Annotated in this window: 165 protein-coding genes and 1 pseudogene (1 of these 166 running past the window's edge); 58 read left to right on the top strand and 108 right to left on the bottom strand. The window is 69.6% G+C overall.

Annotated elements, in window-relative coordinates:
- Nucleotides 1-854 carry the 5' portion of an FAD-binding protein gene (locus ABD156_RS06470; protein ID WP_344267718.1) on the bottom strand. 733 nt of this gene lie to the left of the window's left edge, so only the first 854 of its 1587 coding nucleotides appear in the window; its start codon is at nucleotides 852-854; its stop codon lies off the left edge, out of view.
- 100 nt (nucleotides 855-954) lie between these two features.
- Here ABD156_RS06470 and kstD point away from each other — a divergent pair, with 100 nt between their 5' ends.
- The 6 genes from kstD to ABD156_RS06500 are packed head-to-tail and all read left to right on the top strand — an operon-like array spanning nucleotide 955 to nucleotide 6451.
- Nucleotides 955-2631 (top strand): 3-oxosteroid 1-dehydrogenase, encoded by a 1677-nt coding sequence (gene kstD, locus ABD156_RS06475; RefSeq protein WP_344267720.1) that lies wholly within the window; start codon nucleotides 955-957, stop codon nucleotides 2629-2631.
- A complete protein-coding gene (locus ABD156_RS06480; protein WP_344267722.1) occupies nucleotides 2628-3803 on the top strand; it encodes a 3-ketosteroid-9-alpha-monooxygenase, oxygenase component in 1176 nt (391 codons plus the stop codon). The genes kstD and ABD156_RS06480 overlap by 4 nt, the downstream gene beginning before the upstream one ends.
- Nucleotides 3800-4066, top strand: a complete 267-nt coding sequence (locus tag ABD156_RS06485) for a hypothetical protein (RefSeq protein ID WP_344267724.1) — start codon at nucleotides 3800-3802, stop codon at nucleotides 4064-4066. Before ABD156_RS06480 ends, ABD156_RS06485 begins: the two co-directional genes overlap by 4 nt.
- A complete protein-coding gene (locus ABD156_RS06490) occupies nucleotides 4059-5084 on the top strand; it encodes a 2Fe-2S iron-sulfur cluster-binding protein (RefSeq protein WP_344267726.1) in 1026 nt (341 codons plus the stop codon). Before ABD156_RS06485 ends, ABD156_RS06490 begins: the two co-directional genes overlap by 8 nt.
- Nucleotides 5085-5095: 11 nt before the next feature.
- Nucleotides 5096-5956 (top strand): MaoC/PaaZ C-terminal domain-containing protein, encoded by an 861-nt coding sequence (locus tag ABD156_RS06495; RefSeq protein WP_344267728.1) that lies wholly within the window; start codon nucleotides 5096-5098, stop codon nucleotides 5954-5956.
- A 27-nt stretch (nucleotides 5957-5983) separates the two neighbouring features.
- On the top strand, nucleotides 5984-6451 hold the full coding sequence (locus tag ABD156_RS06500) for a riboflavin kinase (protein ID WP_344267730.1): 468 nt from the start codon (nucleotides 5984-5986) through the stop codon (nucleotides 6449-6451).
- 246 nt (nucleotides 6452-6697) lie between these two features.
- On the opposite strand, the gene ABD156_RS06505 is transcribed toward ABD156_RS06500, so the two are convergent.
- Nucleotides 6698-7255 (bottom strand): DUF5134 domain-containing protein, encoded by a 558-nt coding sequence (locus ABD156_RS06505; protein WP_344267731.1) that lies wholly within the window; start codon nucleotides 7253-7255, stop codon nucleotides 6698-6700.
- A 159-nt stretch (nucleotides 7256-7414) separates the two neighbouring features.
- Between ABD156_RS06505 and ABD156_RS06510 the strand changes: the two genes are divergently transcribed.
- Nucleotides 7415-7978 (top strand): dihydrofolate reductase family protein, encoded by a 564-nt coding sequence (locus ABD156_RS06510; RefSeq protein ID WP_344267732.1) that lies wholly within the window; start codon nucleotides 7415-7417, stop codon nucleotides 7976-7978.
- On the opposite strand, the gene ABD156_RS06515 is transcribed toward ABD156_RS06510, so the two are convergent.
- Genes ABD156_RS06515 through ABD156_RS06535 form a run of 5 tightly spaced genes read right to left on the bottom strand, consistent with a single transcriptional unit; the run spans nucleotide 7966 to nucleotide 12677 of the window.
- A complete protein-coding gene (locus ABD156_RS06515) occupies nucleotides 7966-9138 on the bottom strand; it encodes a lipid-transfer protein (RefSeq protein WP_344267734.1) in 1173 nt (390 codons plus the stop codon). The genes ABD156_RS06510 and ABD156_RS06515 overlap by 13 nt on opposite strands.
- Nucleotides 9135-9533, bottom strand: coding sequence for a MaoC family dehydratase (locus ABD156_RS06520; protein ID WP_344267736.1), 399 nt, complete (start codon nucleotides 9531-9533; stop codon nucleotides 9135-9137). Before ABD156_RS06520 ends, ABD156_RS06515 begins: the two co-directional genes overlap by 4 nt.
- A complete protein-coding gene (locus ABD156_RS06525) occupies nucleotides 9530-10438 on the bottom strand; it encodes a bifunctional MaoC family dehydratase N-terminal/OB-fold nucleic acid binding domain-containing protein (RefSeq protein WP_344267738.1) in 909 nt (302 codons plus the stop codon). Before ABD156_RS06525 ends, ABD156_RS06520 begins: the two co-directional genes overlap by 4 nt.
- Complete coding sequence (locus ABD156_RS06530; RefSeq protein WP_344268519.1) at nucleotides 10435-11607, bottom strand: acyl-CoA dehydrogenase family protein; 1173 nt, start codon at nucleotides 11605-11607, stop codon at nucleotides 10435-10437. Before ABD156_RS06530 ends, ABD156_RS06525 begins: the two co-directional genes overlap by 4 nt.
- Nucleotides 11608-11609: 2 nt before the next feature.
- A complete protein-coding gene (locus ABD156_RS06535; protein ID WP_344267740.1) occupies nucleotides 11610-12677 on the bottom strand; it encodes an acyl-CoA dehydrogenase family protein in 1068 nt (355 codons plus the stop codon).
- Between the two features lie 126 nt (nucleotides 12678-12803).
- On the opposite strand from ABD156_RS06535, the gene ABD156_RS06540 reads away from it, so the two are divergent.
- Nucleotides 12804-13736 (top strand): alpha/beta fold hydrolase, encoded by a 933-nt coding sequence (locus ABD156_RS06540; protein WP_344267742.1) that lies wholly within the window; start codon nucleotides 12804-12806, stop codon nucleotides 13734-13736.
- Here ABD156_RS06540 and ABD156_RS06545 read toward each other — a convergent pair.
- On the bottom strand, nucleotides 13733-14272 hold the full coding sequence (locus ABD156_RS06545) for a Uma2 family endonuclease (protein ID WP_344268522.1): 540 nt from the start codon (nucleotides 14270-14272) through the stop codon (nucleotides 13733-13735). The two genes, ABD156_RS06540 and ABD156_RS06545, sit on opposite strands and share 4 nt — an antisense overlap.
- A gap of 490 nt (nucleotides 14273-14762) precedes the next feature.
- Here ABD156_RS06545 and ABD156_RS06550 point away from each other — a divergent pair, with 490 nt between their 5' ends.
- The gene (locus tag ABD156_RS06550) at nucleotides 14763-16394 is read left to right on the top strand and encodes a TIGR04141 family sporadically distributed protein (RefSeq protein ID WP_344267744.1); all 1632 of its coding nucleotides are present in this window, start codon (nucleotides 14763-14765) and stop codon (nucleotides 16392-16394) included.
- On the opposite strand, the gene ABD156_RS06555 is transcribed toward ABD156_RS06550, so the two are convergent.
- Nucleotides 16391-17785: a WS/DGAT/MGAT family O-acyltransferase gene (locus ABD156_RS06555; RefSeq protein ID WP_344267746.1), complete on the bottom strand. Its 1395-nt coding sequence runs from the start codon at nucleotides 17783-17785 to the stop codon at nucleotides 16391-16393. The two genes, ABD156_RS06550 and ABD156_RS06555, sit on opposite strands and share 4 nt — an antisense overlap.
- Before the next feature lie 59 nt (nucleotides 17786-17844).
- On the opposite strand from ABD156_RS06555, the gene ABD156_RS06560 reads away from it, so the two are divergent.
- Nucleotides 17845-19083 carry an alpha/beta hydrolase fold domain-containing protein gene (locus ABD156_RS06560; protein WP_344267748.1) on the top strand — a complete coding sequence of 413 codons (1239 nt, stop codon included), beginning with the start codon at nucleotides 17845-17847 and terminating at the stop codon, nucleotides 19081-19083.
- Here the strand turns inward: ABD156_RS06560 and folE are convergent.
- Nucleotides 19047-19649: a GTP cyclohydrolase I FolE gene (gene folE / locus ABD156_RS06565; protein ID WP_344267750.1), complete on the bottom strand. Its 603-nt coding sequence runs from the start codon at nucleotides 19647-19649 to the stop codon at nucleotides 19047-19049. The genes ABD156_RS06560 and folE overlap by 37 nt on opposite strands.
- A gap of 141 nt (nucleotides 19650-19790) precedes the next feature.
- On the opposite strand from folE, the gene ABD156_RS06570 reads away from it, so the two are divergent.
- A complete protein-coding gene (locus ABD156_RS06570; RefSeq protein ID WP_344267752.1) occupies nucleotides 19791-20501 on the top strand; it encodes a helix-turn-helix transcriptional regulator in 711 nt (236 codons plus the stop codon).
- Here ABD156_RS06570 and ABD156_RS06575 read toward each other — a convergent pair.
- The 6 genes from ABD156_RS06575 to kstR all read right to left on the bottom strand — a co-directional run bounded on the left by ABD156_RS06575 (nucleotide 20487) and on the right by kstR (nucleotide 27216).
- Nucleotides 20487-20831, bottom strand: coding sequence for a hypothetical protein (locus tag ABD156_RS06575; RefSeq protein ID WP_344267754.1), 345 nt, complete (start codon nucleotides 20829-20831; stop codon nucleotides 20487-20489). The genes ABD156_RS06570 and ABD156_RS06575 overlap by 15 nt on opposite strands.
- A gap of 10 nt (nucleotides 20832-20841) precedes the next feature.
- Nucleotides 20842-21390 carry a TetR/AcrR family transcriptional regulator gene (locus ABD156_RS06580; protein ID WP_344267756.1) on the bottom strand — a complete coding sequence of 183 codons (549 nt, stop codon included), beginning with the start codon at nucleotides 21388-21390 and terminating at the stop codon, nucleotides 20842-20844.
- 1 nt (nucleotide 21391) lies between these two features.
- Nucleotides 21392-22213 carry an SDR family NAD(P)-dependent oxidoreductase gene (locus ABD156_RS06585; RefSeq protein ID WP_344267758.1) on the bottom strand — a complete coding sequence of 274 codons (822 nt, stop codon included), beginning with the start codon at nucleotides 22211-22213 and terminating at the stop codon, nucleotides 21392-21394.
- A gap of 58 nt (nucleotides 22214-22271) precedes the next feature.
- A complete protein-coding gene (locus tag ABD156_RS06590; RefSeq protein ID WP_344267760.1) occupies nucleotides 22272-23426 on the bottom strand; it encodes an SWIM zinc finger family protein in 1155 nt (384 codons plus the stop codon).
- Nucleotides 23426-26161 (bottom strand): DEAD/DEAH box helicase, encoded by a 2736-nt coding sequence (locus tag ABD156_RS06595; protein ID WP_344267762.1) that lies wholly within the window; start codon nucleotides 26159-26161, stop codon nucleotides 23426-23428. The genes ABD156_RS06590 and ABD156_RS06595 overlap by 1 nt, the downstream gene beginning before the upstream one ends.
- Nucleotides 26162-26583: 422 nt before the next feature.
- Nucleotides 26584-27216: a cholesterol catabolism transcriptional regulator KstR gene (gene kstR / locus ABD156_RS06600; protein ID WP_037809922.1), complete on the bottom strand. Its 633-nt coding sequence runs from the start codon at nucleotides 27214-27216 to the stop codon at nucleotides 26584-26586.
- Between the two features lie 150 nt (nucleotides 27217-27366).
- Here kstR and ABD156_RS06605 point away from each other — a divergent pair, with 150 nt between their 5' ends.
- The gene (locus tag ABD156_RS06605) at nucleotides 27367-29367 is read left to right on the top strand and encodes an acyl-CoA dehydrogenase family protein (RefSeq protein ID WP_344267765.1); all 2001 of its coding nucleotides are present in this window, start codon (nucleotides 27367-27369) and stop codon (nucleotides 29365-29367) included.
- Nucleotides 29368-29425: 58 nt separating this feature from the next.
- On the opposite strand, the gene ABD156_RS06610 is transcribed toward ABD156_RS06605, so the two are convergent.
- The gene (locus tag ABD156_RS06610; protein ID WP_344267767.1) at nucleotides 29426-30262 is read right to left on the bottom strand and encodes an LLM class F420-dependent oxidoreductase; all 837 of its coding nucleotides are present in this window, start codon (nucleotides 30260-30262) and stop codon (nucleotides 29426-29428) included.
- A gap of 107 nt (nucleotides 30263-30369) precedes the next feature.
- On the opposite strand from ABD156_RS06610, the gene ABD156_RS06615 reads away from it, so the two are divergent.
- Complete coding sequence (locus tag ABD156_RS06615; RefSeq protein ID WP_344267769.1) at nucleotides 30370-31074, top strand: class I SAM-dependent methyltransferase; 705 nt, start codon at nucleotides 30370-30372, stop codon at nucleotides 31072-31074.
- Nucleotides 31075-31078: 4 nt separating this feature from the next.
- Here ABD156_RS06615 and icmF read toward each other — a convergent pair whose 3' ends face one another.
- Entirely contained in the window at nucleotides 31079-34318 is a 3240-nt protein-coding gene (gene icmF / locus ABD156_RS06620) for a fused isobutyryl-CoA mutase/GTPase IcmF (RefSeq protein WP_344267771.1), read from the bottom strand.
- A 122-nt stretch (nucleotides 34319-34440) separates the two neighbouring features.
- On the opposite strand from icmF, the gene ABD156_RS06625 reads away from it, so the two are divergent.
- From ABD156_RS06625 to ABD156_RS06640, 4 genes are all read left to right on the top strand, one after another.
- A complete protein-coding gene (locus tag ABD156_RS06625) occupies nucleotides 34441-34773 on the top strand; it encodes an ArsR/SmtB family transcription factor (RefSeq protein WP_344267773.1) in 333 nt (110 codons plus the stop codon).
- Nucleotides 34770-35207, top strand: coding sequence for an SRPBCC family protein (locus tag ABD156_RS06630; RefSeq protein WP_344267775.1), 438 nt, complete (start codon nucleotides 34770-34772; stop codon nucleotides 35205-35207). Before ABD156_RS06625 ends, ABD156_RS06630 begins: the two co-directional genes overlap by 4 nt.
- Nucleotides 35204-35854: a DUF899 domain-containing protein gene (locus ABD156_RS06635; RefSeq protein WP_344267777.1), complete on the top strand. Its 651-nt coding sequence runs from the start codon at nucleotides 35204-35206 to the stop codon at nucleotides 35852-35854. Before ABD156_RS06630 ends, ABD156_RS06635 begins: the two co-directional genes overlap by 4 nt.
- Nucleotides 35855-35939: 85 nt before the next feature.
- The gene (locus ABD156_RS06640) at nucleotides 35940-36503 is read left to right on the top strand and encodes a dihydrofolate reductase family protein (protein WP_344267779.1); all 564 of its coding nucleotides are present in this window, start codon (nucleotides 35940-35942) and stop codon (nucleotides 36501-36503) included.
- Nucleotides 36504-36684: 181 nt separating this feature from the next.
- Here the strand turns inward: ABD156_RS06640 and ABD156_RS06645 are convergent, their stop codons facing one another.
- The 4 genes from ABD156_RS06645 to ABD156_RS06660 are packed head-to-tail and all read right to left on the bottom strand — an operon-like array spanning nucleotide 36685 to nucleotide 42925.
- Entirely contained in the window at nucleotides 36685-37299 is a 615-nt protein-coding gene (locus tag ABD156_RS06645; RefSeq protein WP_093574469.1) for a GTP-binding protein, read from the bottom strand.
- Nucleotides 37280-38050: a DUF742 domain-containing protein gene (locus ABD156_RS06650; RefSeq protein ID WP_344267783.1), complete on the bottom strand. Its 771-nt coding sequence runs from the start codon at nucleotides 38048-38050 to the stop codon at nucleotides 37280-37282. Before ABD156_RS06650 ends, ABD156_RS06645 begins: the two co-directional genes overlap by 20 nt.
- Before the next feature lie 7 nt (nucleotides 38051-38057).
- Complete coding sequence (locus tag ABD156_RS06655; protein WP_037809909.1) at nucleotides 38058-38510, bottom strand: roadblock/LC7 domain-containing protein; 453 nt, start codon at nucleotides 38508-38510, stop codon at nucleotides 38058-38060.
- Entirely contained in the window at nucleotides 38507-42925 is a 4419-nt protein-coding gene (locus ABD156_RS06660) for a sensor histidine kinase (RefSeq protein WP_344267787.1), read from the bottom strand. Before ABD156_RS06660 ends, ABD156_RS06655 begins: the two co-directional genes overlap by 4 nt.
- A gap of 968 nt (nucleotides 42926-43893) precedes the next feature.
- On the opposite strand from ABD156_RS06660, the gene ABD156_RS06665 reads away from it, so the two are divergent.
- Nucleotides 43894-44331 carry a DUF485 domain-containing protein gene (locus ABD156_RS06665; protein WP_344267789.1) on the top strand — a complete coding sequence of 146 codons (438 nt, stop codon included), beginning with the start codon at nucleotides 43894-43896 and terminating at the stop codon, nucleotides 44329-44331.
- Entirely contained in the window at nucleotides 44328-45938 is a 1611-nt protein-coding gene (locus tag ABD156_RS06670) for a solute symporter family protein (protein ID WP_344267791.1), read from the top strand. The genes ABD156_RS06665 and ABD156_RS06670 overlap by 4 nt, the downstream gene beginning before the upstream one ends.
- A 61-nt stretch (nucleotides 45939-45999) precedes the next feature.
- On the opposite strand, the gene ABD156_RS06675 is transcribed toward ABD156_RS06670, so the two are convergent.
- The 5 genes from ABD156_RS06675 to ABD156_RS06695 form a co-directional block, all read right to left on the bottom strand.
- A complete protein-coding gene (locus tag ABD156_RS06675) occupies nucleotides 46000-46350 on the bottom strand; it encodes a DUF3817 domain-containing protein (protein ID WP_344267793.1) in 351 nt (116 codons plus the stop codon).
- A gap of 26 nt (nucleotides 46351-46376) precedes the next feature.
- Nucleotides 46377-46712, bottom strand: coding sequence for a hypothetical protein (locus tag ABD156_RS06680; RefSeq protein ID WP_344268525.1), 336 nt, complete (start codon nucleotides 46710-46712; stop codon nucleotides 46377-46379).
- A 648-nt stretch (nucleotides 46713-47360) separates the two neighbouring features.
- Complete coding sequence (locus ABD156_RS06685; RefSeq protein WP_344268528.1) at nucleotides 47361-48293, bottom strand: lytic transglycosylase domain-containing protein; 933 nt, start codon at nucleotides 48291-48293, stop codon at nucleotides 47361-47363.
- 583 nt (nucleotides 48294-48876) lie between these two features.
- Nucleotides 48877-49359, bottom strand: coding sequence for a hypothetical protein (locus ABD156_RS06690; RefSeq protein ID WP_037713183.1), 483 nt, complete (start codon nucleotides 49357-49359; stop codon nucleotides 48877-48879).
- A 340-nt stretch (nucleotides 49360-49699) separates the two neighbouring features.
- Complete coding sequence (locus ABD156_RS06695) at nucleotides 49700-49867, bottom strand: hypothetical protein (protein WP_162836029.1); 168 nt, start codon at nucleotides 49865-49867, stop codon at nucleotides 49700-49702.
- A gap of 195 nt (nucleotides 49868-50062) precedes the next feature.
- Here ABD156_RS06695 and ABD156_RS06700 point away from each other — a divergent pair, with 195 nt between their 5' ends.
- Nucleotides 50063-50584 carry a GNAT family N-acetyltransferase gene (locus ABD156_RS06700; protein WP_344267797.1) on the top strand — a complete coding sequence of 174 codons (522 nt, stop codon included), beginning with the start codon at nucleotides 50063-50065 and terminating at the stop codon, nucleotides 50582-50584.
- Nucleotides 50585-50669: 85 nt separating this feature from the next.
- Here the strand turns inward: ABD156_RS06700 and ABD156_RS06705 are convergent, their stop codons facing one another.
- Nucleotides 50670-51812, bottom strand: a complete 1143-nt coding sequence (locus ABD156_RS06705) for a CaiB/BaiF CoA transferase family protein (RefSeq protein ID WP_344267799.1) — start codon at nucleotides 51810-51812, stop codon at nucleotides 50670-50672.
- Nucleotides 51813-51839: 27 nt separating this feature from the next.
- The gene (locus ABD156_RS06710; RefSeq protein WP_116206670.1) at nucleotides 51840-52991 is read right to left on the bottom strand and encodes an acyl-CoA dehydrogenase family protein; all 1152 of its coding nucleotides are present in this window, start codon (nucleotides 52989-52991) and stop codon (nucleotides 51840-51842) included.
- Between the two features lie 98 nt (nucleotides 52992-53089).
- Between ABD156_RS06710 and ABD156_RS06715 the strand changes: the two genes are divergently transcribed.
- Nucleotides 53090-53698: a TetR/AcrR family transcriptional regulator gene (locus tag ABD156_RS06715; RefSeq protein ID WP_344267802.1), complete on the top strand. Its 609-nt coding sequence runs from the start codon at nucleotides 53090-53092 to the stop codon at nucleotides 53696-53698.
- A gap of 67 nt (nucleotides 53699-53765) precedes the next feature.
- Nucleotides 53766-55376, top strand: a complete 1611-nt coding sequence (locus ABD156_RS06720; RefSeq protein WP_344267804.1) for a succinic semialdehyde dehydrogenase — start codon at nucleotides 53766-53768, stop codon at nucleotides 55374-55376.
- A 59-nt stretch (nucleotides 55377-55435) separates the two neighbouring features.
- Here ABD156_RS06720 and ABD156_RS06725 read toward each other — a convergent pair whose 3' ends face one another.
- The 8 genes from ABD156_RS06725 to ABD156_RS06760 all read right to left on the bottom strand — a co-directional run bounded on the left by ABD156_RS06725 (nucleotide 55436) and on the right by ABD156_RS06760 (nucleotide 65319).
- Nucleotides 55436-58447 carry a helix-turn-helix transcriptional regulator gene (locus tag ABD156_RS06725; RefSeq protein WP_344267806.1) on the bottom strand — a complete coding sequence of 1004 codons (3012 nt, stop codon included), beginning with the start codon at nucleotides 58445-58447 and terminating at the stop codon, nucleotides 55436-55438.
- Between the two features lie 470 nt (nucleotides 58448-58917).
- Complete coding sequence (locus tag ABD156_RS06730) at nucleotides 58918-59124, bottom strand: hypothetical protein (RefSeq protein ID WP_344267808.1); 207 nt, start codon at nucleotides 59122-59124, stop codon at nucleotides 58918-58920.
- A gap of 185 nt (nucleotides 59125-59309) precedes the next feature.
- Nucleotides 59310-59507 carry a DUF397 domain-containing protein gene (locus ABD156_RS06735; RefSeq protein WP_116202071.1) on the bottom strand — a complete coding sequence of 66 codons (198 nt, stop codon included), beginning with the start codon at nucleotides 59505-59507 and terminating at the stop codon, nucleotides 59310-59312.
- A gap of 13 nt (nucleotides 59508-59520) precedes the next feature.
- Nucleotides 59521-60420, bottom strand: coding sequence for a helix-turn-helix domain-containing protein (locus ABD156_RS06740; RefSeq protein WP_344267810.1), 900 nt, complete (start codon nucleotides 60418-60420; stop codon nucleotides 59521-59523).
- Between the two features lie 428 nt (nucleotides 60421-60848).
- Nucleotides 60849-61751 carry an acyl-CoA thioesterase II gene (tesB, locus tag ABD156_RS06745; protein WP_344267812.1) on the bottom strand — a complete coding sequence of 301 codons (903 nt, stop codon included), beginning with the start codon at nucleotides 61749-61751 and terminating at the stop codon, nucleotides 60849-60851.
- Nucleotides 61752-61787: 36 nt separating this feature from the next.
- Nucleotides 61788-63212, bottom strand: coding sequence for a pyruvate kinase (gene pyk / locus ABD156_RS06750; RefSeq protein ID WP_344267814.1), 1425 nt, complete (start codon nucleotides 63210-63212; stop codon nucleotides 61788-61790).
- Between the two features lie 157 nt (nucleotides 63213-63369).
- A complete protein-coding gene (locus tag ABD156_RS06755; protein WP_344267816.1) occupies nucleotides 63370-64035 on the bottom strand; it encodes a DUF2461 domain-containing protein in 666 nt (221 codons plus the stop codon).
- Between the two features lie 57 nt (nucleotides 64036-64092).
- Entirely contained in the window at nucleotides 64093-65319 is a 1227-nt protein-coding gene (locus ABD156_RS06760; protein ID WP_344267818.1) for a glycoside hydrolase family 18 protein, read from the bottom strand.
- 169 nt (nucleotides 65320-65488) lie between these two features.
- On the opposite strand from ABD156_RS06760, the gene ABD156_RS06765 reads away from it, so the two are divergent.
- Nucleotides 65489-65791 (top strand): ArsR/SmtB family transcription factor, encoded by a 303-nt coding sequence (locus ABD156_RS06765; protein WP_182890918.1) that lies wholly within the window; start codon nucleotides 65489-65491, stop codon nucleotides 65789-65791.
- Nucleotides 65792-65801: 10 nt separating this feature from the next.
- Entirely contained in the window at nucleotides 65802-67238 is a 1437-nt protein-coding gene (locus tag ABD156_RS06770) for an aromatic amino acid ammonia-lyase (RefSeq protein ID WP_344267820.1), read from the top strand.
- Between the two features lie 17 nt (nucleotides 67239-67255).
- Here ABD156_RS06770 and ABD156_RS06775 read toward each other — a convergent pair whose 3' ends face one another.
- Entirely contained in the window at nucleotides 67256-70072 is a 2817-nt protein-coding gene (locus ABD156_RS06775; RefSeq protein WP_344267822.1) for an ATP-binding protein, read from the bottom strand.
- 170 nt (nucleotides 70073-70242) lie between these two features.
- Here ABD156_RS06775 and ABD156_RS06780 point away from each other — a divergent pair, with 170 nt between their 5' ends.
- The gene (locus ABD156_RS06780) at nucleotides 70243-71985 is read left to right on the top strand and encodes a putative Ig domain-containing protein (RefSeq protein WP_344267824.1); all 1743 of its coding nucleotides are present in this window, start codon (nucleotides 70243-70245) and stop codon (nucleotides 71983-71985) included.
- 48 nt (nucleotides 71986-72033) lie between these two features.
- Here ABD156_RS06780 and ABD156_RS06785 read toward each other — a convergent pair whose 3' ends face one another.
- From ABD156_RS06785 to ABD156_RS06795, 3 genes are all read right to left on the bottom strand, one after another.
- Nucleotides 72034-72468, bottom strand: a complete 435-nt coding sequence (locus ABD156_RS06785; RefSeq protein ID WP_344267826.1) for a VOC family protein — start codon at nucleotides 72466-72468, stop codon at nucleotides 72034-72036.
- 9 nt (nucleotides 72469-72477) lie between these two features.
- Nucleotides 72478-73752, bottom strand: a complete 1275-nt coding sequence (locus ABD156_RS06790) for a S41 family peptidase (RefSeq protein ID WP_344267828.1) — start codon at nucleotides 73750-73752, stop codon at nucleotides 72478-72480.
- 82 nt (nucleotides 73753-73834) lie between these two features.
- A complete protein-coding gene (locus tag ABD156_RS06795; protein ID WP_344267830.1) occupies nucleotides 73835-74860 on the bottom strand; it encodes a 6-phosphofructokinase in 1026 nt (341 codons plus the stop codon).
- Between the two features lie 290 nt (nucleotides 74861-75150).
- Here ABD156_RS06795 and ABD156_RS06800 point away from each other — a divergent pair, with 290 nt between their 5' ends.
- A complete protein-coding gene (locus ABD156_RS06800) occupies nucleotides 75151-76242 on the top strand; it encodes a 3-deoxy-7-phosphoheptulonate synthase (RefSeq protein ID WP_344267832.1) in 1092 nt (363 codons plus the stop codon).
- 354 nt (nucleotides 76243-76596) lie between these two features.
- On the opposite strand, the gene ABD156_RS06805 is transcribed toward ABD156_RS06800, so the two are convergent.
- Both ABD156_RS06805 and ABD156_RS06810 read right to left on the bottom strand, forming a co-directional pair.
- Nucleotides 76597-77085, bottom strand: a complete 489-nt coding sequence (locus ABD156_RS06805; protein ID WP_067595152.1) for a polyadenylate-specific 3'-exoribonuclease AS — start codon at nucleotides 77083-77085, stop codon at nucleotides 76597-76599.
- Nucleotides 77086-77105: 20 nt separating this feature from the next.
- Nucleotides 77106-77867 carry a lysophospholipid acyltransferase family protein gene (locus ABD156_RS06810; RefSeq protein WP_344267836.1) on the bottom strand — a complete coding sequence of 254 codons (762 nt, stop codon included), beginning with the start codon at nucleotides 77865-77867 and terminating at the stop codon, nucleotides 77106-77108.
- 219 nt (nucleotides 77868-78086) lie between these two features.
- On the opposite strand from ABD156_RS06810, the gene ABD156_RS06815 reads away from it, so the two are divergent.
- Genes ABD156_RS06815 through ABD156_RS06830 form a run of 4 tightly spaced genes read left to right on the top strand, consistent with a single transcriptional unit; the run spans nucleotide 78087 to nucleotide 81029 of the window.
- Nucleotides 78087-78854, top strand: a complete 768-nt coding sequence (locus ABD156_RS06815; protein ID WP_344267838.1) for an alpha/beta hydrolase — start codon at nucleotides 78087-78089, stop codon at nucleotides 78852-78854.
- Complete coding sequence (locus ABD156_RS06820; protein WP_344267839.1) at nucleotides 78851-79405, top strand: hypothetical protein; 555 nt, start codon at nucleotides 78851-78853, stop codon at nucleotides 79403-79405. The genes ABD156_RS06815 and ABD156_RS06820 overlap by 4 nt, the downstream gene beginning before the upstream one ends.
- 10 nt (nucleotides 79406-79415) lie before the next feature.
- Nucleotides 79416-80555 carry a glutamate--cysteine ligase gene (locus tag ABD156_RS06825; protein WP_344267840.1) on the top strand — a complete coding sequence of 380 codons (1140 nt, stop codon included), beginning with the start codon at nucleotides 79416-79418 and terminating at the stop codon, nucleotides 80553-80555.
- Nucleotides 80556-80573: 18 nt separating this feature from the next.
- The gene (locus ABD156_RS06830; RefSeq protein WP_344267842.1) at nucleotides 80574-81029 is read left to right on the top strand and encodes a YdeI/OmpD-associated family protein; all 456 of its coding nucleotides are present in this window, start codon (nucleotides 80574-80576) and stop codon (nucleotides 81027-81029) included.
- On the opposite strand, the gene ABD156_RS06835 is transcribed toward ABD156_RS06830, so the two are convergent.
- Nucleotides 81026-81592: a TetR/AcrR family transcriptional regulator gene (locus ABD156_RS06835; RefSeq protein WP_344267844.1), complete on the bottom strand. Its 567-nt coding sequence runs from the start codon at nucleotides 81590-81592 to the stop codon at nucleotides 81026-81028. The genes ABD156_RS06830 and ABD156_RS06835 overlap by 4 nt on opposite strands.
- A 114-nt stretch (nucleotides 81593-81706) precedes the next feature.
- Here ABD156_RS06835 and ABD156_RS06840 point away from each other — a divergent pair.
- Nucleotides 81707-82489, top strand: a pseudogene (locus ABD156_RS06840) (SDR family NAD(P)-dependent oxidoreductase).
- 565 nt (nucleotides 82490-83054) lie between these two features.
- Here the strand turns inward: ABD156_RS06840 and ABD156_RS06845 are convergent.
- From ABD156_RS06845 to ABD156_RS06875, 7 genes are all read right to left on the bottom strand, one after another.
- Complete coding sequence (locus tag ABD156_RS06845) at nucleotides 83055-83924, bottom strand: NUDIX domain-containing protein (RefSeq protein WP_344267846.1); 870 nt, start codon at nucleotides 83922-83924, stop codon at nucleotides 83055-83057.
- Between the two features lie 339 nt (nucleotides 83925-84263).
- Nucleotides 84264-85190, bottom strand: coding sequence for an ROK family protein (locus ABD156_RS06850; RefSeq protein ID WP_344268536.1), 927 nt, complete (start codon nucleotides 85188-85190; stop codon nucleotides 84264-84266).
- A 15-nt stretch (nucleotides 85191-85205) separates the two neighbouring features.
- The gene (locus tag ABD156_RS06855; RefSeq protein ID WP_344268539.1) at nucleotides 85206-85598 is read right to left on the bottom strand and encodes a hypothetical protein; all 393 of its coding nucleotides are present in this window, start codon (nucleotides 85596-85598) and stop codon (nucleotides 85206-85208) included.
- A 71-nt stretch (nucleotides 85599-85669) separates the two neighbouring features.
- The gene (locus tag ABD156_RS06860; RefSeq protein WP_344267848.1) at nucleotides 85670-86827 is read right to left on the bottom strand and encodes an ArsA family ATPase; all 1158 of its coding nucleotides are present in this window, start codon (nucleotides 86825-86827) and stop codon (nucleotides 85670-85672) included.
- A complete protein-coding gene (locus ABD156_RS06865) occupies nucleotides 86828-87265 on the bottom strand; it encodes an SRPBCC family protein (RefSeq protein WP_037809841.1) in 438 nt (145 codons plus the stop codon). It lies immediately after the preceding gene.
- A 27-nt stretch (nucleotides 87266-87292) separates the two neighbouring features.
- The gene (locus ABD156_RS06870; RefSeq protein ID WP_344267851.1) at nucleotides 87293-88087 is read right to left on the bottom strand and encodes a metallophosphoesterase family protein; all 795 of its coding nucleotides are present in this window, start codon (nucleotides 88085-88087) and stop codon (nucleotides 87293-87295) included.
- 9 nt (nucleotides 88088-88096) lie between these two features.
- Complete coding sequence (locus tag ABD156_RS06875) at nucleotides 88097-88507, bottom strand: polyketide cyclase / dehydrase and lipid transport (protein WP_344267853.1); 411 nt, start codon at nucleotides 88505-88507, stop codon at nucleotides 88097-88099.
- Between the two features lie 112 nt (nucleotides 88508-88619).
- Here ABD156_RS06875 and ABD156_RS06880 point away from each other — a divergent pair, with 112 nt between their 5' ends.
- Nucleotides 88620-90416, top strand: a complete 1797-nt coding sequence (locus tag ABD156_RS06880) for an AMP-dependent synthetase/ligase (RefSeq protein ID WP_344267855.1) — start codon at nucleotides 88620-88622, stop codon at nucleotides 90414-90416.
- Nucleotides 90417-90475: 59 nt separating this feature from the next.
- On the opposite strand, the gene ABD156_RS06885 is transcribed toward ABD156_RS06880, so the two are convergent.
- From ABD156_RS06885 to ABD156_RS06900, 4 genes are all read right to left on the bottom strand, one after another.
- Nucleotides 90476-95773, bottom strand: a complete 5298-nt coding sequence (locus ABD156_RS06885; protein ID WP_344267857.1) for an RHS repeat-associated core domain-containing protein — start codon at nucleotides 95771-95773, stop codon at nucleotides 90476-90478.
- Nucleotides 95774-95878: 105 nt separating this feature from the next.
- On the bottom strand, nucleotides 95879-96337 hold the full coding sequence (locus ABD156_RS06890; protein WP_344267859.1) for a YbjQ family protein: 459 nt from the start codon (nucleotides 96335-96337) through the stop codon (nucleotides 95879-95881).
- 27 nt (nucleotides 96338-96364) lie between these two features.
- Entirely contained in the window at nucleotides 96365-97459 is a 1095-nt protein-coding gene (locus tag ABD156_RS06895) for an FAD-dependent monooxygenase (RefSeq protein ID WP_344267861.1), read from the bottom strand.
- Nucleotides 97460-97524: 65 nt separating this feature from the next.
- Complete coding sequence (locus ABD156_RS06900) at nucleotides 97525-98763, bottom strand: aspartate aminotransferase type Ic (protein ID WP_344267863.1); 1239 nt, start codon at nucleotides 98761-98763, stop codon at nucleotides 97525-97527.
- 71 nt (nucleotides 98764-98834) lie between these two features.
- Here ABD156_RS06900 and ABD156_RS06905 point away from each other — a divergent pair, with 71 nt between their 5' ends.
- The 3 genes from ABD156_RS06905 (at nucleotide 98835) to ABD156_RS06915 (ending at nucleotide 101608) form a co-directional block, all read left to right on the top strand.
- Nucleotides 98835-99317, top strand: coding sequence for a hypothetical protein (locus tag ABD156_RS06905; protein WP_344267865.1), 483 nt, complete (start codon nucleotides 98835-98837; stop codon nucleotides 99315-99317).
- Nucleotides 99318-99360: 43 nt separating this feature from the next.
- Nucleotides 99361-100506 (top strand): GDSL-type esterase/lipase family protein, encoded by a 1146-nt coding sequence (locus ABD156_RS06910; RefSeq protein ID WP_344267867.1) that lies wholly within the window; start codon nucleotides 99361-99363, stop codon nucleotides 100504-100506.
- A 160-nt stretch (nucleotides 100507-100666) separates the two neighbouring features.
- Nucleotides 100667-101608 (top strand): methylenetetrahydrofolate reductase, encoded by a 942-nt coding sequence (locus ABD156_RS06915; protein WP_344267869.1) that lies wholly within the window; start codon nucleotides 100667-100669, stop codon nucleotides 101606-101608.
- Here ABD156_RS06915 and ABD156_RS06920 read toward each other — a convergent pair.
- The 13 genes from ABD156_RS06920 to ABD156_RS06980 form a co-directional block, all read right to left on the bottom strand.
- Nucleotides 101586-102074 (bottom strand): hypothetical protein, encoded by a 489-nt coding sequence (locus tag ABD156_RS06920; RefSeq protein WP_344267871.1) that lies wholly within the window; start codon nucleotides 102072-102074, stop codon nucleotides 101586-101588. The genes ABD156_RS06915 and ABD156_RS06920 overlap by 23 nt on opposite strands.
- The gene (locus ABD156_RS06925) at nucleotides 102071-102559 is read right to left on the bottom strand and encodes a hypothetical protein (RefSeq protein ID WP_344268541.1); all 489 of its coding nucleotides are present in this window, start codon (nucleotides 102557-102559) and stop codon (nucleotides 102071-102073) included. The genes ABD156_RS06920 and ABD156_RS06925 overlap by 4 nt, the downstream gene beginning before the upstream one ends.
- 62 nt (nucleotides 102560-102621) lie before the next feature.
- Nucleotides 102622-103863, bottom strand: a complete 1242-nt coding sequence (locus ABD156_RS06930) for an MlaD family protein (RefSeq protein ID WP_344267873.1) — start codon at nucleotides 103861-103863, stop codon at nucleotides 102622-102624.
- Nucleotides 103863-105053 carry an MCE family protein gene (locus tag ABD156_RS06935; RefSeq protein WP_344267875.1) on the bottom strand — a complete coding sequence of 397 codons (1191 nt, stop codon included), beginning with the start codon at nucleotides 105051-105053 and terminating at the stop codon, nucleotides 103863-103865. Before ABD156_RS06935 ends, ABD156_RS06930 begins: the two co-directional genes overlap by 1 nt.
- The gene (locus tag ABD156_RS06940) at nucleotides 105050-106246 is read right to left on the bottom strand and encodes an MCE family protein (RefSeq protein WP_344267877.1); all 1197 of its coding nucleotides are present in this window, start codon (nucleotides 106244-106246) and stop codon (nucleotides 105050-105052) included. Before ABD156_RS06940 ends, ABD156_RS06935 begins: the two co-directional genes overlap by 4 nt.
- A complete protein-coding gene (locus ABD156_RS06945) occupies nucleotides 106243-107274 on the bottom strand; it encodes an MlaD family protein (protein WP_344267879.1) in 1032 nt (343 codons plus the stop codon). Before ABD156_RS06945 ends, ABD156_RS06940 begins: the two co-directional genes overlap by 4 nt.
- Nucleotides 107271-108308: an MCE family protein gene (locus ABD156_RS06950; RefSeq protein WP_344267881.1), complete on the bottom strand. Its 1038-nt coding sequence runs from the start codon at nucleotides 108306-108308 to the stop codon at nucleotides 107271-107273. The genes ABD156_RS06945 and ABD156_RS06950 overlap by 4 nt, the downstream gene beginning before the upstream one ends.
- Complete coding sequence (locus tag ABD156_RS06955; protein ID WP_344267883.1) at nucleotides 108305-109660, bottom strand: MCE family protein; 1356 nt, start codon at nucleotides 109658-109660, stop codon at nucleotides 108305-108307. Before ABD156_RS06955 ends, ABD156_RS06950 begins: the two co-directional genes overlap by 4 nt.
- Entirely contained in the window at nucleotides 109657-110517 is an 861-nt protein-coding gene (locus ABD156_RS06960) for an MlaE family ABC transporter permease (protein WP_009075203.1), read from the bottom strand. Before ABD156_RS06960 ends, ABD156_RS06955 begins: the two co-directional genes overlap by 4 nt.
- Nucleotide 110518: 1 nt before the next feature.
- Nucleotides 110519-111310 (bottom strand): MlaE family ABC transporter permease, encoded by a 792-nt coding sequence (locus ABD156_RS06965; RefSeq protein ID WP_344267887.1) that lies wholly within the window; start codon nucleotides 111308-111310, stop codon nucleotides 110519-110521.
- 117 nt (nucleotides 111311-111427) lie between these two features.
- Complete coding sequence (locus tag ABD156_RS06970) at nucleotides 111428-112192, bottom strand: glucose 1-dehydrogenase (RefSeq protein ID WP_344267889.1); 765 nt, start codon at nucleotides 112190-112192, stop codon at nucleotides 111428-111430.
- A 13-nt stretch (nucleotides 112193-112205) separates the two neighbouring features.
- Complete coding sequence (locus tag ABD156_RS06975; protein WP_344267891.1) at nucleotides 112206-113087, bottom strand: 3-oxoacyl-ACP reductase; 882 nt, start codon at nucleotides 113085-113087, stop codon at nucleotides 112206-112208.
- A 124-nt stretch (nucleotides 113088-113211) separates the two neighbouring features.
- Nucleotides 113212-113397: a ferredoxin gene (locus ABD156_RS06980; RefSeq protein ID WP_344267893.1), complete on the bottom strand. Its 186-nt coding sequence runs from the start codon at nucleotides 113395-113397 to the stop codon at nucleotides 113212-113214.
- A 103-nt stretch (nucleotides 113398-113500) separates the two neighbouring features.
- Here ABD156_RS06980 and ABD156_RS06985 point away from each other — a divergent pair, with 103 nt between their 5' ends.
- The gene (locus ABD156_RS06985; protein ID WP_344267895.1) at nucleotides 113501-114664 is read left to right on the top strand and encodes an acyl-CoA dehydrogenase family protein; all 1164 of its coding nucleotides are present in this window, start codon (nucleotides 113501-113503) and stop codon (nucleotides 114662-114664) included.
- 11 nt (nucleotides 114665-114675) lie between these two features.
- Complete coding sequence (locus tag ABD156_RS06990) at nucleotides 114676-115704, top strand: acyl-CoA dehydrogenase family protein (RefSeq protein ID WP_344267897.1); 1029 nt, start codon at nucleotides 114676-114678, stop codon at nucleotides 115702-115704.
- On the opposite strand, the gene ABD156_RS06995 is transcribed toward ABD156_RS06990, so the two are convergent.
- The 4 genes from ABD156_RS06995 to ABD156_RS07010 form a co-directional block, all read right to left on the bottom strand.
- Nucleotides 115688-118765 carry a bifunctional acetate--CoA ligase family protein/GNAT family N-acetyltransferase gene (locus ABD156_RS06995; protein WP_344267899.1) on the bottom strand — a complete coding sequence of 1026 codons (3078 nt, stop codon included), beginning with the start codon at nucleotides 118763-118765 and terminating at the stop codon, nucleotides 115688-115690. The two genes, ABD156_RS06990 and ABD156_RS06995, sit on opposite strands and share 17 nt — an antisense overlap.
- A 2-nt stretch (nucleotides 118766-118767) precedes the next feature.
- Nucleotides 118768-119940, bottom strand: a complete 1173-nt coding sequence (locus tag ABD156_RS07000) for an acetoin utilization protein AcuC (RefSeq protein ID WP_344267901.1) — start codon at nucleotides 119938-119940, stop codon at nucleotides 118768-118770.
- A gap of 117 nt (nucleotides 119941-120057) precedes the next feature.
- A complete protein-coding gene (locus tag ABD156_RS07005) occupies nucleotides 120058-120924 on the bottom strand; it encodes a DJ-1/PfpI family protein (protein WP_344267903.1) in 867 nt (288 codons plus the stop codon).
- 72 nt (nucleotides 120925-120996) lie between these two features.
- Nucleotides 120997-121836: a sulfurtransferase gene (locus ABD156_RS07010; RefSeq protein ID WP_344267905.1), complete on the bottom strand. Its 840-nt coding sequence runs from the start codon at nucleotides 121834-121836 to the stop codon at nucleotides 120997-120999.
- A gap of 110 nt (nucleotides 121837-121946) precedes the next feature.
- Here ABD156_RS07010 and ABD156_RS07015 point away from each other — a divergent pair, with 110 nt between their 5' ends.
- The 3 genes from ABD156_RS07015 to galE all read left to right on the top strand — a co-directional run bounded on the left by ABD156_RS07015 (nucleotide 121947) and on the right by galE (nucleotide 124921).
- Nucleotides 121947-122669 carry an iron-dependent transcriptional repressor DtxR gene (locus tag ABD156_RS07015; protein WP_344267907.1) on the top strand — a complete coding sequence of 241 codons (723 nt, stop codon included), beginning with the start codon at nucleotides 121947-121949 and terminating at the stop codon, nucleotides 122667-122669.
- Nucleotides 122666-123850 carry a galactokinase gene (gene galK, locus ABD156_RS07020; RefSeq protein ID WP_344267909.1) on the top strand — a complete coding sequence of 395 codons (1185 nt, stop codon included), beginning with the start codon at nucleotides 122666-122668 and terminating at the stop codon, nucleotides 123848-123850. The genes ABD156_RS07015 and galK overlap by 4 nt, the downstream gene beginning before the upstream one ends.
- Before the next feature lie 90 nt (nucleotides 123851-123940).
- Nucleotides 123941-124921, top strand: a complete 981-nt coding sequence (gene galE, locus ABD156_RS07025) for a UDP-glucose 4-epimerase GalE (protein WP_344267911.1) — start codon at nucleotides 123941-123943, stop codon at nucleotides 124919-124921.
- Between the two features lie 321 nt (nucleotides 124922-125242).
- Here the strand turns inward: galE and ABD156_RS07030 are convergent, their stop codons facing one another.
- Nucleotides 125243-126355, bottom strand: a complete 1113-nt coding sequence (locus tag ABD156_RS07030) for a DUF4192 domain-containing protein (protein WP_344267913.1) — start codon at nucleotides 126353-126355, stop codon at nucleotides 125243-125245.
- A gap of 205 nt (nucleotides 126356-126560) precedes the next feature.
- Entirely contained in the window at nucleotides 126561-127412 is an 852-nt protein-coding gene (locus ABD156_RS07035) for a M23 family metallopeptidase (protein WP_344267915.1), read from the bottom strand.
- A 90-nt stretch (nucleotides 127413-127502) separates the two neighbouring features.
- Here ABD156_RS07035 and ABD156_RS07040 point away from each other — a divergent pair, with 90 nt between their 5' ends.
- Entirely contained in the window at nucleotides 127503-128639 is a 1137-nt protein-coding gene (locus ABD156_RS07040; RefSeq protein ID WP_344267917.1) for a sensor histidine kinase, read from the top strand.
- Nucleotides 128636-129277, top strand: a complete 642-nt coding sequence (locus ABD156_RS07045; protein WP_344268544.1) for a response regulator — start codon at nucleotides 128636-128638, stop codon at nucleotides 129275-129277. The genes ABD156_RS07040 and ABD156_RS07045 overlap by 4 nt, the downstream gene beginning before the upstream one ends.
- Here the strand turns inward: ABD156_RS07045 and ABD156_RS07050 are convergent.
- A complete protein-coding gene (locus ABD156_RS07050) occupies nucleotides 129253-130983 on the bottom strand; it encodes a Xaa-Pro dipeptidyl-peptidase (protein ID WP_344267919.1) in 1731 nt (576 codons plus the stop codon). The two genes, ABD156_RS07045 and ABD156_RS07050, sit on opposite strands and share 25 nt — an antisense overlap.
- A 124-nt stretch (nucleotides 130984-131107) precedes the next feature.
- Between ABD156_RS07050 and ABD156_RS07055 the strand changes: the two genes are divergently transcribed.
- On the top strand, nucleotides 131108-132631 hold the full coding sequence (locus ABD156_RS07055; RefSeq protein WP_344267921.1) for a DUF4139 domain-containing protein: 1524 nt from the start codon (nucleotides 131108-131110) through the stop codon (nucleotides 132629-132631).
- A 4-nt stretch (nucleotides 132632-132635) separates the two neighbouring features.
- On the opposite strand, the gene ABD156_RS07060 is transcribed toward ABD156_RS07055, so the two are convergent.
- Entirely contained in the window at nucleotides 132636-133067 is a 432-nt protein-coding gene (locus ABD156_RS07060) for a CBS domain-containing protein (RefSeq protein WP_344267923.1), read from the bottom strand.
- A gap of 98 nt (nucleotides 133068-133165) precedes the next feature.
- A complete protein-coding gene (pdxR, locus tag ABD156_RS07065) occupies nucleotides 133166-134575 on the bottom strand; it encodes a MocR-like pyridoxine biosynthesis transcription factor PdxR (protein WP_344267925.1) in 1410 nt (469 codons plus the stop codon).
- 81 nt (nucleotides 134576-134656) lie between these two features.
- Here pdxR and ABD156_RS07070 point away from each other — a divergent pair, with 81 nt between their 5' ends.
- Nucleotides 134657-135235, top strand: coding sequence for a TIGR03086 family metal-binding protein (locus tag ABD156_RS07070; RefSeq protein WP_344267927.1), 579 nt, complete (start codon nucleotides 134657-134659; stop codon nucleotides 135233-135235).
- Here the strand turns inward: ABD156_RS07070 and ABD156_RS07075 are convergent.
- Nucleotides 135228-136130, bottom strand: a complete 903-nt coding sequence (locus ABD156_RS07075; RefSeq protein ID WP_344267929.1) for a neutral zinc metallopeptidase — start codon at nucleotides 136128-136130, stop codon at nucleotides 135228-135230. The two genes, ABD156_RS07070 and ABD156_RS07075, sit on opposite strands and share 8 nt — an antisense overlap.
- A gap of 107 nt (nucleotides 136131-136237) precedes the next feature.
- On the opposite strand from ABD156_RS07075, the gene ABD156_RS07080 reads away from it, so the two are divergent.
- Complete coding sequence (locus ABD156_RS07080; protein ID WP_344267931.1) at nucleotides 136238-138247, top strand: prolyl oligopeptidase family serine peptidase; 2010 nt, start codon at nucleotides 136238-136240, stop codon at nucleotides 138245-138247.
- Here ABD156_RS07080 and ABD156_RS07085 read toward each other — a convergent pair.
- The 3 genes from ABD156_RS07085 to ABD156_RS07095 are packed head-to-tail and all read right to left on the bottom strand — an operon-like array spanning nucleotide 138244 to nucleotide 140200.
- The gene (locus ABD156_RS07085; protein ID WP_344267933.1) at nucleotides 138244-138831 is read right to left on the bottom strand and encodes a hypothetical protein; all 588 of its coding nucleotides are present in this window, start codon (nucleotides 138829-138831) and stop codon (nucleotides 138244-138246) included. The genes ABD156_RS07080 and ABD156_RS07085 overlap by 4 nt on opposite strands.
- 53 nt (nucleotides 138832-138884) lie before the next feature.
- Entirely contained in the window at nucleotides 138885-139373 is a 489-nt protein-coding gene (locus tag ABD156_RS07090) for a hypothetical protein (protein WP_344267935.1), read from the bottom strand.
- A gap of 5 nt (nucleotides 139374-139378) precedes the next feature.
- Nucleotides 139379-140200, bottom strand: coding sequence for a S1 family peptidase (locus tag ABD156_RS07095; RefSeq protein ID WP_344267937.1), 822 nt, complete (start codon nucleotides 140198-140200; stop codon nucleotides 139379-139381).
- A 135-nt stretch (nucleotides 140201-140335) separates the two neighbouring features.
- Here ABD156_RS07095 and ABD156_RS07100 point away from each other — a divergent pair, with 135 nt between their 5' ends.
- Genes ABD156_RS07100 through ABD156_RS07110 form a run of 3 tightly spaced genes read left to right on the top strand, consistent with a single transcriptional unit; the run spans nucleotide 140336 to nucleotide 141832 of the window.
- Nucleotides 140336-140893, top strand: a complete 558-nt coding sequence (locus ABD156_RS07100; RefSeq protein ID WP_344267939.1) for a TetR/AcrR family transcriptional regulator — start codon at nucleotides 140336-140338, stop codon at nucleotides 140891-140893.
- Between the two features lie 5 nt (nucleotides 140894-140898).
- Nucleotides 140899-141429 (top strand): DUF4865 family protein, encoded by a 531-nt coding sequence (locus tag ABD156_RS07105; protein WP_344267941.1) that lies wholly within the window; start codon nucleotides 140899-140901, stop codon nucleotides 141427-141429.
- A gap of 10 nt (nucleotides 141430-141439) precedes the next feature.
- A complete protein-coding gene (locus ABD156_RS07110) occupies nucleotides 141440-141832 on the top strand; it encodes a tautomerase family protein (RefSeq protein ID WP_344267942.1) in 393 nt (130 codons plus the stop codon).
- A gap of 14 nt (nucleotides 141833-141846) precedes the next feature.
- On the opposite strand, the gene ABD156_RS07115 is transcribed toward ABD156_RS07110, so the two are convergent.
- The 5 genes from ABD156_RS07115 to ABD156_RS07135 form a co-directional block, all read right to left on the bottom strand.
- Nucleotides 141847-142275 carry a cytotoxic translational repressor of toxin-antitoxin stability system gene (locus ABD156_RS07115; RefSeq protein WP_344267943.1) on the bottom strand — a complete coding sequence of 143 codons (429 nt, stop codon included), beginning with the start codon at nucleotides 142273-142275 and terminating at the stop codon, nucleotides 141847-141849.
- Nucleotides 142272-142808, bottom strand: coding sequence for a prevent-host-death protein (locus tag ABD156_RS07120; protein WP_344267944.1), 537 nt, complete (start codon nucleotides 142806-142808; stop codon nucleotides 142272-142274). The genes ABD156_RS07115 and ABD156_RS07120 overlap by 4 nt, the downstream gene beginning before the upstream one ends.
- 51 nt (nucleotides 142809-142859) lie before the next feature.
- On the bottom strand, nucleotides 142860-145676 hold the full coding sequence (locus ABD156_RS07125) for a vitamin B12-dependent ribonucleotide reductase (protein WP_344267946.1): 2817 nt from the start codon (nucleotides 145674-145676) through the stop codon (nucleotides 142860-142862).
- A 38-nt stretch (nucleotides 145677-145714) separates the two neighbouring features.
- Nucleotides 145715-146206 carry a transcriptional regulator NrdR gene (nrdR, locus tag ABD156_RS07130; RefSeq protein WP_037809784.1) on the bottom strand — a complete coding sequence of 164 codons (492 nt, stop codon included), beginning with the start codon at nucleotides 146204-146206 and terminating at the stop codon, nucleotides 145715-145717.
- A 310-nt stretch (nucleotides 146207-146516) separates the two neighbouring features.
- Nucleotides 146517-147176, bottom strand: coding sequence for a LysM peptidoglycan-binding domain-containing protein (locus tag ABD156_RS07135; protein WP_344267949.1), 660 nt, complete (start codon nucleotides 147174-147176; stop codon nucleotides 146517-146519).
- Nucleotides 147177-148326: 1150 nt separating this feature from the next.
- On the opposite strand from ABD156_RS07135, the gene lexA reads away from it, so the two are divergent.
- A complete protein-coding gene (lexA, locus tag ABD156_RS07140; protein WP_037810096.1) occupies nucleotides 148327-148986 on the top strand; it encodes a transcriptional repressor LexA in 660 nt (219 codons plus the stop codon).
- Between the two features lie 475 nt (nucleotides 148987-149461).
- Here lexA and ABD156_RS07145 read toward each other — a convergent pair whose 3' ends face one another.
- Genes ABD156_RS07145 through ABD156_RS07155 form a run of 3 tightly spaced genes read right to left on the bottom strand, consistent with a single transcriptional unit; the run spans nucleotide 149462 to nucleotide 152527 of the window.
- On the bottom strand, nucleotides 149462-150478 hold the full coding sequence (locus ABD156_RS07145; protein WP_377925984.1) for an SdiA-regulated/phytase-like domain-containing protein: 1017 nt from the start codon (nucleotides 150476-150478) through the stop codon (nucleotides 149462-149464).
- A 53-nt stretch (nucleotides 150479-150531) separates the two neighbouring features.
- Nucleotides 150532-151977 (bottom strand): GTPase HflX, encoded by a 1446-nt coding sequence (hflX, locus tag ABD156_RS07150; RefSeq protein WP_344267952.1) that lies wholly within the window; start codon nucleotides 151975-151977, stop codon nucleotides 150532-150534.
- Nucleotides 151978-152020: 43 nt separating this feature from the next.
- Entirely contained in the window at nucleotides 152021-152527 is a 507-nt protein-coding gene (locus ABD156_RS07155) for an ArsR/SmtB family transcription factor (protein ID WP_344267954.1), read from the bottom strand.
- Between the two features lie 58 nt (nucleotides 152528-152585).
- Here ABD156_RS07155 and ABD156_RS07160 point away from each other — a divergent pair, with 58 nt between their 5' ends.
- On the top strand, nucleotides 152586-153839 hold the full coding sequence (locus ABD156_RS07160; protein WP_344267956.1) for an MFS transporter: 1254 nt from the start codon (nucleotides 152586-152588) through the stop codon (nucleotides 153837-153839).
- Between the two features lie 9 nt (nucleotides 153840-153848).
- Nucleotides 153849-156347: a valine--tRNA ligase gene (gene valS / locus ABD156_RS07165; RefSeq protein ID WP_344267958.1), complete on the top strand. Its 2499-nt coding sequence runs from the start codon at nucleotides 153849-153851 to the stop codon at nucleotides 156345-156347.
- Here the strand turns inward: valS and dapF are convergent, their stop codons facing one another.
- Nucleotides 156348-157175, bottom strand: coding sequence for a diaminopimelate epimerase (gene dapF / locus ABD156_RS07170; RefSeq protein ID WP_344267960.1), 828 nt, complete (start codon nucleotides 157173-157175; stop codon nucleotides 156348-156350).
- Nucleotides 157176-157184: 9 nt separating this feature from the next.
- Nucleotides 157185-158105: a tRNA (adenosine(37)-N6)-dimethylallyltransferase MiaA gene (miaA, locus tag ABD156_RS07175; protein WP_344267961.1), complete on the bottom strand. Its 921-nt coding sequence runs from the start codon at nucleotides 158103-158105 to the stop codon at nucleotides 157185-157187.
- Between the two features lie 225 nt (nucleotides 158106-158330).
- Here miaA and ABD156_RS07180 point away from each other — a divergent pair, with 225 nt between their 5' ends.
- On the top strand, nucleotides 158331-159644 hold the full coding sequence (locus ABD156_RS07180) for a DUF349 domain-containing protein (RefSeq protein WP_344267962.1): 1314 nt from the start codon (nucleotides 158331-158333) through the stop codon (nucleotides 159642-159644).
- A 126-nt stretch (nucleotides 159645-159770) separates the two neighbouring features.
- On the opposite strand, the gene ABD156_RS07185 is transcribed toward ABD156_RS07180, so the two are convergent.
- Together ABD156_RS07185 and miaB are read right to left on the bottom strand one after the other, a co-directional pair.
- Nucleotides 159771-160247, bottom strand: coding sequence for an Rv2732c family membrane protein (locus ABD156_RS07185; RefSeq protein ID WP_344267964.1), 477 nt, complete (start codon nucleotides 160245-160247; stop codon nucleotides 159771-159773).
- Nucleotides 160244-161725 carry a tRNA (N6-isopentenyl adenosine(37)-C2)-methylthiotransferase MiaB gene (gene miaB, locus ABD156_RS07190; protein ID WP_344267966.1) on the bottom strand — a complete coding sequence of 494 codons (1482 nt, stop codon included), beginning with the start codon at nucleotides 161723-161725 and terminating at the stop codon, nucleotides 160244-160246. The genes ABD156_RS07185 and miaB overlap by 4 nt, the downstream gene beginning before the upstream one ends.
- A gap of 245 nt (nucleotides 161726-161970) precedes the next feature.
- On the opposite strand from miaB, the gene ABD156_RS07195 reads away from it, so the two are divergent.
- Both ABD156_RS07195 and ABD156_RS07200 read left to right on the top strand, forming a co-directional pair.
- A complete protein-coding gene (locus ABD156_RS07195; RefSeq protein ID WP_344267968.1) occupies nucleotides 161971-162681 on the top strand; it encodes a heparin lyase I family protein in 711 nt (236 codons plus the stop codon).
- 19 nt (nucleotides 162682-162700) lie between these two features.
- Nucleotides 162701-163618, top strand: a complete 918-nt coding sequence (locus ABD156_RS07200) for a TAXI family TRAP transporter solute-binding subunit (RefSeq protein WP_344267971.1) — start codon at nucleotides 162701-162703, stop codon at nucleotides 163616-163618.
- On the opposite strand, the gene ABD156_RS07205 is transcribed toward ABD156_RS07200, so the two are convergent.
- Nucleotides 163615-165012 carry an ATP-binding protein gene (locus ABD156_RS07205; RefSeq protein ID WP_344267973.1) on the bottom strand — a complete coding sequence of 466 codons (1398 nt, stop codon included), beginning with the start codon at nucleotides 165010-165012 and terminating at the stop codon, nucleotides 163615-163617. The genes ABD156_RS07200 and ABD156_RS07205 overlap by 4 nt on opposite strands.
- Before the next feature lie 3 nt (nucleotides 165013-165015).
- A complete protein-coding gene (locus ABD156_RS07210; protein ID WP_344267975.1) occupies nucleotides 165016-165684 on the bottom strand; it encodes a response regulator transcription factor in 669 nt (222 codons plus the stop codon).
- A gap of 280 nt (nucleotides 165685-165964) precedes the next feature.
- Between ABD156_RS07210 and ABD156_RS07215 the strand changes: the two genes are divergently transcribed.
- The 4 genes from ABD156_RS07215 to ABD156_RS07230 all read left to right on the top strand — a co-directional run bounded on the left by ABD156_RS07215 (nucleotide 165965) and on the right by ABD156_RS07230 (nucleotide 169342).
- The gene (locus ABD156_RS07215; protein WP_344268550.1) at nucleotides 165965-166693 is read left to right on the top strand and encodes an amino acid ABC transporter ATP-binding protein; all 729 of its coding nucleotides are present in this window, start codon (nucleotides 165965-165967) and stop codon (nucleotides 166691-166693) included.
- 130 nt (nucleotides 166694-166823) lie between these two features.
- Entirely contained in the window at nucleotides 166824-167729 is a 906-nt protein-coding gene (locus tag ABD156_RS07220; protein ID WP_344267977.1) for a glutamate ABC transporter substrate-binding protein, read from the top strand.
- An 84-nt stretch (nucleotides 167730-167813) separates the two neighbouring features.
- Nucleotides 167814-168461, top strand: coding sequence for an amino acid ABC transporter permease (locus ABD156_RS07225; protein WP_344267979.1), 648 nt, complete (start codon nucleotides 167814-167816; stop codon nucleotides 168459-168461).
- Complete coding sequence (locus tag ABD156_RS07230) at nucleotides 168458-169342, top strand: amino acid ABC transporter permease (RefSeq protein ID WP_344267981.1); 885 nt, start codon at nucleotides 168458-168460, stop codon at nucleotides 169340-169342. Before ABD156_RS07225 ends, ABD156_RS07230 begins: the two co-directional genes overlap by 4 nt.
- Nucleotides 169343-169409: 67 nt before the next feature.
- On the opposite strand, the gene ABD156_RS07235 is transcribed toward ABD156_RS07230, so the two are convergent.
- From ABD156_RS07235 to ABD156_RS07295, 13 genes are all read right to left on the bottom strand, one after another.
- The gene (locus tag ABD156_RS07235; protein WP_344267983.1) at nucleotides 169410-169757 is read right to left on the bottom strand and encodes a VOC family protein; all 348 of its coding nucleotides are present in this window, start codon (nucleotides 169755-169757) and stop codon (nucleotides 169410-169412) included.
- Between the two features lie 523 nt (nucleotides 169758-170280).
- Nucleotides 170281-171033 carry a succinate dehydrogenase/fumarate reductase iron-sulfur subunit gene (locus ABD156_RS07240; protein ID WP_344267985.1) on the bottom strand — a complete coding sequence of 251 codons (753 nt, stop codon included), beginning with the start codon at nucleotides 171031-171033 and terminating at the stop codon, nucleotides 170281-170283.
- Nucleotides 171030-172946: a fumarate reductase/succinate dehydrogenase flavoprotein subunit gene (locus tag ABD156_RS07245; RefSeq protein WP_344267987.1), complete on the bottom strand. Its 1917-nt coding sequence runs from the start codon at nucleotides 172944-172946 to the stop codon at nucleotides 171030-171032. Before ABD156_RS07245 ends, ABD156_RS07240 begins: the two co-directional genes overlap by 4 nt.
- A gap of 58 nt (nucleotides 172947-173004) precedes the next feature.
- Complete coding sequence (locus ABD156_RS07250) at nucleotides 173005-173835, bottom strand: hypothetical protein (RefSeq protein WP_344267989.1); 831 nt, start codon at nucleotides 173833-173835, stop codon at nucleotides 173005-173007.
- Nucleotides 173832-174119: a hypothetical protein gene (locus ABD156_RS07255; protein ID WP_009075085.1), complete on the bottom strand. Its 288-nt coding sequence runs from the start codon at nucleotides 174117-174119 to the stop codon at nucleotides 173832-173834. Before ABD156_RS07255 ends, ABD156_RS07250 begins: the two co-directional genes overlap by 4 nt.
- 199 nt (nucleotides 174120-174318) lie before the next feature.
- Nucleotides 174319-175578 (bottom strand): tyrosine-type recombinase/integrase, encoded by a 1260-nt coding sequence (locus ABD156_RS07260; RefSeq protein ID WP_344267991.1) that lies wholly within the window; start codon nucleotides 175576-175578, stop codon nucleotides 174319-174321.
- A gap of 10 nt (nucleotides 175579-175588) precedes the next feature.
- Nucleotides 175589-175804, bottom strand: a complete 216-nt coding sequence (locus ABD156_RS07265) for a helix-turn-helix domain-containing protein (RefSeq protein WP_134665912.1) — start codon at nucleotides 175802-175804, stop codon at nucleotides 175589-175591.
- Nucleotides 175805-175824: 20 nt separating this feature from the next.
- Nucleotides 175825-177444, bottom strand: coding sequence for a replication initiator (locus ABD156_RS07270; RefSeq protein WP_344268553.1), 1620 nt, complete (start codon nucleotides 177442-177444; stop codon nucleotides 175825-175827).
- 104 nt (nucleotides 177445-177548) lie between these two features.
- Nucleotides 177549-177944, bottom strand: a complete 396-nt coding sequence (locus tag ABD156_RS07275; RefSeq protein WP_344267995.1) for a hypothetical protein — start codon at nucleotides 177942-177944, stop codon at nucleotides 177549-177551.
- Entirely contained in the window at nucleotides 177941-179518 is a 1578-nt protein-coding gene (locus tag ABD156_RS07280; RefSeq protein ID WP_344267997.1) for an FtsK/SpoIIIE domain-containing protein, read from the bottom strand. The genes ABD156_RS07275 and ABD156_RS07280 overlap by 4 nt, the downstream gene beginning before the upstream one ends.
- A 321-nt stretch (nucleotides 179519-179839) precedes the next feature.
- Complete coding sequence (locus ABD156_RS07285) at nucleotides 179840-180766, bottom strand: helix-turn-helix domain-containing protein (protein ID WP_344267999.1); 927 nt, start codon at nucleotides 180764-180766, stop codon at nucleotides 179840-179842.
- The gene (locus tag ABD156_RS07290; RefSeq protein ID WP_344268001.1) at nucleotides 180767-181213 is read right to left on the bottom strand and encodes a hypothetical protein; all 447 of its coding nucleotides are present in this window, start codon (nucleotides 181211-181213) and stop codon (nucleotides 180767-180769) included.
- Nucleotides 181214-181248: 35 nt separating this feature from the next.
- Nucleotides 181249-181540, bottom strand: a 292-nt coding sequence (locus ABD156_RS07295) for a hypothetical protein (protein ID WP_344268003.1), incomplete at its 5' end; no start/stop codon positions are given.

Consider the following 181540-nt stretch of genomic DNA (forward strand, 5'->3'; position numbering starts at 1 on the left):
GTCCCGAGATCCAGCCCGCCGCGATACGCGGGCGCGTGCTCTCGCACCATCGCCCGGTTCACGATGAACCCGCCCGCCGCCAGCACCACGCCTCGCCGCGCACTAATCCGCAGCTCACGCGCGTGCTTGCGCTCGATCCGTTCCACCCGCTGATGCAACGACCGGCGCAGCGGGGGCACGTAAATCCCCGGCTTGGCCGCCCAATCCGCGAGCCGCGCATGCCGCGCCCGCACCCACGAAGGCGCATCCCGCAGACTGTGCGTGAGCACCCCGGTGACCGTGCCGGAGTCATCTGTGATCAGGTTCATCGCCTGCGTCTGCGGCAGCACTTTCACGCCGCGCTCGCGAGCCGCCGCCAGCAACTGCTTCATCAGCAGCTTCCCGGACGTCCCCGGCCCCTTGACCCGGTGTCCGCGGGGCGCGGGTTTCGCCACGTCGCGGAAGCCGCCGGAAAGTTCACTGCCGGAGTAGTACAGGTAGTGCTTGTTGCTGGGATACGACGTCTTGTAGTCGCACATGCTGCCCTCGAACGGCACGCCTTGCCGCTCCAGCCACGCCACCATGTCGACGCTTTCCTCGCAGAACCGCCGCAACGTCCGCTCCGACACGACGTCGCCGGTTTCCATCCGCAGGTACGCGTACATCGCGTCCACGCTGTCGTCGACACCCGCGGCGCGCTGCTGCGGCGTCCCTCCCCCGGCGTAGACCACGCCGCCGCTCACGCGACTGGCCCCGCCGCCGGAGAACCGGTCGACCAGCAGCACCTCGGCGCCCGCGTCGGCCGCTTCGATGGCCGCGCACACGCCGGCCGCGCCGGCTCCGATGATCACGACGTCCGCGCCAAGCTCGTCCATAGTCCGCCACCCTAGAACTGGAACACGTTCTCGTCTATGGTGACGGAAGTGGCCCCGAGCAGGCCAGCTTTAGCCGATAACACGTTGCATGTGAGGTGGCATGTCGGACGAGTACGACGTGGTGGTGGCCGGCAGCGGCGCCGCCGGGATGACCGCCGCGCTCGCCGCCGCCCATCGCGGGCTTTCCGTGGTGGTGCTGGAAAAGGCAGCCTGCTTCGGCGGTTCGACCGCCCGCTCCGGCGGGGGCGTCTGGCTGCCCGGCAACCACGCGCTGCGGGCCGCGGGCATCGAAGAACCACCCGAACGCGCGAGGCAGTACCTGGAGTCGATCGTCGGCGACGTCGTGCCGGAGCGGTTGCGCACGACCTTCCTCGACCACGGTCCCGAGGTGCTGGAGTTCGTCACGCGGAACACGCCGCTGGAGTTCCAGTGGGTGCCGGGCTACAGCGACTACCACCCCGAGGCGCCCGGCGGACGTCCCGGCGGCCGGTCCGTGGAGCCGAAGGCACTCGACGGCAAGCTGCTCGGCGCGGACCTCGCGCAGCTCGAACCGCCGTACAGCGCGCCGCCGCTCGGCGTGCCGATCACCCAGTCGGACTATCGCTGGTTGAGCCTGATCGCCCGGCATCCGCGCGGGTTCGCCCGGATGCTGTCGCTCGGGATGAAATGGCTGGTCGGGCGGATCCGCGGACAGCAGCCGCTGTCCATGGGGCAAGCGCTTGCGGCCGGGCTGCGGAAGGGCCTGCGGGACGCGGGCGTCGAGGTTCTGCTGGACACTCCGCTGGTCGATCTGCAGGTGGAAAACGACGTCGTCACCGGCATCGTGGCGCGTCGCGACGGCGAAGAGACGCTGTTCCGCGCGCGCCGCGGCGTGGTGCTTGCCTGCGGCGGCTTCGAGCACAACGAAGAGATGCGCACCAAGTACCAGCGCGCGCCGATCGGCACCGAATGGACCGTCGGCGCGGAGGCGAACACCGGCGACGGCATCAACGCCGGGCTCAAGCTCGGCGCGGCGACCGACCTGATGGAAGACGCCTGGTGGGGCCCGTCGTTCCCGCTCACCGGCGGTCCGTGGTTCGCGCTCGCCGAGCGGTCGCGGCCAGGCTGCCTGATGGTCGACTCCGATGGCACGCGGTTCGTCAACGAATCCGCGCCGTACGTCGAGGCCGTGCACGCGATGTACGGCGACGGCGACGGCCCCGGCAAGCACGTCCCGGCGTGGCTGGTGTTCGACCAGCGCTACCGCGACCGCTACCTGTTCACCGGCCTCGGCCCGCGGCAGCCGCTGCCCGGACGCTGGTACAAGGCCGGGATCGTGGCGAAGTCCGCGACGCTGGCCGGACTCGCCGAGAAGATCGACGTGCCCACCGAAGCGCTGGAGCAGACCGTCACGCGGTTCAACGGCTTCGCTCGCAAGGGCGTCGACGACGACTTCCAGCGCGGGCTCAGCGCCTACGACCACTACTACGGCGACCCGCGCAACCGCCCCAACCCGAGCCTCGGCGAACTCGCCAAGGCCCCGTACTACGCGGTCCGCGTGGTGCCCGGAGACCTGGGCACCAAGGGCGGGCTGCGGATTGACGAAAACGCCCGCGTCCTGCGAGAGGACGGCACGGTCGTGCCTGGCCTCTACGCGGCGGGCAACACCGGCGCGCCGGTGATGGGCCGGACCTACGCCGGACCGGGCGCGACCATCGGCCCGGCGATGGTGTTCGGCTACCTTGCGGCACAGGCGCTGGCGAACGAAGATCAGACCGGCACGGGAGGCAGGCAGTGACGCCGAAGACCGATGGATCCGAGATCCGCACGATCGACGCCGGGGCGCCCCCGGCGCGATACGCCCGCGGCTGGCACTGCCTCGGGCTCGCCGACAACTTCCGCGACGGCAAACCGCACGCGGTCCAGGCGTTCGGCACGAAGCTCGTCGTGTTCGCGGACACGGCCGGGAAGCTCAACGTGCTCGACGGGTACTGCCGGCACATGGGCGGCGACCTGACCCAGGGTTCGGTGAAGGGCGACGAGATCGCCTGCCCGTTCCACGACTGGCGCTGGGGCGGCAACGGCAAGTGCAAGTCGATCCCCTACGCCAAGCGGGTCCCGCTGCGGGCGCGCACCCGGGCGTGGCAGGTGCTGGAGGAGAACAAGCAACTGTTCGTCTGGCACGACCCGGAGGGCAACCCGCCGCCGGAGAACGTCGTGATCCCGCGCGTCGAGGGCGCGTACAGCGACGAGTGGAGCAACTGGACCTGGGACTCGATCCTCATCGAGAACGCCAACTGCCGCGAGATCATCGACAACGTGGTGGACATGGCGCACTTCTTCTACATCCACTACGCCTTCCCCACGTATTTCAAGAACGTGTTCGAGGGCCACATCGCCACCCAGTACCTCAACACCAAGGGCCGCCCGGACATGGGCATGGCGTCCAATTACGGCGGCGAGGAAAACCTGCTCCGCTCGGAGGCGTCGTATTTCGGCCCCTCCTACATGATCAACTGGCTGGTGAACTCCTTCCAGGGCTTCGAAATCGAGAACGTGCTGATCAACTGCCACTACCCGGTTTCGCCGACGTCGTTCGTGCTGCAGTGGGGCATCATGGTCAAGAAGATGCCCGGAATTTCCGACGAGCACGCGGACAAGATCGCGGCGAAGCTCGCCAAGGGCATCGGCGTCGGATTCCTGCAGGACGTGGAGATCTGGAAGAACAAGACCAAGATCGACAACCCGCTGCTGTGCGAGGAAGACGGGCCGGTCTACCAGCTGCGCCGCTGGTACGACCAGTTCTACGTGGACGCCGCGGACGTCACCGAGGACATGACGCGCCGGTTCGAGTTCGAAGTGGACACTACGAAGGCGAACGAGGTGTGGGCGGCCGAGGTGCAGGAAAACCTGGCACGCCAGCGCGCGGAGGCCGAGGCTGCGGCTCAGTCGGAGGAGGCTGGGGTGTGACGGCCGAAGCCACCGAATTCCTCACCTCCGGGCTGCGCCCGCATGAGTGCCGCAGCTGCGGAACCTGTGTGCTGGTCAAGAAAAACAGCCTGAAGCACACCAGCATCCAGTGGACCACCGACGCCGCGACCAGCTGCCCGGTGTTCGCCGCGCACGCCGCGTCCGGCGGCACCACCGCATTGCTGGACACGTGCGAGAAACTCGCGGACAGCATCGACACCGCGGTGCGGGACGGCAATTTCGGGCAGGTGCGCAATGACTGACGTCGTCACGCTCACCGTCGCCGAGGTGATCGAGGAAACCGCGGACGCCCGGTCCATTGTGTTCACGGTTCCGGACGAGCATCTCGCGCGATTCGCTTACTCCCCTGGGCAATTCCTCACCCTGCGGATTCCCAGCGACCAAACGGGTTCCGTCGCGCGGTGCTACTCGCTTTCGAGTGCTCCGCACGAGGGCCGGGTGCAGGTCACGGTGAAGCGGACCGTTGACGGGTACGGCTCGAATTGGGTATGCGACGAACTGCGGGCGGGCGCGACGATCGACGTGCTGCGACCGTCCGGCGTGTTCTGTCCGTCCTCTTTGGACTCGGACTTCCTGTTGCTCGCCGCGGGCAGCGGGATCACGCCGGTGATGTCGATTCTCAAGTCCGCGCTGGAAAAGGGCGATGGCCAGGTGGTGCTGGTTTACGCCAACCGCGACGAGCAGTCGGTGATCTTCGCCGCGGAATTGCGCGAACTGGCCGAGCGGTTCGGCGACCGGCTCACCGTGGTGCATTGGCTGGAAAGCCTGCAGGGCCTGCCGACTGTCACCGCGTTGCGGGCGCTGGCCAAGCCTTACGCGGGGCATGAAGCATTTCTCTGCGGCCCGGCTCCGTTCATGGCCGCCGCACAGGATGCGTTGCGTGAACTCGGCGCGCCACGGGAACGCGTGCATGTAGAGAAGTTCCACTCGCTTTCCGGGAATCCCTTTGCGGACGAGCCGGAGCTTGAGGAGGACACCGGCGGCGAGACCACCGCGCTCACCGTCGACCTCGACGGCGAAACCCGGCAAATCACCTGGCCGCGACAGCGGAAGCTGCTCGACCACCTGCTCGCCGAGGGCCTCGACGCGCCGTACTCCTGCCGTGAGGGCCAATGCAGCGCGTGCGCGTGCCGCATCGTCTCCGGCGAGGTGAAAATGCTGAACAACGAGGTGCTGGACGCCGACGACATCGCCGACGGGATCGTGCTGGCCTGCCAGTCGGTACCGTTGACCGACGAGGTTTCCGTCAGCTACGAGTGAGTGGAGAGCCCGTGCCCATCGACCCCGCGGTCGCGATCGGAGCCGATCTCGGCGAGGTCAGCTTCGCCTGGACGCCGTCCGACGTGCTGCTGTACCACCTGGCCGTCGGCGCGGGCGCGGATCCGGTGGCCGAGCGCGAACTGCGCTACACCTACGAGCGCGACCTGCGCGTGCTGCCGACCTTCGCCACCGTCGCGGCCAATCTGCGCACCTTCGAACCGCCCGCGCTGAAGTTCCCCGGCGTCGACGTCGACCTGGCGAAAGTGCTGCACGGCAAGCAAGAGATCGAGCTGCACCGGCCGATCCCGGTCGAGGGCAAGGCGGTCGCGCGCACCCGGATCGCCGACGTCTTCGACAAGGGCAAGGCCGCGGTGCTGGTGCAGGAGACCGAGGTCGCCGACGAGTCCGGCGCTCCATTGTGGACAGCCCGGTCCAGCATCTTCGCCCGCGGCGAGGGCGGCTTCGGCGGCGAACGCGGACCGTCGGACAAGATCGAGTGGCCCGAGCGCGAACCGGACGCCGTGCTCGACGTGCCGACGCTGCCGCAGCAGGCGCTTTTGTACCGGCTGTGCGGCGACCGCAACCCGCTGCACGCCGACCCGGCGTTCGCCGAGGCCGCCGGGTTCGACCGGCCGATCCTGCACGGGCTGTGCACGTACGGCGTGGTCGCGAAGGCCGTGGTCGACGCGTTCCTCGACGGCGATCCCGAGCGCGTCTCGGCATTCGGGACGAAGTTCGCCGGCGTCGTGTTCCCCGGCGAAAACCTGCGCGTGCGCGTGTGGCGCGAAAACGGACGTCTGCTGGTCACGACCACCGCGCCGGAACGCGACGACGCGCCTGTGCTGGCCGACACAGTGCTGACGCCCCGCTGACCATCGGGACCGTTATACGGTTGTCCCATGGCGGACGAGCGAGACGGCACCTTCTTCGTGGTGCGCGGGCCAGTCGAGCCGGGCGACAAGCGCGGCCGTGAGCTGGGCTTCCCCACCGCGAACATCGCGCTGCGCGACCAGCGCGGCGAACTGGGCGACGGGGTGTGGGCCGGCTGGGCGGAGCGAGCGGACGGCACGCGCGTGGCCGCCGCGGTGTCCGTGGGCCGCCGCCCGACCTACTACGGGGCCGACGGCTACCGCCTGGTCGAGGCCTTCCTGCTCGACTTCGAGGGCGACCTGTACGGCGAACGCCTCACCGTCTGGCTCGGCAAGCACCTGCGCGACCAGCAGGGGTTCGGTTCCGCGCAGGAGCTGATCGACGCACTGGGCCGGGATGTGGCCGCGGCTCGCGAATGGGTCGCCGCGCATCCGGCGGACGCGTTGCCGACGCTCGCGGAGCTGCCACCGGACGGCGAAGTCCAGCGGCTGGGCTGATTCGCCGAGGTTGACTCGCGCGGTGGCGAGCAGCACGACATCCATGACTGCTGGCGCTCTGCCAAAACTGGCCAAGCACGCTCCGCGTGCAAGAATTCCCGCCGCAACGGCGAAGTCCAGCAGCTGGGCTAATTCCGCCGGACTAATCCGCCGGGACTAATCCACCGAGGCTGATTCCGCCGGGTTTGCTTCACACTGGCTGAGGCACCAGCGTCGATTCGCCGCACTGATCCTCGCCAGGCCGAGTCAGACCGCCGCGAGCAACATGACCCCCATGCCCGCGCCCATCGCCGCCCGGCACAGCGTGCGCGACGCGTGCCCCGGCACCGCCGTGCCGCGCGACCGCATCGCCACCACGCCCGAGCGAACCGCGTCCAGCGCGAAGTAAGCCGCCGCGGCAAGCGCGACCACCGGCCACGCCAGCCGGGTGTCCATTGTGGACATCGTCATCCACGGCCCGTGCACCATGCCGCCGTGCGGCATCGCGGTGACCATGTACAGCATCGCCGCCGCCGACAGCGCGTGGTGCGCGCAGCTGTGCCCCTCCGCGCGCCCTCGCCAAGCCGACCAGGCGAACCAGCCCGCGGTCAGCACCAGCACCGCCTGCCAGCCCGCCGCCGGGATCGGGCCGCCGACCGGGGACAGCATCGCGACCATCGCCACCACCAGCAGCAGTTCGGCGAGGTCGCCGTTGCGCACCCGATGGCCGAGGCTGACGTAGTCGAGCCGCACCAGCCGCAGCACGCACGGCAGCGCCAGCAACGCGAACAGCGCGGTGAACAGCCAGGCCAGCGGCACACTCACCTCGGCACCTCACTCCTCCGGACACGCTGCGTCACACGGGCCTTACCACCGTGACACGCGCGAGGCCGGAGGCACCAGCCAGCAATGAGGTGATCCGCGTTGACCCACAAGGGCTATGCGCGGGCCGACAAGCCCAGTTCAGGCCGCTATATTCGGCCGATGCGCCCGCTTCGGTACTCCATCAACGTCACGCTGGACGGCTGCTGCGACCACCTCGCCGGCATCGCGCCGGACGAGGAGATGCACCGGCATTCGACCGAGATCATCGCCCGCGCCGACGCCCTCCTCTTCGGCCGCGTGATCTACGAGATGATGGAGGCGGCTTGGCGGCCGTCCGCGCGGCCCGCCGAACGGCCGGACTGGATGGAGCCGTTCGGCCGGACGATCGACGCGGCCAAGAAGTACGTCGTGTCCAGCAAGCTCGAGCGCGTCGACTGGAACGCCGAACTCGTGCGCGGCGATCTGCGGGAAGCGGTGCTGCGGCTCAAAGACCAGCCCGGCAAGGGGTTGTACACCGGCGGGCGGCAACTGCCGCTCGCGCTGGCCGCGATGGGGCTGATCGACGAGTACGAGTTCGTGGTGCACCCCCGGATCGCGGGACGCGGGCCGACCTTGTTCGCCGGGCTGCCGGAGCACCTCGACCTGAAGCTCGTGGACCGCCTGGAGTTCGCCTCCGGAGCGGTGGCGATGCGCTATGAACCGAAGGCTCCTCAGCGAGCCTGAGTCAAGACCAGCCCACTCGTCGGGACGCCGGTTCCGGCCGTGACCACCGCGGTACCGGCGTTGGCGACCTGATTCGCCGCTGTGCCGCGCAACTGCCGGACCGCCTCGGCGATGCCGTTCATGCCGTGGATGTAGGCCTCGCCGAGCTGGCCGCCGTGCGGGTTGAGCGGCAGCTTCCCGTCGAGGGTCAGCGTATCGCCCGCGATGAAGTCTTTCGCCTCGCCGCGGCCGCAGAACCCCAGTTCCTCCAGCTGCATCAGGACATACGGGGTGAAGTGGTCGTACAGCACCGCGACGTCCACATCGGACGGCCCGATCCCGGACTGGCCCCACAGCTGCCGTCCGACGACGCCCATTTCCGGCAGCGCGGCGAGATCGTCGCGGTAGTAGCTGGTCATCACGTACTGGTCCGGCCCGCTCCCCTGCGCCGCCGCCGAGACCACCACCGGTGCCTGCCGGAGGTCGCGCGCGCGTTCGAGGCTGGTGATCACCAGCGCGACGCCGCCGTCGCTTTCCTGGCAGCAATCCAGCAGGTGCAACGGTTCCGCGACCCAACGCGAAGACTGATGCTCCTCCAGCGTGATCGGGCGGCCGTGGAACCAGGCGTTCGGATTGGTCGCCGCGTGCGCCCGGTCGATGACCGCGATCTTCCCGAAATCCTCGCTGGTGGCCCCGTATTCGTGCAGATACCGCTGCGCGACCATGGCCACTGTCGCGGCCGGGGTCGCGATGCCCATCGGGTAGTGGAACGCATTGTCCACACCGGACGTATTCACCTGCTGGGCCGCGGCCGCCGACACGCGCCCGAACCGCATCCCGGAACGTTCGTTGAACGCCCGGTACGCGACCACCACGTCGGCAATCCCGCTGGAGACCGCCATGGCTGCCTGCTGCACGGTCGCCGCTGCCGCACCGCCACCGTAATGCACGCGGCTGAAGAACGTCAGCTCCGGGATGCCCAGTTCGCGGGCGAGCGCGATTTCGGCGTTGCCGTCCATGGTGAACGACACCATTCCGTCCACATCGGACGGTTTCAGCCCGGCGTCCGCCAGTGCGTGGCTCACGCACTCGGCCGCCAGCCGCAGTTCGCTGCGTCCGGAATCCTTGGAGAACTCCGTCGCGCCGATCCCGGCGATGGCGGTGGTTCCGGTGAACGTCATGCGTCCTCCTCCGGCAGCGTCAGCGAAACCGTGCCGGTCACGTGCGCCCCTAGACTGTCCACAGCGGACACTTCGAGCTCGACGTCGTTGCCTTCGCGAGCGGTGACCCGGCCGGAAAAGGCGAGCGTGTCCCCGGCGTAGCACGGGACGCCGAGCCGGATCTTGATCGAGCGGATAAGCGCCTGCGGACCGGCCCATTCGCTCACGTACCGCTGCACCAGGCCGGTGTCAGTAAGGATGTTGAGGAAGATGTCCTTCGAACCGCGTGCGACCGCGGCGTCCCGGTCGTGGTGCACGTCCTGGAAATCGCGGGTCGCCAATGCCGTGCTGATCACGAACGTCGGCGTCGCCTCGATCACCATCGGCGGCAGTTCGGTCCCGACTGCGGCAGTCATCGCGCCACCTTCCACGCGGGCAGGGTCAGTTCGTCGTCGACGCGCACGAACGCGGCGGTCACCGGAAGTCCGATGTGGACCTCGTCCGGTTCGGCGTCCAGCAGTTCGGCCATCACCCGCACGCCTTCCTCCAGCTCCACCAGCGCGACCACGAACGGCAGCCGCTTGCCCGGAACCGCGGGATGGTGGTGCACGACGAAGCTGTAGACCGTTCCGCGCCCGCTGGCGACGACGTAGTCCGGCGTCGTGTCGAGCGATCCGTCGGGCGGCATCGGACCGGGCGGATGCCGCAGCACGTCGCCCCAGCGCTGGATGCGCAGTTCTCCCTCGCGCAAGCCTTCCCAGAAAAACGCCGTGTCGTGGCTGATCACCGGCCGCAGCACCGGCGACGGCGGCGGTTCCGGTTCGCGCGGACGGAACTTCAGCACGCGGAACACCATGTCCGCCACCAGTTCCCCGTCGACGTACCAATTCGTCCGGGTGGTCACGAACCAGCCCTCGCCGAGCCCGGTGCGCTTCGGGCCGGTGACGTCCTCCAGCACGTTCGTGGTCGAAACGTGTTCGCCGGGCCGGAGATAACGGTGATAGGTCTGCTCGGAGTTGGTGGCCACGATGGACGTGTACCCGGCGTCGTCGAGCACCTTCAGGATCGCGCCGAGCGGGTCGTCGTCCCCGCGCACGCCGTGCAGCCCCGGCATCGTCCACACCTGCGCCATGGCCGGCGGCGCGACGATTCCCTTGTGGACACTCGTCTCGGCGAACTCCGCGTCGGTGTAGACCGGGTTGGCGTCGCCGATCGCTTCGACCCAGTTGTTCACCATCGCCTGGTTCACCGGATCGCGCGCGTACCTCGGCGCGCTTTCGCCCTGTGCGGCGATTTTCGCGGCGGCTTCCTCGATCGTCATCGCGGCACCCTCGGCAGTTTCAGTCCGGCGGAGGCGATCAATTCGCGCTGGATCTCGCTGACGCCTCCGCCGAACGTCAGCACCAGGTTCCGTTTCGCCAGCACGTCGAGCCATTCGGCGAGTTCCGCGGTGTCCGGGTCGGCGAGGTCGCCGTGCCGCCCGACCAGCTCCTCCAGCAGCCGCCCGATCCGCTGGATTCGCTCCGAGGCGAACACTTTGGTCGCCGAAGCGTCGGCGATCTCGACCGACCCGTGCGCCGCTGCCGCCGCGACCTGCCAGTTCAGCAGTTCGTTGACCCGCGCGACCGCGAACGTCTCGGCCAGCACCGCGCGCACGTCCGGCAAGTCGAGCAGCGCCGCGCCGTCCGGGGTCCGGCGCGCCGCCGCCCACGCCCACACGCGGTCGTGCAGGCCGCCGATGCGCCCGGCCGGGCCGAGCATCACGCGCTCGTGGTTGAGCTGCGTGGTGATCAGCCGCCAGCCGCGGTTTTCCTCGCCCACCAGCATGTTCGCCGGCACGCGGACGTTCTCGTAAAACGTCGCGTTGACGTGGTGCGCGCCGTCGCAGGTAATGATCGGCGTCCAGGAATAGCCCGGGTCGCGGGTGTCGACGATGAGGATCGAGATGCCCTTGTGCTTCGGCGCGTCCGGATCGGTGCGCACGGCGAGCCACACGTAGTCCGCGTCGTGGCCGCCAGTGGTGAAGGTTTTCTGGCCGTTGATCACGTAATCGTCGCCGTCGCGGACCGCGCGAGTGCGCAGCGAGGCCAGGTCCGTTCCGGCTTCCGGTTCGGTGTAGCCGATGGCGAAATGCACTTCTCCGGCCAGAATCTTCGGCAGGAACATCGCTTTCTGTTCCTCGGTGCCGAATGCCTGCAACGTCGGCCCGACCGTCTGCAGCGTCACCGATGGCAGCTGGACGTCCGCGCGAGCGGCTTCGTCCACGAAAATGTGCTGCTCGATCTCGCCGAAACCGCCGCCGCCGTACTCCTTGGGCCAGCCGACGCCGAGCTTCCCGTCGCGCCCCATCCGGCGCACGACGTCGCGGTACACCTGGCCGTGCCGCTCCCGCAGCAACGCCCGGCGCTCGTCGGCGGTCAGCAGGCCCGCGAAGTACTCGCGCAGCTGCGCCCGCAGTTCTTGCTGCGCGGCCGTCAGTTCGATGTGCATGCTCATCCCGCTACTCGTTCGCCCAGCCGGCCGAGCCGGTGCGCCGCTCCCCCGACCGCGCGGCCGAGATCCTTCACCGCCGAGGAGTACCGATGCAGCGGATAAGTGCGGTCGACGCCGACGCCGCCGTGCAAGTGATGACAGATCGCCAGCGCGGACGGCGCTTCCTCGGTCAGCCAATACGCCGCGATGTCCAGCTCGGTGTCGGCGTCCAAATCGGACGCCAGCCGCCACACCGCCGACAGCGCAGCCAGGTGCACGGTGCGAGAAGCGACGTAGACGTCCGCGATTTGCTGGGCCACCGCTTGGAAAGTCGCAAGTGGACGGCCGAACTGCGTGCGCTCGCCGACGTGCTGAGCCGTCAACGCCAATGCTCCGGCGAGCAGGCCGTCGCCGAGTGCGAGCGCGCCTGCCAACGCGTAGCGGTGCAGCGTCTGCAACGCATGCCCCGCCGTACGGTCGCGCAGGAAGTCCGCTTCGCTCACCTTCGCGCCATCGAACCGCACGGTGTACTCAGGCGTCCCGGTCGCGTTGTACGCAGGCAGCACTTCGACTCCGTCGGCGCGCGGATCCACGAGCGCGACGCCGGTACCTCCCGGCAACGCGATCGGCGTGAGAATCCGTGTCGCCTCCGCCGCGTACGGCACGTGCGTTTTGACGCCGGTCACCGCCCACGCACCGTCCGCCGCCGCACCGCTGGTCCCGGGGATGGAGGTCAGCGGTGCGGACGGCTCGTGCAAGGCGGCAGTGAGAATGCTCTCCCCCGCCGCCGCGGGCGGCAGGAACTCGGCGCGCTGCGCTGGGGTGCCCAACGCTTCGATCGGCAGGATGCCGAGCGCCAGCACGGCGTACGCGGGCACCGCCGCCGCGGCCCGGCCCACCTCGGTGAGCACCGGGGCGACGTGCTCGACGCCCAGCCCGTCGCCGCCGAGGTCGGCGGGCAACGGCAGCGCGAGCAGGCCCGCGTCGGCCAGCGCACGCCACTGGTCCGCGGGCTCGTCGGCCTTCCCGAGCACTTGCGCGGCGAGCGAGGTGATCTCGCTCTGCGTATCGTCGGGGGTGAAGTCCACTCCGGTCTCCCTCCACCTAGGTGGAACACGTTCTATTTTTAGCCGGAATGGGCTGGCTCGGCAACCCCCAGGACCCGGGCCCGGGCTGTAGATCGACCGCGAAGCGGAGAGGGGCGGCACGCCGACGTGGGTGCGGAACAAGTTCTCAAATCAGCGCTGGGCGACGTCGGCTGGCAAGCAACGAGGAAGCTCGCGACCATCCCGCCCACCGCGGGCGTCCCCGACCCGAAGCCGCTGTCCCTGCCCGGCCGCGGCCAGACCGTCGTGGTGGACGTCGGCCCGCGGCACGCGCCCGCGGTGATCCTGCTGCACTCGGTGGCGTGCACCGGCCTGCTCACCTGGTATCCCGCGCTGGAGCGGCTGTCCAAGAACCACCGGGTGGTCGTGTTCGACCAGCGCTGGCACGGCCAGGGCATCCGCTCGCACGAGTTCAGCCTCGACGACTGCGCGGACGACGTGGCGGCGGTCGCGGACGCGCTGGGAATCGACGAGTTCATGGTCGCGGGCTACTCGATGGGCGGCATGGTCGGCCAGCTGGCCGCCCACCGCTTCCCGGACCGCGTCACCGGCCTGGTGTTGTGCTCGACGGCGAGCAACTTCCGCCGCGGCCTCCGGCAACGCGTGGCGCTCGACGTGTTCGGCCGCACCCTGCACCTGCTGCGCGACCAGGCCCGCATCGGGCTGGTCCCGGGCGAGCCCCGCCGCGAACGCCTCGCCCGGCTGGAGGACCACCGGTGGGCGCTGGAAGAGTTCCGCTCGACGAGCCCGTGGGCGATCGCGGTCGCGCTGGACGAGATCGGCCGCTTCGACTCGACCCCGTGGCTGCACACGCTCGACCTGCCCGCGGCGGTTGTGGTGACTTCGCGGGACGGGTTCATCGCTCCGGCGCATCAGCGGAGTTTGGCGCGGCGGATTCCCGGGGCGGCGACGTATGAGATTCCGGCTGGGCATACCGCGTGCGTGTTCGCGGCGGATCAGTTCGTGGCGGCGTTGATGGCGGCGTGCACGTCGGTGCAGGCGGCGATCTCTGGGCAGGAGCGGATCGCCGACTCTGCCTAGTACGTCGACACCAAATCCGCCGGGCGGAGCTCCAGCCGGTACGGCTCCTCCAGCCGCACCACGTCGTCGCCCGAAGCCTCGCCGTCCAGCACGTACTCGCCGTCGGCCAGCCGGAAGCAGCTCAGCGTCGGCTCGTTCGGCTCGATCACCCAGTAGTACGGGCAGCCCGCGAGCGCGAGCCGGGCCGGCTTCAGGAACCGGTCGATGTGCCTGCTCGACGGCGACACCACCTCGACCGCCAGCACCGGGACGCCGACCAGCGCGCGTTCGGTGAACGTCTCGCGCCGCCCGACCACGACGTCCGGGATCATCACGGTGAACTCGTCGAGCACCACGTCCACCGGCGCGGGGAGGACCTCGCAGTCGGCAGGGCACACCGGGGTGAGCGCGGCCAGGAGGCGCGCGACCACCCGCTGGTGCAGCGGACGCGGGGACGGGCTCACCAGAAGCGTCCCGTCCACCAGTTCGTACCGGCGGCGTTCATCCGAGATCGTCTCCAGGTCCCGACGCGTGAGACGGTCGCCGTGCGCGAACATCGGGACTGTCATCATGCTGCCCCCGCAGGCGGGCCGACCGGAAACGACTCGGCCAGGGTAGTCGGGCACGCGCGGCAGCGCGAACCGCCGCGCGGCGGTTCGCCGACCCGGCTAGCCCATTCGCCGCGGGGCTCGCCCGCCGAATCGCTCACCGTGGGTCACCGAAACGCGGGGATACCGCCCCGGACAGCGCAGCAGTGCCCAGCGAACAGGTTCTTTCGCGGAAGCCGGGCGATTTGTCGAAACCGCAATTCCGCGTCCAGTAAACGGCCATCACGGGATCACCCACCCGTTGCCTGGCCTTGGAAAACCTGCCGTGGCGCATCCCGAAAGGAAACCCTATCATCAGCGGTGCCCGCGTCCCGTGAATGGGTGATTCAGCGGAATTTCACCATTCCGCACGCCATTCGCGCTCCGTGATTAACCGGCCGGACCGCTGGGCCGCCTAGGCTGATCGGACGTCCTCGAATTCCCTCCTCCGGTGGTGGTCATGCCTGCCCCCAGCCGCCCGGCGTCCCTCTTCCGCCTCGACGGCTCCGCGGCGGAAACCGACCTGCTGACCCCGCTGTCCCCCGAACAGATCAGCGCCGACCGCCCGGTCGACCTGCCCGGCACCCGCGCGCGACTGGTCGCGGGCGCGTTCCGCACCGAGGCCCCGCAATGGCTGCAGCACGCCGAAGCCCTCGGCGGCGGCCCGCTCGACCTGCCCTCGACGCTGCCGTTCGCGGTGCTGCTGGTGCCGCGCCCGCCGTGGACCTACGCGGTCACCTGGGGCGCGGGCCATCTCGTGCTCAACGACGAACACGTCGAGCAGGGTTTCGGGCTGCGCTTCGGGATCCGCCGCCTCGACCCGTTCGACCTCGGGCTCGTCGCGAGCGCCGCGCTGGACGTTTCCGCGCGAGCCACGCAGATTTCCATTCCGGGCGGCGGCGAACTGTCCGCGTTCCGGCTCGAACCGTACGGCGATCTCGTGCACCGCCTCGCCGGTTCGGCGGACCTGACCGACCTCACCTACGGCCGGGTGACCGGCAAGCGCTACCGCATCCGCGTCGGCACCTCGCTGTGGGCACCGCTCGCGAAGGATCCCGAAGCATTCCTGGCCGATCTCGACGCCGTCGGCGCCGTGGTCGACGAACCGGACGCGGATTCCGCGCTGCGCTTCATCGCCCAGACCCGCCCGATGGACCGGCACCACCCGCTCGTGCCCGAACTGGAACGGCAACTGGCCGAAGCACTCGGCGGCAGCGACGCGCTGGGCCTGGCTTGGCCGTCGAGTGCCGCGAACGACGCGGAGAACGCCGGTTCGTTCCGCATCACCGCCCTGGGCCCCGGCGGTCCGATCCACGTCCCCGGCCGCCTGGAACTGGACCACGTGACCACGCGCCTCGGCGGAATTCCCGTTGAGCGGCGGCTGAAAGCCCTGCGCGCGGGCCGGATCACGACCTGCGCCGACGAGGCGGGCGCGGAACCCACCGGAGCGCCGCTGCCCGCCGCTCGTTGGCTGGTTTTCGAGACGACTGTTGAGCACACTCGGTACGTTTTCCATCAGGCCCGCTGGTACCGGATCGGCGAGACTTATGTGGCGCAGATGCGGGATCAGGTACGCGATCTGCTGGCTCGTAAACACATCTGGCCGGACATCACGTGGCGGCCGAGCGGTCAGCCGGACGACGAACATCGGTATTGCCAGCAGGTGGCCGCTCTAGCGCCGGAATATCTGTGCCTGGACAAGGATTTCGCGAGTACTCCCCTGCATCCGCGATTCGAGCTGTGCGATCTGCTGGGGCCGGAGGATGAGCTGATCCACGTGAAGTGGCTGGGCCGGGCTACGGCGGCCAGCCATCTCTACACGCAGGCGCTCGTGTCCGCGGAGGCTCTGCATGACGAACCGGATGCGTTGGCGCAGCTGGCGGATAAGGTGTCCACATTAGACTCAGGCCGGGTGCTGGGCGGCGCGCCGGACACTGTCGTGCTCGCCGCTGCTGGCCGAGCATGGGAGGTGGACCAGCTGTTCACGCTCTCGCAAGTCGCCTTGCTTCGGCTGGACCGGGCGGTGCGGAGCCTTCGTGCGACGTTGAAGTTCGCCGACATCCCTTACACGGCGAAGAAGAAGCGCCGTTAGACCGGCGCGGCCTTGCTCAACTCGTCCAGCGCCTCCGGCAACGCGTCCGCCAGCGGCCACAAATCCTTCACCAATTCCTTGGCCCCCAACAACCCCACACCCACCTTGCCGTCATTCGACAGCACCGTGACGTTGAGCCCCGCCCCGTGAAAAACCGGCCCCAGCGGATACAGCCCGGTGATCCGCGCGCCCAGCAAATACAGCGGCATCGGCGGCCCGGGAACGTTCGAAATGATCAGGTTGTGCACCACCGGATGCCGTTCGGCCAGGCGCAGCGCCGAATACGCGCGCACGCCCAGCCCGAACACCGTCGCCGGGGAGAATTGGGCCCAGTCGGCGAGCATGTCAGCGTCGATGTCGTAATGGTGGTCCTTCGCCCGCCGGTTCGCCTCGGCGAGGAAGAACACGCGCGCCGCCGGGTCGGGCAAATGCGTGGGCAGTGAGGCGAAAAAGGCAGACACCCGGTTGCTGCCATGATCGCGTTCCGTGCGTTCGTGCACCGACACCGGAACCGTCGCGACCAGTGGATCACCTGGCAGTTCGCCGCGGCCGAGCAGGAATTGCCGCAGTGCACCGGAAACCAGCGCGAGCACCACGTCGTTCACGGTGACGCCGAAAGCGTCCTTCACCTGCTTCACCGCATCAAGGTCCAGCTGTGCGAACGCGACCGAACGGTGCCCGGTGATAGTCCCGTTCAGCGACGTCCGCGGCGCGGTGAACGGCACCGGCATTCCCTTGCCGCGCAGGGTTTTCATCGCCCACTTCGGCACCAGCCCCAGCAGCTCCGGCAGCAACCGGGCGATCTCGAACGGCCGGTGCAGCAGCGAATCGGCGCTCTCGCGCAGCAGCCGCAAGCGGGTGGGCAGGCCGTCGTTGTGCTGCTCGTCGGCAGGCAGTTCGGGCAGCGGCGAGTCGGGTTCGAGCCCGGCGAGGTAGCCGATCAGGCTGGCTCCGCCGACGCCGTCGACGCTCGCGTGGTGCATTTTCAGCAGCACTGCCAGCCGTCCGTCGGACAGGCCCTCGATGACGTAGCACTGCCACAGCGGATGCGCGCGGTCGAGCCGCTGCCCGGCGATGTGCGCGCACATCTCGGCGAGTTCGCGGTCGTCGCCCGGCGCGGGCAGGCCGATCCGGTGCACGTGGTTGTCGAGGTCGAAATCCTCGTCCTCGACCCACACCGGGTGGTTCAGGTTCCAGAGTGGATTGTGGAGTTTGCGGCGGAACGCCGGGATCACCGCGACGCGTTCGGCGAGGCGGCGCTTGAACTCCGGGAATGTGTAGCCGCCGGGCATGGTCGCGCCGTCGAGCGTGAGCAGGCCGCAGACGTGCAGGACCTGCGAGGGCGTCTCCAGGTAGAGGAAACTCGCGTCCAGCCCGCTCAGTCGCTGCATGCCTGCCAGCGTAAGGCAGAACCCTGGCCGGGGCGCTCGGCGGAGGTAGCATCGGGCAGGTGAAACCGGACTTCGTGACCCGCCGGGCGGCGCAGCTCGGCCTCGCCGCGCTCGCGCTGCGGCCGCCGAAACCGCGGCCGACCTCGATCCCGGTGTTCTTCGCCGGCTGGCTCACCGGCGAGCTCGCGCCGCACCTGCTCGCCCTCACCGCGGCCGACACCGTGCAGCACGTCGCGCGCCACGGGCTGCGGCGCCGCAGCGACCGCGCTGGGCTGGCGTTGGCGGCGCTGTCCGCGGCCGGTTTCGCTTCGCTGATCGCGACCTCGCAGAAGGCGCGCATCGAGGTCGAGTCCGCGCTCACCGAAGCACTCGGCGAGGACTACATCGCCCAGCTCGCGAGCCCGTCGGACTTCTCGACGCCGTGGGGACGCCTGCTGATGCCGTTCCGGATCCACGAGCCGGACGTCGTGCGAGACCGGAATGTCGCTTACGCCCCTGGCGGCAAACGCTTCCTGCTGGACATCTACCGTCCGCGCGAGACGGTCCGCGACGCGCCGGTGCTGCTGCAGATCCACGGCGGCGCGTGGACGATCGGCAACAAGGAACAGCAGGGCTTGCCGCTGATGCGCCACCTCGCCCGCCGCGGCTGGGTCTGCGTGGCGATCAACTACCCGCTCTCCCCCGCTTCGCGCTGGCCGGCGCACATCGTCGCGGCCAAGCAAGCGCTCGCCTGGATCCGCGAGCACATCGCGGAGTACGGCGGCGACCCGCGATTCGTCGCGGTGACCGGCGGTTCGGCGGGCGGGCACCTGGCCGCGCTGCTCGCGCTGAGCCAGAACGACCCGGCGCTGCAGCCCGGTTTCGAGGAGGCGGACACGAGCGTGCAGGCCTGCGTGCCGCACTACGGCGTGTACGACGTCGCCGCGTCGACCGGCGAGGAGGAAAGCCGGTACCGGCTGGAAAGCCTGATGGCGCGGCGGGTGTTCGCGCCGGAGCACCGGCTGGACGACTATCTCGCAGCGTCCCCGATGGACCGGGTCGCCGAGGACGCGCCGCCGTTCTTCGTGATCCACGGCAAGCACGATTCGCTCGTGCCGGTCGCGGAGGCGCGGGAGTTCGTCGCCCGGCTGCGCGCCAAATCCGCCCACCCGGTGGCCTACGCGGAACTCGCCGGCGCGCAGCACGCGTTCGACGTGTTCCCGTCCATCCGCAGCACGCACGTGGTGCGCGGCGTGGAGCACTTTCTGGATTGGGCTCGCGCTCAGGCGTTGACGCCGGTCAGCGAGAAGAATTCCTGACGCGACCGGGCGTCCTCGCGGAGCGTGCCCATCAGCGTGGACGTGACCGTCGACGAACCGGTCGCCTGCACGCCGCGCAGGGTCATGCAGGTGTGCTCGGCCTCGATCACCACGCCGACGCCCTTCGGCGTCAGCTGGTCGCCGAGCCAGCCCGCGATCTGCTTCGTCAGCCGCTCCTGCACCTGCGGACGGCACGCGAAGTACTCGACGATCCGCGCGAGCTTCGACAGCCCGAGGATCCGCTCGCCCGGCAGATACCCGACGTGCGCGACGCCGATGAACGGCAGCAGGTGGTGTTCGCAGACCGACCGGACCGGGATGTCGCGGGCCAGCACCAGCTCGTCGTAGCCCTCGTCGTTGGGGAACGTGGTGAGGTCGAATTCGCGGGGCGTGAACAGCTCGGCGTACGCGCGCGCCATCCGGCCGGGGGTGCCGCGCAGGCTCTCCGAGTCGAGGCTGACGCCGAGCGCGCGCAGGAAATCCCCCGCCGCGCTTTCGGCCGCGGCCAGGTCCAGGCCGGGATCGGGCTCGTGGACGACGCGGAGGGCGGTTCCGGACGACTGCATGGGCGGTCCTCGGGCGGTCGGGGCTGGCAGGACGGGTTTCGCCTACAAATCTTGGTCTTATCGCCCGGCGGAGTCAATGTGACCAGGTGAACAAGCCGGGTAGCGGGTTCGGAGAACCTCGCTGGGCGTTATCGTGGATGTGTGACGAGTGACCTGGCGACCATCCGCGCGGTAGCGGCGCTGGACGAGGACCTGCGCCGGGGGATGTACGCCTTCATCCGCGACGCCGGCCGCCCGGTGACGCGCGAGGAGGCGGCCTCGGCCGTCGGCATCTCGCGCAAGCTGGCGGCGTTCCACCTGGACAAACTCGTGACGGCCGGCCTCCTGCGCGCCCGCTACGAGACCGTCGGCGGCGTCCGGAAGGTGGGCCGCGCGCCGAAGGTCTACGAGCCCGCCGCGACCGATTTCGCGATCACGATCCCGCCCCGGCACCCGGACGTCCTGGCCGCGATCCTGGTGGACGCGGTCGCCTCGGCGGCCCCCGGGGAGCCGGCCCGGGCCGCGGCCCTGCGCGAGGCCGGAGCGCACGGCGCCGCGGCCGGCGCGGCCGAGCGCGAACGCTCCCGCCCGGGCCGCCTTGGCACGGAACGCGGGCTGACGCTGACGAGCACGGTCCTGGCCCGGCACGGTTTCGAGCCCAACCGCGAGACGCCGGTGTGCCTGCGGATGCGCAACTGCCCGTTCCAGCCGCTGGCCAGGCGCGCGCCGGACCTGGTGTGCGGCATGACGGACCGGTTCCTGACCGGGGTCGTGGAGGGGCTCGAGGTGCCGGGCGTGTCGACGGCCCGGGTCGCGCCGCGCGATGGCGGGTGCTGTGTGGAGCTTCGAGGGACTGAGTCAGCCGGTAGTTGAGCGGGTTTGGTTCAGCCTGCGGGCGAGGTGGGCGGGGATGTCTTCGAACTTGACGTGATCGTCGAAGACGCCGGTGCTGTCTTCGAAGACAGCGACGGAGAGGTCGTGGATGACCAGCGCTTCGAATTCGATGCCGTCGATGTCGAAGGCGAGGAACCAGTTCCACTGAGTCGTCGGTGCCCGAACCGACTCCGGGTGCAGTTCCACTACGACGTCTCGTGCGGGAACGCGGGTCTCCAGGTCGGCTTTCCAGGCTCGGCAAAGGTCGAGCATGCGCGGGCGCTGCCGGGCCCAGGTGCCGGGGTCGGGTTGCGCTGCTTTTCTCGCCACGCTCGCAAAGCTAGCCGAACGAAACCGCGCGCAGCACCCGCTCCACGTGGGCGGCGGGCCAGTCCTCCGTGAACGGCCGGGTGCGCAGCAGCCAGCGGTGGAAAACCGGGCCCAGCAACAGTTCCGCGCCGTCCTCCGGGCATTCGACCCCGGCCCTGGCCAGGCGGTCGGCGATCGCGCGCAGTTGCGGGCCCAGCAACCGGTCCAGGACTTCGGAGCCGACGGCCGGGTCGGTCTGCAGTTCGGCGGTCACCGCGCGGAGCAGGCGGTCTGTCGCGGGATCCGTCAGCTCCGCGATCATGCCGTGGACCAAGGTTTCCAAGTCCGCGCGCAGATCGCCGGTGTCCGGGATGGCGACTTCGCCGGACGCGTCGAGGCTTTGCTCCAGCAGCGCGTCCAGCAGCACCGCGGCGGGCGACGACCACGTGCGGTACAGCGTTTGCTTCCCCGCGCCCGCGCGGGCCGCGATGCCCTCCATGGTCAGGCCGCCGAAACCGGACTCGGCGGCCAGGGAGAGCACCGCGGCGTGCACGCGGGCTCGGGTGCTGGCGCGGGCCATGTCAGATCTCCGCGTCGGAGAAACGCTTGTCCTGCCGGTAATCCGTCAGGCGTCCCGACAACGCGGTCGCGACCATCGCGGGGGCATCGGCACCGGCGAGGACGCGGAGCCGTCGGTCAGCCGGGTCGTAGACGTGCTGCAGGATTTCGGCGGCGATGTCCGCGGGCGGGGTGCCGCCGCCGGTGCCGGTGGTGGCCCACGGAACCGTCGTCGTGCCGAACATCCGCTCGCGCAGGCCGTCGTACGCCGGGTCCGGGGTGGCGAACCGCATGCTGCCGGTGGCCCATTCGGTGTCCATCCCGCCCGGTTCGACGATGCTCACCCGAACGCCGAACTCCGCGACCTCCTGCGCGATCGCCTCGCTCATTCCCTCCAGCCCCCATTTGCTCGCGCTGTAAAGCCCGAATCCCGGCACCGAACCGGCACCGCCGACCGAGGAGATCTGCACGACATGGCCCGACCGCTGTTCACGCAGCACCGGCAGCGCCGCTTGGGTCAGCCACAGCGCGCCCAGCACGTTCGTCTCCAGGATGTCCCGCGCTTCGTCCTCGCTTACCTCCTCGGCCATGCCGACCAGCCCGTACCCGGCGTTGTTCACCACGACGTCCAGCCCGCCGAACTCGGCCGCTGCCCGTTCCACGGTTTCCCGCGCCGCGGCCCGGTTACGCACGTCGAGCACGTGCTCGACGACATTCCGGTGCTCCGGCGCGCTGCCCGGCGTCCGAACCGTGGCCAGCACCCGGTCTCCCGCTTCCGCGGCGGCGATCGCCAACGCCCGGCCCAGGCCGCGGCTTGTTCCGGTGATCACCCAGGTTCTCGTCATGCCGCAGACGGTAGCACGAAACGAGACGGACCGTCTCGTTTGGCTGAGCGCACGTGATTCAGCCCTCCGCGGGATAGGCGAGATCGACCGGCTGCTCGGCCGGAGGCCCGTCCGGCCACCATTGGCCCGCGACTCGCACGAAGCGGTACCACCGGCTGTCCTGCCCGTACCGGAGCTGCACCGACCCGGCCGTCACCCGGTTGCGCCACACCTTCACCTCCCCCGGCAATTCCGCCAGTTCCGCCCGCGCCACCGCCAACGGCCCGGGGCCGGGACTCCACACGTCCCGCAGCGCCGCCAGCCCGCTGCGGCCCGCTTCCCGCCATGCCTGCGCGGACACGATCAACTCCGACGGCGCGACCTCGGCGGCCGCGGCCAGCCCGAACACGTCCGCTCCCGGACGGGCGGCGCGACGGGCCAGGTCTTCGGCGAAAGTCAAGTCCGCCAAGGCATCCCGGGTGTGCAGGAGGCCGAACGCGAGCGACGCGGCGTCCGCGGCCAGAGCAGTGAGCGCGGCGGACGTCAGGCCGGTGCGAGCGGGCGGGTCGAGGTCGAGCACGGCGGGCGGACCGGGTTCGCCGGGGATCGCGGGCAACGGCGGCAGCGGCGCGATCCGCCGCGTGTACGCCTTTTTCGGCGTCAGCCCGACGTCCGGCGCGCGAGCCGGGCGGGCGGTGCTGGGCGTCCGCAATTCGCGCAGCTGAGCCAAAACCTCGTCCCGGCCCCGGCCGCGCAGGGTGAACAGCACGAACGGATCGGCGTCCACCTCGTCGGCGACCAGGTAGTACACCGCCGCCACGTGCTTGCACGGATTCGCGCTGTCCGGACAGGAACAGCGCGGCCGCAGATCACCGGGTCCAGGCAGCAGATCGGCACCGGCCTCGCGCGACTGGACGGCCAGCTCCTCCGGCAGTTCGCCGTCGAGCAACGCGGCGGCGTGCCCGAGCCGGCGGCCCGCGACGTCGAGCAGCTTGTCCCATTCCTCCGCGCTGAACTCGCGCATCCGGATGGCGACGCGGTACGGCTCCGGCCTGCTTCCGCGCACCCACGCGGTGATCTCGCCCGCGCTGATCTCCAGCTGGTCCACGACGCCCTTGCGCGCGTACGTCCGCCCGCGCGGCAGCCGGTTCGGGTCCAGCTTGGCGCGCTGCTCCAGCGCTTCCACCCACGCCCGGCCCCACCACCGGCGCCCGAACGTCCGCCGCGGCGGCATCAGCCGCTCCCGAGCCGGACGAGATCGGCGAGCTGGTCGTCGGACAGCTCGGTGATCCAGTCCTCCCCCGCGCCGACGACCGCGTCGGCCAGCCCGCGCTTGGTTTCCAGCACCGCGGCGACGCGTTCCTCCAGCGTGCCCTCCGCGATGAGCCGGTGCACCTGCACCGGCCGGTCCTGGCCGATCCGGTACGCGCGGTCGGTGGCCTGGTCCTCCACCGCCGGGTTCCACCAGCGGTCGTAGTGGATCACGTGCGTGGCCTGGGTGAGGTTGAGCCCGACGCCGCCCGCCTTGAGCGACAGCAGGAACACCGGCACCTCGCCGGACTGGAACGCGGCCACCATCTCGTCGCGCTGGTTCGGCCCGACCTCGCCGGACAGCAGCGCGGTCGGCAGGCCGCGCTCGGCGAGGCGCCGCTCCAGCAACCGGCACAGCCGCACGTACTGGCTGAACACCAGCACGCTCTCGCCCTCGTCGAGGATGACGTCCAGCAGTTCCTCAAACGCGGCGAGCTTGCCCGACCGCCCGCTCAGCACTCCGGTGCTTTCCTTGAGGTAATGCGCCGGGTGATTGCAGATCTGCTTGAGCTCGGTGAGCAGCTTCAGCACCTGGCCGCGCCGCTGCACCCCTTGCGCCTCCCGGATTTGCGCGAGGTTCTCGCGCACCACCGCCTCGTACAGCGTGGTCTGCTCGGCGGTGAGCGGGACGTACCGGTCGGTCTCGGTCTTGCGCGGCAGCTCCGGCGCGATGTCCGGGTCGGTTTTGCGGCGGCGCAACAGAAACGGCCGGACCGTCGCGGCCAGCCGCCCGGTGACCGTCTCGTCCCGGTCCCGTTCGATCGGCCGCGCGACGGTGCGCCGGAACTTCTCCAGCGGGCCGAGCAGCCCCGGCGTGGTCCAGTCGAGCAGCGACCACAGTTCGGTCAGCCGGTTCTCGACCGGCGTGCCGGTGAGCGCCACGCGAGCCGCCGCGGGCACCTGCCGCAGCTCCTTTGCCGTGGCGGACAACGGGTTCTTCACATGTTGCGCCTCGTCCGCGGCGACCATGCCCCAGTCCACTTCGGACAGCAGCTCTCGGTCGCGGCGCAGCACCCCGTACGTGGCGAGCACGACCTCGTCCGGGGCCAGGTCGTCGAGATGCCGGCCGCCGCCGTGGAATCGGCGCACCGGCACGTCCGGCGCGAACTTGCCGAACTCACGTTCCCAGTTGCCCAGCAGCGACGTCGGACACAGCACGAGCGTCGGCCCCGCCGCCTGTGCCCGGCGGTGCAGATGCAGCGCGATGAGCTGGATTGTCTTGCCCAACCCCATATCGTCGGCGAGACAGGCGCCAAGGCCGAGCTCGGTCATGGCGATGAGCCAGCCCAGCCCGGCCCGTTGATACGGGCGCAGCGTGGCGGTGAGCCCCGCTGGTTCCTCGACGGGCGCGGGATCCCTTTCGCGCAGCCGTTCGGCAAGCCCCGACAACGCTGGCTGCGGGGCGAATTCCACTCGTTCGCCGTCCACCTCCAGTTCGCCGGTCAGCGCCGCCGCGAGTGCCTCGGCTCCGGTGAGCCGCGACCGCCGGGCCCGCATTCGCGCCAGCAGCGCGGGATCGAGCTTCACCCACTGGCCGCGCAACCGGACCAGCGGGCGTTTCGCCTCAGCGAGCGCCGCCACTTCCTCGTCGGTGAGTTCGCTGCCGCCGAGACTGAGCCGCCAGCGGAACTCCAGCAGGCCGTTGAGCGGGAACGCGGGACCGGATTCGCTCGCCGGGGCCTGCGTCACGCTCGCCTTCGCCCGGACTTCGCCGGCGAAAAGATCCTTGGGCCACATGACTTCGATGCCCGCGCCGCCCAGATCCCGAGCACCGGAGCCGAGCAGGTCGACCACGTCGTCGTCGGACAACGGAAGCGTGGTGGGCGCCGGTTCGGACAGGACCCGGGCCAGCGGCGGCCAGGCTCGCGCGCCTCGCCTGAGCCCCAGCAGCAGCTGGGTTTCGACCTGGTCGCCGAGCCGGTGCAGGACTGCTTCGGGCGCGTCCCAAAGAGTGGCGGCTTCGACCACCAGACTCGGCTCGAGAGTGGAGCGAACCGCCAGGACTCCGGCGAATTCCTCGTCATTCGCTTCGATCCGCAACAGCAGTTGCGCCCCGTCCGGACGTCGGGCTTCCAGTTCGGCGAGCCACGCCGCGCCGTCCGGATCCAGCAGCGTGGGCTGCGATTCCGCGAATGCCGCCCCGCCGGAACCGACCGCTGCCGCCGGACTGCGTACGAGGACGTCCGCCGCTGCGTCCCACACCGCGCGGACTAGTGATTCCGGCGAGTGCAGCCGGATTCGCTTGACGCCGGACAGCGGCAGCGCATGTGCTTCGGGCGGCAGCGCGGCCGCTAGCCCGCGCAGGAGTTCCTCGTCGGCGGCGTCTAGTGGGCCTACTCGCCAGGTGCCCAGGCCGCTCGGGGTGGACGCCGGGCGCAACCGGCCGCGTGCTACGAGATTCACTCCCGCGTTGACTACTGCCGACCATGCTGCCAGCGCCGGGCTGGTGTCGTCCGGCACGACGAGCAGCCTCGGGATGGCGGTTGCCAGCGGGATCAGCCGCGCTACTACCTCGGTGCGGGCGAATTTTCCGCCGCCGGGCAGGACGAGCTGGATCGGGGTGTCGCCCTCGATCTCGTCGCCCCACAGCGCCAGAACTCCCTCTCGCGGGGGATCCGAGGGGAGGTAGGTGGCTTGGGTGGTCTGGTCGAACTCCACTTGGGCACGGTAACGGTTGGGTCCGACAATTCTGCTCGTCGCCTGGCGGCGACCTTGCCGTGGTGGTTGCGTGGGGCACCCCGAAGCTTGATTGTGCTGACGGTCTGGGGGTGCTTGTCAAGGCGGGAAAGATGCCTTGACAAGCACCCCCAGACCGCAGGGAGGCTTCGTATCGGGGTTGGGGGAGGGGCCGGGTGCCTCGATCGTTGGGTGCAGCGGCGCGGTTGGATGATGGGTGGGGCTTGCGCCCCAATGTGGCATTGGGTGCATGCGACGCACCCAATGTGGCGTTCGGTGCGTCTGACGCACCCAATGTGGCATTGGGGCGCACCGGCGGCAGGCTCTGGTCGGACGGGAGCCGGAAGGTTCGTGAGGGGAACCCTGAGGGACTCTGAGTCCCTCAGGGTTCCCCTCACGAACGGCTACTTGTCCAGGAGCAGGTGGACGGAGAGTTCCAGGCGGCTCGCGACGTCCGCGGCGGAGGCGCGGCGGGTCACCCACGCGACCAGGTTCGCCATCCAGACGTCGGCTACCACGTGGAAGATGTCGCGGTCCGCTTCGGTCGGGTCGTCGATGCCCATCGCGCTCGCGAACATGTCCTCCATCAAGCGGCCGACCAGTTCGACCTCGGCGGCCGCGGACGTGTCGGCGAACATGAACGCGCGCACCATCGCCTCGGTGAGGTGCGGATCGCGCTGCATCAGGCGGGTGTTGCGGCCCAGGACGAACATCAGCCGCTCGGCGGGGGTTTCGCCGGGGATCGCGCTGCGCTGGATTTTCTCGTGCGCGGCCTCGAACTGCTGCGCCAGACCCGACACGAGCAGGTGAATCTTCGACGGGAAATACCGGTACAGCGTGCCCAGCGCGACGTCGGCCTTCTCCGCGACCGCGCGCATCTGCACCGCGTCGTAGCCGCCCTTGGAGGCCAGCGAGAGCGTCGCGTCGATGATGCGGCGGCGGCGGTCCCGCTGGGCAGCGGAGCCCAGTTCCTCGCCCATCGCGCCGAGGCCGTTCGCCCGCGTTTTCGCCGCCGGCGTCTTCGCCTTCCCCGGCATCGCAATCCCCTCTGTCTTTGCGGAACTCGTTCCAGTTTCCGGCTAAGCGTACCTGCCCTGGAGAAAGGTTCAACTCTCGACCGCCTGGCGGAAAAACTGTAACACGTTCTACACTCGCCAGTAGCTCTGTACCCCGCGAGGAGGAGACCGATGCCGGTCGCGCTCACCGAGGAACAAACCGCGCTCGCTGCCGCCGTGCAGGCCTGGGCCGCGGCACACGATCCGGTCGCCGCCGTGCGCGCGGCCGAAACCACTGGAGCCGGTCTGCCGGACGGGTTCGCCGCGCTCGGCCTCACCGGCATCGCGCTGCCCGCGTCGGTGAACGGGGCGGACGGGACTGTCGCGGATCTCGCGGCCGGGCTCGCCGCCGCGGCGGAAGCGCTGGTGCCGGGGCCGCTGCTGAGCACCGCGCTGGCCGGGCTCCTGCTTGCCGGGCATTCCAAGGAACTCGCCGCCGAGATCGCCGACGGGACCGCGCGGGTCGCGGTGCAACTGGACGAATCAGCGACCGTACCCGGCGCGGACACCGGGTCGTGGTTGCTCGCGCGCCGGGGCGAGCAGTACGTCCTGGTCCCGCCTGGGACCGCAGTGGAACCGTTGGCTCCCTTCGACTTCTCCCGATCGCTGGGCCGCGTCAAGCCCGACCTGCCGGGCGAGGTTCTCGACCTGCCGGACGTCCGCGATCTCGCGGCAACGCTCGCGGTCGCGGAGGCGGCGGGCGTCGCGCGCTGGTGCCTGACGACCGCCGTCGAGTACGCCAAGGTCCGGGAACAGTTCGGACAGGTGATCGGCGCTTTCCAGGCAGTGAAACACCTCTGCGCGGAGATGTTGTGCCGCACCGAAGCCGCCGAAGCGCTGGCTTGGGACGCGGCTTCGTCGGTCGGCGATCCGCTGGCCGTCGCGAGCGCCGCGGCGGTGGCCTTGGACGCTGCCGTCGAGAACGCGAAGGACTGCATCCAGGTACTCGGTGGAATCGGGTTCACGTGGGAGCACGAGGCGCACCTGTACCTGCGGCGCGCGTTGGCCTTGCGACAGTGGCTCGGCGGTTCGCAGCAGTGGCGGAAGCAGGCCGCGGACCTGGCATTGGCCGGGAAGCGGCGGACGCTCGGGGTGAACGTCGGCGAGGACGCCGAGGTGACCCGGCTGGTCGCCGAAATCGCAGCTCTGCCAGAGGAAAACCGGCGCACCGCGCTTGCGGACTCGGGTTTGCTGGCCCCGCACTGGCCCCAGCCGTACGGCATGGGCGCCGACGCGGCGACGCAACTGCGGATCGACGCCGCGCTGACGGCGGCTGATGTCCGTCGGCCGGACATGGTGATCGGTGGCTGGGCGGTGCCGACGATTCTCGCGCACGGCACCGACGACCAGCGCGAACGCTTCGCCAAGCCGACACTGCGCGGCGAGGTGACGTGGTGTCAGCTGTTCTCCGAACCTGGTGCCGGCTCGGATCTCGCGTCGCTGCGCACCGTGGCGCGCCGGACCGACGGCGGCTGGCTGCTGACCGGGCAGAAGGTGTGGACGTCGCTCGCGCACGAGGCCGATTGGGCGATCTGCCTCGCGCGCACCGACCCGGAGGTGCCGAAACACAAGGGAATCACGTACTTCCTGGTCGACATGCGCGCCGAGGGGATCACGACGCGGCCGCTGCGCGAGATCACCGGGCGGAGCGTGTTCAACGAAGTCTTCCTGGACGACGTCTTCGTTCCGGACGCGGACGTCGTCGGCGAACCCGGCGCGGGCTGGAAGCTGGCGCGCACGACACTGGCGAACGAACGCGTCGCACTGGGCCGCGGTTCGGCGGTCGGCGAGAACGTGGAAGCGCTGCTGGAATCGGCGCCGGAGGACGTGGACCGCGACCGGCTCGGCGCGTTGATCGGCCAAGGCAGCGCGTGCTCGGTGCTCGACCTGCGGGCGACACTACGACGGCTCGACGGCCTCGGACCGGGTGCGGAATCGTCCGTCGCGAAGCTGCTCGGAGTGCGGCATCGACAGGAAACCGCCGAGTTCGCCCTCGACCTCGCGCCGGAGCTGACCACGGAAACCCAAGCGGCACAAGAGTTCCTGCTCACCCGCTGCCTGTCCATCGCGGGCGGCACCACACAAGTCCTGCTGTCCGCCGCCGCCGAACGCGTGCTCGGTCTGCCGCGCTAACGTCCGTGAAGGGCTCCTTGAGGGAATCTGATTCCCTCAAGGAGCCCTTCACGGAACGTCACTCAGCCCGGAAAGCAGCGGCGAGGCGGGCGTATTCGTCCAGCAGCGCCAGCGTTTCCGCCTCCGGCAGCGTCGGCAGCATGAACCCGTAGTGGTCCAGCCCGGCGTCGGCGTACTGCTTGATCGCGTCCGCGTCGGCCGGTCCGCCGAAGAGTTGCGACGGCATGTCCCCGCGGCCCGCGTCGGCCAGCTGCTGGCGCACGCGGCGCACCTCGTCCGGCGACACCGCGGGGTTCGGGATCCAGCCGTCGCCGTGCTCGATCAGCCGCTTCAGCGCGGCGTCGCTCGCGCCGCCGACCAGGATCGGCGGATGCGGCGTCTGCACCGGCTTCGGCCAAGCGAAGATCGGGTCGAAGTCGAGGTGCTTGCCGTGGAACTCGGCCTGCTCCTGCGTCCAGATCGCCTTCAGCGCGGCGATCTGCTCGTTCAGCAGCGCGCCCCGGGTCTTCGGATCGGTGCCGTGGTTGACCATTTCCTCCCGGTTCCAGCCGGCCCCGACACCGAAGGCGAACCGGCCGCGCGAGATCAGGTCGAGCGAGGCCACCTCCTTCGCGGTGTGGATGATGTCGCGCTGGATCAGCAGCACGACACCGGTGCCCAGCACCAGGTTCGAGGTGTTCACCGCGGCCGCGGTCAATGCCACGAACGGGTCAAGCGTGCGGTAGTAGACCCGCGGCAGCTCGCCCCCGCTGGGGTACGGCGTTTCGCGGCTCGCCGGGATGTGCGAGTGCTCCGCGAGGAAGAGCGACGCGAAACCGCGCTCCTCCGCCGCTTCGCCGAGCACGTCTGGCCGGATGCCTTCGTCGGTCACGAACGTCGAGATGCCGAAATCCATGCCTCCTTCTACTCCGGGGAACGGGCAAGTATTCCCGCGGGCTGTTGACAGATCACCGGCCTCGTCCGCTAGCGTTAAATCATCACCCGTTGAATAGGAGGCTCCGGATGGACGTGACGGACGTCGACTTCGAGGAGATGTACCAAGGCAAGACCCCGATCGGGGAGAAGATCCCGTGGGACATCGCGGGCCCGCAGCCCGCGGTGGTCGCGCTCGAAGCGGACGGCGGATTCCACGGCGACGTGCTCGACATCGGTTGCGGCCTCGGCGAAAACGCGATGTTCCTCGCGTCTCGCGGACACCGTGTGACCGGTCTCGACGGCGCGCCGACCGCACTCGGGCGGGCTCGCGAAACCGCCGCGAAGCGCGGCCTGGACATCACTTTCGCCCAGGCGGACGCAACCCGGCTCGAAGGGTACGAAGGCCGTTTCGACGCGGTCCTCGACAGCGCGCTCTACCACTGTCTCGACGAGGAACAGCGGCACGAGTACGTGGCGGCGCTCGTGCGCGCGACCAAGCCCGGCGCGCAGCTGAACATCTTCTGCTTCTCCGACGAGGTACCGGAGAACTTCCCGATCCCGTACCGGATCACTGAGCAGAATCTGCGCGAAACGGTCGGCAACGGCTGGACGATCAGCGTGATCGAACCCGCCGTCTACACCACCGCGATGAGCCGCGAGGGCTTGATCGCCGCGGTCGCGGCCGTTTCGGAGGGCGAACCGCCGGACCCGACCGCGCTCGACTCGCTCGACGTCGACGAGCAGGGCCGGGTCCTCGCCCCGGTATGGCGGCTGGCCGCCACCCGGGCCTGACGGCTCAGACGTTGCGCCGGTACTGGCCGCCGACCTCGAAGAACGCCTCGGTGATCTGACCGAGCGAGCACACCCGCGCGGCATCCATCAGCACGTCGAACAGGTTGCCGCCGCGGGTGGCCGCGTCGCGCAGCGCCTTGAGCGCCTGCTGGGCCTCCTCGCGGTGCCCCTGCTGGAAGTCGGCGAGCCTGCGCAGCTGAGACTGCTTCTCGTCCTCAGTCGCGCGGGCCAGCTCCACCTCGACGTCGTCCTCTCCCGCCTTCGGGTTGCGGAAGGTGTTGACGCCGATGATCGGCAGCGAACCGTCGTGCTTCTTGCGTTCGTACAGCAGCGATTCGTCCTGGATCCGGCCGCGCTGATAGCCGGTCTCCATCGCGCCGAGCACGCCGCCGCGTTCGGAGATCCGGTCGAACTCGGTGAGCACGGCCTCCTCGACCAGGTCGGTCAGCTCGTCGATCACGAACGAACCCTGCAGCGGGTTCTCGTTCTTCGACAGGCCCCACTCCTTGTTGATGATCATCTGAATGGCCATCGCACGCCGCACCGAAGACTCCGAAGGCGTGGTGATCGCCTCGTCGAACGCGTTGGTGTGCAAGGAGTTCGCGTTGTCGTAGAGCGCGCACAACGCCTGCAGCGTCGTGCGGATGTCGTTGAAGCTCATCTCCTGCGCGTGCAGCGACCGGCCGGACGTCTGCACGTGGTACTTGAGCTTCTGCGACCGGTCGTTCGCGCCGTACCGCTCGCGCATCGCCACGGCCCAGATCCGCCGCGCGACCCGGCCGAGCACCGAGTACTCCGCGTCCATCCCGTTGGAGAAGAAGAACGACAGGTTCGGCGCGAAATCGTCGATGTCCATGCCGCGCGCCAGGTACGACTCCACGTAGGTGAACCCGTTGGCGAGCGTGAAGGCCAGCTGCGAGATCGGGTTCGCCCCGGCCTCGGCGATGTGGTACCCGGAAATCGACACCGAGTAGAAGTTGCGCACGCCGTGCTGGATGAACCATTCCTGGATGTCGGCCATCATCCGGAGGCTGAACTCGGTGGAGAAGATGCAGGTGTTCTGGCCCTGGTCTTCCTTGAGGATGTCCGCCTGCACGGTGCCGCGGACGTTCTTCAGCGCCCACTCGCGCACCTGCGCGGCCTCGGCCTCGGACGGCTCGCGCCCGTGCTCCTCGCGGAACGCGGCGAACTTCTGGTCGATCGCGGTGTTGAGGAAGAACGCGAGGATCGTCGGCGCGGGGCCGTTGATCGTCATCGACACCGAGGTGTTCGGCGCGGTCAGGTCGAAGCCGTCGTAGAGCGCCTTCATGTCGTCCAGGGTCGCGATGGAGACGCCGGAGGTGCCGACCTTGCCGTAGATGTCCGGGCGGGTGTCCGGGTCGTGGCCGTACAGCGTGACCGAGTCGAACGCCGTCGACAGCCGCTTGGCCTCGGAATCGGCCGACAGCAGCTTGAACCGGCGGTTGGTGCGGAACGCGTCGCCCTCGCCGGCGAACATCCGCGCCGGGTCCTCGCCCTCGCGCTTGAACGGGAACACGCCCGCGGTGTACGGGAAGTAGCCGGGCAGGTTTTCCCGGCGCAGGAAGGAAAGCAGCTCGCCGGACTCGGTGTAACGCGGCAGCGCGACGCGCGGGATCCGGTTGCCGGACAGGGTTTCCCGCCACAGCTGGGTGTGCAGCTCCTTGTCCCGGATCTTCACCACCAGCTCGTCCTGCCGGTATTCCGCGGCGAGCGCCTGGAACCGTTCGAGGAGCTTTGTCGACTCGCCGTCCACATCGGACTCCGCGGCGGCGATGAGACCGTCCAGCGCGTCCGTGCTGGCGTCCACTTCGGACAGCGCGGCCTTGGCCTCGGCCAGGTGCTCGTGCTTGCGTACCGCGGCGACCTGCTTCTCGGTCTTCTCGTGGTACCCGCGCACGGTTTCGGAGATGTCGGCGAGGTAGCGCGCCCGGTTGCCCGGGATGATCGTGCTGGCGTCCGTCGAGACCTTGCCCGACACCGCCGGCAGCGTACCGGCCGACACCGACAGCCCGCGGTCGGCGAGCATGTCGCGCAGGTGCTGGTACAGCGCGGTCACGCCGTCGTCGTTGAACTTCGCCGCGCTCGTGCCGTACACCGGCATTTCCTCGGGCGCGGAGCCGAACGCCTCGCGGTTGCGCACCATCTGGCGCGCGACGTCGCGACGCGCGTCCTCGGCGCCGCGCCGCTCGAACTTGTTGATCGCGACCAGGTCGGCGAAGTCGAGCATGTCGATCTTCTCCAGCTGCGACGCGGCGCCGAACTCCGGCGTCATCACGTACAGCGATTCGTCCACGTAGTCGACGATGCCCGCGTCGCCCTGGCCGATGCCCGGCGTCTCCACGATCACCAGGTCGAACCCGGCCGCCTTGCAAGCAAGAATCGATTCGCTCAGCCCGGCCGGAATCTCGCCGCTGGTAGTACGAGTGGCCAGCGATCGGAAGTACACCGGCGAGCCGTCGAGGCAGTTCATCCGGATCCGGTCGCCGAGCAGCGCGCCGCCGCCCTTGCGCCGCGACGGGTCCACCGCGAGCACCGCGATGCGCAGCTTGTCTTCCTGGTCGAGCCGGAAGCGGCGGATCAGCTCGTCGGTCAGCGAGGACTTGCCGGACCCGCCGGTGCCGGTGATGCCGAGAACCGGCACGTGCTTCTGCCCAGCGGCCTCGTTGATCGCCGAGAGCCATTCCTCGGGCAGGTTTTCGCGCTGCAGCTGAGTGATCACCCGGGCCAGCGCCTGAACGTCGCCGGAGAGCAGCTTGTCGACCGAGGCGGGCGGCTGCGCGGACAGGTCGCTGTCGCACTCCTTGATCATCATGTTGATCATGCCCGGCAGGCCCATCTCGTAGCCGTCCTCCGGCGAGAAGATCCGCGCCACGCCACGGGAATGCAGCAGGTCGATCTCCTCGCGCACGATGACGCCACCGCCGCCGCCGAACACCTTGATGTGCCCCGCGCCGCGCTCGTTCAGCAGCTCGACGAGGTAGCTGAAGTACTCGACGTGCCCGCCCTGATAGGCGGAGATGGCGACGCCCTGGACATCCTCGGCGATCGCGGCCGTGGCCACCTCGTCGACGGAGCGGTTGTGGCCGAGGTGGACCACCTCCGCGCCCTGGGACTGCAGGATCCGGCGCATGATGTTGATCGAGGCGTCGTGGCCGTCGAACAAGCTGGATGCCGTGACGAACCGGACCGGGTTCGCGGGACGGTACAGGTCGCTGCCGCTCATCCTCCCAATTTACTAGGACTTCCTACTATTGGAAACCCGAGCCCGAGGTGACCCGGCTCTCAAGGGTTGACGAGCGCGCTATATTCAACCCATCAGTTAATTAACCAAGTGATTGAGCACCGATGCCGACAGACCAGCTGAGCACCACCTTCGCAGCTTTGGCGGACCCGACCCGCCGCGCGATCCTCGCCCGCCTGACTCGTGGCGAGGCCACCGTCAACGAGCTGGCCGAGCCGTTCGAGGTGAGCCTGCAAGCCGTGTCGAAACACCTGAAAGTGCTGGAGCAGGCCGGGTTGATCAGCCGTGGCCGCACCAAGCAGTGGCGCCCGTGCCGCCTGGAAGCCGCACCGCTGGCGGACGTCGCGGGCTGGGTCGCCGAGTACCGCCACTTCTGGGAAACCGGCTTCGATCGCTTGGACGAGCACCTGCGGCAGCTTCAGGAGGGGACTGAATGAGCGAGCTGACCATCGTGCGGGTCTTCGACGCCCCGCGAGAACTGGTGTTCCGGGCCTGGACCGACCCGGCGCACCTCGCGAGCTGGTTCGGCCCGCACGGCTTCGTCGCGTCCGAGACCAGCACAGACCCGCGCCCCGGCGGCACCTGGCACAGCCGGCTCACCAGCACCGAGCATGACGTCGACCGCCGGGTGTCAGGCGTCTACCGCGAAGTCGCGGCCCCGTCCCGGCTCGTGTTCACGTTCCGCTGGCAGCACCAGGAAGACGAAGTCGGCGAAACGGTCGTGACCATCGATCTGGCCGAGCTGGCAGGCAAAACCTCGATGACGTTCCACCAAGCCCCGTTCCCGAATACGGCCGAGCGCGACGGCCACCTCGACGGCTGGCAATCCGGTTTCGAAGATCTCACCCGCACCCTGGAGGAAATGAAATGACCACCGCACTCCCCCGCGTCGTCTCCCCGGAAGAATGGGCCACCGCCCGCGAATCCTTGCTGCGCAAGGAAAAAGAACACACCCGCGCAGCCGACCGGCTGGCCGCCGAACGCCGCCGAATGCCCATGGTCCAATTCCCGAAGCAGTACGCATTCACCGCCCCGAACGGCACCCAAACCCTGCTCGACCTGTTCGACGACCGCCGCCAGCTGATCGTCTACCACTTCATGCTGTACCCCGGCGACGAAGTGGGCTGCCCCGGATGCTCGCTGCTGGTCGACAACATGGCCCACCCAGCCCACCTGAACGCCCGCGACGTAACCCTCAAGGTCGTAGCCCCCGCAACCGCACCGGAGATCGACCGGTACTGGTCCAAGATGGGCTGGACAATCCCCTGGGTTTCCGCGGCAGGCACGGATTTCCCAGCAGACTGCGGCATCGACAGCGGCTTCGGCGTGAGCGTCTTCCTCCGCGACGGCGACGACGTCTACCGCACCTACTTCACCGACGGCCGCGGCGGCGACCAGTTCATCAGCACGCTGCGGTACCTGGACGTCACCCCGTTCGGCCGCCAAGAGGCCTGGGAAGAAGAGTCCCGCGGCACCGACGCCCCCAGCAGCTGGTGGCGCCGCCACGACGAATACTGAAACTTTCCCGCGCGCTTGATGTCCAGTCGGCCATGACGACTCCGACCTCCTGGTGACCACCACTCATCAAGGAAGCGAGCCCGCCATGGCCGACCTGGTCTACCTAGTCCACACCTCACTGGACGGCTGTATCGAAGGCCCCGCCGGAGAATTCGACTGGCCCCAAATGGGCCCAGAACTCTCGGACTACGCGAACGACCTGTCAAAACGCGCCGGAGTATTCGCCTACGGCCGCCGCGTATGGGAATTGATGTCAAGCTACTGGCCCGACGTGGAGTCCATCTCGACCCACCCCCACGACCTGGCCTTCGCCCCGATCTGGCGGGAAAAACCGAAACTGGTCTTCTCCCGCACCCTGTCCAGCGCCGACTGGAACACCACAGTCGCCAACGGCGACCTGACCGAAGAAGTCGCCAAACACAAAGCCACCACAAACGGCGACATAGTCCTCATGGGCGGCTACGCCCTAGCCGCAGAACTAGGCCGCCGAGGCCTCATCGACGAGTACCAGGTCTGCATCCACCCAGTAATCCTGGGCGGCGACAAACGCCCCTTCGCCGAAGGCACCACCCGCGCGCAATTGCAACTGGTCGAAACCCGCACCCTCGACAACACCGTCGCCCTACTACGCCACCACACGAAGCGCTGACCCCAAACCCGACCACAACGCGGGATCGCGTCGGCGTGCGGAGGGGCAGTGCGCACGGCCCCCCAGGGCCGGGTGCACTGCCCCTCCGCACGCCGACTTAAAGGCGATCCCGCCGCGACGACGAAGTCGGCGCCATCAAACACAGCCTGCCGAGCCAACCCACCGACCCAGCCCCGACTAACTACTGATGCGCCTTAGCCGCCCTAAGCGCGATCCACTGCCGCATCGCATACTCAACCAACGTGATCAGCGTCTGCTTAGTAGATTCCCGCTCCCGTGCATCACACCGCACAATCGGGATACTCGAATCAATAGACAACGCCTCGCGCACATCATTGATGTCGTGCTCCAGCACTCCATCAAACGTGTTCACGCCAACGATGTACGGCAACCCGCGATCCTCGAAAAAGTCGATCGGCGCGAACGAATCCGCCAACCGCCGAGTGTCCGCGAGCACGACCGCCCCGATCGCACCGCGCACCAGGTCGTCCCACATGAACCAGAACCGCTGCTGGCCGGGCGTGCCGAACAGGTAGAGGATCAGGTCCGCGTCGAGCGAGACGCGGCCGAAGTCCATGGCGACCGTGGTGGTGGTCTTGTACGGGGTCTGGTCGAGGTTGTCGATGCCGCGGCTGGCGTCGGTCATCATCGCCTCGGTGGTGAGCGGAACGATTTCCGACACCGAACCCACGAAGGTCGTCTTGCCCGCTCCGAAGCCGCCCGCCACCACGATCTTCGCCGATGTCATGGTCGGGGGCGCGGTTTCCCGCGGTGCCTTAAAGCCGACGGAGTCCACTCAAAACCCTTTCCATCAACATCAAGTGTGCTTCGGCGCCGTCCTGGCCCGAGATCGTCCGGTGCACGGTGACGAGGCCGGCGTCGGCCGCGTCGCTGATCAGCACCCGTGCCACCCCCAGCGGCACTGACAGCACCGCGGCGATCTCCGCCACCGAACGCGGGGTCCGGCACGATTCCATGATCGAGATGCTCTCGATCTGTTCCGCCGCCGCCTGGGGGAAGCCCCCCGCGGCGACATGGTCTTTGGTGGAGATCAGGGTCTCCAGTTCGAGCGCGTAGTTCGCCCGGGTGCGCCCGCCGGTGAGAGCGTACGGGCGCACGATCGACGTCTCCTCGGCCGGGTCCACCCGATCGTGGCGCTCGGGGCGGACGATCGCCGACGGCATCGAGAACTCGCCGCTCGGCGGTCCCGGGTCGAAGAGCCCGCCTGGTCTGGGGCCGTCGGAGTCCGTACTGCCCGGTGGAGAGACGAGAGAGGTCACACCATCTCCTTGGTCGGCCGGCGGCACAGGGGCCGGCGGCGGGTCCGCTGCCGCGTGCGCTCCCGCGGCGGGCGGCGCTGGGGACTGGGATTCCTTCGTTTCTTTGCCGCTCTTCTTCCGTTTTCTGCGCGAGCGGCCCGAATCAAGGCTGAACCCGTTGAGGACGTCGGCGAACGTGCCGTCGTCCCCGGCGGCGGGCTCCTCCCCGCGCGGGGGCTCGCCGCCGGTACCGGGCTCTTCGCCGAACAATCCGGACCCCTGGCTCATCGCGCCATCATCCCACCGGTTCGCCGATCAGCGAGCCCCCGGCGCCCTGCAGCTGCGCGCGCAGCTCGGGGGTCAGGATCTGGCCGACGCGGTCGACGAGCATGGTCATCTCGTAGGCGACCTGCCCGATGTCGCAGTTGGGCGCGGCGAGGATCGCCAGGCAGGAGCCGTCGCTGATGGACATCAGCACCATGATGCCGAGTTCCATCTCGACGACGGTCTCGCGCACCGAGCCTGCCTCGAAGCACCGGGCGGCGCCCTGGGTGAGGCTGACGAGCCCGGACGCCACGGCGGCGAGCTGGTCGGCGCGGTCGAGCGGCAGCCGGTTGGAGGCCGTCAGCAGGAGACCGTCGGCCGACACGACGACCGCGTGCGCGACGCCCGGGACGCGGTCGGCGAAGTCGTTCACCAGCCAGCCGAACTGGTTCTGCTGCGGCTGGGCCGCATTCGGCGAGGTCATTCACCCTCCAATGTTTCGTGGTTCGTCTCAGCGGCCTGCGCGGTGCGGTGCCTGCCGCGCTGGATCCCCTGCTGGAAACTGCTCAGGCGACCGCGCACGTCGTGCGCGTCGCGGGACGGACGGGGGCTCGCCGACCCGGCGGGCGGCGGTGCGCTGCCGGGAAGCAGTTGTTCGCCCCGGCGGCGCCGAGGCAATCCTGCCGAAGTGAAGGAAGCGGGCGTCGACTGGGACACCGACTGGACTGTCCGCCACCCTTCGTCGGAACCGAAGTTCCACTCAGCGGTAGCTTCGGCAGGATCTGGGGCGGGACTCGCCGAACCGTCGGAACCGGCTGGCCCAGAAGGCACCGAGGGCGCCTGCGGGGCGTCCTGCCCGGCGGAGGACTGCCGCGACGGAGCCTGTCCCGGCACCAGCGGCTGACCCCAGAGCCCGGTCTTGGCCGGAGCCTGTCCCGGAGTCCCAGCCTGTGCCGGAGTCCCGGCCTGGCTCGGCATTCCGGACTGGCTCGGCGACGCGGTCGGTCCGGACGTTCCCGCCTGGCTCGGCGACGCGGTCTGTCCAGGCGTTCCGGACTGTGCCGGAAGGTTCTGGCCCGGCACCCGGGTCTGCCCCAGTCCGCCGGCCAGCCCCTGCGCCGAAGCCGGAGCCGAAGCGGCGGGAGTCGCCGGAGCCTGGTCCGCCGTCGGGCCGGACTGCGCCGCGTTCTCCGTCGGCTGTCCCGGCGCGGCGGCCGGGGACTGCGTGGCGCTGCGCCACGTCGTCAGCGGCGAAGCCTTGCCCGGCACCGGGTTCTCCGCGGGCGTGCCCCACAGCGAGGTCTGCTCCGTGCCCTGCGGCGAAGCAGGCGGTGCCGATGCCTGTCCGTTCGCCGAAGCGGCGTCCGTCTTCTCCGGCGCCGCGGTCTGGCCGTTCGCCGAAGCCTGCGCCGCCTGCGACGCGGGAGTCTGTCCCGTGCCGGAGACCGCCGCTTCGAGCCCGGCGACTGCCGCCGGGACCTGGTTCGGGTCGGCGGTCGGCGGAGCGGGCGGGAGGCTGCTCGCGCCCTTGCGGCGGGTCGGCAGGTTGTCCGGCTTGTCCGGCCGGACGCCCCGGTTCGGTTGCGGCGCGGGCAGTTCCGTGCGCTCGGCGGCGGACTGGCGCGGCCATCCGCCGTCCGGGTCGAACGCGGGGGGCACGGCCGGGACGGGAGCCGTCTCGTCCGGCGAGTCCGCGTCCGCGGGCCGTCCGCCGAAGCCGGCGGGCGCGTCCGTCTCGCCGGATCCCGGCTGGCCGCCGAAGGAACCGGCCGAACCCGGGGTGCGCTGCGGCATCCCGCCGGGACGGTTCTGGTCCGCGGGAACGCCGAACGCGCCCGCGACCGTCTGCCGACGCCGGGTCGCCGCGTCGTGGGCGCGAGCCCGCTCCGGCGACGTCGTGGCGCTCGTGGCGTCCGCGACACCGGTGGTACCGGAATCCGCGGTGCCGCCAGTGCTTTCCGGCTCCGTCCCGCGAACTTCCTGCCGACCCCGCGTGACGCCGCGCTGGAAGCTGTTCAGCCGCCCCCGCACGTCCGCCGGGTCGCGGACCGGGAGGTCCAGGAGACCCTTGCCCGGCGCTTCCGCCGGGGGCACCGCCGGTTCCGGCGCGGCGCTGCCCGGCATGAGCTGTTCGCCGCGGCGGCGCCGGGGCAGGCCCGACTTGGTGAACGAGTTCGGCTCCACTTGGGACAGTGCCTGCACTGTCCGCCAGTTTTCGTCGCTCGCGAAATCCCAGTTGCGCTGCTGCTGTTCCTCGTCCGCTTCCGGTTCCGCGGCGGACTTGCCCGGCGCCGACGAAGCGGGCGAAGCGGCCGGAGCGGCGGCGGGCGGGGGCTGTGCGGGCGAACGGAACCAGGCCGACAGCATCTCGTCGAAGATCGGCGTGTTCTCGATCGTCGTCTCGGCCGCGGACGGCGGCGGGACCTCCGGCACCTGCTGCGCGGCCTGGTTCCACCAGTCGCTCAGCGTCGTCGCGTTGGCCGCGGAGAAGAGGTCCTTGCCCGAGGGCAGTTCGCCGTCGCGCTCGTCGCGGGTTTCCGCGGCCGGTTCCGGTTCGGGACGCGGCGGCGGGACGTCGACGGTCTGCGGCAGCTTCGGCGCGGGCGGCGGCGGGGCGGGCGTGTCGTCGTCGCGCGGGATCGGGCTGAACAGCGCGGTGCCGGACACCTCGAGGTCGGACGGCGGACGCGCGACCTTGTCCCCGGAGAAGCCCGCGAGATCGCCTGCCGACGGCCAGCGCTGGGTTTCCTCGGAGTTGCTTCCCTGCTGCGGAACGAGACCCGGCACGGCCGACCCGTTGGTCGAACGCTGGCGCCGGGGCAGCCCGCCCGGCGCGACGGGCGGCGCGGCGAGGCTCGCCTTGGGCCCGGGCAGCTGGCCGGGTTCGGACCGGTCGCCCGGCACGGTGGCCAGGCCGGTCATCACCAGCTCCGGCGGCACGACCACGGTGGCCCGCACGCCGACGATGTCCTTGCCGCCGTGCAGCGAAACGCCGATGCGGTGGCGCCCGGCGAGGCGGCCGACCACGAACAGGCCCATCCGGCGCGAGGTCGCGAGGTCGACCGAGCCCGAGTCGGTGAGCCTGCCGTTGGCCTCCACCACCTCGTACTCGTTCATGCCGATGCCCTTGTCGAGGATGTCGACGTTGAGCGAACCGTCCTCGGCGAGCCGCGTCGCGACCGTCACCTGGGTTTCCGGCGCGGAGAACGCGGTCGCGTTGTCCAGCAGCTCAGCGATGAGGCGCTGGACGTCGCTCGCGGCGAACCCGACGATCTTCACCGCGGGCGGGTGCTGCACCGAAACCCGCTGGTACTGCTCGATTTCCGACACCGCGGCGCGCAGCACGTCGTGCGTGGCGACCGGCTGGCCGGAACGGCGGCCCGGCTCGGCGCCGGAGAGGACCATCAGGTTCTCGTTGTTGCGCCGCATCCGGGTGGCGAGGTGGTCCAGCTGGAACAGCGTGGCGAGCTGGTCGGCGTCTTCCTCGTCGCGCTCCAGCCGCTCGATCAGCTGCAGCTGCCGCTGCACGAGGCTCTGGCTGCGCCGCGACAGGTTGACGAACACGCTGGAGTAGCCGGCGCGCATCGCGGCCTGTTCGGTCGCGAGCCGCAGCGCCTGGCTGTGCACCTTCTCGAACGCCCGCGCGACCTCGCCGACCTCGTCCTGCACCTGGACCGGCACCGGCTCGACCTCGACGCTCTGCGCGCGGCCCTCCTGGATGTTGCGGACCGCCTCGGGCAGGTCCTTCTCCGCGACGTCCAGCGCGCTGCGGCGCAGCACCTTCAGCGACCGCAGCAGCTGGCGGGCGATGACGAACACGACCGCGGCGGCGGCGGCGAGCGCCGCGAACAGCAGCACGGCCAGCAGACCGGCGCTGCTGCCGGCGTCCTCGACGAGCGAGGACGACGCCGCGGTGAGGTCGGTGCTCATCCGGCCGGAGACCTCGGCCAGCTGCGAGACCACCGCGTTCGAGGCGTTGTTCCACTCTTGCGGCGAAATCCGCTTGAGCGCGTCGTCGGTGGAGACGCCCTGCCCGCCGAGCACGGTGCCGAGCATCCGCTTGCGGTCATAAGAGGTGTCCGGCTTGAGCGTGCTCTCGAAGTCGAGACGCTGCGGCGCGGTGGCGGCGGCGTTGAAGTCGGCGACGCGGTCGTCGAAACGCAGCTCCGCGTCGCGCACGTCGCTCAGCTGCTGCGGGGTGAGCGTGCCGGCGGAGATGCCGTAGCCCACCAGGGACTGGGTGACCGACACCTGTTCTTTGGCGGCTTCGAGGTCGTGCAGCGCGCTCGGGGTGCTGCCGAGCGCGTCGGCGCTCGCGCCCGCCGACACCGCGGTGTCGGCGCCGATCAGCGCGCTGGTGACGGCGTTGTAGTCGCCGACGGCCTCGGCCGCGTTCAGCAGGCCGGCCCCGACCTGCTGGCGGATCACCGCGATCTCGTTGACCTGCGCGGTCGCCGAGTTCACCGCGCCGGACACGCTCGAGCCGTCGGCCCCGACCCGGGCGGCCGCCTCGGTGAACGGCGCGACCGCCGCGTCGGTGGCCGCGCGGGCGGCCTTCAGTTCGGGGGTGACGCCCGAGGTGCCCGCGATGAGCTGGGAGGCGGTCTGCGTGCGTTCGCGCTGCAGCCCGTCGGTGAGCGCGCGCAGCTGGGTGCTCAGCGCGACGAGCCGGTCGATCCGCTGGTAGTCGCTCGAGCGCGAGACCTGGCCCGCGATGGCGGTGATGCCGAGGACGAGCGCGAGCACGATGGGGACGATCGTGACCGCGGACAGCTTGACCGGCAGGCTCCAGTCCCGCCAGCGCAACGCCGCCCGCCAGCCCGACGACGAGCGCGGCCGCTTGGGCGGGCGGCCGAGCAGCTTCTCCACAGGCACTTGGCCTTCTCCTGCAACGGTCACGAAAGTGACTCCCTGTCCGGCGTCGTGGCGGCCCGTCGGCGGTTCCCGCGGTTCTGTCCGCTCCCGGTGCGCGATGCGCTCCCGGGGCGGAGCCCCGCGGTCCGTCTGCCCGCGCGTCCGACCGGTGGCGGGCACGACTCGGCCGATCCTTCACCGGTCCGGGAGACGATCGGCTTCCCGGGACTATGCACGTGCACGACGCAACTTGCGGACTGCACGGCGGTGGTCGAGATCAACTTGTCTGCGCCTATCGATCGCTGCGGGCGGCTGGGGCCAAAGAATCGTACACCAATCGCCGCCTGCGTTATTGCGTTCCGCATCGGGGGGCTGACCTGGGAAAATAGTCGAACCGCACGAACTCGGAGCCGCGGATTCGCACACGATCGCCCGCCGCGGGAATTCCGGTTACCCGGTGCTCTCGGCCTCGGCGTCCGGCCGTCACCCGATTAGCCCACACAGGGTAAGCGACACCCTCGATGGGACTACGCTCCGTGCCCCCATCGAGTGGGTGCGCCCCGAAGTTGAACCCGATGTTGTGGAGATGCAGCGACGCGCCGCTCGACCCGGTGATTTTTGCCAGCCTCCCTTCCCTGCCTGGGAATCCCCGCCCGGCCGCGGACCTGCCCGCCGAAGCGGAGCGGCCGCCCCGCCCGGCGGCTACGACCGGTCACCGTATTGGATCTTGACCGGCCCGTCACTCCGCCATCTGCCGCAACCCGGACCACTCTCGGCAACTCCCCGTGACACGGGTGCTCACTATTCCGAGTGATCAGCCTGTGATCTGCCCGGACGCGCCGTTTCGCGCTATTTCCCGGGCGAAAAGGAATTTCCGGTGCCCTCGCGAACCGGCTTTTTCCGCGTTCCGGCGGCGTCGTTACTATGGCCGCCTCCCAGTCCGCAAGGGCGATCCGGGCGCTTTCTCGAACGCCGCCCGGCGCCATCCACCGCGCAAGTTGCCGGAGGCAGCCATGCACAACGTCGCGCGCACCACCGGACCGGCCGCCTCGGCCGAGGACACCGGTCAGATGCCCGCGCTGTTCGACCGCGAAGGAGGCGACGCCGCCCCAAGCGGCAGGCGCCGCAAGCGCGGCCCGGACTACGAGCAGATCCAGCGCAGCCCCCAGTTCCGCTCGCTGCGCAGCCGCTTCCGCCGGTTCGTGTTCCCGATGAGCGTCGGGTTCTTCGTCTGGTACCTCGTCTACGTCGTGCTCGCCGCCTACGCGAGCGACTTCATGAGCACGCCGGTCTTCGGCCTGGTCAACGTCGGCATGCTGCTCGGCCTCGGCCAGTTCGTCACCACCGCGGCTATCACCGCGCTGTACGTCCGCTTCGCCGACCGCGAGATGGATCCGCGCGCCGCCGAGATCCGCGCGCAGAACGCCGTCACGGAAGGAACCCCTCAGTGACCCTCGCGACCACCACGTCGCTCGCCGAAGGAGCTTCGGCGAGCAACCCGTTGATCAACACCGGGGTGTTCGCGCTGTTCGTCGCGATCACCCTGTTCGTGGTCTACCGCGCGGGCAACCGCCGCTCGTCCACGTCGGGCTACTACACCGCCGACAGCGCCTTCACCGGACGGCAGAACGGCGTCGCGCTCTCCGGCGACTTCCTGTCCGCGGCCTCGTTCCTCGGCATCGCCGGCGCGATCGCGATCAACGGCTACGACGGCTTCCTCTACTCCATCGGCTTCCTCGTCGCGTGGCTCGTCGACCTGCTGCTGCTCGCGGAGCTGCTGCGCAACACCGGCCGCTTCACCATGGGCGACGTGCTCAGCTTCCGGATGAAGCAGCGTCCGGTGCGCGCCGCGTCGGCCACGTCGACGCTGGTGATCTCCTTCTTCTACATGCTCGCGCAGATGGCGGGCGCGGGCGGCCTGGTCGCGCTGCTGCTGGACGTCCACTCCAAGTGGGGCCAGGCGCTGGTGATCACCGTGGTCGGGCTGGTGATGATCTCCTACGTGCTGCTCGGCGGCATGAAGGGCACCACCTGGGTGCAGATCATCAAGGCCACCATCCTGCTCACCGCGGCCTCGCTGATCACCGTGTTCCTGATGGGCAAGTACGGCTTCAACTTCTCGAGCCTGCTGCGCGCGGCCACCGACCACAGCCCGATGGGCAAGGACCTGCTCTCCCCCGGCGGCTCCTACGGCAAGAACGGGACCACGAAGCTCGACTTCGTGTCGCTGTCGCTGGCACTGGTGCTCGGCGTCGCTTCGCTGCCGCACGTGCTGATGCGCTTCTACACCGTGCCGAACGCCCGCGAGGCGCGCCGCTCGGTGGTGTGGGCGACCGCGTGCATGTTCGTGTTCTACCTGTGCACGCTGGTGATCGGCTTCGGCGCGGCGGCGATCGTCGGACCGGACGAGATCAAGGCCGCGCCCGGCGGCGAGAACTCGGCCGCGCCGCTGCTGGCCCTGCACGTGGGCGGGACGGTGCTGCTCGGCATCATCTCGGCGGTCGCGTTCGCGACGATCCTCGCCGTGGTGGCCGGGCTGACGCTGACCGCGTCCGCCTCGTTCGCGCACGACGTCTACGCGAACGTCATCAAGCGCGGCAAGGCGGAGCCGGAGGACGAGGTCCGGGTCGCCCGGCTGACCGCGGTCGTGATCGGCGTGTTCGCCATCGTCGGCGGCATCCTCGCCAACGGACAGAACATCGCGTTCCTCGTGGCGCTCGCGCTCGCGGTGGCGGCGTCGGCGAACCTGTCGACGCTGCTGTACTCGCTGTTCTGGAAGCGGTTCAACACCACCGGGACTCTGTGGAGCATCTACGGCGGGCTCATCGCGTGCGTCGTGCTGGTGCTGTTCTCGCCGGTGGTGTCGGGTGCGCCGGACTCGATCTTCCCGAGCGTCGACTTCCACTGGTTCCCGCTGAAGAACCCGGGCCTGGTGTCGATCCCGGTATCGTTCCTGTGCGGCGCGATCGGCACGTTCGTCGGCCGCTCGAAGGGCGACCCGGCCAAGCACGCGGAGATGGAGGTCCGGTCGCTGACCGGCATCGGCTTCGGCTCCTGACCCGCCGAGCACGAAAAAACCGCGGCACCCGAACTTCCGGGCGCCGCGGTTTTTTTACTGCTCAGAAGACGTCGCGCCCGGCCTGCACGCGGTGGGTCACCCGGCGTTCGACGACGAACGACACGAACGGGACGCACCCGGCCAGCAGCACCAGGACGGTGCTCTTGATCGACCAGCGGGCCTTGATCGCGAGGTCGATGGTGAGCACCAGGTAGATCATGTAGAGCACGCCGTGGATCGGCGAGTACACCTGCGCGGGCGTCGCGTTGCCGAAGCCGTACTCGATGATCATGGTGGCGCAGAGGGCGAGCAGGCCGACGCCGGTCACGTACGCGCTGGCGCGGAACCGGGTCAGCGAGCCGGACACCTTCGACTGGCGGGTCGGGGCGGCACCGTCGGTGCTGGTCGTCATGGGAGCGTCCTCATTTCCGCGGGCGTTCAGGACTGCTGGTCGCGGGCGTTGAGCTCGCGCAGGTAGCGGTTGTAGGCGGCGAGTTCGTCGTCTTCTTCGACGGGAGCCGCGGCCGGTCGCGGAGCGGGCACGCGAACCGGCTCCGGTGCTGTCCGCCCGGCCTGGCCCGCGGCTTCCTCCTCGCGTTCGCGCAGCTTCTTGATGCGCCAGAACATGAACGCGGGGAAGAGCCCGAAAAGCGGCCATTGCAGCACGTAGCCGAGGTTCTGGAAGGTGCCGGTGGCGGACGTGAACCGGTCCCACTGCCACCAGGCCAGCCCGCAGCACAACGCCAGGCTCACGACGCTCGTGGCGACGATCATGAGCCGGCGCCCGAGCGGGGACACGGCCGGGCCGGGATCTGCAGGCACGGTATCGACGCTAGCACTGGCGCGAGGAAGCGTTGCTGAGAGGCGGCGAGGTCGTGACCGGGGCCCCACCCGGCACTCGCCGGCCGATTCGCCGCGGCTGAGGTGCCGAAGCCGGCTTCGGACGGATCCCTCGAGCACTGCTCGCGCCGGGACGGCTTCGCTGCTTTGCCCGGACTCTCAGCTCGGGCAAACGCCCCCAATGCCACATTCGGTGCATGCCACGCACCGAACGCCACATTCGGTGCGTCCAGCGCACCCAATGCCGCATTGGGGCTTTCCCGGGTGCGCGGTGTGCGGAGGCTCGCCGTCGCGATGCCCGCCAGAGCGGTTCGGGACACCGGCTGGCAAGACGGGTCACATGCCCTCCCTCCCGCGGAAGTCCGTGAAGGGCTCCTTGAGGGAATCTGATTCCCTCAAGGAGCCCTTCACGGACCTCGGCATCGCGCACCCGGCTCGTCGGCAGGGCGAGCGAACTGCTGAGCCGACCTCGCTTGGGCGGTCGAGCGGGCCGGAGGCGAGGAGCTGGGCGGGAATCCAAGTCCGTGAAGGTTCCCCTCACGGACTTGGGTCGGAGAAGCAGGCCGGGAGGGTGGCGAGCGGTCAGCCCGCTTGCACCTTTTGCGCCGCCTTCGCGTAACCGTCGGCCAGGCCGAAGACCTTCTGCGCGTACTCCGTCGAGTTGTTGTACGACAGGATCCCCGCCCACCATCCCGCCGGGCTGGCCATGTCGCGGCCGCCCGCGCACAGGTAGCGGGCGGCGGTGAGGGCGGCGTCGTCGATTTGCTGCGGGTCGGCGCGGCCGTCGCCGGTGGCGTCGGACGCCCATTTCCGCCAGGTGCTCGGGATGAACTGCATGGGGCCGACCGCGCGGTCGGCGACCGGGTCGCCGTCGAGCTGGCCGCCGTCGGTGTCGCTGATCGCGCGGACGCCGGAGGAACCGTCGAGCGGGACGCCGATGATCGGCTTCGACGGGCGGCCGTCCGCGCCGAGGACCGCTCCGCCGTACTGGCCGTGGTTGGACTCGATGCGGCCGATGCCGGCGAGCGTCGCCCAGGAGATGTGGCAGCCGCGGTCGACCTCGCGCATCGCGAGTTCCGCGTTGCCGTACGCGCGCACCGCGCGGGCCGGGATGCCGGTGGCCGGCCCGACCTTGTCCGCCCAGGCCTGCAGCGGGTCGCCGCCGGTCGGGCGCGCCGACTGCGGCGCCGTGCCCTGGTCCGCCGCCCCGCCCGCGGCGACGGCGCTGACCGGAGCGATCGAACCGGGTTTGACGTCGACCGCCTTGACGCTCAGCGCCGGGATGTCCGTCGTGGTGGGGCTGGCTGCCGGGGCGGCCGCCCTGGTGACGATCCAGACCCCGCCGCCCGCGACCGAGAGCACCGCGACGACGACGGCGAGCCGCACCGCGAGCGCGGCACCGTGACCGCGGCGGGCGGGCGAGGGGGCGGCAGCGGGAGCCGCGGTCTCGTCCCCGGTCGGCGCGGTGTCGGGGGTCTGTCCGGTGGCGGGCACGAAACTCCGGTCCTCCAGCATGGCTTGGGGTTCGCAACACTCAACGAGCCCGCGCAGGTTAGCGTTACGCACGCGTCGCCAGGTTCCCCGCCACGCCGGTTCACCCGGCCGGGTAATCGAGTTCCGTCAGGTGGACGGTTGACGCCACACAAACACCACGAGCCCCACGCCGAGGGGATGTTCGCGGACCGGCCGCAAGCACTTCCGCTGCTGCTGAGGTGCTGCGGATTTCGGTTCGCCGACCAGCGATGCGGTCTGGCCGGGGCAGGCTTTCGCCGCGCTTCGACCGCCGAAGTGGCACCGGCCGCAAGAGCAGCGTCGAGGTAAGCGACGGCGTTGGCAGGCTGGGAAACGATGCGGTGTTGGGCTTCAGCCAGGCAACACCGGCTGAAAAGAATTCCGCCGCTCCCGGAAGACCCGTCGACGAGCACTTCCACCGCGCCGCGACAGCCGCTTCGCCGTGTTGCCTGGCCGATTCACCGACCAGGCAACACAGCTGCCAAACAGGCTTCAGTGACCGCGCGAGCCGCGCGAAACCACGAGAGAGTGCGGAACTTCCGCGAAGAGCGGCCGCCCGGGAATCCGCGGGCGGTCCGGCGAACCGTCAGGCAGGCTTCTGCTGCCGTGCCAGCCGCGCGACGCACCACGCGGGCGCGCTGCCGCGGCGGAGATGCTGCAGCACCGTCATCGGGCCGAGCCGCCGCGCCAGGTCGGACGGCGCGAGACCGGCCGCCCGGTAGTCCAGTGCCCGCTGGTCGAGCGGGCTGATGCCGGCGTCCCACCACTGCTGGGCTTCGGCGACGTCGCCGACCATCTGCCACCAGCCCGCGGCGGCGACGAGCAGTTCCTCCGGAACCTCCGGCAGCCGGGCGCGCATCGCGTCGAGGTAGCCGGGGTCGGCGGCCTCGACCGGGGCCCAGCGGGCGGGTCCGGACCGGGCGCGCTGGCCGGGAATGCCGGGCGGAGCGGCCGGCGCGTCGGCCAGCCAGGCCGAGGCGATGCGATCGACCTCCTGCTCCTCAGGGGTCTTCTCGCGCTCGGCCGACCACTGCCGGATCAACGCGTCCACTCCGGGATCTCCGGTCATCCCTGCCTCCTCATCGGTCCCCGACGGGCAGGCCTTTCGACCGCCTGCCCCGTTGCGCGTCCACGACTGGCACCCCACGCGTGACCGGGCCGAATACCCGCCGTGACCCGGTTCCCGGGGGACCGGAGAACCGGCTGATCACGCAATGTGAGCACCGTAGGGCGGCACCTGCTTTCTCCGCCATACCCCGGGCCCCGGAAATTCCGTGACCAGGAGGTTTCAGGGGCCAATCCACCCGGATGGTCGAGCGAAGTGCCCGAATCCCGGGATCCAGTGACAATGCGTGACTAGCTGGCCGGACGGACGCGCGGAGGCGTCCCGGCGAGAAGGAAAAGCCGGGTCAGGCGAAGAGGCTCTTGAAGAAGGTGACGATCGCTTCGGCGCCGTCCTTGAGCCAGCCGAGCACGCGGTGCACGAAGGCCGCGGAGTTCGTGGGCTGCGTGATCAGGAAGAACAGCACGAGCGCGACCACTCCGACGACGACGATCTTCTTCAGGCCGCTCGACATGGTTTCGTTCCCCTCCGCTCACCCGGCCTCCGGTCGGACGCCGGCCCCGCCTCGGCAGAGTCGGCTCCCACTGTAGTGACGACGCGGCGGAATGGCCCGTCGCAGGCCCCGATCCAGCCAGAAAGCTCACGGTCGGGTGACGACGGTCACCAACGGGTGATCAAGTCCCGCGCGGCACCCCGGTAGGCTCCGCCGATGGACGACGGCGCAGTGACTCTCCGCCCCGTGCGCGAGTCCGACCTCGGTCTGTTGGAGGCGCTGACCAACGACCCGGAGACGGTCGGCGAGCACCAGTGGTTCGGCTGGCACGACCCCGGCTACATCCGACGGCTCTGGCGCGAAAACGGCATGCTGACCACCGACAACGGCATGCTCGTCCCCACGCTCGACGAACGCCCGCTCGGGCTCGTGTCGTGGCATCGCACGCGGACCGGCCCGCACACTTACTGCTGGAACATCGGCATGGTCCTGCTTCCGGAGGCGCGCGGGCACGGCCTCGGCGCACAGGCGCAGCGGGAACTCGTGCGCTACCTGTTCGCGCACACGCAGTTCAACCGCGTCGAAGCCAGCACCGAGGTCGGCAACCGGGCCGGGCAGCGTTCGCTGGAGAAGGCCGGGTTCACCCGCGAGGGGATCCTGCGCGGGTTCGATTTCCGCGACGGCCAGTGGCGCGATCACATCCTTTACTCGGTGATCCGGTCCGATCTGCCGTCGTGACGGCGGCAACTCGGCCGCGCGGGGTTCGTGCCGAGCAATCGCCTTCGCCGGGCACGAACCTCGCGTCGAGCGCTGAGGCCGACACTCACAAGATCGCGCCCGCCTCCCGCAGCGCCGCGACCCCAGCGTCGTCGTAACCCAGCTCCGCCAGCACTTCCGCGGTGTCCGAGCCCTTCTCGTGCGGCGCTTCCGGCGTGGCGGCGGGCGTCCGGCCGAACCGCGGCGCCGGCGCGGGCTGCACCGTGCCGCCGATGTCCACGAACGTTCCGCGCGCCGCGTTCTGCGGATGCTCGGCGGCCTCCCACGGCGACAGCACCGCCGTGAGACACGCGTCGGTGCCTTCCGCTCGCGCGACCAGTTCGTCGCGCGTGAACCGGCCGACCGCTTCCTCCAGGATCTTGCGCAGCCGCGGCCACTGGCTCTGGTCGACGTGCATCGGCAGGTCCTCGTTCTCCAGCCCGAGCACCTTCACCAAGTCGGCCCAGAACCGCATCTCGATCGCGCCGATGGCGACGTACTTGCCGTCGGCGGTCTCGTAGGTGTCGTAGAACGGCGCACCGCCGTCGAGGAGGTTTTCGCCGCGCTCCCCCGGCCACACGCCTGCCGCGCGCATTCCGTGCAGGCTCGTGGTGAGCAGCGCGGCGCCTTCCACCATCGACGCGTCCACGACCTGCCCGCGCCCGGACGTCGTGCGCTCGTGCAGCGCGGCCAGCACGCCCATCGCGAGCATCAGGCCGCCCCCGCCGAAGTCGCCGACCAGGTTGAGCGGCGGCACCGGACGTTCGCCCGCCCGGCCGATCGGGTCGAGCGCGCCGGCGACGCCGATGTAGTTGATGTCATGCCCGGCCGCCGACGCGAGCGGACCGTCCTGACCCCAACCGGTCATCCGGCCGTATACGAGCCGCGGGTTGCGCGCTTGCACCTGCTCCGGACCGATGCCCATCCGCTCGGCGACGCCGGGCCGGAATCCTTCGATCAGCACGTCGGCGCTTTCGGCCAGTTTCAGCACCAATTCGACGCCCTCGGGCGTTTTCGTGTTCACGCCGACCGAACGCCTGCCGCGGGCGAGCGGATCGTTCGGGATGCCGAGCACGTCGGAGCCCGGGGTGGCGCGGTCGACGCGGATCACGTCGGCGCCGAGGTCGGCCAGGATCATGCAGGCGAACGGAGCCGGCGCGAGCCCGGCCAGCTCCACCACCCGCAGCCCGGCGAGCGGACCTTGCTTCACGGGTAAGTCCTTTCGCAGCAGCAGATTTCAGAGCGTGCGGGAGATGATTTCCTTCATGATCTCGCTGGTGCCGCCGAAGATCCGCGAGATCCGCACGTCCGCCCAGGCCCGCGCGATCGGGTACTCGGTCATGTAGCCGTAGCCGCCGAACAGCTGCAGGCAGTCGTCCACGACCTTGTTCACCCGCTCGGTCGTCCACAGTTTCGCCATGGCCGCGCCCTGCACGTCGAGTTCGCCGCGCAGGTGCCGTTCGATGCACTGGTCGAGGAACGCGCGCGACACCGCGGCTTCCGTCGCCGCTTCGGCGAGCTTGAACTTCGTGTTCTGGAAGTTGAAGATCGGGCGGCCGAACGCCGTGCGTTCCTTGGTGTAGTCGATGGTCAGGTTCACCGCGGCTTCCAGGCCCGCCACCGCGGTCACGGCGATGATCAGCCGTTCCTGCGGCAGCTGCAGCATCAGCTGGATGAAGCCCTGGCCCTCGGCGTCGCCGAGGAGGTTCGCGGCGGGCACGCGGACGTCGTCGAAGAACAGCTCGGCGGTGTCCTGTCCCTTGAGCCCGACCTTGTCGAGCACGCGGCCGCGGCGGAAGCCCGGGGTGTCGGTCTCGACCACGATCAGCGAGACGCCCTGCGCGCCCGCGTCCGGGTCGGTCTTGCACGCGACCACGACGAGGTCGGAGTGGAAACCGTTGGTGATGAAGGTTTTCGCGCCGTTGATCACGTAGTGGTCGCCGTCGCGGACCGCGCGCGTCTTGATGTTCTGGAGGTCTGAACCAGTGCCCGGTTCGGTCATCGCGACCGCGCCGACCATCTCGCCGGTGGCCATCTTCGGCAGCCACTCGCGCTTCTTTTCCTCCGACGCGTACGCCAGGATGTAGTGCGCCACGATTCCACTGTGGACGGTGACGCCCCACGCGCTGTCCCCGGCGCGGGCCTGCTCCTCGTACAGCACAGCCTCGTGCGCGAACGTGCCGCCGCCCCCGCCGTACTCCTCCGGGATCGACAGGCACAGCAGCCCGAGCTCGCCCGCCTTGGTCCAGATTTCCCGGTCGAGCTTCTTCTCCGCCGCCCAGCGCTCCTGGTTCGGCACGAATTCCTTCTGCAGGAACGACCGGGAAAGCTCCCGGAGGTCCTCGAGTTCGGTGGTGCTCCACGAGCTCTTCTGGGTCTGCAACGGCACGGCTGGGCCTCCCGCGAACTGGAAAACATGACGCTTGGCAGGTAAGTTCTGAGCGGAATGTACATCCCATCCGTCCGGTACGTAAAGCAGGAGCCGCGATGACTGAGGTCGCCCGGGGACACCGCACCCAGGCCGAACGCCGCGAGCAGACGCGCACCGCCCTGCTGGACGCGACGATCGACTGCCTGGTCGAGATCGGGTACTCGCGGGCTTCGGTGCAGGAGATCTGCACCCGCGCGGGCGTCTCGAAAGGCGCGGTGCAGCACTACTTCGCCACGAAAGCCGAACTGATGGCGGCCGCGGTCGAGCACCTCACCACCAAGCTGCGCACCCAGCTCGCCGCCTCGCTCGGCTCGCTGCCGGGCGGCGCGTCGGGCGTCGCGGCAGCGATCGACCTGCTGTGGGAGGGCTACTCGGGCACGCTGTCGACCGCGGTCACCGAGCTGTGGGTGGCCGCCCGCACCGACCCGGAACTGCGCGCGGCGATCCGCCCGGTCGACCGCGCCCTGGGCCGGGCGACGCTGGAGCACATCAGCGAAGTCGCCGGCGACCTGCCGAAAGAGCGCGCGGAGATGCTGTTCTGGCTCACCGTGAACCTCACCCGAGGCCTCGCCCTCGACGCCGAACTGGGCGGCGACCCGCGCCGGCGCCGTCAGCTGCTGGAGGAGTGGAAGCGGATCGCCGTACTGCTGTATTCGGGCGACTAGTTTCCATACCGCCGGTATGGTGTACTCGTCGGTAACACCCGGCCCCGCACGGAAGAAGGTGCGCTCGATGACGAGTACGACCCCGGCGAACCTCACCGGCCAGCCCCTGCCCGCGACCGTCGGCGGCGTAGCAGGCGCTCCGTCCGCTGCCCGCGCGGCCGCGCTGGTAGCCCGCGTGACCGGGGGCGCCGACAACGCGCCCGTGCAGATGACCGCGCCTTTCACCGGGCAGCCGATCACCTCGCTCCCCCAGGCCGACGACGCCGAAGTACGCGCCGCCTTCGCCTCCGCGCGGGAGGCCCAGCGCGAGTGGGCCGCACTGTCCGCGGCCCGGCGCCAGCAGTTCCTCCTGCGCCTGCACGACCTGGTGCTCGCTCGCCAAGCGGAAGTCCTGGACCTGGTCCAGGTCGAAGCAGGCAAGGCCCGGATCGACGCGTTCGACGAGGTCAGCGCCACCGTCCTGGTCGCGGCCTACTACGGCAAACACAGCGCGAAGATCCTCTCCCCGCGCCGCGCCCCCGGCGTGATCCCCGGCCTGACCCGAGCAGGCGAACTGCGGCACCCCAAGGGCGTCGTCGGCATCATCTCGCCCTGGAACTACCCGCTCGCGCTGACCGCGATGGACGTCTTCCCCGCGCTCGCCGCCGGAAACGCCGTGGTGCAGAAGCCGGACAACCAAACCGCCCTGTCCGCGCTGTGGCTGCAGGAACTGGCCGAGGAAGCCGGACTGCCCGCGGGCCTGTGGCAGATCGTGCTGGGCCGAGGCTCGCAAATCGGCGACGCCCTGCTGGAGGAATGCGACTACCTCTGCTTCACCGGCTCCACCCCCACCGGCAAGGACCTGGCGGGCCGGATCGCACAACGGCTCACCAGTTATTCGCTGGAACTGGGCGGCAAGAACCCGATGATCGTCCTGCCCGACGCCGACATCCCCAAAGCCGCGGCAGGGGCGGTAACGGCGTGCTTCTCGTCAGCAGGCCAGCTGTGCGTGTCGGTGGAGCGGATCTACGTGCACGACAGCATCCGCGAGGAGTTCACCCGCGAATTCGTAGCGCGCACAGCCGCGCTCCGCCTGGGCGGTTCTCTGGACTACCACGCCGGCATGGGTTCGTTGACCTCGAAAAGCCAGCTGGAAACAGTGTCCGCGCACGTGGAAGACGCCCGAACGAAGGGCGCAAAGGTACTGACCGGCGGACGCCCCCGCCCGGACCTGGGCCCGTTGTTCTACGAGCCAACGGTCCTGACGGACGTCCGCCCCGGAATGACCCCGTTCGCCTCGGAAACCTTCGGCCCAGTGGTTTCGATCTACGGGTTCAGCGACGTCACGGACGCGATCGAACGAGCGAACGACACCCCCTTCGGCCTGAACGCAAGCGTATGGACGCGAAGGGGCCGAGCAGGCTGGGAAGTCGGCGCACGCCTGAAGGCAGGCACCGTGAATGTCAACGAGGGCTACGCAGCAACCTTCGGAACAGTAGGCGTCCCCATGGGCGGTATGAAGGAATCCGGCGCAGGCCGCCGCAACGGCGCAGAAGGCCTGCTGAAGTACACCGAACCCCAGTCAATCGCCGTACAGCGAGGAATGGGCTTGCGACCGCCCAAGGGAGTGCCGGGTTCCCTGTGGGCCCGCTTCATGACCGTGAGCATGAAACTCCTGCGGCGCCTGCCGGGCCGCTGAGGTGTCCGTGAGGGGAACCTTCACGGACTTGGAGTCCCTCAGGGTTCCCCTCACCGCCCTTACTCGGGGACGGTGAGCAAGCCGCGGTCGTAAGCGATCGCGACAGCTTCGGCCCGGCGGCTCGCGCCCAGCTTCGCCATCACCCGGGACAAGTGCACGCTTACCGTCTTCTCGGAGATGTACAACTCCTCCCCCACCTGCCGGTTGGTCCGGCCGAGCGCGACGCGCTCCAGCACGTCCCGCTCCCGATCGGTCAAGGGGTTCAGCTGCGGTCGGGCAGGCACAGCCTCGACGCCGGACAGCTCCACCCGAGCCCGATGCGCCACATCCCTTACCGCGTCCCGCAACGGAACAGCGTCCAGCTTCACCGCGACCGAATGCGCCGCCTCCAACGCCTCCGCCGCCCCGGCCCGGCCGGCAGCCAGCAACGCCTCCCCTTGCCGCCACCGGCAAACCGCCTGCTCGTAAACCGCCCCGTACGAAAAAGCCTCAGCCGCTGCAGCCCACAAATCCGGATCCGCCAGCCCCTCCAACGCAGACGCGGCAGCCTCCATCCGCGCCAGCCAGGCCCGCCCCTCCGGCCCCATCGTCCCGGAACGCGGATGCCCCTCGGCAGCACACCGCCGCCCATGCGCCAAAAGCCGACGCCCGACAGCCACAAAGCCATCCGCCGCGGCCTGATCCCCCTTGGCCCGAGCCTCGGCAGCCAACGCGACAGCAGACGGAATCGCCAACGCCACGATCCGAATCCCGCCCAACAGCGCGGACTCGGCCTTCTCCAGCCACAACACCAACTCGTCAGTGATCCGCAACGCCTCGGAATGCTCTCCGCGCCAAGCAGCCAGCTCAATCGCGGCGTCCCCAGCCGCCATCGCGATCTGCAGATCCGCCATCCACTGCTGCCGAAGCCCCGGCAACGCCTTGGCCGCATCAGCGAACCGCCCACGCCCCACCAGGAACAGCACCCAGTTGGCCAAAATCCGGGCAGCGACCGCACTGGACACGCCCCGTCGCGCGCGCCCCGCGGCGTCCTCCTTCGGCCAATCCCCGCTCAGATAACGCAAGTAGAGCAACCGGGCGCGCAACTCCAACCCATACGTACTCCAGGTAAGCCCAGTTTCCTCAGCCCGCGCGACTCCCCGCGCGGCGTGCGCGAGCGCGAGATCCATCTCGGCCTGGTCGTCGTAGCTGAGGGCAAGGAAGTACATCGCGCGAATCTCAACGTTCAACGCACCCGCGTCGTGCGCCTTCTGTTCGGCCTCCCGCAACCGCTCGCGAGCCTCGCCTGCGTCACCCGCGCTGTCGGCCAACGTGCCGAGCGTGACCAGCGCCGACGCCTCAGCACCGACAGCTCCGACGGCGCGCGCGTCAGCGACCGCGGTATGCGCACTGGACAACGCCTCATCAGGCTGGTCACGCAGCCGCTGGAACCCGGCCCGCGAAGCCAGCACCCAAGCCCGCGCACCGCTGGGTTCCCGCTCGGCGACCAGTTCCCAAGCCCGCTCGATCGCCCGAACCGCCTCGTCGAATGTGCCTTCCAAGGTGAGCAGCGTTTCGGCCAGCCGACGCCAGACCTTCGCCGCGTGCTCGGGCGACGCGTCCGGATTGAGCGCTTCGGTGGCTGATCGCGCGTACGCCACGGCACGCTCCGGCTCGCCGGAAGTACCAGCGAAGTACGAGGCTTCGCTGAGCAGCTTCAACTCGTTGACGCCGTCGGGACGGTTTTCCGGAGCCACGGCGTCCCAAATGGACTGTGCTTGCTCGATGTGCCGCAGCGCCGCACCAGGCGCGCCGAGCTTTTCCGCTTCGTCCGCGGCGCGAAGCAAGGCGGCGAGGGCAGTGTCGAAATCCCGGCTTTCCAGGCTGTGGAAGGCCAGCTTCGCGTCGTGGCCGCGGCCCTGCGGCATCGACTTGATCCGCGCCGCGTATCCGGCGTGCATCCGCGTGCGCTCGCCGGGAAGCAGGTCCGCATACACCGCTTCCTGCAGCAAAGCGTGGCGGAAAGTGTAGAAACCGCCCTCGATGACGAGGACGTGGTGCTGCACGGCTTCTCGCAGCGCCTCGTCCAACTCCAGATCGCCGATGCCCGCCACTTGCGCGAGGGCGGCGTGCGAGACCGACTCATTGGCGACCGAGATGACGCGGAGGACCCGGCGCGTCTCGGCGGGAAAACGTTCCAGCCGGGCCAGGAGGACTTCGGCGAGCCCGGCCGGGAGATCTTGGCAGTCGGCACCGGTCGCGAGCAGTTCTTCGACGAAGAACGGATTGCCCTCGGACCGTTCGGCGATGTCCGCGACCACATCCGGCGACAGCGGTTCTTCGGCCAGCGCCGCGACAAAAGCGCGTGCGTCGGCCGGGCCGAACGGGGCCAGTGCGACCTGTTCGACGGTGTTCAGCCGGACCAGTTCGGACAGCAGACCGCGCAGCGGATGCCTGCGGTGGACGTCCTCCTCGCGATAGCTGCCGACGACCAGCAGCCGCTGCGCACGCAACCGGCTGAGCAGGAAGGACAGCAGGTTGCGGGTGGAGGAATCCGCCCAGTGCAGGTCTTCGAGCAGGACGACCACCGGCTGCTCCTGGCCGACCTCGGTCAGCACCCCCAGTACCGCGTCGAACAACTGGAGCTGGCCCAGGTCCTGCTCGGGCCGCACCCGGCGGACGCCCTCGCGCTCCCCTTCGGACACCTGCCCGTGGTCGCCGGTGGCCGCGGGCCGCGGATCGCCGCCTTGCGGCAGCAGCATCCCCAGCGCGGACCGCGCCCGCACCGCGGCCGAAACCGCGGGATCGGCCGACGACCCGAGCGGAGCCAGCGCCTCGGCGAACGGCAGATACGGCAGACCACCGTCGCGCACGTCGATGCACCGGCCGGTGAGCACGAGCCCGCCGCAGCCGGCGACGTGCTCCCCGAGCGCGGTGAGCAGGCGGGTTTTGCCGACCCCGGCGTCGCCCGCGATCAGCACCGCACCTGCTTCTCCGCGCTCTGCGCGCGCGAAGGCCGCTCGCAGCCGCCGCATCTCCTGCGTGCGGGCGACGAGCGGAATACCGGAACCGAGACGAGGCACGAGATGCATTCTCACCTACACCCCCGACAGTTCCGACATGGATTTCCTCGTGGCGGCCGGTTCGGCCAGTGATCTCCGTCCGATCGGCGGACGAAGGAAGCTGCGGGCGGCCCGCCGCGTCGGTCCGGGCGGCGCTCCGGGAACCGATCGGCGCGCGGGCCGCGGCAAGTCTCTGGTGGGCAGGGGCCTCGGTTGACTCGCTGCGGTGCTTCGCGGCGGAAAGCACCGCAGCGACCTCGGCTGCGCGCGAGGCCTGGCACGCGATCCTGAAGTCCGTGAAGGACTCCTTGAGGGAATCTGATTCCCTCAAGGAGTCCTTCACGGACCTCTGCGGGAGCTTCGCGCTGGCGGGCGGAGCGGGCGGAGCGGGCGGAGCGGGCGGAATGTGTCCGGCGGGCGGAGCGGCCGCCCCGGAAACCGTGTTCCGGCCCGTCCGCCCCGCCCGACCCCCTTACCGTCCCCGACCCGGGCCCGGGGGCTCAGGCGCTATGTCGCGCCCGGGCCTCCGGTACCGTCGCCGTCCGCCTCTGCTGGCGCGGCACCTCGACGTTCGTGACGCGGTGTGCGCGCACCCAGCGCACCACCCGGTTGCCGCGGCTCAGGCGGGCCTGGCGGGCGGCGCGGCGCAGTTCGGCCATCCGGTAGTCCACCTCGGCGCGGGTGGCGTCCCAGTTGTAGTCGCTCATCGGATTCTCCCCAGCGGGTCGTCGTTCCTTGGTGACCTCTACTTTCGTGCTGAGGGGCCGGCCCGGACATCAGGTGATCGCCTACACCGAGACGCGAAAAGACCCCTTACCCGCGCTTTCGCCTAGGGAACTCCAGGTCGAGCGGGGTAAGGGGTCTCAGGGCAACGATCAGCCGGCCGAACGGATCAAGCCTGTCCCCGGTCGCGCACCGCGTCCAGCAGGCCCTGCCATCCGGCGGCGGGCAGGCGGAACGCTCCGCCTTCCGGGTCTTTCGAATCGCGCACCGCGGCGCCGCCTGCGACGAAGGCGACCTCGACGCAGTCGTTGCCGCCGCCGCTGTAGCTGCTCTTGCGCCACTGGGCACCGGAAAGGTCGGCCATCATGGTCCCCACATCCTCACTGTCTCGGGTTGGTGTTCCTCGGTTCCTGAACCGCGGCGGCCTGTTCGGCGAACCGGCCGGCCGCGTCGGTGATCAGCGCCACCGAATCGTCCGGTTTCAGCGCTGCTGCGCGCAGGTGGTCGAACATCAGCGCGTAGCGCCGGACGTCTTCGGGCTGTTCGAGGTACAGGCCGCTGGAAGTGCTGTCGTCGACGTAGACCACGTCGGGATCGGCCTGCTCGGGGAAGCCCATGATGAGGAACGGTCCCTCCATGCCGGGGTGCGCCCCGGCGCCGAACGGCACCACCTGGACGGTCACGTTCGGCTTCTCGGCCATCGCGCTCATCCGGTACAGCTGTTCGGCCATCACCTCGGCGCTGTCGACCACGCGGTGCAGCACCGCCTCGTCGATCACCGCCCAGTACTCGACCGGCGGGTCGTCGGCCAGCAGCTGCTGGCGCGCCATCCGCGCGGCGACCCGGCGGCGGGTCTCGGACTCTTCGGCGTCCGGGCGCAGCGCGCGGATCACCGAAAACGCGTAGCGCTCGGTCTGCAGCAGCCCCGGAACCAGCAGCGCCTGGAACGCGCGCAGCGAACTCGCGTCCGCTTCGAGGCCGACGAAGGTGCCGGTGAAGACTTCGTTGTACGCGTGCCACCAGCCGCGTTTGCGCGCTTCGCGCGCCAGCTGGACGAGCGCTTCCTGCCCGTCGCCGGTGATGCCGTACAGCGCGAGCATGTCCCTCGCGTCGCGCGGGGTGACGCCGACGTGGCCGGTCTCGATCCGGCTCACTTTGGACGCTGAGCACTCCAGCTTTTCGCCGACCTCGTCGATGGTGAGATCGGCGGCTTCGCGCAGCCTCCGCAGCTCGCTCGCGAGGCGCCGGCGGCGAACGGTCGGTCCCTGGCCTCTCGCCACGGCAGCACCTCCGGTCCGTATTGTTGCCCGCACTGCATATCTAACCAGGTGATCGACTTGTCAGTGGAGTAATAACACCGGGGAATTCCCGCGGTCGCTCCGGGGAGTTGCCGACACCTGGTTCCGACCTGCATTGTGCAGAGTGCGCTTGTACTCTGGCATCCTGCGGGCCGAGACGCGAATCCAGCCGCGCCGACGGCCCTGAGCAGCGTAGACGACGGCCGTCCTCGGCTATTCGCGGACACCGCGGTAAAGCGGACGACCAGGTGTCCGGGGCCGCCCCCCGACCGGTCCCGGGCACCTTCCTTCGCCTCGCGGTTATTACTCAGACGTGTTTTCCCGCGCAATTTCGCCACGGGAGCGTGGCGGTTTCCGACGATTTCCTTGCAGACAGCCACTCTGCGTGGTCATCGATGGGGTGAACGTCCTTATCGGACCCGCAGCAGTCCTTCTTGGACGACGGTGGCGACGAGGAGGCCGTCGCGGGTGAAGAACCGTCCGGTGGCCAACCCGCGGGCGCCCGAGGCGCTCGGCGACGTGCTGTCGTAGAGGAACCACTCGTCCGCCCGGAATGGACGGTGGAACCACAACGCGTGGTCGAGGCTCGCGCCGAGCACCTTGTCGACGTCCCAGTACACGCCGTGCCGCGCGAGCACCGAGTCGAGCAGCGTCATGTCCGAGGCGTAGGCGAGCACGCAGACGTGCAGCAGCTGGTTGTCGGCCAGGGTTCCGTCGGCGCGCATCCAGACCCGGTGGTGCGCCGGGCGTTCCCCGGTGGTGCGGGTGACCCACGGCGGCTCGCCGATGTAGCGGATGTCGATCGGCCGCGGGACCTCGCTGAAGCGCAGGCCGTAGCCCGCGGTCAGCTCGGGAAAGGTCGGCAGCGTCTCCGGGGCGGGCACGTCCGCCGGCATCGGCTCGGCGTGGTCGATGCCCGGCTCGTCCTTCTGGAACGACGCGGACAGCGAGAAAATCGCCTTGCCGTGCTGGACCGCGACCACGCGCCGGGTGGTGAACGAGCGGCCGTCGCGGATGCGGTCCACTTCGTACACGATCGGGACGCTCGGGTCGCCGCCGCGGATGAAGTACGCGTGCAGCGAATGGACCCGCCGCTCCTCCGGAACGGTCCGGCCCGCCGCGACGAGCGCCTGCCCGGCGACCTGTCCGCCGAACACGCGCACCGACGAGTGCGCGGGCGAGACGCCGCGGTAGATGTTCTCTTCGATCTTCTCCAGGTCCAGCAGCGCGACGAGCTTGTCCAGCACCGGCTGCCCGCCGCCACCGGTGCTCGCGTCGAGTCCGGTGGCGGCTTCCCTGGCCATCTCAGTCATGCCGGAACCCTATGTGTCCGGGGTTCCGCACGTCCCTTATGCGTGGTCGTCTTCACCGAGCCGGTGGACGTGGATCAGGTTGGTCGACCCGACGGTCCCGGGCGGGGAGCCCGCGACGATCACCACGAGGTCGCCGCGCTGGTACTTGCCCATTTCGAGCATCGCGTGGTCGACCTGCTGGATCATCTGGTCGGTGGAGTCCACCCGGGGCACGATCTGCGTCGTGGTGCCCCAGGTGAGCGCCAGCTGGCTGCGGACGCTCTGCTCCGGCGTGAACGCCATCAGCGGCAGCCGCGTGTGCAGCCGCGCGAGGCGGCGCACGGTGTCGCCGGACTGCGTGAACGCGACCAGGGCCTTGGCGTTGAGCCGTTCGCCGATGTCGCGGGCGGCGTAGGAGATCACGCCCCGCTTGGTGCGCGGCACGTGCGACAGCGGCGGCACGACCGGCGAATCCGTCTCGACGGCCTCGACGATCCGGCCCATGGTCTGGACCGTTTCGATCGGGTACCGGCCGACGCTCGTCTCGCCGGACAGCATCACCGCGTCCGCGCCGTCGAGGACCGCGTTCGCGACGTCGGACGCCTCGGCGCGGGTCGGGCGGGAGTTGTTGATCATCGACTCCAGCATCTGCGTGGCGACGATGACCGGCTTCGCGTTCTCGCGGCAGATCTGGATGGCGCGCTTCTGCACCAGCGGGACCTGCTCGAGCGGCAGTTCGACGCCGAGGTCGCCGCGGGCGACCATCACCGCGTCGAAGGCCAGCACGATGGCCTCGAGGTTGTAGACCGCCTCGGGCTTCTCGATCTTCGCGACGACCGGCAGGCGCCCCTTGCCCACGCGGTCCATGACCTGGTGCACGAGGTCGATGTCGGCGGGCGAGCGCACGAAGGACAGCGCGATGAAGTCGACGCCGAGGTGCAGCGCGAACTCCAGGTCCTCGATGTCCTTGTCGGACAGCGCGGGCACCGAGACGTCCATCCCGGGCAGCGACACGCCCTTGTTGTTGCTGACCGGGCCGCCCTCGGTCACCTCGCACACGACGTCCGGGCCCTCGACGTCCTTGACCACCAGGCCGACCTTGCCGTCGTCGACCAGCAGCCGGTCGCCCGGCTTGGCGTCCTTGGCGAGTCCCTTGTAGGTGGTCGAAACCCGGTCGTGGGTGCCGGCGACGTCCTCGACGGTGATCCGGACGACGTCCCCGGTGTGCCATTCCGCCGATCCGCTGGCGAACGTGCCCAGCCGGATCTTCGGTCCCTGCAGGTCGGCGAGGATCCCCACCGCCCGGCCGGTTTCGGCGGCCGCGGACCGGACCAGGTCGTAGACCTGCTTGTGGTCGCTGTGGCTGCCGTGGCTGAAGTTCATCCTCGCGACGTCCATCCCGGCGTCGACGAGTGCCCGCATCTTCTCCGGCGTGGAGGTCGCGGGACCCAATGTACAAACGATCTTCGCGCGTCGGCTCACGTCCGGAGAGCCTAGTCGCTCGGGCCGCTCCCGTCTGTACCGATCCCGAAGTTCCGGCCGCCGAACGCGGGAAGGATTCAGTTCCGGGCACCGGCGTGCGCTGGGCGGCCGCGCCGCGCGCGGGCGCCCGGAATCACCCGAACGGGGGAGGTCGGGCTCAGCGCCGCGGTTTCTCGCTCGGACCCACGTGGTCGCGTGCCCATTCGTTGAATTTCCGCAGCTGACGCCACGATTTCCGCACCCGGTCGAAGGTCTCGCGCTCGTGCAGGAAGTCGTCCGGCTCCCAGGCGCGGACGGCGTACACCGAACGGTGCCGCAACAGGTCGAGGCGCGGATGGTCCTCGGCGAACCCGCGCGGTTTCGACTTCAGCCGGTCGCCGAGAATTTCCCAGCCCGCCTTGCGCAGGCCCGCCAGGATTTTCTCCAGCGCGGGCCCGTGCAGTTCGGTGTCGACCGCCGTGCGGTACCGGGCCAGCTGGTCCGAGGCCAAGTGGAAGCAGCCGCCGCCGACGCGCAGCCCGGCCGGGCCGACCTCGACGTAATACGCTCCCCCGCCGCGGCCGGACTCGATCACGCCGCCGCAGTGCGTCTTGTACGGCGTCTTGTCCTTGGCGAACCGGACGTCGCGATAGGGCCGGAACACCTTCGCCTCGCCGAAGCCCGCGCCGAACTCCGGCTCCAGTTCGGCCAGCAGCGCCTCCATCGGAGCCCGGACGTGCTCCTGGTAGATCGCGACGTGGTCGTCCCAGTAGGCCTTGGTGTTGTCCGCGAGCAGCCCGTCGTAGAACTCGACGGCGTGCTCCCCGAATCCGCTGAACTTCACCCGCAGCACGATAAACCGGGGCACCGACAGAATCGGCGCCCCGGCCGCATCGGGGTGCTACTTGGCGAGCGCGGTGATCAGTTCGCCGTTCGAGGTGTCGCCGGACAGCTCCCAGAAGAAGGTGCCGCCGAGACCCTGCGACCTCGCGTACGACGTCTTGCCCGCGATGGTCGACGGGGTGTCGTAGCTCCACCAGTTCGAACCGCACTTGGCGTACGCGGTGCCCGCGACGGTTCCGGTCGCCGGGCAGCTCGTCTTGAGGATCTTGTAGTCCTCGATGCCCTGCTCGTACTTGCCCGGAGCCGGTCCGGTCGCGGTGCCGCCCGGCGCGCTCTGCGTGACACCGGTCCAGCCGCGACCGTAGAAACCGATGCCCAGCAACAGTTTCGAGGCCGGGACACCCTTGGTCTTGAGCTTCTGGATGGCCGCATCTGAGTAGAAGCCCTGCGTCGGCAGGCCGTTGTACGACGTGAGCGGCGAGTGCGGCGCGGTCGGGCCCTGCGCGGCCCAGGCGCCGAAGAAGTCGTACGTCATCACGTTGTACCAGTCGACATACTGCGCGGCGCCCGCGTAATCGGTGGCGTCGAGCTTGCCGCCGTTGCTGCCGTCCGCGGTGATCGCGGCGGTGACGAGCTTCGACGAGCCGAACTTGGCCCGCGTTGCCGCAAGGAGCTTCTTCAGCGCGTCGGGACCGCTCGTGTCACAGGTGAGACCGCACGCGTTCGGGTACTCCCAGTCGAGGTCGATGCCGTCGAACAGCCCGGCCCAGCGCTTGTCGTTGACGAGGTTGTAGCAGGAGTTCGCGAAGGCTTCCGGGTTCTTCGCGGCCTGCCCGAAGCCGCCGGACCAGGTCCAGCCGCCGAACGACCAGATGATCTTCAGCCCGGGGTGCTTGGCCTTCAGCTTCTTGAGCTGGTTGAAACTGCCCGCGAGCGGCTGGTCCCAGGTGTCGGCGACGCCGTCGACGCTGCCCGCCGCGTCGTAGGTTTTCTGGTAGTCGGCCCACGCGTCGCCGATCGCGCAGCCGCCGCCGGTGACGTTGCCGAAGGCGAAGTTGATGTGCGTGAGCTTGTTCGCCGAGCCGGACGTCTCGATGTTCTTCACGTGGTAGTTGCGGTCGTAGATGCCCCAGTCGGTGAAGTAGCCGACCACTTTCCCGGCCGCGGCCTCGGTTCTCGCGGGCGCGGCCGTCGAAGCGGCGGGGACGAGCGCGGCCGCGGCGGCGAACGCCGCGGTCGCCAGGCCGGCCAGTGCCAGCAGGCGTTTTCTGCGCAAGCGAAGCATCGTTGCTCCCTTCAGGAGTCACCGTCGGTGACGAAGCGGTAACGGTGGGGACGAATGCACCGTAAGTGGACTAGACCACCAGGTCAATGGTTTAGACCATAAAACGGACATTCGGCGGTACTCGCATTCCTTGACAGGCATATGCCCCGCGAGGCAGATTTCCGGGGTGATGCAGACCTTCGACGTGCTGGCCGAACCCCGCCGCCGCGCGCTGCTGGACCTGCTGCTCGAGGGCGAGCGGTCGGTCGGCGAACTGGTGGCCGAACTGCGGCTCAGCCAGCCCGCCGTGTCCAAGCACCTGCGAGTGCTGCGCGAGGCGGGGCTGGTGACCGTGCGGGTGTCCGCGCAGCGCCGCTGCTACCGGCTGCGCGCCGAACCGCTGGCCGAAGTGGACGCGTGGCTCGCGCCGTACCGGCAGTTCTGGGCGGACCGGCTCGACGCGCTCGAACAGCGGCTGGACGAAACCGAGTGAGGAGCACGCCGTGATCCGAGTGGACGGCCGGACCCTGCGGTGCGCCGACGTGGTCGCGGCGGCACACACCGAAGGCCCGCTGGCGATCGACGTGTCCATCGCGGCGATGCGCGCCGCCGAGCATTCGTGGAAGCTGGCCGAAGACCTGAGCACCCGGCGAGTGGTCTACGGCCGCACCACCGGCGTCGGCGCGAACAAGGACGACGCGGTCGACGAACCCGCCGAACACGGCCTCCGGTTGCTGCGCAGCCACGCCGGCGGCAGCGGCGACCTGCTGCCGGACGGCCAGATCCGCGCGATGCTGCTGATCCGGCTCAACCAGCTGCTGACCGGCCGGTCCGGAATCAGCCCGGAGCTGATCAATGCGCTCGCCGAAGCCGTCCGCACCGGCGCGCTGCCAGTAGTGCACCGACTGGGTGCCATCGGCACCGGCGATCTCGCTCCGCTCGCGGAAACCGCACTCGCGTTGGCCGGGGAACGCGCGTGGGCGATCGGCGCGGTGCCACCGGTTCCGGTGCATGCGGGTGATGCGTTGGCGTTCATGAGCAGCAACGCCGCGACACTCGCCGAAGCAACTCTCGCCGCGATGAGCCTCGACACGCTCACTCGCGCGAGCCACGCCGTCGCCGCGCTCACGTATGTGGCTCTCGACGGCAACCCCGAGGCGTACGCGACGCCTGTGCACGAAGCACGTCCGCACGCGGGACAGGTGGCTTGTGCAGCTGAGATGCGTCGGCTGTTGGGCATGCACGGCACGCCTAAACCGGGGCGTCGGCTTCAGGATCCCTTCGGGCTGCGCGCTTTTCCTCAGGTGCAAGGTCCTGCGCTGGACGCGATCCACTATCTGCGGGATGTGCTCGCCGTGGAGATCAATGCCAGCACGGAGAATCCGATGATCTCCACAGTGCACGGCGATGCTTACCACCATGCGCACTTCCACACCGCGTACGTCTCGACCGCGCTCGATCAAGCCCGTGCGACTGTGCATCAGGTGGCGGAGCTGTCCGTGGCTCGGTTGGGTGATCTCGTGGAACCGGAATTCACTGGCTTGCGGCCGTTTCTCGCGGTCGGGCCGCCGGGGAGTTCCGGGGTGATGATCCTGGAGTATGTCGCGCACGACGCGCTTACGGAACTGCGGCAGGCGGCTTTGCCTGCGACGCTGGGGACTGCCGTGGTGTCGCGCGGGATCGAGGACCACGCGAGCTTCTCGACCCAGGCCGCGCGGGCCGCCACTGCGGCCGCGGCTGCTTATCGGCAGGTGCTGGCTTGCGAGCTGGTGGCGGCGGTGCGGGCTCTGCGGATTCGGAAGGCTGAGCTGGTGGACCTGCCGGTCCGAGCGGCTTTCGCGGCCGCGGTGGGGGTGCTGGACGAGCGGTTGGAGGATCGGCCGTTGACTGAGGACATCGCGAAGGCGGCCGGGGTTCTCGATGAACTGGCGCGGATCTGACTGACCACAGCGGACATTCAGTCCCCGGCCACCACGTCCCGCCGCAAAGCCGAGAACAGTTCCTTCGCCTGCGCCCGATCCCGAGCCGCGGCAACGCTATCGCCGCGCCGCTCCAGCAAACCGGCGTGCGCCGCGTGAACCCGGGCGAGCAAGTACGGTGAAGCCATCCGTTTGGCCAGCACGTGTGCTTCTCCGAGGCTTTCCTCCGCCAAGACAAAGGATCCGCGGCGCAGCGCGGCAAGTCCCTGCACCCGAAAAGCATCCGTGCGGGCAAGAATGTGGTCGATGTGCTCAGTACAAGCCACAGCCTCCGCGGCAGTCTCCCCGGCGGCAACCGGATCGCCGGCCGCCAGTTGGGCCTCGGCCAGGAACGGCAGTGCGTCGGTCATCTGCCAGCTCCGCTCACCCTGCATCGCGAGCAACGGCAGCAACCGGCGTACCCCGCGCGCAGGACGCCCCGCACGTACGTCGTTCTCCGCCAGCTGCGCGGACGCGTTGCAGATAATGTCGGCATTGTCGCTTTCCCGCCCCAGCCGAAGCACTTGAGTCAGATCGTCGGCCGCCGCTTCGAAGCGTCCGCAGGCTGACCACAGTGCGCCCCGGCCGATGAGGGCCATCGCGCCGCACATGGGCGACCTGCCGTGTCCCGCGAGTTCCAGCGCCTGGCTGAACCGCCGCGAAGCGTCGCCCCAGCGGCCGACGTAGACCGCGCTCGCGCCGAGGTTGCAGACGGACCGGCTGAGCAGTTCCCGGTCGCCTAGCTCCTCAGCCAGCAAGAGGATTCGCTCGAACTGCCGGTCGGCCCGGGCCAGCTCGCCGCGGTAGTGGTGCAGCACGGCGACGCCGGTCAGCGCGCGGACGACGATCTCCCGGTCGCCGCACAGTTCCGCGGTGGCAGCGGCGGTGTGCAGATCTGTCAGCGCTTCGTCGTTGCGGCCGAGCAGTCGCAGTGCCAGGCCTCGACGCAGGTGTCCGCCCGAGAGGCCGTGCTCGTCGCCCACCGCTTCCGCAGCGACGATCGCGGCGGTGGAAACCTCGACGGACTCCCGGTAGCGCGTGCTCTGGTAGAGATTCGCGGCGCGAGCCAGCCGCAGCCGGACGGCCGATCCGCCGGGGCGGTCCTCGGTCAGCGTCGGCGCGATCCGGGCCAATCCCTCGCGCGGAGTGCCGCGTTGGTAGTGCAGGTAGCCGATCCGGGCGATCACCAGGCGTTGCCGTTCCTCGTCGCCTTCCTTGCGGTACACCAAAAGCGCGCGTTCGGCGGCGGCGAGCGCGGCGTCGTAACGGCCTGCTGCGGCGAGCGCGTCCGCCCAGGCTTCGGCGGCCTCGGCGACAGCGGCCTGCGAACCGGTGCGGTCCAGCAGATCGACCAGTGCGCCCAGGTGCTGGGCGGCTGTGTCGTGCGCGGCTTGTCTGCTGGCTTTCTCCGCGGCATGCCGCAGGGTCTGCGCGGCCCGTTCGGTGTCCTGCGCGTGCGTGTAGTGATACGCCGCGGCCGCGCCGCCCAGTGCCTCGGCCAGTCTGCGGTGCAGCACATGCCGACGGCTTGGCGGCAGGTCTCCGTTCATCACCTCGGCGACCAGTTCGTGGGTCAGCCGGACACCCTCGGCGTTTTCGTCCAGCAGCCGCGCGGTGTGCGCGGGTGCCAGCACTTCGGACAGCTCGGCCGGATCCAGCCCGGCAGCGGCGGCGAGGACGTCCGGGTCCATCCGCTGCTGCCCCACCGCCAGCAGCGTCAGCACCTCGGCCGTCCGTTCGGGCAGAGAACCGAGCTGCCGCCGCACCGCGTGCGCCAATCCCCACGGCAGTTCCGCGGGCGGTTTGCCGGATCTGCCCAGTACGTGTCCCAGTTGGACCAGGAACAACGGGAGACCGCCAGCGAGCCGGAGCACCCGTTCGCGAGCGGACTGCCCCACCTCGGTCCCGGCGCTGTGGTGCAACAGCATCGTCGCGTCGTCGTCCGCCAGCGGGGCCAGGGAATGCTGTGTCAGCAAGCCTTTCCGGTACAAATCGAGCAGCGTGTCGGCCAACGGTTCGGCCGCGGCGATCTCGGTGTCGCGGTAGGCGGCGAGGAAGCGGACCCGGTCCGGCCGGACGTCCTGGACTAGCGACGCCAGCAGCGCGAGGCCGTCCGGGCCAGCCCATTGGAGGTCGTCCAGGATCACGAGCACGCCATGCCGCCGTGCGAGCGTGTCGAGGAACCGCGCGGCCTCGGCGAACATCAGCCAGCGTGGCGGGGCTGGTTCGGCGGTGCGTTGCTCGGGCAGCAGGAACGCCAAGCCAGGCCCGGCGGGGTGCTCCGACGCGTGCCGGGCGAACGCTTCGGAGAGCGGCGCGTACGGCTCTCCGCCATGCCGGGAGCAGGCCGTGGAAAGCACCACCGTGCCCCGGGTTTCGGCCAGCGTCGCGGCTTCGGTCAGCAGCCGGGTCTTGCCGATGCCGGTCTGTCCGGCGAAGACCAGAAACGACTTGCCCGTGCCGGAAATGTGTTTGTCCAGCAAGGCGTTTTCCTCGACGCGGCCGATGAGATCCGGTGCCGGACGAGGCCGCGGGACCGGGTCGTCCGGCGGACGCTGCCTGCCGCGCCGGGCCGCCGCGAGCAGTTCGGCGCGGCCGTCCTCGGGCAGCGCGAGACCGTCGGCGAGGAGGTGCACGGTGACCCGCCGCGGATGCCGCTGCCCGCGTTCGAGATTCCCCACGCCGCGGGTGCTCAGGCCGCAGCGCTGCGCCAGTTGTTCCTGCGTCAGCCCGGCCGCCCGGCGCAACCGGACCAGCGTCCGGTCGAACGTTTCCGTCGCGCCGTCCGGCATGTCCCGCACCTCCCGCCGTTCCATGGTCGCTCTCCCCGGGACTGGCGAACATCCTCCGAAGGTCGGGTTCCTCCGCCTGGCACAACAGCCCGTTGTGCCGGTTGTTCCTGGTTCCGCACCGCCTCGGTGAAATCCAATGGCGGCACCGCTTTTCGCCCGTCTCCGGGCAGCGGCGTACCAGGAAGGACGCGATGATGCGTGCAGGAACGACCTTGAGACGGCTGGCCGCCGCCGGTGCGGCGCTCGCGCTGGGGGCGGGGGTGGCGGCGACGTTCACCCCGGCTGCCGACGCCAGCCCGCAGCTGAGCCCGGCGTCGTGTGCCAGCGCCCCCGAGGGCTACGCGAAATGCCAAGCCGTGCAACTGGTTTCGCCAGGCGCCCGGCCGGCGAGCGCGATGAGCCCGACCGACTTGCAGAACGCCTACGGCGTCGCCGGGTTGAAGAGCGGCGGGACCACCGTCGCGATCGTCGACGCCTTCGACGACCCCGGCATCGAGAAGGACCTGAACGACTTCCGGTCGCACTGGAACCTGGGCTCCTGCACCAAGGCGAACGGCTGCCTGACCGTGGTCGGCCAGGACGGCACGAGCACGCTGCCGACCAAGACCGACTCGGGCTGGGCGACCGAGATGGCCATCGACGTCGACGCGGTCAGCGCGCTCTGCCCGGACTGCAAGATCCTGCTGGTGGAAGGCAACAGCAACGAGGACAGCGACCTCGCGGCGGCCGTCGACAGCGCGGTCCGGCTCGGCGCGAAGATCGTGTCCAACAGCTACGCCGACCACGAAAGCGCGATCCCCTCGGACGCCGAGCAGCACTACAACCACCCTGGCGTCGCCATCCTCGGCGCCACCGGCGACTGGGGCAGCGAAAGCGGCGCGCAGGCCGAATACCCGGCCACCTCGCCCGAGGTGGTGGCGGTCGGCGGCACCACGCTGACCGCGTCCGGCGGCGGCTACACCGAAACCGCCTGGAACAAGACGGGCAGCGGCTGTTCGAGCAAGTTCAGCAAACCCGCGTTCCAGAACGGGATCAGCACCGCCTGCGACAATCGGGCCACTTCGGACATTTCCGCCGACGCGGATCCCAACAGCGGCATCACGATCTACGTCAACGGCCAGCAGTCGCAGTACGGCGGCACCAGCCTCGCCACGCCGATCGTCGCCGGCATCTGGGCACTCGCCGGAACGCCGAAGGACGGCGACAACGCCGCGACCTACCCGTACGCGCACACCGGCGACTTCAACGACGTCACCTCGGGCAGCAACGGCAGCTGCGGCACCGTGATCTGCAACGCGGGCACCGGCTGGGACGGCCCGACCGGCCTCGGCACCCCGCACGGCGTCACCGGCCTCACCCCGGGCGGCGGCACCAACGGCAAGCTGAGCGTCAGCAACCCGGGCAACCAGAACAGCGTGGTGGGCAAGGCGGTTTCGCTGAAGGTCACCGCTTCCGGCGGCACCTCGCCCTACACCTATTCGGCGGACGGGCTTCCGGCCGGACTGGCCATCGACGGCAAGACCGGCTCCATCACCGGCACGCCGAGCGCCGAGGGCACCAGCAAGGTCACCGTGACGGCCACCGATTCCGCCGGGGCGACCGCGCAGGCTCCGTTCACCTGGACCGTCACGACGGCTCCGGTGGGCAAGCTGACCGCGAAGTTCACCACCGACTACGACTACGGGTTCGGCGCCTTCGCGCACTTCACGATCACCAACGGCGGCGCGTCGGCGGCCAACGGCTGGACGCTGGCGTTCGACCTGGCCTCGAACGAATCGCTGTCGAACACGAACCCGGGCACCGCGTCCGGGTCCACCGGGCACGTCGTGATCACCGGCCAGGACGCCATCCCGGCGGGCGGCAGCCTCACCGTGTCGCAGATCTACCAGGTGTCGGGCGGCTCGTTCACCGCTCCGGCCAACGTTTCCGTCTCCTGAACCGCTGAGAGCCGCCGTGCCGCAGGTCCCGCGGCACGGCGGCTTTTCTCAGTCCAGGCAGAATTCGTTGCCCTCGACGTCCTGCATCGGAATGCAGGATTCGTTCACCTCGTCCGCGACCAGCACCTGCACGATGGACGCGCCCAGCGCGACCAGCCGGTCGGCCTCGGCCTTCAGGACCGCCAGCCGCACGTCGCCCACCAGGCCGGCGCCCACGCGCACGTCGAGGTGCACCCGGTTCTTCACCACGCGGCCCTCGGGCACGCGCTGGAAGTACAGCCGCGGGCCGACGCCGTTCGGATCGACGCAGGCGGACGCCGAGCCCTGATGTTCGGCCGGCAGCGAGCGGTCGAACTCCGCCCAGTCGGCGAACCCTTCCGGCGGTGGCGGCATGACATACCCCAGCGCCTCGCACCAGAAGCGCGCGACGCGCTCGGGTTCCGCGCAATCGAAAGTGACCTGGAACTGCTTGACCGACCCCATGCGCTCACCTTACCGACGAGCGGCGGCCAGCGCCGGATCCCGTCCGGCGGCGAGGTCGTCCGGGGCGAAAACCGGGACCTCGACGTCAGGGCTGATGCCGCTGCCGTCGTACGTGCGGCCGTGCGGGTCGAGGTACTCCTCGTTCGGCAGCGCCACCTTCCAGCCTTGCTTCGGCAGCGTCCGCTCCAGCATGTCCGAGAAGGCGCCCTGAGTGGACTGTCCGATCAGGACTGGCCGTGGATGCCGGTTCAGCAGCGCCTGCAGGAAGGTCTCCCCCGCTGAGACGTCCAGGCTGCCGGTGAGCACCGTCAGCGGACCGGTGTAGTGCGGCGCTGGGGCGGGTTGCACGAAGAATGTTTGCGGCACGGTGAACCTCGCCGGGTCGTCCGGATCGTTGCGGGCGCGTTTGGCGTAGGCGAAATGCGGGACGTCCGTCAGCCGCGCGGCGACCTGCAGGCCCAGCGGATCGTCTCCGCCGCCGTTGACGCGCAGGTCGAGGATCAGGCCGCGCAGCGTGCGCACCCGGTCGGCGGTGAAGATCTCGTCCAGCGCTTTCGCCAGGACCTTGCTGCTGGCGGCGAAAGTGTCGGCGTAGTCGTGGAATCCCGTGATGCGCAGGTATCCGTGGCCATTCGGCAGATCGGCGTAGGCGATGGCTCCGTCGGCCCACCGCTGAATCGGTGCGCCGAGATTCGCGTCGGCCACGGCTATCGCGCGCGGGACAGTCGTTTTCAGATCCGGAGTGCCGGGGCGGGGCGACGAGCAATGCTGATCTCCCGCGAGCAAGCCGACATGAGCGTCGTGCAGCGGACGGATCAGTCCACATAGGACGTCGAAGAGCCGGTCCGGGTGCGCGGCGATCTCGCGGCGGGCAGCGTCCCCTTCGGACTTCCAGTCGACACCTTTCGCTGGGAAAAACGGGTAGTTCTCGGCAAAACTGTGCCAGAACACGTCGAACACGTCGGCAGCCGGAGCCTTGCAGGCGGTCGGCAATCCGCCGGGAACACGACGCAATGACCGCACACCCAGGTTGTCGTCGAAACTCATCCTGCCAGCTCGGATAGTGACGACGGAGCCCTCGTTGGTCGAAAACCTTGTGCCGTCGCCAGTTCCGGAAAGCGCGCCCGGCAAACAGCTGACCTTGGTGACGTCGTAGGTCGTCAGCTTGCCGCCGGACACTTGGACCAACTGCCCGTACCCGTCCGTCCGCCAGACACCGTCCACAGTGGATGCAGGAGCCGCGGTCACCGAGAGCATTGCCAAGCCCGCCAGGAAGATTCGCACGAGCCGAGGGTAGAAAAATGCCGGGGGCGCGCGGAATACCGCACGCCCCCGGCACCGTGGTGGGGTTGCCCCTACCCGTGGCTCAGCCGAAGAAGACTTCGGCTTCCTGGTACCGCTCCAGCGGAACGGTCTTCAGCTCGGCCGTCGCCTCGGACAGCTTCACGCGGACGATGTCGGTGCCCTTGAGCGCCACCATCACGCCGAAGTCGCCGTCGGCGACCGCGTCCACCGCGTGCAGGCCGAAGCGGGTCGCGAGGACCCGGTCGTACGCGGTCGGGGTGCCGCCGCGCTGGACGTGGCCGAGCACGACCGCGCGCGATTCCTTGCCGGTGCGCTCGGTGATCTCGTCGGCGAGCCAGTTGCCGATGCCGCCGAGCCGGACGTGCCCGAAGGCGTCCTTCTCGCCGGTCAGCAGCTTCTCCTCGCCGCCCTCGGGCAGCGCGCCCTCAGCCACGACGATGATCGGCGCGTACTCCTTCTCGAAGCGCTGTTCGACCCACTGCACGACCTGGTCGACGGAGAACTGCCGCTCCGGCACCAGGATCACGCTCGCGCCGCCGGCGAGGCCGGAGTGCAGCGCGATCCAGCCCGCGTGCCGCCCCATGACCTCGATGACGAGCGCGCGGTGGTGCGATTCGGCCGTGGTGTGCAGCCGGTCGATCGCCTCGGTGGCGATGGAGACCGCGGTGTCGAAACCGAACGTGTAGTCGGTGGCCCCGAGGTCGTTGTCGATCGTCTTGGGCACGCCGACGACGCCGATGCCGTCGTCGGTCAGCCGCTTGGCGACGCCGAGGGTGTCCTCGCCGCCGATCGCGACCAGCGCGTCCACGCCCTGGTCGGCGAGCACCTTGCGGATCTTGTCGACGCCGCCATCGACCTTGTACGGGTTCGTCCGCGACGACCGCAGGATGGTGCCCCCGCGGGTGAGGATGTCCTCGACGTCGGCGAGGCCGAGCGGCCGGCTGTCGCCGGTCAGCGGGCCCTGCCAGCCGTTGCGGAAGCCGACGAACTCCCAGCCGTGCACTTCGACGCCCTTGCGGACCACCGCGCGGATGACCGCGTTCAGGCCGGGGCAGTCGCCGCCCCCCGTCAGCACACCGACACGCATCTGTTGCCTCCGTCTTTCCTCGCAGGGAGAGTGCAGTCACAGTCCGCGGACAGCGTAGCGGCTTTCATCTGGATCGGTGCAGGGCGGACCACCTGCCCAATCCGGTCCGGGCAGGACGGTCTGAACGGTGTGTTACCTTGGGCTTGTGCAGCGCTATTTCTGGTTTACGAAGCCGGCCCCGGGTGGGCACGGCGGCGTGAACCTGCGCTGACCTCCACCCCGAGCCGGATCTCGAACCGGCTCGGCGATTCTCCCGCGGGTCGGTGTCCACCAGGAAGGACCACCCGCACATGAACACCCCCCTCGTCGCCGCCCCCGCCGACGCGAGCACCCTGGACAACCGCCGCACCACTTCGGTCAGTCCCCTCATCTCGCCCGCGTTGTTGCGCGAAGACCATCCCGTGGACGCCGCCGTCGCGAAAGTGGTGCAAAACGGCCGCACGGAAACCGTCGACATCCTCGACGGCCGCGACGACCGTCTAGCTGTAATCGTCGGCCCGTGCTCGGTCCACGACCCCGAAGCCGCCCTCGACTACGCCCGCCGCCTGGCCGCCAAGGCCGAGTCGCTGCGCGAAGACCTGCACATCGTGATGCGGGTGTACTTCGAAAAGCCGCGCACCACGCTGGGCTGGAAGGGCCTGATCAACGACCCGGACCTCGACGGCACCTTCGCCGTCAACAAGGGCCTGCGCCTGGCCCGGAAACTCCTCCTGGACGTCTCCGAACTGGGCCTCCCGGTCGGCTGCGAATTCCTGGACCCGATCACCCCGCAGTTCATCGCCGACATCGTCACCTGGGGCTCGATCGGCGCCCGCACGGCCGCCAGCCAAGTCCACCGCCAACTGTGCAGCGCCCTGTCCATGCCGGTCGGCATCAAGAACTCGACGGAAGGCGACATCCAGGTAGCCGTAGACGCGACCCGCGCCGCCGCCGCGTCGCACGTCTTCCCGGGCATCAACGTCGACGGCCTCGCCGCCCTGGTGACGACCTCCGGAAACCCGGACTGCCACGTCATCCTGCGAGGCAGCTCCGCAGGCCCGAACTACGACCCGGCGACCGTGGAGGAAACCCTGGCCCGCCTGGCGAAATCGGGCCTGCCGGAACGCCTGGTGATCGACGCGAGCCACGGCAACAGCAACAAGGACCACGTCCGCCAGTCCGAGGTCGTCCGCGACCTGGCCGGCCGAATCGCCGCCGGAGAACGCGGAATCGCCGGCCTGATGCTGGAAAGCAACCTGGTAGCCGGACGCCAAGACCTGGTGCTAGGCCAGGCGAGCGATCTGACCTACGGCCAGTCCATCACCGACGCCTGCATGGACTGGAACACAACGGAAGACCTGCTCGACACCCTGGCGACCGCCGTCCGCACCCGCCGCCACTAACCCCCGCCCAGAGACTGTCCGTGAGGGGAACCCCGAGGGAATCAGAGTCCCTGAGGGTTCCCCTCACGACCTTCCGCGGTCCGTGAAGGGCTCCTTGAGGGAATCAGATTCCCTCAAGGAGCCCTTCACGGACCGCCAACCACCCGCAGCCGACGCACCCAACGTTCGAGGCACCCAGCCCCTCCCCCGCACCCCGATACGAAGCCTCACTGCGGTCTGGGGGTGCTTGTCAAGGCATCTTTCCCGCCTTGACAAGCACCCCCAGACCGTCAGCACAATCAAGCTTCGGGGTGCCCCACGCAACCAAGGAGCAATGTCGCCGCCAGGCGACGAGCCGTCCGCGACCGCAACGGCTCACCGCCTCCGAAACGCCTCCTCGATAACCCCCCACCGCTGCAAGTTATGCCGAGCATCAGCCAACGCGTCATGCTGATCCCCAGGCGCAGCAGGCAACTTAGGCTTCCCCGCATCCTCCCACCGCTGCCGCAGATCCCGGGTAAACCGGGGCAACTGCCGAGGCAACGCAGGCATCGGCCCCCACAACTGCGCCAGCGCCACATGGTCGTAAGCAGCGAACCAAGCCCAAAGCTCGATCCCCCCAGGCGGCTTCCCGAAGAACTCCAGAAGATCCGCCCGAATCCGCTCGCGACTACGCCACGCCGGATCCGCGGGCGAAGGCAGCTTGGGCAGCACATTCTCCCGCACCCAAGCCCCGGCCCGCCCGGGGTCGAAATCAGTGGACACGGCGTAGAACTCGCGTCCGCGCTCGTCAACGACACCGATCGACACCAGGTCAATCGTCACGCCGTCCTCGATAAACTCGGTGTCGTAGAAAAAACGCACCGGGGAACTCTAGTGGGGCGCTACCCGGCCTTGCTCTCCGGCACCCGATCGGCGTCACGACCGCTCGGCTGAACGGGCACCGCGGGCTTGACCCCGGCCGCCTCGGCGGCGAGCAGTTCCTTGGCCTTCGCCGCGTAAATGTCCACGTACTCCTGGCCGGACAGCTCCATCAGCGCGTACATGATCTCGTCGGTGATCGACCGTTCGATGAACCGGTCGCCGGAGAGCCCCTCGTAGCGGGAGAAGTCGAGCGGCTTGCCGAAGCGGATCTCGAGCCGCCGCGGCCACCACATCTTGGAACCGATCGGGTTGACCTTGTCCGTGCCGACCATCGCCACCGGGACCACCACGCCGCGCGATTCGAGCGCGATCCGGGCGACGCCGGTCTTGCCCTTGTACAGCCGCCCGTCCGGGGAACGGGTGCCCTCGGGGTAGATGCCGAGCAGGTGCCCGTCCTTGACCAGCCGGATCGCGGTGTCGAGCGCGGCCTGCGCGGCGTTGCCGCCGGAGCGGTCGATGGGGAACTGGCCGACGCCGGTGAAGAACCACTTCTTGAGCAGGCCCTTGAACCCGGGCTCGGTGAAGTACTCCGACTTCGCCGGGAAGGTGACCTTGCGCTTGACCCGCAGCGGCATGAAGAACGAATCCGCGACCGCGAGGTGGTTCCCGGCGAGGATGGCGCCACCCGTCTCGGGGATGTTTTCGGCGCCGACGACCTTGGTGGGCCACAGCGTCTTCAGCAGCGGCCCGATGAAAACCCACTTCATCAGCAAGTACAGCACCGGGTTCCAGTCCTTTCCTGCCCGCGCGGGCCCCGGCAGGCCAGGGTACGGAACAAGCACCGGCCCGCACAACGCGAGAGCGGGCGGTCACCCGGGGGCAGCGACCGATCTCACAGCGGGACCGGAAGGATCCCCGCTTCCGCGAGTGGACCCCACAACCCGGCTTCGGCGTGAGAGCATGGGAGGACTCCACCGCTTCGATTCGGAAGGGCGTTCGTGATGGGCGTGCTCGCCGGCGCGGAACCGTTCTCCCACCCGGGTTCCTCCGGGGCCGGCTTCCTGCTCTGCCACGGATTCACCGCGACGCCCGACGGCATGCGCGCCTGGGGCCGGCATCTGGCCGACGAGGGCTTCGCGGTGCGCTGCCCGCTGCTGCCCGGCCACGGCACGCACTGGCGCGAGGCCAACCGGACGACCTGGCAGGACTGGTACGGATGCGTCCGCGAGGCGCTGCTGGCGCTGCGCGCGGAGTGCGACCAGGTGTTCGTCGGCGGGATGTCGATGGGCGGGACGCTCACCCTTCGCCTCGCCGAGGAATTCGGCTCGGACATCTCCGGCCTCGTGCTGGTCAACCCGTCGGTCACGCGGCTGAGCCTGGACGCCAAGGTGCTGCCGCTGCTGTCGCGGGTGGTGCCGTCGATCCGCGCGATCGGCAACGACATCGCGAAGCCCGGCGAGGTCGAACTGGCCTACCCGCGCACGCCGGTCCGGGCCGCGGCGAGCCTCGCCCGGCTGTGGAAGATCGTGCGCGCCGACCTGGCGATGGTGACGCAGCCGGTGCTGCTGCTGCACTCGCGGGTCGACCACGTCGTGGAACCCGAGAACTCGCAGATCGTTCTGGACGGCATCTCGAGCACGGACGTGATCGAGGTGGTGCTGGAGAACAGCTTCCACGTCGCGACGCAGGATTACGACGCGGAGCTGATCTTCAGCCGCAGTGTCGACTTCGCCCGGCAGCCGCGGGCGGGACAGGTGGGTGCCGGATGAACCGGGGGAAAGGCGCGGACGGACCCGAGGACGTCGACGCCACGTTCGCCGAGATCGTCGCCGACCTGCGGGCCGAGGGCGTGGGCGTGTTCCTGGACGAGGACCCGTTCTCCACCGCGGGCCCCGCGTCCGCCGAACCCGAGGCGTCCGCCGGAGCCGAACCCGAAGCGGGCAAGGCCAAGCCGAAGCCCACCGCGGACCCGCCGCCCGCGCCTCCGTCGTCGTCTTCGTCGTCGCCCGAGGGCTGGCGCACCGGAGGCACGGACTGGGACGCCACGATGTTCTCCGCCGACCCGGCCGAGGACGACGAGCACTACGTGCCGCCGGAGCCGCCGCCGCTGCCGCGCTGGCGCAAGGGCGCGTTCATCGTGCTGCTGTTCTTCGTCGTCGGGCTCCTGCTGCTGATCGTGCCGAACCTGATCGGGGTCGGGCCGGCGCTCGCCACGCCGCTCGGCATCCTCTCGCTCGCCACCGGCATCGCGCTGCTCCTGCTGCGCGTGCGCCAGGGCCCGCCGCCCGGCGCGGACCCCAGCAACGGCGCCCAGGTCTGACCGGGCGGGCATGCGGATCGACTTCCAGGCGTCCCGGCGTTCCACCGTCGGCGCGGAATGGGAACTCGCGCTGGTGGACCGGCGCAGCGGCGAACTGCGGTCGGTCGCGGAGGAACTGCTCGCCGCGGTCCGCCCGGAGGGGAAGGCCGAGCATCCCCGGATCAAACAGGAGCTGCTGCTCAACACGATCGAGGTGGTCAGCGGCGTCTGCCGCACGGTCGGCGAGGTGAAACACGACCTCGACGAGGCGCTGGACGAGGTGCACCGGGTCGCCGACCCGCTGGGCGTCGAGCTGTTCTCCGCCGGATCGCATCCGTTTTCCTCGTGGTACCGCCAGAAGGTGACCGACAAGGAGCGCTACGCCAAGCTCATCGACCGCACCCAGTGGTGGGGCAGGCAGATGCTGATCTACGGCGTGCACGTCCACGTCGGGCTCGACCACCGGGACAAGGTGCTGCCGGTGCTCGACGGGCTGTTGCGCTACGCCCCGCACCTGCAGGCGCTGTCCGCGTCCTCGCCGTACTGGTCCGGCGAGGACACCGGGTACGCCTCGAACCGCGCGCTGATGTTCCAGCAGCTGCCCACCGCCGGGCTTCCGTTCCAGTTCCGCGAATGGGCCGAGCTGGAGGGCTACGTCGAGGACATGTTCACCACCGGCGTGATCGACCACTTTTCCGAGATCCGCTGGGACATCCGGCCTGCCCCGCACTTCGGCACCATCGAAATGCGCGTGTGCGACGGGCTGCCGACGCTGCAGGAGGTCGGGGCGATTTCGGCGCTCACGCAGTGCCTGGTGGACGACTTCAGCGCGCGCCTCGACAAGGGCGAAACGCTGCCGGTGCTGCCGCCGTGGCACGTCCAGGAGAACAAGTGGCGCGCCGCGCGGTACGGCCTCGACGCGATCGTCATCCTCGACGCCGCCGGCCGCGAACGCCTCGTCACCGAAGATCTCGCCGAGCTGCTGGACCGGCTGGAACCGGTCGCCCGGCGGCTGGACTGCGTCCGCGAGCTGCGCGATGTCGAGAACATTCTCCGGGTCGGCGCGAGCTATCAGCGGCAGCGGGCGGTCGCGAAGCAGTACAACGGATCTTTGAAGGCTGTGGTCGCCGCGCTGGTCACCGAGATGCGCGACGGCGTCCCGCACGCTTAGCTGGTCTGGGAGGCAGCGATGTCGCATACGTTCAGCACGCTCGTCGAGCTCAACGGCAAAACCGCCACCGGTTTCCGGGTCCCGGCCGAGGTCGTCGAGGCGCTCGGCCAGGGACGGCGGCCGAAGGTCCGGGTGCGGATCGGCCCGCACACCTACCGCAGCACGGTCGCGGTCTACTCCGGCGAGTTCATGCTGCCGCTCAGCGCGGCGAACCGGGAGGCGGCGGGGGTCGCGGCCGGGGAGACGGTCGAGGTCACGCTCGAAGCCGATCTCGCCGAGCGGACGGTCGAGATGCCGGACGGTCTGGCTGCCGCACTGGCCGAGCGGAAGGGTGCGCGGGCCGCGTTCGACAAGCTTTCCTTTACCGCGCAACGGGAACGCGCCGAAGCTGTTACTTCCGCCAAGCGCGCGGAGACCCGGGAGCGGCGGATCGCGAAGATCATCGCCGAACTCGCCGGGGACGGGCTTCCCTAGCCCACCGTCACCCCTGGCTTGCCGAACCCGCCCAGCACCGTGTCGACGACTCGGGTCGCCAGCACGTCCGGGTCGGCGGAGTCTTGGTCCTGCGCTGCTTCGTGGATGAGCGCGCAGTACACGCGGCGCGCCCAGACCAGGTCGACGCCGGGCCGCAGCGTGCCGCTTTCCTCCAGCCGCTGGAAGAAGACGTCGCATTGGGCGACGACGTCCGGGGTCAGGACGCCGTCTTCCTGCGGGTGCGCGTTCATCGCGAACCCCCACCGGAGCTTGACGCCCAGCACCTTCGCGGTCACCTGGTACAGCGCGACCAGCGGCGGCGTGACGTCGGGCCGGACGCTGGCGAGCGCGTCGTGGAACTGCTGCGTCGCCCAGAGCGTCATGGCGTCCACCAACGCTTCGCGGCTGGCGAACCGGCGGTGCACCGTCGTTCGCGAGACGCCCGCCGCTTCCGCGATCTGCTCCATCGTCGCCGCCGGGTTGTCGCTGAGCACCCGTTCGGCGGCCTCGAGGATCGCCTGAGCCGTCCGTTCCGAGTCCGCGCGCAGGGCCCGTTTCTCCATGGTGCCCAGTTTACGCCATGGTTGCCACTCGGTTCTTAGTTGCGACACCTATGTTGCAACTGCTAGCTTAGATGCATCGGACCTGGCCCGACTTTGGGGGTTTTTCGGATGGACATGCAGTTGGCCGGCAAGACCGCGGTGGTCACCGGAGCGAGCCGGGGAATCGGACTGGCCACGGTCTCCGCGCTGATCGGCGAAGGGATGCGAGTGGTGGCCGCGGCCCGGACGATCACACCGGAACTGAAGGAAACCGGCGCGGTGCCGGTGGCGATGGACCTGTCCACTCCGGACGGCCCTGGCCGGTTGATCGAACAAGCCGTCGCCGAGCTGGGCGGCTTGGACGTCCTGGTGAACAACGTCGGCGGCGGAGACAGCAGCCAAGGACAGGCCAGCGGTTTCCTGTCGCTCACTGATCAACAGTGGACGGACATGGTGGAGCTGAATTTCCTTGCCGCGGTACGGGCTTCTCGCGCGGCTATGCCGCACCTGATCGAACGCCGGGGCGCGATCGTCACGGTCTCCTCGAACGGTGCGCGGATCCCGCATTCGGGCCCGATCGCTTACACCGCCGCGAAAGCCGCGCTGACCGCGTTCGGGAAGGCACTGTCGGAGGAGTTCGGGCCACAGGGAGTACGAGTCAACACGGTCTCGCCCGGGCCGGTTCGTACCGCGCTGTGGGAGGGGCCGGAGAGCTACGGCGCCGAACTGGCTTCGTCAATGTGAATGTCGCACGGGGACTTGCTGGCCGCGGTTCCGGCGGGCGCCGGGATGCTGACCGGCCGGTTCGTCGAACCGGCAGAGGTGGCCACGCTGATCACGTACCTCGCGTCGCCGCTGGCCGCGAGCACCACCGGGACGGATCACCTGATCGACGCCGGGGCGGTGAAGACCGTGTGACGGCTGATCCGCCGAGGCCGGTTGCTTCCACGACGACCTGGCTCAGTGGGGCGGACCTGGGCTCGGTGAGGTGTCGCGCGCTCCGCGTGCAAAAGCGGACCTGGACTCGGCGGGTGCCGCACCCTCCGCACGCAAGAGCAGGCCCGGGCTCGGCGGGGCAACCCCACGCTCCGCGCGCAAGAGCCGACCTGGGCTCGACGGGGCACCGCACGCCCCACACACAACAACAGACCTGCGCTCCGCGTGCAGAGGTGGAGCAGCATGATCGCGCGGCTTGCCTGGTTGGTCTAACTCCAGCAGCGAGGGTTTCCACCCGCGCACCCGCGCACCCGCGCACCCGCGCACCCGCGCACCCGCGCACCCGCGCACCCGCGCACCCGCGCACCCGCGCACCCGCGCACCCGCGCACCGAGACTGCCTACCCCACCGCGCAACTCGCAATCACCGGTCGCCGGTCACCCACGAAACCCCCACCTAGTAGCAGCGAAACCGCGACTGCCCAATCCCAGCAAGGAGATTCCCGGCCACCTACACCGCAACCGAGCGCCAAAACCGTGACGAGCGGCTAGCCGTCCAGCTCCCGCAGCAGGGTTCCCGGCCCCAGCACCCGCGCACCGAGATCGCTCACCCGGCCGCGCAGCTCGCGATCAGCCGTCACCACCACGACGTGATCATCCGGGCGTTGCCGAGCGGCGGCGGTCACCTCGACGATCTTCGAATCGCCGTCGGTCTCTGCCGCGACGACCTCGACGCCTGGGATCGGTTCCACTCCCCTGGCCTTGCCCTCGACCACCAGCACCACCCGGGGCCACCACGACCACGCCGGGCCCGCGCCGATGCCGGCCACGTCGTCGCGCAGGCCTCGTTCAGCCGGGCCGGTCAGCTGGTCGCGGAGCCGCTCCGCGGCGCCGCGGCGGTCGCGCCACCAGCCGTCCGGGCGGGAGCCCATCACGTTCGCCGCGTCGACCACCAGGACCAGTTCCCGGCCCAGTTGCTCGCGCAGCACCGGCCAGGCGGCGGCGAAATCGCGGTGAAGACCGAGCGCGGCCACCTCGTCCGGCGGGACCCAGCGCATCTCGGCGCTTTCCTCGTTGGCGACCTGGGCCTGCAACGCGCTGTCGGCCAGCCCGAGCACGGTCGTGTACTGCCATTCGCCGTGATCCAGCACCGACGCCGACATCGCACGAAACGCCGACGCGGGGATCGCGGCTTCTTCCCAGGCTTCCCGGGCAGCGGCCTCGTGCACCGTCTCGCCGACTTCGAGCGCGCCGCCGGGCAAAGCCCACGTGCCGCCGTTGTGCACCCACCACGCCCGTCGCTGCAACAACACGCCCCGGCGGGGATCGCACAACAACAACCCGGCAGCGCCGAACGCGCCCCAATGCCGCCTGCCGCAAGAACACCGCACAAAGCGGTTGGCGGTCATCGGCGTCACCCGTCCCAGCCTTCCACAGAACGTCGCGAGTGCCTATGCCGGTCAAAACCCGAAGACCGCTCCGACCACGTCGGCGGGCTGCGAACCTCGTGCTCGGCGAGCCCAGTGAGAACCGAAATCAGCACCCACCAGCCCGGCAACGCATCCATCGCCAAATCCCCGCGCCCCAGAGCCGCGGAACCACAAACCCCGCGCGCAGCAAACCCCAACCACTACCGGAGTCAACACCCGCGAGCCCGACAACGCCTCCATCGGCAAGTCCCCGCGCCCCAGAGCCGCGGAACCACAAACCCCGCGCGCAGCAAACCCAGCCACCACCGGAACCACCCCCGCAAAGCCCTACAACGTATCCATCGCCAGCGCCGCCGCCCCCACGATTGCCGTGTCGTCGCCCAGATGCGCGGTCCGGATCCGGGCCAGCGGGCGGTGTCGCGCTCCGGTGATCGCGCCGGAGTAGTGCTCTCGGGCCTCGTCCAAAAACAGCGGCGCGGACTCCGAAACTCCGCCGCCGATCACGATGATCTCCGGGTCGAAGACGTCCGCCACCAAAGCGAGTCCCTCGCCCAGCCATTTCGCCAGCTCCGCCATCGCCCGCAAGGCGATCGGGTCGCCGTCGCGGGCCGCGCGGGCGACTCGGCGGCCGGTGACCGACCCGGGGTCTCCGGCGATTTCTCGCGCCAGCACGGTGGAACGGCCTGGATACCGGGCCAGCAGCTCGACCGCGGTCGCGGCCAAAGCTGTGCCGCTGCAGTAGCGCTCCCAGCAGCCGTACTTCCCGCACGGGCAGGCACGTCCGTCGCGCACCACGGTGAGGTGGCCGAGTTCCGGGGCCACTCCGTGCGCGCCGCGGTAGATCTCGCCGTCCAGCAGCAGGCCCGCGCCGATTCCGGTGCCCAGCGCGACCAAAGCCGCTACCCCGGCCCCGCGGGCGGCGCCGAAGCGGTGTTCGGCGACTACCGCCGAGTTGACGTCGTGCTCCAGGGTCACCGACAGGCCGACCCGCTTGGCGATCCGGTCCGCCACGGGAGCGTTGCGCCAGGCGAGGTGCGGCGCGAACATCACCGAGCGCCGGTCGCGGGTCACGAAACCGGCCACCGCGAGGCCGACCGCGGCGACGTCGTGCCGGTTGCGCAGGCTTTCGACGACCCCGGCGATGGCGTCTTCGAGCGCGTTCTCCTCGCTCGGCGTCCCGACGCGCGCCGTGTCGAGCAGGGAGCCGCGCTCGTCCACCACGCCGGCTCGCACGCTGGTGCCGCCGACGTCCACCCCTACGGTCAGCAATCAGTTCTCCCGCTCCGGCTGCCAGTCCGCGCGCTTGCGGACGACGATGTGCTGGACCCGCGACGACGACTCCGAAGACGACGCCGCCGCGGTAGCGGGCGGACGCGCGGCGGGCCGGAACCCGGGCATGTGCACGCCCTCGTCCGGCTCCCAGCGGTCCGCGAGCACCGCCCGCAGCAGCGCGACGAGCTGGGCAGCCTGTTCGAGGACCCTGGCCACGAACTCCGGCCGCTCGCCGCGCACGACGGCGACGATCGCACACAGCGGGCACCAACCGCATCCCGAAGTGCTGTCCTCCACACCGGACGCACCCTCGGCGCCCGGTTCCTCCGGGGAGCCGTGCCCGGCGGCCAGCACGCCTTCCAGCCACGGCGCGGCGCGTTCGATCACCATCTCGACCAGCAGCCGGATCTCCTCGGCCAGCTTCAGGCCGTCGGCATAAGACCCTTCGTCGTGTTCTTCGCTCACCCGGATCCCCGGTTCCCGGCCAGGCTGACCACCAGGCCGTCGGCGTCGGATTCCGCGCCGGTGATCCGGCACGGGCGCAGCGTCTCGGGCAGTGCGACGAGGCGGCGGAACCCGTCCACGGTGATCGCCAGGTCGTCGTCCACGCGGGCGAGGTCGACCGCCGAATCCCGGTCCAGCGGAAGCGCGACCCGCAGCCGGAAGCCCTCTCCGTCGGGAGCGACCGACAACAACGGCGTGACCGGTTTTCCGTTGCCGGACAACGGATCCCGGCTGCCGTACAGCTCGCGGGCCAGCTCGGCTAGCGCGTCCGCGCCCACCGGTTCGCTCGCCCGGTGCTCGACACGGGCCAGTTCGCCGGGGCCGAAACCGGCCGCTGCCAATTCCGCCAGAACCGCGTCCTGCTGATCCCGCCGGGTGCGCAGCCACTTCGCCGCCGAACCACGCCAGAATCCGGGCGCGGGCATCAGCCGGTTGGCGATCAGGCCGTCGACCGCGATGCCGCGCAGCGCCAGCGAGGTCAGGGTGCGCCGGGCTTCGGCGACCACCACTCGTTCCGGCGTGAGCACCAGCCGCACGGTCGTCACTCGCGGGTCGGTGAGCAGTTCGCGGAGCGCATCCAGGTGTGCGCCGAGCTGCCGGACCGACGCCGCGACGCGCCGGTTGCCGAAGACCCGCCCCAGATAACCCGACACGGCTTCCGGCAGCGAAAGCAAGCGCAGCGTCTCAGCAGTCGGACCGCAGTCGACCACCACGGTGTCCCACGGACCCTGCGACGCCAGCCGTCGCACCTCGCTCAGCGCGAGCAACTCGTCCACGCCGGGCAGCACGGTCAGCTCTTCCGCGTCCAGGATGTCCAGACCGGCTCCGGCCAGCACCTTCCGCAGCTCGCCGCGCAGCTCGTGCCAGGTGCGGTCGGCCAACGCCCGCGAGTCCACCTGCGCCGCCCACAGCCCGGCCGGCGTGCCGTCGCGGCGGAGGTCCACTTCGGAGGGTTCGGCGCCCAGCGGCGTGCCGAACGCGTCGCCGAGCGAATGCGCCGGGTCGGTGGACACGACGAGCGTCTTCCTGCCGCGGCCGGCGAGCGCGGCAGCGGTAGCCGCGGCGAGCGTCGTTTTCCCGACACCCCCCTTGCCGGTGAACAGCAGGATGCGCATTTAGCCCTCGGCCCTGCGCTTGAGCTCCTTGAGCGCGGTGTCCATGACCATTTTCTCCGCCTTGCGCCGCAGCAGCCCGATCATCGGCAGCGCCAGCTCGACGGACAGCGTGTAGGTGACGCGGGTGCGCCCGCCGCCGAGCGGTTCGAGCGCGTACCGGCCGTTCTGCGCCTTCTGCATCTGGCCCTTGACCAGGTGCCAGCTGACGCCGAGACCGGAATCGTCCCAGTCGTACTCGAGCGTGTACACGTCCTTGATCGGCCCGGCGTCGAGGGTGAGCTTCACCTGCTTCGCGCGGCCCGCGTCGTCGGTCGCGAGCACCTCGGTCTCGCGGACCGCCTTGGCCCACTCCGGGTACGCGGGGAAATCGGAGATCACCGACATCACCCGCGCGGGCTCGGCGTCGACCTCGATGGACTGCGTGGACTGCTCGGCCATGGGACGAAGCGTAGCCGGACAGCACAGTCACCAGCGCAGCACGTACGGCTGCCCGGTCTCCTTGAAGTGACCTACGTTACGGCATTCGGTGTGCCCGACCCGGCGCCGCGCGGCCAGCGGCTGGTGCACGTGCCCGAATACCGACCAGCGCGGACGCTGCCGCCGGATCAAGTCCAGCAGCGCCTTCGAACCGAGTTCGGCGCGTCGCGCGACCACGTCGTAGGTCAATTCGGGCACCGCGGGCGGGATGTGCGTGCAGAGGACGTCGACCTGGTCCAGCAGCGAGACCGCCGCGTCGAACTCCTCGCGCGCCCGCAGGTACGGCCGCCACGCCGCGCCCTTGCGCGGACGCGGGAGCACGCCGTCCGGCAGCACCGCGCCGCCCGCGAAGCCGAACCGCAGCCCGCCGATGGTGACGACCTCGCCGTCGACCAGGTGCACGCCTTCGCCGGCGAACTCCGGCCAGGCCGACGGCGCGTCGACGTTGCCGGGGATCGCGTAGGTCGGCGCGGTCATCGAGGCGAACATCGTGGAGTACTGCTCCCGGACCGCTTCGTCGACCGCGGCGGCCGGGTCGTCCAAGGTGGCCCACAGCGTGCGCGAGTAGGCGACCGTCTCGTCCCTGGTGCCTTCGCGGCGCAGGCGGGCGAACTCGCCGACTTTCTCCGCGCCGAACAGCACGCCCATGATGCCTTTGTCGTGGTCGTGGTAGTCGACGAAATCGAGCAGGTCGCCGAGCACGACCAGCGCGTCCGCCCCGTCCCCCGCCCGCTTCAGCGCGTCGGCGTTGCCGTGCACGTCCGAAACGACGTGAACCCGCACAAGAGCCTCCTACTCGACGGTCCGGGGCGGAACCCCCGGCTCGCGCCCGTCCTCGAGGATCTCCTTCAGGCTCAGCGCCACGTCCTTCGCCGCCCGCGCCCGCCGGTCGAACTCGCGGCGCAGTTCGCGCGGGCCGAGCTCGCGCGGGACGCCGCCGGGACCGGCCGGCGTGGCCCGGAGGAAGTAGTGCAGCACGGTGCCGTCGAGAACAGGTTCCAGCCAGACCTCCATGGTACCGATCAAGGCGCCCGTGACGGTCCAGCGCAGGCCCTTGTCCCCCCGGTCGGTGTAGACCCGCAACTCCAGGTCGGGCCAGTACCGCCGCCACGAACGCGGGTCGGCGAAGGCCGCCGCGACCGTCGAAGGGGGCACCACGAGGAAGGTCTCGTCGACAAGATCGAGAGCTGGCGGTTCGTGCACCCGGACACGATGTCACGACCTCGCCGCGCGCCCCGTGCCAGCATGGTCTTAAGGTCTACGGCACGCTAAGTTGACTGGCGGGTAACCGCACGCGTCGAACACGGAGGTCCGAGTGCGCGAATACAGCGCCCCCGCCGGGAAGCCGGTGACCGACGACGAGAATCTGGCCGATGTCGTCTGGGCGAACGCGGAGCGGTTCTCCGACGTGGTCAGCTTCCGGAGGCAGGTCGAGGGCACCTGGCTCGACGTCACCGCGAAGGACTTCGCCGACCAGGTCGCGGCCGTGGCCAAGGGCTTGATCGCGGCGGGCGTCGGGCACGGCGACCGCGTCGCGCTGATGTCGAAGACCCGCTACGAGTGGACGCTGGTCGACTTCGCGATCTGGGCCGCGGGCGCGGTCACGGTCCCGATCTACGAAACCTCGTCGCCCGAACAGGTGTACTGGATCCTGTCCGACTCGGCCGCCAAGGCCGTCGTCGTGGAGACCGGCGCGCACAGGAAGGCGATCGACGAGATCAGCGGGCGGCTCAGCACGCTCGAGCACACCTGGCAGATCGAGGGCGACTCCCCCGCGATCGACGAGCTGACCGCGCTGGGCGCCGAGGTCTCCGACGAGGACCTGCACACCCGCCGTCGCAGCGTCACCGCGAACGAGACGGCCACGATCGTCTACACGTCGGGCACCACCGGGCGGCCCAAGGGCGTCGAGCTGACCCACCGGAACCTGCTCGCCGAGATCCGCGCGGACATCGAGGCTTTCCCGGAGCTGATGGAGCAGGGCAACTCGCTGCTGTGCTTCCTGCCGCTGGCGCACATCCTCGCCCGCGCGATCGCCGTCACCGCGCTCACCGCCCGGGTCACGCTCGGCCACACGCCGGACGTGAAGAACCTGGTCCCGGACCTCGGCACCTTCCGGCCGACGTTCGTGGTCGCCGTGCCGCGCGTGTTCGAGAAGGTCTACAACACCGCCAAGCAGAAGGCCCACGCCGACGGCAAGGGCAAGATCTTCGACGCCGCCGAGGCCACCGCGGTCGCGTACAGCGAGGCACAGGAAAAGGGCGGCGCCGGGCTCGGCCTGCGCGCGAAGCACCTGGTGTTCGACAAGCTCGTGTACGGCAAGCTCCGCGCCGCGCTGGGCGGCCGCTGCATCGCCGCGGTGTCCGGCGGGGCCCCGCTGGGCGCGCGGCTGGCGCACTTCTTCCGCGGCATCGGCGTGCCGGTGTTCGAGGGCTACGGCCTCACCGAAACGTCCGCCGCGGCGAACGTGAACACCAGCGCGGCGTTCCGCGTCGGCACCGTCGGGCGTCCGGTCGCGGGCACCTCGGTGCGCATCGCGGAGGACGGCGAGGTCCTGCTCAAGGGCGACGTCGTGTTCGGCCGGTACTACAACAACCCGGAGGCGAGCGCGGAAGCCCTCACCGACGGCTGGTTCCACACCGGCGACCTCGGCGAACTGGACGCGGAAGGCTTCCTCAAGATCACCGGCCGCAAGAAGGAGATCATCGTGACGGCGGGCGGCAAGAACGTCGCGCCGTCCGGTCTCGAGGACACCATCAAGGCCGCTCCGCTGGTGAGCCAGGTGATGGTGGTCGGCGACCAGCGCCCGTTCATCGCCGCGCTGGTGACGATCGACGAGGAGTACTTCCCGGCCTGGAAGTCCCAGCACAGCAAGCCCGCCGAGGCGACGGTGTCCGAACTGGCCGAGGACGCGGACCTGCGCGCGGAGATCCAAGCGGCGGTCGACGAGGCGAACAAGCAGGTGTCGCACGCGGAGTCGATCAAGAAGTTCACCGTGCTGGCGAACGACTTCACCGAGGCGGGCGGCGAGATCACGCCGAGCTTGAAGCTGAAGCGCAATGTCGTGAACAAGAACTACGCCTCCGACATCGAGGCGCTGTACCGGAAGTAGCCCTGGTCCCGCGAAAACGGGCCCGCACCGATTTCCGGTGCGGGCCCGTTTTCCGTCCGTCACTCCGCTTCTTGCTTCGCCTCGAGTTCTGCTCGCTCGGCGTCTTTGCGCCGCGAGGAGAAGTACTCGTCGGCGAAGTTCTTCTTGATCTGGTCGGCTTTGTCCGCGTACCGCGGGTCTTCCAGCGTTTCTTTCAGCTCGTTGAACACCTTCTTGGAATTCGCCTGCTGCTCCGGGGGCAGGTGGTCCAGGTCTTTTTCGACGTCGTTCCAGGTGCGAGTGTTTTCGCGCAGGTGGTCGCCCGGCACGCGGTCGTGCGTGTAGTCGTACCGGGGATCCTTGTTCAGCAGGTTCTCGTTCTTCAGCACGTTGTCGTATTCGAGAATCGTGTTCTGGGTGTTGCCGCCGTGATTGCCGTGGAGCTTGTCCTGCTTCAGGTGGCCCATCTCGTGCCCGAGCACCTCGGCCGGGTTCCTGGCGTCGGGCCCGTGGTGGATCTTGGGGTCGAGGAAGAGGATCTCGCTCTGGTGGTTGTAGGACCCGCTGCCCTGCAGGTCGATCATGTCTCCGACCCGGCCGTTGGTGAGCCCCTTCTTCTCCAGATCCTCCCGGGAAATGCCCATCAGGTCGTGGAAGGGCTTCTCCCGGTCCCCGGGCGACAGGTTCAGCTGCTGGTCCTGGCGCAGCGCGCTCGCCTTGTCGGTGAGTTTGAGATCGCTGTCCTTGTCCACCGAGACGATCTTGGGTTTGTCCAGCCGTTCCAGGTTTTCCAGGTACTTCGGGTTGTCGATGCCGTGGTCCTTCTTCAGCCGGTCCTTCAGCGCGTCGACCTCTTTCAGGTGCGCCGGGTCCTTGACGTCCTTGAGATCGTCGACGCCGAACTTCTGTTTCAGGTCCTTCAGGTCCTTCATCCCGGGCGCGTCGCCGAAGCCCATCTTCTCCTTGACCTGGTCGACCTTTCCGCCCAGTTTTTCCTTGGCGGACAGGTCTTCCCAGTTCTTGGTGTCGGGCAGCTCCTTCCGCTTCGGCGGACCGCCGGGCGGACGGCTGCCGGCCGGCGGACGGCTGCCGCCCGGAGGCCGCACCGGGGGCGGGCCGGGAGGAGGCGGCGGGCCGGGAGGCGGAGGAGCTGCCGGAGGTCCGCCGGGAACTTTGCCCGGCGGCGGCGGAGGAGGCGGCGGCGGTGGCGGAGGTGCCGACGAAGCCGTGGTCGTCTCCGGAGTCGGTTCCCTCGGCGGAGGTGTCGGCTCGCGCGGCGGCGGGGTGGGTTCGCGGGGCGGCGCCGAGGACGGGTTGGTGTCCTGCACGTGCCCGGCGTTGTTCCCGCCGCCCGGGGTTTCGGCCGGGCGCGCGTCGTCGTTCGGGCCGGACTTCTGCCTGCCCAGGCAGTTGCCCAGGCCTAGCGGGTCGGCGTCGGCGAGCGGGTTCGGCACGTAGGAGGCCGGGTTGGGGGCCGGGGCGAGGCCGAGCGGGTCTTGGCTCAGGTAGCGCCCGGTACCGGGGTCGTAGTAGCGGAAAACGTTGTAGTGCAAGCCAGTCTCGTCGTCCGCGTACTGGCCGGGGAACCGCAGCGGCGTGGCGCCCGGGCGGGTGCGGCCCCACAGCGAACCGGACGCGCGCCAGGCGACGGTGCCGTAGGCGTCCACCAGACCCACCGGCGTGCCGACCGGGTCGGTGACGAACGAGAAGAACCGGGCGCTGCGGCCGAGCAGTTCGGTCTGCGTCACCGGGCGCACGGTGCCGGGCAGGTGGTCCCACGTCAGCGTGAGCGGGGCGGACCCGGCCAGCCGGTGTTCCTGTTCGACCAGGAGCTGGCCGCTCCACGAGAACCGGGTCTCCTCGGCCGGAGCCTCCGCGCCGGGCAGCCAGCGCTGTTTGGCGATGCGGCGGCCCAGCGGGTCGTACCGGTAGCGCCATTCCACGCCGTCTGGGGTTTCCACCGCCAGCAATCGATCCTGCGCGTCCCAGCGGTAGGTCCAGGTGCGCGAGTTCTCGTGGCGGGCGACGAGGCGTCCCTGTCCATCGTGGACATACCGCACCGAACCGGCCGCGGTGAGCCGGTTTCCGGTGTAGCCGCGAGAACCGGAGTCCGCTTCGGCGAACGGCAGCTGCGCGTGCCGGATGTTGCCGGACGGGTCGTAGTGGTAGCTCTCCTGGCCGTCTCGCCGGGCCACCGACGTGACGCGGCCGACGGCGTCGAGCTGGTATCGCGTGGAGCCGGACAGAGTGTCGTCCACACCGAGCAGGTGGCCATCCGGGCGGTAGCGGTACTCGCGCCGCTGCCGGATCTGGCTGCCGGCGGCCAAAGTTTGCGCGACCAGCTGGTGTTCCGCGTCGAAAGCCTGTGCCAGCACAGTGTTTCCGCCAAGGACGCGTTCGACCTCGTGGCCTGCTTCGTCGTGACGGAAAAGCACTTCGTGCCCGGCGGTCGACAGCGCGACTGCCTTCCCCTCGTCGTCGAAGGTCCACTCGCTCACCGAGCCAGACGGTGTGGTGCGGCGTATTCCGGACGGCTCGTGGGTGTACGAAACCGCGCGGCCGTCGACCGATTCCCGGACCACGCGGCCGTCCTCGTCGCGCTCGATCTCCAGCACGCAGGAACCCTCAGTGGCACGCGCGAGGAAGCCGACGGGGTCGTACTCGTAGCCGATGGTGCCGCTGTCCGTGCGACGCTCGATCACGTTGCCGAGCGCGTCATAGCGGTACTCAGTGACCGCGCCCAGCCCGTCGACCGACTGCACGAGCTGGCCCGCCGCGTCGTAGGCGAACTGCCGCTCACGGCCGTCGAAGTCGCTTTCCGCGACGAGCCTGCCGTCGGCGTCGTAGGTGTAGTTCCAGGTCAGGCCCGCCGGGTCGGTGATCCGGACGAGCCGCAGTTCGGTGTCGTACTCGTACGAGGTGCGGGCACCGGTGGCGTCGGTCTTCGCGACCGGCAGGTCGAAGGGGCCGTATTCGAAGCGGGCGTCCGTGCGTTCCACGAGGTTTCCCTCGGCGTCGTAACGCCATTCCTCGTGCCGCCCGGACGGGCCGGTCCGGCTGGCCTGGCTCCCGTCGACCGTCCAGCCGAACCGGGTGCCGTCGGCCACCACGCGCGGGCGGCCGAACTGGTCGCGCTCCACCGGGTCCGGCTCGGACCGCGGCGGCTCTCCCCCGGTCAACTGGCGGTCCTGGGCGAACTCAGTCGCGGCGATTCCGGCCTGCGCGGTGAACAAATCCGGTGCGGTGCCCGGCGGATAGACCCGCCGCCAAGCGCGTTCGGCGGTCTCGACGGTGACGGTCAGCGTGCCGTCCGGCGCCGAGCTGACCTGCGCGCGGCTGCCGTCCGGGCGGACGACCGCGGTGAGCATGCCCTCGGCGGTGTACTCGAACCCGGTGGTGCGGCCGAGCGGGTCAGTGCGCGACAGCAGCCGGTCGTAACGGTCCCATGTGGACACTGTGGTCGCGCCGAGCGGGCTGACGTCCTTGGTCGGCTGCGAGGCCTCGTTGAAGTGGAACTCCGTGACGTGGCCCAAAGCGTTGGTGTAGCGGGTGATCCGCTGCTCGCGGTCGTAGGCGAACTCGCCGTCGTACACGCCCCGGTCGCCGACCGTGCGGACGCAGCGGCCGTCGGCGTCGTAGATGTAGCGGTACCAGATGCCGTTGCGGTCCTGCCAGCCGGTGATCCGGCCGTCGGCGTCGTAGTCGTATTGCGTGGCCACACCGGATGAATTGAAGACCCGGACCAGCCGGCCGAGGTCGTCGTAGCCGAAGGTGCGGACCAGCACCGGTTCCTGGCCCTCGCCGAGCACCCGGATCGCGGTGATGCGGCCCGCCTCAGCGTCGAGTGCCACGCGGTAGCCCGCGGAGTGGCGGATCAGCCGGGGAGCGCCGCTTTCGCCGTACTCGACGTCCATCCGGTCGCCTGCGGCGTCGGTCTCGCTCAGCAGCGGGAAGACGCCGCCGCGACCGGGGCCGAAGCGCAATTCCGTGCCGTTGACCGGATCCACAAGCAGGTATCCGTCGTCGGTCGCGGTCAACGGGCGGCGCGGGCCTTCCAGCGGCAGCACTGGCTCGGCGCTGCGTGGGTACACCAGGATCCGGCCGTCCGCCGCGTAGAACCGGACAAATTCGGAATCGGCTTCGAGCCGCTGGTCCACCGTCGACGTCCAGCTCGGGCCGAACCAGCGGCCGGACCGGTAGGACGAGACGTGCAGCCGTTCGAGCACGAGCGGGCTCGGCAGTTCGAGGTCGACGTCCTTGATGAGGACGGAGCCCCGCACGACGTCGACCGGGTCTCCCGCGGTCTTGCACTCGTCCGCGCCGCCCCGGGTGTCGGCGGCTTTCGGGTCGTCCTTCGGCGGGGTCTTGCCGGACTCGCCCTGGTTGCCGCCCCGGTCCGACGGCGCCGGTTCCTCGCCCCTCGGCTGCTCGGAGTGGTTGCCCTGCGGTTTGGTTTCGTCCTTCGGCGGCGGCGGGGAATGGTCGCCTTGCGGTTTGACCTCTTCCTTCGGCGGCCCGGAGTGATCGCCGGAAGCGGTGGTCGAATCCCCGCCCTTTTCGTTCTCCGGCTTGGGTTTCGGCTTCGTCTCGATGTTCTTCGGCGCACCCGACGGCTTGGGCTTGCCGCCCTTGATGCCCTTCAACGCCTTCGCGGCGTCCTCGAACAGGACGCCCGCCTTCTTCAGCAGCGGCATCAGCGCCTTGAGCGCGGCGACCAGCTGCTTGGTGATCTTGGCCAGCTGCGCGGCGGTCTTGGCGACGGCGCCGACCACCTGCGGCAGCACCCACGCCATCCCGATCCCGGCGGTGAACAGCACCTGCAGCGCCCAGCTGATCAGGTGCCCGACGAGCTGCGCGATGATGTCGCGCACCAGCATGCGCACCGCCGCGACGACCTCGCCGGCGGTCTTCACCCCGGACGCCGCGCCCTCGGTGCCCTTCTGCGCCGCACCGAGCAGGTTCGCGACGTCCTTGGTCCGCTCGCGGTAGGAATCGGCCGCTTCGCCGGTCCAGCTCTGCAGGTCCTTCTCGACGCAGGCGGTCAGGTCCTTGCCGATGCTCTCGAGTTCTTTGGCGACGTTCTGCCACGTCTCGGCCTGCGCCTTGATCTCGTCGGCCTTGCCGGTCAGCGCCTCCAGCGCCTGCTTCAGCGGCCCGACGTGCTCGATCAGCCACCCGACGCCTGCCGCGAGGATCGACCCGAACGGGTCCATCGCGGTCGACAGCACGTCCAGCGCGACCCCGACCGCCCCCATCGCGATCGACGCCCAGTCGCCGGACTCGATGCCGGACTTCACCATCTCGCCCGATTCGAGCAGCGTGATGCCCGAATACGCCTTGGTCGAGTCCTTCGTCTCCGCGATCAACGGGTTGCTCACACCGAGAACGCTATCCGGGACGGCGAGGGCCTTTTCCGGCCTCGCACGCTAGTTGCCCGTGCATCCACGAAGAGCTGGACGCACGGGCAAGCCTGTCGTGGGGGCTCAGGCCTGCGGCGGCTGAGCCTGGTACTGCTGCTGCGGCGCCTGCGCGTACTGCTGCTGCGGGGCGGCCTGCTGCTGTTGCGGAGCCTGCTGCTGGGCGCCGTCCGGGACCACGTACACCGCGGTGCCGTAGGCGGCGATTTCGCTGGCGGTGCCGGCGATCTCGTTGCAGTCGAAGCGCAGCGCGAGCACGGCGTTCGCCCCGTGCTGCATGGCTTCCTGGCACAGCCGGAAGAGGGCTTCGTGGCGCGAGTCGGACAACAGCTTCGTGAGGCCCTTGAGCTCGCCGCCTCCCATCGCCTTGAACCCCGACCCGATGTTGGAGAACATGTTGCGGCTGCGGACGGTGAGCCCGAAGACCTCGCCGAACACGCGGACCACGCGATACCCGGGCAGATCGTTCATCGTGGACAGCAGGATCGGGAACTGCGGCGTTTGCGGTGGCGCGGCTTGAGTCATGCGCGGATCGTATCGTCGGCGACGCGCTCACGCTGTGATTCGCGCACTCCAGTCCAGATGATGCCGGTATGCCCACCCTCGTTCCGCCCCGACGTCGTTGCCCGCGCTGGCGGCCACGAGTTTCTCCACCCGGGCGCGGCGCAGCCGGTCGTAGGCCGCGAACGCGGCGGGCGCGTCCGGGAGATCGCGCAGGCATTGGCCGAGCACCACCGCGTCTTCCAGCGCCATCGACGCGCCCTGCCCGGCCGCGGGCGACGCCGCGTGGGCAGCGTCCCCGGCCAGCACCATCGACGACGTCGACCAGACGCGGGTGGTCGGCAGGTCGTAGGAGTGGCCGCCGTGCACGTCGTCGCCGGTCGCGGCCACGATCGCGGCGCACGGCAGCGGGTCGTCGGCGAAGGCGGTGTGAGCGAACTCGCGCCAGCCTTCCGGGGTGACGGCGGCGATCTCGGCGCGCGAGCGTTCGGAGTCGGGGACGCGGGCGAACCAGAACGTCGCGCCGTCCGGAGCGGTGGTGTAGCCGAACGCGGCTCGGCTGCCGCGGAACATCCGGTAGATGCCGGGGGCGGCGGGAAGTCCTTCGGCGCGGGTGTAGCCGTAGACGACGGTCAAGCCGGTGAAGCGCGGCGGCTCGGCCCGCGGGTCGATCAGGGTGCGCACGACGGAATGCAGTCCGTCCGCGCCGACGAGCACATCGCCGGACTCGGTGGTGCCGTCCTGGAACGTCGCGGTGACGCCGTCGGTGGCGGAGACCAGGCGCTTGCCGTGCACGATCTCGACGCCGCGGCGTTCCGCTTCCTGTTGCAGCGCACGGTAAAGCGCGGCACGGGTGAGGGTGCGCGGGCCGTCGAGTTCGCGGTCGAACTCGTGCGCGCCGAGCGTGGTTCCGTCCGGACCGACGACTTCCATGCCGGTCGAGGCGAAGGACGCCTCGATCACCGGGGAGTCGGCGTCGATCGCCCGCAACGCGTTCATGCCGTTGTGCATCACCACGAGGAACGCGCCCGCGTCCGCTCCCCCGCTGGCGTGCCCCTCGAACACGACCGGCTCGTGCCCGGCCAGCTGCAGCGCCATCGCCGCGACCGTGCCCGCGACTCCGCCGCCTGCGATCAAAACCCGCATCGCGCCCCCTGGATACGACCGTGCCGCCGCCACCGTAGCGGGTGGCGGCGGCACGGAACCAGTGCTCAGGCGCGCTGCGCGACCGCGAGCCGCACGCAGACGGCGAGGGCGCGGACGGCCTCCTCCACCTCGGCCAGCTCGGGGAAGGTCGGCGCGATGCGGATGACCGCGTCGGCCGGGTCGTCGCCGTGCGGGTGGGTGGCCCCGGCCGGGGTCAGCGCGACGCCCGCCTCCTTGGCCAGCCGCACGACCTCCTTCGCGGTGCCCTCGGGCACGGTCAGCGAGATGAAGTAGCCGCCGGTCGGCTTGGTCCAGGTCGCCAGGTCGGCCAGCTCCTCGGAGAGGATGCGCTCGACGGCGGCGAACTTGGGCGCGATCAGCTCGGCGTGCTTGCGCATGAGCTCGCGGACGCCGTTGGCGTCCTTGAGGAACAGCGCGTGGCGGAGTTGGTTGACCTTGTCCGGGCCGATGGTGCGCTTGCTCAGCACGCTCTGCCACCAGGCCAGGTTCGCCTCGGACGCGCCGAAGAACCCGACGCCGGCCCCGGCGAAGGTGATCTTCGAAGTGGAGCCGAACACGAACGCGCGGTCCGGGTTCCCGGCCTCGGCGCAGAGCGTGAGGATGTCGGCCAGCTCCGGCTCGTCGTCGGTGAGGTGGTGCACCGCGTAGGCGTTGTCCCAGATGATCCGGAAGTCCGGCGCGGCGGCGGGCATCGCGGCGAGCCGCCCGGCGACCTCGGCGCTGAAGGTGACGCCGGTCGGGTTGGAGTACTTCGGCACGCACCAGATGCCCTTGACCGCGGCGTCGTCGGCCACGAGCTGCTCGACGACGTCCATGTCCGGGCCGGTTTCGGTGATCGGCACCGGGATCAGCTCGATGCCGAACCGCTCGGCGAGCGCGAAGTGCCGGTCGTAGCCGGGCACCGGGCACAGCATCGCGATCCGGGGCTCGTCGGCCCAGCGGCGCGGGGCGCCCGGCAGGGTGCTGAGCATCGCCTGGGCGATGGTGTCGTGCATCAGCTCCAGGCTGGAGTTGCCCGCCGCGAACAGCTGCTCGACCGGCACCTGCAGCGCGCCGGCGAAGATGCGGCGCAGCTCCGGCAGCCCCTTGAGCCCGCCGTAGTTGCGGGTGTCGGTGCCGTCCTCGGCCTTGTACTGGCCGTTCGGCAGCGTCAGGAGATCTGCGGAGAGGTCGAGCTGCCGGGGCGACGGCTTGCCGCGGGTGATGTCCAGGGACAGGCCGCGCTCGACCAGCGCAGCGTAGTCGCGACGGGCGGTGTCGACGTCGACAGGAGCTGTGGTCATACCACCACGCTAAACCGCTCGCGCAAGCCAGTTCGGGTGACCCCCGGCTCGCGTGGGCTAGCGTGGGTGTTGTGCGGTACCTGGTGCATGCCGAGCAACGGCAGTTCTCCTTGCGGGACAAGGACGCCTGGCGTCCCGGCGACGGCGGATGGACCGACGAGGCGGTGTCCGCGCACCGCGTCGCGGTAGAGCCGTCGTCGCTCTCCGTGGCGACCGCGCGCTCCGATTGGGTCGAGGTCGACGTGTCGGTCGCCGGGGCGGCGCCCTCGGTGCGGCCGGACGCGTCCCACGTCGTGGAAGCCGATCTCGACGTCCCCGGCGGCGAGGCGACGCTGGCCGGTCCCGCCGACTACGAGCGCCAGGTTCACCGGATCGCGGTCTCGCCCGGCCGGTACCGGGTCCGAGTGTCCTATGTGGAAAGCGGCCCGCCGGACGCCGAATGGCACGACCACGAATTCGGCGAGCATTTCCGGTACGTGCTGGACCTGTGGCCGTCCGCCGAAGCCGCCCCGGTCGCGGTGCTGCGCCAGGGCGCCGAGGTCTGGGACGGCTGAATCCCGTTGGCGGCGCGCGGACCGGGACGGCAGACTCGGCGGCATGCAGTGGATCACCACCGAGATCGGCGAAGAGTTCGTGCGCGGTGCACTTGAGCTGGAACGCACGCCGCAGGGCCTGCTGCCGCACCGGCTGACCGCACGGGCACGGGCGCAGAACACCGACAGCAGGCTCGCGCTGGCCGAGTCCCAGCCGTCCGGCGTGCGGTTGGCGTTCCGCACCGAATCGACCGCCATCGAACTGGACACCCACCGCACGAAGGTCGGCTACGTCGGCCTGCCGCCGCTGCCGGACGGCGTCTACGACCTGGTGCTGAACGGCCGTCCAGCCGGTTCCGCCACGGTGTCCGGCGGCGACGAACTGACCCTCGACATGATGACCGGATCCGGCGAAACCCGCCCCGGCCCGCCCGGCACGGTCCGGTTCTCCGACCTGCCTTCGGGAGTCAAGGACGTCGAGATCTGGTTGCCGCACAACGAAACCACCCGGTTGGCCGCGCTTCGCACCACCGCCCCGATTTCCCCGCTGCCGCCCGCACGGCGCGCCTGGCTCCACCACGGCAGCTCGATCAGCCACGGCACCGGAGCGGCAGGCGGGTCCCAGACGTGGGCCGCGCTCGCCGCCGCGGCGGCCGGGGTGGACCTGGTCAACCTGGGCTTCAGCGGGAGCGCGCTGCTGGACCCGTTCACCGCACGGGCGATGCGGGACACGCCCGCCGATCTGATCAGCGTGAAGCTGGGAATCAACGTGGTGAACGCCGACCTGATGCGACTGCGCGCCTTCAGCCCGGCCGTGCACGGTTTTCTGGACACGATCCGGGAGGGGCATCCGGATGTCCCGCTGGCGGTGATCTCGCCTTGGCTGTGCCCGATCCACGAGGACACGCCGGGGCCGGGTGCGCCAGTCTTCAGCGCCGGAACGCTGCGGTTCACGGCGACCGGGGATCCGGCTGCCGTGGCGGAGGGGAAGCTGACGCTGAAGGTGATCCGGGAGGAGCTGGCGCGGATCGTGACCGCCCGGGAGGATCCGGGGTTGTATTACGTGGACGGGCTTTCGCTGTACGGGGAAGGGGATTTCGCCGCGCATCCGCTGCCCGACGAACTCCATCCGGACGCGGCTACGCATCGGGTCGCGGGGGAAAGGTTCGCCAAGCAGGTGTTCGGGGCTGGCGGTCCGTTCGCGGGATGAGGCCCGGTCTGCACCCGCATGACCGCTTGCTCGCGTACGTGAGGGGAACCCTGAGGGACTCTGATTCCCTCAGGGTTCCCCTCACGTACAGCGCGGCGCAGGGCACAGTGATCCAGCGCCGGGCCGCGACCCGACGGCCCCGGCTGCTAACTTCCGCCTCATGGCGGACCACACTCTCCGGGCAAAGCTCACCGACTCCGGCAGCGGCGTCCTGCTCTTCGGCATCACCCCGCCGCGCCTCAGCACCTCGCCCGAGCGGATCCGGGAGATCACCGCCGCCACCCTCGCGCGGCTTGGCGACCTCGACGTCGACGGCCTCGCCCTCTACGACATCGACGACGAGAGCGACCGCAATCCCGAGGAGCGGCCGTTCCCCTACCTGCCGACCCTCGACCCGGCCGCCTACCACGCGGACTATCTCAGCGAGTGGGACCGGCCCGCGGTGATCTACCGGTGCGTCGGCAAGTACCCCGGGGACGAGCTGCGGAGCTGGCTGCGGACCGCCGACACCGAACGGGTGCTGTCCGTCTTCGTCGGGGCCTCCTCGAAGGGCAAGGACGTCCACACCCGCCTGTCCGAGGCCCAGGAACTGCGCCGCGAAGTCCGGCCGGACCTGCTGCTCGGCGGCGTCGCCATCACCGAGCGGCCCGACGAGCACCTGCGGCTGATCGCCAAGCAGCAGGCCGGCTGCGCGTACTTCATCTCGCAGGTGGTCTACAGCGCCGACGCGGCCAAAAGCATGGTCTCCGACTACTTCTACGCCTGCCGCGACCAGCAGCTCGAACCCAAACCCGTCCTGTTCACCCTGTCTGTCTGCGGGTCGGCGAAAACGCTGGCGTTCCTCAAGTGGCTCGGCGTCCACGTCCCGCGCTGGCTGGAGAATTCCCTGCGCCACGCGGACGACACGCTGGCCGAGTCCTACGAGCAGTGCCTGGCCACCGCCTGCGACCTGGCCGCTTTCTGCCGCAAGCTCGGCATGCCGTTCGGCTTCCTCGTGGAGAGCGTGTCGATCCGCAAGGTCGAGATCGAGGCGTCGGTGGCCCTCGCCCGAGAGGTCGGCGAACTGCTTGGCCGGACGGTTACAGCGGATCCAGCGCGGTGATCTTCCACTGTCCGTCGGTGCGATGCGCGGTCACCGACAGCTGCCCCACCGACGATTGCGGGGCACCGCCGCCCGGCAGGATCGTTTGCTGGTCAAGGAAAAGCAGCAGGCTCGCGTCATCGCCGTGCAGGGAGCGGACTCCGATCGCGCGGACGGTCGTCGTCCGGACGAGTTTCTCGTTCGTCGCGCGTTGGCGGGCCGCGGCGAATTGGCTTTGGTACTGGCCCACGGCTGAGCCGGTGAGGACGTCGCCCGCGGCGCGAGCGGTGCGGTCCAGGTTCGCGTAGTCGTAAGAAAAGACCGCCTTGACCGCGGCGCTGACCTGGTCGGTGACCTGCGCCGTCGCGACCGGGTCGACCATCGCTTCGTCGTCTTCGGGTTGCAGCAGCGACGCTTGCACGCCGAACCACACGGCGCACGCCAGCGCGACCGCGGCCACGCCGGCGGTGATCGTCCGCCGGTTCACGAGCCCACCGCCTGGACAGCGCCGATCTTCCACGCGTCGCCGTCTCGCGCGAAGTCCACGGCCAGGCGCGCTTGTTTCGCCGAAGGCGCGCCATCGCCGGTGCTCACGCGGACGTTCAGGACCGCGATCAGCCTTGCCGTGCCTGCTGAAGGATCCAGGTCGGTGACAGCGGCTTGCACCAGCGAAGCTGTCGACACGATCTTGGCGCGCTTGGCCCGGTCGATCTGCATCTGACGGTCGCCGGACAGGTCCTTGCCGTACTGCCCGGTGGTCGCGGCGATCCAGCGGTCCACGTCGACCGCGCTGGTGCGGTAGTCGATCGTGTTGAGCGTGACCAGGCTCGTGCTCGCGGCGGCCAGCACGGCGTCCCGGGCGCGGCCGCGGGCGAGGCTGTCGTCCTGCGCCGCGCTCCACCACGACCAGCCGAACCACGCGGCGGCCAGCACCGCGACGACGGCCAGTGCGGTCAGCACCCGTCCGCTCAGAAAGGGCCGACCCGCGACGACCTCGTCGGCAGCGTCATCAGTTTCCGCGGTATCAACAGCCATCACGAACCGCCCAGCAACGCCCCGAGCCCGCCCTTCAGCGGCGCGGTCAACTGCCCCAGCAAGCCCGGCAACTGCTGCTGCGAGCCCTGGTCCGAAGGCGCGGAAGCCTTGGGCGCGGCCGGAATCGCGGGCGGCTTCCCCGCGTACGGCGCGTTCTGCGCCCCCCGAACCTCAGTCGGGCTGCCCGGCGGCTCCGCGCAGTAAGCGTTCATGTTGACCGGCGCTTCGCTGGTGTCGTTGGCCGGACGCTGCTTCGTGCCCTCGTACCCCTTCGTGCACGAATGCGGGTCGAAGAAGTTGAACACCACGCCCAGATGCCCGGTGCCGTCCGGCGAGGTCGTCGGCGAGAACGCCGAGATCACCGGATACGCCACCAAAAGCTCCTCGATGGCGTCCTTCCGCATCGAGGTGACCTGCGCGGTGGTGAGCGAGTTCGCGAACAGCACGCCGAGGTCGGTCCCGGACGTCGCCAGCACGTCGCTGATCTGCCGGCTCAGCTGCGGAGCCTCGTCGATCACCTTGCGGATGGCCGGATCCGACGATTTCAGCTGCCCGGTGATCGTCTTCAGCCCGGACGCGAACGCCGTGATGTTCTGCGCCTGCCGCTCCTGCGTCGCGAAGACCGTGCGCGAATTCGCCAGCAACCCCTGCGTGTCCGGCACGTACTGCGCGGCCGTCGCGGTGAGAGAACTGGTGCTGTCCAGCAGTTTCTGCAGCTGCGGACCGGAACCGGCGAAGGCGTCGTACGTCTCGTCCACCACGGTCTTCAACGACTCCGGGTGGACACTCGCGACCAGGCCGTCGAGATGGGTCAGCACGGAATCCGGCGTCGCGGGCAGCGACGTGCGGTCCTGCGTGATCACCGCGCCGTCCTCCAGGTACGGGCCGGATTCGCGGTCCGGCAGCAGGTCCACGAACTGCTCCCCCACCGCCGACCGGTTCGCGACCTGCGCGTGCAGCGCGGACGGGATGTCCGGGCCGCCGGAGTCGATGTCGAGCCGGACGTCGATGCCTTGCGGGGTGAGCGTCATGGCCCCGACCCGGCCGACCGTGACGCCGCGGTAGGCGACCTCGGAGTTGACGAAAACCCCGCCGGAGTCGGCGAGCTTGAGCGTCACGTGATACCCGCGGTTGCCGAAAATGCGGTCGAGACCGGCGTAGTGCCCGCCCGCGTACGCTACCGAGACGATCGCGATCGCGAAGAACACCAGCAGCTGGATCCGGACTTTGCGCGTGTTCATCAGCCGCCTCCCAGCAGACCGCCGAGCAACCCGCCCAAGCCCGGTTTCGCTCCGCCCGTCGCCGGTGTGTTGGGCAGCGGCAACGGGAGCTGCGGCAGCTGCGGCGTCCCTTGCCCGGCGGCGGGCGGCGCGCCCCCGGTCGGGGGAGGCGTCGGCAGCTGGAACGGCGGCTGCGACGAGTTCGTGAAGTTCTGCACCAGCTTGTCGAGATCGAGGTTGATCCGCGCGTCGACGTTCGCGTAGTCGCCCTTGATCACGTTGCCCGCGTAGTCCGGGAACGGGTAGGTGAGCAGGATCCGCAGCGCGTTCGGCAGGTCCTTGCCCGCCGCGCTGAGCTGGCGCAGCGTCGGCTCCAGCGCCTTGAGGTTCGCGATGAGCTGGTCCCGGCTGCGGTTCACCGTGTCGACCGCGACGCCGGACAGCTTGTTCAGCGAGTTCAGCATCGCTACCAGCTGGTCGCGCTGGTCGGCGACGATCTTCAGCCCCGGCGCGAGTTTGTCCAGCGCGGTGGCGAGGTTCTGCTTCTGCCCGACGAGCGTGGTGGACAGCTTGTCCAGCCCGTCGATCGCGCGCAGGATCTCGCCCTTGTGCCCGTCCAGCTGGGTGGCCAGTTCGTCCACTCGGGACAGCAGCGCGCGCATCTGCGGTTCGTTGCCCGACAGCGCGTCGTTGAGTTCGTGGCTGATGTTCTGCAGCTGGTCGACGCCGCCGCCGTTGAGCAGCAACGACAACGCGCCCAGCACTTCCTCGATTTCCGGGTTGCGGTTCGTGCGCCCGAGCGGGATCTGCGCCCCGTCGGCGAGCTTGCCGGACGGCTTCTCCGCGGTCGGCGCGCTCAGCTGAACGAACTTCTCGCCGAGCAGGCTGGACTGGCGCAGTTCGGCGCGCGCGTTGGCGGGCAGCTGGACGTCGCCGTTCACCGTCATCGACACCAGCGCGGACCGGGTGTCCGGCGTGAGCGCGATCCGGTCGATCCGGCCGACCGCGACGTCGTTCACCTTCACGTTCGCCTGCGGCACCAGGTCCAGCACGTCGGTGAACAGCGCGGTGACGTGGTACGGATGGTCGCCGACGTCCGGGCCGCCGGGCAACGGCGTCGAGTACAGCCCGTTGAACCCGCCGTCGCTGCACCCGGCGAGCACCAGCACTCCGGCGAGCACGCCCGCCAGCCGTTTGCGGAGGCGTTTCACTTGCCACCTCCGGGTTTCTGCGTCAGCACGTCCGACAGCGGAAGCGGCAACGGCGGCAGCTGGCCGTTCTGCAGCGAGTTCAGCGCCTGCGGGATGGACGGCAGCTTGAGCGTGCCGTCGAGCACCGGCGCGAGCTTCTTGCAGATGTTGCCGAGCGTGTCCGGCAACGGTTTCGGCGTGCCCGCGCTGATCAGCCGGCAGATGGTGAGGATCGGCGGGTTGGTGATCTCGTTCAGGTTGTCGCGCACCGCGATCGTGCCGGACGCCGCGTCGTAGGTGTTGATGAAGTTCGTCGCGCCGACCGGGGCGATGTCGAGCACCTCGGCGAGCGAGGCCCGCTGGTCCACCAGCACCTTGGTGAGCGACGCCAGTTTGGCCACATTGGACGAAAGCCCGTTTTTGTTGTCCGCCACGAACTGTTTCACGTCTCCAAGCGACGTGGACAGCGAATCGAGCGCGGCGCCGACGTCGTGCGAATCGTCGGCGAGGAATCCGCTGACGTCCGCCAGCCGCTGGTAGAACTCGTTCAGCTGACTGTCGCTTTGGGACAGTGCGGAGGTGAAGGAGTTCAGGTTCTTCACCGTGGAGAACAGGTCGTCCTTGGAATCGTCGAGCGTGCCGGCCAGATCGGCGAGCCGGGTGACGGTCGAGTTCAGGTCCTTGCCGTTGCCCTTGAGGTTGGCCGCGGCCGTGTCCAGCAAATCGGAGAACGCGCCGTTTTTGTTGGCCCCGTTGGGCCCGAGCGCGGTGGACAGCTTGTCGAGGCTCGCGTAGAGGTCGTCCAGCTCCACCGGCGTCGCGGTTTTGTCGCGCGCCAGCACGGTTCCGCTCGCGAGCGTCGGGCCGCTGTCGTACGACGGGGTCAGCTGCACGTACCGGTCGCTCACCAGGCTCGGCGAAACGACCACCGCGCCCACGTCCTTCGGGATCGGGACGTCGTCGTTGACCTTCATGTCCACGCGCACCGCTTGGCCTTCCGGCGTCACTGCGGTGACCTCGCCGACCGCGACGCCCAAGACGCGGACAGACGAACCGGCGTAGAGGCCGACGGTCTTCCCGAAGTACGCCGAGATCTTCGTCCCGCCGGTGTCGCGCAGCGCGAAGTAGACGCCCGCTGTGAGCAAAAGCGCTGCCACACAAGCGAATCCGAGCCAGGTAACCAAACTGCGCCCAGCGCGCGTTTCGACAGTCATCGTCCACCCACCCCCTGATCAGGTGCGGAGATCGGCGGCGTACAGCCCTCCGGGTTGATCGAGATTCCGCCCGCCGTGATCGTCGGCGGCAGCAGTCCGCACAGATAGCCTTCGAACCAGCGCCCGTTGCCGGTCGCGTTCGCGCCGACCCGGGCGAACGGGGCCATCAGCTGCAGGCTCCGGTCGAGGTTGCCCTGGTTGCGCTGCAGCACGTCGGTGACCTTCCCGAGCGCGGCGAGCGTCGGCCCGATCTGCGTGCGGTTGTCCGCGACCAGCCCGGACAGCTGCTTCGAGATCTCCTGCGTGCCCTTGAGCAGGGTGCTGATCTGCTCGCGGCGCTGCTGCAGTTCGGTCAGCAGCAGATTGCCGTCGCTGATCACCTGCTGCAGCTGGGCGTTCCGGTCGGACAGCGTCTTCGAGATCTTGCTCGTGTTGGACAGCAGCGCGTGCAGATCGGCGTCGCGCGAGGACACCGTCTTCGACAGCGCCGACAGCCCGGACAGCGTGTCCTTCAAGTACTGCGGACTGTCCTTGAGGGAATCCGACAGCGCGGTGAAGCTCTGCGCGAGCTGCTTGGTGTCGATGTCGCCGACCGTGGTGGACAGCTGGTTGAACGCGTCCTGCAGCTGGAACGGCGTCCGCGTGCGCTGCACGGGGATCGTGTCGCCGGGCGTCTGCGTGCCGCCGCCCTTCGTGTCCAGCGCGAGGTACTTCTCCCCCAGCAGCGTCTTGATCTCGATCGACGCCGTGGACGCGTCGCCGACCCGCACGCCCTTCACCCGGAACTTCACGAGCACCTGCTTGTGCCCCAGCTCCACCGAAGTCACCTGCCCGACCTTGACGCCGGCCACCTGCACCTCGTTGTCCGGCGCGAGCCCGGCGGACTCGGCGAACGCCGCGGTGTAGGTGGTGCCGTTGCCGAACATCGGGATGCTGTCGGAGAAGTACGTCACCGCGGTGATCAGCACGATCAGCACGAGCGTCACCGCGCCGACGCTGGCCTGGTTCCGGTCTTTGAGTCGTTTCACGGGCCACACCTCGGCGCGCGTTCGGTGCCGGGGACCGGAACGATCGGCAGCGTCACGTCCAGCGAGGAAATGCCGATGGTGCCTTCGATCCCGCACAGGTAGTAGTTGAACCAGCTGCCGTAGCTCAGGGTCCGGGTGAACTTCTCCAGGTTCCCCGGCAGCACCTGCAGCAGGTGCTCGATGAGCGGCTGCGAATCGTTGAGGTTGTTCGACAGCTTGCCGAGCTGAGCCACGTCCTGCTGCACGACGGGCCGGGCGTCCGCCAGCAGGCCCGCGGTCGCGTTGGTCAGGTCGCCCAGCGCGCCCACCGCGTCGCCGATCGGCTTGCGCTGCTCGGCCAGGCCGCTCACCAGCCGCTGCGTCTGGTCGACGAGGTCGCCGAGCTGCGGGCCGCGCGCGTTGACCGTGCTGAGCACCTGGTTGAGGTTGTCGATGACCTGCCCGATCACCTTGTCCTTGCCCGCGATCGCCGACGTGATCGACGCGGTGTGCGACAGCAGGCTGGTGATCGTGCCGCCCTCGCCCTGGAACACCTGCACGATCTCGGCGGAAAGCTGGTTGACCTCCTTCGGGTCCAGCGCCTTGAACAGCGGCTTGAACCCGTTGAACAGCACGGTCAGGTTGAGCGCCGGTTTGGTCCGCTCGGGCGGGATCGTGTCGCCGGGGGACAGCATGTCGCCGCCGCTGACGTCGGTGCCGAGCGAGAGGTAGCGCTGGCCGACGAGGTTGCGGTACTTGATCGTCGCGGTGGCGAGCGAGGGCAGCTTGTACGCCGATTCGACGAGGAACCGCACCTCGGCGTAGTTCTGCTCGCCCTGGTCGACCCCGATGGTTTCGACCTGGCCGACCTTCACGCCGGAGATCCGCACGTCGTCGCCGGCCTGCAGCCCGGACGCGTCGGTGAACTTCGCGACGTAGGACGCGGTGTTGCCGAAGTTCGTGTTCGCGATCGTGGTGGCGAGGACCCCGGTGAGCAGCACGGTGACCACGGCGAAGATGCCGATCTTGATCAGCGCGGGAACGAACGACCTCATTTCAGCTCCACCTCCGCCCCGCGGTACAGCGGCCCGACCAGCAGCCCCGACCAGCCCGGCACGTTGTCCGGCGTGGTGTTCAGCGTCGGCGAGACCAGCAGGTCCAGCAGCTTCTGCTCGTCGGCCGACCCGACGATGCTCGGCGCGCCGCCGGTCGAGCCGGACCCGCCGGGCAGCGGGCCGTTGGTGAAGTCGCCGGGCAGCGTCCCGTCCGGATTGTGCGGCGGAGCGGGTTTGCTCGCCCCGTCCTTCACCGCGCCGTCGGGCGGATACTGCGGCCAGTGCCCGGGTTTCGGCACCTGCGGATAGCAGCGCGGGCCGCGTTTGTCGTCGTACTTCGGCTCGTCGACGCCGGGCAGGTACTTGCCGCGGCTCGCCGAGAACTCGATCGTCACGCGGCTGACCTCCGGATGCGCGGTGCCCTTGCCGAACGCCAGCTCCGCGTTCGGCACCGTCCCGGCGAGCTGCTTGAACAGGCACGGGTATTCCGGCGCGTACTTCGCGAGCACGTCGAGCGTGGGCTGCACGGCGGTGGTGAGGCGGATGATGTTGTCCTTGTTGACTTCCAGGAAGCGCGTCAGGTCGGTGGCGGTGCCGGTGACCGAGGAGTACAGGTCGGTCAGGCCCCGCTGTTTCTCCACGATGGTCTGCGTCGTCGTGGTGAGGTCCGACAGCGCCTGCAGCGCGTCCGGCGCGGCCTTGTCGTAGATGCCGGAAACGTTGGCCAGCCCGGTGATGTCGGCCTTGAGATCCGGCAGCGACGGGTTGAGCTTGCCGAGGTAGTCCGACAGCTGGGTCAGCGTCTCGCCGAGCTTCTTGCCGCGTCCGTCGAGCGCGGTGGACACGGCGTTGAGCGTGCTCGAAAGCTTCTCCGGCTGCACCGCCTGCAGCAGCGGCATGACGTGGTTGAGCACCTGTTCCAGCTCGATCGCGGTGCTGCTGCGGTCCTGCGGGATGACGTCGCCCGCCTTGATCGGCCGCTGCGCCTGCTCGGGCAGCTGGAGCGCGACGTACCGCTCGCCGAACAGCGTCTTCGGCAGCAGCCGCGCCGAAACGTTCGACGGGATCACGTCGGTCTTGTCCGGCTGCAGCGCCAGTTCCAGCTCCGCGTGGTCGCCGACCGGCCGCACGTCGCGGATCTCGCCGACGAGCATGCCGCGCACCTTCACGTCGCCGCCGACGCGCAGCTGGCTGCCGACGTGGTCGGTCTCCAGCTTCACGAGCGTGACCGGCGTGAACACCTTGCGGTACGCGGCGATCGTGGTGGTGAAGAACAACGCCGCCACGACCAGGAAGACCAGGCCCAGCAGCTGGTACTGGAGCCGTTTGCGCAATTCTCGACGGGTACTCATCCGGATATCCGCACTGTCGTGTTCGCGCCCCAGATCGCGAGGCTCAGGAAGAAGTCCAGCACCGAGATCAGCACGATCGACGTCCGCACCGCGCGGCCCACCGCGATGCCCACCCCGGCCGGGCCGCCGGACGCGGTATAGCCGTAATAGCAATGGGAAAGAATCACCAGCACGCTGAACACGATCACCTTGGCGAACGACCACAGCACGTCCTCCGGGGGGAGGAACAGCGTGAAGTAATGGTCGTAGGTGCCCGCGGACTGGCCGTAGAGCCAGATGGTGATCTGCCGCGACGCGAGATACGAGGACAGCAGGCCCACCGCGTACAGCGGGATCACCGCGGTGACGCCGGCGAGCACGCGCGTGGTGACGAGGTACGGCATGCTCGGCACGGCCATCACTTCGAGCGCGTCGATCTCTTCGGAGATCCGCATCGCGCCGAGCTGTGCGGTGAACCCGCAGCCGACGGTGGCCGACAGCGCGAGCCCGGCCGACAGCGGCGCGACCTCGCGGGTGTTGAAGTAGGCCGAAATGAACCCGGTGAGCGCGGCGGTGCCGAGCTGGTTCAGCGCCGAATAGCCTTGCAGGCCCACGATGAGACCGGTGAACAGCGTCATCCCGATCATCACGCCGAGCGTCCCGCCGATCACCGCGAGGCCGCCGGTGCCGAAGCAGACCTCGGTGAGCAGCCGCGTGGTTTCGCGGCCGTAGCGGCGGATCGTGCGCGGCGACCAGGCGAGCGCCCGGCCGTAGAACGAAAGCTGCTTCCCGAGTCCTTCGAGACTCGCGCCGGGGCGCGCGATGATCTCCAGCGTCCGGTCGGACGCGCGGGTCTGCTCGATCGGTTCGGCCGTCATGTCACAACGCCTTCGGGGGCACGACTTTGAGGTACACGGCGGTCAGCACGACGTTGATCAGGAACAGCAGCAGGAAGGTGATCACCACCGCCTGGTTCACCGCGTCTCCGACGCCCTTCGGCCCGCCAGCCGGGTTCAGCCCGCGGAACGCGGCGACCACGCCCGCGACGAAGCCGTACAGGAACGCCTTGATCTCGCTGATCCAGAGGTCCGGCACCTGGGCGAGCGCGTTGAAGCTGGCCAGGTACGCGCCGGGCGTGCCGCCTTGCAGGACCACGTTGAAGAAGTAGCCGCCGAGCACGCCGACCACGCTGACCAGGCCGTTGAGCAGCACCGACACGACGATCGCGGCGAGCACCCTCGGCACCACGATGCGCTGGATCGGGTTGACCCCGAGCACTTCCATCGCGTCGATCTCTTCGCGGATCTTGCGCGCGCCGATGTCAGCGCAGACGGCGCTGCCGCCCGCTCCGGCCACCAGCAGCGCGGTGATCAGCGGGCTCGCCTGCTGCACGATGGCGAGCGCGCTGGCCGCGCCGGTGAAGGACTGCGCGCCGATCTGCGTGGTCAGCGATCCCAGCTGCAGCGCGATGACCGCGCCGAACGGGATCGCGACCAAGGCCGTCGGAAGAATGGTCACGCTCGCGAAGAACCAGCACTGCTGGATCCATTCGCGGAACTGGAACGGACGCTTGAAAATCGCCCGCAGGACCTCCCAGGACAGCGTGGCGAGCCTGCCGACCTGAGTCAGCGCCGCGGTGCCCGGGAGAGTGACCGAGCCGCTTCCGCCCACCGCACCTCCCAGTAGTCACCCCCGAGTCTTGCCCATCCCCGCCCGCCGATTTCGGTTAGCGGTGTTCACTCCCGTCCCTTCAGCCCCCAGCCGTCACCCTAGGCCCACCAGCACCGATCACAGTTTCAACGCGTGCGTGGCGGTCGCTCCGCCGTCGGCGACGAACTCGCTGCCGGTGCAATACGAACTCTCGTCGCTGCCGAGGAACACCAGCAGCGGGGCAATCTCGTCCGCCCGGCCGACCCGGCCGAGCGCGACCTTCTTGCCCACCCACGACACGTCCACGTCCGCGCCCGCGGCGTCGGACACCATTTTCGTGTCGATCATGCCCGGATGCACCGAGTTGACCCGGATCCCGCGCGCGCCCAGCTCCAGCGCGGCGACCTTGGTCATCCCGCGGATCGCGAACTTGGTCGCGGTGTAGGCGACGAGAAACGGCATCCCGGCCAGACCCTCCACAGAGGACACGTTGACGATGGAGCCGCCGCCGGCCCCCGCCATCGGTTCAACGACCGAGCGCATGCCGAGAAACGCCCCGATCTGGTTGATCCGCACGACGCGTTCGTATTCGGCCAGCGGCGTCTTCGCGAGCTCCGAAAAGTACAGCACCCCGGCGTTGTTGACCAGCACCGTCGGCGGCCCGAATTCGGCCACCGTGGTCTCGACCGCGGCCGTCCAGCCGTCCTCGTCGCTCACGTCGAGGTGGCAGAACAAGGCCGATTCGCCGAGTTCGGCGGCGAGCTGCTCGCCTTCGTCGTCGAGGACGTCGGCGATCACCACCTTCGCGCCTTGCGCGACGAACGCGCGCGCGGCCGCCGCGCCCTGGCCGCGTGCTGCTCCGGTGATCAGGGCGACTTTGCCGGCCAACCGGTCGTCGGTCATGCGTCCTCCGGGTTCAGGGCAGCGAAAGCAGATCGGTCGCGGCGAACATCCGCTCCGGGTCGCGATCGGCGAAATGCGCGCCGACGGTCGCGGCGAGTTCGCCGGTGGTCCAGGCGCCGTTCGCGGTGTCGAACCGCTCCTCCACCGACGGCGGCTTCAGCAACGCGACCATGCCGCCGTGGACGACGAAAACCTGTCCGTTGACGGCGTCCGCGTCCGGTGAGGCAAGGAATGCGACAAACGGAGCAACGTGCTCTACCGACAACGGATCGAGCCCGTTTTCCGGTGCTTCGCCGAAGACATCCGCGGTCATCGCGGTGCGGGCGCGCGGGCAGATCGTGTTGGCGCGCACGCCGTATTTCGCCAGCCCACGCGCCGCGGACATGGTGAGCGCCGCGATGCCCGCCTTGGCCGCCGAGTAGTTGGGCTGACCCGGCGAACCGACCAGAAACGCCTCGGACGCGGTGTTGATCAGCCTGCCGTACACCGGCTGTCCCTCCATTTTGGAGCGATCGCGCCAGTACGCGGCGGCGTTGCGGGACAGCAGGAAATGCCCGCGCAGGTGCACCGCGATGACCTTGTCCCAGTCCTCGTCGGACATCGAGAACAGCATCCGGTCGCGGAGCACACCCGCGTTGTTCACGACGATGTCGAGGCTGCCGAAGTGGTCCACCGCGGCCGACAGCAGTTCCTTCGCGGTCTCGGCCGAGGAGACGTCCCCGGCCACCGCGAGCGCCTTGCCGCCGTGCTTCTCGATCTCGGCCACGACGTCTGTCGCCTCGCCGATGTCGTTGACCACGACGGACGCGCCTTCGCGGGCCAGCGCGAGCGCTTCGGCCCGGCCCAGCCCCGCTCCGGCTCCGGTGACGACAGCGACCTTGCCCTCGAGCGTCATCGAATCGCCCCAGCCCGGTCGTCGTACGTGTTCCCTGCGGCCGATTTCACCCGCGAGCCTCCTCGTCGAAGCCTGCCTGACGAAGCACAGACTAGAATCTGTTCTCGTATTGAGCAAGCCCCGATCAACCGGTCGTGAACAGGGCGTTCTTCGGGCAGTTCGTCACCGCTTGCGAAACACGTTCTACTTCATCCTCCGGAACCGGGCCGATCACCAGGTTCTCGTCGTCGTCGAGATCGAAGACGTCCGGCGCGAACCCCACGCACACCGCGTTGGCCTCGCACAGCGTCCAGTCGACACTGACCTCCATGCTTCCCCCCGCTCGCCGCTCCTGGTACAACTAGAACAGGTTCTAGCTTACCGCCGGGGCCCGGTACGACACCACAACGAGACCGGCGGGGTGGAGGTGACGGGTGCGGATCGACTATACGAGCGAGCAGCAGGCACTGGCCGCTGAGCTGCGGGAATACTTCGCCGAACTGATGACTCCGGCACGGCGGGAAAGTCTCGCCGCGCCGGGCGGAGAGTACGGCGACGGGTTGGCGTACAAGGAAATCGTGCGGCAGCTCGGCAAGGACGGCTGGCTCGCGCTCGGCTGGCCGCGCGAGTACGGCGGCCAGGACCGGAGCATGCTCGACCAGCTGGTTTTCACCGACGAGGCGGCGATCGCCGGGGTGCCGGTGCCGTTCCTGACGGTGAACACGGTCGGCCCGACGATCATGCGCTTCGGCACGCCGGACCAGAAGGCGTTCTACCTGCCGAAGATCGCCGCAGGCGAGCTGCATTTCGCGATCGGCTACTCCGAGCCGGGCGCGGGCACAGACCTCGCCTCGCTGCGCACGCGGGCGACCCGCGACGGCGACGAGTACGTGGTCAACGGGCAGAAAATGTGGACCAGCCTGATCGAGTACGCCGACTACGTGTGGCTCGCCGCGCGCACCGATCCGGAGGCGCGCAAGCACAAGGGCCTGTCGATCCTGATCGTGCCGACCTCCGCGCCGGGCTTTTCCTGGACGAAGGTGCACACGGTCGCCGGCCCCGGCACCAGCGCGACCTATTACGACGACATCCGCGTGCCGGTCACGTCGCGCGTCGCCGAGGAGAACGCGGGCTGGCCGCTGATCACCAACCAGCTCAACCACGAACGCGTCGCGCTGACCTCTGCCGCACCGGTGCGGAAAGCGCTGGCCGACGTCGTGGAATGGGCCCGCGCTGAGTCGCTGACCGACCGCGAATGGGTCCGGACGCACCTCGCGCGCGTGCACGCCTACGCGGAGTACCTGAAGCTGCGGAACTGGAAGATCGCCTGGGCCGCCGCTGCCAGCGAACTCGGCCCGGCCGAGGCGTCGGCGACCAAGGTGTACGGCACCGAGATGGCGATCGAGGCGTACCGGCTGCTGATGGAGGTGGTCGGCACGGCCGCCGTGGTGCGCGACGGCTCCCCCGGCGCGGTGCTCGCGGGACGGCTGGAACGGCTGCACCGTTCGGCGTTGATCCTCACTTTCGGCGGCGGCACCAACGAGGTGCAGCGCGACATCGTCGCCGCCACCGCCCTCGGCCAGCCCGTGACGCGTTAGGAGTTCTCCCGGTGGACTTCTCTCTCACCGAAGCACAAAACGACCTCTCCGCCCTTGCCCGGCGCATTCTCGGCGACCAGGTCACCGCGGAATCGCTGGGCCCGCACGGCTCCGGCGGCTTCGATGCTCCACTGTGGACGGTTTTGGCCCGTTCCGGAGTCCTCGACGCCGCCCTGCCCTCGACAGTCGGCGGCGGCGGTTTCGGGTTGCTGGAACAGTGTTCTGTCCTGATCGAGATCGGCCGCGCGGTCGCTCCGGTCCCCTATCTGTCGTCGGTCGTCCAGGCCGGTTCGGTGCTCACCGATCCGTTGCTGGCTGAGAAATGGCTGCTGCCGGTTTCGCGCGGCAAGGCCGTACTCGCGGTCGCTTTAGGCGGTTCGTTCGTCGCTTCAGACGGACGCCTCACCGGTACACAGACCGCCGTCCCCTTCGCAGCCTTCGCGGACGCCTTACTCGTCGAAGCCAACGACGGCGTGTACATCGTCGAGAAGGACGCTGTTGGTGTCTCTATCGAGGCGCAGTCCACGACCGACCACGCCGACGCTGGTCTGGTGACACTTTCCGACACCCCCGGAGTCGCTCTCGGCGATGTCGGCGAACAGTTGCGCCTTCGCGGCACTCTCGGCGCTTGCGCGCAACAGTTGGGCGTCTTGGAACGCGCGCTCGAACTGACCGCCGACTACACGCGCGAGCGCAAGCAGTTCGACAAGGTGCTGGGCAGCTTCCAGGCCGTCCGACACCGTCTCGCCGACGCGTACATCGACGTCGAAGCCGTACGGCTGACGCTGTGGCAAGCAGCCTGGAAACTCTCCGAAGGCCTGCCCGCCGCCGCTGACGTGGCCACGGCGAAGTTCTGGGCCGCCGAAGCCGGACACCGCGTCGCGCACACCGCGGTGCACCTGCACGGCGGTGTCGGCATCGACGTCGAGCACCCCGTCCACCGCTACTTCGCCGCCGCGAAGCGCCTGGAGTTCACCAGCGGCGGCGCGACCGAACAGCTGTTGGGCCTCGGCGAACTGGTGGTCAGTCCAACGGCGTGATGTGCCGCAGCCGACGCGGTCCGGTATCCGGCCGCGTCGGCGGCGCGCCCACCACCAGCCGCGCGTTGGCGACGAACGCCCCGTCCGGCGACGCGAGGATCGGATCCAACGCCAACGACCGCACCTCGGGGTTGTCCTCGGCAAGCGCCGCCACGCGCAACACCATGTCCTGCAACGCCGCGAGGTCCGCGGGCTCGTCACCGCGATACCCCGTCAGCAACGGCGACGTACGCGGCTCACGGATCAGCGTCGCCGCGTCGACGTCGGTCAACGGCACCGCCCGGTACGCGCGGTCCCCGAGCAGCGTGCTGACCAATCCGGACAGCCCGAACGACACAAGCGTGCCGAACGACGGGTCGTCCTGTAGCCCGATCGCGCACGACAACCCCTTCGGCGCCATCTGTTGCACGTACACGTCTTCGTCGCCCGACACCGCACACAGATCCCGGTACGCACCGCGTACGGAGTCTTCGGACATCAGGTCAAGCCGTACGCCAGCGAAGTCCGGCCTTCCACGCAGCCTCTCGTCGACGGCCTTGAGCGTGACGGGATACCCCAGCTCAGCCGCCGCGGCCACTGCGTTGCTCTCACTGGACGCCACCCGGAACGGCACCACATCCACGCCGTAACAGCTGAGCAACCGCACCACGTCGTCATCAGACAACAGCGTCGAACTGCCGTCCTCCGGCAACAACTCGCGCACGATCTCCTGTGCCTGCTCGACATGCAATCCGCCAGGCCGCACTAAGGTCCCCTGCGGCCGCTGCCGCCACGCCGCGTACCGCACGACACGCGCCAACGCGTTCACCGCGCGCTCCGGACTCGAATACGACGGAATCGACCCGCGCGTCGGCACCCCGTCGTCGGACAACACCGCCAACTCGTCCGGTACGCCTTCCGCAGCGAGGAACGTCGAGACGATCGGCTTCGACTGCTTCATCTCCGACACCGCTTCGCGCAACGCCCGCGCGTACGCAGCCCCAGGAATCGCCACCGGCGGCGCGAAAACCGCTATCAACGCGTCCGTCTCCGGCGAATCCAACGCCTCGCGCACCGCCGTCGCGAACTCGTCCGGCCCAGCCTGCGGGCCGATGTCGACCGGATCGAACGCCAGCCGCAACCCCTCCGCGCGGGCGGTATCGGCGGCCAGCAACCCGATCGCACTGGAGTTCCCGACAATCCCGATCCGCGGCCCCGCCGGCAACGGCTGATGCGCGAACACGAGCGCCGTGTCGAACAACTGCGCCAGCGACTCGACCCGCACGACCCCGGCCTGCTCGAACAACGCCTGCACACTGGCCTCGTCGACCTCGGCGGAGGTTGCCGCGAGCTGCGGCCGCACCGCATGCCGCCCGGACTTCACCGCCACGATCGGCTTCGACCGCGCCAGCCTGCGCGCGAGCCGTGCGAACTTCCGCGGGTTGCCGAACGACTCCAGATACAGCAGCACCAGGTCGGTATCCGGATCGGTTTCCCAGTACTGCAGCAAGTCATTGCCGGACACGTCCGCCCGGTTGCCCGCCGACACGAACGTCGACAACCCGAGCCCGCGCGATCCCGCGTCGGCGAGAATCGCTGTTCCGAGCGCCCCCGACTGACAGAAGAACCCAGTCCGCCCCCGCTTCGGCAACCGCGGCGCGAGCGTCGCATTCAGCCGGACGTCCTTCGCGGTATTCAGCACGCCCAGCGCGTTCGGCCCGACCACGCGCATCCCGTGCGCCCGCGCCTCGCCGACCAGCCGCAACTCCGCGTGCAACCCGAGCGGCCCGGACTCGGCGAACCCGCCGGACACGATCACGAGCGTCTTGACGCCCTTGGCCAAACAAGCGTCCAGCACCGATTCGACGGCCTCCGCGGGCACCGCCACCAACGCGAGATCGACGGGATCCGGAATGTCCAGCACCGACGGATACGCCCGCACCCCGCGAACCGACCGATGCTCCGGATTGACCGGATAGACGGCCCCCGCGAAATCCGCCGCCAGCATGTTGGCGAACGCGACATGCCCGACCTTGGTGGGATCCGCCGACGCCCCGATCACCGCCACCGTGTCGGGATGGAGCAGATTGTGCACACTCCGCGCCTCCGCGGCTTGCTCCCTCGACCGCGCGACCGCGAGCGATTCCTCCGTGGGGTCGATGTCGAACTCGAGATGCAGCACGCCTTCCTCGATCGCGCGGCTGACCTGGTAGCCCGCGTCGCGGAACACGCGCACCATCGCCGCGTTCTCGCTCAGCACCTCGGCCACGAACCGCCGCAACCCGCTTTCCGACGCCGCCGCCGCGAGGTGCTCCAGCAGAATCGACCCGAGCCCGCGCCCCTGATGCTTGTCGTCGACGACGAACGCGACCTCCGCCGAAGGCCCCTGATCGAGCCGCTCGTAGCGCCCCACCGCGACCACGTCGTCCCCGAGCAAAGCGACGAACGCGACCCGATCGTGGTGGTCCACAGTGGAAAACCGCTCAAGATCCCGCGGCGGGATGCGGGGGTAGGCGCCGAAGTACCGGAAGTACCGCGTGCGCTCGGAAAGCCTGCCGTGCAACGCGACGAGCCCGTCGGCGTCACTGGGCACGACGGGTCGCAAGTGGACAGTGCCGCCGTCGGAGAGGACGACGTCGGCTTCCCAATCGCGGGGGTAGTCGTAGGGATCGCGCTTCCCGCTGGGGGCGGGATGTGCTGCCGCAGCTTCGCCAGCTGTCGGGCCGTGCGCAGCGGAATTCCCCGCGGAATCAGGCTGTTCCGACGCCGCTCGCCCATCCTCGGCCGGGTGCGGAGCGGAAAACCCGCCGGACTCGCCCGGCTCGCCGCCCCGTTCGGGTTCGCCTGGCAAACCGCTCTCTCCGTGCTTGCCGTCGGCGGCCGAACCAGGCGATCCGGCGCTGTCCCTTGCGGAAGCGCGGCCAGGCTCCGCCGGTCCGGCCGCGGCGGGCCTGCCCGCTGGGTAACCGGCGTCCCGGGCAAAGGCGCCGCCGGACTCGCCCGTCGCGCGGACGTCGGGAGCGGAGCCGCCGAGGTCGGGAGTGCCGGAGTTTTCGCCGGGATGGCGAGGCTGGTCGGGCATGGTCAGTCCCTCGGATCGTCCGGGTCGAGGCCGTGCAGCGGGAAGATCGCGCGGCGGGTGTCGCGGATCGCGATGTCCACCGGGTCGTCCGCGTCGTCGCCCCACGGTTTGAAGGCGGTGTCCTTGCCGTCGGTCATCGCGGCGGGAAGTTCGGCCGCCGGGGCCGCGCGCGTGACCGTCGAGACCCAGCCGGGCGGGAGCGGCGTTTCCGGCGGGACGTCGCGGTCCAGCACGGTCGCCATCAGGTGCGTCCACGAACGCGGCACCACGCGGATCAGCTGGTATCCCCCGCCGCCGACGGCCAGCCAGCGGCCGCCCGCGTAGCGTTCGGCCAGGTCGCGCAGGGTGGAGTAGATGGTGCGGTGTCCATCGACCGACAGGGACATGTCCGCCATCGGGTCTTCCTCGTGCGAGTCGACCCCGCACTGCGTGACGAGCAGCTGCGGCTGGAACTCCTGCAGCACAGCGGGAACCACCGCGTCGAACGCGCGCAGCCATCCGGGGTCCCGAGTGTGCGGCGGCAGCGGGATGTTCACCGCCGTGCCGGCCGCCTTGCCCTTGCCGACCTCGGCGGAATAGCCGGTGCCGGGCCAGAGCGTGAACGGGTGCTGGTGCATCGAAACAGTCAGGACGCGCGGGTCGTCGTAAAACGCGGCCTGGACGCCATCGCCGTGGTGCACGTCGGTGTCGACGTACGCGATGCGGTCGAAGCCGTGGTCGAGCAGCCACGAGATGGCGATCGCGCAGTCGTTGTAGATGCAGAACCCGGACGCGTGATCGCGCATCGCGTGATGCAGCCCGCCCGCGATGTTGACTGCCCGCCGCACCTCGCCGTCGGCGATCTTGCGTGCGGCGAGCAGCGTCGAGCCCACGACCAGCGCGGTCGCGTCGTGCATGCCGGGGAACACGGGGTTGTCGTCGGTCCCGAGCCCGTGCCCGACGTCCCAGCTCACGTTCGGGGCTTCCCGCACGGCGGCCAAGTACTCGGGCGCGTGCACGCGGAGCAGTTCCTCGTCGCCGGCCGCAGTGGGCACGAGCAGTTCGACGCCGTCGAGCACGCCCAGCTCGGTCGCGAGCCGCACGGTGAGGTCGAGCCGGACGGGGTTGAACGGATGTTGCCCGCCCAGGTCGTACTTCAGCAGCGACGGATCCCAGACAACTGCAGGCGACGACATGCCCCGCACTGTACTTCCCCAGCGCGCCCCGAGCCGGGTTTCCGCGGGGGCGCGGAACTCAACCACATGCCGCTTCAGCCGCCATGCCCCGAGCCCGGTTCCGCGGCGGGGCGAAACTCAGCCGCGCGTCCAGACGACGCCGCGGGCTTCGTACTCCAGCATCTCCTCCAGCCCGGCCGCCGCGTCGGAGCCGAGTTCCCGTTTCACCAGCCATAAGGCCAGGTCGAGCCCGCTCGTGATGCCGCCCGAGGTGACCACGTCGCCGTCGTCGACCACCCGGGCTTTCTTGACCACGCCGCCCTGCTGGACAAGCGTCTCGACCGCGCCGTGGTGCGTCGTGCACGGACGCCCGCGCACCAGTCCGGCCGCGCCGAGCAGAAGCGTGCCCGTGCACAGCGACGCCAAAGTCAGCCCTTCGCGCTGCGCCGCGGCAAGCGCGTCCGGCAGCACCCGGCGATCGATCTCCGCCCAGATTCCCGGCCCTTTCCGTTTCCCGTAACCGCCGCCCGGCACGACGATGATGTCGGCGTCCTGCGGGGACCAGCCGCGCTCGACCTCCACCTTCGTGCCGTACGAAGCGCGCACGACGCCCGGCCCGTCCACGCGCACGTACGAAACGTCTGTGCCGCGCTTCGCGTGCATGCCCGCCGCGGAGAACACCTCGTACGGACCGGCGAAGTCCTGCTCCTCGACGCCGTCGAACAACACGACCTGCACCCGCAACGGCCGCCGCCCGCCCACGGCCTCAGTCGCCGCCGACCCGGTCGACGCAGCCCCGGTCGCCGCCACAGCCCCAGGCGTCGCCGCAGCCGAAGTCCCGGCCGCAGTCCCAGCCGTCGCCGCAGCTCCGGTCGCCGCCGCGGCCCCAGTCCCAGCCGCAGACCCGGTCACCACCGCAGCCCCGGCCGGCACCGCCGCCGCGGACGTCGCCCCCATCGCCGCTCCGGCCGCCGCCGACCCGCGCAGGAATGTCCTTCGCTCCATGAACGCCGCCTCTCGCCTGGAAAAGCCTTCCGGACGAAAAGTCGGCCCGCGGCACCGAAAGTTCCGGCGAATTCAGCCGCGCTCAGGACCGGTGGCCGCCGGACGTTCCGGATCGCGCGACCAGTGCGACCACGACCCCGCATACAGCGCGGCAGGCTCCGTCCGCCCCGCCACCTCCAGCGCGAGCACCACCGAGGACGCGGTCACGCCCGAACCGCAGTAAGCGCCGACCGGAACGCCCTCGGCCAAACCGAGCGACGCAAACCGCTCGGCCAGCTCGGACGGCGACTTCCAGCGCCCGTCCGCGCCCGCGTGCTCGGACGACGGCGCGCTCACCGCACCCGGGATGTGCCCGGCCCGCGGGTCGACCGGCTCGGTCTCGCCCGTGTAGCGGACGTGCGCCCGCGCGTCGAACAGCACGCCTTCGCGCGCGAGCGCCGCCGCGTCGTCCGCCGACAGGACCCGCATGCCGCCCGGCCGGACCTCGATGTCGCCCGGCTCCGGCGACGGCGCCTCGGCCGTCACTTCCCGCCCCTCGGCCAGCCACGCTGTGTAACCGCCGTCGAGCACCGCGACCTCCGGATGGCCGGCCCAGCGCAGCAGCCACCAGGCCCGCGCGGCGACCGAACCGTCGGCGTCGTCGTACACGACCACCGCGCGCCCGTCCCGAACGCCCGCTTTGCGCAGCTCACGCTGCAGCACCGCCGGGTCGGGCAGCGGGTGGCGGCCGCCGTCTCCGGGCGGAGCGGCCAGCGCCGTGTCGAGGTCGACGAACACCGCCCCGGGCACGTGTCCCTCCTGGTAGGACTCCGCTCCGGGCGGTCCGCCGAGCCGCCAGCGGACGTCCAGCACGACGGGACGCTCGCGATCGGGGAACGCGGCGAGCTCAGCGGGCGAGATCAACGGTCGCATGGCCCCCATCCTGCAGGTCCGGACGCGGTTCGCGCATCAGGGCAGGACTTTTCGGCGGGGCCGCGCCGTTACGCCGAGGCGGGCCGTCGCTGTCGGGGCCAACGACTACGATGAGCTACGCGGACGAAGGGGACAGCGTGAACGATCTCATCGACACCACCGAGATGTACCTGCGTACCATCTACGAGCTCGAAGAGGAAGGGGTCGTCCCGCTGCGGGCCCGGATCGCGGAGCGGCTGCAGCAGAGCGGCCCCACCGTGAGCCAGACCGTGGCCAGGATGGAGCGCGACGGGCTGGTCGTCGTCGCCGACGACCGGCATCTGCAGCTCACCGACCACGGCCACGACCTCGCCGTCGCGGTCATGCGCAAGCACCGGCTCGCCGAACGCCTCCTCGTCGACGTGATCGGCCTCGAGTGGGAGCACGTGCACAACGAGGCGTGCCGCTGGGAGCACGTGATGAGCGAGGCCGTCGAGCGCAAGCTGGTGAAGCTGCTCGACCACCCGACCACGTCGCCCTACGGCAACCCGATCCCCGGCCTGGACAAGCTCGGCGACGGCGATCCCGCGCCGCGCGCCGAGGACGGCCTGGTGCGCCTCGACGAGTACGCCCGCACCGGCGGCGGCGAGGTGGAGATCCGCCGCATCGCCGAGCACGTGCAGCTCGACGAGTCGCTGCTCACCGAGCTGCGGACGGTCGGGATCGTGCCCGGCGGGCTCGTCACGGTCGGCAAGGCTTCCGGCGGGAGCGCGACCGTCGAGGTCAAGGGCACCGAGACCACGGCGCAGGTGTCCACCGCGGCGCTGCACGCCGTGCTGGCGCTCGCCAAGTGACCCCGGCGACCGACGCGGCGCGCGCGTTCCGGGAGGTCCACGGGCGGGCCCCGGCAGGCGTGTGGTCCGCGCCGGGCCGGGTGAACCTGATCGGCGAGCACACCGACTACAACGACGGTTTCGTGCTGCCTTTCGCGCTCCCGCACCGGCTCGCCGCGGCCGCTTCCCCGCGCCAGGACGGCAAGCTCCAGGTCGCCACGCTCGGCGACGACGGGCAGCTGCAGCACTCCGGGCCGCACGACATCGCCGCGCTCGAACCGGGTTCGGTGCCGGGATGGGCCGCGTATCCCGCCGGGGTGGCGTGGGTGCTGCGCGACCAGGGTTTCGCAGATGGAGCCGACCTGGTCATCGCCGGCGACGTGCCGTCCGGGGCCGGGCTTTCCTCCTCTCACGCGCTGGAATGCGCGGTTTCGCTGGCCCTGCTGGGCGTGGCCGGGGTGGAACTCGAAGACGGCGGGGCGAGCACTCCCGCGCGTCCGGAGATCGCGCGCTGGGTGCAGCGGTCGGAAAACGACTTCGTCGGCGCGCCCACCGGGCTGCTCGACCAGACGGCGTCGCTGTGCTGCGAGGACTCGCGGGTGCTGTTCCTCGACGTCCGCTCGGGCGAGATGGAGCAGGTGCCGTTCCCGCTCGGCGAAGCCGGGCTCCGGGTGCTGATCATGGACACCCGCACCAAGCATTCCCACGCCGACGGCGGCTACGGGGCCCGGCGGCGCGGCACCGAGCGCGCGGCGGAACTGCTCGGTGTGAAGGCGCTGCGCGACGTCGCGCTCGACGGTCTCGACGAGGCCCTCGCGCGCCTGCCCGAAGATCTGGTTCCGCTGGTGCGCCACGTGGTCACCGAGAACCAGCGGGTGCTCGACGTGGTCGCGTTGCTGCGCGAGAAGAAGCTCGCCGAGATCGGGCCGCACCTCGACGCTTCGCACGTGAGCATGCGCGACGACTACCGCATCTCGACGCCCGAGCTCGACCTCGCGGTCGACTCGGCCCGGTCGGCAGGCGCGCTGGGCGCGCGGATGACCGGCGGCGGGTTCGGCGGCTCGGCGATCGCGCTGGTCCGCGACGAGGATCTGGACGGAGTGCGCACCGCGGTCGAAACCGCCTGCGAGCAGGCCGGGTTCCGCCGCCCGCGGATGTTCACGGCGGTGCCGTCGCGCGGCGCGGGCCGCGACGAAGCCTGATTTCCGGAGCAACCCCCGGAGGGTCCGTCGCGTCGCACTGAGGGGAGACTGTGCCGCAGAGTCGCCACCCCTCAGCAGAAAGGCCTTGACGTGACGGACCAGCAAAGCCCCCTGAAACTCATCGTGACGGGCGGCGCGGGGTACGTGGGCAGCGTGTGCGCCGCCCGCCTCATCGAAGCGGGTCACCAGGTCACCGTGGTGGACGACCTGTCGACCGGGCACGCGGACGCGGTGCACCCGCAGGCGCGCTTCGTCGAGGGCGACGCCGCCGAGGTCGCCGCGGACCTTCTCGGCGAGGGTTTCGACGGCGTGCTGCACTTCGCCGCGAAATCGCTGGTGGGCGAGTCGATGGCCGACCCGGCGAAGTACTGGGAAGGCAACGTGGTGACCTCGCTGCGGCTGCTGGAGGCGATGAAGAAGCACGGCACGCCGCGCCTGGTGTTCTCCTCGACCGCGGCGACCTACGGCGAGCCCGACGTGTCGCCGATCCCGGAAACGGCCCCGACGCAGCCGACCAATACCTACGGCGCGTCGAAGCTCGCCATCGACCACGCGATCACCAGCTTCGCCCGCGCCCACGGCATCGCCGCGGTCAGCCTGCGGTACTTCAACGTGGCCGGCGCCTACGGCGCGTTCGGCGAACGGCACACCACCGAAACCCATCTCATTCCTCTCGTTCTCCAGGTCGCGACCGGCCATCGCGACCACATCTCCATCTACGGCGACGACTACCCGACGCCCGACAAAACGGCCGTCCGCGACTACATCCACGTGGTCGACCTCGCCGACGCCCACCTCCTCGCCCTGCGCCACGCCGCCGCCGGCGAGCACCGCATCTACAACCTCGGCAGCGGCACCGGGTTCTCGGTGCTGGAGGTCGTGGAAGCCTGCCGCCGGGTCACCGGGCACGCGATCCCCGCCGTCGTGGCGCCGCGCCGCGCCGGCGACCCGTCGGTGCTGGTCGCGTCGAGCGACAAGGCCAACGGCGAACTCGGCTGGACCCCCAAGCTGACCGACCTGGACGGGATCGTCTCGGACGCTTGGCAGTTCACCCAGTCGCGTCGTTCCTGACGGCGAGTTCCCGACTGGACTCCGGACCGCGGCGACGCGCCGCGGACGGGTCTGGTGCGGGTGGTGTTTCGGGGCGGGAATCCGGATTGGATCCCCGCCCCGCATCGTTTGCGGCGAACCATGAGCGTCGTTCGGACGCGCCGAGGCAGGGCGCCAAGGTCCACTGAGGACTCACCGGTGCGACATCAGCTCGGGACCGCGGAAGGAATCCGGCTCGGGCACCGTGCGGTCCTTCGGCCAGAACCCCGCCCGCCACCGCGGTATCGAACCGGTTCACGGGGCGCGTCTCGGCCTGCCGTCCGATGCGTGGCCAAGGCCTGGTCACCTCATCCCCCTCGGCGGCCCTGATCTTCGACCCCGGTCCCGCTCGGCGCCGCTCCCCGGTTCCGACGGCGGAGACAACCCGAGATCCACCGCCGTGCTCAAGTCGGCGAGGCCGGCCAGTTTCGCCGGATCCGTGCCGATGTTCCACGCGGTCTGCAGCAACTGCGCCACCATGTGATCAGGGTCCGCCTCGACAGCGTTCGCCAGCGCCATCCCCGCGAGCGCTCCTTCCCCGCGCATCAAAGCGGTGTAGCCGAGATAGAGCGCGGCCTCGGCGCGATGCGGCGGCGGCAATTCACGGACGAGCGTCAGCCACACCTCCTCCGCCTCCCGGGTCAGGGACGTATGCGGTGGGACCGCCAAGGCCATGCACGCGTCCCGGATGGGGGTGAACATCAGCGCATGGGCCAGCCGGACGGCTTGGTCGTCATCAGGAGGGCCCGCACCTCGACGCTGGCGGAGGAACGCATCGCGGAGTTCGGTCACCGCGGCGTCCAAGACATCGCTCCGCGACATTCCGGGGCTGTACAACGGTTCCGGGGACGATGCCAGCAACTCGGCGCGACGGGTGATCGCTTCCGGGCAACGCGGTTGCAGCACGGCGGCCAGCTCTTCACGGCTGCGGAAGACGACGAACCCAGCCTCCGTGGTCGCAGCAGCGATGACCGTCTCCTGCGGATCGGGCACTACGCCGCCGCAATCCGGATCCAGATAGCACGCCCATTCCGCACCGGGTTCGATCTCGGACGCCCACAGTGCGTGGAACAGACGGAGGCTGTGCCGAGCCAGGACCCGCTGAAGCTCGGCCAAGAATTCCCTATGGGGTGGACCGTTTTCGTCGGCCGAGCCGCCCACGAGGACGACGGTGACACCGTTGTGCTCGCGATTGGCGAAGCGCGGGATCAGCGCATCGGCTTGCTCTGCTTGGAGTTCTCGCGCCGGCAGGTCGGCGCGCAGCATCAGGCCGATCGTGGTGCCGGGTACGCGATGGCCCAGCAGCACAAGGGAATCAGCCGGACGGAAGCCGAGCAGGTACGGGAGGGAGGCGATGAGGTCGGCCGGATTGCGGAGGGTGGCCCGGGAGATGCCGGGCGGCGTCGAGGTGGTCACGCCTCCACTGTGCGCCGGAAAAACGCGAGTCAAGGCCCGCGAGGCAAATCTGTGGACGACGGCGGGCCGTTGTGGACAACCGCGTCACCGGCGAAGAGAACCGGCGGAAATTGTCGGTGGCATGTGCATCGGCCAACACTGTCCACAATAGACAAATGCTGCCGGAGCCACTGAGAAGGCTCCGGCAGCATCGGTCAAGACAAACTCACCCGCAGTGTTCGAACGGGCTCTCGTACGACGAAGAGCCGACCGAACCGCCCCACTTGACGCACGTCGAACCGGCGGTCTTCTTCACCGGACCCGCGTAGTAGGTGAAGTTCCCCGAGTCCGTGGCCCTGGTCGAGCCCTGCACCTCCAGGAACGCCGAAGCCGCGCTGGCGGTCCCCAGCGAAACCGCCTTCAGAGTCGTCACGCAGTTCTCTTTGGAGGACGAGTTGTACAGCAGGTACGCGGTGCCCGCCGTGCCCAGCGCCTGCTGGTCGATCACCGAGAATCCCGACCCGCACACCTGCGTCGCCGAGTACGGGTTGCCGCCGCAGCCGTTCTTGCTCGTGAAGTCCTTCTTGCCGTAGTACGGCACCGCGACGCCGTTCAGCACGGCCTTCTGCGTCACGCCGTTCAAGTTTTCTTCGAAATGCAGGTGCGGTCCGGTCACCCCGCCGGTCGCGCCCGCCTTGCCGATCTCCTTGCCCTGCCCGACGCTCTGGCCCACCGAGACTTCCTGCTCGGACAGGTGCGCGTACCGGGTCCGCCAGCCGCCGCCGTGGTCCAGTTCGATCCAGCGGCCGTAGCTGGTGCTGCCCTCGTTCGCGACGCGCGTGACCGTCCCGGGCGCGGCCGCGAGCACCGGCATGCCGGTGATGCCGGACTTCTGGAAGTCGACCGAGTTGGCCGGGTTGTGGCCGCTGAAGGTCGCCGCGGTGACGGTGACGCCGCATTTGAACGGCACCTGGAAGTTGGGGGCCGCGGACGCCGTCGACTGGGCGGCGAGCGTCAGGCCGCACGCGGGCAAGGCCACCGCGGCCGCGACCGCCGCGAACCGTCTCAACCTGGACATGGGGCGTACCTCCTGGTGGGGGAAATGTCCGACGCCCTCCAGCCAAGCCCGAGCAAGTACATTTTCCGTACAAGACGACGGGGAGGACCCATGGGCACACCGGCGGCCTCGCTCGCCAACGCCCGGCGGCGGTTCGAGGGCGCCGACTGGGTGCGCTGGGGCGTGCTCGCCGTGCCGCCGCTGTTCGCGATCCCGCACGCGCGACCGTGGACGTGGCCGCTGATCGGGCTGATCCTCGTACTGTCCGTCCCGGCCCTGTGGCTCACCCGCGAGTCGAAGCCGCGCTGGCTGATGCCCGCGACCATGATCGCCGTGGTGGCCGCGGCGGGAGCGCTCTGGATCCTTCAGCCGAGCAGCTGGACCTCGACGACGATGTTCGGCGCGGTCTTCTACACCCTGCGCGTGAGCAGCCGGATCGCGGCGGCTGTCGCGCTCGCCGTGGCTTCGGCCGCGATCCTCATCTGGTCGATCGCCTACGACCTCGACTGGCTGAACGCGGTCGCCCTCTTCGCGATCCTCGTCGTGATGGTGCTGCTCGCCATCAACCGCCGGGGTCGCGCGGAACGGCTGGAACAGACCGAACTCGCGCTGGCCCGCGCCCAGACCGCGAGCGAGGAGCACGCTCGCGCTGCCGCCCTCGCCGAACGCGCGCGCATCGCCCGCGAACTGCACGACGTCCTCGCGCACTCCCTCGCCGGTCTCGCGCTCAACCTTCAGGGCGCGCGCCTGATGCTGGTCCGCGACGGTGCGAGCGAAGAGTCTCTCGCGCAGATAGAACGCGCGCAGAAGCTGGCGACAGACGGTCTCGCCGAAGCACGCGAGGCCGTCGCCGCGCTGCGCGAAGACGCGGTACCCGTCGAGCGCTCGGTGTCGGACCTTCTCGCCGCGTACAGGCTCGACACCGGCTCTCGCGCCGATCTGGTGATCGAAGGTGAACCACGCGAGCTAGACGCAGCTGTCGGCACCACGCTCGTACGCGCCGTACAGGAAGCCCTCGCGAACTCGCGCAAACACGCGGGCGGTCCCGCCGTAGACGTCACGGTGGCCTTCAACCACGACGAAGTCGACTTAACGATCATCGACCACCAGGGCCGCCGTCCGCCGGAGCCGCCGTCGCCGGGATACGGTTTGCGAGGCATGGGCGAACGGGCCGCGCTGTTGAACGGGAAGCTCGAATGCGGCCCTGGGGAGGACGGATGGCGGATTCAGCTGACAGTGCCGGCGTGACGCTGCGCGTGGTGCTGGCCGACGACCAGGCCGTAGTGCGCGAAGGGCTCGTCACGCTCCTCGGGCTGCTGCCGGGCGTCGAGGTCGTAGGCGCGGCGGCAGACGGCGTACAGGCTCTCGAACTTGTCGCCGAGCACCAGCCGGACGTACTGCTCGTCGACCTGCGCATGCCGAACCGCGACGGCGTCGAGACCACTGAACTGGTGCGCGCGCAGCATCCGAAGACCGAGGTAGTCGTCCTCACCACGTACGCCGACGACGATTCCCTGCTCGCCGCGCTCAAAGCAGGCGCACGCGGGTTCCTCACGAAGGACGCCGACGCCGACGCGATCGTCCGCGCGCTCCGTTCCGCCGCCGCCGGTCAGTCCACTGTGGACGGCGCACTCCAGCAACGGCTGGTAGCGGCTGCGACGAGCCGTTCCCCGGTACGCACGAAGGAGCTGGAAGGCCTTACCGCACGCGAAGTCGAGGTGCTGCGGCTGATCGCGGCCGGCCTGTCGAACACCGAAATCGCACGCACTCTCGTAGTCAGCGAGGCGACGGTGAAGACGCACGTCAATCACCTGTTCGCCAAGGCAGGACTGCGCGACCGCGCGCAAGCCGTCGCCTTCGCCTACCGCGCCGGGATCGCCGAGTAGAACGCCTGCTTCCCGCCGACGATCGGCAGCGTCACAGTCGTCCCGGTCAGGTCCAGCGCCAGCCCGGTGCCCGGCTCCGGCCGCAGCGTGAAGTCGTGGTCGCTGGAGGCCAGCACGAACTCCAGCCGATGCCCGGCCGCCACGATGTAGTCCTTCGGCATCAGCAAAACCTCGATGCGGTACCGCTGTCCGGGCGTGATCGGCGACGTGATCGACGGGCTGACGCGGTTCTGCGGGTCCGTCCAGCCCCGGCTGATCACGTGGGAAGTGCCGTCCGGCGCACGGTCCAGCAGCACCGCGGTGACGTTCGCGGCAGGGCGGTCGAACGACAGCCGCAGCTCGGCCTTCGCGGTGCCGGACAGCCGCACCGGCTCCGTGGTCGCGGAAGTGCGGTAGCGCAAGCGGTTCCCGGACGACGCCGCGTCGGCGAGCTGTTCGATCTTCTTGCTCGCGTCGTCGGCCAGCGTTTCGACGGTCGGACGGCCTGGCACCGGCTGCCGGTCGAGTGTCCCGGTCGAACGTCCGCCCGGCCACGGGTGCAGCTCGACGTCCGAAGTGCCTGGCGCGGGCCACTCGGCCTCGTCGACCCACGACTTGTCCTCGCGCTGGATGGTCGCCTTCGGCTCGCGCTCGATGCCGTTGTCGACGCCGTAGAGGTAGTGCGACATCCACTTGTTCAACGTCGTGAGCCAGACGTCGCGACGCAGCGAAATCGGGTCTGCGTGGCCGGACTGGTGCAGCCAGATCTTGTGCTCGACGCCGTGCTTCTTGAGCGCTTCATACCAGGTCGCGACCTGTTCGGTCTTCACGTTCCAGTCGTTCAGCCCGTGCACCGCCAGCACCGACGCGTGCACCTTGCCGACGTCGTCGCGGTAGTTCCGCACGTCCCAGAACTGGCTGTAGTCCCCGGTCAGCCGGTCCTGATCGGCGGTGAGGCCGTCGAGCACCGGACGGCAGACTTGCTGGTCGGCGCGCGAGTAGACGTAGCCGGCGAGCACGTCCGTGTCCTCACCCTGATATCCGCCGGGAGCGACGACCGCGCCGGCGTTGCGGTAGTAGCCGTACCAGCTCGAAATGGCAGCGATCGGCACGATCGTCTCGAGCCCTTCGACACCGGTGCTCGCCACGGCGTTGGGCAGCGTGCCGTTGTAGGACACGCCCATCATTCCGGTCTTCCCGGTGCTCCAGCTCGCCGCGACGGGCGCGCCGGCCTTGTCGTGCGCTTCGGCGCGGCCGTTCAGCCAGTCGACCACCGAACGCGCGCCGATGGTCTCGTTCACGTCGCCGGTCGTCGGACAGCCGGTGGACAGCCCGGTGCCGAGGGATTCGCCGTACACGACAGCGAATCCGCGCGCGGTGAAGTAGTTCTGGTAGCTCCAGCCGATCGGCGCCGCGACATGCGGACCCGGCACGTACAGCTCGGTGTCGACGTCGTGGTTCGGCACGTCGTTACCGCCCGCGAAGTACGGGCTAGCTTCGTACACGACAGGCACCTTCATGCCCTGCTCCGTGGCGCGCGGACGCACCACTTGCGCGTGTACGAGGTCAGGCTTCCCGTCGTGGTCGCTGTCGACGGGCGCGGTGACCCAGACGTCCTCGCGGATGACGTCAGCCGGATCGAAGACCGCCTGTGCTTGACCGTCGGTGAAAACCGGCGCTGGCGGCGAAGCGGCTTCAGCGACCGCGGGCACGGACAACGTGGCCACTGCGACGAAAACGGCAGCGACTCGAGCGGCAACTCCCACCAGAACCCCCAAGCTGGACGAAGCAGGCGAGCAAGTTGAGAGTTCCGTCAACCGCAACTCGCGTCAACCGACTAACGTCGGAGCCATGGACGCACCGATCGCCACGGTCACGGTCTATCCGCAGAACGCGCGCGTCACCCGTCGCTGTCAAGTCACTCCGGCCGACGGTTCCCGCGTAGAGATCACGGGTCTCCCCCTGTCGCTCGACGCTGCTTCGGTGCGCGTCAGCGGCTCGGGCGACGCGTTGGTCACCGGCGTTGACGTCGCGTACGCGCAGCACGCCGCGCCTGCGGACCCGACGCTGCGCGCGCTCGTGGAGCAGCGACGCGCGGATCAAGCGACTGTCGACGAGGTCGCGGACGACGAGAGCGCTGCTGCGGCGCGCGTCGACCTGTTGACCGGCGTCTCACGACGCAGCGGAGCAAGCTTCGCGAAGGCGTTGGCCGGCGGTGACGCCGAACCGGGACGCGTGCAAGAAGTGAGCGAAGCGCTCAGCACGCAGTTAGCGGTGGCGCTCAAGGAACGTCGCGCGCTCGCCACAAGGCTCGAACGGCTGCGCGAAGACCTTGCTGCGCTTGACCGTCAGATCGAAACTCGCAGCGCACAGTCCGAACAGGACAGTTCGACGATCACCGTGGAGCTGGAATCCCCTGCCACCGCCGAAATCGAACTGTCCTATGTAGTCCCCGGCGCGCGCTGGGAACCGGGATACGACGTCCGCGTACGCGGCACCGACGTCACGGTCACCTCGTACGGGCTCGTCAGCCAGCACACCGGCGAGGACTGGCCGGAGTGCGAGCTGACACTGTCGACCGCTCGCCCGGCGAACACCGTCGTGATCCCGGAACTCCAGCCCTGGTACCTGGATCGGCAGCAGCCTCCGCCACCCCAGCCGCGAGCTGCGATGGCGGCCCCTGCGATGGCGTACGGCGGCGCAGCAGGAGCCGGTCGAGACGGCTTCGCCGCGAAGCTCTCCGCGGTGGAGCAAGGCACCACCGCAGTCACCTACCGCCCGGCGCGCCCGGTCGCGATCCCGTCCGGCGCGCAAGGCCACCGGACAACGCTCGCGCAGCTGGACCTCACGGCCGAACTCGACTACGTGACCGCGCCGACGCAGGCTGAAGAGGCCTACCTGCGCGCGAAGGTGGTCAACACCGCCGAGCACACGCTTCGCGCCGGTCGCGCCGCAGTGTTCCACGAAGCCGAATTCGTCGGCAGCACGCAACTGGAGCTGTGGGCTCCCGGCGAGGAACTCGAACTCGCCCTCGGCGTCGACGACCGAATCCGTGTCGAACGCGAACTGGTCAAGCGCAGTGCCAGCAAGGCGACGTTCTCCACGCAACGCCGCCGCGAAGCCGATTACCTGACGACAGTGACCAACCACAGCCCGCGCGAAGCCGTGGTAGCCGTGCTCGACCAGGCCCCGGTCTCCCGGGACGACTCGATCACCGTGCGGGACCTGCGGCTGAGCCCGGAGCCGGTCGAGCGCACCGAACTGGGCCAGTTCACCTGGCGGCTCACGATCGCGCCCGGGGCGTCCGCGACGGTCTCGCTCGGCTACCGGGTGGACGTCGCGAAGGGCGTCGAGCTCAGCGGCTGGCGCGAGTGAGCCGTCAGCCCTGGGAGATGTAGGCCTCCAGCTGTTCCTGGCTCTGTTCCAGCTGCTCCATCCGGATCTTCACCACGTCGCCGATGCTCACGATCCCGGCGAGGCGCCCGCCGTCGAGCACCGGCACGTGCCGGATCCGCCGTTCGGTCATCACCACGCTGAGCTGGTCCACCGGATCGTCCGGGGTGCAGCTCGCGACCATGGTGGTCATGATGTCCGCGACCGGCCCCTGCAGGACCGAGGGACCGTGGTCGTTGAGCCTGCGCACGACGTCGCGTTCGGACACGATCCCGGCGATCCCGCCTTCGGCGTCCACCACGACCATCGCGCCGACGTTGTGCCGGGCGAGCCCCGCCAGCAGCTCGGCGACCGTGGTACCCGGCGACACAGTGGCGACCGTCGCGCCCTTGCGCTGAAGCACATCCGCAATCCGCATGGCGATGCCCTCTCCTCGGTGAGTCGGGTCACATCAGGTTAGGGCCCCGCTGCCGTGTGCGAAAGTCCAGCGGGATGCGTCCGTTCGTGGTAACGCGCTCATCCGTCGAACACCCGGCGCAACCGGGCGAGCCCGGGTCCGATCCGGTCGGTCGCGATCGCGCCGTAGCCGAACAGCAGTCCGTGCCGCCGCGCCGCCACGGAGAAATCGCCGAGCGAGAACAGCCGGACGCCCGCCCCGGTCGCCTTCCGCGCGAAGCCGCGCAGGTCCCGGTCCGCCGACGCGCTCAGGTGCAGACCGGCCGACGCGGGCACCGGCTCCAGCACGTCGCCGAATTCGGTCCGCAGACCGTCCACGAGCAGGTCGTGGCGGGCACGGTAGATGCCGCGCATCCGGCGGACGTGCCGGGCGAACCCGCCCTCGGCGATGAACGCCGCGACCACCGCCTGCTCGATGCCCGGGGAATGCCAGTCGGCGAGATATTTCGCCTTCACGATCGCCTCCGCCAGCGCGGGCGGCGCGGCGAGAAAACCCAGCCGCAGCGCGGGCGACAGGACCTTCGAGAACGAACCGACGTAGACCACCCGGCCATGGGAATCCAAGCTGTGCAACGGTTCCAGCGGACGTCCGGAGTAGCGGAACTCGGTGTCGTAATCGTCCTCGACCACTACGGCCCCGTTGTCCTCAGCCCAATCCAGCAACGCTCGACGGCGAGACGGCGACATCGCGACACCGAGCGGGTACTGGTGCGACGGCGTCACGTGCACCAGGCGAGTGCCCGGCGGGATCGCGTCGACCACGATGCCCTCGTCGTCCACCGGAACCGGCGCGACGCGTACGCCGAGCGTGCCCAGCAACAAGCGCGGCGGCGGGTAACCGGGATCCTCGACCGCAGCCAGGTCGCCCGGCCGCAGCAGGACCCGGGCGACGAGGTCGATCGTCTGCTGCGCGCCCGAGGTGATCACGAGGTGTTCGGGTCGTACGCGAACATTCCGGGACACCGCGAGGTGCCGCGCGAGCTCGGTGCGCAGCCGGGGATCGCCTTGCGGTTCGCCGTAAGTCATCAGCTCCGCGCGGGAACCGCGCAACGACTGGGTCATCAGCCGACGCCAGGTGTCGAACGGAAACAGCCGCACATCCGGCACTCCAGCACGGAAATCGAACTCCGGCGGGTCGGTGAACGCTTTCGGCGGCGCAGGTACGTCTGTCCACTCTGGACGCGGCTGGACGCCGTCGGAGAGCCCGGCCGGTTCGACCGGACGCGGCGCGGCGCCGGCCCGCACGTAAGTGCCGGCTCCGACCCGGCCGGCGAGGAATCCTTCCGCGGTGAGGCGTTCGTAGGCGGCGGTGACGGTGGTGCGCGAAACGGCCAACTGGTGCGCCAGTTCCCGGGTCGGCGGCAGCGCGTCGCCGTCGCGGAGCCGCCCGTCGAGCACCGCTTCGCGGATCTGGCGGTAGATCTCGTCGCGGTGGCCGCGGGTGCCGGACAGGTCCAGGTGCAGGTCCACGCGTCCAGCCTAGATTGGTCCACCGAGGATGGCTCCGCTTTGGCTCTCTTCCTGGACCGATCCGCCGGTTAGCGTGAGGCCATGACCACGTTCGACCTCGACCGGCAGTCCCTGCTCGTCCTCGACCCCATCGTCGCGAAGACCACCGCGGCGGACCTCGACCGGCCCACGCCGTGCGCCGGCTGGACGCTCGCCGACCTGCTCCGCCACCAAGTCAGCGAAAACCACGCCTTCGCCGAAGCAGCGCGCAACGGCTCCGCGAAAGACTGGGACAGCGGTCAGCTCGGCGAAGACCCGTACGCCGCGTACGCAGCTTCGGTGACCGACTACCTCGCCGCGTACAGCGAAGCGGACGTCGCGGAACGGCAGATCGCCATCAACACCTTCGGCACCTTCACCGGCACAGTCGCGATCGCCATGCACCTCGTCGACACTGTCGCGCACGGCTGGGACCTGGCCAAGACCCTCGACGTCGCGTACGACCCGGTGCCGGAGGCAGTCCGCGCCGCACTGCAGTTCGCGCTCATGATCCCCGCCGACCCGAAGGCCCGAATCGAGCGCGGGACGTTCGCGCCGGTCGTGCCCGTCAGCACCGACGAAAGCGAACTGGACCAGTTCCTCGGCCTGCTGGGCCGCGACCCGGACTGGCGGGTCAGCTGACCTTGTCCGCCGGGGCCGACCAGGTGTCGCAGGCAGCCGGGCCGGCTCCGGTGTAGCCGGCCTTCGCCCAGGCCAGCTGGTTCGCGCGGGTCCCGTGGTCGCCGCTGTCGTCGGCGCGGCCGTAGTCGGCGACGGCGGCGTTCGCGGTGGCCCGGCTGATCGACCCGTGATCGGACGCGGCGTGCAGGAACAGCGCGCCGAAACAGTTGGCCTGCAGCTCGATCCGGCGCACGACGGCCTTGTCCGCGTCGCTGGTCGGTTCCGGAGAAGCCATCTCGGCGCTCGCCGCGTCGAGGATGCCGCTCTCGCGCTGGACGTGGTGGCCGTACTCGTGCGCGAGCGTCGCCAGGTGCCGGGCGCGGCTCAGCCCGGCGTCCGCCAGCATCCAGTCGGTGGGCGCGTAGATCGTGGCGTCGCCGCCGCAGTAGTACGCGACCGCTTCGTCCCGGGACGGCGCGTTGCCGCAGGCGCTGGTTTTCGGCAGCGTGACCGACACCTTGACCGGCAGGTTCGGCTCGTCCGCTTTGTCCAGCGCCGGCTGCCACGCCTGTTTCAGGCAGGCGACCAGCGCGGTGTAGAACGTCTTGAGCTGCTCCGCGTCCCGGCTCAGCTCCGGCAGGTCGCACGACACGGGACCGAGCGCGACCCCCTGGGCCAGCAACGGGTTGCCGCTGAGCTTGCGCACCGGTTTGGCGTCCTGGCGGTCCGGCATCGCGTCGGCGTCCGGGGCCGCGATCGCGTGCCCGGACACCTCGTGCGGCACGACGGCCATGAGCGCGAGCGTGCCCGCGACGATCGCCACCGCGGCGACCGCGCCCAGCGCCCTGCCCGGCCTTCGGCGCGGCGCCCGCGGCGGTGGTGGCGGCGGCCACGAGGCTGCGGCGTAATACGTCATTCCTCCCCCTCCCGACCAGCATACGGAGACCGCGAGCCGCCCTGGATCACGAAACGGGAACGCCGGGCTCCTGGCCTGATCCGCGACCGGCAGCGAGACTGGACGCTATGACTGTCGAAGATCCGTACCTGTGGCTGGAAGACGTGACGGGCGACGAGGCGCTCGAATGGGTCCGTTCGCGCAACGCGGAGACGCTGGACGTGCTCACCGCGAGCGAGAGGTTCGGGCAGCTGCGGGACTCGATCCGCGAGGTGCTCGACGCGGGCGGCCGGATCCCGTACGTCGCGCGCCGGGGGACGCGCTACTACAACTTCTGGCAGGACGCCGAGCACCCGCGCGGGCTGTGGCGGCGCACGACGCTGGAGCAGTACCGCACCGGCGAACCGGACTGGGAAATCCTGCTCGACGTCGACGCGCTCGCCGCGGCCGAGGACGAGAACTGGGTCTGGAAGGGCGCCGCGGTGCTGCGTCCCGGGCACCGGCTCGGCCTTGTCCAGCTGTCGCGGGGCGGCGCGGACGCGACCGTCATCCGCGAGTTCGACCTCGACGCGCACGAGTTCGTGGCGGACGGCTACACCCTGCCCGAGGCGAAGCACCGGATCGGGTGGATCGACGCCGACCGCGTGTACATCGGAACCGACTTCGGCCCGGGCTCGCTCACCACGTCCGGCTATCCGCGGCTGGTGAAGGAATGGCGGCGCGGCACCCCGATCGAAGACGCGGTGCTCGTCGCCGAGGGCAAGCCGGACGACGTCGCGGTGATGGCGGTGCACGACCCGACCGAGGGCTTCGAACGCGATTTCGTGCGCCGTGCGATCGACTTCTACCGCACCGAGTACTTCGAGCGGACCCCGTCCGGGCTGGCCAAACTGGACCTGCCCGAGGACGTCGAGGTGTCCACGCACCGCGAATGGCTGCTCGTGCACCCGCGCAGCGCGTGGAGCGTCGGCGGTACCGAACATCCGGCGGGCACCCTGCTCGCGATCCGCTACGACGCCTTCAAATCCGGCGACCGCGATTTCACCGCGCTGTTCACCCCGGACGCGCACACCTCGCTGGACTACTACACATGGACCCGCAACCACTTGCTGCTCGCGACGCTGCACGACGTCAAGTCGGAGCTGCGCGTGCTGACGCCGGGCCCGGACGGATGGGCCGAGGCAGAACTGGGCGGTGCGCCGGAATTCGGCAGTGCGCAGATCGTCGACACCGAACCGGACGTCGACGACGAATATCTGGTGGATTCCTCCAGCTACGTCCAGCCGTCCACGCTCACCCGCGGTGTCGTCGGCGGCGACGTCGAGGTGCTGAAGCAGGCGCCGGCGTTCTTCGACGCGAGCGGGATGGAGGTCAGCCAGTACTTCGCGACGTCGGACGACGGCACGAAGATCCCGTACTTCGTCGTCCGTCCGCCCGGCGCGGAAAACGGCCCGACTCTGCTGTACGGGTACGGCGGTTTCGAGGTGTCGCTGACTCCGTCGTACGGCGGGGTCGTCGGCCGGTCCTGGCTGTCGCGCGGCGGCACGTACGTGGTCGCGAACATCCGCGGCGGCGGCGAGTACGGCCCGGAATGGCACATGCAGGCGGTGAAGGAGAACCGGCACAAGGCGTACGAGGACTTCGCCGCCGTCGCGCGCGATCTGGTCGCGCGGGGCATCACGACGAAGGAACGGCTCGGCATCCAGGGCGGCAGCAACGGCGGGCTGCTGATGGGCGTCATGCTCACCCGCTACCCGGAGCTGTTCAGCGCGATCGTGTGCCAGGTGCCGCTGCTCGACATGAAGCGCTACCACCTGTTGCCTGCCGGGGCCTCGTGGATGGCCGAATGGGGCGACCCGGACGTCCCGGAAGAGTGGGAGTACATCTCGAAATACTCGCCGTACCACAACGTTTCGACCGACGTCGAGTATCCGCCGATCCTCGTCGTCACCTCCACCCGCGACGACCGCGTGCACCCCGGGCACGCGCGCAAGATGGTCGCCCGGATGCGCGAGCAGGGCCACGACGTGGAGTACTTCGAGAACATCGAAGGCGGCCACGGAGCGGCCGCGGACAACGAACAACTCGCGTTCCGTTCGGCGGTCGCGTACGAATTCCTCTGGTCGAAGCTTTCCTAGACCAGATCCCGGGGCCGCGCTCGCACGCGCGGCCCCGGGCGTACCGACGGTCCTCTGTGGACATCGACGAGGGCCTGCTCGAACCGCGCCCAGGCGTCGGTGACGAACGCGAGCCACGGCACCCCGAGCCTCCGCAACGCGCGTCCGTGGCCGACCAGTACGCCGCCGGTTTCCAGCACCGCTCTGGCTCGCCACTTCACCGAGGCCGCGATTCTTTGCCGCCGCAACCGGTCCACGTGATAACCGAGGCGCCGTTCCAGCCCGGCGAACACGCGTGCGGCGACCTCCACGGTGACCGGATCGCGGGTGCCGTCCCGCAACGCGCGGTAGTAGCCAAGCGCGAGAACGTCGGAGATCAGCTGGCTCATCACGTCGCTTTTCCTTGCCTGGCCAGCGGTTTCGAGCAACCGGGCGACCAGCCGCCGGTCTTGCGCGGTCAGCTCGTCCGGCTGCCGCTGGAACCGCCGGACGCTGCGCGCCACCACCGGATCCAGCCGCACCCCGCTCCCCCACGCCGGCTGCGGCCGGACCTTCCGCCGCCGCGCCTCCGCCTCGAACACCGCACTCCAGTCCACGGCGGTCATGCTGCCGCCTGGATGTGCCGGTGCGGCGGGGAGGTTGTGGAGATTCGGTGGAGCTACGGGACTAACAGCGCGGCGGCGGCCCAGTGGAACACTTTCGGGTCGCCAAGGCCGGATTCGGTGAGCCAGCGGGCAGCCTGGCGGGCCGCGGCCGCGGCCTCGATCAGCCCGTAGCGACCGGGCACGACGCCGGTGGCCGCACGGACGTCGTCGACCAGGCCGCCGAGGCAGCGCCAGGTGTGCCAGAGTCCGCCGTCGTAACCGACCAGCTCGAAGCCGAGCAACTCGCCGGACGTGCTCGCGCCTTCCTCGATCCGCCCGACGACGACGCTGGTCTCGCGATTCCAGCCGTCCTCGACGATTTCGCGGACGATCGGCTCGGCTTCCTCCGGCGCGAAGCCCACTTCGAGCACGTCAAGCCCGGTTTGCCGAGCGGGGGCGAGAGCGCGGAACCAGTCGTCGTGCACCTCAGTGACGCACTCGCTGATCGACACGAGTTCGCTTGTCCGGCGCACAGCGCGATAGCCCGCCGACACGAGAGTCATGACCGCTAGTTTCCTCCCCGGTTCGCCCGGATCGTCCGCCGGATCCAGTCGGCGTACGCGGGCACGCTGGTGTACAGCCCGGGCCCGCCCGCACACGCCGGGCGCGCGGTGCCCGGCCCCGAAGTCACTCCGATCAGCTCCCACCGCCCACCAGCTCCGCGCCGGATCTGCGGACCACCGGAATCGCCGATGCACGCCATCGCTTCCGGCCTGGGGCTGACCGTGCACAACCGCATCCGCCCCGCGTAACCCGGACCGCACTCGGACTCCGCGCCGCGTCGAACGTCCAGCTCCTGCAACCGTTCCGCGAATCGCGCTTTGGCTGCGTCGTTCGTGTCCACGGTGGTGCCGAACCCGAGCAGCCGCGTCGGCGTACCGGGCGCACCGGGGCTCGACGCCAGCCGGATCGGTTTCTCGGTGACGGGACGGTCCAGCTTGATCAACGCGACATCGTTGCGGTTGAAGGGAATGGTCTCGCTCTGCAGCGCGTAACCCGGATGCGTGATCACCTGCGCGATCCTCCGGACGGTGCCGCCGGAATGCTGTCGCTCGCTGCCGATGCGGACGGTGCCGTCTGGCGCCACCAGGGTGGAGTCCACACAGTGACCCGCCGTCACCACCCACTGCGGGTCGATCAGAGAGGCGCCGCACACGCCGCGGTCGCCGGTCTGGTCGACCCTCTCCGGGATGGAAGCCATGAACGGGTAACGCTGCGTCGAATCGCCGCCCTTCACGATCGCCTCGGCAGTGCCGGTCGAAAACAGGGTGGCACACACCGCGGCGGCCATCGTCACGGCGACCGCCCGGCGGCCAGCAGACTTGATCACGGAGAAGCCCCTTCCTTCGGCTCGCGACCAGCCTGCCGGGTCAAGATCATCCGGACCATGCGGTCAGCCGGTCTCCCCGCGGTAGGGCCTGCCCCCATGCTTGTCTCTGTACCTACTAGTATGTACGCTCTCGTCATGTCCACCAGAGACCAGCTCATCGCGAGCACTCAGGACCTGCTGTGGGAGCGGGGGTACGTCGGCACCAGCCCGAAGGCGATCCAGCAGCGCGCCGGAGCCGGGCAGGGCAGCATGTACCACCACTTCGCCGGCAAGGCCGACCTGGCGCTCGCCGCTATCCGGCAGAACGCCGACGATCTGCGCGCCTCCGCCGAGGCCGCTTTCGCCCAGGGCGAGACCGCGGTCGACCGCGTTTCCGCCTACCTGCTGCGCGAACGGGACGTCCTCCGCGGCTGCCCGGTCGGCCGCCTGGCGCTAGATCCCGAGATCGTCACGAACCCGGAATTGCGTGCCCCGCTGGAGGAAACGTTCGATTGGCTGCGCGGCCGCCTCTCCGAAGTGCTCGCCGAGGGCATCGCGAACGACGAACTGCCGAGCGACCTCGACCCGGCCGAGACAGCAACCGCACTGGTCGCAGTGCTGCAGGGCGGGTACGTCCTCGCCCGCTCGTCCGGCACGGTCGAGCCGTTCGACCAAGCGATCCGCGGAGCACTCGCCCTCCTCGGCCGGCGGTGACGCCGATGTACGCGATGCAGTACGAGATCGACCTGCCGGACGGCTACGACATCGAGCACCGAGTCGCCACCCGGGGCCACCGCACCGACGCGTTCCCCGGACTGGGTCTCAAAGCGTATTTGGTGCGTGACAACCACTATGCGCCGTTCTACCTGTGGACCGACACCGCCGGAATGAGCCGATTCCTCTGGGGCGGAGGAGGATTCGACGGCATAGTCCAGGATTTCGGCCGACCGCCCGTGCGGCATTGGACCGGCGCTCGCTGTCTCGCCGGTCCGGCGCGAGCGACCGCCCCGGAGTTCGCGACCAAACGCGTACGCCCGCTGCCCGCGGACTCCGCCGCGATCGAACGCGAACTCGAAGAACTCGCGCGACAGTCCCAAAACCCGGCCGTGCACACCACTGCGTTGGCCATCGACCCGCACCGCTGGGAAGTCGTGCGCTTCACCCTCTGGACCACCGATCCGACCGAGGACACCGACGTCCGCTACCGGGTGCTTCACCTGTCCCAACCGAATCTCGACCAGCTGAACTGAAAGGTCTCCCATGCCGCTCGTCCGTATCGACGTGCTGTCCGAACCGAACGCCGGCCGCCTCCCCGCCATCGGCGAAGCGGTGCACCAGGCGATGACCGAAACCATCGACGTCCCCGCCGACGACCGATTCCAGATCCTGAACAGCCACACCGCCGACCGCTTGCGCTACGACCCCGACTACTTCGGTGTCCACCGCGACGACGACATCGTGTACATCGCCATCACGATGCGCGCCGGCCGCACGAACGACCAGAAAACCGCGCTGTACCGGCGAGCGACCGAACTGATCGCCGAGTCGACGGGGATCGAGCCGAGGAATGTGTTCTTCAGCCTGACGGAAAACCACGAGGTGGACTGGTCGTTCGGCGAGGGGGTCGCGCAGATGCTGCCGTCAACGCCCTGAACGTCCTCGCCCGATCAAGCATTTTCGGTCCAGTAGCGCTCAACCCTGGCCACCGCCTCGTCCTTGCTCATCCCGGCCACCTCCGACTCTTCGAGACCCACGCGCGAGAGCAGCAGGTACACGAGATCGGCGGGCAGGGCTCCGGCAGGCGGCTCCGGCGTCCCGCGAGCCGGTTTGACGCCATCCTGCACGCAGGACCAGAATTCCGGTTCCTCGACGTCGAGCTGATCCCGGAGAATGTGGTTCCACAGGCCCGGTCCATAGCCGCCGCGGTCCACCGGATGCGAGATGCGGGTGCGGAGAATCCGGCCGTCGGCAAGATCGAGCTCGTACGTGACGTGATGCGTTCCGGTTCGCCCGCGCGCGTCTCGCACTCTTCGCCATTCTTCGACCTTGCAGAACGTCTGGTGGTCGCTGCGGGTCGGCTGCGGCCAGGAAGTCATTGTGCGGCACCGACAAGCCAGTCACGCAGCTGCGCGTCGTCGCTGAAGCTGATCAGCTGCACCAGCCCCCAGTTGTCCCGGTGGTTCGGAGCGTTCAGCAGCCGCTCCTGCCAGTCCTGCGCGTACTCCCGCAGGGCGTCGACCATTTCGTCGACCGCCTCGTCGAACGACGCGCCGTCCGCGGACACCGGCAGCCCCGGCAGGAACACCGACCAGCCGCCGGCTTCAGGGACGACCTGAGCGTGCGACGGAACGACTGACGCGAGAACGTGGCGCAGGCGCACGACATCCACCACAGCGGTCGTCGCGGAATCGCGCCGGACAGTCGCGACGACCCCTTTCTCAGCGGCATCCAGCAAATCCTTCAAATGTGCACGCGCATCGGTGTAGCTGTCGTAGTGCACAGCAGACATGTCAGCCTCCCAGCCGGTCTCCACCAGCTTGCCTCGCCGAACCAAGTACGTCAAGTACTTGAAGTACTTACGATGGTGGGCGGGATCGCCGGCACACAAAAAACGGAGCTGGGGCAGCACCTGCTGCCCCAGCTCCGATCAATCGTTCAGCCGGCGAAGAAACGCTCGCCCTCAGCTGCAGCCGGAAGTAGCCCCGCAGCCCTCGCAGGCGTAGCACGATCCGGCGGGCCTCATCTTGGTTCCGCAGGTCATGCAGAGCGGTGCGTCCGCCGCCTTGCCGAGGTGCAGTTCCATCAGCTCGGCCGTGCTGTGCGCGTCACGCCCGGAGGTGTCCGATGCGGACTCTTCCGCGCGGGCGGGCGACGAATCCACACTGCTGCGCAGCGCCTCGATCTCGAGGTTCTGCCCGCCGTAGTTCGCCTCGACCTCCGCGGAGCGTTCGTCCGCGGTGAAGATGCCCAGCTGGGCCCGCTTTTCGTACGGCAGGTAGTCGAGTGCCAAGCGGCGGAACAGGTAGTCCATGACGCTCGTGGCGATCCGGATGTCCGGGTCGTCGGTCATGCCCGCCGGTTCGAAGCGCAGGTTGGAGAACTTCGAGACGTAGAACTCGAGCGGAATGCCGTGCTGCAGGCCGACCGAGATCGACATCGAGAAGGCGTCCATCACGCCCGACAGAGTGGAGCCCTGCTTGCCGAGCTTCACGAAGATCTCGCCGAGACCGTCGTCCGGGTACGAGCCCGCGTGCAGGTAGCCCTCGGCACCGCCGACGGTGAACGACACCGTCTGGCTCGGGCGCTTCTTCGGCAGGCGGCGGCGCACCGGGCGGTATTCGACGACCTTCTCCGGCTCGGTCTCCGCCGCGGCTTCCTTCTTCTTGCCCGTGGACAGCGGCTGGCCGACCTTGCAGTTGTCGCGGTAGATCGCGAGCGCCTTGAGGCCGAGTTTCCAGCCCTGGAAGTAGATCTCCTCGACGTCCTCGACCGTCGCCGACTCCGGCATGTTGACCGTCTTCGAGATCGCGCCCGAGATGAACGGCTGCACCGCGGCCATCATCCGCACGTGGCCCATCGGCGCGATGGACCGGTCGCCGACCGCGCAGTCGAACACCTCGTAGTGCTCGGGGCGCAGGCCCGGCGCGTCGACCACGTGGCCGTGCTGCGCGACGTACTCGACGATCGCCTCGACCTGCTCGGCCTGGTAGCCCAGCACCCGCAGCGCGCGCGGCACGGTCTGGTTCACGATCTGCATCGACCCGCCGCCGACGAGCTTCTTGAACTTCACCAGCGAGAAGTCCGGCTCGATACCGGTGGTGTCGCAGTCCATCATGAAGCCGATGGTGCCGGTGGGCGCGAGCACCGAGGCCTGCGCGTTGCGCCAGCCGTTGCGCGTGCCGAGTTCGATGCCCTGCTGCCATTCCTGCGACGCGAGCGCGCGAACCGCCGCGTCGTTGCCGTGATAGGTGCGGACCAGCTCGTTGGCCGCGGCGTGCTTGCGCATGACGCGCTGGTGCGCCTCGGCGTTGCGGGCGTAGCCCTCGTACGGTCCGACGACGCCGGCCAGCTCGGCCGAGCGACGGTAGGACACGCCGGTCATCAGGGACGTGATCGCGGCGGCGAGCGCGCGGCCGCCCTCGGAGTCGTACGCGTGGCCCAGCGCCATCAGCAGCGCGCCGAGGTTGGCGTAGCCGATGCCGAGCTGGCGGAACTTGCGCGTGGTGTCGGCGATCGGCTCGGTCGGGAAGTCGGCGAAGCAGATCGAGATGTCCATCGCGGTGATGACGAACTCGACGGCCTTCGCGAACAGCGGCGCGTCGAACGTGCCCTCTTCGGACACGAACTTCAGCAGGTTGAGCGACGCGAGGTTGCAGCTCGAGTTGTCGAGGTGCATGTACTCGCTGCACGGGTTGGACGCGGTGATCCGGCCCGATTCGGGGCAGGTGTGCCAGTCGTTGATGGTGCTGTCGTACTGGATGCCCGGGTCGGCGCATTCCCACGCCGCCTGCGCCATGCTGCGGAACAGCTTCTTCCCGTCGGTGCGGTCGATGACCTCGCCGGTGAGCCGGGCGCGCAGGCCGAAGTCGGTGCCGTTCTCGACGGCGTGCATGAACTCGTCGGAGACGCGGACCGAGTTGTTCGCGTTCTGGTACTGCACCGAGGAGATGTCGGAGCCGGAGAGGTCCATGTCGAACCCGGCGTCGCGCAGGACCTTGATCTTTTCCTCTTCGCGCGCCTTGGTCTGGATGAACTCCTCGATGTCCGGGTGGTCGACGTCGAGCACGACCATCTTCGCCGCACGCCGGGTGGCTCCGCCGGACTTGATGGTGCCCGCGGACGCGTCGGCGCCGCGCATGAACGAGACCGGGCCGGACGCGGTGCCGCCGGAGGTGAGCAGTTCCTTCGAGGACCGGATGCGCGAGAGGTTGAGGCCCGCGCCGGAACCGCCCTTGAAGATCAGGCCTTCCTCGCGGTACCAGTTGAGGATCGACTCCATCGTGTCGTCGACGGCGAGGATGAAGCAGGCGGACACCTGCTGCTTCGAGGAGGTGCCGACGTTGAACCACACCGGGGAGTTGAAGCTGAAGACCTGGTGCAGCAGCATCCAGGTGAGCTCGTGCTCGAAGATCTCGAGGTCGGACGGACCGGCGAAGTAGTCGTGCTCGGCGGCGGCCTTCACGTAGGTGCGCACCACGCGGTCGATGAGCTGCTTGAGGCTGCTCTCGCGCTGCGGGCTGCCGACGGCGCCGCGGAAGTACTTGCTGGTGACGATGTTGGTGGCGTTGACCGACCAGAACTCGGGGAATTCGACCCCGCGCTGCTCGAAGTTGACGCTGCCGTCGCGCCAGTTCGTCATGACGACGTCGCGGGTCTCCCACGCGACCTCGTCGTAGGGGTGGGTCCCCTCGGTGGTGAAGACCCGCCGGACGGTGAGGCCCTTGTTCGGCTTCTTGTTCTGTCCGGCCGCCGCGCCGGTTCCCACGGTTTCGGTCATGCGGTTCTGTCCCTCGCTCCCCGCGACCCGGTGACGGCTCAGTCGTCGCCGGCGCGCTCGCCTTCCTGGTCCTCCGCAGTTCCCGCCATGGCTTTCCGCAGGTCGGAGATCTCCTTCTCGAAGTCCTCGACCGAGGAGAAGGAGCGGTAGACGCTGGCGAACCGGAGATACGCGACGCCGTCCAGTTCCCGCAGCGGGCCGAGGATGGCGAGGCCGACCTCGTGGCTGGGGATCTCGGCCAAGCCGGCGGAACGGATCGACTCCTCCACGCGCTGCGCGAGCTTCTGCAGCGCGTCGTCGTCGACCGGACGGCCCTGGCAGGCCCTCCGCACGCCGTTGACCACCTTGTCCCGGCTGAACTGCTCGGTGGCGCCGGACCGTTTGACCACGGCCAGCACCATCGTCTCCGACGTGGTGAAACGCCGGCCGCATTCGGCGCACGAACGCCGCCGCCGGATCGCCTGTCCCTCGTCCACCTCTCGGGAGTCGACGACCCGAGAGTCCGCATGCCGGCAGAACGGGCACCTCATCCGCCGATCACCTTCCCCTCCGCGCCGGTCGATTCCTGTCCCAACCGGCCCCTGCCGCCACGCTACGGCCTGGACCGCGGTCACCGCGCGCGACCCCGCGCCTGGTGATCGACTTGTGGACATCCGGTGGGCAACTGCCGGCCGGCTGTGGACAACTGCCGCCAGTCTACCCCTACCTGTGGACCAACTACAGCGGTGTAACTACTAGATATAGGGGTAGACCATAGATCGCCTCCGGGGCGGGCGCAAGAAACCCGAGAGGGTGAAAGACCGGTCGCGCAAGATGCGACCGGGTGGTTTCCGACAGTCATCATCCGGCAGAACCCGGTCCTTCGCCCGATTCCCCCGCCGAACCGCCGCCGGACCAGGCGACCGGCACGGTGAGCGGCATGCCGGGCAGCAGCGCGGTGTCGTCGAGGTTGTTGAGCTCCTTGATGCGTTCGACGACCGCGCCCTGGTCGGCGTTCGGCGCGAACCGGGCGGCGAGCGCGCCGAGCGAATCGCCGGGCTGCACGGAAACGGACGCGGTCCGCGACGGCACCGGGCCGCTGGACACTCCCGAGCCGAAAACGCCGAGCCCGGTGACGATCAGGCAGGCCGCGAAGGCGATCGCGAACAGCCACGGCCACCGCACCGACGGCCTGGTCGCGGTCTGGCAGGCCACGCCGCCGCGCCGTCCGGCGACGACCCGCGCCCGAGACGGCGGCCGCAACGGCTCGCCGCGCCGCTCGCACGCGGTGCGGCCCGGGTTGGCCGGGACAGCGGCGGGAACGTGCCGGATCGCGGTGCGGCCGCGAGCCTCCCGGGGCTTACGGGCAGGGGCTTCTTCGGTTTCGACGGCCGACGGGGCCGACGTCTGGAATCCGGCTCGCTCGACGGACCGGACCGCGGCGGCGGAGCGCGGCTCGGCAATCGCGGCCGCCCGCGCGCCTCGTCCGGCCGAGGGCGAGAAACCGGCGGATTCCCTCACGGACCGCGCACCAATCTCTCCCGCCGCGCGGGCATTCCGTCCCGCCGACCTCGGCTTGGCCGACGACACGAACTCAGCCGACTCCCACGCGGACCGCGCACCAATCTCGCCCGCCGCGCGAGCATCCCGCCCCACCGACCTCGACCCGGCCGAAGACACGAATTCAGCGGACTCCCCCGCCGACCGCGCACCGACCCGCCCGGCAACGCGACCGGACGCACCGCCCGGCGCCGACTGCCCAGAGTCAGGCAACTCGCCGCCGGCGAGCCCGGCCTCTGCCGCCGCCCGCCAGGCGCGCCGCCGTCCGGGCTCGCCGCGCGACCCTCCTCGGGACTCGCCGCCCCGGCTCCGCCGCGAGTCGCCGCGATCTGCCTCGCCGCGCGAACTCTCGGCGGACCGATCCGAAGCAGGGCCGCGCCGGGCGCCTGTCCGGCCGCGAAGCTCCACCACCTCGCCGGAACCGGCCGACAGGCCCGGATCAGCGCCCGTTTCGGCTTCGATCGCCTCCGGAACACCATCCTTTCGGGTGGCGTCGACACTCTCCGCACGCCGCCGCGAACGGCGCGCCGGACCGCCGGACCCGGGCGACCTCCGGGCCGGGATCGCCCCTTCCGACGCACCGCCGCCCTCGACGGGGCGGTCGGCGGGGACGGGCCGAAGCGGGCGGACGAGCCCGCGATCTGCCAGGATCGACATGACGGAACCTCCTCGTGACCTGCGGATCCGTCCGGTCCGGGCCGTACACCTGCGCCGCAGCGGTCCAGATCGAACAGGCGTTCTATCGAACGTCCGTGCGAAGGTCTACCACCCCGCACCGACAAAATCGAGAGGACACGGCGTGTCGATCGAACAGATGTTTGAAATCGTCGCGCGCGGTGGCTAACGTCGGTGACCAGGACATCTGCCGGACCGGCTCCGGCGGGTGCCGCCGGACGGGCGTTCGCGGAAAACGCGGATCCCGGACCGGCGCACGCGGACACGCGCGGGACGCCGACACGGCGGCCGCGGGACGGCTGGAGGCGACGCAGCGTTGGAGAAGGACACGGTGAAGGGCACCGCGGCGAAGGGGGCCAAGACGGCCTCGCGGGGCAAGGCGTCCGCACAATCCGCGCGCGAATCCGGTCACGAGAGCACGGGGAAGGTGAGCGCCATGCCGGAGGTGTACGACGTGGACGAGACGCTGACCGTCCGCCAGCAGCAAGTGCTCGACGTCATCCGCACGTGGGTGAGCCGGTTCGGCTACCCGCCGAGCGTGCGCGAGATCGGCGAGGCGGTGGGGCTGACGTCCACGTCGTCGGTGTCGCACCAGCTGCGCGCGCTGCAGCGCAAGGGCTACCTGCGCCGCGACGCCAACCGGCCGCGCGCGGTGGGCGTGCTCGCGTCCACGGACGACAACCCGATGGGCATCGACATGGACCAGCAGCCGTCCGTGCCGAAGGCGGCGTACGTGCCGCTGGTCGGTCGGATCGCGGCGGGCGGCCCGGTGCTCGCCGAGCAGGCCGTCGAGGACGTTTTCCCGCTGCCGCGCGAGATCGTCGGCGAGGGCGAACTGTTCCTGCTGAGCGTCACCGGCGATTCGATGGTCGACGCGGCCATCACCGACGGCGACTGGGTCGTCGTCCGGCAGCAGCCCGCCGCGGAGAACGGGGACATCGTCGCCGCGATGATCGACGGCGAGGCCACGGTGAAGACGTTCAAGCGCAAGGACGGGCACGTGTGGCTGATGCCGCACAACGAGGCGTACGAGCCCATCCCCGGTGACGACGCGTCGATCTTGGGCAAGGTGGTGGCGGTTCTGCGCCGTCTCTGAACCGTGGTTCGCTCCCCTCCCTTGCGGCCGCGGCCCGGGGTGAGGGGCGAGCGACCCGGGGTGGGGGCTTCGCCGACGGCTGTGGGGTTGTTGCGGCGGGGCAGGCGCGGCGTAAGGCCGGAAGCGGTGCCATGTCAGGAACTGCGGTGCGTCAGTGGCAGCGGCGCCTCAGGAACGGCATCGCGCAAGCGACAACGCCACGCCGGGAACGGGACCGCGCCGCTGGGCAGCGTCAGGCCAGGAGCGGGCTGCACCGCGTCGGTGGCAGCGCCGCGTGCGGAACGGCACCGCGCCAGTGGGCAGCAGTGTGTCCGGAACGGCACCGCACCACGCCAGAAACGAGGAGTCCCGCGCCACTGGCAGCGCCACACCAGAAACAAGCAGCACCGCGCCACTGGCAGCGGCGGGTCCAGAACGCTGCCGTGTCAGGAGCGACGGCGCGGCAGGAACTCTTGCACCCGGAGCGTCCAACAGGTCAAGCGCGGCGGCGTTTCCGCCCCAGCAGAAACCACGCCGCGAGAACGACGACCGCGGCGATGCCCGCAGCAGGAATGAGCGGGAAGCCCCCAGCATCTTCCGCGGCTGGTTGTGGAGTGGCGGCGCCGCCGGGTTTCGGTGCGGGCTCGTTCGGGGTGACCAAGGTCGTCGCGTTTTTGATCGACCGCACCGGTTCGCCGACGCCTTCGCTTCCGGACAGCAGAGTGCCGTCCGGTTCGAAAGCGATGGCTTCGCCCTGTTTTTCGTTCGGCAGCGGAATGCGCACGGGTTCTCGCTGCAATGCTGCCGCGACGTCGCCGTCCGGGGCCGCGTACACATACGCGTCCGTGTAGGTCCGCAGGGCGATGACTTTGCCGTCCGCGCTGGTCGCGCCTCCGGTGATCAGCGCCGAGCCGAACGAGCCGACCGGGCCGCCGGGAGTGTCGGTGCTGCGGACTCGCAGGGTGCCGACCTGCTCCAGTTTCGTCGGGCCGGGAGCGGCCAGCGGGGCCGAAGGCTTGTAGACCTTGGAAGTGCCCAGCAGGTCCTTGGTCACCAGGAACGGCGTGCCGGACTGGTCCAGGACAAGGGCTTCGGTGTCGTGCGGGCCGTCCGGATAGGTCAGGCGATGCACGACCGCCGCGCCGCCGGACGGTTTCAGCTCCAGCAGGGCGACCGTTTCGCGTTTCGCGCGGTTGTCGCCGGTGTCCGAGAGCCACAGCGTGCCGTCTTTGCCTCGGGCGAGGTCTTCGACGTCGTACGGGTCCGTCGGGTCGCTCAGGACGTCCTTGACCTGGCATTTCCGGTCCAGGACGAAGACCTGCACCTTGGTGCCGCCGTCGTTGATGGCGTACCAATGCTCGCCGTCGGAGACCAGGCCGGACAGTTCGTTGAGGCGCTTGTCCGTGATCTGGCACAGCGTCTCCGGCGCAGGAGCAGAAGAAGCAGGAGTCGCCGCAGCCGGGACAGCGCCCGCGAGCATCAGGACAACCGTCAGTGCCAGGACGACCCGCACCAGTTCACCTCCGTAGTGCACGACCCGCTCGGGCCGTGCACTACGGAAGACGTTCAGAGCGCCGAGGCGTTGGTCTCGAACGCCCGCAGCGCCGCGGCGAGGTCCGGACGGACCCGCACCTGCAGGCGCGTCCCGTCGGCGACGTGCTCCTCTTCCAGCACCTCGCCCTCCGCGTGCGCCCGGGACACGAGCTCGCCCCGCGCATACGGGACCAGCACGTCGATCACCGTTTCCGCGCGCGGCAGCCGCTCGGCCAGCACCTCGGCCAGGTCGGCCACGCCCGAACCGGTGCGCGCCGAGATCTGCACCGAACCGGCCAGCGCGTGCCGCAGCCGGGCCAGGGTGACCGCGTCGGCCGCGTCGGCCTTGTTGATCACCAGCAGTTCCGGCGGGAGCGGCTCCTTGCGGCTGCGGGTGATCTCGGCGAGCACCTCGCGCACCGCGTTGACCTGGTCCTCCGGTGCCGGGTCGGAGCCGTCCACGACGTGCAGCAGCAGGTCGGCGTCGGCCGCCTCCTCCAGCGTCGAGCGGAACGCGTCCACCAGCTGGTGCGGCAGGTGCCGCACGAACCCGACGGTGTCGGTGAGGGTGAACGTGCGCCCGTCGGCCGTCTGCGCCCGGCGCGTGGTCGGGTCGAGGGTGGCGAACAGCGCGTCCTCCACCAGCACCCCGGCCCCGGTCAGGGCGTTGAGCAGGCTCGACTTGCCGGCGTTGGTGTAGCCGACGATCGCCACGCTCGGCACCTCGTTGGCGACGCGCTTGCCGCGCTTGGTCTCGCGGATGGTGTCCATCGCGGCGATCTCCCGGCGCAGCTTCGCCACGCGCTTGCTGATCCGCCGCCGGTCCGTCTCCAGCTTCGTTTCACCAGGTCCGCGCAGGCCCACGCCGCCGTTCGCGCCGCCCGCGCGGCCACCGGCCTGCCGGGACAGCGCCGAACCCCACCCGCGAAGCCGCGGGACGAGGTACTGCAGCTGGGCCAGCTCGACCTGCGCCTTGCCCTCCTTGGACCGGGCGTGCTGGGCGAAGATGTCGAGGATCAGGGCGGTCCGGTCGATCACCTTGACCTTGACCTTCTCCTCCAGCTGGCGCAGCTGGCCGGGCGAAAGCTCGCCGTCGCAGATCACCGTGTCGGCGCCGGTCGCCACGACGATGTCGCGGAGCTCGCGCACCTTGCCGGAGCCGACGTACGTCGCGGGGTCGGGCTTCTGCCGCCGCTGGACGATGCCTTCGAGCACTTCCGAGCCCGCCGTCTCGGCCAGTCGCGCCAGTTCGGCCAGCGACGCCTCGGACTGCTGGGCGGTGCCTTCGGTCCACACGCCGACCAGCACAACGCGCTCCAGCCGAAGCTGCCGGTACTCGACCTCGGTGATGTCCTCGAGCTCGGTGGACAGGCCCGCGACCCGGCGCAGTGACGCGCGGTCCTCGAGCTCCATCTCCCCGACCGAGGGGTCGTAGGGGTCGTTGTCGTCGTAAAAGTCTTCGTGTGTCTGTTCTGTCATCGTGCCTCCATGGTCCCACGTTTCGGCGCGGGAACCGAACGGATTACCTGCTGGGATAAACCGAGACGTACACGGCGGTGCGTTCCGAGCCCGGATCGCGGGGCCTGGCCTTGAATTCTTCGAGCAGCCCGTCGAGCCGCCGCTTGAACTCCGCGACGTCCCGCGCGCCCACCTGGACCACGAGCCGGGTCGTCTCCGTCTCCGCCAGGTCGGCCTCCGCCATTTCGGCCAGATAGGCCTCGAACATCGCCTCGTTGACCACGACGGGGTCCGCGTCGCTGTAGTCCAGCTGCCAGGAAAGCCCGGTGGACAGGTACGGGATCTCCTTCGCCCCGCGCGCGCCGCGCCGCGGCTCCTGCGCGACGAGAAAACCGGTGTCGACCAGGCGCCGCACGTGGTGCAGCGTGGTCGCCGGGTCGCGGCCGAGCCGCTCCGCCAGTTCCTTGTTCGTCATCGCTTCAAAGGTGGTCAACCGGATGATGCGCAGCCGTATTCCGGACGCGAGCGCGGCTGCCTCGGCTTCGGTGGAGGGACGTCGGTTGAGCGGCATCCGAGCAGCCTAAACAAAGTGATTGACTCTTTCCAATCACTCCGCGACACTCGATCGAGTGCGTCGAGACTCGTTGTTCTTCCACGCCGACTTCCGCAGGCTGTGGGCCGGGGACACGGCGAGCCAGCTGGGGATGTTCGTCGGCCTCACCGCCATCCCGCTGCTCGCCGCGGTCACGCTGGCTGCCACCCCGTTCGAGATGGGCCTGCTGACCATGGCCGAGACGCTCGGCTTCCTGGTCCTCGGCCTGCCCGCGGGCGTGTGGGTGGACCGGATGCGCAAACGGCCGCTCATGCTCGCCGCCGACCTGGTCCGCGGGATCCTGCTGCTCAGCATCCCGTTCGCGTGGTGGGCCGACGTGCTCACCATGGCGCAGGTGCTGGTGGTCGTGCTGCTCGTCGGGTTCGCGACGGTGTTCTTCGACGTCTCCTACCAGGCGTATCTGCCCGCGCTGGTCGGCCGCGAAAAGCTGCTCGAAGGCAACGCGAAGCTGCAGGGCGTGCAGTCGTCCGCGCAGATCGCCGGGCCGAGCCTCGCCGGCGTGCTCGTGCAATTCGTCGGCGCGGCGAGCACGGTCCTGGTCACCGGGATCGGCTACCTCACGTCCGCGCTGTGCCTGTGGCGGATCCGCACTGTCGAAACCCGCCCGGAACGCGGCGAACACGACCGACTGGTGCCGCAGATGCTCGAAGGCCTGCGGTTCGTCGTCGCCGACCGGCCGCTGCGTGCGATCGTCGCCTGCACCGCCACGTCGAACTTCTTCGGCGGAGTGGTGCAGGCCGTCCAGGTGCTGTTCCTGACCCGCACGGCCGGGCTCAAACCGGCCGAGGTCGGCGGACTGCTCGCGGTGAGCGGCATCGGCGGCATCGCGGCCGCGCTCTGCGCCGGGCCGATCATCCGGAAGATCGGCCAGGCCCGGTCGATCTGGCTGGTCCCGGCGCTGTTCTGGCCGGGCGAGGTGCTGGTCCTGTCCGCCGCGCCGGACTGGCGGATCGCGCTCGCCGGGCTGGGGATGGCGTCGTTCGGCTTCGGCGTGATCCTCTACAACATCGCTCAGGTCTCCTACCGCCAGGCGATCACCCCGGACCGGCTGCTGGGCCGGATGAACGCGAGCGTGCGGTTCGTCGTCTGGGGAGCGCTGCCGCTCGGCGGGCTGCTGGGCGGCGGGCTCGGCGAATGGCTCGGGCTCACCGGCGCGCTGTGGATCGGGACGGCCGGGCCGGTCGCGGGCGCGCTCTGGGTGATCTGCTCGCCGCTGCGGCGCATGCGGGACCTGCCGACGGGCGGGGAAATGGCTGTACCCGCCCCGTAAAGTGCGGGCATGAACGAGAAGATCCCGCACAAAGTCGGCGTCGACGGCCTTGCCGCCAAATGGGTACCGGTGTGGGAACGCGAAGGCGTATACCGGTTCGACCGCACGCGCCCGGACGTCTACTCGATCGACACGCCGCCGCTGACCGCGAGCGGTTCGCTGCACATCGGGCACGTCTTCTCCTACACCCACACCGATGTTCTCGCGCGCTACCAACGGATGCGCGGCCGTTCGGTCTTCTACCCGGTCGGGTGGGACGACAACGGCCTGCCCACCGAACGCCGCGTGCAGAACCATTTCGGCGTGCGCTGCGAGCCGTCGCTGCCTTACGACCCGTCCTTCACTCCGCCGGCAAAGCCCGGCAAGAACGCGATTCCGGTGTCGCGGCGCAATTTCGTGGAGCTGTGTCTCGAACTGACCGAAACCGACGAGAAGGTGTTCGAGGAGGTCTGGCGGAGCATCGGGCTTTCGGTGGACTGGACGCTGGCGTACCAGACCATCGACCCGGCGACCACGGAGATCTCGCAGCGTGCGTTCCTGCGCAACCTCGCGCGCGGCGAGGCGTACCAGTCCGAAGCCCCGACGCTGTGGGATGTCACCTTCCGCACCGCCGTCGCGCAGGCGGAACTGGAAGACCGCGAACGGCCGGGCGCGTATCACGATCTCGTGTTCACCGCGGCTGACGGCGAAGTGCTGATCTCGACGACGCGGCCCGAGCTGCTGCCCGCGTGTGTCGCGCTCGTCGCGCATCCGGATGACGAGCGGTACCAAGGCCTTTTCGGGAAGACCGTGCGCACGCCGGTGTTCGGTGTCGAGGTGCCGGTGCACGCGCACCATCTCGCCAATCCGGAAAAGGGCACCGGCATCGCGATGGTGTGCACCTTCGGCGACACCACGGACGTCACCTGGTGGCGCGCGCTGCAGCTCGAAACGCGTCCGGTCCTGGGCCGCGACGGCCGGTTCCGCGCCGAGCCGCCGCACGGCGTTCCAGCCGACAAATACGAGCCCCTGGCGGGCAAGACTGTCCACACTGGACGCCAGATCGTCGTGGACCTCCTGCGTGAGGCGGGCGCGCTGCGCGGCGAGCCGAGGCCGATCACGCATCCGGTGAAGTTCTACGAAAAGGGCGACAAGCCACTGGAAATCGTCACCAGCCGCCAGTGGTATCTCCGCAACGGCGGCCGCGACGACGCTCTGCGCGCGAAGCTGCTGGAGCGCGGCGAGGAGCTGAACTGGGTCCCGCCGCACATGGAGGTCCGCTACCGCAGCTGGGTCGAGGGCCTGACCAGCGACTGGCTGGTCAGCCGCCAGCGGTTCTTCGGCGTGCCGATCCCGGTCTGGTACCCGCTCGACGCCGACGGCGAGCCGGATCACGACGCGGTCCTGGTACCCGACGACACGAGCCTGCCGGTGGATCCGAGCACCGACGTCCCGCCGGGCTACACCGAGGAGCAGCGCGGCGTGCCGGGCGGGTTCGTCGCGGAGGCGGACGTGATGGACACCTGGGCGACGTCGTCGCTGACGCCGCAGATCGCCGGGCGCTGGACCATCGACGACGACCTGTTCCGCCGCGTCTTCCCGTTCTCGCTGCGGCCGCAAGCGCACGAGATCATCCGCACCTGGCTGTTCTCCACCGCGGTCCGCGCCGAACTGGAGGAAGGCGTGCTGCCGTGGCGGGACGCGGTGATCTCCGGCTGGGTGCTGGACCCGGACCGCAAGAAGATGTCTAAGTCGGTCGGCAACGTCGTCACCCCGGCTGATCTGCTGGAACGGCATGGTTCCGACGCGGTGCGCTACTGGGCGGCGAGCGCTCGCCCGGGCGTGGACACGGCGGTCGACGAAGGCCAGATGAAGGTCGGGCGGCGGCTGGCGACGAAGCTGTTGAACGTGAGCAAGTTCGTGCTCGGCCTCGGGACGCCTGCGGCCGAGTCGGTCGCGACGGAGCCTCTGGACCGGTCCGTGCTCGCCGCGCTGGCGAAGGTGATCGAGGAAGCGACAGCCGCTTTCGAAGCGCTCGACCAGGCGCGTGCGTTGCAGGTGACGGAGACGTTCTTCTGGACGTTCTGCGACGACTACGTGGAGCTGGTGAAGGGCCGCGCGTACGGCGACCTCGGCGCGGCGGCAGCGGAATCGGCACAGGTGGCGTTGCGGACCGTGCTGTCGGCGTTGGTGCGGATGTTCGCGCCGGTGCTGCCGTTCTCCGCCGAGGAGATCTGGTCGTGGTGGCAGGAAGGTTCGGTGCACCAAGCGTCCTGGCCGACCGCGCCTGACGCCGACGGCGACGTCGCCTTGCTGCCGCTGGCCGGTTCCGTGATCGCTGCCGTGCGCCGGGCCAAGACCGACGCAAAGGTGTCGATGCGGACCGCCGTCGAGACGCTGTCGGTCACCGCGCCGGCGGACGTGCTCGAAGGCTTCGCCGGAATCGCCGAGGACGTGCGGATCGCCGGCGTGGTGAACACCGTGACCACCCGGGAAGGCGAGCTCTCGGTGGCGGTGACGATCAGCTGATCAAGCGCCCGCGGCGAGCCACCAGGCTTCGTCCAGTTCGCCGCGGGCCACGATCTCGGCCGGTCCGGTCAGCGTGGACTCGCCGCGCCCGATCGTGACCGACACCTGCCCGCCCGGGATGTCCACTGTGGACTCGCCGGTGTCCTTGCCCGCGAGGTGCAACGAGGCGGCCACCGCGGCGACGGTGCCGGTGCCGCAGGCGCGGGTTTCCCCCACGCCGCGCTCGTGCACGCGCATCCGCAGCGCGCCCTCGCCGAGCACGTTGACGAACTCCAGGTTGACCCCGGCCGGGAAGACGTCGTGGTCGAAATCGGGCTGGTCCCGCAGGTCGAGGCCGGCGATGTCGGTGTCGGTGACCGACACCAGGTGCGGGTTGCCGACGTTCACCGCGACCCCGGAGAACGGCTGCCCGGCCACCACGGTGACCGACGTGCCGGTGATCGCCGCCGGGCCCATCTGGACCGTGACCGAACGGTCCGGGTGCACGACGACCGGCCGGTCGCCCGCGCGGGTGCCGATGACGAACTCGCCGCCCTCGGCCAGTCCGGCGTCGACCAGGTAGCGCGCGAAAACGCGGGTGCCGTTGCCGCACATCTCGGCGATCGAGCCGTCGGCGTTGCGGTAGTCCATGAACCACTCGCCGGCCGACTCTTCGCCGATCGCCTTCGCGCGCACGACACGCAGCACGCCGTCCGCGCCGATGCCCCGCTGCCGATCGCACAGCGCCGCCACTCGCTCCGCGGTGAGGTCGAGGCGGCCGGCCGCGTCAGGCAGCAGCACAAAGTCGTTCTGCGTGCCGTGGCCCTTGAGGAATTCGATGCCGCCCATGCGTCCAGGCTACTGGTCGAGCACGGCGAGGACCCGCGCGGCCAGGTCCGCCGATCCGCCGTCGAACCACTGGATCCGCTTGTCCCGCCGGAACCACGAACGCTGCCGCCGAACGAACCGGCGAGTGGCCTGCGCGGTCGCCGCCGCGGCTGCCGCGAAGTCGCTTTCGCCGTCCAGTTCGGCCAGCACCTGCTGGTAGCCGAGCGCTCGCGAAGCGGTCTTCCCGTCCCGCAAACCACGGCCGAGCAACGCGCGCACCTCGTCCACGAGACCGCCCTCGAACATCCGCTCCACCCGCAGGTCGACGCGCTCGTCCAGTTCGGCGACCTCGCGATCGACCCCGATCAGCACGGTGTCCCAGCGCGCCGGGCCCGGCTTCGGCAGATTCGCGGAGAACGGCTCGCCGGTGATCTCGATGACCTCCAGCGCGCGCACGATCCGCCGGGTGTTGGTGGGCAGGATCGCGGCCGCGGCGACCGGGTCGCGCTCCCCCAGCCGGGTGTAGAGCGCGGCGGTGCCGAATTCGGCGGCCTCCTCGTCGAGCCGCGCGCGCACCGCGGGGTCGGTGCCGGGGAAACGGAGGTCGTCCAGGACCGCTTGCACGTACAGTCCCGAGCCGCCGGTCAGCACCGGAACCCGGCCCGTTCCGAGAATCCGCTCGATCGTGCTGCGAGCGTCACGCTGATAGGCGGCGACCGACGCGGTCTCGGTCACGTCGAGTACGTCCAGCAGGTGGTGCGGGACCCCTCGCCGCTCGTCCATGGTCGCTTTGGCGGTGCCGATGTCCATGCCCCGGTAGAGCTGGAGCGCGTCGGCGTTCACCACCTCGCCGTCCAGGTCCAGCGCCAGCTCGACGGCCAGCGCCGTCTTCCCGGTGGCGGTGGGGCCGACGACGGCCACCGGACGGGGCCGTTGAGCAGGGCTGATCACGCCGGGAAACGCTACCCGGCCGGGGCGGGACGCGGGCACGGAGCGTCAAGGAGAAGTAGGATCAACGCTTTCAGGCGGCTCATCCAGTACCACGGCGCGCGCTGAGCTGCTTGAATGCCGCTGGGGCCCCATGCCCCCGGCAGAGCACGACAACAGCGTAACCCGGCCCCGCTCACGCGGCGGGGCGCCCGCAGCCGCGGGCGTACAGGCGATAAGGAGCCTGCGATGGCCCAGGAGAACACGTCCCCCGGCACCCCGGCACCGCACCCGGTGCCGCACGCGCACGGTGCCGGCCATGCCGCGCCTCCGGTGCCGCCCGCCGAGCCCGCCCCCGCCACCTGGGGCCGGGTCGACGGGGAAGGCACCGTTTACGTCTTCACCGCCGACGGCGAACGCGAGGTCGGGGTCTGGCAGGCCGGTACGCCCGAGGAAGGCCTGTTGCACTACGCACGCCGCTTCGACGACGTGCGCACCGAGGTCGAACTGCTCGAAACGCGGCTGAACTCCGGGGCGGGAGACCCGAAGCACGCGCTCTCGAGCGCCACCCAGATCCGCGACGGGCTCGGCGAGGCGGCCGTGGTCGGCGACCTCAAGGCGCTCGCCGCGCGGCTCGAGTTCGTGATCGGGCTGGCCGAGAAGGCCCTGGTCAACGTCAAGCACGAGCGCGAGGAAGCCCGGGCCGCGGCGGTCGCGCGCAAGCAGACGCTGGCCGACGAGGCGGAGAAGATCGCCGCCGATTCCACGCAGTGGAAGGCCGCGGGCGACCGGCTGCGCGCGATCCTCGACGAGTGGAAGACGGTCAAGGGCGTCGACCGCAAGACCGACGACGAGCTGTGGAAACGGTTCTCGAAGGCGCGCGAGGCGTTCAACCGCCGCCGCGGCTCGCACTTCGCCGAACTGGACAAGCAGCGGGCGAGCGCGAAGCAGCGCAAGGAAGAGCTGATCGCCGAGGCCGAGTCGATCGCCGATTCGGACGACTGGGGCGCCACCGCGGGCCGGTACAAGGACCTGATGGCCGAGTGGAAGGCCGCCGGGCGCGCGCCGAAGGACAGCGACGAAGCGCTGTGGCAGCGGTTCCGCGCGGCGCAGGACGCGTTCTTCGCCCGCCGTTCGGCCGTGTTCTCCGAGCGCGACGCGGAGTTCGCCGGCAACGCCCAGCGCAAGGAAGAACTGCTGGTCGAGGCCGAGAAGATCGACGTGGCGGCCAACCTCGAAGCGGCCAAGTCGGCGCTGCGCCGGATCCAGGAGCAGTGGGACGAGATCGGCAAGGTCCCGCGCGAACGCATCCGCGAGCTGGACGGTCGGCTCAAGGCGGTGCAGGACGCGGTGAAGTCGGCCGAGGACAGCCGCTGGCGCCGCACGGACCCGGAGGCGCAGGCGCGTGCCGCGCAGTTCCGGGAGCGGGTCGAGCAGTTCGAATCGCAGGCCGCGAAGGCCAGGGCCGCCGGGGACGAGCGGCGGGCGAAGAAGGCCGACGAGCAGGCCGCCCAGTGGCGGGAATGGATGGAGGCCGCGGAAGCCGCGGTCGCCGATCGCTGATCCGAATGCGAAAGGGCCGGTACCCGCGGGTACCGGCCCTTTCGCATTCAGCCAAAGTTCGTGAGGGGAACCCTGAGGGACTCAGAGTCCGTGAGGGTTCCCCTCACGGACCTTTGCCGGAAGCGGTCAGTTGCGCGAGAACGCGGTCCGCATCCAGAGGGTCGCCAGGATGATCGTCGCGATCCACGCCACGATCATCCCGATTCCCGGACCGTCGCCGGCCGCCCCGCTGGCGTGCGCGGACTGCTGCGACCAGATCGCCAGCAGGCCGTCGACCGAGGCGAACCAGCCGCCCGCGGCGCAGCACCACGCGACCCACCAGCGGCGCGACACGAGCGCGACCGCGCCGATGAACACGCCGACGCCGGTGGACGTCACGGCGAACAGCTGCGGCACCCCGCCCGCCTCGCCGGCCAGCGTCTCCCAGCCCGCGCGGCCCTGTGCCCACGGCAGGATCTGGGCCACCAGCAGCACGAACATCAGCACCGAGATGGTGAAGCCGCGCCTGCCCAGCTCGACCGTCCGCGACGCGCGGCGGCCCGCGTCGTCGATCTCGTCGCTCAGCCGCTGGTCGACCTCGGCCGGCGTTCCCGGTTCGCTCATCCCGCACACCCACTCACCGGGGCAGGCTGCGCCGCCGGGGCTCCGAAGCCCGGCAGTCCCAGGGTGACCCCGCTCGTCTTGGGCCGAAGACCGGCTTCGGCGTTGTCGCCCGCCCGCGTGCGGCGATGCGTCAGAAGGTCGCCGTCGGCGACCAGGTGGTGCGGCGCGCCGTAGCTGATCACCGTCTCCACGACGTCGCCCGGCCGGACCGAACGGTCGACGGCCGAACCGGAGGGCGTGAAGTGAACCAGCCGGCCGTCTCGGGCGCGTCCGCTCATCCGGTGCGTCTCGGCGTCCTTGCGGCCCTCGCCCGCGGCCACCAGCAGCTCGACCCGGCGGCCGACCAGCTTGCGGTTCTCTTCCCAGGAGATCTCGTTCTGCAGCTCGACCAGCCGGTCGTAGCGCTCCTGCACGACCTCCTTCGGCAGCTGCTCCGCCATCTCGGCGGCGGGCGTGCCGGGGCGCTTCGAGTACTGGAAGGTGAACGCGCTGGAGAACCGCGCGGCGCGGACGACGTCGAGCGTCGCCTGGAAGTCTTCCTCGGTCTCGCCGGGGAAGCCGACGATGATGTCGGTGGTGATGGCGGCGTCCGGCATCTTGGCGCGCACCTCGTCGAGGATGTTCAGGAACCGCGTCGACCGGTAGGAGCGGCGCATCTCGCGCAGCACCCGGTCCGAACCGGACTGCAGCGGCATGTGCAGCTGGTGGCAGACGTTCGGCGTCTCGGCCATCGCGTCGATGACGTCCGAGGTGAACGCGGCCGGATGCGGCGAGGTGAACCGCACGCGCTCCAGCCCGTCGATCCCGCCGGTGGCGCGCAGCAGCTTGCCGAACGCGAGCCGGTCGCCGAACTCGACGCCGTAGGAGTTCACGTTCTGGCCCAGCAGGGTCACCTCGAGCACGCCCTCGGCGACCAGCGCCTCGACCTCGGCGAGGATCTCGCCGGGACGCCGGTCGCGCTCCTTGCCGCGCAGCGACGGCACGATGCAGAACGTGCAGGTGTTGTTGCAGCCGACCGAAACCGACACCCAGCTCGCGTAGGACGATTCGCGGCGCGCGGGCAGCGTGGACGGGAACGTCTCGAGCGATTCGAGGATTTCGACCTCGGCCTCGGCGTTGTGCCGCGCGCGTTCCAGCAGCGTCGGCAGCGAACCGATGTTGTGCGTCCCGAAGACGACGTCGACCCACGGCGCGCGCTTGACGATGTCGCCGCGGTCCTTCTGCGCGAGACAGCCGCCGACGGCGATCTGCATGTCCGGATTGGCGACCTTGTCCGGGCGGAGGTGCCCGAGGGTGCCGTAGAGCTTGTTGTCCGCGTTCTCCCGCACGGCGCAGGTGTTGAACACGACCAGATCCGGCTTCGACGGCCCCGCGGCGGGGACGTAGCCGGCTTCCTCGAGCTGCCCGGCGAGCCGTTCGGAGTCGTGCACGTTCATCTGGCAGCCGAACGTGCGGATCTGGTACGTTTTCGCGTTCATCGCACTCCAGCCTAAACCCCGGAGCCCGCGCCGGACCCGGCACCCGCCTCGCGGGCGTTATGCGGCCTGGCTCACCAGGCATTCCGTTAATCGGGAAATGTGCCGTTGACCGGGAACGGAAATGCACCGAACCGGCCACCGCAGAACAATACCGCCGGAATTTCTCCTATTGTTTTCCGCGCGCTCCCGAAGATAAGATCATCGCCATTGTTTCCGAATCGGACCGCCGCCGCTCTGGAGGAAAAGTGCGCAAGGTTTTCGCCTGCTCCGCGGCTGCTGCCGCGAGCGCCCTCGCCGTCGCGGCGTTGGCGGCCGCCCCGGTCACCGCGGCCCCGGCTCCCCGCTCGGTCACCTGGTCCGCCGACCCGGCCGACGGGGCCAAGGCGTTCAACTCAATCCAGTGCGCCGACGGCCACTTCAAGACCGCGGACTCCGCGAAGGGCAAAGTGTTCGTCGCCGAGCAGCTCGCGAAGGAGGAACGCTGCGAGGCGGTCGGCCCGGACCTCGAAGCGGGCAAGACCTTCTACCTCGGCTGGTCGTCGAAGTACCGCATCACCGACTCCACCAGCCGCTACGTGTTCCAGCTGAAATGCAGCCCGAGCACCGGCACCGCGAACCACCCGATCGTCCTCAAGATCTCCGGCGGCAAGCTCCAGCTGGAGGAATGGACCGTCGACCACACGAGCGTCAAGCTCTGGGAAGCGCCGGTCTCGAACGATCAGTGGCACGACATCGCCTTCCGGATTTCGACCGACCGCACCAAGGGCACCATCCAGTTCTGGTTCGACGGCAAGCAGCAGACGTTCTCCGACGGATCGACCACTTACACCGGCACCACGATCGACGGGGACCGCAACTATCTGAAGTGGGGCGTCTACCACGAGGCCGACCAAACGGCGACGCAATGGTTCAGCAAGATCCGGATGGGCACCAGCCTGACCGACGTCACCGGCTGACCTCTGGCACCATCGCCCCATGCGATGGAGGCTGACGCTGGCGCTGGCAGTGCTCACGGTGCTGCTGAGCGGGTGCGGGCCGAGCTTCGCGAACCTGCACCTGCGCGTCGCGGCCGGGTCGGTGGGCGGCGTCTACCACGACCTCGCCGGGCCGCTGGCGTCGTCGTGGGCGGGCGAACTCGGCATCGAGACGCCCGAGGTGCTCGCCACCCAGGGGTCGCGCGACAACCTCAACCGAGTGCTTTCCGGGGGCGCGGACGTCGCGTTCGTCGCCGCGGACCTGGCCGCGGACGCGGCGGCCGCGCACCCCGGCAAGCTCGCCGCGCTGGCCCGCATCCACGACGACTACCTGCACATCGTCGTCCGCAAGGATTCGCGCTACACCTCGGTGTCGATGCTGCGCGGCCGCCACATCGCGGTGGGCTCGCCGGAGTCGGGCGTCGAGTACATCGCCGACCGGGTGCTGGGGGTCGCCGGGCTGAAGGGCGCGGTCGCGGTCGACCAGCTGAGCCTGGACGATTCGCTCGCCGCGCTGGCCGACCGCAAAATCGACGCGATGTTCTGGTCCGGCGGGCTGCCGACGCCGCTCATCACCGAGTACAACCGCAAGATCGGCCTGCGGCTGCTCGACATGTCCTCGCTGATGCCGGGCATGCAGCGGTTCAGCCCGGTGTACGGCACCGCGACCATCCCCGGCAGCACCTACGACCAGGGCGGGCCGGTCACGACGCTGGTGGTGCCGAACTTCCTGGTCGTGCCCACCTCGATGTCCGCCGACGTCGCCGAAGCGCTCACGAAGGGCCTGTACGACGCCCGCCCGGCGCTCGCGGCGGTCAACCGGGCGGCGTTGTCGATCGACGTGCATCCGGGGATCGAGACGGGGCCGTTGCCGCTGCATCCCGGGGCGTTGGCCTACTACCGCGCGGAGAAGGTCTAGCCCGCGACCGGAAAGTCCATCGCGATCCGCAACCCGCCGCCCTCGGGCAGGGACAACTGGATCTCGCCGTCGGAATGCCGGACGATCTCGGTCACGATCGCCAGCCCGAGCCCCGAGCCCGGCACGTTCTGATGCGCCGTGCTCCGCCAGAACCGGTCGGCAGCCCGCTCCAGCTCGTCCTCTCGCAGGCCAGGACCGTGGTCGCGGACCGAAACCGTCACCCGGTCCTGCGCGACGCTCGCGGCCACCTCCACCGAGGTGCCGGAAGGGCTGAACTTGAGCGCGTTGTCCAGCAAAGCGTCGAGCACGACCTCCAGCCCGCGCGGCGGCACGAGCACCCGCGCGCCGTTGACGTCCACCGCGCTCTCCAGCGCGACCTCGCGAGCCGCGCCGACCACCGACCAGTCCGCGACCCGGTCGGCGATCACCTCGGCGAGGTCTTCGGAAACCAGCTCGCCGCCCGCGGATTCGGCACGCGCCATCGACAGCAGCTCGTCGAGGATCTGGTTCAGCCGCTTGGCGTCCACCTGCGCCGCTTCGAGGTCGGCGGCCGCGGTTTCGTCGGTCACCTGACCGTCGAGATTGCCCAGCCGGATCTTCAACGCCGTCAACGGATTGCGCAGCTGATGCGAAGCGTCGGCGACGAACGCGCGTTGTGCGGCCAGCGCCTCCGACACGCTCGCCGCCATCCGATCGAACGACCGGCCCAGCTGCCGCAGCTCCGGCGGGCCGCCGCTCTCCCCCACCGGCTCCGCCTCCCGGCCGCTGACCACGGACGCGACCAGCGCGCCCGTCGCCTCGTCCAGCCGCCGGACCGGGCGCAGCGTCCAGCGCACCACCGGCAGCGCGACGAGCAGCGCGAGCCCGAACGCGACCAGCGCGCACGCGGCCAGCAGCAACCACTGCCACAGCAACTGGGTACGAACGTGATCGGTCGCGGACTCCGTGACGACCGCGCCGCGCACCTCGCCGTCGATGAGGATCGGCTCGGCCAGCACCAGCGGTTTGCTCGCCCACGGCATCAGCAACGGCCCGGCTTCGGGCGGGCGAGCGGCGAGCGCCTCGTTCACCGGCACCCGGATCGCGGCCCGGTCGACGCGCCGCGGGTCCGTGCCGCCGGGCGAGCTCAGCACCGGGTCGCCGTCCTGGTTCACGACGACCACTTTCACGCCGTACACCTCGGTGTAGCGGCGCAGTTCGGGTTCCAGCCGGCCGAGCTGGTTGTCGAGCAGCGGGCGCTGGGCGAGCGACGCGAACCGCGAGGTGTCGGTGAGCCGGTCGAGGAAGAGCTTCTGCTGGAGGCTGCTCGCGATGCTCAGCGCGAGCGGGATGCCGAGCCCGAACACGAGCAGCGCGACGAGCGTGACGACGATGCCCTGCAGCCGGACGCGCACCGGTCAGTCCCGTCCGCTGCCCAGCCGGTAGCCGACGCCGCGCACCGTTTCGATCAGCGCCGGACGGCCGAGTTTCGTGCGCAGGGTGGCGACGTGCACGTCCAGCGAACGGCTCTCGGCCGCGCCGCGATGTCCCCACACCTCGTTCAGCACCTGCTCGCGCGAACACACCGCGCCGCCCGCCGCCGCGACCAGCGCGAGCACCTGGAACTCCTTGCGGGACAACGCGATCGGCTCGCCGTCGACCAGCACCTCGTGCCGGGAGAGGTCGATCCGGACGTCGCCGACCTCGACCACCGGCACCGTCGGCGCGGTCTTTTCGGTGCGCCGCCTGCGCACCGCTTCGACGCGCGCGAGCAGTTCCTCCACGTCGTACGGCTTGACCAGGTAGTCGTCGGCGCCGGCGCGCAGCCCGTGCACCCGGTCGTTCACCTCGCCGCGCGCGGACACCACGATCACCGCGACATCGCTCACTGCCCGGATCTGCCGGCAGAGCACCACGCCGTCGACGTCGGGAAGGCCCAGGTCGAGAAGGATCACGTCGACGTCGTGGACCCGGTCGAGCACCCCGGCCCCGGACGGCAGCCGCTGCATGGTGAGGCCCCGGCGGACCAGCGCGGGAACGAGCGCGCCCGCGACCCGGTCGTCGTCTTCCACCAGCAGCACGCGCACGCTTCAGCCTCCCCGGTGATCCCGACCACGGTATCCGGACTTTAGGGCGCCACGCCCCGCGGACACGGTGCGTGGCGGCCGCCACAGTCCCGACTAGGCTGAAAGCCGCCACGACGGCCGCATCCGATACGTAGTTGAAACCCTAAGTATTGCTCAAGCCGTCTTTACAAGAGATGTCCCGGTAGTAGGTTTCCGCAAGCGTTGCGGAACCCCGGTTCCGCGGACGCCGACGACCAACGGAGCTCTGGAGGCCACGATGACCACCGAGGTGGCGACGCCGATGATCAAGGCGGCCGCCGTGAACAAGTACTTCGGCGAGCTGCACGTGCTGCGCGAGATCACCCTCGAGGTGCCGCGCGGCCAGGTCGTCGTCGTGCTCGGGCCCTCCGGGTCGGGCAAGTCGACGCTGTGCCGCGCGATCAACCGGCTCGAGCCGATCAACTCCGGCGAGATCGCCGTCGACGGCGTGCCGCTGCCCGCCGAGGGCAAGGCGCTCGCCGCGCTGCGCGCCGACGTCGGCATGGTCTTCCAGCAGTTCAACCTCTTCGCGCACAAGACGATCCTCGAGAACGTCATGCTCGCGCCGGTCAAGGTGCGCAAGACGGCGCAGGCCGAGGCGCGCAAGACCGCGATGGAACTGCTCGAGCGCGTCGGCATCGCGAACCAGGCCGACAAGTACCCGGCCCAGCTGTCCGGCGGCCAGCAGCAGCGCGTGGCGATCGCCCGCGCGCTCGCGATGAAGCCCAAGGTGATGCTGTTCGACGAGCCGACCTCGGCGCTGGACCCGGAAATGGTCCAGGAGGTGCTGGACGTGATGACCGGGCTGGCGAAGGACGGCATGACCATGCTCGTGGTCACGCACGAGATGGGCTTCGCCCGGCGCGCCGCCGACCGCGTCCTGTTCATGGCCGACGGCGAGATCGTCGAGGACACGACGCCGGAGGAGTTCTTCACCAAGCCGAAGTCCGACCGCGCGAAGGACTTCCTCGGCAAGATCCTGACCCACTGACCCGTTCGGGGGAATCCCCCGGCGCCCCGCGGCCGAGGTGGCTGTAATCGGCCGTGTCCAGCGGTGCCGCCCCGACCGGCACCGACGTTCCCGGACAGATGTTTCCCGGACAGATATTGGAGAGACTGACATGAGGATCCGCACCCTCGCGGCCGCTCTGCTCGCCGGCGGGCTGCTGCTCACGGCCTGCGGCAAGGAAGGCACCCCGGCTGGTTCCGGCGGCGACGCCAACACCAACGCCGCGGCCCTGCCGACCTACGAAGTGGCGAAGGACGTCAAGCTCGACGGCTCGCCGGTGTTCACGAAGATCAAGTCCGCGGGCACGATCACCATCGGCGTCAAGGACGACCAGCCCGAGCTGGGCCAGAAGGACCCGAAGACCGGCAAGTTCCAGGGCTTCGACATCGAGATCGCCCGGATGGTCGCGGCGGGCCTCGGCTTCGGCGAGGACAAGATCAAGTACACGACGGTCGACTCGGCCGCCCGCGAGCAGGCCATCTCCAACGGCCAGGTCGACCTCTACGTCGGCACCTACACCATCAGCGACAAGCGCAAGAAGCTCGTGTCGTTCGGCGGCCCGTACTTCCAGGCCGGGCAGGACCTGCTGGTGCGCAAGGACGACACCTCGATCACCGGCCCGGAGACGCTGAAGGGCAAGAAGGTCTGCTCGGTCACCGGGTCGACCCCGATCCAGCGCGTGCGCGAGCAGAAGCTGACCGACCAGATCGTCGAGTTCCAGAAGTACTCGCAGTGCGTGGAGAAGCTGCAGACGAAGGACGTCGACGCGGTCACCACCGACGACGCGATCCTCAAGGGCTACGCGGCGCAGGACCCGGACAGCTTCAAGGTCGTCGGCAAGCCGTTCTCGAAGGAGCCCTACGGCATCGGCCTGAACAAGGACGACAAGGTGCTGCGCGACAAGATCGACGACCTGCTGCAGGCCGCCGAGACCAACGGCACCTGGAAGAAGATCTACGACGCGACCCTCGGCAAGTCCGGCGCGCCCGCGACGCCGCCGGCCATCGAGCGGTACTGACCTGATCCGGCGGCCGGTGGGCGAAGCTTTCGCCCACCGGCCGCCGCACACCCACTATCGGCACACGGACGCGGGGAAGGCTCCATGGACGTCCTGCTCGACAATCTGGACCTCTTCGGTCCGTTCTTCCTGACCACGATCGAACTGTTCCTGATCGCGGGAGCGTGCAGCCTGGTGCTGGGCACGATCCTCGCGATGCTGCGGGTGAGCCCGGTCCCGATGCTGCGCGCGATCGGCACGACCTACGTCACCGTCCTGCGCAACACGCCGCTGACGCTGGTGTTCGCGTTCCTCGTGTTCGCCTACCCGCTGCTCGACATCGTCAAGATCGACTACTTCCCGACCGCCGCGGTGGCGCTGACGATCTACACGTCGGCGTTCATCTGCGAGGTCGTGCGCTCGGGCATCAACACGGTGCCGATCGGCCAGGCCGAGGCGGGCCGCGCGCTGGGCCTGTCGTCCGGGCAGATCCTCGGCGGCATCGTCCTCCCGCAGGCCCTGCGGTCGGTGGTGCCGCCGCTCGTCAGCATGCTCATCGCGCTGCTGAAGAACACGACGATCGCCAGCGGGTTCTCGGTCGCCGAGGCCGGCGCGATCCGGCAGTACGTGTCCGAGCGCGGCGACAACCAGATGATCGCGCTGCTGTGGGTGGCACTCGGCTTCATCATCCTCGTGTCGGTGCTGTCGCTGGTGCAGCGCAGCCTGGAGAAGCGCTGGAGCGTGGCCCGATGAGCACGGTTCTTTTCGACACCCCGGGCCCGAAAGCGCGGATGCGGCACCGGATTTACGCGGTGCTCGGCATCCTCGTGGTGGCGGCGCTGATCGCGTTCGTGATCTACCGCTTCATCGACAGCGGCCAGTTCTCCGGCCGCAAATGGGAGTGGCTGCAGTACTCCCAGGTGCAGAGCGACCTCGCGACCGCCGTGCTGGCGACTGTGAAGGCCTTCGCGCTGGGCGCGGTGCTGGCCATCGTGTTCGGCGCGGTGTTCGCCGCCGGGCGGCTCTCCGATCACGCGTGGGTGCGCGGGTTCTGCACGTTCATCGTGGAGTTCTTCCGCGCGATCCCGCTGCTGATCCTGATGTTCCTGTTCTACTACGGCCTCCCGACCCTCGGCGTGGACACGTCGCCGCTGTTCGCGGTCGTTCTCGGCCTGACGCTGTACAACGGCTCGGTGCTGGCGGAGGTGTTCCGCGCGGGCATCCAGTCGCTGCCGAAGGGCCAGAGCGAAGCCGCGTACGCGCTCGGCATGCGCAAGACCCAGGTGATGTTCACGGTCCTGCTGCCGCAGGCTCTGCGCGCGATGCTGCCGACGATCATCAGCCAGCTGGTGGTGCTGCTCAAGGACACCGCGCTCGGCTTCCTGGTGACGTACCCGGAGCTGCTGTACTACGCCCGCTACATCGGCAGCCAGGGCGACTTCGGCCGTCCGATCGTCCCGTCGACGATTGTGGCCGCCGCGATCTACATCGCGATGTGCCTGCTGCTGACCGCGCTCGCGACGTACTTGGAGCGACGCAACCGGCGCTCGAAGAAGCACATCGACACGGGGGCCAAGGACGCCGCGGACCTCACCGCTGCGGCGACCGGAGGCTTGCGCGGAGGGCCTTTCTGACGGTTCGTTCGTCTTTCGCTTGAAGCCCCCGGCGCTGCTTTCGTTGCGGCGCCGGGGGTTTCTTGTTTTAGCCGTGCGCTGTCGGATGTCGCGGCTGGTACAGCGGGAGGACGCTGCCACTGGGCAGCCGGATCGACGCCCGCGTTCCCCACGAGGCTTTCGTGACCTCACCGTCTGCTTCGGCCCCCTTCGCGGTCAGCTGCCGGACTGTCTCGTCGAGGTCGTCGCACATCAGGTAGAACTCTTGCTGCGGTTGTCCCTCGGTCGGATGTACCGCTAGTTCCGTTGGGGGTAAACGGAAGATGAGCCATCCGTCGCCTGCGTCGACGTGGCCTAGGTCCAGTACGTCCCGGAGGAACTCTCGGTCTGCTGCCGCGTCCTTGCTGTAGAGGATCACGTGGGCGCCGGTGATCATAGGCTTGGTCCTTTCGGGAAGTCCTTCTCCGGCAAGGGGAATCGCCGTCTCTGCGATCGAGCCGATCGAGTGATGCGGCCAGTTCTCGGGCGCTGCTAACGTTGATGGCATCAAAGCAAGTTCTGTGGCATGAGGCCGCGAGCATTCTCGCGGCGGCCGCGCAGGTTCCTTGATCGCTCCCGTGCGCTGGTCCGCGCCCTGGTCGGCTTCGACCTCGCCGGCGCACGGCGAGATCGAGCCGCCCGAGCAAGGAACCCTCCGCGAACCGCGCGGACGCCAGGCACCCAGCCCGAACTGGCCGTGCCGCAGTCCATGCCGCCACGCCCGCTGTCTCCAGAAAGGAGGAATCGCCTATCGCCCAACCACAACTGAATACTTCCGCAGCCTGCGGACGAACGGACCCGGAGCCGCGCAGCCTGACCCGCGGCACCCGGTGGACAGGCCCGCCGACCGCGTCAACAGGCCCGTCAGCCGAGTGCATGATCCCGCAGCGCACGAAACCCGCCACCGCGACGGGAATCGCTCACCGGTTACGGCGGAACAGCTTGTCCCCCAGCCAGACGATCGGGTCGTACTTGCGGTCGGCGACGCGTTCCTTCATCGGGATCAGCGCGTTGTCGGTGATGTGGATGCCTTCCGGGCACACCTCGGTGCAGCATTTGGTGATGTTGCAGAGCCCGAGCCCGTGCTCGTCCTGGGCGGCGTCGCGGCGGTCGGCGACGTCCAGCGGGTGCATCTCCAGCTCGGCGATCCGCATGAGGTAACGAGGTCCGGCGAAGCTCTCCTTGTTCTCCTCGTGGTCGCGGACGACGTGGCAGGTGTTCTGGCACAGGTAGCACTCGATGCACTTGCGAAACTCCTGCGAGCGCTCGACATCCACCTGCTGCATCCGGTACTCGCCGGGTTTGAGCCCCTCCGGCGGGGTGAAGGACGGGATCTCGCGAGCCTTCGTGTAGTTGAACGACACGTCGGTGACGAGGTCGCGGATCACCGGGAACGTGCGCATCGGCGTGACCGTCACGACCTCGGCCTCGGTGAACGTCGACATGCGCGTCATGCACAGCAGCCGCGGCCTGCCGTTGATCTCCGCCGAGCAGGAGCCGCACTTGCCTGCCTTGCAGTTCCAGCGCACGGCGAGGTCGGCGGCCTGCGTAGCCTGCAGCCGGTGGATGATGTCGAGCACGACCTCGCCCTCGTTCACCTCGACGGTGAAGTCCTGCAGGTCGCCGCCGGTCGCGTCGCCTCGCCACACGCGGAACTTCGCCTGGTAGCTCACGCGGTCCTCCCGGGGTGGGTCTCCAGCTCGCCGTCGGTGAAGTACTTGCCCAGCTCGTCGAGTTCGAACAGCTCCAGCAAGTCCGGCCGCATCGGGACCTGTTCCTTCACGGCCACGTCGACGTCCGGCACGAGCGGGTTGTCGCCCGGCTGCGCGGAGCAGACGAGCAGCCGGTGCCGCCAGTCCGCGTCCATCGACGGGTAGTCGTCGCGAGTGTGGCCGCCGCGGCTTTCCGTGCGGGTCAGCGCGGCGCGGGCGACGCATTCGCTCACCAGCAGCATGTTCCGCAGGTCGAGCGCGAGGTGCCAGCCGGGGTTGAACTGCCGGTGGCCTTCCACCTCCACCTGTCCCACGCGCCGGCGGATATTCGCGAGTTTTTCCAGCGCCTGCCGGATTTCCCCGGCCTTGCGGATGATGCCGACCAGGTCGTTCATCGACTGCTGCAGCTCGGTGTGCAGCGTGTACGGGTTCTCCGGAGCGCCCTCGGCGGGCGGGTTGAACGGTTCGAGCGCCATCGCGGCCGCGGTGTCCACATCGGACTGCGAAACCGCGGGCCGGTCCTTGAGACCGTCCACATAGGACGCCGCGCCCAGCCCGGCTCGCCTGCCGAACACGAGCAGGTCCGACAGCGAATTGCCGCCGAGCCGGTTCGACCCGTGCATGCCGCCGGAGCACTCCCCCGCCGCGAACAGCCCGGGCACGCTCGCCGCGCCGGTGTCCGGGTCGACCTCCACGCCGCCCATCACGTAGTGGCAGGTGGGGCCGACTTCCATGGCCTCCTTGGTGATGTCGACGTCGGCGAGTTCCTTGAACTGGTGGTACATCGACGGCAGCCGCCGCTGGATCTCCTCGGCGGGCAGCCGGCTCGCGATGTCCAGGAACACGCCGCCGTGCGGGGACCCGCGCCCCTCCTTGACCTCGGAGTTGATCGCCCGCGCCACCTCGTCGCGCGGCAGCAGGTCCGGCGTGCGGCGGTTGTTCTCCTGGTCGGTGTACCAGCGGTCGGCCTCGCCCTCGCTGTCCGCGTACTGGCCCTTGAACACCTCGGGCACGTACTCGAACATGAACCGCTTGTCCTCGGAGTTCTTGAGCACCCCGCCGTCGCCGCGCACGCCCTCGGTGACGAGGATGCCCTTCACGCTCGGCGGCCAGACCATCCCGGTCGGATGGAACTGCACGAACTCCATGTTGATCAGCTTCGCGCCGGCGCGAAGGGCCAGCGCGTGCCCGTCGCCGGTGTACTCCCACGAATTCGACGTCACCTTGAACGACTTGCCGATGCCGCCCGTCGCGAGCACCACCGCGGGCGCCTCGAACAGCACGAACCGCCCGCTCTCGCGCCAGTAGCCGAACGCCCCGGCGACCGCGCCGTTGTCCAGCAGCAGTTCGGTGACCGTGCATTCGGCGAAGACCTTGATCCGGGCCTCGTAGTCGCCGTACTTCTTGAAATCCTCCTGCTGCAGCGAAACGATCTTCTGCTGCATCGTGCGGATCAGCTCGAGCCCGGTGCGGTCGCCGACATGCGCGAGCCGCGGATAGGTGTGCCCGCCGAAGTTGCGCTGACTGATCCGCCCGTCCGCGGTGCGGTCGAAAAGCGCCCCGTATGTCTCCAGCTCCCAGACGCGGTCCGGCGCTTCCCGGGCGTGCAGTTCGGCCATCCGCCAGTTGTTGAGGAACTTCCCGCCGCGCATGGTGTCGCGGAAGTGCACCTGCCAGTTGTCGTTCGAGTTCGCGTTGCCCATCGACGCCGCGCAGCCGCCCTCGGCCATTACCGTGTGCGCTTTGCCGAAAAGGGATTTGCACACCACCGCGACGCTGAAACCGCGTTCGCGCGCTTCGATCACCGCGCGCAGACCGGCGCCGCCGGCACCGATCACCACCACGTCGTAGCTGTGCCGTTCGACCTCGGTCATGGAATAAGCCACCTCACGAGCTGGGGAGAACTGCCTTGCGCTGCTGGATTTCCGGGGTTCAGCCCACGAATCGCAGGTCCGAGATCGCACCGCTGGACACGAGCATCACGTAGAAGTCGGTCAGCACGAGCGTGCCGAGCGTCGTCCACGCGAGGGCCATGTGCCGCGTGTTGAGCTTCGTGACCTGCGTCCAGATCCAGTACCGGACGGGATGTTTCGAGAAATGCTTGAGCCGACCGCCGGTGACGTGCCGGCACGAGTGGCAGGAGAGCGTGTACGCCCACAGCAGCACGACGTTCAACACGAGAATCACGTTGCCGAGCCCGAAGCCGAACCCGGTGGGACTCTGGAAGGCGACGATGGCGTCGTAGGTGTTGACGAGCGAGACGACGCACGCGACGTAGAAGAAGTACCGGTGCACGTTCTGCACGATCAACGGCAGCCGCGTCTCGCCGGTGTAGCGCGCGTGCGGTTCGGCGACCGCGCAGGCAGGCGGGGAGAACCACACCGAGCGGTAGTAGGCCTTGCGATAGTAGTAGCAGGTCAACCGGAACCCGAGCAGGAACGGCAGTACAAGCACGCCGAGCGGCAACCAGGACGGCATCTCGCCGAACCAGTGCCCGAAGTGGCTGGATCCTTCGACGCAGGAAGTGGACACGCACGGGGAGTAAAACGGCGTCAGATAGTGGTATTCGGGCACCCAGTACGCGGTGCGCACGAATGCCCGGACAGTCGCGTAAACGACGAAGGTGGCCAGCCCCAGCACAGTGAGCAGGGGCGACAGCCACCACCGGTCGGTGCGCAGTGTCCGGGCGGCGAGCCGCGCCCGCCCCGGCGCTCGAACGCCGGTGGGGGCGCGGCTGACGTCGTTGTCAGCGGGGGCGCTCACCGCTGGTCGCGCTTGTAGCCACCGACACCTTCGTCGTCTGCGCCGCTCCACAGCGCGGGATCGTAGGGAGTATCAGGAACCGGAACGCGTTCGACGGCTTTCGCCTGCGCGGGCACAGCGGGCGGGTGCCCGTCCAGGTCGGCGGTGTCGATGTCGAGCCGCTCGACGTCGTTGGCCAGCCGGCGCACCGCGGACGCGTCGCCGTAGCGCGATCGCAATGCGCCCACGCACTGCCGCAACTGGCCGATGGTGCGCCGGAGTTCGGCGATCTCTGTGGTGGACATCGGAAGCCTCCCTGATGGTGGGGCCGGCAGTTCGGGTGACGATCAACGTCGCCAAGTACGACTCTGCCTCGCGCGGTGCACTGTGACAAGTAGCACATTTACCAGAAGGAAGCATCCTGTACCGGTTGACCTGGGGATTTATGACTAGATAGGGGCCGAAAGTGGGGTCTGGGCCGTCTCTGGGCCGTCAGCTGCACACTCAGGCCGCCGACGCGAGGTCGGCCGCTGGACGGAACACGCTGTCGATCGCCGCACGAGCCCGGTCGTAACTTGTCTCCATCAGATGGGTATAGACACGGAGCGTGAACGCCTCACTCGAATGCCCTAGATAAGCAGAGAGTTCTTTGATGCTCACCCCACGTGACAGCATCAACGATGCGAACAGATGCCGGAGTGCGTGCATGCCGTCCCGGTCAGCGACATAGGCAAGCCCAGCCGCGACGAACGCGGGCAACCACACGCCCATGTGAAACGACTGGTTCTTGTACGGCACGCCGCTCGGCTTGGTCATGAGCAGATTGACCGTCTCGAACGCCTGCCCGTCCCGTTCGCCCCAGGGCAGCGTCACCGCGACGGGCGGATACTTCTCCAGGTAGGCATCGATCTTCTCCAGCAGCCCGTAGCCGAGCGGGATCTCCCGCACCTTCCGCCCTTTCGGAAGCTTGAACTTCTGCACGCCCTTGATCACCACGAGCTGCCGAGTGCACCGGTAGACCATCTTCTCCCGGTCGATGTTGTCCGGGCTGAACGCCAGCACCTCGCCCGGACGCAACCCGAGACCCGCACCGATGACGACCGCTGGCCTGAACCGGTCCTCGATGGCCTTTTCGACGGCATGGACCTTCTTCTCCGGCCAGACCTGAACCTCCTTGGTCGTCGCCTTCGGCCGGGGAATGGTCGCCTTCTTGAGCGGGTTGAGCCGCATCTTCTCGTCAACCACCGCGGCGTCCCAAATGGACAGCACGAGGTCGAACACCTGGCGCTGGTAAGTCCCCGAGAGGTTCCGTTCGCTGTCGTTGAGCCAAGCCAGCCACTTGCGCGCAAGGTCAGAACTCTCGCACGCATCGAGACTGCGGTCGTCCCCGAAGAACGGGAACACGTACTTGTCGAGCTGAGATGTCATCGTGTTCAACGATGATTCGCCCAGCGGACGACTCTTCAGTACTTGCATGGCATAGGACCGGAATGCTTCCTTGCCCGCGTTCGGATCCCGGTACACCCCCGCGTAAAGCTCGTTCTCAATCTTGGTCTTGAACTCTTTCGCCGCACCAAGCTTCTTGTCCGGGAAAACCTTGGACCCCTCCGACATGTCCGGCTGAGTCCACCGCACCCGGTACCGCGCGCCTTTGCCGTAACGTTTGGTTCGCTCCTGAACCGGCCTGTTCTTGGCATCGAGGACGACCTCACCGGTTTCGGGGTCGATCTTGTCGCTATACCAACGATCTTGAATGTGCGCCATAAGAATCCCCCTATGCGGCAGGCATGGTCTCGGGGCCGTCGAGCCAGCCCCGGACAGCGGCCGGGTCGTAACGGACGTGCTTTCCCATCCGCCGCCACGGCGGGCCGTAGTTCTTGTGCCGCCAGTCCTTGAGCGTGTCCTCCGGAATGCCGAGGTAGGCGGAAAGGTCTTCGGGGCTCCACAAGCCCTCGACGCTGACCAGCCGCACACGCGGGTTGTTGTTCATGGTTGCTCCCCCTCCCCAGGTCAGGCCGCCAACGCCGGAATTGCCGAAGTTTCCGGCGGCTCAGGCGGTGATCCGGACGCGGCGAGCCGGGCCGCTTCGTATTCGGCCTTCCAGGCACGGCGTTCGGCGATAGCGCGCATCACGAGCTGGTCCCGGGGCGGACAGTGCGGGTCGCCGGGCTCGACCTTGCGCCACACCAGCTTTTCCGGGGCGGGGCGCGGCTTCTCGATCCCTACTGCCGCCAGGGCGGAGAGCACGAATCCCACGCGGTCAGCTTTGTGGTCGGCCACGGTCTTGCCCGACCACTTGCGCGACACCAGGACCCGCCGACCGGGCAGGCCGAGCGTGGTCCGCCGATGCGCACGCCCCCGGCAATGCCCCGGGGTGGTCTTTGCGTTGGCTCCCTTGGGATTGATCCCGTAGAGCAGCCACACCGGGCAACGCGGCGAACACGGAGTGACCGCCAGCTCGGCGTGCAACCGGTCGTGGTGGTCCCGTTGCGCGGCCGTCTCGGCGTCCACGACTTCGCCCGTGGACTTCGTGAGGTACTTCGTCAGGTAGCCGATGTGCCGTCCGGCTTCCTCGGTGCCGCCGAGAATTCCCTTGGAGTGCACCTGTTCGCCGAACCGCACGACGTGCGCCGGTTCCTCCACTTCGGACACCGCGTCATCCCACGCCGTCAACGGCTCCCGGGTGTCGGGGTCCACAAAGGAACGGACATCGGGGTCCCACAACGGTTTGCGGTCTCCGCCGTAGACCATGACGTCGTGGTTGGGCCACCACGCCTGGTGATAGGTCGCTTCGGTGACCATCCGGATGACCTCATGGGATATCGCGCCCCGCAGCGCGGTGTGCAGGTGGGGCGCGGCGCGTTTCTGCGGTTCCACGGTGGCGAAGTACTGCACGTCGAACCCGACGACCCGGCGGAGGTTCTGCCACCACCGGTCAACCAGGGCGGCGAAGTGCACCGCGTCCCGGGCCGCCCGCCGGTAGTCGTAGCTGGCAGGGTCGACGGGGGAGCCGTCCGGGCGGACGCGGCCGTAGGTGTCGCAGGTGAGGGTGACGAACATCGACGGCCGGAACCGGCCCGCGAACTCCCGTCCCACGGTGGTTTTGGCGACCTTCTTGCGGGGCAGGTTCGGCGCGTCCTGCCGCCGCTTGGTGGACCGCTTCACCGCCTTCTTGGCGGGCGCGTCGAGGGCCGGGAGCCGTCCCGTCATGCCCGATGCCCGCAACTCCGCGTCCACGGTGGACACTTCGGCGCACAGTTCCTCCGCCTCCGGTTCGTTTCCGGTCTCGACGGCTTCCCGGTAGTGGGCGGCGAGGTCCGCGCGGTAGGTCAGCAGCTCCCGTTGCGTCTCGGTGGGTTCCGCGCGGGTGATCACGGGTTCTTCGGCGAGGTGCCAGCCTTCCCGGCACTGGGCCTGCCGTAGGGCCTTGGCCTTGCGCGCACAGGGCAGGCACACCGATTCGACCGTGGAGCCGCACGGGACGGGGACGTAGCGCAGTTCGCCCGTGTCGGTGTCGGCGACTTCCATGGTGAAGGGCCGGACGCACACCCCGTGCTGCTCTGCGGTCGCCTTCACCACGTCGGCGGCGAGGGCACCGCGGATTTTCTCCCGCGATCCGCTTGCCGGCATTGGCTGACCAGCGGTTTCGTCCTCGGCCGCGGAGTGCGACCATGCAGGCCCCGCAAGCGTGGCCGGCATTCCCTGACCAGGACGTTTCTGTTCGGAGGTGGTCATCAGGCGGCCCCCTCTCCGGCCTCACCGGCGCGTGCCCACTGCCGCAGCAGCCAGACCGGCATTTCCTGGTCAGTCTGGACAGGCAGGTCGGGGAAGGTGGCCGGGTCGAACGGCGCGTAGCCCCAGACGTAGACCGGGATGCCGCACGGGGTGCGTCCGGTCAGCGCCAGGCGCACCCGTGTCCCGCCCGGAGTCCGCCACAAGGCCACTCGCGGCCCGTCGAGGGCGGCCGACCAGGTAGCCAGCCCGGAGACGACACCGGGCAGGGTGTCGGTGTCCAGCGCGACATTGACCGGCGAGGACCAGGCGGTGACCTCCACCGAACAGGCCGGGGGCAGCGCAAACGAGTCGAGGTGATCGCGGATCGCGTCGAGGAAGACCATCAGCCGGTTCACGCGGCCCCCTTCCCGTTGCTGTCACAGCGGTTCTGGGCGAGGTCGATCACCTGTGCCCCGCCGTTAGTGACGTAGTTCTCCAGCGCCTTAACCGTCGCGTCAGAGACCCACCCGGCGCGGACGCGCAGGGGTTCGCGGATGCCCTCGCCCCACACGTAGCCGACACCCGGGGTGGATTCGGGGATGCGGTTGGCCCATGCCCCACGCTCGTACGCGCCGTCGCCGAGCACCATGGACACCTGAGACTTGGACGTCACCCGCAGGCAGACGCGGCGGGTGAACAGTTCCCGCACCGGCACGGTTTCCTTCGTCGGGTCCTGCACGTAGCCGCGCACCGAGATCAGCGCGGCCCGTCCTTGGGTATTGAGCACCGAGACGTGTTCGGTGATCGCGTCGCGGGTCTTGCGGTCGGTGTAGCGGGTCAACGCCGCCAACTCGTCGAACTCCAGCAGCTCAAGCGGAAACTCCTGCGAGAGCGGCACTTCCCGTGTCTGCCCGGCAAACGCCCGCTTGCGGCGCTCCAACTCGTCCCGCAGCGCCTCCAGCACTTCCAACGCCTCTTTGCCCGAAACCGCGTACCGGCAGAAGATCCCGCGCCCGTACGCGAGTTCCATGCCCTTGGGGTCCACACCGGACACCCGCACCAACCCCGACCGGATCGCCGGAGCAGCCGACACCAGCGGCGACCACATCACCGAGTTCTTCCCAGCGCCCGAAGCACCCGCCACGAGGATGTGCGCACCGCCGCCGAGCAAGGGCAGCCGCCAGGCCGTCCCATACTCGGTAGAACCGGCGAACACCCGCCGCAGATCCACCGCCGACGCCTCAGCCACGTCCGGCAGCGGCAGGCACGACACGGCCGACGCCAGCAGGTCACGGCGCATGAAGTCCACCGACACCACATCCGGCGAGATCTCCCGCACCTGCACCCGCGTGACCCGCCGAGCCGTCGCCAACGCACGAGTCGCCTCGCCGAAATCCTCGGGAGTCTGGCCAGGCACCAGCCGTACCCGCACCTCATCCCACGAGGGGCCGGAACGGACCCGCAGCACGCGGGGGAAGGCCACGCCCGCGTCACGCCGCGACTGGGCCACCGCTTCCCGCTTGCGACGGCGAGACACCAGGTTCACGGTCACATCCACCGGGATCGCTTCGTCCCGCACGGTCAATCCGCAGGCATGCAGCCAGCCCGGGAGCTTGCGCCCGTAGACGGCCCAGCGCAGCCACCACGCCCGCACCCAGCGACCGCACCACTGCTCAAAACCCACGGGCCAGCCGCTCCGCCACACGAGCGCCACCAGACCGACAGAGCCCGCCGTGACCGCGAGCGAAGGCCAGCCGAGCCAACGCCACCACGCGCCCAGAGCGAGCAGGGCGAGGCAGGTGCGCCAGTGCGTGGCCAGTTGCCGAACAATCCAGCCACCTACCCGCACGAGGCCCCACAGGGCCAGGCCGAGGAATGCCAGCGCGGCTAGGGTTTCCGCTATCGCGGCGAACGCACGGCCGAGTTTGGCCAGCACCCACACCAGGACAGCCAGGCCCGCGCCGCCGATCAGCACCGTCGCCGCGTTCATCGGCGCTCACCGCCCTCAGCCGCGGTGAGGTCAAGCGGCAGCATTCCTTGGCATGCCGCACATTTCTTTTCACCCGGAACGAGGCGGGCGAACTTCTTGCATGCGGCGCAACGCATCCGGGTGACCCCCGTTGACGCACGCCGTCCAGAACCGGTTATGTTCGTCATTGTTCACTTCCCAGTGGACAGCGCAGAACCGGTGAAGGTTGGTCGCCAGAGGCCGGTTCTGCGTTTATACGGAACAATTCCGCCCATTCAAGGGCGCGTTGAACACAGCACACGTCGCCGTGCGCTTTTTTCAGTACTCCCGCTCGGTTTTCGGCTAGTCGGTGGTCGATTCGTCGGTGGTTGGTTCCTCGCCGGTCAGGAGCCGGTTCAGCCCGGCGTCAGTCGCCCGCCGCTGTGCCTTCACCTCTTTCAGGAGCTGGTCGACCACGACCGACAGCCGCGCCAGCGATTCCGCCGGAGACAACGCCGCCGCCCTCAGCCGCTCGATCGTCACCTCATACGAGGCCGCTTCCTTCCCGACCAGAAACACGCCCATCGCTCGATGCGGGCAGTACACGACATCCGAGGTGTCCTTCAGCGCGTACCGGCTGAACGCCTCCTCCGTCACCGCCTGACTCGGGGCCAGCTGGATCGTCATCGTCCGCGACAGCCCGACCAAGTCCTTGAGGAACCGCGTCTGCCTCAGCATCACCTCGGCATCCCCGAAATGGTTCCGCAGCGCCTCCGACCCGATGAACATCTCCGCCTTCACCGCGCCCGCGCCGAACAGAATCCGGTTGCGATCCATCCGGCTCTCCACGACCTGGTCCAGCTTCTGCTTGTCCCGCAGGTCCGGGCCAAAGACAAGCCGCGCGTAATCCGGTACCTGCAACAGATCCGGGATCAACAGCGGAGCCCACACCGTCACCGCCGTCGCCACCCGCTCGTGCGCGATCAACGTCGTGTAATGCGCCGGGTCCGCCTGCGACCCCACCGACGACCAGCTCGGCCCTGTCACGCCATGCGCCAGCAGCATGATCCAGGCTTTCCGCTCCCCGGTCACGCCGAGCGCACCGAGCACGTTCGACACCTCTTCCGGAGTCGGGACCCGCTGACCGAGTTCCCAGTTCGACAACAACGCCGGGTTCACCCCGATCCGCCGTCCCAGCTCCCGCAACCCGAACCGCGCCTCAATCCGCGCGTCCCGCAACGCCGCACCCAGGCCGCGTGCCCGCGGGCTCGCCATATCCGTCCCACGCATCTACGCCGCCTTGCTGTCACCATTTGCAGACGCAGACCGCGACGGCTTCGCCACAGCAGCCTTGAAGCCGGTCGCCCGGAACACGTACGTCTGGTACTTGAACTCGCCCTGCCCGCCGACACGCGGCTCAGCCGTGAGCCCGTCCAGCTCGATCGGCCGCATCCCCGGCAACGCCTCCGCAGTAGTCGGCACGGGCTGCACGTCCGCCAAGAACGTCACCTCGAACGACGCCCGCTTCGCCTTCGTCTCGCCCGGGTCCGTGACCGCAGCCCTCCACTGCCGCTTGCCGGTCACCTCGTCAATGCGCTGCCGCACCGGCCGACCCGCCGCGCGATCCTCCCGAGACTGATACTCGTTGTCCGGAATCACTTCGCCCACCATCACAAGCCCCTGCGGGAACGCGTCGTCGAAGTCGATCGCAAACCGGTGTCCCTTTTCGATAGCCATGCTGAACTCCCTTTACTGCTCTGGTTTTGGTGCGCTCAGTCGCGCTCTTCCGGCCACTGGTCGCCGAGAGGGGAGGAGTAGGTGCGTGTGCGGTTCTGCGTCTCGCACCACTCGCCGAACTCGCCAGCGGCCACAGAGAGGCTCCGCGCAAATCGCGCGGTGTCCATCAAGCCGCCAATCCGAGCCGGTACCTGGATCACGATCGCGGCCTCATCGCCCCCGGCCACCAGCTGGCGAACCCCAGGGGAAGGCGACACGACGGCAGCGCCGTATCCGACGAGGGGCTGAATCACCACGTGAATGCCCATGTGTGCTCTCCCGATGTCT

Origin of the sequence: Amycolatopsis albidoflavus (genome assembly GCF_039525725.1) — a bacterium.
Lineage (GTDB): Bacteria > Actinomycetota > Actinomycetes > Mycobacteriales > Pseudonocardiaceae > Amycolatopsis > Amycolatopsis albidoflava.

Bases quoted from the DNA above. Each gene is read 5' to 3' on its own strand.
- ABD156_RS07060 (WP_344267923.1), bottom strand. From the start codon at position 133,067: ATGCGGATTGCGGATGTGCTTCAGCGCAAGGGCGCGACGGTCGCCACT.
- ABD156_RS06900 (WP_344267863.1), bottom strand. From the start codon at position 98,763: ATGACCACAGCTCCTGTCGACGTCGACACCGCCCGTCGCGACTACGCT.
- ABD156_RS06580 (WP_344267756.1), bottom strand. From the start codon at position 21,390: ATGGCCCGCGCCAGCACCCGAGCCCGCGTGCACGCCGCGGTGCTCTCC.
- ABD156_RS07290 (WP_344268001.1), bottom strand. From the start codon at position 181,213: ATGGCTATCGAAAAGGGACACCGGTTTGCGATCGACTTCGACGACGCG.
- ABD156_RS07230 (WP_344267981.1), top strand. From the start codon at position 168,458: ATGAGCACGGTTCTTTTCGACACCCCGGGCCCGAAAGCGCGGATGCGG.
- ABD156_RS06860 (WP_344267848.1), bottom strand. From the start codon at position 86,827: ATGCGCATCCTGCTGTTCACCGGCAAGGGGGGTGTCGGGAAAACGACG.
- ABD156_RS06545 (WP_344268522.1), bottom strand. From the start codon at position 14,272: ATGTTCGCGCACGGCGACCGTCTCACGCGTCGGGACCTGGAGACGATC.
- ABD156_RS06590 (WP_344267760.1), bottom strand. From the start codon at position 23,426: ATGCCGCCGCGGCGGACGTTCGGGCGCCGGTGGTGGGGCCGGGCGTGG.
- ABD156_RS07225 (WP_344267979.1), top strand. From the start codon at position 167,814: ATGGACGTCCTGCTCGACAATCTGGACCTCTTCGGTCCGTTCTTCCTG.
- ABD156_RS06780 (WP_344267824.1), top strand. From the start codon at position 70,243: ATGCGTGCAGGAACGACCTTGAGACGGCTGGCCGCCGCCGGTGCGGCG.
- ABD156_RS06685 (WP_344268528.1), bottom strand. From the start codon at position 48,293: ATGCTGGAGGACCGGAGTTTCGTGCCCGCCACCGGACAGACCCCCGAC.
- ABD156_RS06680 (WP_344268525.1), bottom strand. From the start codon at position 46,712: ATGATCGTCGCCACGAGCGTCGTGAGCCTGGCGTTGTGCTGCGGGCTG.
- ABD156_RS06970 (WP_344267889.1), bottom strand. From the start codon at position 112,192: ATGACCGACGACCGGTTGGCCGGCAAAGTCGCCCTGATCACCGGAGCA.
- dapF (WP_344267960.1), bottom strand. From the start codon at position 157,175: ATGGGCGGCATCGAATTCCTCAAGGGCCACGGCACGCAGAACGACTTT.
- ABD156_RS06955 (WP_344267883.1), bottom strand. From the start codon at position 109,660: ATGAGTACCCGTCGAGAATTGCGCAAACGGCTCCAGTACCAGCTGCTG.
- ABD156_RS07040 (WP_344267917.1), top strand. From the start codon at position 127,503: ATGGGCACACCGGCGGCCTCGCTCGCCAACGCCCGGCGGCGGTTCGAG.
- ABD156_RS07245 (WP_344267987.1), bottom strand. From the start codon at position 172,946: ATGACCGAGGTCGAACGGCACAGCTACGACGTGGTGGTGATCGGTGCC.
- ABD156_RS06655 (WP_037809909.1), bottom strand. From the start codon at position 38,510: ATGACCTCGCCGAATGCGGCCCAGCCGCAGCAGAACCAGTTCGGCTGG.
- ABD156_RS06930 (WP_344267873.1), bottom strand. From the start codon at position 103,863: ATGAACACGCGCAAAGTCCGGATCCAGCTGCTGGTGTTCTTCGCGATC.
- ABD156_RS06910 (WP_344267867.1), top strand. From the start codon at position 99,361: ATGCAGTGGATCACCACCGAGATCGGCGAAGAGTTCGTGCGCGGTGCA.
- ABD156_RS06605 (WP_344267765.1), top strand. From the start codon at position 27,367: ATGCCGGTCGCGCTCACCGAGGAACAAACCGCGCTCGCTGCCGCCGTG.
- ABD156_RS06830 (WP_344267842.1), top strand. From the start codon at position 80,574: ATGTCGCATACGTTCAGCACGCTCGTCGAGCTCAACGGCAAAACCGCC.
- hflX (WP_344267952.1), bottom strand. From the start codon at position 151,977: ATGACAGAACAGACACACGAAGACTTTTACGACGACAACGACCCCTAC.
- ABD156_RS06665 (WP_344267789.1), top strand. From the start codon at position 43,894: ATGCACAACGTCGCGCGCACCACCGGACCGGCCGCCTCGGCCGAGGAC.
- ABD156_RS06695 (WP_162836029.1), bottom strand. From the start codon at position 49,867: ATGTCGAGCGGCCTGAAGAAGATCGTCGTCGTCGGAGTGGTCGCGCTC.
- ABD156_RS06690 (WP_037713183.1), bottom strand. From the start codon at position 49,359: ATGACCGGAGATCCCGGAGTGGACGCGTTGATCCGGCAGTGGTCGGCC.
- ABD156_RS06490 (WP_344267726.1), top strand. From the start codon at position 4,059: ATGACTGACGTCGTCACGCTCACCGTCGCCGAGGTGATCGAGGAAACC.
- ABD156_RS07075 (WP_344267929.1), bottom strand. From the start codon at position 136,130: ATGACGTATTACGCCGCAGCCTCGTGGCCGCCGCCACCACCGCCGCGG.
- miaB (WP_344267966.1), bottom strand. From the start codon at position 161,725: ATGAACGCGAAAACGTACCAGATCCGCACGTTCGGCTGCCAGATGAAC.
- ABD156_RS06715 (WP_344267802.1), top strand. From the start codon at position 53,090: ATGACTGAGGTCGCCCGGGGACACCGCACCCAGGCCGAACGCCGCGAG.
- ABD156_RS06765 (WP_182890918.1), top strand. From the start codon at position 65,489: ATGCAGACCTTCGACGTGCTGGCCGAACCCCGCCGCCGCGCGCTGCTG.
- ABD156_RS06610 (WP_344267767.1), bottom strand. From the start codon at position 30,262: ATGGATTTCGGCATCTCGACGTTCGTGACCGACGAAGGCATCCGGCCA.
- icmF (WP_344267771.1), bottom strand. From the start codon at position 34,318: ATGAGCGGCAGCGACCTGTACCGTCCCGCGAACCCGGTCCGGTTCGTC.
- ABD156_RS07200 (WP_344267971.1), top strand. From the start codon at position 162,701: ATGCGATGGAGGCTGACGCTGGCGCTGGCAGTGCTCACGGTGCTGCTG.
- ABD156_RS07100 (WP_344267939.1), top strand. From the start codon at position 140,336: ATGTCCACCAGAGACCAGCTCATCGCGAGCACTCAGGACCTGCTGTGG.
- ABD156_RS07080 (WP_344267931.1), top strand. From the start codon at position 136,238: ATGACTGTCGAAGATCCGTACCTGTGGCTGGAAGACGTGACGGGCGAC.
- ABD156_RS06995 (WP_344267899.1), bottom strand. From the start codon at position 118,765: ATGCCCGACCAGCCTCGCCATCCCGGCGAAAACTCCGGCACTCCCGAC.
- ABD156_RS07110 (WP_344267942.1), top strand. From the start codon at position 141,440: ATGCCGCTCGTCCGTATCGACGTGCTGTCCGAACCGAACGCCGGCCGC.
- ABD156_RS07155 (WP_344267954.1), bottom strand. From the start codon at position 152,527: ATGCCGCTCAACCGACGTCCCTCCACCGAAGCCGAGGCAGCCGCGCTC.
- ABD156_RS07260 (WP_344267991.1), bottom strand. From the start codon at position 175,578: ATGGCGCACATTCAAGATCGTTGGTATAGCGACAAGATCGACCCCGAA.
- ABD156_RS06530 (WP_344268519.1), bottom strand. From the start codon at position 11,607: ATGCACATCGAACTGACGGCCGCGCAGCAAGAACTGCGGGCGCAGCTG.
- ABD156_RS07105 (WP_344267941.1), top strand. From the start codon at position 140,899: ATGTACGCGATGCAGTACGAGATCGACCTGCCGGACGGCTACGACATC.
- ABD156_RS07255 (WP_009075085.1), bottom strand. From the start codon at position 174,119: ATGTCCACCACAGAGATCGCCGAACTCCGGCGCACCATCGGCCAGTTG.
- nrdR (WP_037809784.1), bottom strand. From the start codon at position 146,206: ATGAGGTGCCCGTTCTGCCGGCATGCGGACTCTCGGGTCGTCGACTCC.
- kstR (WP_037809922.1), bottom strand. From the start codon at position 27,216: ATGCCGGGGAAGGCGAAGACGCCGGCGGCGAAAACGCGGGCGAACGGC.
- ABD156_RS06800 (WP_344267832.1), top strand. From the start codon at position 75,151: ATGAACACCCCCCTCGTCGCCGCCCCCGCCGACGCGAGCACCCTGGAC.
- ABD156_RS06950 (WP_344267881.1), bottom strand. From the start codon at position 108,308: ATGAGGTCGTTCGTTCCCGCGCTGATCAAGATCGGCATCTTCGCCGTG.
- ABD156_RS07000 (WP_344267901.1), bottom strand. From the start codon at position 119,940: ATGTCGTCGCCTGCAGTTGTCTGGGATCCGTCGCTGCTGAAGTACGAC.
- ABD156_RS06515 (WP_344267734.1), bottom strand. From the start codon at position 9,138: ATGACGTTCACCGGAACCACCGCCATCGCCGGGATCGGCGCGACGGAG.
- ABD156_RS07005 (WP_344267903.1), bottom strand. From the start codon at position 120,924: ATGGAGCGAAGGACATTCCTGCGCGGGTCGGCGGCGGCCGGAGCGGCG.
- ABD156_RS06725 (WP_344267806.1), bottom strand. From the start codon at position 58,447: ATGCATCTCGTGCCTCGTCTCGGTTCCGGTATTCCGCTCGTCGCCCGC.
- ABD156_RS06675 (WP_344267793.1), bottom strand. From the start codon at position 46,350: ATGACGACCAGCACCGACGGTGCCGCCCCGACCCGCCAGTCGAAGGTG.
- ABD156_RS06820 (WP_344267839.1), top strand. From the start codon at position 78,851: ATGAACCGGGGGAAAGGCGCGGACGGACCCGAGGACGTCGACGCCACG.
- ABD156_RS06825 (WP_344267840.1), top strand. From the start codon at position 79,416: ATGCGGATCGACTTCCAGGCGTCCCGGCGTTCCACCGTCGGCGCGGAA.
- ABD156_RS06640 (WP_344267779.1), top strand. From the start codon at position 35,940: ATGGCCGACCTGGTCTACCTAGTCCACACCTCACTGGACGGCTGTATC.
- ABD156_RS06960 (WP_009075203.1), bottom strand. From the start codon at position 110,517: ATGACGGCCGAACCGATCGAGCAGACCCGCGCGTCCGACCGGACGCTG.
- valS (WP_344267958.1), top strand. From the start codon at position 153,849: ATGAACGAGAAGATCCCGCACAAAGTCGGCGTCGACGGCCTTGCCGCC.
- ABD156_RS06895 (WP_344267861.1), bottom strand. From the start codon at position 97,459: ATGCGGGTTTTGATCGCAGGCGGCGGAGTCGCGGGCACGGTCGCGGCG.
- ABD156_RS06915 (WP_344267869.1), top strand. From the start codon at position 100,667: ATGGCGGACCACACTCTCCGGGCAAAGCTCACCGACTCCGGCAGCGGC.
- ABD156_RS06760 (WP_344267818.1), bottom strand. From the start codon at position 65,319: ATGCTTCGCTTGCGCAGAAAACGCCTGCTGGCACTGGCCGGCCTGGCG.
- ABD156_RS06730 (WP_344267808.1), bottom strand. From the start codon at position 59,124: ATGAGCGACTACAACTGGGACGCCACCCGCGCCGAGGTGGACTACCGG.
- ABD156_RS07070 (WP_344267927.1), top strand. From the start codon at position 134,657: ATGACCACGTTCGACCTCGACCGGCAGTCCCTGCTCGTCCTCGACCCC.
- ABD156_RS06980 (WP_344267893.1), bottom strand. From the start codon at position 113,397: ATGGAGGTCAGTGTCGACTGGACGCTGTGCGAGGCCAACGCGGTGTGC.
- ABD156_RS06555 (WP_344267746.1), bottom strand. From the start codon at position 17,785: ATGCAGCGACTGAGCGGGCTGGACGCGAGTTTCCTCTACCTGGAGACG.
- ABD156_RS06700 (WP_344267797.1), top strand. From the start codon at position 50,063: ATGGACGACGGCGCAGTGACTCTCCGCCCCGTGCGCGAGTCCGACCTC.
- ABD156_RS06525 (WP_344267738.1), bottom strand. From the start codon at position 10,438: ATGACGATCGAGGAAGCCGCCGCGAAAATCGCCGCACAGGGCGAAAGC.
- ABD156_RS06520 (WP_344267736.1), bottom strand. From the start codon at position 9,533: ATGACTGCCGCAGTCGGGACCGAACTGCCGCCGATGGTGATCGAGGCG.
- ABD156_RS07055 (WP_344267921.1), top strand. From the start codon at position 131,108: ATGGACGCACCGATCGCCACGGTCACGGTCTATCCGCAGAACGCGCGC.
- ABD156_RS07285 (WP_344267999.1), bottom strand. From the start codon at position 180,766: ATGCGTGGGACGGATATGGCGAGCCCGCGGGCACGCGGCCTGGGTGCG.
- ABD156_RS06635 (WP_344267777.1), top strand. From the start codon at position 35,204: ATGACCACCGCACTCCCCCGCGTCGTCTCCCCGGAAGAATGGGCCACC.
- ABD156_RS06775 (WP_344267822.1), bottom strand. From the start codon at position 70,072: ATGGAACGGCGGGAGGTGCGGGACATGCCGGACGGCGCGACGGAAACG.
- ABD156_RS06550 (WP_344267744.1), top strand. From the start codon at position 14,763: ATGCCTGCCCCCAGCCGCCCGGCGTCCCTCTTCCGCCTCGACGGCTCC.
- ABD156_RS06855 (WP_344268539.1), bottom strand. From the start codon at position 85,598: ATGGTGATCGAACGCGCCGCGCCGTGGCTGGAAGGCGTGCTGGCCGCC.
- ABD156_RS07090 (WP_344267935.1), bottom strand. From the start codon at position 139,373: ATGACTCTCGTGTCGGCGGGCTATCGCGCTGTGCGCCGGACAAGCGAA.
- ABD156_RS06510 (WP_344267732.1), top strand. From the start codon at position 7,415: ATGCGCCCGCTTCGGTACTCCATCAACGTCACGCTGGACGGCTGCTGC.
- ABD156_RS06975 (WP_344267891.1), bottom strand. From the start codon at position 113,087: ATGACGCTCGAGGGCAAGGTCGCTGTCGTCACCGGAGCCGGAGCGGGG.
- ABD156_RS07035 (WP_344267915.1), bottom strand. From the start codon at position 127,412: ATGTCCAGGTTGAGACGGTTCGCGGCGGTCGCGGCCGCGGTGGCCTTG.
- ABD156_RS06500 (WP_344267730.1), top strand. From the start codon at position 5,984: ATGGCGGACGAGCGAGACGGCACCTTCTTCGTGGTGCGCGGGCCAGTC.
- ABD156_RS06815 (WP_344267838.1), top strand. From the start codon at position 78,087: ATGGGCGTGCTCGCCGGCGCGGAACCGTTCTCCCACCCGGGTTCCTCC.
- ABD156_RS07235 (WP_344267983.1), bottom strand. From the start codon at position 169,757: ATGATCACCGGCGCCCACGTGATCCTCTACAGCAAGGACGCGGCAGCA.
- ABD156_RS06940 (WP_344267877.1), bottom strand. From the start codon at position 106,246: ATGACTGTCGAAACGCGCGCTGGGCGCAGTTTGGTTACCTGGCTCGGA.
- ABD156_RS07215 (WP_344268550.1), top strand. From the start codon at position 165,965: ATGATCAAGGCGGCCGCCGTGAACAAGTACTTCGGCGAGCTGCACGTG.
- ABD156_RS07180 (WP_344267962.1), top strand. From the start codon at position 158,331: ATGGCCCAGGAGAACACGTCCCCCGGCACCCCGGCACCGCACCCGGTG.
- ABD156_RS06890 (WP_344267859.1), bottom strand. From the start codon at position 96,337: ATGACTCAAGCCGCGCCACCGCAAACGCCGCAGTTCCCGATCCTGCTG.
- ABD156_RS06650 (WP_344267783.1), bottom strand. From the start codon at position 38,050: ATGAGCCAGGGGTCCGGATTGTTCGGCGAAGAGCCCGGTACCGGCGGC.
- folE (WP_344267750.1), bottom strand. From the start codon at position 19,649: ATGCAGTCGTCCGGAACCGCCCTCCGCGTCGTCCACGAGCCCGATCCC.
- ABD156_RS06865 (WP_037809841.1), bottom strand. From the start codon at position 87,265: ATGGCCGAGCAGTCCACGCAGTCCATCGAGGTCGACGCCGAGCCCGCG.
- ABD156_RS06585 (WP_344267758.1), bottom strand. From the start codon at position 22,213: ATGACGAGAACCTGGGTGATCACCGGAACAAGCCGCGGCCTGGGCCGG.
- ABD156_RS06835 (WP_344267844.1), bottom strand. From the start codon at position 81,592: ATGGAGAAACGGGCCCTGCGCGCGGACTCGGAACGGACGGCTCAGGCG.
- ABD156_RS06615 (WP_344267769.1), top strand. From the start codon at position 30,370: ATGGACGTGACGGACGTCGACTTCGAGGAGATGTACCAAGGCAAGACC.
- ABD156_RS07185 (WP_344267964.1), bottom strand. From the start codon at position 160,247: ATGAGCGAACCGGGAACGCCGGCCGAGGTCGACCAGCGGCTGAGCGAC.
- ABD156_RS07010 (WP_344267905.1), bottom strand. From the start codon at position 121,836: ATGCGACCGTTGATCTCGCCCGCTGAGCTCGCCGCGTTCCCCGATCGC.
- lexA (WP_037810096.1), top strand. From the start codon at position 148,327: ATGCCGGAGGTGTACGACGTGGACGAGACGCTGACCGTCCGCCAGCAG.
- tesB (WP_344267812.1), bottom strand. From the start codon at position 61,751: ATGACTGAGATGGCCAGGGAAGCCGCCACCGGACTCGACGCGAGCACC.
- ABD156_RS07280 (WP_344267997.1), bottom strand. From the start codon at position 179,518: ATGAACGCGGCGACGGTGCTGATCGGCGGCGCGGGCCTGGCTGTCCTG.
- ABD156_RS06625 (WP_344267773.1), top strand. From the start codon at position 34,441: ATGCCGACAGACCAGCTGAGCACCACCTTCGCAGCTTTGGCGGACCCG.
- ABD156_RS06795 (WP_344267830.1), bottom strand. From the start codon at position 74,860: ATGCGTGTCGGTGTGCTGACGGGGGGCGGCGACTGCCCCGGCCTGAAC.
- ABD156_RS07125 (WP_344267946.1), bottom strand. From the start codon at position 145,676: ATGACCGAAACCGTGGGAACCGGCGCGGCGGCCGGACAGAACAAGAAG.
- ABD156_RS07270 (WP_344268553.1), bottom strand. From the start codon at position 177,444: ATGCCGGCAAGCGGATCGCGGGAGAAAATCCGCGGTGCCCTCGCCGCC.
- ABD156_RS06785 (WP_344267826.1), bottom strand. From the start codon at position 72,468: ATGGGGTCGGTCAAGCAGTTCCAGGTCACTTTCGATTGCGCGGAACCC.
- ABD156_RS07015 (WP_344267907.1), top strand. From the start codon at position 121,947: ATGAGCTACGCGGACGAAGGGGACAGCGTGAACGATCTCATCGACACC.
- ABD156_RS07265 (WP_134665912.1), bottom strand. From the start codon at position 175,804: ATGAACAACAACCCGCGTGTGCGGCTGGTCAGCGTCGAGGGCTTGTGG.
- ABD156_RS06735 (WP_116202071.1), bottom strand. From the start codon at position 59,507: ATGATGGCCGACCTTTCCGGTGCCCAGTGGCGCAAGAGCAGCTACAGC.
- kstD (WP_344267720.1), top strand. From the start codon at position 955: ATGTCGGACGAGTACGACGTGGTGGTGGCCGGCAGCGGCGCCGCCGGG.
- ABD156_RS07115 (WP_344267943.1), bottom strand. From the start codon at position 142,275: ATGACTTCCTGGCCGCAGCCGACCCGCAGCGACCACCAGACGTTCTGC.
- ABD156_RS06720 (WP_344267804.1), top strand. From the start codon at position 53,766: ATGACGAGTACGACCCCGGCGAACCTCACCGGCCAGCCCCTGCCCGCG.
- ABD156_RS06630 (WP_344267775.1), top strand. From the start codon at position 34,770: ATGAGCGAGCTGACCATCGTGCGGGTCTTCGACGCCCCGCGAGAACTG.
- ABD156_RS07085 (WP_344267933.1), bottom strand. From the start codon at position 138,831: ATGACCGCCGTGGACTGGAGTGCGGTGTTCGAGGCGGAGGCGCGGCGG.
- ABD156_RS07220 (WP_344267977.1), top strand. From the start codon at position 166,824: ATGAGGATCCGCACCCTCGCGGCCGCTCTGCTCGCCGGCGGGCTGCTG.